Below are 224,778 nucleotides of genomic sequence, written 5' to 3' on the forward strand. Positions count from 1 at the left end.
GCCGTATCATTTTCTTTGTACTTTCGCAGCAACCATATTTCGAAGACTGCTCCGATCAATGGGACGCCCAATATGACGATGGTTTTGAAGATTTTTGTTCTTCTTGTATAGAGTATTTCTTCCAATAAAATAGACATGATTGCGCCAATGTCAACAGCTATTACCGTCCAAATGAGAAATAGATAAACACCAGTCATATTATTTCCTAACAATTCAATGGCATTAATTTTAGCAGATTATTGTAAATATGTACATTTTTTTAAACAGACTAAAACGTAATTTATTTCTATTTCTAATATTATACAGATGAATCCCATGGAAATTGGCCAATGCAGAATCGAGGCGATGGAGACAAAGCGGATAGCAGTGTTATTCGTCAAAAGTGCCGGAAATAATGGATAGTGGTGTATGGGAGGAGGAAAAAAATTGCTTTGAAAACTTTCTGTTGTATTCAACACATCAGAGCTTCGTTGACGAGTACGAATAGAGCTGCCAGATCAAGCAGTATGACAAGGGTGACCAAATGCGGGTTACTGCTTGGTCTCCATCTGTTGGACAGCTTCCGTTCCAAGCGCCAGTGCAACGGCCTTGTCAATGTGAATAGCCATAGAATCAAATAGGGTCATGGGGATCTCTGCGGCACGGATCAATAACGGCAGTTCGGTATTTGCCAGAACTATACCTTCTGCGCCCTCGTTCTTCAGATCCCCGATCATTTCAAGTATCCTGGTGCGCGACGTCTGGCGTATGTCACCCAAAGCAAGCTCTCCATAAATCACGTTATGAATAAAGTCTCGCGCTTTTTTGGGAGGAGTGATGATTTTAAGTCCATGCCGCTCCAACCGCTCCCGGTAAAAAGCCTGTTCCATAACGAAGTTCGTCCCGAGCAGTCCTAGCGTGGAAACTCCCGCACTAGCGACCGCTTCCGCCACCGCATCTGCAATATGTACGATCGGAATACCGAGTTGCTGCTGTACCTGCGGAACAACTTTGTGCAGCGTATTGGATGCGATCAGAACGAAGCTCGCTCCAGCTAGTTCGAGCTTATGCGCTGCAGTGCCAAGAACTTCGGATAACCGGTCCCACTCCTCATCGTGCTCGAGCCGGGCGACGGGTTCGAAGTCCAGGCTGTACATCACCAGTTCGGCAGAGTGCAGAGCTCCAAGCTGCGACTTGACAGCCTGATTGATCAGGCGGTAATACTCAGACGACGACTCCCAGCTTACGCCGCCGATGAGACCGATCGTCTTCATGCAGCCCCCTCATTCGCTACTGTTTTTGCTTTCATTTTTTGCTTTGGGATGAGACGTTTTTTGCATAGACGGCATAAGGGACTCCGTAGATGTCGGCCACATTTGTTTGTTTGACAAACCCCATCCGCGAATACATGGGAAGTGCGACTTTCATGACGGGACTCGTGTGCAGGCCGATATGCGACGCGTTGTCCCGCACGGCTCTTTGAATGCACTCCTGCGTCAACGCTTTTCCGATGCCAAGACCTCTGTTTTGGGGAGCAACCACCAGCATTCTCAGTACGGCCCAATCGCTGGCAAAGATATCGGATTTCGGTCGGTCGGGACCGACGTACACTACGGCCCCGACAAGTGCGTCACTCTGCGTTGCTACAATGATTTCCGCATGATCTGCAAAAGAAGCCATATCACTGATTTTTTTCGAGAATGCGGGCCAATCATTATAGGCGTTTCGATACTCGCCAAAAGCTTCTAATGCCAGGTTGTTCAGGCTATCGGCGTATTTCGTTTCAAAGTCTTTAATGACAAATTCCATTCTTTCTTCTTTGACCAATATCTAAAAATATATATTCCAAACCCCGCTTTTAGCAGTTTAACGCGTTGGGCCGCTCGCGGGTTTTTGATTGGGTTCCCCAGTATTTGTTTGACTCATTTTGCGTTCCATTCGTAGACGGTAACGATGGATGACTTAGAAGTATGCACCGGGTCACTGAACGCTATGGCCTCGGCCTCTTCAAGGTTGTCAGCCTTAATCAAGTATGCACCGCCGCTCTTGTCCGTAAACGGACCGGCAAGTTCAAGTTTGCCTCGTTGTCTCAGGTCATCGAGAAAAGCGTAATGCGCCTCAATGACTGACGGGTCGAACTGGGGTGTGCGAAACGTTGTAATGAGATATCTAAACACTTAAATTCCTTTTTTTGGTTTGCATTATAGATTAAGCCTTTCCTGCCAGACGTAGGATATTGAGCCCTTCGTCTTCACTTGGAGCCTCGAAGAACTGGGTGACATGGTTGAACACCGCTTCATTGTCGAACTGCGCCCGTTCCGGCTGCTCGGTTCGGCGTTTTGCAATCTGAGATAAGCATTGTTCGTTGCTCACGTCGAGAAAGATCAGCTCATGTTCGCACGAAGCTTCACTGCAGAGCTGTTTGAACCACGCTCTCTGCCTAACCGTATTCGCCGGAAAATCCATCACCACGTTCGTGCCCGTATTGATGATCTGCAGCACATGCAATTTCACAAACGGCTTGATCATCATGGAAAATTTCAGGTAGTCGTCAAATGAGTTGATCTGTCCGGGGTAATGCGATGATAGCCAATCATCTTCGGACAGAAGCACTGCATTTTTTTCAGCTGACACGGCTTTTGATTTCGTCGATTTTCCGGCACCCATCTTTCCGCAGAAAAAAGTGAGAGTTCCTTTTTCTTTCATGATCCCTTCTTCACTGTATAACGTTTGAAATGAGCAATCAAAAAGCCGCTTGCTAGTTTTTGAGTGGTCTTCTTTGGATTGTCATATTCCTTCTATTCAATAGTATTGCTTTGAACGACTTCAAATTGTGATTTATGCAATAAGACGCTATTAGAATAAATCTGTATCGTCCAATCCCCAGGGTTAGTTTCATAAGCGGCGTCGAAATAATATTCAAAAAACCAGTCATAGCTTCCTTTATGCCCTGAAATATCTATGGGACGTTTTATACTTGAACGCTTTTCTCCAGTGGGGAGAGTCATTTCAGGAAAGTTTACGCGTAATTCCAGGCTTTGGACGTTTTGTGGAATATCATAGAACCTTACACCTAACACGAAACCTGTCCCAAGTTTATTGGGAATTGTCCACACATTTGGTGCTATTAATTCAATTTTGTATGTATCATCGTTCACAAGTCCCGATACCCTTGATTCATCTTGATAGAGCGAACCACCTGTTTTTTTGAGGTAACTGTGTACGAGTAGGAAAGATTTTATAGACCCACTGGGGTTATTAAAAGCACTGGCATTTATTACTGATATCATCGTCAGAAGAATCAGTATGAGTATATTCTTTTTCAATTATTTTCCTTTTTAATATAACGTTTAAAATGGGCAATCAAAAAGCCGCCTGCTGGTTTTTGATTGGTCTCCTGTGCCTTGTTGGCAAATGCGCTATGGCAGTACACCTCCTTCTTTCTTGACATAGTGAATTCCTTTGTCATCCACAACCGTTTCATATCCAAGCACGGTCCAAACTTGGCAGAAAATAATTTTTCGAACGACATATCTTGCTACTTCTTCATCCGTGACATACATGCCAATAAAATTGTTTACTGTCTCGGCACAAAATTCTTTTGATGCGGGCAATTTCTCAAAGCACTGTTCTTTTGTCATATTGCCATCTGTCATTTCTTTTGCCCTTCGACATATTTGTTCATCATTATCAGAGGCATTTATAATGGATAAAATGATTTCTGATGTCTCCATAGTTTCAGCAATTGCAGCAATAGGAAGAAGTATTAAAATAAGAAGTGCGAAAAAATGCATCTGGTATCCTTTGAGTTGCTATCTTGTTTAACCGCAAAATAGTTATGGAATAGGTTGCTATAGCTTATGTCCCAGTATCGTTTCTTGAGTTTCTATGCTTGTTAGATACTTGGATGGTTGAAGTCATATTCCGTCCACCACTTGATGTTGTAGATCTCTTCATTTTGAGCAAGCACTTTGCTAAGGGCTTTTTGTATAGTCTCAACCTCTTGTGCAGTTGGAATTTTTTTGAAAAGGAATTTTCTAACGTACGGCTTTCTTGGTTCGATGAAGCAGAGAAAGCCATCGACGTACTCCTCACAATGGCCGCAGCCAATCCAAATTGGGAATGCATCATTGCATATTGGAATCGTCCATCCCCAGTCCTCACTGAAAGGAGCCCTGACTTGAATACCTTCCTGCTTTAGCTGTTCGAACAATACAGTTGCAAGTTCTTTCACCGAAGAAACGAGACTGGAACGAAACTCTACGTGTGTTTCCATGCTATTGGCACCCAACCATTAATCAGCTTACATTTCAGAGTACTATAGAACATTATTGGTTAGAAAAACCTGGTAAATAATAACAATATACAATATATTAAACCTTTTGGAGTGCTATTGGTAAAAATAACTGTAGAGCAATGATCGTGATCTGGGGATAGATTGACTACGTGTAGGTCTACCAGCAGCGTTCGATATTAAGGAGAAAGTCATGATTGTAAAGGAGTTAATATAAGAGAGCATCAAAAGCCCGCAGGACTTTTGAAATAGGAGAAAAGTTACGACGGCAGCGCGTCCTTAGAGCCGTTCGGGATTTTGTCTACAGCGCTTTTCGCAGCTGTGACGCTTTCGTGGTGCGCTTCGACCTCGACACTTTTGCGGAACATGGAGTGCGTAAGGACGATGACGTTGAAGACGGGGGTGATGTAGGCGGCGAAGGGGACCAGCGAGAGCAGGTAGAGTCCCAGGGTCGTCATTCTTATTTTCCCACCGTGGAAGGCCATGATCAGCTTGAAACGCTCCTTCGTCGTCGTTTCCGAGGCGACGTCGAGCAGGTAGAGCTTGTGGAACAGGTAGTAAAAGGGGAGGTTGAAGGCCACGAGGTTCAGCAGCGGGACAAAATAGAAGGGCGTCAGCACCAAAAAGAGCAGGAGCATGATGAGCACATGCTTCAGCGAGGCGAGGAGGATGCCCAGGATGGAACCGTGGTGCTCCAGCGGCAGGTGGCTGTAGTGGCGCCGGTGTATCTCTTTGACGATGTAGGGGGTGAGGAAGCCGATGATGATCAGGGCAATGAACATGGCAAAGATGAACGTGATAAACCCGCCGACGGTAAAGACGATGAAGCTGACCAGCCACGAGGTGACAGTGTGTTCCATCAAGAAGCGCAGGATGGCCGAGCCCCCTTCGACCGTCGTCGTTTCGCTCTGCGTCTCCACCACGCCGTTCTGCTGCGTCTGCTGGTGCTGCTCTATCTGAAGCGTACTCTCCCGCAGCGAGTCGATGCCGGCGTCGGCAATACCGAAAAAGAGGGTGTACATGATCAGAATGGTGCCCAGGAAGGGTACCAGGGCAAACTGGAGCATCCGTTTGGAGAAGAAGTCGCGGATGCTTATGGAGAGGAGTGTTTCGTTCACATATGTTCCTTGATCAGGGAGATGATCTCGGCGAAGCTGCTTTCGGGCACCTCTCCCTCATAGAGATAGAGGACGTTGCCGCTTTTATCCGTAATGATGATATCGGAGTTGTCGTCGGCGACCTTCCAGGCGGAGACCCCTTTTTTATGCATATCCTTGACGTAGATCGTATCGGGGAACTTCTCCTGTTTCGCCTTGAGCGATTTGGCAATGGCAAAGTTGGGCAGCCAGGTCGCCTCCATGTTGATGATGGCGACGGAGGCGAAACGGCTGCGGTCGAAGTCCTCGGCCTTCAAGGCGTCGGAGAAGGGGTTGTTGAGGTCTTTCTCGTCCGGGTCGACGTAGAAGATGACGTGGACTTTCTCTTTGAGCTCGTCGCTGTTCCAAGGCGTGCCGTCGACTTTGCCGCCGTCGTCGCCCTGCAGAGCAAGCGCCGGAAGGGGCTGGCCGGTTTGCAGGGCCATCAGGCTGAGCGTGAGCGCGAAAAGGGAGAGGAGAAGTTTCATAGGGGTCCTTTGCGAGATTTATAAGATTCTAGCATGGAAAGGCTTGGGATCAAATGCCTATATTCAGACCTTGCTCCAGAGCTTTTCGTTGAGCTTCAGCTCCTCGACGATCCCGATGGAGGAACGCAGGGTACGGATGTAGCCCATGGCCTGATCGATGGAGAGGAGGGATTGGAAGACCGTCGGTTCGAAGAGATCCTTGTCGTAGTCGACGGCGATCATGATCTTCTCGCCGTTAAAGGAGACGTAGACCTTGCTGCCCGTATCCTTCTTCAGTTTGAGCAGCCGCTGCATCATCGTATGCGTGAGAATGTAGCGCGCTTCGATCTGGTCGGTGCCGTAGACGACGAAGGCTTTCTCAAAGGCGGGGTCGTCCATCTTGACGAGCTGGTCCTTGGTGAAGTTGCGCGACTGCAGCATCCCCCCGATAAAAGAGCCGAAAAGGTTCTCGGCCAGGTCGGGGAGGATGAGGGTGCGCCCTTTGAAGTGTTTGTTGAAGTCCGCGACAATGAAGAGCCCCTGGAAGATCGTGGACCAGTGCTCCCGCCCTTTGGAGTCGCGGCTGCGGTGCTCGGCATGGATGTCGGAGAACTGCAGCGAGACGCCGTCGAGGGTACCGCGCACGAGGTCGTTGCCACGGAAACGGTCGATGCGCTGCTCGAAGAGGTGGGAGAACTGAAAGAGCGACTGGGGGATGGCCGCGTCCGGGGCGTAATGCAGCTCCTTTTCGATCGCTTCGATCAGAGGCCGGATGATCTTCTCTTTGAACCCGCTGCGGTAGCCGCTGATGAGCCAACGGAAACCGAAGCCACCGATGGCGGTCGCCCCGACGCCGACCCAGATGAACGATTCGTTAAAGCAGTGGCAGCTGTTGTAGATAAAGCCGATGATGAGCAGGGAGAGCGCTCCGAGGATGCCAAAGAGGGTCAGGACCTTCTTGCGGACCGCGTTGCGCTTCTGCTCCAGCTCTTGCAGGGAGTCATAAAGCTCCGTATAGTAGAAATCAGTGAGTTCCGATGCACTTTTCATTAGGGATTACTGTTTGAAAAGGGCTCCGACATCGACGTTCTTGCGTTCATCCTCGGTGATCTCGAAGACCTGTTTTCGGCGATAATTCATCATGTTGGCGAGAATGTTCGTCGGGATCATCTCAATGGCGTTGTTGTAGTCCGTCACGGCCTGGTTGTAGGCACGGCGGGCGGCGGAGATCTGGGCTTCGACTTCTGAGAGGGTGCGCTGCAGGTGCATGATGTTTGTGTTGGCCTTGAGATCGGGGTAGCTCTCCACCGCGACCATGATGCTGCCCAGCGCGGAGGTGATCTGTTTGTCCAGGGCGATCTTCTGTTCGTCGGAAATCCCTGGTTTCATCGCCTGAGAGCGCAGTTCGGTGACCTTCTCCAAAATCCCCCGCTCGTGCTGCATGTACTGCTGCACGGAGCTGACAAGGTTCGGGATGAGGTTGTAGCGTTTCTTCAGCACGGCATCGATCCCGGCAAAAATGTTGTCGACCTGGTTCTTTTTGGCAACAAGGCTGTTGTACATCAATACGATGATGACGATGACGACGGCGAGGATGATGAGTGCGGTCATGGCGGTACTCCGATGGAAATAATATCGTTTATTGTACTGAAAATCGGGCGGGAATCCGCCATAGCGTCGGGATAAGTAAAACACAACGCGTCTGCCGCTACAATAAACAAAAAGGGGGAGATGATGCAGAGCAGACTATACGCGATCCGGGGCAGGGTGCAAGGCGTTTGGTACCGTGCGACCATCCAGCAGCTTGCCCAAGAGGCGGGAGTGAGCGGCTATATCCGTAATTGCAGCGACGGCAGTGTCGAAGCGGCCGTCAGCTGCCCGAACGATGACTGTTTCGACCAATTCGAACGGCTGCTTTGGGAGGGATCGCCGCTCAGCGTGGTCGACAACGTCTCTTATGACATCATCGAAGAGCTGTTCGAAGGAGGATTCGAACAGCGCTAGGAGCGGGATGTCTTGGCGGCATGCAGGCCTGCCAGGTAGCCGCTTCCCCAGGCAAAGTGGAAGTTGAACCCCCCGCGGTGCCCGGTAATGTCGATGACCTCCCCGGCAAAATAGAGCCCCTCCGCCTTGCGCGATGCCATTGTCTTGGGGTCGATCTCGTCCGTGGCGACACCGCCGCCGGCGACTTCGGCATGCTGGTAGCCGTGGGTGCCGCTGACCGTAAACGGCCACTGTTTGATGATATAGGCGATCTTCTTGGCCGTTTTGGTGTTGAGCTCACTGCAGCGCTGCTCCGCAGAGAGTTTTTGGGCCTGAAGCAGGGGGCGGATCAGTTTGCGCGGCAGCAGCCCGCCCAGCAGGTCGGCAAGGGTGTCGTCGGGGATCAACTTTGCCATCTGTTCGAGCTGCGCCGCCAGTGACTGCGCGGTAAAGCGGGGGAGCAGGTCTACTCTCAGCGTGACGTATTCAAAATCGCGCAGGGCCCTGGAGGCGGCGTGGGAGAGGTCGAGGACGGCGAAGCCTGAGACGCCGTAACGGGTAAAGAGCAGGTCGCCTTCCTCCTCCCGGAGGGGCTGGTTGTCAACGAGCAGCGTCACCCGTGCCGTCGTCTTGGTCCCGGCCATCTTCTCCAGCCTCGAAGACTCCAGGTGCAGCCCCACCAGGGAGGGGAAGGGGGGAACGATGCGGTGGCCGAAATGCTCGGCCATGGTCATGCCGCTTTCGTTGCCGCCCAGTTGCGGCGCGGCGGGGGAGCCTGTCGCGATGATCAGGCGTTCATATCCGCGTGTCTCCTCCAAAACTGACAGGACAAATAGCTTACCCTCTTTTTCGATGCGGGTGACGGCGACATTGTTTTCAAACCGCACACCCCGGTGCTGCGCCGCCCGGATCAGTGCGGACTGTACGGTACGGGCTTCCTGGCTCATGGGGTAGCATTTGCCATCCTCTTTGACCTCCAGCAGCAGCCCGATACGTTTGCAGAAACGTTCGAACGCGGCGAAGTTCATCGTCTCCAGTGCCGTTGCCGCGAAGGCGGGGGCTTCCCCCGCATAATCTTTGATGCCGGTCGCGCGGTTGATGATGTTGCAGCGGCCGTTCCCCGAGGCGAGGATTTTTTTGCCGGGTTCGCCGTTCTGCTCGTAAACCGTGACCTCTGCACCCTGTTCCGCCGCCGTAATGGCCGCCATAAGTCCCGCGGCGCCGCCGCCGATAATTGCGATCGTACTCATAAAGGGATTGTAGTGGCTATCGGGTTAGTTTCGGGTTAGATAGGCGATGAAAAGCTGTTGAGTGGTCTGATAGATTTGGTTTAGGTGAGTTTTGAGAAAAAAGAAGCGCGGTTATACTGCACGTGCAGCGGAGGAAATACTTTCGGAGTGTGGGCATTACGCCGAGTAAAACTTGCGCGCCCTGAGCAGGGCGAAGAAGTCCCCGTGGGGGATTAGCGTAGCCAAAGGGGCTTAGCTCCTTTGGCGTATGGTTAAACGGTCTGGATTAATTCCAGCCGTCTTTGACGATCTGAGTCGATTTGTTATACGGATACTTCTCGACCAGTTCTTTGACAGAAAGTTTCTGATCGCCGCTTCTCATGAAGTGAGCGAGGGTGACAGAAGCCCAGTAGTCGTCAGCATACGCGGTGCCTTCGAGCTGAACCGGTACACCTTTCTTGTTGACCGTGTGACATGCGGAACATGTAACCGGGCCTGCATATTCGCCGTCCGGGCTGTACTGCAGCGCCTGCTCATGCGTCGTAATGTCAACCGTGCGGTTCGGTCCGTCGTAGCGTGTAGAGTAGAGGCCGTGTGTGGACTCGTGACACGTTTGACAAGCCAGGTCGCCGTGTGCTTTAGAGTAGCGGAACAGAGACAGTTTGTTGTTCTGGTCGATCGGGAAGTACTGACCGCCTTCACTTTCAACAAACGGAGCGATGTGACAGTCTGCACAGTGCGGTTCGCCCGCTGCCAGCCACCAGTCGTTACCGCCGGATGCCGCTGCATACGGTACCGCGCCGCCAGTCGGGTGGTTCCACGGTTTCAGGTCAAGACCGTCTTTCGCGACGTTTTTGACGAGGACAGCAGATTCATGGTCTGTATAGTACTTCATAACTTCGTTGTCGCCGGTTGTTTTCGGGTCTGCGATCGCTACGAATCTCTTCATGTCGCCGCCTGCAACTGCACTGACGATCTCTTTGAGAGATTTGTTACGGATGGATTTACCTTCAAGGGTCTGAACCGTTTTGAGGTCATCCAGTGCCTGCATTTTCTGCGCGACTTTCGTGTGACAGTTCGTACAGTACAGACCGCGCATTTTGGAAACACGCTCACCGTTCTCATCTTTGTGTGCGACTTCGTTGAGCTGGAATTTACCGTATTCGTTCAGGAAGAACGGCGGTTTGGCATCCGGGTTGGAGTGCGCGTCACGGCGGACATAACAACCACCACCGCTTGTACGGACATCGCCTTCAGAGAAACGGCCTTCACCGTAGCGGTCAGCAACACGGTACGGGTTCGTATCGTCGTTCATGCTCGGGTTCTGGAAGTGTGTCGGGTGACAGGACTGACATGCTTGTGAACGGCCAGCTGCATCCGGCATCGGAACCATAGAGAGGTGGAAACCGTGGATTGCTTCTGTGAGCGTTTTAGCCTTGACAGTCTTGTAGCCTGTTGCACCCGGACGCGGTTCCTCGAGGTTACCGGAAACGTTGTCACCGTGACAGTCGGCACAGTTGACTTCACCGGTCTGACCCAGACGGTTGGAAGAGGCTTTGTCGTTGTAGTACTTCAGGAATGATGTACCGTGGTGTGCGTCGTGCAGTGAGAGAATGTTGATGGATGCTTCACTGAGGCGAGCCATGTATTCACTCTCATCCGGGTATGTTTTCCAGTAAGCGTATTCGCGGTCGCTGGCATTGAGGCCTTCGTCGCGTGCCATCTGGGCAGCTTTACCCTGGCGGGAGTGACATGCATAACAGTTCGGGATATCAACCGGGTTGGTACCGAAATACTCGATAATCTGACCGTTTTCATCCATAAGCGGGCGACCGTTCTGGTCATGAACCTGAACCGCAGACTTCTGGAACGGCTGGAAATCTTTTTCGGTAACGGAACGGATCGTCCCTCTGCGTGTAGAGTCGTTGAACGCCGTCAGCGGCAGACCCAGTGCATCCCACAGGTGTGATGCCGTCAGAACGAGCGGAATGTTCTGGACCGGCGGAACCAGTGTGTTCGTGAAGACGACGTTGCTACCGTCTTTACCGGAATACTCGAGGTAACCGCCGGCGATGTGTTTGCCGGACGGACCGGAATCGATAGGTACTTTAATGTCTTTACCGACAAAGAGGCGGTCTTTCGCCGTAGCACCTTTAGGAATCGTACCTTCAAGATCTTTATAGATAAAGAGGTGCTTCCAGACGTAGTTGGCCACGTTGTCGCCCGGGTCGTCCATACGGCCGTTGCCGTCGACGTCTTTCGCGACAGACCAGTACTTCATCTTGTTGCCTTCACTATAAGAGTTGTCTTTCGTATAGTAATAGAGCTTGACTTTGTCATCCGGTGTGAGCAGTTTCGGCAGTGCGCCGTTGGTACCGGATTTTACAGCCTGGGACTGGATTGAGTTATAAGGCGGAATGACACAGCAGTAGCTCATCTCAAAACCGACACAGTGCATACCCAACTCATAGTTGACGAACGCATTGATATCGTTTTTCGGATTGTAAGCTTTTACTTTCTTTCCACCGATTTTCATTTCAGTCGGCTTGAGCAAGGTCATACTAAACGGCGGATTCTTGTCATAGTCTTTGACAGAAGCCGATGTCGTACTTGACAGTGCAGCCAGGGTGAGCGCTGCTGCCGTTAAAACAGAAACGCCACGAAGTTTTCGATTCATCATGTACTCCTCAGTGATAGAAATCCCGTTAGTTTTGCATTTGTTTTTTTAATCTATCTTTAAAGGGAAAAAACTTAAAAGGGACTGTGATGAACGTGTGATAAAAATAAGAAAATACTATATTTACTGCTTATGGTTCCGTTACGAAAAAATAATACGTGATGATAAGGTGATAATTATTGCCTATTTTTAAATACGTATTTTTAAAAGATATTGAGGAGTTTTGTTAAAAAAAAGTAAAGGTTGGCGCCTCAGCGCCCGGGAAAAAGAAGGGAACCGAGGCGAACTATTGTGGATCCGCAGGCGATCGCCAGTTCGAAATCGCCGCTCATTCCCATGGAGCAGATCTCTGCCCCTTTGAGCCCGTCAAAGATCTTGCGGGTCGTCTCAAAGCTCTGTTTGATATGGTCGTTGTTTTCGGTATGGGCCCCGATGCTCATGACACCGCGCAGGTCGATGCGCGGACAGCTCTCCGCGATCTGCGCGTAGACGTCGCCTGCTTCTTCGGGCATGACGCCGGACTTCGTCTCCTCTTTGGCGCTGTTGATCTGCAGGAGGCACTCCATCGTTTTGCCTTTGGCCTCCAGACGCTTGTCGAGGGCCTGGGCTAGTTCGAGGGAGTGGAGCGACTGCATCAAGAAAGGGTCCAGGTCGATCAGCTGGTTGATCTTGTTCTTCTGAAGGCTCCCGATAAAGTGCCACTCGAGCGGAAGGTCGTCGAGCACATCCATCTTCAACTTCATGTCCTGGACCTTGTTCTCGCCGAAGGCGCGCTGACCGATCTCGTAAAGGGATTTGACCGCCTCGGTATCGACGTACTTGCTGACGGCGACCACTTTGACGATGTGGTGCTCGCTGACGAGGATGCGTGCCCGTTCGATCCGTTCGACGATCTTGTCGATGTAAATTTTATACTCTGTCTGTGTCATTGCATCAACCTGTTGATATCGTTATAGAGTCCGAGGCTCATCAGCCCGAGCAAAATCCCCCAGCCCGCGATGGTGAGCTTCATCAGTACCGCCTCGCTCGGGGCGCGCCGCATCACCATCTCGTAGAGGTTGAACATGATATGGCCGCCGTCGAGGGCGGGAATCGGCAGCAGGTTCAGGACGCCGAGGTTGACCGAGATAAGCGCCGCGAAGAAAAAGACGGCCATCCAGCCGCTCTCGCTGGCGTCGGCGGTGATCTTGACGATGGTGACGACGCCGCCGAGCTCGGAGGTCGGCACGGCTCCGGTAATGAGCTTCTCCAGGCTGATAAAGATCAGCTTGGAGGCCTGCCAGGTCTCCGCCGCAGCGTAGCCGAGCGCCCCGGCGAGTCCCAGATCCAGTGCATGGGTCTCCCCGGCGGAACCGATACCGACCATGGGGCGGTAGACGGTCTCGCGGAACATGTTCTGCGTTTCGGTCATCTTCGGCGTTACGGCAACCTCTTCGACCATGCCGTCGCGTTCGATCTGCAGGTAAAGCGTCTTCTCGGCCTGCTTGACGGTGTCGGACATTTCATCCCACGTCGTGACGGCTTTGCCATCGATGGCGAGGATGCGGTCTCCCTCTTTGAGGCCCGCTTCTGCTGCAGGGGAGGCTTCGACGATGCTGCCGATGACCGGGGAGAGGACCTGAGGTCCGCCGAGGGCGATCAGGAAATAAAGCACGTAGGCCAGCACAAAGTTGGCCGCCGGGCCGGCGAGCAGGATCGCGATGCGCTGCAGGGGCGATTTGCTGTTGTAGCTGTCGGGGTCGGGGCTCGTTTTGGTGGGGTCGCTGTCGTCCTGGCCCTTCATGCGGACATAGCCACCCAGGGGGATCGCCGCGATGCGCCATTCGGTACTGAAGGCGCGGAAGCTGGCCAGTTTGCGGCCGAAGCCGATACTGAAGACCTCGACATAGACCCCCAGAAGGCGGGCGACGGCAAAGTGCCCGAGCTCATGGAAGAAGATCAGCGCCGAGAGGACGAGGAGGGAGACTAACCAGCTCATGCCGCGTGGTGCCTTGCGTAGGTGCGGGCGAAGCCGACGACGTACTCGGCCCCGGAGTAGACGGTGAGGACGACGGCGATCCAGAGCAGGATCTCCCCGCCGGGCCAGTGCATCAACAGGAATCCGACGGCGAACATCTGCGCAACCGTTTTGACCTTGCCGGCCCAAGAGGCGGCGATGTCGATCCCTTCCGTAATGGAGACGGTCCGCAACCCGGTAATGAAGAGCTCGCGTACGATGATGATATAGATGGCCCACGGTGAGGCGGCATCGGTCATCATCAGCCCAAGGAAGGCGGCGAGAATGAGCATCTTGTCCGCCAGGGGGTCGAGGATCTTGCCCGTCATCGTGATCTGGTCGAGTTCGCGTGCGATGTAACCGTCAAAGAAGTCGGTGGCGCTGGCGAGCACGAAGAGCAGGGCGGCGAAGTAGTAGTTCCAGCTGATGTCGATCCCCTGCACAGTGAAGAACTGTGGGTTCAGGATGATCCAGAACATCAGCGGCGCGATGATGATGCGCGACAGTGCCAAAGAGTTGGGCAGGTTAAACAAGGTTTTGTCCTTCTAGGCGCGGTAAAACTGCGCGCGGGCCCGCTGCCGAAGCGAACCCAGTGTTAACGTAGATAAAGGGACTTGGTTCCTTTGTCGTGTACATCATTTAAAAGTGGTACCCCCGTCGACGACGATCGTTTGGCCGGTGATCCAGCTCGCCTCTTCCGTACAGAGGAAGTAGACGGCGCCGGCGATATCTTCGGGCTGTCCCATGCGGCCGATCGCGGAGCGTCTGACCGTCTCGGCCTTGACCTCTTCGTAGTTGGTGAAGGCTTTGAGGGCGTCAGTATCGATCGGGCCGCCGGAGACGGCGTTGACGCGGATGTTCATTTCACCCAGCTCCACGGCGGCATAGCGGCTCATCGCTTCGACGGCCGCTTTGTTCGTACCGTGGCCGGCATAGTTCTCGATGTAGACGAGATTCCCGGTACTGGACATTGTGACGACGGCGCCGCCGCCGACCTTTTCCATCCGCTTCGCCGCTTCCTGGGTCCCCATGACGAAGGCGTTGACCGTCGCGGTGTAGATGTTGTTCAGGCCGCGGGGCTTGAGGCGCATGAACTTGCCGTAGCCGCCGACGACGGGGCGGCCGTAGATCATCGCGTTGGAGACGAAGAAGTCGATCCGGTCGAAATCTTCGTCGATCTTGGTGAAGAGGGGTTTGAACTCGTCGGGTTCGAGGATGTTCAGGGCGTAGGCGCGTGCTTTGATGCCGTAGGCAGCTTCCCAGGAGGCCGCGAGCTCGTTCGCGACGGCCTCGTTGCTGTTATACGTAAAGGCGATATCGACACCGTTGGCGGCGAACTTTTCGGCGATCGCTTTGCCGATCCCCTTGGTTGCTCCGGTGATGACCAGTGTTTTGCCCTTCATTTCTGACATTTAGTTGACTCCTACAATAGTATAGTTTTTCATGACGGCTTCGATGCGCTTCATGTTCTCCGCGGACGGCGGGACAAGGGGGAGGCGGTACTCGAGGGTGTCGATAAGGCCCGCAATATACATGGCCGCCTTGATCGGGATGGGGTTGGCCTCGCAGAAGAGGACCTTGTTGATCGGCAGCAGCTGCTCATTAAGCGCGCGTGCCGTGGCGAAGTCGCCTTCGAGTGCGCTTTTGACCAGGGCGCTCTTCATATCGGGAAGCAGGTTCGCCGTGACCGAAGTGATCCCCGCGCCGCCGGCGGCAAGGATGGGGTAGTCGATGGCGTCGTCGCCGCTGAAGACTTTGAGCTCCGGGCAGCGCGAAAGCAGCTCGACGGTGCGCTCCAGGCTTCCGGTCGCCTCTTTGATGCCGAAGATGTTCGGCAGGTCGTTGAAGAGGCGCACAACCGTATCGGCGGAGATGTCGGACATCGTGCGTCCCGGGACGTTGTAGAGCATGAACGGCAGTTCCGGCACGGCTTCGGCGATCGCCTTGTAGTGCTGGTAGAGCCCCTCCTGGGAGGGTTTGTTGTAGTAGGGCGCGACGGAGAAGATCGCGTCGACGCCGCAGTCGCGGGCACGGATGGCCGTGGTGATGGCTTCGGCCGTTGCGTTGCTGCCGGCACCGGCAAGGACTTTGGTCTGTGTGCCTTTGCACACTTCGACGGCGATCTCCATGCAGCGGATATCTTCGTCCGCCGTCAGGGTCGCGCTCTCGCCGGTCGTACCGACCGGGCAGACCACATCGATCCCGTTGTCGATCTGGCGCTGGATCAGCGCCGCGTAGGTCTGTTCGTCGAGTTTGCCGTTTTTGAACGGGGTGATCAGCGCGGTGGAGGAACCGGTGATAATGCTCATTGCTCTGCCTTTCTCAAAATAATGGTCGTGGAGTGTTTGTCGTCAAAATAGGTCTGCGCCGTCTTCTGGATCTGCTCGGCCGTGAGTGCGGCGATGTTCTCCTCGTAGGTCTCCAGCGGCTTCAGGTCGCCGCGGGCGAGGTAGCCGCCGAAGAGGTCGGCGACGGAGCTGGCGCTCTCCAGAGAGAAGATGAAGTCGGCTCTGGTGTTGATCTTGACCTTTTCAAGTTCCGCCTTGGAGACGGGGTGGGCCTTGATCTGTTCGATCTGCTCGTGCAGCGCTGCTTCAACGCTCTCGGCTTTGACGCCCGGGTTGCAGGCCGCCATGAAGATAAAGACGCCCGGGTCGATGTTCTCCATGTTATAGGCATAGATCTGGTTGACCAGGCGTTTTTTGTCGACAAGCTCGCTGTAGAGCCGGCTGCTTTTGCCGGAGCTCAGCATCTCGGAGATGGCCGAGAGGGCCGGCTGGTCCGGGTGGCGGAAGTCGGGAATGTGGTAGACGATCGCGATCATCTCCACTTCGCTCTCTTTTTCGATGAAGACGCGCTTGGCGCCGTCCTGTACCGGTTCTTTCGCCAGGACTTTGGGAATGTCGCGGCTGTTCTTGACGGGGCCGAAGTGCTTTTTCGCCAGGTCAAAAACGGTCTTGGGTTCGATATCGCCGGTGACGATGAGAATTGCATTCTGCGGCTGGTAATAGGTCGCATGGAAGTTGCGGATATCGTCGATGGTCCAGGTCTGGATGTCGTTCATGAAGCCGATCGGCGTCCAGTGGTAGGGGTGGTAGAGATAGGCGTTGTTGAACAGACGGAAATAGAGGTAGCCCAGTGGGTTGTTGTCGGTGCGCCAGCGGCGCTCTTCGGCAACGACATCGCGTTCGGGCTGGAACTCCTCGTCTTTGAGGCTGAGGTTGGCCATCAGCTCCGCGAAGAGGGAGATGGATTTTTCCGCATTCCCCGCGGAGCTTTTGATGAAGTAGTGGGTGTAGTCGAACCCGGTGGAGGCGTTGTTGACGCCGCCGACGCTCTTGACCTCTTCATCGAACTGGCCCGCTTTGAGGTGTTCGGAAGATTTGAAGTTCATGTGTTCGAGCATGTGCGCGATGCCGCTCTTGCCCATCACTTCGTTGCGGCTTCCCACTTTGTAAAAGACATCGGTCGAGATGACGCCGGTGCCGTTGTGCATCGGGATGACGACGACCTGCATCCCGTTCTCCAGTGTCTGCGTTTCATAAGACGGCAGCGAATTTGCCATAAGCGTTCCTAAGGTGAAAAATAGTGCGATAACCGTTCTGATCATCGTCTGTCGGCTCCAATGGCCTCGGTGATGCTGCTGTAGCCGTCGCGCTTCAGCAGGTCGGCGAGCCCACGGTTGATGTCACCGATGAGCTCCGGCCCCTTGAAGATCAGCGCCGAATAGACCTGCACCAGGGAAGCCCCCGCTTTGATGCGGCGGTAGGCTTCCTCGGCGCTGTCGATCCCTCCGACGGAAATGAGCACCGTTTTACCGAAGAGTTCCTTCGCCACGGCTTCGAAAATGGCGAAACTCTTCTCCTTTAAGACTTTGCCCGAGAGGCCGCCGATGCTTTTGGGCTGGGCCACGAGGGAGTAGTCGATGGTCGTATTGGTCGCGATGATCCCGTCGGCACCCTTCTCGACGGCCAGGGTCGTCAGCGCTACCGCCTGTTCGGGGGTTATGTCCGGGGCGATTTTGAGCAGGATCGGTTTGTCGGTGATCGTCTTCGCCTCGGCGAAGAGCTCGGCGATGAACGTCTCGTTCTGCAGGTCGCGTAGGCCGGGGGTGTTCGGCGACGAGATATTGATGACGAGGTAATCGCCCAGATCATGCAGGCCGCGGATAAGCTGCGTGTAGTCGCTGATGGCGTTCTGCTCCTCCGTCGTTTTGTTCTTGCCGATGTTGACGCCGATGGGGGTCGTGAAGGGGTAGCGCGCTTTCAGGCGCTGCTGCACTTTGTACATCCCGTCGTTGTTGAAGCCCATGGCGTTCTGGATCGTCTCTTCGTCGACGTGGCGGAACATCCGCGGTTTCGGATTGCCCGGCTGCGGCTGGGGCGTGACGGTGCCGATCTCGGTGTAGCCGAAACCGAGGGCCTGGATGCCGCGGATCATCGTTGCGTTTTTATCAAAGCCCGCTCCCAGACCGACGGGGTTGGGGAAGGTACGCCCGAAGAGCTCCTGGTTCAGGATCGGGTCGGCGACGAAGTGCTTTTCCTGCCAGCGGTTGAAGAGCGACGGACAGGCGTTGGCCGTGCGCAGCAGGGTCGCTACGACGTGGTGGGCCGTCTCCGGCTGGAGTTTGAAAAGCCACGGTTTGAGGGATTCGTATGCGATCATCACGTACCTGTTTTTGGCAGGATTATACTTAATAATGATTTACGGTCAGTTAAAGAAGGAAGGTTTGGGCCAGGAACAAGAAGATGAAAAAGCCGAAAACATCGGTGGTCGTCGTCAGGAAAATGGAGGAGGCGACGGCCGGATCGATCCCCAGCCGGTGCAGGCCCAGGGGGATGAGGGTGCCGGCCGTCCCGGCGACGAGGAGGTTCAAAAGCAGCGCGCCGGCGACGATGGCCCCCAGGCGGACATCGCCGAACCAGAGTGAGACAATCAGGGCCGCGACGACGGCAATGGAGAGGCCGTTGGCGAGCACGATCAGCGCTTCGCGTTTTACCGCGGCGGAGACGCCGTCGTATTCAATCTCCCCCAGGGCGATTTTGCGGATCGTGACGGTGAGCGCCTGCATCCCGGCATTGCCACCGAGGGCGGCGATGATGGGCAGCAGGGCCGCCAGGGCGATATAGGAGGCTATTGTCGCGTCAAAAAGGTTGATGACGGCGGAGGCCGCCAGGATGGCGACGAGATTAAAAAGGAGCCAGATGAGCCGCTGGTGCGCCGCGCGGGAGACCGAGCTCTCCTCGGCTTCGTCGTCGACCCCGGCCAGACCGTAGGCCTGGTCCGTTTCGATCTGGCGGATCATGTCGTAGATGTCGTCGTAGACGATCCGGCCGATCAGTTTGCCTTCGCTGTTGACGACGGCGATGATATTGAGGTCATACTCCTCGAAGAGGCGGACGACATCCGCAATCGGCGAGGCGGGACGGATCGAGAGGGGGGCTTTGCGGTCGCCGCGCTGCAGGATCTCTTCGATGGTCGTCGTGTCGTCGAAAAGGATCAGGTCGGTGAAGTGGAGCGTGCCGAGCAGCAGCCCTTCGTCATCGGTGACAAAGAGTTTGATGATCGGCGCGGCGGGTTCGTTCTGGCGGAAAAGTCGGATCAGGGTCTTCACGTCGGCGACCGTGTCATCGGGGTGGGCGGCAAGGAACTCGCGCTCCATATAGGCTCCGGCCTGGTCCTCTTCGAATTTGGAGAGCTCCAGGACCTCCCGCCGCTCCTCGTGGGCCATCAGCGAGAGGATCTTCTCCGCCAGAGTGGCATCGGCTTGCCGGATATCCTGAATGAGGTCGGTCGCCTCGTCACTTTCGATCGCCTCGGCGGCCCGGGCCAGCCGGTGCGGGGGGAGGCGTTCCGCGGCGGCGGCGAATGCGTCGGCAGGGAGCTCGAGCAGCACCTCGCCCAGGTGCTGATGGGTGAGTTTGCTCAGATTTGAAAAGAAAAGCCCAACATCGTAGCCGCGCAGTTTGACGAGGCTTTTGGCGGTATCGGTGGGGTTGAACCGTTCATGCCCCCCGGCAATGGCGTGGATGCGGTCGACATGCTTTTTGATCTTCGGCTTCATAAGTTATATCGTAGCAATCCATCCTGAAAAAAGGGTGATATGCCTGGGTGTCTGGGAGATGTTCTGTCGTGGGGGGTGGAGGTGTGGAGCCTTCGCAGCAGCGCGGCGTCTTTGGAGGCGCTGGTCTGTGCGGGTGTTTCGGTTACCCGAAAAGTTTTTTCATGGTCGCAAAAAAGATTTTGAAGAGCCCTTTGTTACCGACAAGGTCGTTGATGAATTCGTCGTAGCTTTTCCCTTTCTCTTCGAGGAAACCGCGCAGGTATTTTTCCGAACCTTCGACACCGCTCTCGTTCTCGATCTCGACCAGTTTTTTGTAGATCGGCTCAATGGCTTTGATGACATTGTCAGGTGCCGCTTTACGATAGGCGGTGTAATTGACGATCTCATTGGTGATCTTGTCCGTTTTCGGCTCAAAGTCGGTGATAACCCAGTAGTGGCGTCCGTCTTTGGCACGGTTTTTAACAACGGCCAAAATGTTATGCTTGTTTTTGATACGTTCCCACATCATTTTGAAGATGACTTTCGGCATATCCGGATGACGGATCATATTGTGCGGATGGCCGATGAGCTCGCTCTCTTTGTACCCGGAGATTTCGACAAAATAGTCGTTCCCGTACTCGATGATCCCTTTCGGATCTGTTTTACTCACAATATATTTTTTCGGGTCGAGATCAATACGATCTTTAACAGAACCTGACATCAAATAACCTTTTTGTTAATTTGTACCGTTAATTACGGTTACTGAATTAGTTTAACAATCGTTAAATAAATTCAACGTTAAGGTAGTATAATTGTTTCTAATTTGAAACATGCGCTTAAAGTGAGATACAGATATGAAAAAAAATGATGCACTACAGGTTGTTGCCCAGGCAAAAAAACTCCAAAACGGCGAAATGCAGAAAGTAATGTTGATGGTCAAAAAAATCCCGTTGGACGGGGATGCGGTAGCGACGAGCTACCTGGAGTGCGGGGTGGACAAAACCCTGCGCGAAGATGAAGAGGGACTCAAAAAGCTTGTCGGCGCCTCGCTGATCGAGGAGATCGAGGCGCTGCACAAAGCGTGGCACGATGAGTACTACAAGATCTACGAACTCTACCAGAAAGAGAAGGGGCTGGTCTCAAAGCTTTTCGGCGGTCAGCCGAAGCTCAGCGAACTGGACCAGGAGAAGGCGAACAGTTACAGCAGCGATCTTAAAGAGCTGACGCGGAAGATCATCCACAAACTCGAAGCGGCGGAAGGGCGGCTTAAGCTGCTGCGCGGCTGAGAACGGCAGCATCCGTGGGGAGAGGGGTTACTCCGCCTTTTCCCAGAAGGTTCCCTGCGGTGTGTCCATCAGCTGGATCCCCAGGGCGCTGATCTCGTCGCGGATCGTGTCGGAACGCTCGAAGTCCTTCGCCTGTTTTGCCGCATTGCGCGCTGTGATCAGTCCTTCAATGGTTGCTTTCGTCTCCTCGTCGATCCCGTGCTGGAAATATTCATAGGGGTTCATTGTCCCGAAACCGAGGAGCGCCTCGACGTAGGCGAGGTCGGCGAGGATACGGCGTTTGAGCCCTTTGTCCTTCGGATCGGCGTCGAGCCCCTCGTTGGCCGCGGCCATCATTTCATCGAGCAATGCCAGGGCTTTGGAGATGTTGAGATCGTCCCCCAGCGCTTCGAGCAGCGCAGCCTGGAAGGGCGTTTTTTCCTCGAGCACTTTCATACCAAAGAGACGCTTTTTCAGACGGTAGAGGCGATCAAGCCGTTTTTTCGAGGCCAGCAGGTCCTCCTCGTTGAAGTTGAAGTCACTGCGGTAGTGGGTGCCGAGGAGAAAGAAGCGCAGCACTTCGCCGCTATAGGCCTTTAGGGCATCCTTGATGAAGAAGCTGTTGCCGAGGCTCTTGCTCATCTTCTCCCCGTCGATCGTCACGAAACCGTTGTGCATCCAGTAGCGTGCCAGTTCGTGCCCCGTGGCGCAGCGGGTCTGTGCCGCCTCGTTCTCGTGGTGGGGGAAGAGCAGGTCGGCCCCGCCGCCATGGATGTCGATAGCGTATTCCATGTGGGTGCTGAGGTGTTTTTCGATCATCGCCGAACACTCGGTGTGCCACCCCGGCCGCCCCTTGCCGAAGGGCGAATCAAAGGCGACGGCGTCGTCCTTCACCCCTTTCCAAAGCGCGAAGTCCGCGGCATGGCGCTTCTCGCCGAAGCTCTCGACGCGCTGCTGGGTGTCGGCTTCGTCCTGGCGGCGGTTGGAGATGCTCAGATAACCGCTGTCGCTCCCCGTATCGAAATAGACGTCGCCGTTGCTCGTCTGGTAGGCGTGGCCGGTGTCGAGCAGTTTCCCGATGAGCTCGAACATCGCCTCGAGGGATTCGGTTGCTTTGGGTTCCAGGGTGGGACGCTGCACCCCCAGCGCTGCCATGTCGCGGTGGTAGGCCTCGGTATAGGTGTCGGTCAGTTCCGTGATGGAGATACCCGCCTCGCGGGATTTGTTGATGATCTTGTCGTCGATGTCGGTGATGTTGCGGGCATAGGTGACTTCGAAGCCTTCGGCCTCAAGCACGCGGCGGAGCAGGTCGAAGACGAGGGCGCTCTTGGCGTGGCCCAGGTGGGCGTCGTCGTAGACGGTCGGGCCGCAGACATAAAGCGACACCTTGCCCGGGATCAACGGTTCGAAGAGGCGTTTGGTCTTGGTGACACTGTCAAATATATGCATGCAGGAGCTCCTTGAACACGAGGACGGCTGCGGTGAAAAGCGTAAGGGAAAGCGCCCACCACAGCCCTTTTTTTGGGCGAATTATAGCAGATACGTGGGCCCGTCCCACGGCCCGCAGCGTGGCGGCGAGGGCGACGCTGCCGCCGAGCGACGAGGCAAGCGCCAGTCCCGCCCCGCCGAGGGGGGCGATCAGGGCCAGGGAGAGCACGACGTTCGTTCCCAGGCTCCAGGTCGCGATCTTCGCCGCCTCGCTCTGCCGGCGCTGGGCATAGAGCCAGAGTGAAAAGAGCTTGCCAAGTCCGAAGGGGATGAGGCCGACGAGGTACATCTGCAGGATCAGCGCCGTCGCGCTCGTATCGTCCGCTGCAAAAGCCCCGCGTTCGAAGAGCAGTTGGGTGATCTCGGCGGCCAGTACGATGCCGCCGACGGCGGCGAAGCTGAGCAGGTAGAGCAGGAACCAGAAGGCCCGCTCGAGCATGGCGCGGGCCTGCACCTCGTTGTCATGCTTGAGGTGACGGGAGATCTTGGGGAAGAGGGCAATAGAGGTGGCGATGGCAAAGAGTGCCAGCGGCAGCTGGAAGACGCGGTTGGCGTAGTAGAGGTAGCTGATGACCCCGGCACTGAGGAAACTGGCGAGCCAGGTGTCGAGGAACGCCGCGACCTGCGCGGTGGAGTTCCCCCATACGGCGGGGAAGAACTCCCGGGTGAAACGGCGCGTCTCCTCCCTTATTTTCGCGGCTTTGCGGCCGTAGTAGCGGATACCGCCGGTGAGGAGGCGGTGGAGGCCCAGGCCTCGGATGGCGAGCAGGTGGACGAAGAGCTGTGCAAAGCCGCCGAGGACGACCCCGTAGCTGAGGTAGAGCACCACGGTCTCATCGCTGCCACCGCGGGCCAGCAGCAGCGCTATGATCAGGGCGATGTTGAGCAGTCCCGTCGCAAAGGCCGTCGTTGCGAAATGGTTTTTATACTGCAAGAAGGTGCTCAGGAAGGTGACGGCGAAGATCAGCGGCAGGTAGAAGAAGTTGATGGCGACGTAGGGGGCGGCCATCTGCACCGTATCTGCATCGAAGCCCAGGGCGATCACCTTGGCCGCGAGGGCGGGGAAGAGGTTGACCGCGAGGGTCATAAGCAAAATGATCCCCAGGAAGACGAGGAAAATATGGACCGAAAAGACGGCTTTGTGTTTCGAACGGGTGAAGGCGGGGAGGAAGGACTGGGTAAACGCCCCCTCCGCAAAGACGCGCCTAAAGAGGTTGGGGAGCTTGAAAGCGATAAAGAAGATGTCGCTGTAAATGTTCGCCCCCAGCACCGAAGCGGTCAGCAGATCGCGTGCAAAACCGAGGATGCGTGAAAAGAGGATGCCGAAGCTGTTGGTGAATATGGCTTTAAACATCGGCTTTCCCGTTGCCGGTCGTAGCGTTTGTTGTATTGGTCATCGGTAGAGCTCCCTTATTAAGGAGGGATTCTAGCACAGGGGAACTCAAAATCATCCTCAGGTATGGGGCGCCAAGCTGTTATCAATCTATCACATTAAACAAATTAACACAGATTTAACACTATTTTCTTAACATGCACTTCGATTTTGATATTAGGAGATGTTTGTGAATGTTATTTTAAGAAAGTGTCTACTGCTGCTGGGGTTCCTGCTCACCCTTGCACAGGCGGAAGACAGCTATTTTACGTCCTATCACTTTATGGGTTCGGGCAACTGTATGCGCTGCCACAACGGTATGACGGACAGCTACGGCAACGATATGTCGATCGAGACGGCGTGGTCTTCAACGATGATGGCCAACGCCTCCAAAGACCCGATGTGGCGGGCGAAAGTGCGAACCGAGATCAACCGCAACCCGCACCTGGAGGGGGTGATCAACGACAAATGTACACGCTGCCACGCCCCGATGGCGAACGTCGAGGCCCACACGTCCGGCGACGCGGTAGAAATCTTCGGCAGCGGTTTCCTCAACCCGAACAACGCGCACCATGACGAGGCCCTGAACGGGGTGAGCTGTACGCTCTGCCACCAGATCAAAGAGAGCGGCAATCTCGGAACGCTCTCGGGAATGTCCGGCGGCTATGAGATCGACGACAGCCGCAGCATCTACGGGCAATACGGCGACGTCTTTGCCGGACCGATGATGAACAACCTCAACTATACGATTCGACAGAGTGATCACATCAGCGCTTCGAAAATGTGCGCGAGCTGCCATAACCTGAAAACGCCTTATGTCGACGAGAACGGTAATGTCCTCAGCACAACGCCCGAGAGCGGGTTTCCCGAGCAGATGCCCTACAGCGAATGGGAACACAGCGGTTACGCCCAGAGCAAAAGCTGCCAGGATTGCCACATGAAGCGGGTCGACGGCGTGCGTATCTCGATGCGCCCGAACTGGGCGAATACGCCGCGCGACGGCTTCGCGCAGCATATGTTCGTCGGCGGCAACGTGCTGCTGCTGGACATTCTGAAAAACAACAAAAGCGCGCTGGAAGTGACGGCGAACAACTTCGATACGACGATTGCCAAGGCGGACGAAATGCTCAAAAGCGCCGCATCCATCGAACGGCTTCAGTCATCACTGCAGCAGGGGACGCTGGAAGTGGCGCTCAAGATCAGCAGCACGACGGGGCATAAGCTCCCGACGAGCTTCCCCTCCCGCCGGGCGTTTGTCCACTTCAAAGTGATCGACGCCGGGGGGAGTGTCGTCTTCGAATCGGGACGTGCAAACGCCGACGGCAGCATCGAGGGCGCGGACGCCGACGGAGACGCCTCGGCGTATGAGCCCCATTACGACGTCATCTCCTCGGCCGACCAGGTACAGATCTACGAGACGATCATGGCAAACAACCTCGGTGACGTGACCTATACGCTGCTGCGCGGCATGGCGTACAAAAAAGACAACCGTATCCTGCCCGCGGGCTTTGACAAGGCGACGGCGTCCGACGATATCCGCGTGCATGGCAACGCCGAAAACGACACCGATTTCATCGGCGGGAGCGACACGATCTCCTACCGCGTCAGCGGACTGCCGGAAGGCAGTTACCATGTAGAGGCGGAGCTGCTCTACCAGCCGGTCTCCTATGCCTTTGCCCAGGATATGTTCAGTGACAGCTCCGCGGAAGCGTCGGCATTCCGGTCGATGTACGATGCGTCGGCGATGAAAACAGCGCAGATCGCGGCGACAGCGTTCGAGGTAGGGGGGAGCGGCGGCGCGCCGTTGCCGGCCTGCAGCGACGGTGTCGACAACGACGGCGACGGCCTGACGGACCTGGCCGATCCGGGGTGTGCCGACAGCGCGGACGATGACGAGACCGACGCGGTCACACCGGCGACGCCCGAACCGCTCCCGGAGTGCAGCGACGGCATCGACAACGACGGTGACGGCAAAACCGACCTGCAGGACCCCAGCTGTTCGGATGCCTCCGACAACGACGAAACCTACCCGCTTAAACGCCGCGGCGGAAAATAGACGCAGGCTTCCTCTGCGGTGCCGTGCGTTCCGGGCGGTCGCGGGGGCGCTTTGGGCCCCTTCCTCTTTTACACAACTTTAACCCCCTTTGCATTACAATAACAACCAAATTGGCTGCAGGAGCGGGGATGATCGTCGGGATTGAAGGCGCGGTAGAACACAAAGAACCAACAGTGGTGCACCTGAACGTCTCAGGGCTGATCTACGAGGTTTTCATTTCGCTTCAGACCTACGGCGCCATCCGCGAACCCCGGGTCAAACTCCACACCTCCCACATTATCCGCGAAGACGCCCAGCTGCTGTTCGGTTTTTTTGAGAAGGGCGAAAAGGTGCTTTTCGAACGCCTGATCAAAATCAACGGTGTCGGCCCCAAGGTCGCCCAGGCGATCTGTTCGACCTTTACGGCCGCGCAGTTCGGGCAGGTGATCGCGGCCAACGATATCGCCCAGCTCAAGCGCGTACCGGGCATCGGTCCCAAGAGTGCGGGACGGATCCTCGTCGAGCTGGCGGGCTTCGACATCGAACTGACCGCCGGACACGCGGCCGTCACGGCCGCCTCCGGCGAAGCGGCCCAGGCCCTGGAATCCCTGGGCTTCAAAAAAGAGGAAGTGGCCAAAGCCCTGGCCAAATGCGAAAGCACCGAGACCTCCGCCCTGGTCAAAGAGGCGCTCAAACTACTTCAGAAACTGTAAGGATCACCTTGAAATTAGCGATTGTATTCGGCGGCGCGAGTTACGAACACGAGATCAGCATCGTCAGCGCCATCACCGTGATGGAGAAGCTTTCCGGCTATGAATTGACGTTCGTTTTCTGCGACCAGGACCACACCTTTTACCTGATCGACCGCGGCAATATGAAGGCGAAGTATTTTGCTTCCGGCGACTATAAAAAGGCTCCGGTACTGACCCTGACCAAAGGGGCGTTCGTACAAAAACGCCGCCTGGGTTCCACCGAGCATGCGATGCCGGTGCTGAACCTGATCCACGGCGCCGACGGCGAGGACGGAACGGTCGCGTCGCTGCTGTCGTTCTTCGATATTCCCTTCATCGGCCCGCGCACGGATGCATCGGTGCTCAGCTTCGACAAGCGCATGACCAAGTGGTTCGCCGCGGGACGCGGTGTCAAAACGGTGGCATACGAAGAGCTGCACGCCGCGGCGGAGCACAAGGTGTCGACGTCCATGCCCTGCATCGTCAAGCCTTCACGCCTGGGCAGCTCCATCGGGGTCAGCGTCGTCAAAAACGCCGCGGAACTCGATTATGCCCTCGACGTCGCCTTTGAGTTCGATGACAGCGTCATCGTCGAGCCCTTCATCGCCGGGGTCAAAGAGTATAACCTGGCCGGCTACCGTGGGGCGGAGGGGATCGTCTACTCCATCATCGAAGAGCCGCAGAAAAACGAGTTCCTCGATTTCGACAAGAAGTACCTCGACTTTGCCCGCAGCGGGGAGGTCGGCGGCGCCGCGATCGACGACGTGCTGGCTGTCAAGCTCAAACTGGCCTTCGCCTCCATTTACGACGGGCTCTTCGAAGGGGCGCTGATCCGCTGCGATTTCTTCGTCATTGACGGCGAGGTCTATCTCAACGAGATCAACCCCATCCCGGGGTCGATGGCGAACTATCTTTTCGCGGATTTCCCCGCGGCCGTCGCTGATCTGCTCTCGAACCTGCCGCGTGCGCGCCGCCCGCAGGTGGATTACAAATACATTCACTCCATCAATGCAGCCAAAGGAAAATAGTGGCCATCAAGACCCTCCAATACGCCCAGCAGACTTTCTCGATCAGTTACGAGATCGTCAATCCCGGGGCGAAGCACACCATCGTTTTCCTGCACGGCTGGGGTTCGAACAAGGAGCTGATGAAGCAGGCGTTCGGCCGGACGCTCGATACCTTCCGGCATGTCTACATCGACCTGCCGGGATTCGGCAATTCGACGGCGCCGATTGCACTGGACAGTGAAGGCTACGCCGATATCATGGAACTTTTCCTGGCGCAGATCAATGCCAACGACAAGGAGGTGATCGTCGGGCACTCCTTCGGCGGCAAGGTGGCGACCCTGCTGCGCCCCCGGCTGCTGGTGCTGCTCTCCTCCGCGGGGATCGTCTGGCCCAAGCCGCTGAAAGTGCGGGCGAAGATCGCCGCGTTCAAACTGCTCAAGAACCTGGGGTTGGCCCAGCTGCGCGCGCGTTTCGTCGCCGAGGACGCCAAGTCGCTGAACCGGGTGATGTACGAGACCTTCAAGCGCGTCGTCAACGAAGATTTTTCGGGCACCTTCCGCCACTTCGGCGGGCGGGCGCTGCTGTGCTGGGGGCGCGACGATACGGCGACGCCGATGAAGAGCGCGGAAAAGATCGACACCCTCATTGAGAACAGCCGCCTGGTCGCGATGGAGGGGGACCACTACTTCTTCCTGAAACAGCCCGAAGCGGTCGCGGCGGAGATCGCCGCCGAATTCACCCGGAGCGTCAAGTGACCCCGGCGATGGCACAGGCCGTGGCATTCGCGACCAACCTTGCGCTGGTCCTGACGCTCGGGTGGTATCTCATTCTTAATCTGCAGTGGTACAGCTACAAGCTCGAGCGCGTCGTGCTCAACCACCACAAACGCAGCTGGCACCTTCTCTACTTCGTCGTGCCGTTTCTCGCCTATTTCGTCCTCGGCGACCTTTTCCCGCTCTTTTTCCTGCTCTATTTCGGCGCGTTCGTCTGGTGGTACGTGCGCCTGGACAAGAAGCTGGTGCTGACCTGGCGGGTCAAGCGTTTCCTGATCCTGCTCGGTGCGCTGGCGCTGTTCGGCGATTTCCTCTGCCTTATCAAGAGCTGCGGCACCCTGCCGCTTTTCCTCCCGCTGCTGCTGGCGTGGCTGCTCTCCACGGGCATCGAGAAATTCCTCTTCCTCGCCTATAAAAAAGAGGCGAAGCGCAAACTCGCCCGCCTGGAGGGGCTGACCGTCGTCGCCGTGACGGGGAGCTACGGCAAAACGAGCATGAAGAACTTCATCGCCCAGCTGCTGGGGACGCAGTTTGAGGTCTACATGACGCCGCGCAGCGTCAATACCCTCGGCGGCATCATCAAAGATATCAATGAAGATTTGCCTGATACGGCCCGGGTCTATGTTTGCGAGGCAGGCGCCCGACGTCCCGGCGACATTCTGGAGATCGCCCAGCTCGTGGCGCCGCACTACGCCGTCGTCGGCAAGGTCGGGCCGCAGCACCTGGAGTATTTCGGTGACCTGGAGACGATCGTGCGTACCAAGCTGGAACTGATCCAGTCACCCCGCCTCAAACAGGCCCTCGTGCACTTTGAAGCGACGGAGGAACCCCATGAAAAGGTGCGTTTCTTCGGGACGGAGATCGGAAACATCGCCGCCGATCTCGACGGGACGTCGTTCGACCTGGCCCTTGATGACGCCCCCCTGCATCTGCACGCCCCGGTCCTCGGCGGCTTTAACGCCGTGAACATCGAGGCCGCCGTGCTGATCGCCCGGGAAATGGGGATGACGGACGATGCCATCATCAAGGGGGTCGAAGCCCTGCAGCCCGTCGAACACCGCCTGCAGCGCATCGACGCCGGTGGAAAGATCATCCTCGACGACGGCTACAACGGCAATATCGACGGGATGAAAGAGGGGATCCGCCTCTGTTCCATGCACCCGGGACGCAAAGTGATCGTCACTCCGGGGCTGGTGGAGAGTACGGAAGCCCTCAACCGCGAACTGATCGAGGCGATCAACGGGGTGTTCGACCTCGTCATTGTCACCGGAAAACTCAATGCTGCGCAGTTCAAGGCGCAGCTGGACGTTCCGGACGCCATTTACCTCGAGGAGAAGAGCACCCTGACCTCCGTGCTGGCCGAGAAGACCCGCCCCGGCGACATTATCTATTTCGCCAACGACGCCCCGAACTTTATCTAGGGGCGTCCGTCAGCGTAACCGACGGCAAATTATTTTGTAATATAATACGGGCACACCCACAAGTCCCAGCGCCAAAGGAGCCCCCCATGCAATTTCTTCTCAAGCTTTTCAAAGCCCTGAACTCCGCCCAGAGCCCCTGGCAGGTGACGCTGGCGATCACCCTCGGGATGATCGCCGGGCTGACGCCCATCAGCGGGCTGCAGAATGCCGTGATCCTCCTGCTTGCCTTTTTGCTCAACATCCACCTGGGGCTCTTTTTCGTTTCGGCGGCGCTTTTCGCCGGGGTCGGCTACCTCTTTGACCCCTGGTTCGAACAGCTCGGTTACGCCATCCTCAGCAGCGACGGGCTGCAGGGGCTTTGGACAGGGTTCTATAACAACGGCTTTGTCCGCCTGACGCACTTCAACAATACCCTTGTCATGGGGGCGACGGTCGTCTCACTGCTGCTGGCCGTACCGCTCTACCTGCTGCTGGGATGGCTGATCGGACGTTACCGCACGGTGCTGGCGTCTTTCCTGGAACGGCGCCCCGTTCTGGGGACATTCGGTTTCCTCAAAGCAACGACGCACCTGGACCCGACGGTGCGCTGGTGGGGCGCGGGCCTCTACGTCGCCGGGGGCGGGATCGTCACTGCCGTCGCGCTGCTGGTTATCGACCCGTTGCTGAAATGGACGGTGGAGACGGGCGGCAGCCTCGCGCTGCAGCGCGATGTCCGCGTCGGTTCCGTCGATACGGACTTCAGCAAGGGGGCCGTCACGCTCCACCGTCTGGAAGTCGCGGGCAAACAAGAGGGGGTCGACGCCGTTTCGGCGGAGCTGATCAGTTTTGACGCCGATCTCTCGGCACTGCTGATGGACAGGGTGCATATCGAGAAGATGATCGTCAGCGGCGTCGGGTTCGACACCCCGGCGACACTGAAAAAATCACCCGCAACTGCCGAGCAGACAGCGGCAGGGAAAACGGACGGGGAGGGGTTCGCACTTCCGACGTTCGAATTCCCCGACCCCAAGACCCTCATTGCCCAGGCGGACCTGCAGTCGGTCAAGGTCTATAACGACGCGCAAAAAGAGATCGGTGAGATCAAGGCACGCTGGGAGAAGACCTCCAAGGAGGAGCTCAGTGGCGACAGCCTCACCGAACTGAAGGGTGACCTCGACAACCTCAAGACGATGAGCAAGTCAAAAGATCCGCAGTCGATGCTCAAGCTGGCCCAGGAGGTCAAGGCGTTCAAGGCGAAGATCGATACGCGCAAGAAAGCGCTTGAGAAGATCAAAGCGGACTTCGACAGCGACCGTAAGCGCATCGCCGAGCTGATGCAGCAGGTCAAAGACGCCCCGATGGCGGATTACAACCGCCTCAAATCGACCTATACCCTCGACGGCAACGGGGCGTTGAACGTGATCGGCAGGCTCTTCGGCGAGAAGATCAGAGGGTACCTGGCGATGGCGCGCAAGTACTACGGAATGGTCTCTCCCTACCTCGGCAGCGCCGGGGATGAGAACCCGCCGGAGGAGGCGGTGCCGCCGCGGGGCGAAGGGCGCTGGATGCGCTATGCGCAGACGGTTCCCAGTCCGGATCTGCTGATCGCGCTGACCCAGATAGACGGCCTCTTCAAGACCCAGGCGTTCTCGGGCACCGTCCGAGACATCTCCGACAACCAGAAGGCGCTCGGGCGTCCGCTGAGCTTCAAGGCGGCCAGTGACGGCCCGACGGTCAAAGGGCTCGTGCTTGAGGGCGAAGACAACCGCCTGGGAGATACCGTTCTCGATAGCGTGAACTTCAAAGCGCTGCGCATTCCGATGGACGCACTCGATATGAAACCGGTACTGCTGGACAAGAGCAACATGGCCATGACGGGGACGCTCAGCCTCAGCGACGCCACGGCGCTTGCCGGGGAGGGGAGTTTCGCTTTCAGCGACGCGGCCATCACGGCCGAGGGACTCAGCGGCAAGACGGGAGAGATCGTCTCAAGTATCCTCAGCGGGATCTCCGCGTTCAAGCTGGACACGACCCTGGGCGGGACACTGACGGCACCGACCATCGGCGTCAAGTCCGACCTGGACCGCCAGATCTCACAGGGGCTCGGCAAAGCGATGGGCAAAGAGCTTGAGAAGTACCAGGGTGAGCTCAAATCGTTGCTGGGCGGGGACACCGCGGCGCAGCTGGCCGACCTGAAGTCGTCCCAGGCGGGGATCGCCGACGTCGATAAACTCGCCGGCGATCAGAATACGATGCTCGGCAAACTGGCCGAGGAAGCGACAAAACTTGCCGGAGGCGGCGCGGTCGGCGACAAGCTCAAAGGTGTGCTTCCCTTCTAGGGACGGCGCTGGCGATCAACAAAATTCATAGGAGAAATGGGAGTAAGATGAAAAGAATAATGATGATGATGGCGGCACTGCTGCTGACGATGGGCTCGGCGGGTGCCGCGGAGATGTTTACGCTCAAGGCGGCCGGCGAGAAGACGATCGCCGCGACGGAGCTGCCCAACGGCATGCGCTTCAGAGGGTTTGACGGCAAACCGGTACTGGTGAACTTTTTCGGCAAGCAGTGCCGCTACTGCAAGAAGGAGATCCCGCATCTGGAGGCGCTCAAAAAACGCTACGGGGGGCGCATCGGCATCATCGGTATCCATATGCAGGGGCGCATGATGCCGCAGGAGCGCGCGCAGATTGCCGGGAAAGCGGGCTTCAACTACCCTGTGTTCGAATACGAAGACAACATGGCGATCGTCCAGCACATCGGTTCGCGCGCCCGTTTCAACGGGAGCATCCCCTTCAACATCGTCTTCAACGGCAAGGGCGAGGTGTCCGAGATCATCCCGGGGTATCTGAGCGACAAAGACCTGGAAATGATCTTCAGCGAACTGCTCAAGAAGTGACTGTTAGGGTATGAGTGAACGCGGGAAGTTCGGCCTTATCCGGCAGCTGATCCGTGCGGTCGGCGCGCTCAGTGCCGCCGTACTGGGAGCGCTGGTCCTGCTGATCGTCTTTGACGCCACCCGCCGCTACCTGTTTCACGAAGGCTCCGTCGCGCTGCAGGAACTGGAGTGGCACCTTTTCGACGTCGTCATCATGCTCGGCGTCGCCTACGCCATGCACCGCGGGGCGCATGTGCGCGTCGACATCTTTTACGACCGCTTCTCCGAACGGACCAAACAGGTCGTGAACCTGGGGACAATGCTCTTCTTCGTGCTGCCCGTCTCCGCGCTGATCCTCTACGTCAGTTTTGATTTCGTCCTGATGAGTTTTGAGCAGATGGAAGCCTCCTCCGACCCGGGCGGACTCCCTTACCGTTTCGTCGTCAAGGCGCTTATCCCCCTGGCGTTTGCCCTGCTGATCCTGCAGGCGCTGCGTGAACTGGCCGAGGCATGGCATGCCCTGAAGGAGTCTGTGTGATCGCGCTGGCCATGTTCGTCATCGCGCTGGCGCTGCTGCTCTCGGGCATTCCCGTCGCCTTCGTTTTTGGCGGTGTCGCGCTGCTCTTTGCGCTGCTGATCCCCGAGCTCGGGCTGCAGGTCTTCAGCCTGCTGCCGTTCCGCATCTACGGCATCATGGGCAATACGACCCTGATGGCGGTCCCGCTCTTCATCGCCATGGGGCTGATACTGGAAAAATCGAAAATGGCCGAGAAGCTTCTCGAGACGATGAGCGGCCTCTTCGGAGGGCTGCGCGGCGGCTTGGCCGTCAGCGTCGTGCTCGTCGGTACGATCCTCGCCGCCTCGACGGGCATCGTCAGCGCTTCGGTCGTGATGATGAGCATTATCGCCCTGCCGCTGATGCTGAACGCGGGGTACGACAAAGGGCTGGCGTCGGGCACGGTCGCGGCCAGCGGGACGCTCGGGCAGATCATCCCGCCGTCGATCATTCTGATCATTCTCGGCGACGTCATGAACGTCAGCGTCGGCGAGCTCTTCATGGGGGCGGTACTGCCGGGCCTGGTGCTGGTCGGTCTTTATATCGTCTATATTCTGCTCTATGCAGCGCTGAAGCCCAAAGCCGCGCCGGCAGCGGCCCTTGGCGAACGCGTCGGCATCGTCAAGGCGCTGACGGCCATCGCCCCGCCGCTGCTGCTGATGGTCGCGGTCCTCGGTTCCATCTTTGCCGGGATCGCGTCGCCGACGGAGTCGGCGGCTTTCGGTGTCGTCGGCGCCCTTGCGCTTAGCGCCTTCAACCGCACCCTGAGCTATGCAATGGTGAGCTACGCCTTGCTGGAGACGGTCAAACTCAGCGGGATGATCTTTATGATCCTGATCGGGGCGACGGCTTTCAGCCTCGTCTTTAACGAACTCGGCGGCAGCGACCTCGTGCTGGAGTTCTTCAGCCGTGACATCGGGAACGTCTGGGTCTTTATCGGGGTCGCGATGCTGGCGATCTTTATCCTCGGCTTCTTTATCGATTTCATCGAGATCTCCTTTATCGTCGTGCCGATCCTCGTGCCCGTCATGCACGCCTTCGGCATCGATCCCGTCTGGTTCGCCATCCTCATTGCCCTCAACCTTCAGGCCTCCTTCCTGACCCCGCCCTTCGGCCTGGCGCTCTTTTTCCTCAAAGGGGCGGCCGGGTCGATGGTGACGACCCTGCAGATCTACCGGGGGATCATCCCCTTCATTCTGCTGCAGCTCCTGGCGATCGGCATCGTCATCCTTTTCCCCGACCTCGTCTTCGCCTTTATATAAACCCGGACAGGGAAACTGGTATACTGTGGAATAGGAGGTGAGAGATGCGTGAAAAATGGATGATACTCATGCTGCTGACGGGGACGGCGGTGGCCTTCGGTGCAGTGATCGCGACGCCGCCGATCCAGATGACCGGCAAGGTGCAGGCGGTACCCGAATATGTTGAAGTCGACCGGACGGGCTACATGGCGCCTGTTATTACGACACCGGCCGTCGAGATGCACGGCCGGACGCAGTAAAGGAGGCGATCATGAAACGCGTTCTTTTGACACTGCTCGTTGCCGCTGTTTCCGCCTGGGGCGCTCCGGTGGATTTTACATTCAAAGTCCCCGTCAAACTGGTCAAGGTCCGTTCGTCGGATGCGCAGGTGATGTGTACGGTCTACAACGCCCAGCACCAGTCCATTGCCGGGAAGTTCTTTCGTTTCGACCTCAACGGCGACGGCCAGTACACCTACAGCTATAATGGCACCGTCACGATCGAGATGTCCGTGCATTCGGGCAAAGATCCCCGCGACGGTGAGACCTACGAGTGCCAGCTCTCTTTGCTGCTTCCGTGGGCGTCGCCTCCCTGGCAGAAGCCGACATCGCAGGGCTCGGACATCTATTTGACACCGCAGCCCGGCACGCCCTTTGCGCCGCTTGTCTCAGGAAGTATCCCCAAGCCGAAAACGATTCCGCAAAGAGTGCTCCCGGACAAATACCGATCCCTGCACCCCATGAAACTCAAATGAGTCTGCCGGGGCCGCGGCCCGGCTCTGGAGTGCCTTTACACCCGCATACCTAAATTTAATCACGATGGAAAACCGATGTCACAGTACTTTACGAGATCCTTCCGGGTCGACTGGTCCGACGCCAACGCGAACGGCCGGGTGCACCTTCCCACCTATTTCCGCTATCTGATCGAGACGGCCTGGGACTGGGGTGCCGCGGTCGGTCTGGGCATAGAGGACAGCCGAAAGCTCGGCCTGGCCTGGGTGGTCCGCGAAACGCAGATCCATCTGCTTCGGCCTCTTCTCCCCGACGATACCTTCGAATTGACGATCTGGCTGGCCCATTGGCGCCGTGTCCACGGCACGCGTTATTTCGAACTTGTCCACAAGGCGAGCGGAGCGGTCATCGCCCAAGGGGCGCAGGAGGTGGTGACGCTGGACATGGAGAGTATGCGCCCCAAGGCGGTTCCAAAGGCGATCGTTGAGCGTATGACGATCGAGACGCCCCGCACGGTGCCGTACCGCCCCTTCCCGGTATTTAGCGACACGTCTGGGCGCGCCGTCCGCCAACAGAGAACCGTTACCTGGCAGGACCTCGATACGCTGGAGCACGTCAACAATACGAAGTATGTCGCCTTTGCCGAAGACGCCGCCGTCGCAGCATTGGCGGAGTTCGGATGGGCGCCGAAGGATTTCAAAGCGCAGGGACTGGCGGTGAAGAGTGACGGCGTCCAGATTCAGTACCTGACACCCGCCGTATGGGGGGAGACGCTGGAGCTTGAGACGCATTTGTCGGAGCTGGGCCCGGAAAGCGGCGTATGGCACGTCGCGATCGCGCGTGAAGGGGACCGCGAACCGGTCGCCCGGTGTGTCATCGCCTGGAGCATCGTCGATGCGACCGACGGCACGCTGCGGAAGATTCCGGAGGAGCTGTACGGGCGGCTCCATGCATATTTCACCCCTGCTGAAACGGCACTGCAGGGGTGAGACGATATCACGGCAGCGCTTCATATCTCTAATTTCATTCTGTGCATTATTATGCGCTATACTCCCTGCATGAAAGAGATTCTTTACGCGCCGTGGCGCACGGATTACATCAGCGGGCAGCCGATCGAAGGGTGTGTTTTCTGCCATATCAGCGAACATACCGAAGCGGACGAGGAGCTGCATGTCCTTTACCGTGACGAACACTGCTTTGCCGTGATGAACCGCTACCCCTACACCCCGGGGCATTTCATGATCATCCCCCATGTCCATACGGAAGCGCTCGAAAGCCTCGATCCGGAGGCGTGGCTCCGCATCAGCGCATTGGCGCAGCAGGGGGTCAGGATGCTCAAAGAGGGGTTCGGCGCACAAGGGGTCAACATCGGTATGAACCTCGGAAAGGCCGGAGGTGCGGGGATCGCCGAACATATCCATCTGCACCTCGTCCCCCGTTGGGAGCAGGATACGAACTTTATGACGGCGGTGTCGGAAACGCGGGTCTATTCGACGGATTTCGAAAAGATCTACCGCCGTCTGTTGGAACTGATCCCCCGCTATTTTGTATAGAAGAGGCGGATATCACTTTTTGTATCAAAAAAATATTCATTTCTTGTTTAATTTTATGTTCAATAGATATCAGATAGCATATGGGAATCTATAAGTGAAAGTGGGTAGAACCATGAAAGCAGTAATGACGGCCTTGGTACTTCTGTTCTGTACGGCGCTCTTTGCGACCGAAGCGGAGGCGGTGAACAAGGCAAGCACGGTGAGCTGGTACAAGAAGTCCGCTTCGGAGGGGAACCCGGAAGCGCAGTTCTACCTTGGCGTAATGTACAGCAAGGGTGCGGGTGTGACCAAAAACGATGATCTCGCCGTTTACTGGTTTAAAAAAGCCGCGGCGCAGAACCATGCGCAGGCGCAGCTGAACCTGGGCTATATGTACGAGTCGGGCAATGGGGTGAAGAAGAACTACGGCGAAGCGGTACAGTGGTACGAGCGTGCCGCCGAGAACGGCAGTTCGGTCGCCATGAACAACCTCGGGATCATGCACATGATGGGCATGGGGGTCAAAAAAGACAGCTACAAGGCATACAAGTACTGGCGCATGGCGGCCCAGCACGGCAACAACAACGCCTGGGACAACATTGAAAAACTGCGTCGTCTTGATCCCCAGGCGGTCCGCTGATAAGGGCGAAGGGAGAAGCGCGTGACTTCTGTCCTGCTTGAATTTTCCATGTTTCCGACCAGCGGCGACTGCCGGGACGGTGCTTCCGTGTCTGCCTATGTCAGCCGGATCGTCGATATGATCGACCGCAGCGGTCTGCCGTACCAGCTCACCCCGATGGGTACGATCGTCGAGACGGGGAGCGTCAAAGAGGCGCTCGCTGTCGTCGAGCAGGCATACGAGGTGCTGGGCGAGGATTGCGAACGGGTCTATTCGGCGTTGAAACTTGATATCCGAAAAGGAAAGGCGGGGCGGTTGAAAGGGAAGATCGACTCGGTAGAGCGGGAGCTTGGCCGCGACGTCAGCCATTGATGGTTGGCAGAATCTGAGTCTATTTCAATGGGGGGCGAAACACTGTGGCGCAGTTTACCTGCGCGCTCCTGCAAAGCGTAGATATCCGGGCTATAGCCTGAATACCGCAGCGTTAAAGATAATCAGCCGTTGCCGTCGTGGTCGTGTTCGGCGTGGTGTGCGTGAAGTTCCATCGTCACGCCCGAATGGATAAAGAGCGCGAAAGCGATCACCGTATAGAGCAGTTTCCCTGCCGTATCCCCCATCACTGTCCAGACAATCCCGAAAACAAAAGCGACTGAAAAGATGACGAACCAGTTCCGGTCGCGTTGAAACTGCGTTAATTCCTGCATAATAAACCCCTCCTCACTGTTGAAAGAAAAATAAGTATAACCTATTTTTTCTTTCGCGTCAGCACGTAGAGGAAGATCGCGCCGATGACGAGAAAAATGACGATCTTGATCTGGGTCTCTTCCAGCGTCTGCATCGGCGAACCTTAGTGGGTCTTGACGTAAAGGTTGGCGATATAATCGGAGAGGGCCTCGACCTGAACGGGTGTCAGATCTTTGACCTGGTTCTGCATCAGGGTTTTCATGGCGCCGCCGTAGGTGCCTTTCTGATAACCGATGATAGCGTCGGCAATGCGCTTGCTCTCCCATTCGCCGATGACGGCGGACTGGTTCAGGGCCATTTTCTCACCCTGGTTACCGTGGCAGGCGGCGCACTTCTGAAAAAGCAGTGCCGGAGAAGTTTCGGCAGCGGGAGCGCTTTGGACAACGGGTGCCTTTTCGGCAGCCGCGACCGACGTGTTGTCCGCGGCTTCCTTGACCGGTGTAGGCTCGGATACCGGTTCGGCTGCCGGTGCAACTGCCGGTGCGGGCGTTTCAACGGGGGCTTCGGCTTTCGGCGCGGCGGCGGGCGATGTCTTCCTTGAATCGTTACAGCCGGCGAGCAGGAGGAGGGCGGCCGAAAATGCAAGAGTTCTTATCAAAGGGAGCCTTTTTAAAAAAAGATGCCGCCATTGTACACTGTTAGAGCATTTGGGTCAAAGGTGCGCTTGAAATTTGTTTTTTGCTATAAAGTCAGCTTAAGCAACATGCGGTTTTTCGGGGGATCAAAGCAGTTCGATCATTCCCCGGTGGAGTGTGACGACGCCGTGATGCTCGAGCTCTTTGAGCAGTCGGCTGATCACTTCCCGTGATGAGCCGAGGTGGGCGGCAAGCTTTTCATGGGTGATGGGGATACGGGGGGTATTCTGCGCATGCAGCCACTCCCGGAGCCGATCGTCCAGTTTCTTGAAACGGACGTCTTCGACCAGTCCGGCCATGCATTCAAGCCGTTTGGCGAAGAGGGCGAATATGTAGTGCTGGTAGTCGCGCTCGGCCGTGTAGATCTGTTTGACGATCTCGGCGGGGAAGAGGTAGCCGCTGATCGGCCCGTCGGCGACGGCGCTCCCGATGGCAGGGGTCCCGGTAAAGGCGCTGTTGAGGTTGACGTTGCACTGTTCTCCGGGGCCGAGAAAGTAGAGGGTGATCTCCTGCCCCGATTCGTGGAGCCGGAAGACGCGGATACTCCCTTCGCCGAGAAAGAGGACCTGCGCGCAGCGGTCACCCTGGCCGAAGAGCTCCGCGCCGCTTGGGAGCCGGACCGCCCCCGCGTGGGCATCGACGAGGCGTCGAGATTCAGGTGAGAGGCGGCCGTAGCATGGGAAAGGTTCCATCGGGCTCCTTTCGGGGGTTTGACGGCCCCCGGTGCTGCAAAAGTATAGCAGATTATAATGGGTCACAAAGTATAATAGAGCCAAAAAAATCAGGACGAGAATGCAGTTTGAATCCTACCCGTTCGAAAAACTAAGTGCCCTGCTCGATCCCATCGAGCCCAACAGCGCCTACGCCCCGCTGACGCTGACCATCGGCGAGCCGCAGTTCGAGACCCCGGCCTTTATCCGGAATGCGCTGTGCGGCAGTGCCGACACCCTGCGCCGCTATCCGAAAACGGCGGGGGAGGAGATGCTCAACGGCGCCATGCGCGATTTCGTCGCACGCCGTTTCGGCGTGACGCTGGCAAACGACCAGCTCGTCTCCTGTTTCGGGACCCGAGAGGTGCTTTTCAATTTCCCCCAGTACCTCCTGTTTGACAAGCCCGATCCGGTCATGACCTTTACGAATCCCTTCTACCAGATCTACGAAGGGGCGGCGATCGCCAGCCGCGCGAAGGTGAACTACCTTAACCTCGACGCCGCCAACGGTTTCAAACCGCAGGTCGATCCGGCGGTCCTGCAGTCGAGCGACCTGGTGATCCTCAACTTCCCGAACAATCCGACCAGCAGCTGCCTCTCCCTCGAGGAGCTGGGCGAATGGGTCAAGCTGGCGCTGGAGTACGATTTCGTACTACTTAACGACGAGTGCTACAGCGAGATCTACCCGAACGAAGCCCCGGCGGGCATCCTGGAAGCGAGCGCGGCCGTCGGCAACACGGCGTTCAAGAACGTCCTGGCGCTCAACTCCATCTCCAAGCGCTCCAGCGCCCCGGGGCTGCGCAGCGGGTTTATCGCCGGCGATGCAACGATCCTGGAGGGGTACCGCCAGTACCGTACCTACATCGGCTGCGCGTCACCGCTGCCGCTGCAGACCGCCGCGGCGGCGGCCTGGGCGGATGAGGCGCATGTGGCCGAGGCCCGGGCCGTCTACCGCGAGAACTTCGAGATCGCGAAGGCAATCCTCGGCACGGCGGTCCCGGAGGCGACCTTCTACCTCTGGCTGGAGGTGGACGACGCGATCGCCTTTACCGAAAAGCTCTACCGCGACTACAACCTGAAGGTCCTGCCGGGCGAATACCTGGCCCGTACCGACGTCAACGGCAACAACCCGGGCAGGGGGCGCATCCGCATCGCGCTCGTCGAGAGCCCGGAGCGCACGCGCATGGCGCTCGAACGTATCAAGGAGGCGATGAATGGATAAGGCCGAAGCGCTGAAAGCGAAGATCCTCAAGGCGCAGGAGGCGGCGGATATCGCCGGGCTCTACGTCCTGGAGCAGGAGGCGAACGAATGTTTTGACGAAAAGATGCTGATCGCCTATTACGCCAATATCCTGGACCTGGCGCTGGAAAACCTCACAGACGCCCTGGGGGCCGCACGCCGCATGCAGATGACGGATGTGAAAGATTTTGCCACGCTGCGGGCCCTGTACGAGTATGCCGTGGAGCATTACAGTGCCGGCAAGGCCGCCGATGCGGCGGCGCTTTTCGAGATCCTGGCGGGGCTCAGCGACGACGCCCGTTTTTCCGAAGCGATGACGCGGCACAAGGCGTACGCCGAGCGGATACCCGATTTCGGCCAGTTCCTCGACGACGCGGCGGACCTGGAAGCAACCCAGCAAAACGGGACCTTCTATATCAGCGCGTTCCGCGTTGACGACAACGGGACGGGCGAATCGTGAAGATCCATTTTATCGGCATCGGGGGGATCGGCATCTCCGGATTGGCGCAGTACATGGACCATAAAGGCAACAAGGTCAGCGGCAGCGATATCGCGGAGAACCGTATTGTACGGCAGTTGAAAGAGAAGGGGGTCGCCATCACCATCCCCCACGATGCCAGCGCGATCACGGACCAGGACCTCGTCGTGCATTCGGCGATTATCAAACCGACCAATGTCGAAGTCGCGGCGGCGAAAGCGAAAGGGATCGAGGTGCTCCCGCGCCGCGAAGCGCTGCTGCGCATCCTGCAGGACAAAGAGGTCTATGCCGTGGCGGGGGCCCACGGCAAAAGCACGACGTCGGCGATCCTGGCGGCCATCATGGAAGGGTCCGCCATTATCGGGGCCGAGTCCAAGGCGTTCGGCTCGAACGTACGCTACAACGATACGAATGACCGGCTCATCTTCGAAGCGGACGAGAGCGACGGCAGTTTTCTGAACGCCAACCCCTACTGCGCCATCGTCACCAACGCCGAACCCGAGCACATGGAGTATTACGAGTACGACTACGACCGTTTCTATGACGCCTATCGCCGCTTTATCGCTTCGGCCGCGATCCGGGTCATCAATGCGGAGGATGAATTTCTCTCGACCATAGAAGGCGATGCGATCCGGCTCTATCCCAGCCGGGACATCTCGGAGGTGGAATACGTGTTGCACGACGGCGAACCGCATACGCGCTTCCGCCTGAAAGATCTGGGGAGCTTCGACGTCTGGGGCTTCGGCGAGCATATCGCCCTCGATGCGGCGCTGGCGATTCTCGCCGCAGTTGAGACGATGCCCGTGGAAACGGTCCGCGAGAAGATCCTCGGCTACCGAGGGATCAAGAAGCGCTTCGACATTATCGACGGCGGGGAGAAATGCGTTCTGATCGACGATTACGGCCACCACCCCACCGAGATCGCTGCGACGATGGCCTCGGCGCGCACCTATGCCCGCCTGCTGGGTCTGGAGACGATTACGGCAGTCTGGCAGCCCCACAAGTATTCGCGCACCATCGACAACCTCGAGGCGTTTTCGCATTGTTTCGAGGGGGTGGACCGTCTGATCATCCTGCCGGTCTGGGCGGCGGGGGAAGAGCCCCGCATCATCGATTTCGAAGGGGTTTTCAGCGCCTACAGCCCGCTGCTGGCCGACCGCGTCAAACGCAGCGGTTGCGGTCTTGAAGTGCTCAAAGAGGGTACAATTGTCGAAACGCCGGCATCGGGCCTGATCATCGGCTTCGGCGCCGGGGACATTACCTACCAGCTCCGGGGAGAAAAATGAGTTACGTCTATATCGTCGCCGTCATTGCACTGCTCTATGCGGGGATGCACTTCTTTACCGAACTGAGCCACCGCCAGAAGCTCTCCATGGCCGCTGTAGTGCTGCTCATCATCATGGGCGCAGTGGCCTGGAACCGCTCCGTGGATGCGCAGCAGGAGCATGTCCGTGCCGTCATTTTGAAATTCAACCAGCACCAGACGCTTGAATGCCGCGGGGTGGAGGTCAGTGACCGCACCTTTACGCTCAGCGTCGGCACCCAGAGCTTTATCGCCAACGCGGGCACACCCCACGCCGGTCAGATCTTCGACGCCGCAGGGTGCCGATGAGCGCTTTCGGCCATCTGCTCGATCAGCTCGATCTTCAGGCCCACGTCGCCGAGATCGAAAGCTTCCTCAGCCGTAAAAAGCCCCTCTATATCGAAGGGGACCAGGGACGCCACTACCAGTACATCCGCGCCCTTGACGCCCTCGAATTTCCCGCCCCGCCGAAAACGACCGCCTTCGATACGATCCTGATCCACCTGAAAAAGCAGGGGGTGCTCAGTTTCGAACAGATCTTCGAGCTTATCAAGGTCGTACGCTACTTCCGCACCCTGCGCAACAAAGGCTTCGAAGGGATCATCGGGGAGTGGATGGCCTCCGTCGTCATCCCCGACAGCTTCAAGGAGGTCGAGCGCCACTTTGATGAGAAGGGACACTTCAAAGAGGAGCTCGACGAGGAGCTCTTCGCGATCGCCGAACGGATCAAGGCGCAGAAGGGCGATATCGCGGCGCAGATGAAACGGCTGCTCTATGCGGACAGGCTACGCAGCTACCTCGTCGATACCCAGGTGCACTACATCAACGACGAGGAGTGTCTGCTGGTGCGCGGCGGTTTCAGCGCCGTGCTCAAAGGCAGCGTCGTGGGCCGGACGGGGGCGGGCTTCTTCTACGTTACCCCCGACACCCTGCTCAAATCGAAAGAACAGATCCGCGCCCTGACCCAGGAGCGCGATGCACGCTACTACGAGTACGCCAAGGGCTTCTCGGCGCAGCTGCGCGAATTGCAGCCCTTTATCGGCTTTATCGACAAAGAGTTCGACCGCCTGGACCACTACCAGGCCCGGGTGCTTTTCGCCCGTGCCAAAGGGCTGCATATTGTCGCGGCACAGCCGGGCGAGGCGATCGTGCTTGAGTCCTTCGAGCACCCGGCCCTCTCCAACCCCAAACCCGTCAGCCTCGATTTCAGCGCTTCGGTGCTGATGATCACCGGGGTCAACGCGGGGGGAAAGACGATGCTGCTCAAATCGATCCTCTCGGCGGCGCTGATGGCCAAGTACCTGTTGCCGATGAAGCTCAATCCCCACCGTTCGCGCATCGGGTCGTTCAAACAGATCGAAGCGGTCATCGACGATCCCCAGAACGTCCGCAACGACATCTCCACCTTCGCCGGGCGGATGCAGCAGTTCTCCCGCCTTTTCGAACGCAAATCGGCCCTGGTCGGGGTCGACGAGATCGAACTGGGTACGGACAGCGACGAAGCGGCGGCGCTTTTCAAGGTGATCCTCGACGACCTGATCCGCCGGGGGCAGAAGATCGTCGTCACGACCCACCACAAACGGCTCGCCTCACTGATGGCCGACCGCGACGACGTCGAATTGGTTGCCGCGGTCTACGACGAGGAGCGCCGGGTCCCCACCTATGACTTCCTGCAGGGGATCATCGGCAAAAGCTACGCCTTCGAGACGGCCCTGCGCTATGGGATCGCCCAGGGGATCGTCGTGCGCGCCAAGGAGGTCTACGGCGAGCAGCACGAGAAGCTCAACCTCCTTATCGAACGAGGGAGCGAACTGGAGCGGGCGCTGCGGCGCAAACACGCCGACGCGGACGAACGGCTGGAGCGGCTGGAGGAGCGGGAGCGTGCACTGAAGGATGAACGCGAGACCCTGCGCCGGGAGTACGAGGAGCTCGAACGCCGCCTGCGCGGCGAGTTCCGGCAGGCGATCGACAGCGCCAAAGCGGCGGCCAAGGCCGGGGATACGGCGGCGATCCACCGGGCGATGAACGAAGCCAACAAACAGCTGCCCGAAAAGCGCGAAGCGAAGCAGAAAACGGCCCCCGTCGCCCTCAACGTCGGAGATGAGGTCAAGTACCGCAAGCAGCGCGGCGTCATCGTCGCGCTCAAAGAGAAGGAAGCGACGATCGAGGTCGAGGGGATGCGGCTGCGGGTACGGCGCAACGAACTCAAGCCCGCCGGAAAGGCGGCTGCGCCCAAACCGAAGGTACAGGTGAGCAACAAGGTCGAAAAACGCGGCGGACTCAAGCTCGACCTGCACGGCATGCGGGCCGAACAGGCCCGTGAAAAGATGGACGTCTTCATCTCGGACGCCCTCATCCAGGGGTGGGACGAGGTGATCATCTACCACGGCATCGGCACGGGCAAGCTCGCCTATGCCGTCAAAGAGTTCCTCAAAGAACACCCCAGCGTCAAAAGTTTCGAAGACGCCCCCCCGCAGCTGGGCGGTTTCGGGGCAAAAATCGTTCACCTCTGATATAATATCCACTAATGTACTTGGCCCGGGAACGCCTTGCTGCCGGGCCGGATGGAGAGGTGACGTCTACTGTGAACCGTCTTGCTGCCGTGACGCTGGCCTTGGGAGTGATAGGGGGGTGCGCGCAACTGGACGGAAAAGAGATATCCTCCGCGGCGACCGGCCTGCCCGGAAGCCTTTCCCTCAAGCAATCCTTTGTAGTGCGGCAACTCGACAACGGCGCTACCTACCCGCAGACCCCCTATGTCCTGACATTGAGCGAAGGCAACTACGAGCAGGGACAGTACCGCATCGACGGCGGGCTCCTGCTCTACAAGGGGCATGGCGGCAGCGGCGTGAGCCTCAACCAGATAGCCCTGGTCTACTGGGGAGATGATTTCGACTTTAGGATAGGCAAATTCGTTTCCAAAACGGGGGTGCTTGACTATCTGAGCGGCATGGACCTTCTCAACCCGGTCCAGGTGGACTTTTTTGACGATCCGAATATCAACCTCCGAAGGCTCCCGCAGTGGATGGCGGAGCTCTCCTGCTTCGTCGGGGAGAGTGCTCTGCTCAGAGTGACTCTCCAGCCCTTTGATGGGCGGACACAGAGCTACATTTCGACGTATGTGGGATACCTGCTCGACAGTTACCTTCCGGACTATTTTGAACAGCTCAGCCGAAACAGTGCGGAAGGGACGGCGATCTACCGGGAAGTGTTCCTGCCGCTGTACCGCGACGGCATCAGCCCCGCGCTCAAAAGCGATATCGACGCGCAGTACAACGAGCGCGGGCTGGCTGTCGAAAAAAGCACGATCCAGGTGCTTGCCGAGAGCAGCGATGCGGGGACCACGCTCGGCGCGGTCTGGACGAACCGCTACTCGGAGGTACCCTATATAGAGGTCGATCAGCAGCTGCTTGACTTGATCGGGGCGCTTCCGGATGGACAAAACAGCGGAGAATCGTTCCGGGCGTACCTGGATCAGCCGGACCTCAACCCCATCAAGGGTGTCAGGGGCTTTCGCTACAACCAGTACTCCCTCTATGCGGAGGGTACGGTCAATACGTACGGCGTTCGCGCCGAAGCGAGTGTGCGCGACAGGGTGCCGACACTCAACACCTTCAGCCCCCTCGCCATGGTCGGTTTCGGGGTGGACCGGCAGGCGGGGAGCTCCTATTTCGACCTGGAGGTGCAGTGGGGCTACCTCAAACAGTACCGCCAGAGCGTGCTGGCGACCGTATTGCTGAACAAGTTCGACCTGACGGTCTACAGGGGGGTGGCCGTGCGTTTCGACCACTACCTGATCACCGGCTGGTATGCGGGCAACGCCACCGCGGTGATGCTTCCCAATCTCGTGTTCACCCGCGGCGCCTTTGAAGTCGATCTGCATGCCCTCTACCACTCTGACGACAAAGCGTACAACACCGTCGGGTTTACGCTGAGGGCGACGTTTTGAAGCTTGGACTGAAAACGGGTGCACTGCTGTTACTGCTGCTGTTCGGTGCGGCCTTGATGCGGCAGGTTGAGGTGCGTACGGTGGACTGGAGCCGTTTTTTCCCCGGAACGCCTGCTTCGGCGATGCCGCAGCAGTGGTTTACGGCGGAGCGGCAGTATCTTTTTACCGCGCTCCCGGATGAGGCCCCCCTGCATACGTGGCGTTCGGAGGGGCTGATCGCGGACTTTTACCGCATCGACCGGCAGGGCCTTTACCTGATGACGTTCAACCGGGAAAACCAGAACGCCGTCCTCGCACGGGTCGGGGGGTATCCGCACAGCGGCACCGCCGTCGTCGGTGCCCTGCTGCTGCAGGGGTTTTTCGACGACATGGTCTTTTACCTGTATGCGATCGTGCCTTTTCTGCTTCTGCTGCTTTGGCTGCTGACATCGCTGGAGTACCTGCTGAACATTCTCATCGAGATCGGGGCGTTTACGGTGTCACTGCTCGCCGTGCTGGTGACCGGCGGCGTCGCCGTCGACCCCGCCGCGCTGCTGGCGGTCGTTTTTCTCGTCATCTACGCGTTGACCCTTTTCAACTATCTCCACTCCGGGGAGATCGGCAAACACCAGCTGGCGTTCGGCATCACCCTCTCGGTCGCCACGACCGCTTTGAGCTCTCTTTTCCTCTATGCGTCGGATTTCGGGCTGGTCAGTACGTTCGGGAAGATGATGCTGATCGGGCTGGGGGTGCTCTACGGTTATCTGATCGGACGGCTCTACCTCTTCAGGCCGCTGCGTCTCGTGTTCGGCTGGCGCCGCCGATGGCATGTGGACGATGCCCGGGTGAAAAAGGGGCTGCTGTTTCTCGGCGCCGCCGCCGTTACCTGCGGCTTCGTCTGCGCGAAGGCTCCCTCTGTCGATCTGAACCCCATGAACCTTATGCAGCCGACGATGGCGGCGTACAAGCGCATTGCGGCGTTCGAGTCCGGCCATTTGCCGACGCTGCCGTTCGTCGTCCGCCTACGCGCGCAGAAGGGCGACTTCTCCGAGCTTGAAACGACCCGGGAACTCGCCGCACTGACGGCGCGGATTGCCAGCGCAGTGCCCGGGGTGCTGCTGGGGAGCCTTCCGCTGGGGTATGAACGTTTTGCGGGATCGCCGCTTCGCGATGCGACGCCCGATGCCTACGCCCAGTACCTCCTTGCCCTGGAGTGGCTCGACGGCGGCCTGCCGCTGCTGAGTGCGGATCAGCGCGAGACCTATATGACGCTGAGTATCCCGATCACGACGCCGTCGTATGCGATTGCCGCCATGCTCAGGCGGCTGCAGGCGATCGGGGAGGCTTCAGCCGATTTCTCGGTCGGCATACTGGGCAAGATTGCCGATTTCGAACACTTCCTGAGACGTTTCTTCGGGGAGTTCCTGATCGGTGTCGGCATCTCGCTCGGGTTCGTCGTGCTCTTTTTCCTGCTTTACTGCCGGACATGGAAGAGCATCATCGTCGTCGTGCCGCCGCTGCTTTCACTGCTGCTGCTGGCAAGCGTTCACCGCCTGCTGGGGATGGACTTCACCATGATCACGCTGCTTGGCACTGTTCTGTTCATCGGGCTGGTGACGGATTCGATCATCCATCTTTTCATCTGCATGAAACAGGAGGGGTATGCCTGCATCGGCAGCGTGATGCGTCCGATCATCGTCTCGAACACGACGATGCTGATCGGGCTGGGCGGAATGCTGTTCGGCGGAACGATGATCCAGCGCTTCGGCATGGAACTCGGGATCCTGCTGGCGGCGAACCTCGCCGTCGTGGTCTACCTACTGCCGCTGCTGCTGAAGCGCTACTTCATCCGCTGCAGGTGAGCTTAGAAGCTGCAGCGGTGCAGACGGTTGTGATGAAAAAGCCCCTGTTTGATATCGCGCGAGACGCTCTCGGTGTCAACCATGTAGGTCAGCTTGCGTGACTTGATGAGGTCGTTGACCTGCCAGCGGGTGATGAGCAGCTGTTCATCAATGCGGTTGACCGCGTCGACGGAGACGATTCGCTGCAGCTGACCCCCTTTGAAGATTTCGACTTTTCTGATCACGGAGGTCGCGGCGTCGATGTAGTAGACCGAGCGGTTCCCGTTTCGCCGCAGTGTCACCTTGTAACAGGCAGCGCCGTCGAACTGTGTCTCCTCCAGCGGATCGAATGTCCCTGTCTTCGCGTCCAGTTCGGCGTAGGAGATCCCCATGCCGACGGCTTCGCTCTCCTCTTCCTGTTCGGGGATGATCCGTACGCGTTTCAGAGCGGGGAAGTAGATGGCGTCACTGCTGCTCTCCTGCTCCCGCTCGATGAGGATGGCGGTGCATTTGATGGTTTGCGGGGAGCGGAAACGGATGAGGAGCGATGAGGCGTCCCCCGTCTGCCGTTCGGCGACCATAAAAGAGCGCTCCTGTAGGTTGCCGCTGTTCTCCACGGTCATCGTGACGTCGAAACGCAGGTTGCCGAACGAGAAGAGTTTCGCGCTTTTTGCATAGACGGCCTCGGCGCTCTCCGAAGCGCACAGGCTGAGTCCGGCCCAGGTAAGCAGGGCGGCTATACGGTGCCACAGCATGTCACACCGTCGTATTGGTATCGGATGCCTGCGCGGTGTGCGTCGCAACCCACTCCAGTGCGCGCAGGGTGATCTCGCGCAGGAGGCTCTGATTGTCCAGCACCGCCAGGGCATACTCCTGCATGTTCGCCATCATCTGCTCCATCGTGCCCGCGACGACGGTGACGATCTGGTCCTCCGCCGCCGGCGTATACCATTCGCGGTCGAGAATAAGCGCCATCCCCGTCAGCATGAGGTTGGTGATGGTCTTCATCCCGTCATAGATCAGCAGCCCGAAATCGAGGATCAGCATCTCCGTATAGACGATCAGCTGTTCGGTGTAGACGATCCGGTCCGCCATCTCGCCGATCCGGTCGGCCATCTGGCCGATCTGCACGGCCATCCAGAGGATCCGGTCGGCCATGACGCCGACCTCCTCGCCGCGGGAGGCGAAGAGGTAGCCGAACTCCATCCCCTTCATCGCGAACTGGTAGGCATCCTCCTCGATATCCATCGTAAAGCTGTAGGCGAGGTCGGCCATATGGGTGGCAAAGTCGTAGGCGTCGCTTGCCGTCTGGGCGGTAAAGCTGTAGGCGAGGTCCGCCAGATGCGATGCAAAGGCAAAAGCGTCGGTCTCCGTCTGGGAAGCGAAATCGGAAGCCTGGGTCGAAAAGGTGACGGACATCGTGGCGATCAGGTCGAAGAGGTCGCGCCAGGAGGCACCGCCATCAAGAAGGTCGCGGAGCTGATCGAAATAGCTGGCGCTCTCCGTCGAGTAGACGGTGCCGCTTTTCAACATTCCCTGCACCTCTCTCGTATAGGTCGTAAAGGCATCCGTCTGCGGCAGGGCACCGGCACCGAACAGCGTGAGGAAGGTCTCGGCATCGCTCCCCTCGGCAAATCCCTCCTGCACGACCCCTTCCGCCGTGACCGCCTGCGCGCTCAGCATCGTGAAGAGCTGGCGTACGACGACGGAGATGACGGCGAGGGAGACGGAGCGTTTTTTGAGGGTATCAAGCGAGGCTTGCTGCTCCGCGCTCAGTGTGTAGTGTTCGGTAGTAGGGTCATAGCCGTCCTGGAGCGACGCCAGCAGCGCTTCGGAATGGCTCTTCGTCGTGCCGATAACCGCGCCGACCGCGCCGCCGACGACCTTGAACAGCAGCGCGACCAGGGCGCTTTGCACGGAAACCGATCCGAGGAAGGTTTCCATCTGCAGGGTCTCATCGGGTGTCATTGTGCCGGCGGACACCGGGGAGACCGCCGCCGTACCGGCCGCCGCGAGTTTTTCGAGGGAGAAGAGCCCCATGAGCGCCACCGCGGCGATCGCCATCTTCGCAAAACTCAGCAGGGTATCGCTGCTGCTCTCGAAGCTCAGATCGGCAGCCGTCTTGTCCGCAATGATTTTGAGCAGCTTGTCGACGGCAAAGTAGGTGAGGGTGGCGTAAAGGAGGGCCCGGGCGTCTTCATTGTCAAAGAGGCTTTTGAGGTAGTTGAAAAAGCCGTTCATGGCGATCCTGATGGCATCGAAGATGTATTGGAGCGCATCGCCGGCCGCCTCTTTGAGTTTGGCAAGGAGATTGTCGAAATCGCTGAACTCCGACGGGGTCTCCGTCGCCGTACGGTAGTGCGCCGATGCCGCGGCGACATCCGGCGCACTCTGTGTTGTCTCCTGCAGGCGATTCTGGTAGTCGAAAAGGCGCATGGTCGCCAGCAGTTTCACATACTGGTGGCCGAACTGCTGATGGGCGAGGCTGCCGTAGGTTTCGTATTTGCGCCACATCGACTCCGTCTCGTCGCTCTGGAAAAACAGCGCATTGAGCGGGGAATCGGCCGGCAGGGTCGGGGTCGTCGCGGCGAAAAAGCTGCTGATGTCGACCGGGGTAGGCTGTGCCGTTGTCCGCAGCGGGGAGGCATGGGTTCCGGTGAGGCCGCCGAGAAGGTTTTCGATCTCGGCGACGGTGCTGTCGTTTTGCGTTTTGGCCGCTTGCAGCAGTGCGACACGTTGATCGATGGGAGAGAGGGCCGTACCGCCGCCGGAGCCGCCGCAGCCCGATAAGAGATTGATCGCAGGGAGTGAATAGAGCGCGATCGCGCTTGTTGAGAGAAACTTCCGTCTGTTCATGAGTCACCTTTCAGTTCCGTTAGGCCGCAGCTCCGTGCCATGCGTTTGCGGAGCTGCGGCACACAATAACACTCTTCATCCGAGGAAATAAGTCAAAGGGGGAGCCAAATCGCCCCGTGCCATGGACGCGAAGAGCACCAGGATGCCGAGCACAGGCACAGCATAAGAGAAGATTACTTAATTTTCATGGCTTAAATCATAAAAAATAATTATATTTAATGGCGCTGATACGGCGTTGCGGCGGCGGATATCGGAAGAGTGAATAGCGTCATGTCGACGAAAGAGAGGGAGCGTGGGGAGGCGGTAAAGGCGGCAGCTGCAAACGCACCCTGGATGGCATCGGGGTGGGAGGAGCCGTCGGACTCAGCCGGCTTCGTTGCCGGAGAGGAACTTCGCCAGGTCGAGGTCGTAGAACATCGTGTGGCGGCGGAATTTGTCGTAGGCGTAGCTCTCGATGAAGGAGCGGGCCATCGGCGGCATCGACGTGATCATGGCAAAGAAGGACTCCATCTCGTCGACGAGCTGTTCGTGGTCGCCGGTATGTGTCTCCCGTTCGGAGTAGAGGTGCTTCATCATCAGCTTCTCCTCTTCGGCAAAGTGGCGTTTTGTTTCGGTGATCCATTCGCGGAAGAGGGCGCTGTCGATGGCGCCTCCCTCCATTTTCTGAAGCTGTTCAAGCATCTGCAGGAACGTCTCGTGTGCTGCATCCATTACTTCGATATTCAGGCGAAGATCGTGTGTCATAACGCCTCCTTTGTAGACTTCTGGTTATCAATGCATATTATATTCTTCTCAGCCCTTTTTTGCACCCCTTTACTCTCAACAAGCTTCGTTATAATCCTGTACAAAAAAGAGCAACGAATATGACGGCTGAAACCTACCGCGAAAGCGTAGCGCTGCTGAACCGCTACGCCTACCACTATTATGTCCTCGACAATCCCATTGCAAGCGACGAGGAGTACGACAGGCTCTACCATGACGTCCTGGCGTACGAGGAGGCTCATCCGGAAGCGGTGCTTCCCGATTCGCCGACGCAGCGGGTCGGCGGGGTGCCGCTTGAGGGGTTTGAAAAGGCCGCCCACCGCAGCCGCATGTGGAGTCTGGAGGATATTTTCGACGCCGAGGGGCTGCAGAAGTGGCTGGAGCGGGTCGCAAAGCTTGCCGACAACGTCACTTTCTACTGCGAGCCGAAGTTCGACGGGGCGAGCCTCAACCTGATCTACGAGGGCGGCCGCCTCGTGCAGGCGATTACCCGCGGCGACGGCACCATCGGCGAAGAGGTGACGCAGAACGTCAAAACGATCCGGAGCGTCCCCCTCGCCATCGATTACGAGGGGCGTATCGAGATCCGCGGCGAAGTCGTCATCTTCAAAGAGGAGTTCGACGCGATCAACCGCGAGCGCGAAGCGCAGGGCGAAGCGCTCTTCGCCAACCCGCGCAACGCCGCCGCGGGAAGTCTGCGCCAGCTCGACCCGAAGATCACGGCGGCGCGCAACCTTGTCTTCCTGCCTTACGGCATCGGCGAAAATACGCTCGACATCCCGCTGCTGAGCAAGCGGATGGAGTGGATCTACGCCCTGGGGTTCCGCAAACCGCCGCTACACCGCGTCTGCGAGGGCTATGACGACATCGAGGCCATTTATGAGGAGATGAAAGTCACCCGGGATGATTTCGCGATGATGCTCGACGGCATGGTCATCAAAGTCGACCAGGTTGAGGCCCAGGAGGATATGGGCTATACGGTCAAGAACCCCCGCTGGTCGGTGGCCTACAAGTTCCCGGCGATCGAGAAGATGACCCGGGTCCGGAACGTCATCCTTCAGGTGGGGCGTACGGGCGTCGTCACCCCCGTGGCCGTCGTCGAACCGGTCGATATCGAGGGGGTCGTCGTCGAACGCGCGACCCTGCACAATTTTGACGAGATCGGACGCAAGGATATCCACATCGGGGACCACGTTATCATCCTGCGCAGCGGCGACGTCATCCCGAAGATCATCAAGGTTATTCCCGAACGGCGCGACGGCACGGAAAGGGCGGTTGAGCGTCCGACGCGCTGCCCGGTCTGCGGCAGTGAACTGCTGGACGAAGGGGCGCTGATCAAGTGCCAGAACCTCTCCTGCGAAGCACGGGTCGTGAATGCCATCATCTATTTCGCCTCCAAGCAGTGCCTCAACATCGACGGCCTCGGCGACAAGATCGTCGAGGCCCTCTACCGGGCGGGGCTGGTCAAAGGCGTCATCGATCTCTACGCACTTTCGCTCGAAGCGCTGCTGGAGCTCGAGGGGTTCAAAGAGAAGAAGAGCAAGAATCTGCTCGACGCCATTGAAAAGAGCCGGGGCACGGCGTGCTGGCGCTTTGTCAACGGGCTGGGAATAGAGCACATCGGCGAGGTCGCTTCGAAACAGCTCTGCGACACCTTCGGCCTGGCGTTCCCCGACGCGACGGAGGAGGCGCTGCTCGCCATCGACGGTTTCGGCGGGGAGATGGCGGCGTCGGTGCTCGAATTTGTCCGGGTCAACCGGGAACAGATCGAAGCGCTGCGCGGTGTCGTCCGGCCGGCGGCCCCGGCGCAGAAGACCGAAGCGGCGGAGAATCCCTTCAAGGGGAAGACGGTCGTGCTCACCGGCTCGATGAGCCGTCCCCGTCCGGAGATCAAAACCGACCTGGAAGCCCTGGGGGCCAAGGTCGTGGGCAGCGTATCGAAAAAGACCGATTACGTCATCTACGGCGAGGACGCCGGCAGCAAGTACGATAAGGCGGTGTCGCTGGGCGTGGCGACCCTTACGGAAGATGCGATGAAACAGATGCTACAATAGACCGATGAAAACACCCGAAGAGAATATTGTCGCCAGCGACTACCAGGAGATCTTTGAGCTTCAAAACGCCATCTTGGAGAAGGTGGCCGAAGACGCCAGCAAAGAGGCCGTGCTCGAAGAGCTCTGCTTGCTGCAGGAGAAAATGGTCCCGGGCAGCATCGCATCCGTCATCCTCGTGAACCCGAAGGACGGGAAACTCTACATCGAAGCGGCGCCCTCGCTCCCCGACGAAGCACTCAGCGTCTTCGACGGATTGCCACCGGGGCCCCACAACGGCTCCTGCGCCAACGTCGTGCTGCGGAACGAACCGCAGTTTGTCTGCGATATCAGTTGCGACGAACGCTGGCAAAACATGATGGAGGTCGCGCAAAAAGCGGGCCTGAACGCCTGCTGGTCCATGCCCGTCGTCCTGGAGGGGAAGACGGTCGGCACCTTTGCGCTGACCTCTTTCCAGGAGCGTGTGCCGACCCCGTTCCACAAGATGCTGCTCACCGTCGCCGCACGGATCGTCAGTATCGTGCTGAAGCGGGAACAGAACCGCGAAAAGCTGAGTTTCCTCGCCTTTCACGACCCGCTGACGGGGCTGGTGAACCGCGCAATGTTCGAGGAGCGGCTGAAACATCTGATCATCCGTTCGGAGCGCAACGAAAGCAAAGCCGCCCTCTTTTTCATTGATCTGGACCGTTTCAAATACCTCAACGACACCTACGGGCATGCCACCGGCGACCGTCTCCTGGTCGAAGTGGCAAAACGCCTCGGCGAAAACGTGCGCAACGGAGACACGGTAGCGCGCTTCGGGGGGGATGAGTTCGTCCTCCTTTTCGAAGAGGCTGAAGAGAGGGAGACGGTGATGGAGGAGGCGCGGCGGATGATCGAAGCTTTCGGCGAGGCGTTCCAGATCGGCGAGCAGCGTTTTCACATCTACGGCAGCATCGGCATCGCGATGTTCCCCGAGGACGGGGAGGATGCCCAGACCCTGCTGAAGCACGCCGATACGGCGATGTATCAGGCCAAACAGGCGCAGGATCACATCCGTTTCTACACCCCGCAGATGAGCGAACAGACCTTCAAGAGCCTCGTGCTGGAGAAGGAGCTGCGTGAGGCGATCCACAACAACGAGTTCGTCGTCTATTACCAACCCGTTTTCGAAGGGAGCGGGACGAGCATCCGGGGGGCAGAGGCGCTGGTGCGCTGGCAGCACCCCGAACGCGGTCTCCTGCTTCCGGGCGAATTCATCCCCTTTGCCGAAGAGACGGGGCTCATTTCGCGGATCGACAAGATGGTCCTGACCCAGGTTATCGGGGACCTGCGGCGCTGGCATGCGATGTCGATCAACCGGATCATCCCGCTCTCGGTCAACATCTCCGGGCGCCATATCAACGAAAAAGACGTGACCCGGCTGACGGAGATTCTCAACCGCAGCGCATTGGCCCGTGACTACATCGGGCTGGAACTGACGGAAACCTATCTGATGCAGTTCGCCGAAGAGACGGTCGTGCAGCTCGAACGGCTCAAACATGCCGGCGTCAGACTGGCGATGGACGATTTCGGCAGCGGCTATTCGTCGCTGGGATACCTCAAGCGTTTCAAGATCGACACGCTCAAGATCGACCAGCTCCTGGTGCGCGACATCGTTGAAAACCCCGAAGACCGTTCCATCGCCGAGGCGATTATCAAGATGGGCCACAGTTTGGGGCTGCAGATCGTCGCCGAGGGGGTCGAGACCCTGGAGCAGCTGGAGCTGCTCAAATCGCTGGAGTGCGACGCCCTGCAGGGGTTCTATTTCGACCGGGCCCTCCCGCCGGACATCTTCGAAGCGAAATACCTCCGGAGAAACCGGTGAGGGGTGCGGCTGTTCTGCTGGCGGCGACGCTGCTCTGCGCCGCCGATCGCAGCGGCCCCTACCTGGAGGCCGGTGCGGGGCTGGGCGGTTATAACGACGACGGACGCCGGGCGACGATCTCGACGGAAACCGTCCCGCAGTACCGTTTCGGGGCCGGGGCGTTTATCAACCGTCACCTCTCCGTCTCTTTGCAGTATGCCCAGTTCGGCGATTTCGAGGGGAAGACGGGTGCGGGGGAGACCTCGCGGGAGGCTTTCAAGGTCTTGTCGGCGGACGTGACCGGGCACTATCCCCTTTTCAATGAGACGGTGGATATCTTTGCCCGTTTCGGTGCGGGGGAGCTCTACTGGGACCAGAGCCGCCCCGAGCGCAAAAGCAGTTCGGCCGGGACACTGGTTTACGGTATCGGCGTCGGCATCCGGGCGCTGTCGTGGCTGACGGTGAACGCCGGGTACGACTTCTACCAGTTCGGCATGGATGAAAACGGCACCTCCTATAAGATGAATCTCGGCAGCGCCTACATCGGGTTGCAGGTGCAGTTTTAGTGCGTCTTGACCACTATCTCGTCGAAGCGGGGCTGGCACCGACTCGCTCGAAAGCGCAGCAGCTGGTCAAATCCGGGAGCGTCACCGTCGACGGCAGCGTGGTGACCAAGCCGGCATTCGCCGTCGAATCCCAGCAGGTGGAGGTGACCGAGGCGATGCCCTACGTCAGCCGCGCGGCGCTGAAGCTCAAAGGGTTCCTGCCGTCGCTGCCCTTTGACGTTACGGGGATGAGTGCCCTCGATATCGGCGCCTCGACGGGGGGCTTCACCCAGGTGCTGCTTGAAGCGGGTGCGGCAGCGGTCGATGCCGTCGACGTCGGCCGGGATCAGCTCCATCCCGACATCAAGGCGGACCCGAGGGTGCGGAGCTTCGAACAGACCGATATCCGCCGTTTCATGCCGGACCGGACGTATGATGTCGTCACCAGCGACGTCTCCTTTATCTCCCTGCACCATATCCTTGACGACGTGGAGCGTCTGGCGGGGCGCTGGATCGTGCTGCTGTTCAAACCGCAGTTCGAGGTCGGACGCGAAGCGGCGCGGGACAGGAAGGGGGTTGTGACGGATCCGGCGGCCGTGGCGAAGGCGATGGCCGATTTCGAAGCAGCCTGTGCGGCGCGGGGCTGGCAGCAGCGCGCAAAAGCGTCTGCCGCGATTACGGGCAAGGAGGGGAACAGTGAAACATGCTACTGCTTTGAAAAAGGTTGATGCCGTCGCCATCGGAGGTTTCGACGGGATGCATGAGGGCCATCAGCACCTTTTCAATGCCCTGGGGGAGCGCGGAGCGATCGTCGTCGTTGAGACGGGGTACGCGAACCTGACCCCGGGGCGGGAGCGGGAGCATTTTACGACGCACCCCATCGTCTACCTCCCCCTTGATGAAATCCGCATGCTCGACGACCGGGGTTTCGTCGACTACCTTCGCGAACGCTTCCCGGCGCTCTCCCGGATCGTCGTCGGCTATGACTTCCGGTTCGGGCTGGACCGGAAGTTTTCCCACGAGGACCTCTCAAAGGCGTTCAGCGGGACCGTGCAGGTGATCGACGAAGTGACCGTCGGCGGAGAGTCGGTGCATTCGCACAAGATCCGGGCGAAGCTGATCATCGGAGACGTCAGGGGGGCAAACCGTTTCCTCGGCCACAACTACACCGTGCGCGGAGACGTAGTAAGGGGGCAGGGGATCGGCAAAAAGGAACTCGTGCCGACGGTCAATATGCTGACCGACGGTTTTCTGCTTCCCAAAGAGGGGGTCTACGCGAGCCTGGCCCGTCTGGACGGCGAAGAGCATTACCATCCCGCCGTCAGTTTCGTCGGCCACCGGGTCACGACCGACGGCAGTTTCGCCGTCGAGACGCACGTGCTTGACGGCGAGATCGTCTGCAAGGAGCGTATCGACGTCAGCTTCGTCCAGCGGCTGCGGGGCAACGAGAAGTTCGCCTCCCTCGATGCGCTTAAAGAACAGATCGGGCTGGATATCGCCGCGGCGCGCAAGGCGGTGGGGCGGCTGGAGCTCTGATCGCTTTTTATGCATGGACAGCGCAGCAATGGCGCATTTGTACCCATTTTCAGCGCGTTTTCCGGGCAATGTCCCGCCCCGCGGCGGGTTGGCTTAGGCTCCTTTAATGGAGAGAGGGCTATAATCGCACAACTATTTTGATCGAAGGAATTCTCGTGGGTGAACTCTTTACTTTCTTCGGTGTGATCAGTGAAAATCACACCTACCTCTTTATGTCGCATATGCTTCTGACGGCACTGATCGTTATTATGCTGGCCAAAATGGCGACCAAAAACCTCAAAGTCGTCCCGGGGGGCACACAGAACCTGATGGAAGCATACCTGCAGGGTGTCGTTGCAATGGGTTCGGACGTTATGGGCCGCGAAAAAGCGATGCGCTATCTGCCGCTCGTCGCGACACTGGGTCTGTTTATCGGTATCGCCAACCTGATCGGGGTCATCCCGGGCTTCGAAGCGCCGTCCGCGTTCCTGGACTTTACACTGGCGCTGGCGCTGATCGTCTTCATCTACTATAACTTTGAAGGGATCCGCCGCAACGGTGTCGTCGAGTACTTCAAGCACTTCATGGGGCCGGTATGGTGGCTCGCATGGCTGATGTTCCCGATCGAGATCGTATCGCACATCTCCCGTATCGTTTCGCTCAGCTTCCGTCTTTTCGGTAACGTCAAAGGGGACGACATGTTCCTGATGGTCATGCTGATGCTCGCACCGTGGCTGCTGCCGATGATCCCGTTCGCGCTGCTCTCGTTCATGGCACTGCTGCAGGCGTTCATCTTCATGATGCTGACCTACGTTTACCTTGGCGGAGCCGTCACCCTTCACGAAGAGTCCCTCTAATCTTTTCTGGGACGCCGGATGAAACGCAGCACGTTTGATACGCTTCTGAGTTTCCTGCTCGGCTTTGCCTGGGCCCTGCTCCTGCTGGGCTCATGGCTTCTTTTCCACATCACCGCCATTTTCGGTTTCTCCATCGCGCTGCTTGCCACCATCGTCTTTATCTTTTTGATGTTCTGTGTCATCCTGATGCTTGAGGGGCTCAACCTTTACAAGGATCGTGTCGAAAACCAGCGTGAACAGACGCGGCTGCTGCAGCGCATTGCGGAGCTGCTCGAAAGCGAGGCGTAGGGCCATGGCTTTTTTCGCCTACCTGATCACCGACGGAAGCTACGGATGCACGACGCCGGGGGCTTTTGCCAAACGCCTGGGGGAGGTCTTTGCCGCGAAGAAGGTCGATTATGCCCTTTACAGGGATAAGTCGAACCCGGATTATGAACGCTTCGCGTCGGTCTTTGTCGATGAATGCCATATGCACGGCATCAAAGCAATGCTGCACCGCGATGCGGCGCTGGCGGCCGCCCTGGGGGCGGAGGGGGTTCACCTGACGTCGACGCAGTTCGACGCAATCGCCGGGGCGAAAGCGCAGGGCCTCTTGACGGTCGTCTCGACGCACACGGCCGTCGAAGCGATGCACGCGGCGGCCGAGGGGGCCGATGCCGTCACCTACAGCCCGATCTTCGAGAGCCCGGGCAAAGGTGCGCCCAAAGGTTTAGAGGATTTAAATGAAACAGCGGGTAAAATTGACCTACCTGTTATCGCGCTGGGCGGCATTGTAAGCCCCGCCCAGATCAGCGCGGTCCACGCCGCCGGCGCCGCCGGTTTCGCATCGATTAGATACTTTATAAATTCAGCCAAGGAATCCTTTTGTTCGAAGTGATTATCGGACTCGAAGTCCACGTCCAGCTCAATACGAAAACCAAACTTTTTTGTTCGTGTCCCACCAGTTTCAACGACCGCCCAAACGTCAACACCTGCCCGACCTGTCTGGCCCTTCCGGGAGCGCTCCCCGTCTTCAACGAGGCCGCGCTTCACAAAGCGGTGATGTTCGGGACCGCCGTCGATGCGACGATCAACCGCACCAGCTTTTTTGACCGCAAAAGCTACTTCTACCCCGACAGCCCGAGTGCCTACCAGATCACTCAGCTCTATACCCCTGTCGTGGAGCACGGAAAGCTTGAGATCGATTTCGAGGACGGTTCGCACAAGACGATTCGCGTCAATCGCGCGCACATCGAGGCGGATGCGGGCAAGAACATCCATGACGGCGCCGTCTCCAAAGTCGACCTCAACCGTGCGGGAACCCCGCTGATCGAGATCGTCTCCGAACCGGATATGCGTTCGGCGGACGAGGCGATTCTCTACCTGAAAAAACTGCACTCCATCGTCCGCTACCTCGACATCAGCGACGCGAACATGCAGGAGGGCTCCTTCCGCGTCGACGTCAACGTTTCCATCCGTCCCAAAGGGGATGAGAAGCTCTACACCCGCGTCGAGATCAAAAACATCAACAGTTTCCGCTTTATCCAGAAGGCGATCGAGATGGAAGTCGAGCGCCAGATCGAGGCCTGGGAAGACGGTATCTACGACGAGGAGATCGTCCAGGAGACCCGTCTCTTCGACCAGACAAAGCAGGAGACCCGCTCCATGCGCGGGAAGGAAGAAGCGGCGGATTACCGCTATTTCCCGGAGCCGGACCTGATGAAGGTTGTCGTGGACGACGCGATGTACGCGGAGGCCTCCCAGATCCCGGAACTGCCGGACGAAAAACGCGAACGCCTCGTCAAAGAGCACGGTCTGCGCGAGTACGACGCGAGCGTCATTACCGCCGAGCTGGAGATGGCGCACTTCTTCGAGAAGATGCTCGAGCAAGAGATCAGCGCGAAAAACGCCGTCACCTGGCTCACCGTCGAACTCCTGGGACGCCTCAAGGGCGGCATGACCGTTGCCACCTCTCCGGTGGATGCGGAGAAACTGGGCCTGATCGTCAAGCGCATCGAGGACAATACCATCAGCGGGAAGGCGGCCAAAGAGGTTCTTGACTACCTGATGGAAAACGATGAGAGTGTCGATGCGACGATCGAGAAGCTCGGCCTGAAGCAGGTCAGCGATACGGGGGCCATCGAAGCGATGGTCGACGAGATCCTCGCGGCGAACCCGGCCAAGGTCGAGGAGTACCGCGGCGGCAAGGACAAACTCTTCGGCTTCTTCGTCGGGCAGGTGATGAAAGCGAGCAAAGGCAGCGCGAACCCGCAGGCGGTCAACGAAATCCTCAAGCAGAAGCTGGGATAAACACGTGAAACTCTTCTCCAGGGCGCTCGTCGACAGCGCCTACGCTCTGGAGTCCTCCCAAAGATTGCGCCGGGCGCGTCACAGCGTTGATAACCTGATGAACAACGTCGGGTACAGGTACAAGCGCTACTTCGACCTCTTCATGATGGTGCTGATCCTCTCGAGTGTCTTTATCCTGGTCCGCGACGTCAAGTTCCCACAGAAAGATTTTCTGGCCATTTTCAACGACTATATCATCTCTTTCATCTTCCTCATCGAATACCTGATGCGCTTCTGGGTCAGCAGCGACAGCGCGCGTATCATCATCGACCAGTATGAAAAGGATGAACTGCTGCAGCGGGAGTTCCGGGCGGGCAGGGCAGTGATGAAGGCGCTGTACGCCAAGTGGCGCTATGTCAGCTCCCTGCCGGCGATCATCGACTTCCTGGCGATCATGCCCTTTTTCCACGAGCTGCGGCTGCTGCGCCTCTTCATTATTTTCAGGGTCTTCAAACTCTTCCGCTATGCGCAGAACATGCACCACTTCGCGGCGATCCTCGCCAGCAAGAAGTTCGAGCTTCTGACGCTCTTCACCTTCGTCGGCCTGATCATCTTCGTCGCGTCGGTCATGATCTACGTCATGGAGGCGCTCAACCCCGATTCAAAGGTCAATACGCTCTTTGACGCGCTCTATTGGTCCGTCGTGACGATCTCGACCGTCGGGTACGGCGACGTCGTTCCCGTCAGCGGCGAGGGGAAGATCGTCGCCCTGGTCGTGATCGTCTCCGGGGTGGCCGTGCTGGCGTTTGCGACCTCCATCGTCGTGGCGGCGTTCACGGAGAAGCTCGATGACATCCGGGACGGGAAGCTGATCCAGGATGTCCAGAAGCTCAAAGGCATCTACCTGATCTGCGGCTACGGCACGGTGGCACAGCAGACCGCTTCCAAACTGCGGCGTATGGGACGCAACGTGGTCATTCTTGACGCCGACGCGGCAAAGATCGCCGAAGCGCGGCGCCATCACGACCTGGCCCTTGCCATCGACCCCTCCAGCCTGGAGGCGCTCGGGCAGCTTGGCATCGATCCCGGCCGGCAGGTGCGGGCGGTTATCTTGCTGGGGGATACCGACGTGGAGAACGTCTACACGGCATTGACGCTGCGTTCAATGAACAAGGAGCTGAGGATCCTCTCTTTGCTGCATGACAAAAAGCACCGGGGCAAGCTGGAGAGCGCCGGGGTCAGCGACATCGTCTACGCCCAGGAGCTGATCGGGCAGCTTTCGCGCGAATACAGCGACCAGCCCATCGCCTTCGAGGCGCTGCACGCTTTGCGCGCCGAACACTCGGGGGTCGTGATCGACGAGATCCTGATCGACGAGCGGATGGCCCGTTTCGTACAGACCGTACAGGACCTTAAAATCAGGGGGCGGCGGCTGATCCTGCTCGGGGTGGAGTCCCGTCGAGAAGGGCGTTTCGTCTTTAACCCCCCGGCTGATTTCGCCGTCGAGGAGAACGACATGCTCGTCGTAATCGGGGAGAATGCGATGCTGCATGAGTACCGCATCGATCTACATCAGGCGGTGCATTCATGAATGTCGAGGCTATCATTCTTTTCGGCTACAACGAATTCGCCAGGGAGATCGCGCAGCAGCTCCGCTACAGCTGCAATCGCATCGTCATCTACGCGCTCGATAACGGCGATGTCGAACAGGCGCAGTCGGAGGGCTTCGAGGCGCATTTCGCGGACCTGGAGGACAACTGGGACGACCTGCTCTCCTTTGACCTCTCCGTGACGCGGATCATCTGCGCGCTGGAGAGCGAAGCGGAGAATGTTTTCCTGACCCTCTCCCTGCGCGACCGTTTCCCCGAGGCGGTGATCGTCGCCCTTGCCACGACCCAGGAGAACGCCTCAAAGCTCCGCCTGGCCGGTGCGAACAAGGTGATCGCCGAACTGCAGACGACGGCGAACCTGGTTATCGAGCGGCTGGAGAAGCCGGTGATCACCCGTTTGCTCGAAGAACTCATGGATACGCAGATGGAGCTCAAAGTCGCCCAGATCATCCTGACGGAGCTCTCCCCGGCGGTCGGCAAGCATATCAACGAACTGCTCGAAACGACGCAGCGCGATATCATCGTCCTGGCCGTCGTCGACCAGCGCATGAGCGAGTCGTTCATCTTTACGGCCAAGGGGTATAACCACCTGCTGGATCCGGGGGATGTTTTAGTCGTGATAGGTTACGATAAGGAGATCAAGGCATTTGAAAAGGAAGTTGGAGGGGTATGTGAAACGGATCGCAGTCATCGGGGCGGGTAAGTGGGGTTCGGCCCTGGCATTTGCATTGGGGCAGAACCCGGAGAACGAGGTCGTCATCACGTCGCGCCATCCCAGGGACATTCCCAATTTCGTCGACCTGGAAACGGCGCTGCAGCGCGAATACCTCGTGATGGCGATCCCGGCACAGCAGGTCGGCGCGTGGCTGAAAGAGCACTTCCGCTACCGTGACCAGAAGGTGCTCGTCGCAGCCAAGGGGATCGAAGCGTCAACGGGCCGCTTTCTCAACGAAATCTTCGCCCCCTACGTGCCCGATCAGAACATCGCGTTTCTCTCGGGCCCCTCTTTCGCGGCCGAGGTGATCCAGGGGCTGCCGACGGCCCTCGTCGTCAGCAGCGCGGACGCACAGACGGCGATGGGCTTCGCCGAGGCCTTTCCCGATTTTATCCGCACCTACAGCGACGATGATATCGCCGGGGCGGAAGTGTGCGGCAGCTATAAAAACGTCATTGCCATCGCCGCGGGGATCTGCGCGGGGCTGAAGCTCGGCAACAACGCGGCGGCGGCGCTCATCTCCCGCGGCCTGATCGAGATGCGGCGTTTCGGCCTTGCCTACGGCGCGCGGGACGAGACCTTTCTCGGTCTCAGCGGGGCGGGTGACCTCTTCCTGACGGCCAGCTCGGTGCTCTCAAGGAACTACCGTGTCGGCCTTGGACTGGCCGAAGGCAAGGCGAAAGAACAGATCGTCGAGGAGCTGGGCGAAGTGGCCGAGGGGATCGGGACGGCCTACGCGCTGCACGGCATCGCGCAGCGCAGCGGGGTCTACCTGCCGATCGCGACGGAGGTGTATGAAATCCTGGAGGGCAAAGCGCCCCGGGAGAGCCTCAACGACCTGCTGACGAGGTAGAAGGCCATGGGTGGATCAACGGTCAAGATCTTCTGGGCCGTCGGAACGGCGCTGCTGCTTTACACACTGGTATTGCCGATGCTCTCGCCGGTGCAGGCGGCCCTGGCCGGGGTCGTGACGCTGCTGGTCGTGCTCTGGACCAATGAGGGACTGCCGCTTGGGGTCGTTTCGCTCCTGCCCATCGTACTCTTCCCAGCCCTGCACATTCTGCCGACCAAAGCGACGACGGTTAATTACGCCCATCCCATCATCTACCTTTTTCTCGGCGGATTCATGCTGGCCATCGCCGTGGAGAAGAGCGGGCTGCACATCTGGATCGCACGGAAGATGCTGGGGATCTTTCCGGCGACGGGGCGGGGGATCATCATCTCGCTGGCGGTGACGTCGGGGGTGATGAGCTCGATCCTCTCGAACACGACGACGGCCCTGCTGCTGATGACCATTGCGCTTTTCCTCTCCGACGACCCGCGGCTGAAGATGCGGTTTACGCTGGCCATCGCCTACGGTGCCAGCATCGGGGGGATCCTGACCCCCATCGGCACCCCGCCGAACCTGATCCTGCTGGGGGTCATGGAGGAGCACGGGATGGCCATGATCCCCTTTGTGCAGTGGATGTGGATGGTTGCCCCGCTGGCCCTCGTCATGATTGTCGTCATCTCCGTGGTGCTCGCCGTAGGGATCAAAGACGTCCGCCTGGCGCTTCCGGAGGAGGAGAAACCGATGAGCGGGGATCAGAAGAAGCTCCTGGCCCTGCTGGGAGGCTTGGTGGTGCTGCTGCTCGTCAATGCCCCCATCCGTCCCTGGTGGGAGGGGCTGGGCATGAGCGAACCGGTGGTTCTGCTCAGCGCCGGTCTGCTGCTCTTCGCGCCCCCGTTCAATCTTTTGATCTGGCAGGAGGACAAGGCGAAGATTCCCTACCGCATCATGTTCCTGTTCGGGGCTGGGTTCGCCATCGCGAAGGCCTTCTCCGAAACGGGCCTGGCGGGTCGGGTCGCCGAATTCCTCGTCGATTACAGCTATTTGACGCCGCTTTACCTGATGCTGATCGTCGCGGCGCTGATCACCTTCACGACGGAGATCACCTCCAATACGGCGCTTATCTCCATTATGCTGCCGGTGATCTACGCGGTGGCGCAGCAGACGGGGCTGGATGCGACGCTGTTTATGATGGTGGCAACGATCTGTTCGAGCTACGCCTTTATGCTACCCATCGCGACCCCTCCCAACGCCATCGCGATGTCCAGCGGGGTCATCCCGATACGGACGATGGCGCTTTACGGACTTCTGTTCAATCTTGTCGGCATCATTCTGATCGTGTTGATCGCCTACCTCTTCTGGCGTCCCGTCCTGGGCTGAGGCTCAGCGTTTGAAGGTGGCGAGTATGGGGTTGTGGTCCGAGACCCGGCCCGTGTTGACGGCTTCGGCGGTAAGCAGGGTGAGGCCGCGGAAGTAGAGGTGGTCGAGGGGCTTGGAAAAGCGCTGCTTGATATGGTGCCCGTTGGCGCAGGCGGCGGGGAGGAGGTCGATCGAGCGGGCAAAGCCTTCGAGGTACTCCATCCGTTTCCGGCTCCAGGTATTGAAATCCCCTGTGACGATCATCGGCCCTTTGCGCTGTTGCAGGGCGATGCGGAGCCGGTCGATCTCTTCGATGAAGACCGCGGCGGAGACGAAGTTGATGGCGTGGAGATTGACGGCGACGAGTTCGCTGCCGTTTTCGAAGGGGTGGGTCGTGATCAGCAGGCTTTTGCGGGTGGCGATGTGCATCTCCCGCCGGTTGGTCTTCAGGCTGACCGTATCGTGGATGGGGCTTTTGGCCGCCGTCAGAACACCGTACTGGCGGTGGCGGAGATTGATGTTGATGGCGGCGGAGACGTTATACCCCGGAAAGTGTTCTGCCGTATGGGTATCAAGAACCGCTTCCTGGAACAAAATCAGTTCGGGCGTCCCGGTCGCCAACAGTGATTGCAGCGTTTTGTCGAAGGGGGGACGCCCCATCTCTTTATGGACGTTCCAGGTCAGCAGCGAAAAGGTGTCGGGCAGGGGAATCCCCGCCTCTTCCGATCGGTAGTGTCGCATAATTCAATCATAACCTACATAGGTTAAAATGGCATCAAAAAAAGAGCCCCTTCTGGGGGAAATCAAAGGAGAAAATCATGGTTGTCCATATCGTAATGTTTACATTCAAAGAGGAGAACAAAGCGGCGAACGTCGCCAAGGCAAAGGCGATGCTCGAGGCGCTCACGGAGAAGATCGATCCGCTGCTCAGTATGGAAGTCGGCGTGGATTTCAACGGGAGCGAACGGGCGATGGACCTGGTACTGACGACGACCTTTGAAACGGAAGAGGGACTCGCAACCTATGCAACGCACCCGGCGCATCTGGAAGTCGTGGCATTCATCAAGGAAGTGACCGAGATGTCAAAGGTGGTTGATTACGTACGTTAAAGGCAAGGGGTGGGTTGCGGGGCCGGTGCCCGGCCCGCGTCTCAGTTACATTCGTTGAGAGAAGGGTTCTGGAAGAGCTGGTTGATATTCTCTTCGATGAAGCGGTAGTCGACACCGTCGATGTGCAGCCCCGCTTTCCTGATCTCGATACAGTTGACCTTCGTTTTGGTCCATTGGCCGCCCAGGACCCCTTTTTGGCTGCTTTTGCCCGGGGGAACGCGCTCATAATCGTCGGCCCAGAGCGTGACGGTCTGGCCATCTTCGGTGACGCCTTCCAGGAAGAAGGTGGCCATGTCAACCGGTTTGGCTGACGTGTTGACGAAATAGACGATCGGGTGGCTGTTCCCCTTCTCATCGGTTTCGACATCAACATCGTAGATGACGACCGGCATCTTCATCTTTTTCGCGCTTTCCATATCCACATGGCTCGGTACCAGTACATTTGTCAGCGTATTCAGCTTCGCACAGCCGGTCATAAGACCTGCGGCTGCGACAGACGACATAAGAAACGCAAATCCTCTTCGCATAAAGCTCTCCTCCTAAAAATATTAAAAATGATTATATCGGATGCGAGGCTTAAAGGACCATGAAGATATAACAATTTATAAAATTGGCTTCAGGATGTGATAGATTTATGATGCCCGTCTATAGGGCTTTTGAGAGAAGAACGATCTTTTTTCCATCGTGACAAATGCGCTTCATCTGCAGCCGTTCTGCCGCGATTTCAAAGCTTCTCGGCGTGAAAAAAACGAGGTGTGTCGGGTCGCGGCGGTACCACCAGTTCTGGTAGAACGCCTCGCTGTTTTGGTGAAACTGCGTCATCAGTGCCAGGGTGCCTCCCGGGACGAGACGCGCGTTCAGTTCGGCAAGGGTCCCCATCGGGTCGGCGATGTGCTCGATCACCTCGGTGGAGGTGATCAGGTCAAAACGTGCATCCTCCGCCGGGGGCTCCGGCGCGAAATATTTGTCGTAGATCGTGACCTCGAAACCGCGGCGGCGCAGCAGTTCGGCCAGTACCGGCGCGGGACCGGAGCCGAAATCGAGGACCCGCTTGACGGGACGGTCGACGGCCGCGAGCGTATAATCGATGAATGCTTCGAACATGGCGACGTACCCTTCGTTCTCGATCGAGTTGTTATGTTCGTCGTACTTTTTCCGTTCCTGCGCCTCCGAAGGGTGGGCGTTTTCCTCTTTAAAGAGCAGTTCGCAGTGGGGGCAGTGGTAGGTGAGGCAGTCTAGCTGCCGGTCTCGGAAGGAGGGGGAGGGGGTCTGGCAGAGCGGACACTTTTTCATTGCCCCTCGATCTGCTCCGCTTTCTCCTCGATGGTGAGGAGTTCGTCGACTTTCGCTTCGTACTCCGCCTCGAGGGCTTCGAGCTCCTTGGCCAGCACCGAGATCCCCTTTTCGGCATAGCATGCCGGGTCGGCAAGGCAGGCGTTCAGGTCTTCGATCTTCTGCTCCAGGGCTTCGATCTCGCCGGGGAGGGATTCGAGGGCCATCTTCTCTTTGTAGGTAAGGCGCAGCGGTTTCTCTTTTTTCGGTTTCTCCTGCACGGCGGGTTTGGCGCTCACCGTTTCTGCCTCGCGCTCCATCGCCTCCATCTCCCGGAACTCCTTCTCGGTTTCAAGGTATTCGCTGTAGAGCTGGTAGCGCTCCTCGACTTCGCCGTCGCCTTTGAAAACGAAGAGCTTCTTGGCGATCTTGTCAACGAAGTAGCGGTCGTGGCTGACGAGGATGACCGCCCCGGGGAAGGCTTGGAGCTTCTCTTCGAGGATGTTGATGGTGGGGATGTCGAGGTCGTTGGTCGGTTCGTCGAGGATGAGGCAGTCGACCTGCTTCGTAAAGAGCAGGGCGAGGGCCACGCGGTTCTTCTCCCCGCCGCTGAGGATGCCGATCTTCTTATCGAGGAATTCGCGGGGGAAGAGGAAGTTTTTGAGGTAGCCGTAGACGTGCATGTTCTTGCCCTGCACCTCGACCCGGTCGCCGCCGTGGGGGCAGAAGGTCTCGATGAGGTTCTTGTCGTCATCGAGCATTTCGCGGTGCTGGTCGAAGTAGCCGATGGAGAACTCCCCCTGCTTGATCTTGCCCGCCGTCGGTTTGAGGCGCCCCAGCAGCGCTTTGAGGAGGGTCGACTTGCCGCTGCCGTTGGGGCCGACAACGGCGATGACGTCCTTTTGGAGGATACGCGTCGAGAAATCCCTGACCAGCATTTTAGTGCCCAGGGTAATGTCGAGGTGCTCGATCTCGAAGAGCATCTTCTGTTTGTTGACGCTTTTGTCCCGGTTGAAGTGCTTCGCCTCGCGGTCGAGCTCGACGCGCATCTTACGGATCTGCGCAGGGTTCGTTTTCGCCTGCTCCCGCAGGTTCATCAGCCGCTCCTTGCGCCCCTCGTTGCGCTTGAGGCGGGCGCGTACCCCGCGCGAATACCACTCGTTCTCGGAGCGCAGCAGGCGCAGCAGGTTGTCGTGCTGCTTTTGCATGGTGCGCAGCAGCTCCTCTTTCTGGGTCAGGTAGCTGCTGTAGCCCCCTTTGAACTCCCGCAAAGAGGCATCCTCCACTTCGACGGTCTTCGTCGCGATCTGGTCGATGAAGTAACGGTCGTGGGAGATGAAGACGAGGGTGAACTTCTCCTTGAGAATGAGTTCCTCGAGGAACTCGACCATGTAGACGTCGAGGTGGTTGGTCGGTTCGTCCAGCAGCAGGACGTCGGGTTTCTGCAGCAGCAGCGACGCCAGCGCGACCCGGCGCTGTTCGCCCCCGCTGAGTAGATTGACGTTCTTGCTTTCGTACATTTTTAGCTGGAAGTGCTGCAGGACCCGCTCGATCTTGTCGTCGAGGTTCCAGGCGCTGTGGTGGTCGAGGTAGGCGGAGAGCTCCGTGTGCTCCTTGATCAGCTGCGGGTCGTCGAACTTCTCGGCCATCTCCATCGAGAGGGTGTCGAAACGGGCCAGGGCCTCTTTGAGTTCGACGAGGCCGTGCTCGATCGCCTCGCGCACGCTGTGCCCCTGCTCGAAATGCGGCACCTGGGCGAGCATCTTCACCTGCAGGTTCTGGCGGATGATGCGCTCCCCCTCGTCATACTCCAGCGTGCCGCCGACGATCTTCATCAGGGTTGATTTGCCGCTCCCGTTCTTGCCGACGATAACGACACGCTCCCCCTCGTCGACGTGGAAATCGACGTTCTCGAGGATTTTTTGCGCTTCGTAGTTTTTATAGATGCCGTGCAGATCGATGAGGGCCATGATGCTCTTTTTTTCTGCGTATTTTACTATAACGGGTTGAAAGTCAGTAGGTTGCTTCCATCTGGGGTTCTGCAAGGAGCATTGTGCGGGATGTGGCTGATCGATGGTATGTATTAGGATAGATACTTTAAGAATAAAAATATAATATATGTTAAATTGTTTTTATATGATGCTAAAACGTTCTTATGTGATAAAGTTGAAATCTTTTGTTCACTGCTCACATCCGTTTTGAGATGGGCGTCTAATACAAGAAGGAGTGCAGTGTGGTATGGCGTATCGTTGCTATGTTTTTTATGATGGCGTTGATTGTGGGTTGTGGCGGTGGATCATCTGACAGCAAGCCAACGGGAGAACTGATTTCTGTTTCCGGAGCATGGGACCTTACCAATGACTCCTCATGCTCGGAGACGATTGTTTTTTACGATGACGCGACGTTTATGATGACGTCGGGCGATTGGAATGCAACCGGCTATTTTAATCTCTTAGAAAAGGGTGAAAGGGACTTATTGTCACTTTACATAGAGCGTGTGAACGGGAAGCTTGATTGCGACAACTCCTACAACGACATAAGCGGATTTTCGGTTGACGTTTATGCCTCACAAATGAATGGATCTGTTATGTACTGGTTTGATGACAAAGCCAGCACACAACCTTTCTATATTTTGAACTATTTGGGTTCATTGCATCTCGTTGCCGATGCAGGTTCGGAGCAATACACTATTGCAAATGTGCCACTGACACTCGTCGGCATGGCAAAAAGTGATCATGAGCTGTCGAATATCTCTTATCACTGGTCAGTGAAATCCCAACCGGTGTCATCACATGCTGTGCTCAGCAGCGAAAACAATGCGTCAACAACTTTTTCTGCTGATACTGCCGGTATTTACATCTGCACGCTGACAGTCACAAATGATACGGAAACCAGTGTTCCCGCCGAAGTGAAAATTGTTGTAACAGATGGGCAGCCGGTCGCGAATGCCGGGCCGGATCAGATGGCAATCATAGGTGATACTGTCATATTGAATGGACAGGAAAGTATGAATCCAATGGGCACTGAACTCACGTATGTGTGGAATTTTGTATCCAAACCGCTCGACAGTACCGTTGAACTGTTAAACGCTTCGACGGTGTCCCCATCTTTCGTTCCGGATGAATCCGGTGATTATCGCATCGCCCTGATTGTTGACAATGGTACTACCACCAGCGTACAAGATACGGTGGATATATATGTGTCGGATGGACGGGCCACTGCGAAAGGCGGTCCGGACCAGAATGGAACTGTGGGTGATACCGTAGTATTGAATGGACTAGCGAGTGTGAACCCCATGGAAAGTACGCTTACTTACCAGTGGAACTTTGTATCCAAACCGCTTGACAGTACTGTTGAACTGTCAAATGCTGCGACGGTGTCCCCATCTTTCGTACCGGATAAACCCGGTGACTATCGCGTCGCTCTAGTTGTTGATAACGGTATGGGGCCCAGTGAGGCAGATACGGTGGATATCTTTGTATCAAGAGTCGTCCATCAGCTTGATTTCTATATCAATGATGCGGAATACAGCCAGACGCTTGATAAAATCGTTTTCGTCTCAAGCGAACCGGTGAACGCCCTGTATATATATGACCCGCTCACCCAGGAAGTGAATAGCGTCAATTTGCCGATACCGCCTAACTGTGTTTCTATTGGACCGGACGGCTTATTTGCCGCAGTCGGGCATGATGCATATATCACGTATGTTGATCTTGCCGCAGCAAGTGCAGTAAAGACATTCGCCGTATCAGCAGATGTGTTGGATGTCGTATTGGATGGTAATGGATATGTCCACGCTTTCCCGCGTGATGACCAATGGGTAAAGATTAGAACGGTTCAAATCGAGACGGAACAAGAGACATTGAGCACGGGGCTCAGTATTTATGCCGGTACGGTTGGCAAACTTCATCCCGATGGTGCGTCCATTTATGGAGCAGACAACGGTATCTATCCGGCAGATATCGAAAAGTACGATATTTCAGGCAGTACGGCAGATTACCTTTATGATTCACCTTACCACGGAGACTATCAAATGTGCGGAGACCTGTGGATCTCTGAAGACGGTTTTAGGATCTTTACAAAATGCGGCAATGTTTTCCGTGCCTCAAGCCAATCTGATATTGATATGACCTATAACGGTTCGCTGCAGGATATGACTTATATCAGGTCATTGAGCCACTCCGCCGAAAGTGGGAAAATTGCATTGGTCCCACAGAAGCGGGAGTATATATATTATTACCAGTACATTGATCATGAAGAGAATATGCTTTATCTTTTTGATGATACCTATCTGGCGTTTGAGAAAACGATCAAGCTGCCCAACATGAAAGCCGGCAATACTTATTATCAAGGTAACGGTCGTTACGTATTCTTTAATAGCGACGGCAGCATCTGCCATGTGGTACTTCAGGCCGCCAAAGGTTCCGGCATGTTATACGATTTCGGGGTTGTGTCTTACGACATGCAGTAGACAGCCGTGCATTGTTCTACGCTGCTTCGTGAACTTTTGGCCTGCCTTAGTATGTTTGCGCCCGGTTGCAGGTTATAGTCATGGGGACGGGGCGATGAGAGTCATGGTGCTCTTTTTTCTGCGTATTTTACTACATCGGGTGGAAAGTCAGTTGTTGTATCCGCGTATCACCCTGCCGTAAACGGCGGGCGGGAGGCTACTGCTCGAAGGCGTAATTGACGCGCCCCGCTTCGAACATTGCGTCGACGAGGGAGCGGTCTCCGTTTTTGACCGCGTTCATAAACGCCGTCTCCGTCTTAGGATCGTCGTTTTCGAACCAGAGGTACTTTTCCGCGATCAGTTCGGCGACCCTTTCGGGGGTGTTGCGTTTCATGGAAAGTTCGATGATGTAGCGGCAGGTGTAGCGGCGGAGGTTGCTGACCTCGCCCAGGGCGTGTTCGAGATCGCCGTCGGGGGCGCCGTGCACGATGAGCATGGCGGCCATCCGTTTGTAGGTGTCCTCTTGCTCGAATGCCCCGGCTTCGAAGGCGCTTTCAATCAGTGAACCGACAAGGGTCAGGGGGTGCAGACCCGCTTCGTTTTCCGTGATAGGAGAGGTGCCGGCCTCGAGAATCTGTTCCAGGGCGGCAAGATTGCCCGCTTCGATGGCATTGAAAATAGGTTTCGGCATCGTGACTCCTTCCGGGGGGAAATGGTCGTTAACTCATTATAGCCAATGCCGTAGCCGTTTCGTTACCGAAACGGTGAAAGTTGTGCCTGCAGCACCGAGTGGCGCTAGGCTAGAGGCACTGGTCGACGACGTTTTCCTGTGTCTGGTACAAGAAGATCTCGACACGGCGGTTCTGTGCCATATTGGCTTCGCTGTTGTTGGGAACGAGGGGTTTGTCGAAGGAGCAGCCGCGGGCGTAGACGGCGTTGGGCAGCCCCTGGTTGACCATCTCGGTGGCGACGGTGCGGGCCCGGCGCTCGGAGAGCTGCAGGTTGTAATCATAGGAACCGCGCGGGTCGGTATGGCCGACGACCTGGACGATGGAGCTGGGGTATTTTTTCAGCGCCGTCGTCAGCTGGTCGATCTTTGTCAGGGCCGTTGGTGTCGGCGTATCGGAGTTTGTCGAAAACATCATAGCGCTTTTGAAGGTGACTTTGACGAAGGTCTCATGCTGGGTGACGATGATGTTGTCCGCGCCGACATCGCTCTGGCTGACGGTCGTATTGAGGGATTTGGCGACGTCCTTGGCCTGCTGGTCCATCGCATAGCCGATCCCGCCACCGGCTGCTGCACCGACTGCCGCGCCGATCAGTGCGCCCTGGCCCTTATTCTTGCCGCCGAGTAGTAGTCCGCCGATGGCACCGACAGCCGCACCGATAAGGGCGCCTTTTTTGGTCTTGTCGTATTCGTCCTGCTGCGTGCCGTCGGCATTGGGCTGGGTGCTGGCACATCCGCCGATCAATGCGGCAGCAAGAACGAGTGAAAGTGATTTGGTTTGAAATGTCATGACTGTTGCTCCTAAACTAGATGGCTTATTGTAACAGGAAAATGTCTCTTTTTCGTGATATCAGCCGACAGGCGTATCCGTTTGGAGATAGTCGCTGTGTACCCATCCCTCCCTGCAGATTCGAACCTTTTGCCAGACGCCGTTGCGCTCGCCCAGCTCCACCCGGGTCCCTTTTTCAATCGGATCGCCCGCCAACGCGGCGCTCCCCGATGGCTGGGACCTGACGTTGAGGAGGCTGGCGGTGACCGTTGCGTTGGCACCAGCAATCTCTTTCTCTTCCGTCGGTTCTGCATTGGCATGGCGTCCCGTCAGGACCCTGTCGCGCAGCCGCTCCAGCGGGAAGGCGGGGCCGGGGTCGATCTTGCGTTCCGGGGCGATCTCTTCATGGCCGACGATCGTGTGGATGCCGTAGCTGTTTTTCAGCACCCGGCATACCTCGAAACAGGCCTCGATCTGCTCGGCCGTATAAGTGTGCCAGTAGGAGGGTTCCGTCTGGTTTCGGTGAATGGCCCGGATGACATCCGCCTCTTCGTAGCGTCTGCCGAACCAGGCGAGGTAGCTGTCGCCCGAGGGGGTGAGCTCGCCGGCATTGACGAGCTCGATACCGATGGCATAGCGGTTGAGCCCGCTGCGTTCCTGCCAGCGGCTCGTACCCGCGTGCCAGGCGATACGGTCGAAACCGACCATCTGCACGACACTGCCGTCGCGATCAATGATGAGATGGGCCGAGGCTTCGACGTCGGGGGCCTTGAAGGTATTGACGGCGGAGGCAAGGGTCGGGCCGGCGGTGAAGTGAATGACGACGGTGTCGGGCAGACCTGCCTCGTAAGGGCCGCTGTCTTTGTTGTCGCAGGGGTCAAAAACGACCTCTCGGCCGAACAGGTCGCCGGCCAGCAGGTGGGTATCGATACGCAGCGCCATCGTCACTCCTTTTTCAATAACATAAACCAATTATTATTCATGCTTTATTAATAAAGGATAAATCCACATGCAGCGGATACGATGGCTGGACACTGATGTGGGGCTAAAAAGGGTGGATGCGGGAGGTCAGAGATCGCAGAGCATACGCCGGACGACGAACCATTTTGCGATGGCCTGGTCGGTGTACTGGTACTCCTGCTGGGCGGGGGGAATGGAGATATTGCGGATCTTGGCGCGAAGGATCCCGAAGGCGACGAATCCGAAAAGCAGGGCACCGATGGCATAGAACCAGTCATAAAGGAGCCACACCGCCACGGCAAGGAGGTAGGTGCCGTAGGAGAAGAGCCATCCCAGCAGCCAGGCTGCCGTGCGGCAGAGCGGTTTGGTTGGTTCGGGCGTCGGTTCGAGCAGGGGGATATCGGTTTTCATGGCATGATTATAGCAGTTGGCGGGTCGAAAACCGTATTGACGATAAAATAAATAAAAAAATAGACTTAAATCGTCATTTTAATCCTGAAAACAGACGGGATCGTCATGAATTATAAGTATGATTTTGACAAATAAAAATTAAAAGGATAGATTATGAATGAACCGACACTTCAGAGCATCGGCGATTATAACGGTCTCAAAGGTGAGAAAAAACGGGTAGTACGGGTCGTCCTGCTCTCGGGACTCCTGCTCGGTGCGCTCTATGTCATTGTTTCCAACAGCTACGTCGGTGAGGTCCATGACAGGCTGCCGGTCCATGACGGCATCGCTGCCGTTCCCTTCAACCGGTGAACTTCTTTGCCCGTCGCTGACCCGTTTTAGGGTCGCGATGCTACAATATCCGACACGCTTTCACAAGGTATTTCTATGGTAACAGCACTGATGGTTGTGATCAGCCTCTATTTCATCATCAAACTCTATATCAGCGTCATGCAGGTCGGGTTTATCAACCGCGCCAAGCGGATGGCCCCGGTCCTGATGGGGAGTGCGGATTATCTCAAGGCCGGCAACTACGCCGTGGCAAAAGAGAAACTGCAGATGACGGGAATGCTGATCGAGTACATCATGTTCCTTGTCTGGCTTGACGGCGGGATCCGCTGGCTGGATACGGTGATGGGCGGGATGGACGCGCCTTTCAAAAGCATCGTCATGGTCCTGGCGTTTTTGCTGATTAATACCGTGGTGGAACTGCCGCTGTCGCTCTACGAGAAATTTGTCCTCGATGCGAAGTTCGGCTTCAACCGCACCAGCGTCGGCCTCTACATCAAAGACACGCTGATCACGCTGCTTCTGGTCGCACTGCTCGGCGGGGCGGTCATCTGGGGCGTGACGGCGATCATCGCATGGGCGCCGCTGTGGTGGTTCTGGAGCTTCCTCTTCCTTTTCGCCGTCGTCGTTGCGCTCAATATGCTCTTCCCGACGCTGCGGGCGCTCTTTTTCGACAAGTTGACACCGCTCGAGGATGCGGAGCTCTCAGAAGAGATCGACACCCTGATGAAGAAGACGGGCTTTGTCAGCAGCGGGGTTTTCGTCAGCGACGCCAGCAAGCGCGATACCCGCCTAAACGCCTACTTCGGCGGTCTGGGCAAGAGCAAGCGCGTCGTCCTTTACGACACGCTGCTTGAAAAGCTCGAAGCGCGCGAACTCCTGGCGGTCCTGGGGCATGAACTGGGCCACTTCGCCCACGGCGACCTTTACAAGAACATCGCTGTCGTCGGCGGGATGCTCTTCGGTATGCTCGCCCTTTTCGGCAACCTGCCCGAATCGCTCTTCGTGCAGCTCGGCCTCGGCAATACGCCGGCAGTGACCGTCATACTCTTCTTGCTTTTCATGCCCCTGGTCAGCTTTTTCATTATGCCGCTGATGGGGGTGATAAGCCGACACAACGAATACGAAGCGGACCGCAGCGGCGGGGAACTTGTCGGCAAGCTCTACCTCGCCAATGCCCTGCGCAAACTGGTGACGGAGAACCGCTCCTTTCCCCTTTCGCATCCGCTCTATATCTTCTTCTACTATACCCATCCGCCGGTGATCGAGCGCCTGCGTGTGCTTGGATTCGAGGAACAGGGGAGCGGCAAAGGCGCGATGCGGTCCGAATGCGACGCCGACAGCGTGGAACGTGAACTCGATGACGAAGGCGTGCGTTCCTGATGGGTGAGCGCGTGCGGACGCTGCGGGAGTGCCTTGATGTGATCACCGCTGAGATCGCCGTGAGTGCGGAGCGCCCGCGGCGGGAGGCGGAACGGATGCTGATGGAGTACCTGGGGCGAGACGGCCTCTGGCTCATTACCCACCAGGACGAGCCGCTCTACTGCGACGAGCGGCTCTGGGAGTGGGTGGCGCGGCGCAAGGCCCATGAACCCCTCGAATATATCTTCAACCGTGTCAGTTTCTATTCGCAGCTCTTCTATATCGCACCGGGGGCTTTGATCCCGCGGCCGGAGACGGAGCTCCTGATCGACCGCGTCCTTGACGCGGTGGAGCGCGACGGTGCGTTCACGCTCTGCGAAGTGGGGGTCGGGAGCGGCGCGGTCAGCGTGACCCTCGCGCTGCATCTTGAGCATGCGAAGATGATCGGCGTCGATATCAGTACGGATGCCCTGAGCGTTGCGGCCAAGAACGTCGTGGATTTCGGTCTCCAGGAGCGGATCGAGCTGCGGCAGAGCGATCTGCTCGCAGGCGTTCCGGAGAACATAGACGTTCTGGTCTCCAACCCGCCCTATGTCGCGGCGGATGCCGACCTCGAACGCAACCTCGATTATGAGCCGGATCTCGCGCTGTTCGGCGGTGTGACGGGGATGGACATTATCGTCCGACTGATCGATGCGGTCGCCGAGCGGAAGATTCCCCTGTTCTGCTGCGAAATGGGGTATGATCAGCGTGAAGCCGTCTCGGCGATCGTTCCGAAAGGGTACACGATCGATTTCTACAAGGATCTTGCGGGACTCGACCGCGGGTTCGTGATGACAAGAAAGGATGAAACATGAATACCAAACAGTGGAGCGTCACGCTCTATCTTATGACCGTTGCCGCCACCCTGGGGGCGGTTTTGATTCTGGGCATCGTTGTCGCCCCCGTGATCTTTCACTCGGCATCGATCCTGCCGACGGAGCTGCTGGGCCGCTACGAAGAGGGAATGCTGATGGGCGAGATCTTCCGCCGCTTCGGTTTCTGGGCCTATGCGATGGCCGTCATCATCCTCGTCTTCGAAGGAAACGAATACCGCCGCCAGCGCCGGGACAAGTGGGCCATTATGAGCGCGCTGCTCGCGGTGGCAACCCTGCTAATGTTCGCGGCGGTCTACGTTCCGAAGATCCTCTCCATGCAGGCCGAAGGGGCGGATGCCACGGGGAGCGAAGCCTTCGCCTCGCTGCACAGTGCCAGCGAACTGGATTTCAAGTTGCTGGCCGTCGCACTCATCCTGCTTTTCGTGCGGCGGATGCAGCTGATGTTTCTGCCGTCTGCCGGAAAGGTCTAATGTGACGGGAGATCGCCCCTCTAGGAGCGGTTGATGCCGTATTTCCCCGGCCCGGAAAAGAAGAGGGCCAGGGCGGCAAAGAGATAGAGCAGTGCCATCTCGCTGACCGGTCCGCCGGTTTTGCTCAGCTGCAGCGGGAAAAGCCCGCCGACAAGTGCCACGGCCACCACCATATTCGCGGCCATCAGCGCCGCGCCGATCCGCGCATACAATCCGAGAATAATCATCACCGGAGCGATCACCTCTCCGACAAAGACACCGTAACCGAACCAGCCGGGCAGGCCGTGGGCCTGCAGCATCCCCTGGATATGGGAAATGCCGTGCAGCAGTTTATGAATGCCGTGAAACAGCATAAGGGTACCGAGGGCAAGGCGCAGCAGCAGGCGGGCAAGGTCGTCGTTTCTCAACATATATGTTCCTTAATTAGCGTCCGCCGAATTTGCGTTCCCACCACTCCTGGGGGGTGAGGCAGGTCTCTTTGAGGTAGGGTTCGTCCAGGCGGTATTCGTAATGTTTGACAAATTCCAGCAGTATTTTATAGGCGTCGTTGATCCGCGCGCTCATGGTGTTTGCCGTATCGGGATCATCCGGGTGCTTGTCCGGGTGCCAGCGGTGCATCAGGTTTTTATAGCGCGTCTTGATCTCGGGGAGGGTCGCCTTGTCATGAAGGCCCAGCAGGGTCTTGGCCTTCAGAACGCTCTCATAGGGGGGCATTAGCGGGTGCGTCAGTCTTTTTGCTGGCGCATGTAGGTCGGTACGTCGAGGTAGTCGTCACTCAGATCGCCACCGACGACCATTCTCGGACGGCTCACGGTACGGCTGGCCGCCGGGGTCTCCTGTGCCGGAGCGTCGTAGGAGTCGTTATTGATGGAGGGGGCCTTTTTCGGGGCCTCCTCATGGTCAAAACCCGTGGCAACGAGGGTGATCTTGATATAGTCGATCGCCAGCGTGGCATCCGTCGTCGTCCCGAAGATGACATCGGCGTTTTCGTCCGCGCTCTCTTCGACGACACCCATCGCCTCTCCGATGGAGATCATCGGGAAGTCGGGGTGCATCGTAAAGTGGACGAGAACGCCCATGGCGCCGTTGATGCTCATGTTGTCGAGCAGCGGCGATTCGATCGCGGCGCGGATCGCTTCATAAGCGGCATTGTCGCCCTGGTGCTCGCCCACGCCCATCAGCGCCATACCGTGGTGGCACATGACCGTTTTCAGGTCGGCGAAGTCGAGGTTGATGTCGTTGTCGCCCGAGGAGAGGATAACGCCGGACGTCCCGCTTACTGCCTGGGCCAGTACGGCATCGACGATCTTGAAAGACTCTTTGAGCCCCAGGTTCTTGTCGATGATGGAGAGGAGCTTGTCATTGGGGATGACGACGATGGAGTCGCTCTCTTTTTTCAGCTCCGCCAGTCCCTGCTCGGCCAGTTTAAGGCGTTTGCGCCCTTCAAAGGCGAAGGGTTTCGTGACGACAGAGATCGTCAGGGCGCCGACGTCGCGTGCGATCTGGGCGATAACCGGCGCCGCGCCAGTACCGGTGCCGCCGCCGAGGCCGGCGGCGATAAAGACGATATCGGCCCCTTCGATGGCCGTGCGGATGTCGTCATAGTTCTCGATGGCGGAATCTTTGCCGACGCTCGGTTTCATCCCGGCACCGAGCCCCTTCGTCAGACGGCTGCCCATCTGGATTTTGACCGGGGCAAAGGAGGTCTGAAGCACCTGTGCATCGGTATTGGCGACGACCATCTCGATGCCGTCGACCCCTTCATTGATCATATGACCGATCATATTTCCGCCGCCGCCGCCGACCCCAATGGCAACGATACGCGCACCGTTATTGGCCGTCGTCTCTTCGATTTTGAACATATTGTCAGATCCCATCTATCACTCCCCTGTTAAAATAACTGTGTAATCCAGTTCCAAAACTTGCTGCCGAAGCCTGCGGCTTTGTCAGCACTTTTTCTTGCGTCAAAGGACTTGATCCTGATCGTACCGGCTTCCTCGGAGGGGGGCAGGGGAATTTCTTCCTCTGCCGGCTCCTGAACGGAAGGTTCAGTCAGGTCAGGCTTCTCCATCGGTTCTTCGTTACGGTAACGTACCTGACGGTTCACATCGATTTCGTAAGGCGCATAGCCTCCCGCCGCATATTTGACGAGTCCGACCGCCGTCGCCGTCGCCGGCTCCTTGAGGGCGTCGAAGAGTCCTTCGACGTTACATGGCTTGGCGAGGCGGACCGGCACGTTGTCGAAAATGGCAACGGCGAGATCGCGGAGGCCGTCGAGTTTGGTAAAGCCGCCCGTCAGGACGACCCCGGCCCCCAGCTGATCTTTGAGCCCGCTCTTGTCAATGGACTGGGCGAGGATCATCAGGGTCTCCTCGACCCTGGCATAGATAACGTTGTGTACCACGCCGAGAGAGACCTCGTGGGAGGACTCCTCGTCGCCGATAATCGGTAGCTCGATCAGGTCGTCGCTCGGAGCACTGAGCGATCCGTACTTAATCTTGACGCTCTCGGCGATGTTGAGTGGCGTGTGCAGCGCCATGGAGAGGTCGCTGGTGATGTGGTGCGAACCGACACCGAGGAAATCGTTGTAGCGGATCGCGGTCCCGGAGTGGATCACGGTGTCGCAGGTGTGGCCGCCCATGTCGATTACGGCGGCACCGAGCTCCTTCTCATCCTCGTTGAGCACGGCGATAGCGGAAGCGTAGCCGTTGAGGACGACGGTATCGACCTCGACGCCCGCGCCGCGAACGGCTTTCTTGAGGTTGTTGAGGTTGGACTTCTGCGTCGTGATGATATGGGTCTCGACCTCCAGGCGCGACGCATTCATCCCCAGGGGATCCTCGATGAACTCCTGGTCGTCGACGATGAAGTTGTATGGCAGGGTATGCAGGACTTCGTACTCGTTGGGAATATTGGCGTTGTACAGCGACGTGTGCATCACGCGGCTGATCTCTTTGAACGTGATCTCACGGTTGGGGATATTGACGATCCCGCTGGAGTTCAGGCTCTTCGTATAGGCGCCCGAGATGGAGACGATCGCCCGTTTGATCTCGGTGCCGGCGACGCGTCTGGCGTCCGCCAGGGCGGCTTTGATCGCCTTGGACGCGAGCTCGATGTTGGTGATGGAGCCCTTCTTGATCCCCTGGGAACGGACGATGCCTGCCCCCGAGATCTGAATCGTACCCTCAGGGGAGATCTCCGCGATGATGGCGCAGATTTTGCTTGAGCCTATATCGATCGCGAGGACGCTTTTTTTCACTGCCCGTATCCTTTGATGAAGATCTGTGTCTCATACCGCTCGGCGAGGGCAGTGATCAGGGACTGGCTGAAGAGGGTCTCTTTCGTCTGTGCGACCGCCTGGTCCGCATTCGCATCGGCAACCGGGTTGATCTGCTGGTCAAGAATGCGGTAGAGGACGATCTTGCCCGAAGGGAGCTGTGCCATGCTTTCGGCTTTGCGGGAACGGAAGAGGCTGGCGAGCAGGGCCTGCGTCTCTTTTTCATCCAGCCCTTCGACGCCGGATGTCGCATCGCGTTTGAGGTATCCCTCGGTAGCGGTACCGCGGAACGATTTCAGGGAAGAGGTCGCTAGTTCCGTCAGCTTTTCGGCGCGCATCTGGCGGGTGTAGGCGGCAAGGACATCGGTTTTCGCCGCTTCGAAGCTCTTGGGCATCGGTTCGACGGTTTCCAGGCGCTTGATGATCAGGTACGCTCCGTGCTCTTTTTTCGGTTTCAGGTAGGGGCTGGCCGCATCAGCGGAAGCGATGGCCTGCATCGTCTCCGCGCTGAAGCTGTTGTCGCCTTCGCGGACGGTTGTCTCAACGATCTTCACGTCGGCGTCAAGCTTCTCTTTCTTGTAGGCGATGTAGGTCTTCAGCGCTTCTTTGTTAGTGGCTTTGTCGTTGACGGCGGCGACCACGGCGCTTTTGGCGTTCTCAAAGGCGAGGATCTTGCCGTCCGGGCCTACGAAGTCGTATTTGTGCGCATCGTAATAGGTCTGAAGCTCCTCGTCCCCGGCGCCGGCTTCCACGGCTGCCTGGGTGATGTAGGCGATTTTGAACGCCCGCGGCGTCATGTAGTCGAGCTTGTGGCCTTCCCAGAACGTTTTGAGGGCTGCATCGGAGGTGTCGATGCTGACCATTTCGCCGTCGAGCACTTTATACTCGAATTTGTCCCCGATACCCAGCGCGGTCTCGAAGGCTGATTTTTCGATGCCGTTCGCCTGGGCAGGGAAGAGCGCAAAGAGTTTCTGGATCAGCAATGCGCGGCGGATATCCGCTTCGTAGTCAACAGGGGTCAAACGGTTCTGTTTGAGGACCTTCTGGTAGAGCTCCTTGCTGAAAACGCCGTTCTCGATGAAGGCTTCCTGGGACTGCAGCACCGTAGCCACCTCTTTGTCGGTCGTTTCGAGGTTATAGCTGTTAGCGAGGTTCACCAGCAGGGCCTGGTTGACGAGCTGCTGTAACGCCTGTTTGTCCAGGCCGAGCTTTTTGGCCTGCTCCTCGTCGAATTTACCCTGAAAGATTTGACTGTAGCGGTTGAAAAGCTGTGCATAGGTTTTCTGAAGTTCGCGGCTGGTGATGCTGACGTCACCGACTTTCGCGACGGCCCCCGATTTATCGCCGTAGCTGTACTGCCCCCATCCGACAAATCCCGCGCCGATAAAGGCGATCGTTGAGATCCAGATCGTAATGACGAGGTATTTTCGGTGTCGTTGCATCCATGTAATCATCTGTGTAGTTTGCCTTCTTGCGTCGTAGTTGTCAATTTTATTAGTTTAAAGCTTAAGAATTGCCTTAAAGTCCCTGTTTTCCGAACCTTTTTTCACTCTGAGTTCAATATTTTTCGATAAGATTTTCAAAATTCTACTTTTGGGGGGTACAAGATGAACAACCGCGAAATTTCCGAAAGGGACCTGCGCCATATCTGGCATCCGTGTACCCAGATGAAGGATCATGAATTTCTGCCGCTCACACCGATCAAAAAAGGGAACGGCATCTACCTTGAGGATTTTGACGGCAACAGCTACATCGATGCGGTGAGCAGTTGGTGGGTCAACCTCTTCGGCCATGCGAACCCGATCATCTCTTCGGCAGTCAAAACCCAGGCCGAAACGTTAGAGCACGTTATCTTGGCGGGGTTCACCCATGAGCCCGTTGTCCGTCTTTCCGAACGTTTGGCAGCCATGACGCCGGAGGGGCTAACGCGCTGTTTTTACGCGGACAACGGCTCGAGCGCCATAGAAGTCGCCCTGAAAATGGCCTATCACTATTATAAGAATATCGGAAAAGAGCGCCCCCTGTTCATTTCCCTGACCAACAGTTACCACGGCGAGACGATCGGGGCGCTTTCGGTCGGTGACGTGTCGCTTTACAAAGAGACCTACGGACCGCTGCTGCTGCAAACGATCCAGACGCCGGTCCCGGCCGACCAGAGTGAGGCGGCAGCACTGGCCGCGGCGGCGGAACTCGAAACCCTGCTAAAGGCCCGTGCAGAAGAGGTCGCAGCCCTCATTGTCGAACCGTTGATCCAGGGGGCGGGGAACATGCATATGTACCATCCGCGCTACCTGAAAGAGGCTCGGAAACTTTGCGATCAATATGACATTATGTTGATTGCCGATGAAATTATGACGGGATTCGGGCGAACCGGGACGATGTTCGCCTGCGAACAGGCGGGGATTACCCCGGATCTGATGACCCTCTCGAAGGGGTTGACCGGTGGTTATTTGCCGCTTTCCGTTACGATGACAACCGATAAGATCTACGAAGCGTTTTACTGCGATTACAACCTTTATAAGGCATTTTTGCATTCGCACAGTTATACGGGGAACGCCCTTGCCTGTGCCGCGGCCAATGCGACGCTGGATATTTTTGAAGGCGACAACGTGATCGAAGCCAACCGGAAACTCTCGGCATTGATGGCAGAGGGGCTCAAACGTTTTGAAACTCTGCCGAACGTGAAATCGGTACGGCAGACCGGTATGGTCGTGGCGGTGGAGCTGGAGGGGTACGCCCCCGAGGAGCGTATCGGGCTGAAGGTGTTCGACTTCGCACTGGAGCGGGGGGTACTCCTGCGGCCGCTGGGCCCCGTCGTCTACTTCATGCCCCCCTACATTATTAAAGAAGAGGAGCTGGCCTACGTCATGGACACGGCTTACGAGGCGATCACGTCACTCTGATTTTAGGAGAGCATACTCTGCCGGAGCATCAGGATCCGGCAGCTCTTCTCCAGCACGGCCAGCTGTTTGGCCATCTCATGCAGGTCGCGGTTGTAGGCGTAGATGCCGTAGCCGCGGATGACGACCAGTTCCAGATCGGAGTTGATCAGCCGTTTGGGAATTTCTGTGGAGGCGCGCTCGTACCACTGGTCGAAGGAGCGGGGATCGTAGACTTCGACGCGGGGCATCTCCTTGATCCCGAAATAGTCCTGCGGTTCGATGACTTCGTGGAGCAGGCTGTATGCCATCGTATTGGGCGGCATCGAGAAGGTGATGAATTTGGCATCGCTGATCTGGCGGTAGATGCTGTGGTGGATGGCCGCGTCGATACTAGCCTCGTTCCAGCGGTAATCTTTCTGGAAATAGAGTTCGATCAGTTGCGAGTCGTTCATGTGGTCGAAGATGGTGTCTTTCGTGTTGATGATAAAACGGCTGTTGTCGGATTTGGCGGAGACGCTGCCGTGGTAGATGCTGAAGAACTCTTTGCGGAACATCGAGAGGGAGAAAGAGACGAGCTGTTCTTTGAGATGCTGTTTGTTCATAGCGCTATTGTAACGGAAGATAGGTGAATTTTTGTGTGTAAGGAGAAGGGGAGCGGAGGGGCCGGCCTTACGGCTGGCCGTTGCCGTACTGCTCGGCGAGATAGTCGGTAATGAGGGCCTGGTCCTCTTTGGTAATGGGTGCTTTAAACGCGTCAACCATTTTTTCGACTTTCTCTTTCCAGAAGCTGCGGGACTGTTTGCCCTGGTTCAGGATGTAGCCGAAAGAGTGGCAGGTCAGACAGTTGGCCTGGACGAGGTCGAAGTGTTTGCCCATCTTAATCTCAAATGGGACATAAGGGACTTCGACGTCCTCGTTCAGGACGGCGTGGAGATTAAGGGCGCCGAGGCTCAGCAGGGCGGCAAAGATTGTTTTTTTCATAAAGGCTCTCCTTAGACTACTTCGACGGTAACGACGTCGATTCCGTTAAATTTGTAACCGCCGTGGTTCCACTTGATATCTTTGGCAAAGGGCTGCTCTTCGCCGGCGCGGTTGATCGCCTTGGCCATGATGGTCTGCTTGCCGTACTTCTTCGGTTTGAAGTCATAGGTGAACGCGCGGAAGGCGTAGCGTCCCATATCGTCACCGAGGGTCGCCTCCTGCCACGTTTTGCCGTCGTCAAAGGAGAGCATGACCGCTTTGATGCCCGCGCCGTAGTCGAAGGCAACCCCGCGGATCGTCGCATAGGAGTTGTGGTAGAGCGTTTCGCCGTTTGTCGGGTAGCCGATGAAGGATTTGACATTCATCTTCGTGATCGGCTTGGTCGGAACGTGCTCGCCCGGCTTCTGGCATTCGCAGTCGTTGTCCGGCACGCGGTAGGCCTTGTCCATAAAGAAGAGGTGCTGGTAGTCGCTGGTGACGGTCAGGTTGCTCAGCATTTTGACCCAGCTGTCGGAGTAGGTGCCCGGGATGACGAGGCGGACCGGGTAGCCGTTGAGGTACGGCAGGTCCTCGCCGTTCATCTCATAGGCAACGATGACGTGGTCACCGATCTCCTCAAGGTGCAGTTCGCGGACAAAGTTCGGCGTTTCGTAGTAGGCGGCCGTTTCGGATCCGTTGAACCCGACCCATTCCGCCTCTTTTTTCAGACCGGCACGCTCAAGGATGTCGCGCAGACGCACACCTTTCCAGCGTGCACATCCCATGGCGCCGCTGCCCCACTGGATACCGCCGGCCGTCGGCTTGAAGGCGGAGCGGCTGTTACCGCCGCACTGCAGGACGGCATAGACTTCGACCGGTTCGAAGTCATGCTTCAGCTGGTCGACGGAGAGAGAGAGCTCGCGCTCGACGAGGCCGTTAACCTTGATGCGGAAGGTTCCCAGGTCGATGTGCGTCGGAATGTCCGGCATGTGCCAGCGTACGAAGAACATGTCGTTCGGCGTGACCGGGTGGGCAAAGACGTAGCGCGGGGATTCGAGCAGCGGCGGGCGGTCGGAGTAGGTGATCATCGGCCGTTTCTGCGGGAACGGAATGGAGGAGATTTTGCGGTTATCGACGGGCTGGCCCGCGGCGAAGGCTTCGGGGCCCAGCGCGGTCACGCCGGCACCGGCCAGCGCGCCTTTAAGGAAAGATCTGCGTTTCATGATTTGAGGACCTTGAGACGATATAAAATCGTTTGATAAAAATTATGTCCGTATTTTATCAAAAAGATATAGTTAAGAAAAATAAAACCAAAATGATATAATGTGCAATAAAACTGTACTTAATGGATCGCGTTTCCCCCGGGAAACAGGGGCACAGAGAGGTGCAGGAGGAGGGTGAGATGTATACGCTGAAACAGCTGGAACTTTTTCTCGATCTGGGGCGGAGCGAAAAGATTATCGATACGGCCAAAAAGTTCGGGCTGAGCCAGTCGGCGGTTTCGATGGCGATCAAGGAGCTCGAGCGCCTGCTCGACGGCCCGCTGTTCGAGCGGATCGGCAAACGGCTGGTCCTCAACGGGCGGGGGGCGATGCTGATGCGCAGCGCCCAACCGCACGTCGATGCCCTGCACGCCCTCTACGACCAGATGCGCAGCGATTCGCTGCGCGGGGAGCTCCGCCTGGCGGCCAGTGTGACGATCGCGGAGTACTTCATCCCGACGCTGGTCTGCAACTATATGGAGCAGAACGAACATGTCAGTATCTCGCTCAAAAGCGCCAACACCGCCGACGTCATCCGCAAAGTCACCTCCGGGGAAGTCGATATCGGCTTTATCGAGGGGGAGGGGATCCTTGAAGAGGTCGAGAGCCGGGTGTTGATGCGCGACGAGCTGGTCGTGCTCACAAGCGACAAGGCACTGGCAGAGCGGGGGCCGTGGTTTATCGACCAGCTGGCATCGCGGCCGTGGATCATGCGGGAAAAAGGCTCCGGGACCCGGGCCGTCTTCCTCAACGCGATCAGCCCCGTCGACCAGGAGCTCAACATGGTGATGGAGCTGGAGCATATCGAGTCGATCAAAAACTTCCTGCTGGCCAAGCCCGATTATCTCAGCGTTCTGCCGCGCATTTCAGTCAGAAGGGAACTGGAAGAGGGGCACCTGTTCGAGATCGCGATCAAGGCGCACCACTTCGAGCGCGACTTCACGATGATCTCCCGCAGCCAGCAGACGCTGCTGCCGCTGCAGACCCATTTCCAGGAGTACCTCTTAAGTTCCATCGGGCTACAATAGCGCATGCAGAACATCCCCCATATTCCGGTACTTTACCGAGAAGTTACCGAAGCTTTTTCCGGCTGCGAAGCGGGCATCGTCGTCGACTGTACCATGGGGTACGGCGGGCACAGCAGCCTGCTGCTCGAAGCGAACCCGAACCTCCGTCTGGTCGGCATCGACCAGGACGAGACGGCGATCCGTTTTTCGACGGAGCGGCTGGCCCCGTTCGGAGAGCGCGTCGAGATCCGTAAGGGGCGCTTTTCCGCCGTGCTGGAGACGATCGTGCGGGATTACGGCGCGGAGCAGATCCGGGGGGTGCTCGCGGATATCGGCGTCTCTTCGCTGCAGCTGGACGAGAAGGATCGCGGTTTCTCCTTTGAGAGCGAGACGCTGGATATGCGGATGGACCCCTCGGCCCCGCTGGATGCCGCGACCGTCGTCAATACCTACGCCGAGGCGGAACTCGAGCGCATCCTGCGCGACTACGGCGAGGTCCCCAACGCGCGCAAGATCGCGCAGGTGATCGCTTCGCAGCGCCCCTTTACCTCCGCCAAAGCGCTCGCCGAGGCGGTCCGCCCCTATGCCCCCCGCGGCAAGAAGATCCACCCGGCGACACTGGTGATGCAGGCGATCCGCATCGAGGTGAACGACGAACTGGGGGAGCTGAACCGCCTGCTCGACGTCTGCGAACGCGCCTGCTTCCCCGACGCGGTTATCGGAATCATTTCGTTCCACTCCCTCGAAGACCGCATTGTCAAACAGCGGTTCGCGCAGTGGAGCCGCAACTGCATCTGCCCCAGCGACGCGATGCGCTGTACCTGCGGCAACGACCACGCCATCGGGCGCCCCCGGCCGAAAAAGCCGATCACGGCACAGGCGGACGAACTCAAAGAGAACCCCCGCAGCCGCAGTGCGAAACTGCGGCTTTTTGAGATGAACTGCCATGGACGATAAAGCCAACCTCCTTGAGGAGACCGGCAGCGCCATTGTTACCCGCAAAGGAATAGGCCTGCGGTTTCTGTTCAGCATGCTGATGGTCTTCGGGATCGTCTGGATGCTGCTCTTCCCGAAGATCTACCTTCAAAACAGCATCTACTACAAAAGCCGCGACATTGCGACGATGCAGCGCGAATACGAGACGCTCAAAGAGGAGAACCTCGTCATCAAGCGGCGGGTGGAGGCGCTGAAGTTCAAAAACCAGGTGCTCGACACCCTCTTTGTCGAGGAGCAGCCGTGATCGCACGCCTCATCGAGTTCGCGCTGAACAAACCGCTGCTCAACCACATGCTGCTGCTGTTCGTGCTGCTCCTCTCCGTCTTCGCCTACCTTAACATTCCCAAAGAGATCTTCCCGCCGATCCAGATGGACAAGATCACGATCACCGGAGGCTACGCCGGGGCGAGCGCGGATGTCCTGGATAAAATGGTCGTCACCACGATCGAGGACGAGCTGGGGAATATCAGCGAACTGGAGACGGTGACGACGACGATCAAAAACGGCGCGTTCACCATCACGGCCGACATCAAGCCGGGATCGCAGAACATCAACGTGCTCAACGACGTCAAGGATATCATCGCCCAGACGAAGCGGGACCTCCCTTCGGACATGAACGAACCCATCGCGCAGATCCATGAAGAGACGATCCCGCTGGTGCTGGTGGCCATCGCCGGTGAGGCGCCCATGACCGAACTCCTTGCGCGCGCCGATGAGCTCAAAAGCGCGCTGTCGCGCTACAAGGAGCTCAGCGACATTACGATCCGGGGCGATTCCGACGACGAACTCGTCTTCCGCATCGATCCGGACAAACTGGACGCCTACGGCCTCTCCACCGACGCCGTGGTCGCAGCGCTGCAGAATCTCAGTTCCATTTTTCCCGTCGGCACCATCAAGCGGCGGGGCGAACACCTTTACATCAGCACCTACAACGGCGAAAAAGATGAAACGGCGATCGAGAATACGGTTATCGGCGTCGGCGGCAAGCGGGTGAAAATCGGCCAGATCGCTACGGCCACCTTCGAGCTGGGCGACGCGACGGAGCTGTCGCACTACAATGGGGTTCGCAACGTCTCCGTCAACATCACCAAGTCAAAATCGGGCAACGCCATCGCCCTGGCCAAACAGATCCGCGAAACCCTCAAGGGCTTCGAAAAACGCTACCCGGACCTGCAGTTCGCGGTCTACACCGACACTTCGGTCTGGATCAAGAACCGTCTCAATACGGTCGTCTCCAACATCATCGTCGGGCTGATTCTCGTCTTCGCCGCCATGCTTATCTTCGTCAACCGCGGCATCGCGCTCGTCGTGGCGATGGGGATCCCGATGAGTTTCATGATCGGGCTGATCGCGACGGAGATGATCGGCTATTCGCTCAACATGCTCTCCCTGCTCGGCGCCCTGATCGCCCTGGGGATGCTCGTCGACGAAGCGATCGTCGTGGCGGAGAACATCTACCGCCACATGGAGGAGGGGATGCCACGGCGTCAGGCGGCGATCCAGGGGGCGGTGGAGATGTTCCCCGCCGTGCTGACGGCGACGCTGACGACGGTTTTTGCCTTTTTGCCGATGCTGCTGATCAGCGGGGAGATGGGGACTTTTATCAAGATCCTGCCCGTGATGATCACCATTTTGCTGCTCAGCTCCCTCTTCGAAGCCTTCTTCTTCCTGCCGCTGCATGCGCACGAACTGCTGCGCCTGCGCCGGGAGAGCCATGTCAGCCACAGTATCTGGGAACACCTCTACCGCTGGTACGACAAAACGCTGCACCTCCTTTTCCGCCGCCGCAAACGCTCCCTTTTCCTGATCGTCGGCACCATCGCTGCGTTGACGGCGGTGATGGTGTCGCAGAGCCGTTTTCAGCTTTTCCCGCCCTTCGACGTGACCCAGGTCTACGTGACGGGGAAGGTCAATATCAACAACGAGCTCGAAGATACGGAGCAGAGGGTTGCGGCCATCGAGCGGATGTTGCTGGAGAAGCTTGACCCCGAAGAGTACTCCTCGGTGACGGCGGTGATCGGGATGCGTCTGGATGCGAAGAACAAGGCGGAAATCGGCGAGAACCTCTTCCAGGTCTTCATCGACCTGCACGAACGCGCACCGGATAACTGGTACAACCGATATATCAATCCCATCTTCTCGATCGAATATAACGCCGACGTGCTCAAACGGCAGCGTGATGCCAAGCGGATCAGCGAAGACGTCAAACAGTGGCTCGAACCGCTCGCCCAACGCACGGAAGATGACGGGACCAAGACCTTCGAGAACTTCAACGTTACCGTCCCGGGAACGGGGGTCGTCGCGCACGATATCGAGCTCGCGCTCGAGGGCAAGGATGATGCGGAGCTGGCGATGGGCGTGAAAGTGCTGGAAGCAGCCCTAGCCGACGTGACGGGGGTCTATAACATTTCCGATGATGCCGATCTCGGGGAGCGGGAGCTGAAACTGCGCATCAACGACTACGGTTACGACCTGGGGCTTACCGAGGCGGATATCAGCCGTCAGCTGCGCGCCCACTACCTCAAAGGCGAATACGGCAAGATGTTCAGCGCCAGCGGCCTGGTGCGCATCCGCATCGAGAGCGTGCAGAAAGATGACCCCGAGAGCCTGGAGAGCTTCCGCATCCAACTCCCGAACAGTACCCAGACCGTGGCCCTGCGCGACGTCGCCGACTTCATCTATACGCAGGCATACGTGACGATCGAAAAAGAGGACGGTGCGCGTATCCGCAGCGTCTATGCGTCTTTGGACAAGGATATCCGGACATCGTCGGAGGTGATGACGGCGATCGCACCGACGCTGGATCGCCTTCAAAAGGAGGGGTTCCATATCGAGATCAAGGGGGAGGAGAAGGAGAACGCCAAGACGCAGCGGGAGATGTCCCAGGCGGCGGCCGTCGCGATCTTCCTGATCTTCATAACCCTCGTCTGGCTGTTCGATTCGTTGGTACTGGCCCTGATCGTCCTCAGCACGATCCCCCTGGTCCTCGTCGGTGTCTATGTCGGCCACTGGTTGATGGGGCTCTCCATCACGATGCCGAGCCTGATCGGGGCCGTGGGGCTGGCGGGGGTCGTCGTGAACGACGGCCTGATCATGGTGAGTTTTATCCGGCAGGCCAGGGACAGCGAAGCGTTGATGCGGCGGGCGCGGACCCGCCTGCGGCCGATCCTGATGACGTCGATCACGACGGTACTCGGGCTCATGACGCTGATCTTTTTCGCTTCGGGTCAGGCACAGATACTGCAGCCGATGGCGGTGTCGCTGGGATACGGGATATTATGGGCAACGGTACTGAACTTGTTCTATGTACCGTTGCTTTATGCCGTCATCTACCGTATCAAACGGTAGCGACGCGCTTTGAAATGAGAGGAGAAAAGGAAGTGCGGTAGGGAAGGAAGCCGACACTTCCCTCCCTGTGATTAAACGGACACTCAAAATCATACAGACCTGCCGTCCGCACAGACGTCAGCGTCCGTATGATGGCATCAGGTTGAGTAGTAAGGAGTGTACCGTCACCTTATGTTGAACCGAGAATTGTGTGCTAATTAGTAGAGCGTGTGCAAGACACTCGAGGAGTAGAAGACCTTAGTTTATGTTTAGGCAACCCGGCCGTCTCAGTGAGACCCGTGGCTTTCCGTCCCCGTTTCGCAACGAGTTTGGCATTATCTACATAATTAAGCAACAACAGATTGTTATAAGTTACAGCTTACAGTTCCATTAAAATATGATTTTTTTCTAGCTTTATTTTTTTATCGGATCGTAAAGTAGCGATGGGCAAAGTCCGGACGGTGATTATGAGTTGAGGAGATGCACTTAAGCCCAAAAGGGGTATAATCACGAATTATTTTCAAGGTAACACAAGATGTACGAAGCACTTTTTGAAGACGAAGGCGATATCTTCGGCGGTTCACCCCGCAGTAAATTCATGGACGTAATCTTCAACGCCAACCGTTCCGTCGCCGAAGGGGAGCTCCAGCGCCTCATCGAGCGCCTGGCGGCAATGGAGAAACTGCTCGGCCAGACCATGGACGACGCGACGATCGACCGCACGATCAAACAGCTTCAGTTCGAAGAAGCGGATGCCGTCAATGCCATGGCGAAGGAACTCTATATCGAGTCGATGGGCAACGTCCTCAGTCAAAGCGAATAGGGGGAAGGCGCCGAGATGGTCGAAGCGGTAGCGCGCAGAATGCAGGAGATGGTCGCAGCGGTGGGATACCCGTACGCGACCGGGCTTTTTGAAACACTGTCCGGCGGCAAGCGCCTCCGTGCCCGCCTGATCATGATGATCGCGGGGGAGGAAGATGCCGCGGTGACGCTGGCGGCGGTGATCGAATTGATTCACGCCGCGAGCCTTCTGCATGACGATGTCATCGACGAGGCGCAGCTGCGCCGGGGTAGCCCTTCTGTCAATGCGACCGAGGGGAGCAAACAGGCGGTGATGCTCGGCGATATCCTCTACTCCAAGGCGTTCAGCGAACTGACGCAGTTCGACGCCCGGATCGCCAAGACGGTCGCGGATGCCGTTACGTCGCTCTCGGTCGGCGAGATGATGGATGTGCAGATGGCGAAATCATTCAATGAGGATGAAGCGCGCTATCTGCAGATGCTCTATCTCAAAACGGGGGTCCTGATCGAGGCGGCCGCGAAGAGTGCGGCGATGCTGGCCGGCAAAGACGCCGAGGCGTACGCGCTCTACGGCAAGAACCTCGGCGTCGCCTTCCAGATCATCGACGATATCCTCGACATCGTTTCCGATGAAGCGACACTGGGCAAACCGGCGATGAACGACTACGTCGAAGGCAAATGCACCCTGCCGTATATCCACCTCTACCGCACGCTCGACGGTGAGGCGCGCGAACGCCTCCTCGCCCTGCACGGCAAAAGCGCGACGGCGGAGGAGACCCGCTGGCTCCAAGCGGGGCTGGAGAGCAGCGGGGCGGTCAAAGCCGCCTACGCCCGGGCCCGTGCGCTCAGTGACGAGGCCAGGGATGCCATCCGCGGTGACGCGGCCCTCGAGGCAGTCTTGGAATCCATGATGCAAAGAACGTTCTGATGCACTATCTTATCCTCAGTTTTACGCATAAAAATACAACGCTCCCCATCCGGGACAAGCTGGCGTTTAACGATGATGCTGCCAAAGAGACCTTTCTTGCCCGTACCCTCGAAGCCCCCTATCTGAACGAAGCGTTCGTCCTCTCCACCTGTAACCGTATTGAACTGATCAGCAGCTGCAACAACCCAGGTGAAGCGGCCAAGCACCTCTTTATGTTGCTGCATGAGCATTCGGGGATCAGCCTCAACGAGCTGGAGGGCCGGGCGGAGCTTTTCGAGGACCAGGGGGCGATCCATCACCTCTTCAGCGTCGCCAGTTCCCTTGATTCGCTCATCGTCGGCGAGACGCAGATCGCCGGCCAGCTCAAAGACGCCTATCGTTTCGCCCTGGAACGGGGACATTGCGGCGACAAACTGACCCGGGCGGTCAACTACGCCTTCAAATGCGCGGCCGAAGTGCGCAACCAGACCGATATCTCCTCCAAGCCCGTCTCCGTCGCCAGTGTCGCCGTGGCGGCCGCGCGCCGCGCCTTTGGTACGCTGTCGGGCAAGCGGGCGCTGGTCATCGGTTCGGGAGAGATGTCGGTTATTGCCGCGCGTACCCTGAAAAACCACGGGGCCGAGGTCAGCCTGATGAACCGTACGATGGCAAAGGTCGAAGCGCTGGCCGAAGAGGTGAAAGGGACGCTTGTACCCTTTACGCGCCTCAAAGACGTCCTGGGCGAGTACGATATGATCTTTACGGCAACGAGCGCGGAAGAACCCATCATCGGCGGGAAGATCGGTCTGAAAAAAGAGCGGGAGTGCCACTGGTTCGATATGGCGGTTCCGCGGGATATCGGCGACATCGACCATGCGATGGTGACGGTGCACCGGGTGGACGACCTGAAAAACACGGTCGACGAGAATATCATGCTGCGCGAAGAGGAGGCCAAGGCCTCCTTCGCCATCGTCGGGCGTTATACGGCGGAGTTCTACGCCTGGCTCAAATCGCTCAACATCGAACCGCTGATCAAGGAGCTCTACCGCCGTGCCGACACGGCGGCCGCGACGGAAGCGGCCCGCGTTGTCGGCAAGGGGTATGTGCCCGAGGCGTATGAAGCGCAGGCGCAGAAGATGGCCCTGCAGGCGATCAAGCGATTCCTGCACCCGCAGGTACAGCAGCTGCGCAAAGCAGCTGACGAAGGCGACATCGACGCCATGATCGATTCGATGGCATTTATTTTAGACATGAGTGAGGAGTAACCGACAATGCGTATGTCCCAGGCTTTTATCCCGACGGAGAAGGAGGCGCCCAAAGATGCGGCGCTCCCGAGCCACATCTATCTGACCCGGGCCGGGTTTATCGCCCAGGTCGCCAGCGGGCTGTACAACCTGATGCCTTTGGGCAAGCGGGTGCTGAAAAAGATCGAAGCGATCATCAACGAAGAGATGGCACGTGCCGGTGCGCAGGAGGTGGACCTCAGTTTCGTCACCCCGGCGGAGCTGTGGGAAGAGAGCGGCCGGATCGAGAAGTTCGGCAAGGAACTGCTGCGCTTCCGTGACCGCAAAGAGAACCTCTTTGTCCTGGGACCGACCCATGAAGAGATGATGGTCAACCTCGTACGCAACCGCGTCAACAGCTACAAGCAGCTGCCGCTGAACCTCTACCAGATCAAGACGAAGTTCCGCGACGAGGCGCGCCCGCGTTTCGGCCTGATGCGCGCACGTGAATTCGTCATGAAAGACGGCTACAGCTTCCACACCTCCTACGAGGACCTCGACCGCGAGTTCGATGCGATGGAAGCGGCCTACAAACGCGTCCTGGAGCGGCTGGGGCTTGATTTTCGCATCGTCGAGGCCGACAGCGGCGCGATCGGCGGGTCGGGCTCGAAGGAGCTGATGGTCCTTGCCGACAGCGGCGAAGATACCCTTGCCGTCTGCGACCGCTGCGAATACGGGGCCAACATCGAGGCCGCCAGACGTTCGGAACGTACGACGATTCCCGAGGCGCCGGAGGCGGACTTCAACAAGTTCGCGACGCCGGGCATTAAGAGCATCGAGGAGCTTGGCGGCTTCTTCCACGTCGACCCCTACTACACCCTTAAGGCCGTGGCGAAGCGGGCGATCTACGAAGAGGGGGACGAAGTCGTCGTCTTCTTCCTGCGCGGCTGCGACGACCTGCAGGAGGTCAAGGCGACGAACGCCTGCGGTGCGCTGGATCTCGTCGATGTCAACGAAGAGGAACTTTCGGCGCTCGGGCTGGTACCGGGCTTCATCGGGCCGCTGGACTTGGATGCCGTGCGTACGATCTTTGACTGGGACGTCAAAGGGGCGGCCAATATGATCTGCGGCGCCAACGAGGCCGATTTCCACTATGTCGGCGTCGATCTTTCGGTCCTTCCGGAAGAGGCGCAGTATGCCGCGCTTTATGAGGTCAAAGAGGGCGACGGCTGCCCGGTCTGCGACGGAAAGCTCTCCTATACGAAAGGGATCGAGGTCGGGCATATCTTCAAGCTCGGCACCGTCTACTCCGCACCGCTGGGGGCGCAGTTCCTCAACGAGAACGGGAAAGCGGAACCTTTCGTGATGGGCACCTACGGTATGGGTGTGAGCCGCCTTATCGCCGCGGTCATCGAGCAGCACCATGACGAGAAGGGGTGCGTCTGGACCAAGGCGACGGCACCCTATCTGGTTAACCTGATGATCTCCAACATCAAAGACGAGGAGCAGGTGGCCCTGGCCGAGAGCCTTTACGCTTCGCTGCAGGATGCGGGTGTTGACGTCATCATGGACGACCGCAAGGAGCGTTTCGGGTTCAAGGCGAAAGACGCGGAACTGGTCGGCTACCCGCTCACCGTTATCATCGGCAAGGAGCTCGCCAACGGCATCGTGCAGTTCTTCGACCGAGCCGAAGATACAAAGACGGATGTTCCCTCTTCCGAAGCCCTCGCGCGCATTATGGAGTGGATCGGATGATCTACTTTCTCCTCTATCTTTTCCTGGAAGTGCTCGTTTCCGTTAAGATCGCTTCGGCGATCGGCGGGGTATGGACCTTCGTCGAGCTGATCGCGAGCGCCCTGGTGGGCATCGTGATCCTGGCGAACTTCCGGGGAACGCTGGCGGAGAATATCAACGCGCTGAACCAGGCGCGTATCGACCCCTTCGAATTTCAGCAGCTTAACCTCTTTACCATTCTAGGCGCTTTTCTGCTGATCGCCCCCGGTTTTCTCACGGATATTTTCGGCGTACTGCTTCAGTTCAGCGTCATAACGAAGATGTTGGTTAACCGATTTGTGTCACAATCCAAGCACGATTCATCAACTCACAACACTCAAAAGGATGACCATGTCATTGATGTCGAAATTGTCAGCGACGATGCTGATAAGCGCTAGCCTTTTTGCCGCAACGAACAGCGAAGTCGAAACCTTTCTCAAGAACAACCTTTCCAAGAATCCCGCCATCAGCTCTTTGACGGTCAAAGTCGTCGAGCGTCAACCGCTTGAGGGCATGAAAGGGTGGGACAGTTTTGTCGTGTCGCTCGATGCCAAGGTGAAGCAGGGCAAGGATGAGCGCGAAGTGAAGCAGCGCGTCATCTATTTCGCCAACGACAAGGTGATCACCGGCGAACTGACCGACATGAAAACGGGCAAAAGCCTTCGCGATGCCGTCGCCCCGAAATTCAAAGCCGAGTATTACAAAAAAGAGAACCTGATTTACGGGAATGCGAATGCAAAGCACAAGGTCGCGATCTTCTCCGACCCGCTTTGCCCTTTCTGCCGCAATTACGTTCCGAAGGCGGTGGAGTACATGAAGCAGTACCCGGAGACCTTCGCCGTCTATTACTACCATTTCCCGCTTGAACGCCTCCACCCCGCGGCACCGACGCTGACCCGCGCAGCAGTGGCCGCAGAGCTCCAGGGGCGCAAAGATGTCATGCTCTCGCTCTACAAGGTGCCGACGACGATCACGCGCGAAAAGGATGAGCAGAAGATCCTCGATGCTTTCAACAAAGCCGTCAACACGAACCTGAAAATCAGTGATCTGCATGCCGCGGCGGTCAACGCCCAGGTTGCATCGGATGACGCCGTCATCGAATCCCTGATGGTCAGCGGCACGCCGACGGTCTATTTCGACGGCGAAAAAGATGCAACCAAAAACCGTTACAAGGGAGTCAACGTTAAATGAAGAAACTCGTCATCGCAACCCGCGGAAGCAAGCTGGCACTCTGGCAGTCCGAACATATCAAGGCCGTTCTCGAGGAGCAGAACCCCGGTCTGGAAGTGTCGCTTAAAATCGTCGTGACCAGCGGCGACAAGATCCTCGACGTGCCGCTGGCAAAGATCGGCGGCAAGGGGCTCTTTCTCAAAGAGATCGAAGAGACGATGCTGGGCGGCGAAGCCCAGCTGGCGGTCCACTCGCTCAAAGACGTACCGACGCAGATGCCCGACGGGCTTCTGCTGGCTGCCATTACCGAACGCGAAGACGACCGCGACGCGATGCTGAGCGAAAAATATGCCAGCGTCGATGCCTTGCCCGAGGGGGCGGTCGTCGGGACCTCGTCGCTGCGCCGCCGGATGCAGATCCTGGCCCTGCGCCCGGACCTGACCATCAAGGACCTCCGCGGGAATGTCGATACCCGCATCCGAAAGCTCAAAGAGGGCGAGTACGATGCCATCATCCTCGCTTCGGCCGGGATCAACCGCCTGGGGCTGCTCGACAGCGTCGAGTACGTCTACCCGATCGCGCTGGGCGATATGGTGCCTGCCATGGGACAGGGCGCACTCGGAATCGAAGCCGTTGATGACCCGGAAGTCCTTGAGATCGCCCGGGGGCTTGAAGATACGAATACCCGTATCGAAACGACGATCGAACGCGAATTTGTCGATACCCTGCAGGGCGGATGCCAGGTGCCGATCGGCGTCAATGCCACCGTCCTCGAAAACGGTCAGGTGCTGACCCAGGCGATTGTCGGGCTTCCCGACGGCACGGAAGTGCTTGCCGAATCGGTCGAAGTACCTAAAGATGCCGTCGATAATCTCGGCCGAAAAATGGCGGAGACGTTCATTGAACAAGGTGCCCGGGAACTGCTTGCCAGGGCCGAAGAGATGGCGTTTAAGTAGCCTGTTACAAAAGTGTCACAATTAAGGCCCGCATAATAATATATAATGTATTCTTGTGTGACACCTCCCTTGGATAAAGGATGCGAATGAAGAAGGTCGTTTTCTCTGTTCTTATTACGGCACTGATGACGGGTGTTGTCAGTGAAGCTGCCGTGTACAAAGGTCAGCGCGAGTTTCATAAACAGTGTAAAGCCTGTCATGACGACGGCCAGGATATCGCCTTTACCTACAAACGCAGAACATGGAAAAAGATGATGAAGAACCATGGCGAAGGCCTGGCTGAAATTCACCTCAATAACGACAAAGCGAAGAAGTCCTGGAAATACTTCAAAAGCAAGAAGTACCAGAAAAATTCGAAGCACCTGAAGGACTTCATGGTCGAATACGCCAAGGACAGCGGGAACGTTCCCGCCTGTAACTAAAACCTCCGGGCCTCTGGGCCCTTTCTGCACTTTAAACCCTATTCGCTAAAATACCGTATTTTATTTTGGAGACAGAGCTATGGAAAAAATGTGGTCCGGCCGTTTCAGTGCCTCAGCCTCGTCACTTCTAGACCAGTTTAACGCCTCGATCATGTTCGACCGCGAACTGTACCGGGAAGATATCGAAGGTTCGCTCGCACACGCCGCCATGCTGCAGAGCCGCGGTATCCTGAGTGCGGATGAGCTCGAGGCGATCCGCGGGGGACTGGCACAGGTCCGCGAAGAGATCGAAGCGGGCAGTTTTGAGTGGAATATCAGCGACGAAGACCTGCATATGGCGATTGAAAAGCGTCTTACGGCGCTCATCGGGGATGCCGGAAAGAAACTGCATACGGCCCGCAGCCGCAACGACCAGGTGGCCGTCGACTTCCGCCGCTATGTCCTGCGCAAGAACCTGGAGATCGTCGGCCAGCTCAAAACCCTGATGCAGACCCTCGTCGACATTGCCGGCAAGCATACAGAGACGCTGCTGCCGGGGATGACGCACCTGCAGCATGCCCAGCCGATCAATTTCGGTTTCCATCTGCTGGCATACGCGAGCATGTTCAAACGGGACATCGACCGTCTCCTCTCGAGCCGCCAGCGCAACAACGTCTCCCCGCTGGGCTGCGCCGCCCTGGCCGGGACGCCGCACGACATCGACCGCAACCTGACCGCCAACGCGCTGGGGTTCGACAGCGTCAGCGTCAACTGCCTCGATACGGTCAGCGACCGCGATTTCGCCCTGGAGATCCTCTTTAACATCTCGACGATGATGATGCACGTCTCCCGCCTCAGCGAAGAGCTGATCCTCTGGTCGAGCTACGAGTTCGGCTTTGTTGAGCTCTCCGATGAGTATTCGACGGGCTCCTCCATCATGCCGCAGAAGAAGAATCCGGATGTCCCGGAACTGCTGCGGGGCAAAACGGGCCGCGTCTACGGCGCGCTGATGGGGCTGCTCACGGTGATGAAGGGGCTGCCGCTCGCTTATAACAAGGATACCCAGGAGGACAAAGAGGGAGTCTTCGACGCCGTTGCCACGGCGCACATCTCTCTTGAGATCCTGAACGAAGCGCTCAAGACGATGACGGTCAAACCGGAGAACATGCTGGCTGCTTCAAAGAAGGGACACCTGAGCGCTACAGACCTGGCCGACTACCTCGTCGAGCGCTGTGGGGTGCCGTTCCGCGAGGCCCACTTTATTACGGGCAAGGCCGTCGCCCGGGCCGAAGCGCTCGGAATAGACCTGAGCGAGATCGCTTACGGTGAGCTCAAGGCCATCGACGAACGTATCGGCGAGGACGTGATCCCCCATCTTCAGCTGGCGCACTCCATGAACGCCCGTACCTCCTCCGGCGGAACGGCGACGGTGCGCACGCTCGAACAGATCGTGCACTTCGAAAACTACCTGAAGGAGCTTGATTTATGAAAGTAACGATTTCCCACCTGGACGAGATGCGCTTCGAGGCGAAAACGGACCGCGGACAGAGCTTTGTCATTGACTGCCCGGTTATCTCCCCGATTGAATACTTCCTCTCCGGCCTTGTCGCCTGTACGACCAGCGACCTCATTGCCATCCCGAAAAAGCAGGGCAAGACGGTCACCAACCTCAGTGTCGACGGCGAGGTCGTGCGCAACGAAACGCCGCCGTGCAAGTTTAATACCCTGCACCTCGACTACCGCTTCGACTCCGACGCCGACGATATGACGGCGCTGCGCTGGGTCATGGGAAGCATCGAAACCTACTGCTCGACGATCAATACCGTCCGTGATACGACGAAGATCACCTACTCCGTGACGCACAACGGCAACGTCCTGCGTGAGAATGAGGAGATCATCAGCGGGCAGGGCGGCAATATCGACTTCGGTGAAATCGAAGCCTGCCCCAGCTAAGGCTTATCTGCCTCAATATGCCGCAAACCTTTTTTAGGTTCTTTGTTCCCCTTCTTTTTTGTTTGTCCAAAAAAGAAGCCGAACCGGGAAGAAAAAAGGACAATGCGGCTGCCGCATGTAATACACTCACACGCACTTCAACCGTCCTATTACGTGGACACTCCATGCCGAAATTTTTTGTAATGTTTTTTAGTGGGGAGAGTTGAAAGCGCAGGCCTTCTGCGCGTGGGCTTGCTGCCGAAGCAAACCCAGTGTTAACGTAGGCATCCGGACTTTGTTCGGAAGCCGTGCGATTAAAGGAAGTCTTTCGGGTCCGCGTCCGCGAAGTGGCCCCAGCGCAGTCTGGCGCCGCCGAGGATGTGGAAATGGAGGTGTTTGACCTCCTGGCCGCCGTTTTCGCCGATGTTCGTAATAACGCGGTAGCCGCTCTCTTTGATATCGACCTTCTCGACCACTTCCTGGATAAAAGCAGTCATGCCCGCCATCATCTCCGGCGTCACCTCGTTGAAGCTGTCAACATGGGTTCTGGGAATGGCGAGCACGTGAACGGGGGCCTTGGGATTGATGTCGTGAAAGGCGACGAAGTCGTCGTTTTCGTGCACCGTGTTGGCACTCAGTTCATTGTTGGCGATTTTGCAGAAAAGACACATGAATGTTCCTTGAAAGAGCGTTTTTGTGATTGTAGCATAGAAGCCTTTGAGGCTGACCTGCTTTGAATTGGAGGGTATCGTATTGATTTTAAAGAAGAGCATTTCAGAGAAAAAGCGCCGAGGGCGCGCGAGCGCTCCGAGAGCACTTCTTCCAGAGCGCCCGCTGCTGATGCAGCGAAGCGGAATTCCGCAGGGCATAGCGCGAGGACAACGCGAACTTAGCGTTAGGGGCTTTGCTCCTGCAGTGTAATTGATCAATGATACTGCCCTTTAAAGCTCTTTGGATACAATACGCGCAAGATACATGGGGGAGACGTCCCCGGGAAGGAGCCAGGGTTGCAAGAGTGGTATGACGCCATTGCGTCGGCACAGAGTGTCGACAAACTTGAAGAGATCCGTATTGCGGTGTTCGGGAAAAAAGGGGTGCTCGCGGCCGAGTTCGCGAAGATGAAGTCCGTTCCCAACGAGGAGAAGGGCGCGTTTGCCAAAGAGCTCAACGAGCATAAGGCGAAGCTGACCGAGGCCTTTAACGTCCGCAAGGAGATCCTGGCCCTCGAAGCGCTCGAGGCGGGGATGAAAGCGGAGGCGATCGACGTGACCCTGTTCGGCCGCGGAAGCGAACGCGGTGCGCTGCACCCGGTGATGCAGACGATGGACCGCATCGTCGAGTACTTTGTCGCCATGAACTTCTCGGTCAAGACCGGACCGATGGTCGAAGATGATTTCCATAACTTCGAGGCGCTGAACCTGCCCAAGTACCACCCGGCCCGTGACATGCAGGACACCTTTTATTTCAAAGACGAGCTGCTGCTGCGCACCCACACCTCTCCGGTCCAGATCCGCACGATGAAGCAGGAGAAGCCGCCGATCCGTATGATCGCTCCGGGCGCCGTGTTCCGCCGCGACTACGACCTGACGCATACTCCGATGTTCCACCAGGTCGAGGGTCTGCTCGTCGACGAAGAGGGCAAAGTCTCCTTCGCGAACCTGAAGTTTATTCTTGAGGACTTCCTCAAGTACATGTTCGGTGACGTCGAGGTCCGTTTTCGCCCGAGTTTCTTCCCCTTCACGGAACCGTCCGCGGAAGTCGATATCAGCTGTATCTTCTGCGGCGGCGACGGCTGCCGCGTCTGTTCCAAGACGGGATGGCTGGAAGTCCTGGGCTGCGGGATCGTCGACCCCAACGTCTTCAAGGCGGTTGGTTATGAGAACGTCAGCGGCTACGCCTTCGGCCTCGGCGTGGAGCGCTTCGCGATGCTGATCCACCGTATCGGGGATCTGCGTTCGCTGTTTGAGGGCGATATCAGACTACTGGAGCAGTTCAAATGATTGTCACACGCCACTGGCTGAACGAATGGATCGACCTTTCCGACATTACGACGGAGCACCTGGCCAAGACTTTCAATGCCATCGGTCTGGAGGTCGATAGGGTAGAGTCCTACCGGATCCCCGAAAAGATCGTCGTCGGGCGGGTCGCGGCATGCGAAAGACACCCGGACGCGGATAAGCTTAACGTCTGCCAGGTCGATCTGGGCGGCGAAACGCGCCAGATCGTCTGCGGAGCACCTAACGTCGCGGCGGGGCAGTATGTTCCCGTTGCCGTCGTCGGTGCGGTCATGCCCGGCGGCCTGGAGATCAAGCCGGTCAAGCTGCGCGGCGTCGATTCGGCGGGGATGATCTGTTCCGCGACCGAACTGGGATTGCCTAAAGTGAACGACGGCATCCTTGTGCTTGATGAGAGTATCGGCGCGCTCGAGCTCGGAAAGCCTCTCGCCGATTACCCGCTGATCAACGACGACCTGATCGAGATCGAACTGACGGCGAATCGCGGGGATTGTCTGAGTATCCGCGGGGTGGCCCGCGACCTCTGTGCGGCCCTGGACAAGAGTCTGAAACCCCGCACTGCCGGCCGTGAGGATGAGAACCGCCTGGGCATCGGGCGTCTGCTGAAACTCGATGTTGAAGGCGATGTTACCGGAAGCGTCCGCTACCATGCGGTATCGGTCGAGTTCTTTGACGACTCACTGCTGATGACGCTGCGTCTGGCGATGATCGACGAGAGCCGCGCAAACGCCGTCGAAGGGTGTCTTGAGTACGCCATGCATACGACCGGCGTGATCCTGCGCGCCTATCCCGTGGACTTCTTCCGTGGCAATGACGAGAAGCTCGCCGAGATCGTCATCAAGCGCGAAGCCCACGGCCTCACCGCCGTCTACGGGCAGGAGTGCGCTTCGATCATCGGTATCCGCCAGGAAGATGCTTCCCGTCTGCAAGACGTCCGCGGCGTCATCGTCATCGAGGCGAGCTATATCGCCCCGGATGTCATTTCGCAGAAGATGGCGGAGACGAAACTGCAAAGCGGGCCGCTCTACTACCGTACCTCCCGGGGAAGCGAACCGGAACTCTCCGTCGGCAGCGACTTCCTTTTCAGCTGCATCGAGGCGAAGGGCGAGGGCAAGATCTACGGCGGCACCCTGGAGCATGCCGAAGTCTTTGAACCGAAGAATATCAGCATCGATATGGCCTACGTCAGCAGCATTGTCGGTACAGAAATAGATAAGAGCCGCGTGGCGAATATTCTCAAAAACCTCGGCTTCGATATTTCCAAATCGAGCGAAGAGCAGATCGTCGTCAGCGTACCGCGCTTCCGTCACGACATCGTCAACCGTCAGGACCTGATCGAGGAGATCGTTCGTATCGTCGGTATCGACAATATCCCGGCGAAGCCTTTCGTCCTGACCGAAGCGGACCGCATCGACGATGACTACTTTGCGTTCCGGAAAAAGCAGACCTACCGTCAGCGCGCAGCGCAGAGCGGCTTTTACGAGAGCGTTCACTTTGTCTTCAACGAGCGTGAGCAGCTCGACGCCCTGGGATTGGCGAGCGTCGCGAAGGAGCTTTCTCTGCTCAACCCGATCGCCGGGACACTCGATACGTTGCGTCCGACCCTGCTGGCAGGGCTGCTCAACGCGGCCAGCAGCAATGCCAAGAACGGCCGCAAACGTATCCCGCTCTTCGAGATCGGTTCGGTCTTCGACGTCCAGCGCCGCGAATCGGTCAAAATCGCGCTCCTCTTTGCGGGAACCCTGAACGAGGACAGCCTCGACAACAGCGGGAAGCCGGAGAGTGTCAGTTTTGAGTCCTTCTCCAAACTGGCGGCGGACGTTCTGGGCGATTTCACCCTGAAGCCGGTTACGCCGACACACAAGATGGCGCACCCCTACCAGGCGGCAGCCGTCTACCAAAAGGGCCTCAAGATCGGGGAGATGTTCACGCTGCACCCGACGCTGCAGGCGGAGATGGACCTTCCGCGCACCGTGATGTTCGAAGGATCTTTTGATGCGCTCGCCTTTGAAAGGGTCGAAGCGAAGCCGTACTCCAAGTACCAGGCGTCGCACCGCGACCTCAGCATCCTGATGCCGCAGGCCATGGCGTACGCGAAGGTGGCCGAAGTCATCGAGGGAAGCCGCAGCGGCGAGATCGTCCGCTTCTACCCCGTCGACCGCTATACGGACGAGACACTGGGCGATCAGATGAGCCTGACGCTGCGCTTCGTGCTGCAGTCGCAGGAGAAGACCCTGGAAGAAGAGGAGATCACGGCAGCGATGGAAGGGGTCCTTGCGGCCCTGCAGAACGACCTTGGGGTAGCACTGCGATGAGCCGGGTCCGTATCGCGCCGGCGGGGACGTTCGCATTTCGCAGCGACAAGGTCGCGGCGGACAAATCGATCTCACACCGCAGCGCGATGTTCGCGACCCTCGCCGAGGGCACAAGCGTTATCCGGAACTTCCTGCGCGGGGAGGATACGATGAATACCCTGCGCATCGTGGAAGCGTTGGGGGCCGAGGTGGCGGATGACGGCGAGGTGATCACAATCGCCTCCCGCGGCATCAAAGAGCCCGACGACATCCTCGACTGCGGCAATTCCGGTACGGGGATGCGGCTTTTCTGCGGGCTGCTCGCGTCGGCGGAGGGGCACTTCGTGTTGAGCGGGGACGAATACCTCCGCCGCCGCCCGATGAAACGGGTAACGGCGCCGCTGCGCAGCATCGGCGCGCAGCTCGACGGCCGCAACAACGGCGACCTTGCGCCGCTGAGCGTGCGTGGCGGTTCGCTGAAGGCTTTCGACTATAAAAGCCCTGTCGCTTCGGCGCAGGTTAAAAGCGCCATGATCCTCGCAGCGCTTCGGGCCGACGGCCCCTGCTATTTCGAAGAACCCGAACTCAGCCGAGACCATACGGAGCGGATGCTCAGCGGGATGGGGGCCGAGATCAAAACGGAGCATCTCCGAACGGAAGTGCAGCCGCTCGGCGGACTGCTGCAGCCCCTTGATATCCGGGTCCCCGCCGATCCCTCCAGCGCCTTCTTTTTTGCCGTTGCCGCAGCGATCATACCCGGCAGCAGCGCCGTCATCGAGGGCGTCACCCTCAACCCGACCCGTATCGAGGCCTTCAAGGCGCTCGAACGCATGGGGGCGGATATTCGCTACGAGGTGACCGACGAGCGGTATGAGCCCATCGGGAATATCGAGGTGCGCTACCGGCCGCTCAAGGCGGTCGTCGTCGAAGAGAACATCGCTTGGCTGATTGACGAATTGCCGGCGCTGGCCGTCGCGATGGCGACGGCGGAGGGGACCAGCGAGGTCAAAAATGCCGAAGAGCTCCGGGTCAAGGAGAGCGACCGCATCACTACGGTGATGACGAACCTGCAAAAATGCGGTATAGTCTGTGAAGAGTCCAACGACGGCTACCGCATTACGGGCGGAGCATTGCAGGCGGCTGCCGTCGACAGTTTCGGGGACCACCGCATCGCGATGAGTTTTATCGTCGCCGGGCTGCGCTGCGGGATGGAAGTCACGGATACCGACTGTATCCGGACCTCCTTCCCGAACTTTTTCGAACTGATCGGTACGATCGGGGAAGTGCAACATGAAGATTGAACTGGCAGAGAACTATGGCTTCTGTTTCGGCGTCAAACGGGCGATCAAGATCGCCGAGGAGAACCGCCAGTCGGCCACCTACGGCCCACTGATCCATAATGCGAAGGAGATCGAACGTCTCCAGAAGGATTTCCAGGTCGCATTGACGGAGAATCTGGACGATTTCCAAGCGGGCGACACGGCGGTCATCCGGACCCACGGCATTCCGAAGCAGGAGCTGGAGACGCTCTATGCGCGAGATGTCCATGTCGTTGACGCCACCTGCCCCTATGTGACCAAACCGCAGCAGATCTGCGAGGAGATGAGCGAGCAGGGGTACGACATCGTTATCTTCGGCGATGAGGCGCATCCGGAGATCCGCGGGGTGAAAAGCTACGCCAAGGAAGGCGCTTATGTCGTTATGAGCGTCGAGGAGCTCGAACAGATCCGCTTCAAAGAGAAGATTGCCGTCGTGGCGCAGACGACGCGGAAAGTCGACGAGTTCCTCAAAATCGTCAATTACCTGATACCGCGCTATAAAGAGGTAAGGGTCTTCAACACGATCTGCAACGCGACCTTCGAAAACCAGGATGCGGTGCGGGACCTCTCAAAACGGGCCGATGTGATGATCATCATCGGCGGGAAGAACTCTTCGAATACGAAGCAGCTGCACAGTATCGCCCAGGCGTACTGCCTGGACAGTTATCACATCGAAGGACCCGACGACATCGACGACGCCTGGTTTGACGGGAAAGCGTATTGCGGCATCAGTGCCGGCGCTTCCACGCCGGATTGGATCATCGAACAGGTGATTGCGCGGATCAAAACGGGCTCGAAGAGCGCCTGAAGCTTCCGGCGCGTTTCCGGAAGATGCTGCTTAGCGTAAAAAATCCGCCCTCCTGTAATCTTTCTGCTTCATAAAAGCTTTCTTTCGCTATACTCACGAGATTTTATTACGTAATAAGGGTACAGGTATGGCTTTCGATAACGAAGCATTTGAAGAAGAAAATTTCGCCGAGATGCTGGAGGCTTCTTTCCAGGAGCAAGAATCAAATCGCATCACCGAAGGTGAAATTGTCGCAATCCAGGAAGACGATAATCGCGCGCTCGTCGGAGTTGGAGAGAAACTGGAAGGTATCATCAGTCTTGATGAGATCAGGGATGAGGCAGGCAACCTGCTTTTCAACGTCGGTGACAAGATCACGGTTATGGTCACAGGACACTACAACGAGCGTCCGAAGATCTCCTACCGCAAGGTCCTCGAGCAGCAGAAGACAATGGAATTCGTCGAGGCGCACAAAGAGGATTTCGAAGATGTGATCATCGAAGGAACCGTGACCAAGAAGAACCGCGGCGGCTACGTGATCGAAGCGGACGGCGTCTGCTTCTTCATGCCGCGTTCACTCGCGGCGTTCAAAGAGAGTGACAACGTTCTTGGCCGCAAAGTCAAGGCACAGGTCATTAAACTTGATCCGGAAGACAACTCCATCGTCGTCTCCCGCCGCAAACTCTTCAACGAAGAGCGCAAGCGCAAGAAAGAGATCATCGACCAGCTGATGGAAGAGGGTACGATCGTCGAAGGTGTTATCAAGAAGATCACCAGTTACGGTATGTTTGTAGACGTCGGCGGTGTCGACGGCCTGGTCCACTACAACGAGATCAGCTACAAAGGCCCGGTCAACCCGTCCAAGCTCTACAACGAAGGCGACAAGGTCCTCGTCAAAGCGATTGCTTACGACAAAGACAAGCGCCACCTCTCCCTCTCCATTAAAGCGGTCCAGCCGGATCCGTGGAAAGAGATCGAGGACGAACTCGAAGCAGGCGATACTATTACGGTTACGGTCAGCAACATCGAGCCGTACGGTGCGTTCGTCGACCTCGGAAACGATATCGAAGGTTTCCTCCATATCTCAGAGATCACCTGGGACAAAAACATCAAGAACCCGAAAGACTACCTGACCGTCGGCGACGACATCGACGTCGAGGTGATCGACGTTGATCCGGATAAGCACAAGCTGCGCGTCTCCCTCAAGCGTCTTCTGCCGAAACCTTTCGACGAATTCGCGAAGAAATTCAAAGAGGGCGATATTGTGACCGGTACCGTCACATCCCTGACGGACTTCGGTGCGTTCGTCAAGATTGCCGGCGTCGAAGGGCTCCTGCACAACCAGGACACGACATGGGAAAAAGGCGTCAAAGCCAAAGACCTCTTCAAATCCGGCGACGAAGTCGAAGTCAAGATCGCCAAGATCAACCGCGACGATCAGAAGATCTCCCTCAACCGCAAGATGCTCGAAGAGAGCCCGGTTGAGAAGTTTGCCGCTTCCCACCGCGTGAACGACATTGTCAAAGGCAGCGTCCGTGACGTAAAAGACTTCGGTGTCTTCGTCTCCCTGAGCGACGGCGTCGATGCGCTGATCCGCAACGAAGACCTCGAACCGCTCAAAGCGGAAGAGCTCGAAAAAGGGCAGGAGATCGAAGCGGCAATCGTTGCGATCGACGCCAAGCGCGACCGTATCCGCCTCTCTGTCCGCAAACTCGACAGACTGCACGATCAGAAAATCCTCGACAAGCTCAACGAAGAGGAAGGTTCCAACAGCCTCGGCGACCTGATCAAAGACCAACTCAAAAAATAACCCCTTTCCGCACCGGCGGAGGGGCTTCCCAAATTTATCAGCAATGCCCTGCGAGGCAGGTACTTGTTGATAACATTTTCAATTTCACTTTAGGATTTTAAGATGGAAAAATATAAAGTAGTCGTGTGTGACCATATTCACGAAGCCGGGCTCGAGATGCTTCAGAACGATCCGCAGATCGATTACGTTTTCGCTGCCGATGTCGACAAAACGGCGCTGCTCGATGTCATCGCCGATGCCGACGTCGCGATCACACGCTCCTCTACCGACGTGGATGACAAGTTCATCGGTGCCGCCAAGCAGATGAAGGCGATCGTCCGCGCCGGTGTCGGTGTCGACAACGTCGATATCGACGGCTGCTCCAAAGAGGGGATCATCGTCATGAACGTCCCGACGGCCAATACGATCGCTGCCGTCGAACTGACCATGGCCCATATGCTCTCCTGTATGCGCATGTTCCCCTACTCCCACGACCATCTTAAAAACCAGCGCATCTGGAAGCGCGAGAAATGGTACGGCTACGAGCTCAAAGGCAAGAAGCTCGGTATCATCGGTTTCGGTAACATCGGGAGCCGCGTCGGGGTACGCTGCAAGGCGTTCGAAATGGACGTCGTGGCCTACGATCCGTACATCCCGGCCTCCAAGGCGACAGACCTCGGCGTGAAATACACGGACAGCTTCGATGAGATCCTCGGCTGCGACATTATCACGATCCATACGCCGAAAAACTCTGAGACGATCGACATCATCGGTGCCGAAGAGATCGCGAAGATGAAAGACGGCGTCGTGCTCGTCAACTGTGCCCGCGGCGGCCTCTACAACGAGGAAGCGCTCTATGACGGCCTCAAATCCGGCAAGATTCGTTTCGCCGGTATCGACGTCTTCAAGAAAGAGCCGGCAACGGACCACCCGCTGCTCGACCTGGACAACATCGTCGTCTCCCCGCACCTTGGTGCGAACACCTTCGAATCCCAGTACAACATCGGTACGCAGGCGGCGCAGCAGGCGATCGAAGCGGCCAAGGGCATCGCCTTCCCGAACGCCTTCAACCTGCCGATCGACGAGACGAAGATCCCGGCATTCGTCAAACCGTTCCTGGAGCTCGGACAGAAGATCGGCTTTATGGCGAGCGAGCTCAACCGTGCACCGATCGTCTCCATCAAGGTCAGCGCACAGGGCGATATCGCCGAGTACCTCGACTCTCTCAGTACCTTTGTAACCGTCGGTGCACTGGCGGACAAGACCGGAGATACCATCAACTACGTCAACGCCTCTTTCATCGCCGAGCAGAAGGGGATCAAGATCGAAACCTCTGCCGAGCTCGGCAGCAGCGCCTATAAAAACCTCATTTCCGTCAAACTGACGACGGACAAGCGTGTCGTCGATATCGACGCGACGATCTTCGAAGAGGGCGTCCAGCGTATCGTCGAGGTCAACGGTTTCGACCTCGACGTCGAGCCGAAGGGGAACTTCACCCTCTTCAAAAACACCGATGTCCCGGGCGTTATCGGCAAAGTGGGATCGCTGCTGGCGCGTAACGGCGTCAACATCGGCGACTTCCGCCTGGGCCGCAACAGCAACGGCGAAGCCCTTGCCGTCATTATCACCGACACGCCGGTCAAAGACGCAGCACTTTCTGAGCTCTCCGCGCTCGAAGAGTGCATCAGCGTCGACACGGTCCGCCTCTAAAGAGACCATCGGAGTCTTCCGGTGTTCTCGCACTTTCCCGCAGGCACCCTCCCTTTTTTAGCCGAACTCCAGAGCAATAATTCCAAAGCCTGGTTTGACGCCAACAAGATGCTCTACCATGAGCTTGTGCTTGAACCCAGCCGCGCATTCGTCGAGGAGATGGGCGAACACCTCATGGCCCTCGTGCCGACGATCAATGCCCTGCCGAAAGTCAACGGTTCGCTCTTCCGCATCTACCGCGACCAGCGTTTCCATTTCGATGAGCCGCCGCTGAAGGACCATATCGGGATCGTCTTCTGGCAGGGCGGCGGCAAGCGGATGCAGAGCAGCGCTTTCTACCTCCATTTCGACCCGCAGACGCTCCTGGTCGCAACGGGCTTGCGCCGCTTCAAGCCCGCGATGCTCTCCGCTTACCGTTCCTATCTGAAATCCGAAGAGCGCCGAAGGGAGCTGCAGGCTATCCTCGAGCGGCTGACGGCGCAGGGGTACAGGCTGCCGGAGAAACGCTACAAGCGCCTTCCGGCCGGTTTTGACGCCTCGATGCCCCTGGCAGAACTCACTCTTTACAACTGCATGTACGCCTATACGGAGACCGAGGCGGCGTTGATGACGTCCGAAACGCTTATCGACACGCTCTATGCGCATTACGAAGCGATGCTCCCGTTGCAGCAGTGGGTGTATGAAATGACGCTATATGCGGAGCAGCAGAACTGATCCTACCGATGCTTTCCGGGAACCAGTGACGGGTAGTCTATCCGGTTGCGAAGACGGTACTCCTTCGGACAGATTCCTTCATGGTTTTTGAAAAAACGCCCCAGCTGTGAGGGGCTTTCGAAATTGAGGGCGTAGGCGATCTGCTTGATTGACATGTTGCCGAAGCAGAGCAGGTACTGGATCTCCTTGATAATGCGCAGGTGGATGTAGGAGAGGGCGCTTCGGTGCAGGGTGGCCTTGACCGTTTCACTGAGATGCTTCGGGGTGACAGCCATCATCTCGGCATACGCTTTGACGCTCTTTTTGTTCCAGAAATGCTCCTCGATCAGGACCAGGAACTCCGCGCTGAGCTGTTCGGCCCTGGTGAGGTTCTGCGGCAGGCCGGCATTCTGCTTTTCGCGTTTGAGGATGAAGAGCAGCTGGGTGATCAGCATCTTGGCCATACTCCTGAAATCCTCTTTTTTCTGGCGCAGTTCATAGCTGAGCTGCTCATAGAGGGAGAGGACCTGGGCATAGCTCGCCGTATCGAGGACGACATCGTTCTGGTGAAGGCGGTGAAAGGCAAAGAGCGGGTCGAGGTCCTCCGAGGAGAGGTTCTTCTCTTCAATGAACGCCTTGTCGAAGAGCAGCACGTAGGTTTTCGATTCGTCCGAGATATCCCTGAACGCGTAGATGGAGCCGGGGCAGACCAGTTGCAGCGCCTGGGGTTGGATCGTGTAGTCAAAGTGGTTGACGCTGCGGATGGTCTCTCCCTTGAGTCTGAGAAAAAGGGCGTAATAGTCGAACCGGAGGGGAATGCCGTGACTCGGCGCGATGTCATCGAGCAGCAAGACGACATCCTTCGCTTCGAAACCTTCGGCGTAAAAGTCCATCCCGAAGGTGGGGTTGGGTTTGAAAAGGTACTTGTAGGTATTGATCGTCTCTTCGATCGTGTATAGCGGAAGCGGCGCTCCCATGGTCTCACCTTTCTTCTTTTGCCTATTATAGTGACGCAATAACTATAGAAAAATCAAATAATCCGACAAATTGCACAGTTAAGCGAACATTGGCTCTTTCCAACGGATGCGTGTGCTGTTAAGATGGTGGGGTAGTACTGCAAAATTCATTTTTAGGCCGTTACGGCCTTTGATAAAAAGGATTCTCTATGTTTTTACCGATCCGTAAAATGGCAGTAATGGTGTTGGCGTCCGTCGTGACAGGGCTCTTTTCCGGACTCTCCGCCGAAGAGCCGGCACTGGCGTACAAGTACGATGATCAGCGGCTGCAGTGGGGGCCTTGCCCGGCCTTCCTCGGTGAAGCGTGCAAGATCGCCGTGTTGCATGGCGATCCGGCCAAGCCCCACACCGATGTTTTGTTCAAAGTCCCGGGCGACTATAAGATCCCGCACCATTGGCATACGTCGGCGGAGCGCATGGTCCTCGTCTCGGGCACTATGACGGTCCAGTACGATAACCAGAAAGCCGAACTGATCGAAACCGGGATGTACGCGTTCGGACCAGAGAAGCATCCGCATGTCGCCTACTGCGAAAAAGGGGACCCCTGTGTGCTCTTTATCGCCTTCAACGAACCCATTGACGCTTTCGAGATTATGAAACCCGCTGAATAGGGGGGAAAGGGCGGTTATTTATTATGCCGCTGCCGCCATAGGCGCATCAGGGCGTTTTCGCCCAGGGGATGCCTGTGCTTGACCCGGAAACTGTGGACCCATTCCCGGACAAAATCTTTCTGCAGGGTTGCGTTGATGGCCGCGGTGATGACCATGGCAATGAGGGCACCGATGGTGGCGAAGAGCATATCCTTGTGCGCATCCCAGACGTCGCCCTGGGTGCCCAGATAGGCCATCCCAAGGTCGCCGCCGAAGTAGACGGCCGCCCCCCATTCGACCAGTTCATAGAGCATGGAGCTGGCCATGGTGACGAGGAGGGGGAAAAAGTAGCCCCAGAACCCTTTGACGTCGACGACGCGCAGAAAAAACTCCCGCAGTGGGTAGGCAAGCAGCAGGCCGTAGAGAAAATGGACGACGCGGTCGAAGTTGTTGCGCTCCCAGCCGAAGAGCCCATTTAGCGAAATACCGAAGAGGGATTGTCCCCAGGCCTCATAGGGCACTTCGGCATAGGTGTAGTGGGCGCCGATTTCGTGCAGGTAGAGAAAAAGAAAGATCAGCGTCAGCGAAATGCGCGAAAGGGGGAAGGTTCTGTAGGTCGTGGCGAAAAAAAGCACGGCCAGCAGGACCAGTACGTTTTCGAGCAGCCAGTCATGCCGGTCATAGGGGGCGAATGCGAGGAGGATGAATTCCACTGCGAAGAGCAGGGAAAGGAGCAGAAGGTAGCGGTTGTGGGCGTAGCAGCACTCCTCTTCGCTTTGCATTCACTCTCCTGTCGGCCGGATTAGCTCTTCTTTTCAGCGGGCTTTTCGGCAGGCTTTTCGGCTGCGGCGTCCTGAACGGGTTTGGCCGCGCTTTCGGACGTTTTACGATGGCTTTCGCCTTCAAAGATCCCTTTGGACTCGATCACCATCTCTTTGGATGAGATGACCCCTCCGACGTAACCGTTCTCCTTGATCTCGACCCGATCGACGTCGAGGGTCCCTTCGATGCGGCCGCGCACGATGAGATGCGGTGCTTTGACTTCGCCGACGATCACACCGTTCTGTCCGACGGTGATGACCCCCTTGGAACGCATCGTTCCCTCCAGACGACCGTCAAAAAAGACGTCGCACTCCAGTGCTATTTCGCCTTTGAGTAAAGCGCCAGCTGTGATGATGGTGGTACTGGTGTTGGTGACGGGAGCTTTTGCAGGTTTTGATTCCGTGTTATTGTTGCTACCAAAGATTGCCATGGTACTTTTTTCTCCTTTTCAAAGATGGTGGCATAGTGCTCAAGATCCCACTTGATGAACCAGTAGGGATTGAGTTTGCGCTGGATAAATCGCACTTCGTAATGAAGGTGCGGTCCGTTGCTCATCCCGCTGTTGCCCGTATAGCCGATAACGTCGCCTCTTCTGACATATTGTCCGGATTTGACGCTGATCTTGTTAAGGTGTCCGAAATAGGTCTTGAAACCGTAGTTGTTGTCGACGATAATCAGACGCCCGTAACCGCTGCTACTGTGCAGCCCCGCGTACTCGATGACGCCGTCCGCCGTGGCATGGATGGGGGTGTTCATCGGCGCGCGGAGGTCACTGCCGGGATGGAACTCTTTGCGGTGGAGGGTGGGGTGGGTACGGTAGCCGAATTTACTCGTAATGCCTCTATACTCGACGGGGGAACCGTTGGGGATGTGCTGCAGCAGCGCCGCGCGCTGTACGGAGGTCATCTGGGCGATCTCGACGCGTTCAAGCAGGCTGCTCTCTGTTTCCGTATCGGGCGCCAGACCGATCAGGCTTTCGATGCCGTCGAGACGGTCGGATACGGTGGTCAGCTCCTTCTGTTTCGCAGCCAGGTCCAGTTCTGCCGCCGCGATGGAACTGCGCAGCTCGGCGTTGTGCGCTTCGAGCTGAAGCTTTTTCTCGTCGATATCATTAAGAGAGACGTTGAGGAAGACAATAAACGCGACCCCTGCGGCAATCAGCGTGACGAGACCCGCTCCCGAGTACAGAAGGACTTTTTTGACGATATTGTGGAGGCTGTACTGCCGTACGCCGTCAATGTCGTGGATCGTGACAGTGAAGCGTGTGTTCATCCTTCTTCGTCTCCTATGGTACCGCCGAAACAGTCCTCTTTTTTGCGTATACAGCTTGAATTATTATCTTTGTTTAACAAAATATTTATTTGACATTATACCTTGATTTGATGCGGTCTCGTTTCCGGAAAAACGGTACCATGTCAAACTGCAGATCAATATATAATATTTTTAAATACCGCGCCCATTTTACATTGCTAATCTTAAGAAAATTATAAAGCGTTAAATTTATGTTTTTTAATATTTAATATAGATAAAATTTGCGAAACTTTCTCTCCGTGTCTACTGAAAAACCTCATGAAACCTCGATGTCGCTTTTCAGTTTTCTGCCGCCGGAGATTTCAAAGGTATTGCGTTCATAGAAGGCCAGCGTCCTGTCAAACTCCGGCAGGGGAGGCGTCGTCACCTCCAGCCGCTTCCACCCTCTGGCCGCCGCGAAATCTTTGGCGCGCTGCAAGAGCGCCACACCTACGCCCATTGAACGATAGGCGGGGCGTACGTAGAGTTCCGGAATCGTGCCGTAGGCCCCTTCGGTGTAGAGGGCATAACTTTCATAGAGTGATATGAATCCGATCGCTTCTCCGGTAACGGGGTCCCTGGCGAGAAAGACGTAATAGACGCCACGGGACAACAGCTCCGCAGCCCGGGTTTCCGTCTCTCCCTGATGAAAACGGAAGGCTTTGACGTTGATGCGGTCCATGATCTCCTGGAGCAGTTCACCGGTCATGACGGCGATGTCGCGGGCATCTTCCGGTGTGGCGCAGATGATAGTGGGGTGCATGGTCTCTCCTTGGTGTCGGTCTGAAGGGGGGCGTCTCAGGCTTTTGCAATCAGAACGGTGCCTGTGCCGATCATGACGCTCCCGGCCATACGCTTCAGCTGTTGTTGCGACCGTCCGCTTTTGAAAAGCATGCCGGTCCTCGCGGCGGAGAAGGCGTAAAAGAGCATGACGGAGCCGAGTATGGACGTGAGTGCAAGCACGATAAGCAAGACCTCAACACTTTCCAGGGCATGCAGGTCGACAAAGGCGGGGAGAAAGCCCAGATAGAAAAGGATGACTTTCGGATTGCCCAGCGTGATGGAGAGGCCGCTCAGAAACCCGTACTTTTTGGATGCCGCAACGCGTACCTGTTTCGGCGGTGAGCGCCACAACTGCATTCCCAGCCAGATGAGATAGGCGGCGCCCGCATATTTGATCACGACAAAGAGGGCAGCGAAAACCTCGGCGACGGCCGCAAGGCCGTAGATGGCAGCCAAAAGAAAAACCAGATCGCCTGAAACGATCCCGGCAATAACGGGCAGGCTTGCTTTGAAGCCCGATGCCAGTGCTTTGGAAACCGTGATGAAGACTCCGGGACCGGGGGTAACGGCCAGCAAAAACATGGCGGCCGAAAAAGCCGCAAGGTCGTACACGCTCATCGATCTCCTTTCATACTATGGGTAAGCAAATGCATTAGTTATACCTTTTAGCACAAAGCGCCTCTCCGCCGGGTCGATTCCCCAGGGATTTCAGGCATCCACTCTGTCCCCGTGGCTCGGCGGCGTAGAGACCACTAAAAACTCCAAATCCTGCACGTGTTCGTTTATCAGGGAGTGCGCGATCCCCGCGGGGACGTGAAAGCCTTCCCCGGGCGCCAAAATATATATTTCACCCGCGACCTCAAGGGTTGCAATGCCGGAAAGTACATAGAAAAACTGCTCTGCACTGTTGTGGAGGTGGCGCGTTTCCGATGCGCCCTGCGGCATGCGTTCGCGGATAACGTTCAGGCTGGCTGAAACGGCCAGGTGCCAACCGTCACAGTTCTCCCCCCATCCATAATGATCGCTGTTTGTAATAGAAACGACAGACAATGCAGACTCCTTTATTGACTATGCTGAACTGTTAGGCAATGCCGGAAAGACCGGACAACCGCGCATATTATTGAAGCCTTCCTCGGAACCGAAGATGAGTGCTTCATTTTCTTGTCCATCTCCGAAAGAGATGATTCAGTTGTCAGCTATGATATCTCATTTTTTGCATCCTGTTCATAGGAGCATTCACGTTCGGATCTGCTTCGCAGTTTCATCTGCCGCTGTGATGAGGTTGACAATGATGCTGAGGAAGATAACGAGCGATGAAAAAAAGGCGCTATTCCAGCGTGCTCTCCAGTTGTTTCGAGAGACCAGGACCACTACGAGCGGGATGAAAAATACATACCCGAGGACATACGATATGGAACCCTGGCCCATCAGATAGGCAAAATAGGTATTTGTCAAAACGAGCAGCGTCGTCAAAACAACAATAACAATATGGGGGTTTGGGTTGTCGTCAACGTTTTCTCTCCGCCTGAGATACCACAGACTCGGCAGGGCGCCGAATACCAGGATAATCAGTGAAAAGATCGCGATTTCAAGCATAGTTTTGGATTCCTTTTATGAACTAAGATGGTATCTGGCGTTAAAGAGAGCGTGAAGGCATGCGGACGATGCCTATCGCCATATTCCTTTTCGCTTCTGTTCTCTCAGAACAGCGAGAGCTTCTTCTCTGATCAAGGTGGGATTGACCTCGAGGATCTCTTTTGCGACGGCTTGCAGTGCAGGGAGATCGCCGGCCTTCATCGCCTCCAGCGCCATGCGGACCTTGAAATGGATCTTGGCATTACTGGAGAGGGACCATTTTGCGGATGCCGCGGTCAGGAACAGATTGATGTCCTGACGTTCGTCCAGGTGCTTTAGCAAAGCAATGATCGCATAGAGATATTCAAAGTCGCCGGTCGTGAAGAAACAGGCCCAGTACATATCGACTTTGGCCGGGGAGAGGGGTGCCGCATCCAGCAGCGCACTCGGCGATCGGCGCAAGGCGTCCATTAAGAGAGATTTGGCCGGTTCCCTGATGCCCTGTATGGTCTTCTCCCACTGCGTTTTCCGGGTAGCGTCATACATGGAAAAGAGCGAACTGAACGACATGAGTAACAGGGCTTTCGCGTTGGGGTTGGAGGCCATCTCGGACGACCCTAAAAAAGTAATGGCGCTGTCAATCAGCTCCGGTTGGGGATGGAGATAGAATGTATGAACGAAACCCTGGAATTCATTCATCGTTGTAATGTTCTCAAGCTTTTGGGTTGCCTGCACGGCGATGCTTAATAGAAGGACGAGCGATAAAACAAGAAGCTTCTTCATGTCTACTCCTTTGAAGCGGACACTCTCCATACGCTACAGCACTATAGCAGGACGAGCTTTGTCGTTGCCGTAAGGCGCCCAACAACTAACAGATAAGAACCATTGTACATGTTCAAACTTATTCCAACCAAAACTATTAATGTTAATTGTAGCTGAATCGACTGTTTTGTTTGATGGATTGAGGAGAAACAAATATGCCGTCCTTCGATGCGGATGAGTGGGGAACCCCCGTCTATGCAGGTATTTGGGCAGGGCTGCGGAATGGATAGCGCAGAAGACATGGAAGCAAAACGTGAGGACTCTCCCGATCGTTGCAAGCGGCCACGGCACTGCCATATGGAATTTAAGCAAATCGAATAAACGCTAATATACAATATATGATGCTTAGAAACATAAAGTAAAAAGGAGGTGGATCAGATGATGAGAGTACTTATTGTGGCGATCTTTTTACTGACAGGAGGGATAACAATGGCATCGGAATTAACACAGGAAGAGCAGATCAAGCAGTTGGAGGACGAGACCAAGCTTTTAACGAAAAAATCGGCATTGGTACAAGCGCAAAAAGCATTGGCGGATGCCGAGGCGGAGATGGATTCTGCGCAACTTCAAAAGATCAAAGCGGCACTGAGCGAGTGGAAGCTCCCCGAGGGGAACAAGGGGACGGTGACGGTCTCGGATGGGAAGGATAACACGGCGCTGCTTCGGAGCAAGCGCCCGATGCTGGCGTTGATGGACGAGATCGCCGATACGCTGATTGACCTCTGCCCAGAGGGCGCCGTTCTGGTCTCGGAGGCGGAGCTGAAAAAGGCATATATGTCAGCATACACGCTCCGTATGATCGACGAATCGATTGCGGCGCTGCAAAGCTTCAATGCGCAAGCGACGCAGCCCTCGCCAGGGGAATCCATGAAAATGCAGGGAATGGCCGCTGCGATATCGTTGCTTGGCGTCGTCCCGGAGGTCATCGAGAGCGTTTCCAAACTCTTTCGCGTTGACCGCTCCATCACGGTGTTCAATGATGAAGCGGAGGCGGAAACGATCCTGAAAAATCTGCTGGATTCAAAAGCGAAAAGCAGATTTGTGACCCATCCGGCAGCCGTGGGTGGCAGAGCCCAAAAGGAGGCAGAAGCACTGTTGGAAAAAAGAACCACTATGAGCCGCGAACTCGGCGCTGCCATGATAAACCTGGAACGCGCTAAAAAGACGTCGGAGGGCGATGGCGCCGTTCTGGCCATGGTAGAGACGGACATTCAGCATGCCAAAGCACTGCTGGAGACCCTGAATAAGAGCGAGGAGTTCTGGACTCAGGTTGAGGGGCAGATGATCGCATCGTCGATCAAGGAGAAGGATCTTCTTTTTCTGAAAACGTCGGTCCAGACGCTCCAGGTTAAAGAGTCCCGTTGGTACGCGAGTGACAAGTTGCTTGCCGTCGGTGAAGTGCAGGTCCTTTACCGGCTGACAGACCCCGACGGGGCGGTGAAGAAGGCCGGCGTCATTTTGAAATCTTCCAGGGCGGAAAATCTGTGCCTCGATAGGCTGCAACCTGCGGAGTGGCCGCAGCCGTAACGTGCATACATTCTATCAGGAACCGTGATGAAAGGAACGCCTGTTGATGCAGGGTTCTAAGCGCGGCGTTGAGGCCGTTATTTATTTGAATAGAGCGGTTCATCCACCTGCTCATGCCACGTTTCATCCAAAAGTTGGAACGTCCGGAATATCCCTAGACATTTCCGTACGCAGGTCAGTTTGAAAATTTTTCCCGAATGGTGTCGGCGATTTCCACCGGCGTTTTCAACTGTGCGAAACAGCTCTGCGTCCCGCAGAGCATGTAGTTTTTGTTATGGGTGGCTTTGACGCGAACGTAGGGGTAGGTGACCTCCGCCAGGGAAGGTGCGGCGTCTGCCAGTTTGTCGGCACTGGCTTTGACGAGCAAGTCTTCGAAGCGGTAGCGGATCGCCTGGTTGAAGAGGTGGGGGTAGCTGATGGGTGCTTTCGCCAGATTGGCGGAGTAGAACTGCAGGGTTGTGAAGGCGAACTGCCGGTAGCTCTCATCCCGGAGAATGCCGAGGCTCAGCAGCAGATCGACTATCACCCCGATGGAACCGGGATAGAGCGCGTCTGCCGGATCCGCCTCCGTCGTGAAATCCCCGCGACTCAAATACCAGCGTCCGTTCTCATAGAACGCCTCCAGCGCGAAGTCGGCCATCCGCTGCGCCTGCATGAGCCAGACGTTGTCGTAGGTCGCTTCATACGCTTTGATAAACGCGGTGCCGAGGTAGGCGTAATCTTCCAAAAAGGCGCCGACCTTCGGGCTGCTGTGAATGAGCCCCGAGTGAAAGAGCGCTCCCTGGGGCATCACGAAATCCATAAGCGCCTCCAGCGCATCGATGGCCTTTTGCGTGTAGCTGGAGTCGGATTTCCCCAGCTCGAAGAGGCCGCGGATCATCATCGCGCTCCACGAGGTCTGCACCTTTTTGTCGATAAAGGGGTATTCGCGCGCTTCTCTCAGGGAGAGCAATACTTCCCGTACGGCGTCGAACCACTCCGGGCGGTCACCGGGCGCCTCGAGCCAGACGATATTGCGGCCCATGAAATTGCCCTCCGGCGTCACATGCAATGTGGCGAGGATCGTTTCCGTATCGTCTGCGCTGAAACCGTGTTCGAGCAGTGCGGTTTTGGCCGTGTCGTAGTCAAAAGTGTAGTAGATGCCCTGTGCGCCTTCGGTGTCGGCATCGATGGCGGAGTAGAAGAGGCCGTCTTCCTGCATTTTCCCGGTCATAAAGTCGGCGATCTCTATGGCTATTAGGGAATAGCTCGCGTCATTCAACATACGTCCGGCACGGGCGTAGAGCTCGCAGTGCAGCCCGTTGTCGAAGGTCATCTTCTCAAAACGGGGTATGAGCCAATCTACATCGGTGCTGTAGCGGCAGAAGCCGCCGTCGATGAGGTCGTACATGCCGCCCCGGTGCATCGTGCTGAGCGTCTGCGTCAGCATCTTCTCGGCATAGGGATTGTTCTGCAGCAGCACGATGTCCAGCAGCGCGTTAAGGGTGTAGATCTGGGGGAATTTCAGATCATTCGAAAAGCCGCCGCTGTTTGGCTCGAAAATGCGCAGCGCCTGTTTGACGAAGCGCTGGATCAAGGTGGCATTGAGCTGTTTGACCTCGATGGCTTGCGAGGCAGGTTTGTCCAGATAGGCCTGAATCTCGTCTGCACTTTTGAACAGGCTTTTATCTTTTTGCGCCACTTTGGTCGCAATCAGTTTGGAGAGCTCCGTGAAACCGATCTTCTCTCCGCGGGAATTCGGCGTGATGTAGGTCCCCGCGAAAATGGGCCGCTTGTCCGGAGTACAGAAGACGGAAGTGGGCCATCCGCTCGGTTTGCGGTTCAGCAGGTGGTGTACCTCCTGGTAGTATTTGTCGATATCCGGGCGCTCTTCGCGGTCAACTTTGATGCAGATATAGTGTTCGTTCAGGATCGCGGCGATCTTTTCATTGCTGAACACATCGCGCTCCATGGCGTGGCACCAGTGGCAGGTGCTGTAGCCGACCGAGATGAAAAGGGGGCGATCTTCCGTACGGGCGCGTTCGAACGCTTCGTCGCACCAGGGGTACCAGTCGATGGGGTTGTCTTTGTGTTGCTGCAGATAGGGCGAGTCTTCGAGTTCGAGTCTGTTGGGCATGGGTTTCCGATCTGTTTTGGAAAGGACTTTAACAAACGAATCTATGTTTACGCCGCGCGTATTGCGTAGTTAGCGATAGTCCTTTACTTATGTTCGATGTGCAAGATTCGCTCTTTTGGTCTCGAATGGGGTATTAAACGCCCCCTTAATTAGTGCGATAGATGATGTTTTTCGATGATCTCGGTAAAGGCCGCCTGGAGCACTGCTTCGTCCGGGAGCTCGCCACGCGCTGCTTTGCCCCGAAGATCGTAGAGCTCAAAAAGACGTGCAACATCCTCTTGGGCAAGTTCGAAGCCTTTTGCTTCTATTGACCGCAGGAGTCCTTCGCTGACAGCAATTTGGTGTTCTTTATGTGCCACTGTCCATGCCTCACCCATGTACCAGTAGACCACCATGTCAGTGACCGGATAATGTCCTTTTTTAATGTAGGTGTAGTCGTTAAAATATCGTTCCAGTCTATCCAATTGCATCTGCATCCTCCTGGTTCACATAACAGGAGGTGTGCAAAAGTCGGTCCCGACTGCTTTGTTGGCAACGAACTGCACCATGACTGTAGGCGTGATATTAGACGATGTATTTCCCGGTCCACTTGTGGAGCTCTTCCACGCTCATCGCCCTGGACCTGCGGTTGATCTCATACCCGTTTTTAAAGAGAATGAGCGTCGGGACGGAGCGGACGTTATAACGCGCTGCAAGTAAATGTTGCGTATCGGTATCGACTTTGAGGAAACGGGCCTTCATCGGCAGGGCGGCGGCCGCCTCTTCGAATGCCGGGGCCATCGTGCGGCAGGGGCCGCACCAGGGCGCCCAGAAATCGACTATTACCACGATGTCGCTGTTCCAGACATGTTTTATAAATGCCGCTTCATCCACGCCGACCGGTTTCGTCTCCAGCAGCGAAGCCTTGCAGTGCGTGCAGTCGGCTTCACTGTAATGCTCCTGTACGGGAATGGTGTTGATCTCACCGCAATGGGGACAGACCATTTTTTGTGTATCCATGACGCTATGCCTTCTGTGTCTCGATCTCTTTCTGCTTCTCCCATGCAAGTTTCAAACTATGAAAGATGAAACAGTACATCGTAGACCGCCAAGGCTTTGTCTTTGAACACAAGAGATAAATAACGTTGAAAATGACCAATCAAAATGCCGCTTGCGGGTTTTTGATTGGTCTCCTCTGATTTGTTATCACTTAGTATTCAAACATTTTCACCAACACATTTGATATGTTCTTTGACACTTTTTCGTCGACGTCGCCGATTTTTTTTATCAATCTTGTTTTGTCGACGGTTCTGATCTGATCCAGAAGCACCAGCCCGTTTTTGTTTTCAAATTTTATCTTCGGCCTGAAGATGAAATCGAATCCTTTGCTGGTCATGGGAGCGACGATAACGGTTTTGAGGACATTCAGCTCGTTGGGAGAAATGACGATGCAGGGGCGTGTTTTTTGGATTTCAGATCCGACCGTGGGATTCAATTTGACCAGGTATATCTCGAATCTTTTAATGTCGGCTACCATTCGTAGTCATCCAGATCGCTGTCGTCGAGAAGATCTTCCAGGAGCGCTTCGTCTGTTTTGCCCTTACTGGCCGCCAGAACGGTTTTGATGTTTTCGCCCCATGTCTCTCTCCCGGTATTGTTCACCGGTTTGATCAATAAGCCGCTGTCCAGAACTTCAAACTCCAGATTTACGTTTTCCAGATGCGCTTGCTTGATGATCGCTTTTGGAAGTCTGATACCTTGCGAATTTCCGATTTTAATTAAAGATGCCATATCGAACTCCTTCTATTTTAGTAATTATATTGTAATTACATAATGGTGTCAATTGGAGATGAGTGATAACGTTTAAAATGAGCAATCAAAAAGCCGCCCGCGGGTTTTTGATTGGTCTCCTTTGGTTTGTTAGTGCTTTTGAAATTCATTGTTTCTAATTCTTCTATCGATTTCACGTTCAACCGCTCCAATTGCATAATTTTTATTTCCACCCTGAATCGTACCTACAATTTTATGCCCGCAATTTTCACAAATAAAGTTAGTCTGATTAGTTTCAAATAATGAACGGCGACGAGTCGGTTCATTGTAAACAAGAGTAGCATCACAATTAGGACAATAGCACCAAAGATTAGATATTTGATTTCCTACCCAGTCCCATCGCCAGACAAGTCCGTATATACTGTCTTCAGTATATGATTTATATTCTGGAATAGTAGCTTCACCTTTAAATGCTAGAAAAATATTTATTAGGCCGATAAATGCAAAAATAAAAATGAGTAACCATATCCAGCCAGGCAGTGCATAAGTTGCGTTGAGTGCATTCCAGCACCATAAAATACCAGACCATATCCAAGAGAAAAAACTAATTGCGTACTCACGCAACTTTGGAATGACTAAAATAATAATGCCAGCAATGGTCGATGCAATTACCCCATTTCTGATCGATTTATATGAACTTTCGATTCTAATTCCTTTATTACACTAACGTTTAAAATGAGCAATCAAAAAACCGACCGCGGGTTTTTGATTGGTCTCCTGTGACTTGTTATGCATACGTATATTTGTCACCAATGAATGACTCGGTATCCGACCAAGCCATGTATTCTTTTTCAAGCTTTCCAAATTCATGGAATAACTTCCCCAGCCTGTTAATAGCAGCGGCCTCCGTTTGAATACAGAACTCTACGATTTCTTTATATGGCAATTCACGATTATTGCAAAATCTGATTTGAATTGCAGTGCTGCCACTCGAATCAGTTGTAAAAACTCTAAATCTAAAATAATAAGAAAAACGATCTTCAGGTTTTTCGGAGCCTATCTCATACAAAAACACATCACTGCCATGTCTGGGGAAATGCTCTAAATGTTCTGCAATCTTTATCAAAGAGTCTGCATTATCGTAATACTCAAAACATGAAGAAATATTTCCATTCGACACATCCCATACAAGCTGAATATGATGCGGTTCTTCGTAAGGAATTCTTTCAAGTCTAATGTAATTACTCATATTTTCTCTTTTTGCATAACGTTTGAAATGAGCAATCAAAAAGCCGCCCGCGGGTTTTTGATTGGTCTCCTCTGATTTGTTATCTTATGACGATTATCCATTACTTGTGAGATTGTCTTCATCAGATGATTTTCTTTCAGGATTTAGCTGTACAGAAAAGAAGGAAATCGAACCGCCAAACCCAAGTTTATGTTCATATGTAAAGTCTATTTCCCCGTGTAAATCATCCAGATTGGTTATTGGGAAGATCAGCTCTGCCTTTTGGTTTGGTCCGATTTTATAGTTGCCAACATACCGAACAGTCTCTGCATTGAATTTTTTTACGTATTCTTTTGTTTCAGCGTCATCGCTATCTTCAAATGCCATTGCTTCTTGATGAAAGCCATTAGGAGCAGATAATCCCAAACTGTCATGCACATCTCTGGATACTTTGATGCCTGTAATAACAGTGTCATGTTCATTGTTTTGAATTTGAATAGTCAATTGATTGGCTTGTATTGGTAACTTTAGAGTTCCGGAAACCTTTTTGCCTGAATTTGATGTTGCTATGACAATGGGCTTGTTTTGAATGACGAAGTGCCAAATAAAGTATCCAACCAGGACTAATAAAATAATTCCGACATATTTCATAATTCGATTTCCTATTTCGTTCTTAGGGCTGCAAGTTTGACACGCATATCTTCATCCGGCTCTTTGTTCGGTTTATATCCAATAGACTGTAATACATTTGGAAAAATTGCTTTGTAGGACTCTGAAGCAAAAACTCTATCTCTAAGAATGGTAGATTCCAAACCATCCAGGAGCTTGTTTTTCAGATATGTCATATCTTCACCTCTGCGCACAAGTTCCTCGATTGATTTGAACCAAAACCTGTATTGATTCTCATCTTCCAGTGTTTCATACAATTTTTCTGTTGGCACATTTTTCAGGCTTTCGAATTTTTTGGCCAAAAAATAAAGTGCAGTCAGTACAACCACAATACCTATTCCCCATGCAAGCATCTATACTCCTTTTTAAGATAACGTTTAAAATGAGCAATCAAAAAGCCGCCCGCGGGTTTTTGATTGGTCTCCTCTGATTTGTTAGGTTAGTTCCAACTTTGTAAGACTTTCGTTTCCGGATTTTGTCATATTCTCAATCAGTTGCTTTCTCTTGGTTATATTCAATGGAACCCATACGGCCCATTTAGACGTTTTCGTATACAAGAGAATATAAGAAACAATTAGCCAATTCAACTTTTTCGCGGCTACCACATCACCCCATTCGACCGTTTTGTACCAAGATAGTGTGTTAAATGAACTGACTTTTCTTTCGTCAAAACTTCCTAATGGTACAAAACGAAAAAATGCCCCTGCGACGACAGGAATAATTATATGAGGGGCTATCCCAAGTAACGGACATTCAATGAGGAACTTGGGAAACCCATGATGTTCAATAACCCATACTCCTGCACCAATCAGCGTGCCAATAAATGTCAACAAAGCACCTGTCAAAAAGTTGAGTTTGATTTTCATTCTTCTACCTAACGTTTAAAATGAGCAATCAAAAAGCCGCCCGCGGGTTTTTGATTGGTCTCCTTTGATTTGTTATGTTGTTAATTCACTTTCAATATGTTCAACTAATTCAGAACACCGTTTGATTAAATCTTCAACTTTTTCTTTATCTAAATCGATTTCATTACCATCTTTATCATATCCAGCTCTATGGACACAATCATGTCTTAATGAAATCGCTTTAAATAACCACTCAATATTATTGCCAAAGTCAATATCTAAGACATTTTTGTACATCGGTTTGACTTTATCAATTTTATGAAAAATAAGGTCTCTCAAATAGAGTTTTACATCATTTTCCAATTCTTCTTGTTTTGAGAAAATTTCTTTGATAGTAAATTTCCTATTTGCAAATTCAGGGTCGCTTTCGACCAGTTTTCTAATGTATTCTGAATTTCCCGGGGACATAACTTGTTCAATAAATGTTGATGAAAGATATGATTCAATTGCAGCTACAATGTGCCCATAGAGCATTACAAATAGGTTTTTTCTGATTTTTATATTGTCAATTTGAATTTTGATGATTTCTTTTGAACTATCTATAATTTCGGTGAAAATTTGAAAATTTGTTTTTCCTACTACAGACCAATAATCATATTCCTCTTCATACCTTTGATTTTCAAAATCAATATGTAATCGATTGAGATATTCTTCATATGCATCTTCAGCTTCTTGCCATTCTTTACTGTACTCATCAGGATCATCATCTTGAAGATACTCGCGAATCCACTCACATTTTTCTTCATAGGCTTGTTCTTCCTGTAGTTCCATCCAGTATTGTTTAGCTAGTCCCATACTCATACACCTTCTTTGCATTTAGTAATATAACGTTTAAAATGAGCAATCAAAAAGCCGCCCGCGGGTTTTTGATTGGTCTCCTCTGGTTTGTTAACCTTTTTAAGATTCATGCTTGCGTATCCCGAACTGAATTTCTAGCTTTCTCAAGTAGTTCCTTCCAGTTCCCGTGTAATGGTTCAGAAAGGGACTCTTCAAGAAAACTACACAAATCCCAGAGCACACGTTCTTCAGCTTGGTCTTTAATTTCAAGTTTCTCTGAATTGCTGAAGCGAGAAAGGAACTCAAATAGCACGACTGCCTCTTCTTGTTTCAATGAAAGGCTAATGTCATTATGCTCCATAATCAATCCTATAGATTAACGTTTAAAATGAGCAATCAAAAAGCCGCCCGCGGGTTTTTGATTGGTCTCCTCTGATTTGTTAAATTTCTTGTATCCCTATTGCTCGTAAATATTCAAATGTTTCCTCATAGAATTCAGGGCTTCGCGTTTTATCATCTGATGTTCCAAATGGAATGAAGATAATCATACCTTGTCTAGCTCTTGTAAGTAAAACCCTATATGCATTTAGCAAGTAGTTTTTGCTAACTTCTTTATTTATGTTTTGCCACTTAGTGCCTTTGAATTTTCTATAGACCCATTGATTATCTCGAAGATAGAAATCTCCGTCCCAACATACACAAGTCCAATCTAATTCTAAACCTTGAATATCAAACTCTGTGGCCACTTCCTCATTAAAGTATGAAGATCGAATGTCATTTTTATTATTTAGAAACCAAACTGGAGCATCAATTTGACTTTTCACATTTATGCCAAATGGGCGTAACCTATACGCACCAGATGATGCTACAACACCACTTCTTTCACTCCCAATGGTTTTAGTTCGAAGCCATTTTTTCGCTTTTTCAAAATTACGGGTCACGGCTATAGGATAATCATTTTGTAAAAAGCTCAGATATAAATGCTTAGCTTGTGTAAGATCATTTTCTAAAAGTGCATGTATGAATTCTGACAATTTTTCAGATCTAAATGATCTTACTGAAACAGATAAATGTAAGTTTTTTTCGATGCGGGCATTTTGATAAAGCCATTGTTTCATAGGCTCATCTTTTAGATAATTTTTGTCTTCTAAGATAGAATTTGAACAATAAATATTCCAGTTTGAAAAGTGTGCTTTTATTGAGAAAAGCCACTCTTCCAAACCTGCTTCGCCAGTATTGATTTCCTGGCCACCACCAATTAAACAGATAATTGTGCACCAGTCATGATGACGATTCATTACATCGATTAAAAATCTTGGTTCAGATGCATCAAAATCTTCTTGACCTTTTTTTCTTTTCATAAAAGAACTTGTTTGTTCTTGATTCCATGCTCGTTGTGCTTCATCAAACACGACAACTTTTTCAATAGGGGCTTCATCTGTGACTAATGCATCGTCTCTAAAGTGGTGTATATTTTGTATAAATGCATGCGTTTTAATCGCTGCTTCTTTTTTTGTTAATCTGACGCCTTTTTCTTTTGCACTATTCACTTCATCTCGGGTGAGAGCCTCTCTCAGAACATCGACTAATGGACCATTACCAGATAAAAAAACGGCATGTTCGTCTTCATCAATATTCATTCTTTCATTGGCAATATTGAGACCAGCAAGTGTCTTACCTGCACCAGGAACTCCAGTAATAAAACAAATTGATTTTTGATTTGTATGTTTAGTATTATCAATAATCTCGTTGATTTTTTTGGTTGTTACAGATAAATTTATTGCACCAGCATCTGATCTTGAAATTTCTTGAACGTTATGCCCTTTGTACAATGCTTGAGCTGCTTCAATAATCGTGGGAGTTGGTTTATAAATTGAGTTTTCCCAAGCGATAGGACACAAATTTTTTTCAGTACCAATTTGTAGGCATCTTTCAATTACTTCAATGAAATTTTTTTTATTTGCTAATAGAGGCTTGTATAGGAAGTCTTGTAATGGTTCAATGTTGTTTATTACAGATGATGCTTCTGTAGAAATCAATATAGGAAATAACTTTTCAAAGTGACTGCCTTCATGAAAGTTTTTTAAATCTAATGAGTAATCTAAGACTTGCTCAATAGCACTACTGTCATACGTTGATGATCCTACTTTGAATTCTATGATAAAGATTGAGTCGTTGATTATGACTATGTTGTCTACACGTTTTCCCATTCTAGGAATAGAAAATTCAAAAAATATATGTCCGTTATTTTGATTATGAAACGCATGTTTTAAAATTTCGATTTGTTTAATCCAAGCATTTTTTTGGAGATCTTCTAAAGAATGAGCATGATGCCTCGTCAAATCACCCAATATCTTATTTGTATTGTCAGTTACAAATTTATCAAGGCTGTTAGAATAATATGATCTTTGCAACTTGATAGAATCCTTCGAGTGAATTTAACGTTTAAAATGAGCAATCAAAAAGCCGCCTGCGGGTTTTTGATTGGTTTCCTCTGATTTGTTAGGCAAAAACATAGCTGATCTGCTCCACTGATATATTGCAGTTCTCTTCTTCGCCTGACACAACCAATTCCACAAACACAGTCCCAGTTCCATTCTCAATTGCTAGACTATACTCTACAACCGCGACTAATGGAATGTCGTTTGGTTCAAAATACTTTACGACTACATTGGGATTTTGTATCGATACCAATGTTGCATTTTGCCCTGCTTGTTCAAGGCACTGGCTTATTTCTTTTCTTATTACCTCGGCTGGATTTTCATTAAATGACAATGCATAACCGTATTCATCTGCAAGAGCTTCATACTTTTCTTCTTCTATCAGTTTGATAGTTTTTAAAGCATGTTCTTTTAGTTCTACGTCATTTATTTGCTTTGCAGTTATTTTCATTGTCATAGCCTAACGTTTAAAATGAGCAATCAAAAAGCCGCCCGCGGGTTTTTGATTGGTCTCCTCTGATTTGTTAGGCATTCACAGTTTCCTTGTCAAAGTACTTTGCCCAAAGCAAAAGCAATGGTTGTGGCAGGAAATACCAAATAAGGGCATTTCCTAGAAAAAAGATACTGCTGAGAGGACCAACATAATCCCTGCCGGACTCATCAAACACTGCAACAATTAGAGGAAAGCCAACAACCTTGTTTGCTTCTTCTACTCCTGGCTGGGGATAAGTAATTATCGCAGAAATAATGATGAATGGTATGCCGATTATCCAGCGCCAACGGTAAGCAGCATGCCATTTGTCTGACTGTTGCTTCGTACTATTTGTTCTCTTATTGATTTTAGCTGCCACCGATTCAGCCACAATGAGTAAAAGAGCGATTGCTAATGTTAAGTAAAACAGCACATGTATTCCTTTTGCCTAACTATTTATTCATTTCCAAACTGTATCAAATCGCTTGAATACCTATAGATACCCGGAAACTAAGAGTGTCCGGGTATTGGATATTTAATCGCAATATTAAACAAATTGAAATATATCTGTTAATACTACGCTTTTTTTCTTAAAATTATTTCTGTTTGAACGTCCTCGGTATTTTGATATTCGGACGAAGTGTCCGCATATCATTGAAATATGTGCTTATTGGACACTATGTCCTGCGTATTGAAGGATGGCCATTATGTCGAAAAAGAAACTTCTTGATCTGGTTCGGGAACAGATACGTCTCAGACATTACAGTATGCAGACGGAAAAAAGTTATGTCGGTTGGGTGAAACGCTATATTTTTTTCCACCACAAAAAGCATCCCGCCGAGATGGGCAAGGCAGAGATCGAAGCGTTTCTGACCCATCTCGCCGTAGAAAGAAACGTCAGTGCGACAACCCAGAACCAGGCTTTCAATGCACTGCTGTTCCTCTATACCCAGGTATTGGGCATCCCGTTGAAAGACCAGAACATCCAGGCGTTGCGGGCGCAGCAGAGAGTGCATGTCCCCGTTGTCCTGACCAAAGAGGAGGTCATCCGGATTCTTTCAGGGCTTGCCGGTGTCTACCAGTTGATGGCCTATCTCATGTACGGGTGCGGCCTGCGGATGAAAGAGGTGCTGCAACTGAGAGTCAAAGATATCGATTTCGGATTTGACCGTGTCTACGTCTGGGACAGCAAAAGTCTCAAGGACAGGACGGTGCCGCTGCCGCAGAAGATCAAACAGCGGCTTCGCCTGCAGGTAGAGTACGTCGAAGAGCTCCACCGGATGGACCTGGCTGACGGTTGCGGATCTGTCTATCTTCCCCATGCGCTGGAACGCAAATATCCCGCAGCGCACAAAGAAACGAAATGGCAGTATCTTTTTCCCATGAAGACGATTTCGACCGATCCGCGAACGGGCCTCCGGCGCCGGCATCACATCCTTGAAAGAACGTTCGGGAGAAATATAAAACTGGCAGCCGAGAAGTCCGGTATCCACAAAAGGGTGACCTCGCATATCTTCCGCCACAGCTACGCCACGCATCTGCTGCAAAGCGGCGTCGATATACGTTCCATCCAGGAACTGCTCGGGCACAAGAGCGTCGAGACGACGATGATCTATACCCATGTCGTCAAGGAGCTGAACAAAGAGAGCATCAAAAGCCCGTTGGACTTTTAATGCCTCTGTTCGAATGCCGAGAGGAAGGCCTGCTTATGCAGGGTTTTGAGCGCAGTATTGAGGCCGTTGGCGTTAAACATGACGAGTTCGCGGTAGTAGCGCTGCAGCCGTTCGCTAGAGAGGACGGAGCGGCCGCCGTGCAGGATCATGCCGGTGGTGACTATGCGCTGGACGAGTTCGAAGAGCTCCACGCGGAGCCTGTCCAGTTCTTCGCCATCTTTTGTAGCGAGGAAGGCGTCTTTTACCGTTTCCAGACCCGCTTTGGCTTTGCGCCGGACCTCCTCGTCTTCCAGTGCATCCACGGCGCCGAGGCCGATGCCGTAGAGGGCGTAGTGGATCGTTTTGGAGACGGATTTGTTCTTTGTGTAGGTACCGAGGGGGTGCGAGGCGACGATGTGCTCTTGGGGCACTTCGTACTCGTCCAGGACGATATCGACGGTATGCATTGCGTTGCCGACGAAGGTTTCGGTCACCTCACCCACGGTGAAGCCCTCGCGGGGTTCGAAGGGGATTACCGCTTGCAGCTCCCGCCCTTCGCAGTGGAAGCCGACGACGAGGGTATCAAAGATGCCGTAGCCGCTGGCCCATGTCAGCCGACCGCTGAGGCGGTAGCTACCGCCCTGCCGTGTGCCGGAAACGACCGTCACCGGGGCGCGAAGGTGGTTGATGGCGATGCCGCAGCGTCTGGCCAGGTAGGTCTCCATCTGCGCAAAACGGTTGGCGTGCATGATCTTGTTCGCCGCGAGGATCTGGATGGCCAGGAAGGCGAGGCTGCCCGAGCGGGGGGCAAGCGTGTTGAAGAGGCGGAATTTCATCTCATCATGCAACTCGGGGGAGTAGCGGTGAAAGGCAAAGACGCCCGCGTCGTAAACAAGATCGAAGGCGCTTTTCAGCGCGGCGGTCTCGCTGTCAAGACGGTAGAGCGGCAGGGTGTCGAGCTGCGCCGCCGTCGCGTCGAGCTGTCGGGCGTAATGGGTCTCGTCGTATGGAAGAATGGCGGACTCCTTGGGCGGCCGAGGGCCGGGAAATTGTTTGAGCGGCCTAGGCCTCTTCGGTTGGATTGATCTTTTTGTAGGCGATGACGCGGAAAGGCTCGAAGCCCAGCTTGTCCCAGGTCGACTGCGCGGCGAGGTTCGACGCCATATAGCTCAGTTCGACGATGTCGATGGCCATGGAGCCGAACCATGCCTGAATCTTTTCGTACATCTGCACGCAGTGGTTCGCCCGTCGAAAACGCGCGTCGACGTAACAAAGCCCGATCCAGCCGACGAGTCCCAGCCCGGAAGCGCTCAGGTGCGACGGGGCGATTTTGCCCATGATGCAGCCGATCTCCTCCTGCGCGTTTTGCAGGATGAAGGTCCGCGCTTTGCGTTCGTCGAGGTACTCCAGCAGGTACGTCTCCATCTCCTCGACGGTCAGCGCACCGAACCCCTTGCAGTAGGGGTCTTCTCCCTGTGCCATCAGATAAAGAAAGGTCTTGTGGAGTGCTTCCGTGAGGAAGGGCAGGTCCTCTTCCGTCGCCCGGCGCAGTTCGATAGCCATAGCACCCCTTTGGTTCATCTGCAGGTATTCTACTCTGCCGGCGGTTCAAATACACTGTGCACACGGGGCTCCCGCCGGTGCGGACGAGTGCTTTTTTCCACGGTTCAATAGCCCGGAAGCCCGTTCTCCCGGCCAGTCTGCTGGGAGTGTACGTGGGAAGGAAGATGCATTCGGGAATGGGTGAATTAATGAGGTGTGCTGTCAGCACACCCCGGGTCAGGTGAATGCCGGCGGCACGGGGAAGCGCGCATCCATGCGCCCCTGGTTGGTGGCCAGCAGGCCGGCGAGGGAGACGATGCCGTGGTCGATGAAGTCGATCGGATCGAGCGGACTCGTGTGTGCGGTGTCTTCGAATCCGGTCAATTCTGTGAATGTCAAATCGGTGCCCTGGTTCATGATATCGCCCGGGATTTTCGGCGCATTGTGGCCGCTGGGGATATCAAAGGCCAAGAGGCTGTGAATGATTTCGTGCGACATGATGCTCCCGAGCAGGCGGCCCAGCAACGTGGTGGCAAAGCTTTCCAGGTCCGCCGTCATGGTTTGGTTCTGGATCTGGATGAGCAGCGCCTGGACTTCGATGCTGATCTCGTGCGAGTTCGAGTCGTCCAGTGCTCCCGGGTAGATGTCAATGGTCTCGTTGAGAACGGCAGCGCCTGCCGGTGTATGGGTGACCCCCGGTGTCCCGGCATAGATTGCCGGCGGTTCGTTGTGAATCTTCAGCGTCGTCACATGGTTCGCGGGAAGATGGGCGGGCACCGTCTCGCTGAACGGGCCGACGCGCCAGATTGTGCGGACATTCGACGTTCTGAGCAGATGGTCGCACACCTCTTTCGCTTCCTGTAGTACTTCGTTCTTCTTGGCGTCCAGTTTGAACTGCGCGAGGAAGTCGTCAAAGGGCGTCGGCGACGCAATGGCATCTTCGTCGATGGTGACAAACTGGGGAATGCAGAGCGTCAGTTTCTGGCTGGCCACGGCGCTCCCCGCGCTGTCGCGGACGGTAAAATCGAGCTCCTGCAGCCCCGGCTTCTTGCCGCGAACGATGGTCCGCAGGCTGTTCTGCGCGTCGATGTCCATTGCATCGACATCGGGGCGCGTCCAGCGGTGCGAGCCGCCCGAAGGGGCGTTGTTGATCTGTGCCGCGACTTCAATGACGCCGCTTTTATCATCCCTGGAGGGGAAGAACGCCCTTGAATCGGGGCTGCTCTGCGGGGTCGGCAAAATGATCGCCGTCTTTGTCGAAAATTCCAATTCGGCCGCCGCGTCCTGGGGACGGGCATCGACCTCGATCTGCTCGCCCGACGGACGGTTGACCTTGACGGAAGCTTTATTGTCCCCGGCGCTCTTCGCCAGGTCCTTGACCTCGTCCACAGTCGTGCCCTGCGCCTCTTTCTTCGTCGGTTCACCGACCATGGAGCTGAGCGCGCTGTAGGAGAGGCCGTTCGCCTGCATATCGGAGATCTGGTTTTTCTTCTTGGCGTCGTCGATGGTCTGCAGGGTTTTGCCGATATCTTTTTTCATTGCCGTCTGCTTCTTCAGATCCGCCGCCATGCCCGCCAGGTCGGTAACGCTTTTCGAGGTGGTCTCGAGGGCTTTGATGGCGTTGGCCTGGGTGCCGGCGAGACCGGTCATGTCTTTGAAGGCGTCGCTCTTGCCCAGCAGTTCGAAGGCGGCGCCCAGGCCGGTCGGGTCCGGGGCGTTCGGTGCGGTCTGCATATTGATGATGCTCGACGGGAGATCCTTGACCTGCAGGCTTCCCACGTCCGACTGGCGGCTGTCGGTGGAGACAGGGGCGATCGGCGTCGGCGTCGTTCCGCACGGCTCGTCCTTGAAGCGCCAGTGCCGCGTATCGTCGATCGGTTCGCAGCTGTTGCATTTGCCCATGACGGATTCGGCGTAGACGCCTTTGGTCGGAACGCTGATGCGGAACGGGTCGGGTTTCGTCGCGGTCTTGTAATGGCCGATAAGGTCCTCGACATTCCTGAAGACGGGGTCGAGCCTTTCGCCCGGGACGACCTTGAGCACGAGGTTGTTCCCGACGACGCCCATCACCTTGTTCTCGACGACGCTGGCAACGCTCTTGTTGCCGGAGTTGGGAGCGATGTAGCCGTCGAGCAGGCCGAAGAGGCGGCTGGCATCCAGGCTCGTCCAAATGACCTTGTGCGACAGTTCCAGATGTTCGTTTAGGTGGCTGACCAGCGCCGCGGCGGCTTTGCGGTCCTCTTTGCGCGGGTCTCTCAGTTCCTTGTCCGTCAGCGGTGTATACAGCAGCGCGGCATCGGTCACCACTTCAATCGTGGGATCGAACCAGACGCCGCTGACCTTGACGATGTTGATGATGTCGTTGTTGACGCGGCCGTTTCGGACAATGTAGCTGCTCATATGGTTCGTCCGATAGTGCAGATAGGCCGTGCGCAGGATGATCTTTGACGAGGCGTGCACGGTCGTATTGGCCCGGAAACGGAGGTGCTGGATCTGGCGGCGCGTCACGGTCGGGATCTCCTTGCTGGCGATGTTCACCTGCAGCGCGATCCCTTTGCGGTAGTTCGACATCAGGGTGTAGTCCAGGTCCAGGCGCACTTCGCTGCCGCTCTCGTCGATCCCGTAGATGTCGATGGTATCGATAAATTTGCGTACGATCTCCGGTGCGTAGTCCGCTTCGAAAATGGCGTCTTTTTCCGCTTCGGTCAGCGGGACCTCTTTGTCGTAGGTGAACTTCAGGACGTAGGGATACCAGAAGAACCACTCCTTGAGCTCAACGGTCTCCGTAATGGTTTTCGTCTGCTCCTCGATCTGGCTGATATAGGGGCGTTTCAGTTCGAAAGAGATGGAGAAGTGGCCCGAAAAGTTCTGAATGGTCTCGTCGGCATAGCTCCCCTCCGGCAGGTCCGAGTCGGCGTAGTTGTTCGCCATGCGTTCAATGGCATCAAATCCGCGGCGCAGCTGCGTACCGTAGACCGCCCTTCGGAGCGTGTCTTTCCAGCGCAGGATCTTCGCATGGTCGAAGTCCGACATCGGCAGGGGAACGAAGAGGCACTCCTGCACATCCGCAAGCTCCTGTTCGATGGCGTAGTGCTTCAGCACTTCGAAATACTCCACGGTCATGGCGTGGCAGTGGTTGTTGTTTTTGACGACCTCAGTCTGTACGGTCATCGTCTCGTTCTGGCCGACGGTCTGGACGACCGTGCTGCGCTGGCTGCGGAGCGACGAGGCCGACTGGGAGATGTTGTCCTGCAGGCGGTTCAGCGTGCTGCCGGAGAGGTTCCTGGCCGAATCCTGGTTGGCCGTCGAGCGCGACGAGGCGCCGGAGTGGGAGACCCCGCCGAAGAGGCCGCCGATTCCCCCGACGATCCCGCCGCCTATGCCCGCGCTCGTGCTGCTGGTCTTGTTGGTGGAGCTGGCGCTGATATTCTCCTGGAAACTCGAATTGATGATTTCACTGATGTCCCTGTCGCGGGAGAGGTCCGCCGTGAGCGACTCGGCGACCGTCTGCGCCTCCGTGCGTGATGCACGCTCTTCCCGGTCCCAGTCGATGATGGCGATCTGTTTCTCCTGGCAGGGGGCCAGCGGCAGGCTGTAGAGCAGGTCGCCGAGGGAGTAGCCGTCCGCTTTCCACTTCTGCTTGAAATGGAGGATATGCCCGTGGGCGATCGTCGTGTTCTCGTACACCGTCGGCGTTTCGTCCCAGTCGATGCTTGTCTCCACAGTCAGCTCCCTGCGGCCGGGATGGTTCGAGATATAGGCCGCTTCCAGCGCCTCGATCCGGGTAATGGCCGCGTAGATCTGCCGCTTGAGGGTACTGAGGGCACTCTTGGTGCTGTGGTAGTGTTGGACAAAATAGTCGTCCTCAAGCGAGATCAGAAGGTTGGAACCCGTCGTATAGAAGGTGTGAAAGCGCTCCAGCAGGCTGAGAAAGGCGGAGATGCTGGTCACGTAGGTATCGTAATTGTCGCGGATCGAGAGAATTTCGCCCAGGGTGAAGACCGTCTTGTTGCGGAGGGTCTCCCTGATCTGCTCGAACTGCTGCATAATGCAGAGTATTCCCATTGTATCGGTTTCGCGGGTGGGGCAGGGTTCGAAGGTATAGAACCCCTTCTGGTCCACTTCGGCCAGTTCGGAGACGAGGCGCCTGAAGTAGCCGAGCAGCTCCTCCTGGTCCTGGGACTCCTTGGTCTGGAGATCGATGCTCCCGATCAGTTTTTCGGCACGTTTTTGCATGACGGTGATCAGCCCCGCGTCGACGAAAGGCTGCTTGACCAGTGACTGGAAATCTTTGATGTAGTCGTGTATCTGGTTCGGAATGACATTGCCGGCGAACAGGGTGCTGTTTTCCGCGTCGGCGTAGGTTTTGATGTGCCCCAGCAGGGAGGCGACCGTGGCGCGGTTCAGCGCGTCTTCGGAGGCAAGTGATTCACAGTATGTTTCCGCTTCCCGGGCCCCTTTTTTGCCGCAGTACGCGGCCGCGAGTTCGCGGTGAAGCTCCTGCAGCGCCGTTTTGCGGCGTGCCTGTTCGGCGAGGATTTTCAGCAGGGCGCTGAAATCCAGTTTGTATGAGGTCAGGTTCGCGGAACTGAATTTCAACTGCCCGACGGCGGTTTCCATCTTCAGGTGGTAGACGGGTTCGGTGGTAAACTGGGCCGTGCCGCTGCTGAACGAGCGCATCATGACCGGTTCCGCCACGGCGGTGGGCTGCTCCGTCGTCATCGCCTGCGCCGTCTTCTCGTCGTCGACCGTATAGGCGTTCAGCGAGAGCGTCTTCATGGAACTGTTCATGCGGCTGAAGACGCCGAAAAGCGTCTCCGAAATATCGAGCAGTTCCGTTTTGAGCTTTTTGCTCTCTTTGGCGGTGATCGTCAGCCCTCTGATCTCGGGCTCGGTCGTCCGCACGGTATGATAGAAACTGTACTCCTCGAGGGTGCGGTTCGGGATCGTGAAGTCGACACATTTGCCTCCAAGGTCCTGGGTAAAGGAGGGGTTGCCGATCATTTCGGCCGTCTCCGGAAGCGTCGGCGTGCTCCCGGTGTCTCCGATCCCTTCGGGAAGCGTAGAGAGGTCGGCGACGAGGAGGATGTTTTTGGGGATGATCTGCTTGTTCTCCAGGGTCGAGAGGGTAACGGGGATGGGTGTCTCTTCCAGGCCGGCGACGATGCCGTACGCCTGGGCATAGGCGTCGCTGCCGACGCGGGCGAAGAAACTCCCGTCTTTGTTGGTCCGGACCGAAAAGAGCGGATGGAAGTCTTCGCTCCCCGGGTCGGCGTCAGGGTCGGTCGCCACCATGAGGACGACGGAGAGCCCCGCAGCGCTGCGCTCGCCGGAGATGTCCACCAGCATGCCCGATACAAGCCGGGAATCGTCCGCGACAGGATTGGACCCGCCGAAGGTGATGACCTTGGGGTCGACACCGATTTCCATCGGCTGCGTGTCGTCTTCGGCGCTTGCGTCCGTATTGGAGGCGTTCAGACTGCCGTAACTGTAAATCTGCGAGCCGAGCAGTTCGCCGTCGGGGGCGTAGACCTCCACGGTGACGGATTGGCTGGCCAGCAGCTCCTGTTGGGGCAGGAAGAAACGGAAAGCGCCGTTGGGCTGGACATCGACACGGTCTTTGCTGTAGGTCGAATGGCCGCCGATCTCCTGAATATAGCTTACCTTCAGAAAGTGCCCAAGGTATTGGTCCGTGACGTCGGTGTCACCTGTCGGTTTCAAGATGCCGTTGATACTTACTCTGCTCATGCCGTATCCTTTGTGTTGAACAGTCGGGGGTATCTGACGCTGGTTCAGATAGGGGTTGACGGTGTACTTCCGCGTTTCAGAAAGATCCTTTTTTGTCGACATCCCAATAGTGCGTCAAAAAAACAGTGCATCGCCGGCAGGCATCTATCAAAACGGAACAAAAAAGCTGACCCGCTCAAGGTAACAGCAAAAAACTTAAATAATAATTATTTAACTTAAAATAGATATTTTTTCTTTCTGACAGAGAAAGGGAACGCCGACAGGTGCGTGTCGTTCGGGAAAGATGGAGAACCGTATTTCTTTCGGGGGCGGAGCGCTTATGCGTGAGATGCAAGCAGGGCATAGAGAATGCCCAGACAGAGACAGAGCGGAGAAAAATATTTTGTGTCGTACACTGCAAAATCCGTGGAGGTGATTATTTTAAAAAAACCGACGGCATTGAAGTCGCCGACGGCCCGGAGAATGAAAAGCACCGAGAGTATCCAGCCTGCAGAGACGGTCAATTTCGCGGGAGAAGCATCGAAATGAAGCGAATAGGCCACAAACGCACACGCGAACAACGCAAGCGCGACGACAAAGGTCAGGAGGCCGCCGGGGTTGAAGAGGCGCTTGCCGTCCCTGGTCGGCAGCGCCCTGTTCAGGCCGGCTTCTCCGCCAAAGGCCCAGTAGATATGGAACAGAGCCGTTAAAATCAGCAGCGTGATGGCGGCAAGAACGATAGGCGTCATTTTGGTTTTTTCGGGGCGTTGGATTTTTGCTTCATGACCCGGATGCTTGCCTGCACCAGCTTCGTGACCAGCGCCTTCGGTATGGCTTTGTCCGCCGGGAAGCTGATGATGGATTTGGTCTTCGTGTAATTTTCAAGCTCCTTATGATGCTCTTCCAGTACCGGTGGCCGGACATGCAAGCGGACATGGGGATGCTTGTAGCTGAACCAGGCGAACATGCCATGATAGTCATACCCCTCATAAAGATAACCGGGCATTTCAAAGTAACTGACGGTTTCCGTGGCACCCGGCGCGGCGGTCTCTATGATGCCGCGGATCTCATGCAGGCGGTTGCGCACCTCCTGCGGGTATTTTTCGATGTACGCGTCAATGCCTCCGGGTACGATCTCGGTGGACTTTCGTGCCATAGGATACCTCCAAACGTCTGGGTAAAGTGCTGTTGGCACCCGGGTGCGCCAACACCTGTTCTGATGGTTCCATCATAGTCAAATAGTTCAAACCGGCCAAGATCGCTGAAAAAAAGCTATCCGCTGATGCTCAACACACCATGGGGAAAAAGGGGAGGGAAAAAGAGATGGCGTCAAAAGCCCGGGGGCTTTTGGGCGGGCGGGTTAGAGGCTTACGGCTCGTAGACGGAGACGGCTTTGCGCTCTTTGAAACCGAAGTGGCGCTCGAGGTCGGCATTGTGCAGCAGCACCGGCACGACCATCAGCGACGCGACGACGGCGGCGATGGTACCGAAAATAAGCGCGACGCCCAGTCCGCCGAAGACGGCGTCGCTGGCGAGCAGGGTCGAGGCGAGGATGATCGCCGTCGCCGTCAGGAAGATCGGCTTGGCGCGGGTGGCGGCGGCATAGGCGAGCGCTTCCGTTTTATGCATCCCCTTTTCACTCATCAGCGACTTAGTGAAGTCGATAAGCAGCAGCGAGTTGCGCGAACTGATCCCGATCAGGGCGATGAAGCCGATCAGCGACGTCGCCGTCAGGAAGAAGGTGTCGGCGCTGAAGAGGTCCATGATGAAGTGGCCCACGATAACCCCGATAATGGAGAGGAAGCTCCCCAGCAGGACGATGCCGCTGAGCGTAAAGCTCTTGTAGTAGACGACCATCAGCAAGAATATGAGCACGAGCGCAGCGATGAAGGCCCCGCCCAGGTCCCGGAAGGTGTCGAGGGTGACTTCCATCTCGCCGTCCCAGTGCAGCTCGTAATGGCTCCCCGTATTCCTGTCGGTGAGGGAGAGGTCGAACAGGCCGCTCTTCTCGATATCGTACTGCTCGGAGAGAGTGTCGAGGATCATATGGCGCGCATCCATCAGCGGGTAGACCTGGGAGACCATGTCCGTTTCGGCGACGACGTTGACCATCTGGTGCAGGTCCTTGCTCATGATCATCGGGTTCGCGCGTGTCGGGATGATGTCGACGACCTCGGTGAGCGGTACGAGCAGGCCGTTGCTGTTCATCAGGCGCAGCCCGGAGAGCTTCTGTTCAAGGGCGCGTTTGTCCTTGCGGCTGAAGACCTTCGATTCCGGGCTCAGCGTCAGGAAGATCGGGATCTGCTCGTTGATCGTCTCGCTGTTTTTGACGGCGATGTCCATCCCCTCGAACGCGAGGTAGATGATGTCGTTGACCTGCTTGATGGAAAGGCCCGAGCGGGTAATCTTCGTACTGTTGACCTTGAGGTCGAAACGGTCGTAGAGCTCGTCGGCCATGACGTCGATGTCGACGAGACCCGCCGTCTGGTGGAAGATCGCGGCGACCTTGCCGGCGAGCTCACGGATGCCTTCGGCGTCGCGCCCGTAGATCTCCGCGACGATGGCGGCCAGGGTCGGCGGTCCCGCCGGCGGTTCGACGAACTTGATGTTCGTGCCAGCTACGATGGGCTGGCACGCCTCCTGGATCACCGGGCGGATGCGTTGGACCATCATGTAGGAGGGCTCGTCGCGGTCATGCTTCTTGGTCAGGTTGATAACGATCTCGGAGACGTTCTCCGAATTTTTGAAGTGGCTCCCCTTGATAAGGCCCGCAAAGTCGAGGGGCGAGCCCATGCCGAGGAAGGTCTCCGTGTCGAGCACCTCCTGCTCCTTCTGGATGAAGGAGGTGACGCACTGGCTGACGGCGTCTGTCTGGCGGATGGAGGAGCCGTTGGGAAGATCAACGTAGATGGTAAAGGTGTCGTTGTTCTTGCCCGGCAGCATCTTCGCCTTGACGATCTCGGTCGGCGCGATCATCAGCACGGAGAGGATGAAGGCGACGAGGGTCGCGATCAGGATCATCTTCTTCTGGGTTCTGCTCAGCAGCAGCGCCGTAATGAAGCTTTCGAACTTCTGGAAGATCATTTATGGCCTCCTTCGTGTTTCGCATGGTCGGGACGGTGCATCATCCGCTTGGCGAAGTAGGGGGTAAAGATATAGGCGACGAAGAGCGACGCGATCAGCGCCACCGGAACGTTGGCCGGGATCGGTTTCATAAACTGCCCCATCATGCCGCCGACGAAGGCCATCGGGACCATGGTGAGGATGATGGCGAAGGTGGCGATGTTCGTCGGCGGCCCGATCTCGTCGGTCGCCTCGACGAGCAGGTCGTCCTTGGGCATGTCCGCCGATTCCACCGAGTGGAAGTGCCGGTGGATGTTCTCGATGACGATGATCGCCGCATCGACGAGGAGCCCCAGCGAGAGCAGGAACGCAAAGAGGGTGATCCGGTTGATCGTCTGCCCGGTGATGTAGGCGATAAAGAGGGTGATCGCCAGGATGGCCGGAACGGTAAAGGTGACGATGAGCGATTCACGCCATCCCAGGACGAAGACGAGCAGGATCGCGATAATGACGATGGAGATGATGAGGTGGAAGACCAGCTCGTTGACCGCCTCGTTGGCGCGCTCCCCGTCGTTACGGGTGATGGAGTATTTGATCCCCGCTTTTTCGAGCATAGGCTTAAAGTTTTCAAGGGCCTCTTTGACCTCGTCGGCGATGACGACGGCATTGGTGCCTTTGAGCTTGGAGATCGTCAGGGTGACCTGCTCCTGTGCCGGGGTGAAGGTGTCGCCGTCGCGGACGCTGATGCTGGCGGTACGGAAATTCTGGATGTCATAGCCGTCTTCGACCTTGGCGACGTCGCGCAGGTGAATCGGCGCCCCCATGTACTGGGCGACGATGATGTCCTCGACGTCCTGGACGCTTTCGATGGCGTTCTTGATGCCCATAATGACGATCTCGCCCTCTTTGGTACGGTTCTTGACCGCCGGCACGTTGTAGGCGAGGGCCTGGACCGCCTGGGTGATCTGCCCCAGCGAGAGGTTGTAGCCGGAGAGTTTGTTCAGGTCGACGAGGATGTTGTACTGGTGCTTATGCCCCCCTTTGAGCGCCGTGACGGCGACGTTGGGAAGGCCGTTGATGGCGTGCTGGAGGTTCTTGACCGCATCGTAGAGCCGGGTATCGTCCATCTTGGAGGGATCCTTGGCGTAGAAGGCCACGGAGACGATGGGGATGTCGACGTCGATGTCGAGGGGTTTGATGACCGGCTGCATCGCGTTTTCGGGGAAGATGTCGGCGTTCTGCATGATCTTGTCGTAGACCTTCAGGTTCGAATCCTCTTTCTCTTCGCCGATGTAGAAGGCGGCGTTGACGATGCCGACGTTGTCCATGGCCATTCCCATGATGTGCTCGATGCCGAGCACCTCTTTCATCTTGCGCTCGAGGGGTCGGACGATGACGTTCTCGACCTCTTTGGCCGTGGCGCCGGGCAGGGCGATAATGACAGTAGAACCGCTGACGACCATCTGGGGGTTCTCTTCGCGGGGCATGACCATCAGCGAGATATAGCCGATGGCGAGCAGGGTGATCCCCAGGATCATTGTCAGCGGGCTGTTGATGAAGTAGCGGGCGAGTTTACCTGCGTAGTCCTTGGGCGTATAGGGTTTGTGTGCGTGCATCTGCGCTCCTTACGGGATCGTGACCGTGGCGTACATACCCGGGTAAATCGGGGCTTTTGAGCTCGTTTTGAAGGCGACCTTGACGCGGAAGGTGTGTGTCATCGGGTTGGAACTCGGGATGATGGCGCTGACGGTGCCTGTCGTCAGCAGCCCGACAGAGGGGACCTCGACGGCGACCTTGGTACCGTAGGGGACTTTGGAAAGGTCGCTTTCGGCGACTTCGATGGCGATCTTGAGGTCGCTCAGGTCCGCCAAGACGAAGGCGGGCATCCCCGGCATCGCCATCTCGCCGACTTTGATGTTCTTGGCGATGATGACACCGTCGTTGGGTGCCTTGATCCGCAGGTAGTTGTACTGGTTGTAGACCTCGGAGAGCTGCGCTTTGGCCTGCGCGACCTGTTTTTTGCTGATGTCGACCATGTCCTCCATGTTCTTGGCGGCCAGTTCGAGGTTCTCGACTTCGTACTGGCTGACCATGTTCTTCTCCAGCAGGCGCTTGTAGCGGGCCAGGTTGAGGCGGACGTTGCTCAGCTGGTTCTGGTTCATCTGCAGGGCGAGTTCAGCCTGGGAGATCCCGAGTTCGACCCGTGCCTTGGCCGTGTCGACCTCTTTCGAGTCGATGGTATAGAGCAGCTGCCCTTTTTTGACCCGTTCGCCCTCGGAGGCGCCGACCTCGGTGACGAAGCCCATGTAGCGGCTGGTGATCATCTTCTGGTTGTCCGAGATGACGCTCCCGGCGACGGTGAGGCCGTCGGCATAGAGGGCGGCCGCGGCCAGGATAAAAGAGAGAAGCAGTTTTTTCATTGTGTGACTCCGTTGGCAAGTTTTTCAAGGGCGAAAACCCGTTCGGTCCGTTTGTTCTTCACTTCCAGCAGGGCAAGGACCTTCTCAAGCTGCTGGGACTGTTTGATGACGACGTCGCTCATGGAGGCGAGCTGTTCGCGGTAGCGCGCTTCGTAGCTGGCGTAGATCTCCTTGGCGAGGGCCAGCTCTTTGGAGAGGGCGTCGATCTCGTAATCGAGGGATTTGATCTCGGTATGGATCTTGTCGACCTGCAGGGCGATCCCTTTTTTGGCCAGGTCGATCTGTGTCTTGGTCTTGAGGGCCTCGATACGGGCCTCTTCGTATGCGGCATAGCTGCTGCCGCCGGCGAAGAGGTTCCACTTGAGCTGGACGCCGACGCTGTAGGAGCCTTTGTCCACGGCATAATGCTCAAAGCTGTCGGCGGCGGTCTGGACATCGGCCATCAAGCCGATCATCGGCAGATAGTCCGCAAGGGCGACGTCTTTCATGCTTTCGCGGATCTCCAGGCCCGTCTGGGCACGCTGAACGTCGACGTTGGCGGCGATGACGTCCGCCGTCTCGAGCGGCGGCAGCGGAACGTCGGAACCGGGGAGGGCTATCGCGGTGACGTGCTGGTCGAGGAGGAAACTGAGGTAGTGATAGAGCAGTGCCTCGTTCGCCTCCATCTGGTGGATGGAGCGCGCCACGTTGGATTTTTTCGCCTGGACTTCAAGCAGGTCCGTCTGTTTGGCATACCCCTCCTGGATCATCGACTGCGTCATCGCTTCGAGGGTGCCGATATTGTCATGGATCGTCTTCAGGTTGGCGAGCGCCTCATCGAGCAGACGCATATCGTAGTAGGCCTTGCGGGTCTCGTAGATCTTTTCATTGAGCAGCTTTGTTCTGTCCAGACGTTTGAGACGCTCCATCCCCTCGGCCGCTTCGACGTAGGCGCTGATCTTTCCGCCGACGTAAAGGGGCAGGGTGTACTGCAGTTTGCTCTGGAAGAAGTTGCGGTCGCCGGGGTAGTTCAGTGCTTCCGGCGGCTGGGTATACATGGCGTCGCACGCCGTCAGGTCGCCGCCCTGGCAGGCTGCAAAATTGTTCATGAACTCTTCCGCGCCGAAATCGCCGAAGTTCGCTTCGCGGCCGGTCAGTTTGAAGCCGAAAACATTGCCGGCATCATTGGAACGGGCGATGTTCTGGATAAAATCCAGAGAGCCCCAGTGCTGCCCTCCGGCCCGTGACACGCGTTCGCTCGCGCTCTGTACGTCGTAGGTTGCCGCTTTGATCTCGAGGTTTTGGGCCTTGAGCAGGTCGATGGCCTCGTCCAGGGCCAGGGCGCCGTTTTGGGCCGTCGCAGCGCCGAGGCTGAGTGCCGTTGCGCAGAGCAGGGTCGCCAGTTTCATGATTGCTCTCTCCTTGTGTTGTTGCGAATGTTACAAAAAAGTTATAAAAATTATGAGAGTGAATTATACACCATGCGATCTTAATCATTGTAAACACGTCAGCACACTGCAGCACGGTTTTCTCATTAAGAGCATAGGAAAATCTTATCACAATATTGACAAGCTTTCCACTGAATAGGGGTGTTTACATGCCCGTTACCGCATTTTTACCCTATTTAAGCTACACTTGCAGCATCTTACGGAAACGCCCCTGTGGGCGGTGTATCAGAGGAGTACGGGTGAGTCTCAAAGAGAATATCTCGATGGTCAAGGAAGAGCTGAGCACGGAGGAGCAGTTCTTTGAACAGGCAGTCAAAACGGAGCGGTTCGTCAAGAAGTACAAAAAACCGTTGATCGCGGCAGTGGCGGCAGTGGTGCTCGCCGTCATCGGAACGGCGGCGTACGACGCGTATGCCGGTTCCAAACGCGACGCGGCGAATGCCGCCTACCTGACCCTGCAGTCCGACCCGGCGAATACGGCGGCGAAAGAGACGCTCAAGGCAAACGCGCCGCTGCTCTTTGACGCATGGAAAATGTCCGAAGCGATCAAAAGCGGCGATGTGAAAGCGCTGCAAGCACTGGCGTCATCCCCGGCGTCCGAAGTCGCCGATGTCAGCAGCTATGAAGCGGCGGCGATCACCAAAGACGCCAAGGCGCTGGGCAGCTACAGCTACCGCCAGGGCGGGGTCTACAAAGAGATGGCCCTGATCGATGAAGCCGTGCTCCTGATGCAGGAGGGGAAAACGGATGAGGCGCACCGCCGTCTGCAGATGATCGGGGATCAGTCTCCGCTCGCCGCCCTGGCGGAAGCGCTTTCGCACTACGGCGTGAAATGATCAAGCAGGCCTCTCTCCTTCTCGTCGGCGCGCTGCTGGCCTTTTCGGGCTGCAGCAACAAAGAGTACTACACGCCGGAGCAGACCGTCAACGACTGGCCGGTCTGCAAAACGCCGAACCATTCGGCCGAAGCCATCGTCGGCGAACGCCCGAAGGTAGAGCAGATCCCGACCTGGCCGGCGTGCCGGCGTGCCGGGGTCCAGCTGGTCACGAAAGGGGCCGAGGGCGCTGTCGCGCGCCAAGGCCAGGTCGTCGGGAAAAGCGGCGTCAGCGGCTTCAAGATCCCCGACGGTGAACGTTTCCTCGGGCAGAGCGGCGGCTGGTACCTCTCGACGGGCATCGACGGCAACGTCACGCTGCAGCGCGACGACGCGAACGAGACGGAGCGGCTGGCGCTGGAAAAAACGGTCGCTGCTGCGAGCGTAGAGGGGGACTACCTGGCCGTCCTCTTCTCCAGCAACGATATCGGGATCTACCGTCTCTCCACCGGCAAGAGCTACTACAAGCTGCCGGGCACGCCGGCAACGGCGGTGGATGTCCGCATCGCCAACCCCTATTTCCTCGGGAACCTCGTCATCTTCCCGACCCTTGACGGCCGCCTCGTCGTCGTCAACTACGAGGAGAAGGAGCTGCTCCGCTCGACGGTGGTCAGTACCGAAACCTACTTTGACAACGTCTTCTACTTCAAAGTCATCGGCGACACGATGGTGGCGGCCACCCCGAACCGCCTCTTCAGCCTGAGTGACAAGGAGCGGCGCGAGAAACTCGACCTTCGCGACGTCGTCTTCGACGCTTCGGGGATCTGGGCGGCAACGAAAGAGGGGGAAGTCCTCCACCTCACGCCGGCACTGCAGCCGGTGGCCAAACAGAAGTTCCCCTTTGCACATTTCCTCGGGATGATCGTGGGCAAAGAGAAACTCTACCTGCTCGAAAAAGAGGGCTACCTGATCGTCATGGACAAAGCGATGACGCAGACGGAGGTCTACAGCATCGCACTGGACGATGGGATCAGCTTTACCGGGGAGAAAGCCTTCTACGTGCGCGACAAGATCATTACCGTCGAAGAGTAGCGTCGGCGTGTCCGGTCCGCTCGAAGCCTTTATCGAATACATCACCGTGACAAAGGCCCTGAGCAAGCGGACGGTCGAGGCGTACCGTTCGGACCTCGAACAGCTCGAAACGGCGGCAAAGCGACCGCTGCTCTCCCTGGAAACCGCCGACGTGCTGAAACTGCTCGGCGGGATCGCGAACAAACGCACCCTCAACCGCAAACTCTCCTCGCTCAACGCCTTTTTCGCCTTCTGCCATTCGCGCCGCTTTACGGCGGAGTCGGAACGTTTCGCTCTGGCCAAGATTCCGAAACTGCTGCCGAAGTTCCTCAGTTTCGATGCGATCGAGCGGGGCGTCGCAGCCATCGGTACGGAGAAGTGGACCGACCTCCGGGACCGGGCGCTGATCATGTTCCTCTATGCGACGGGGGTGCGCATTAGCGAAGCGCTGGCCGTCGAGCGGAGCGATTTCGAGGGGGAGTGGCTGCGGGTGCGCCACGGCAAGGGGGAAAAAGAGCGGCTCGTTCCCGTCGCCGAAGCCGCCCGCCGCATGATCGAGCGCTACCTCGATGCAGTGCCTTTTGAGCGCAATCAGCTCTGGCTGAACCACAGGGGACGGGTGCTGAGCCGCGTCTCCGCATACAAGATCACCCAAAAATATCTCGGGGTCTCCCCCCATGTCCTTCGCCACTCCTACGCGACGGCGCTGATCATCGGCGGGGCGGACCTGCGGGTTGTCCAGGAGCTGCTGGGGCACGCCTCGCTGCTGACGACACAGGTCTATACCCATGTGCAGAAACAGAACCTCAAAGAGACGGTGCAGCGCTACCACCCCTACAGCGACGGCTAAAGGTCAAGCTAAAAGTGCGATTCGTCAGCGGACGGGAAAATCGGAATAGCGGTCGGGATAGGGCTCGTTTTCCAGCGTAAAGTGCCACCACTCCTCCCGCAGCGGCCGGAAACCGGCGCGCGTCATGATGCGGCGCAGCAGCAGGCGGTTGGCGCGCTGCTGCGCTGTCACCGCCATGCTCTCAGGCCATGACTCGGGTCCGAAGAAATCGAAGCCGGTGCCCATGTCCAGCTCCTTGCCGCTTTCTCGGTCGACCAGCGTCAGGTCGACCGTGCTGCCGCGCGAGTGCCCCGACCGCGCCGCGATATACCCCTCTTTGAAGAGCACGCTTTTGTCGACACGGGGGTAGTAGGTCGCCTTCATCTTCGTATCGTCGAGATCCTTCGCCCAGCGTACGAAATGGTCGACGGCGCGCTGGGGACGGTAGGCGTCGAAGACCTTGAGGCCGAGGCCGAAGGGGGCAAGGGCGGTTTCCGCCTGCTTCAACGCTCCGGCTGCCGGACGGGTCAGGTAGCAGCGCGGCGCTTCGTACCCGTCAACAGGCCGACCGACAAAGTTGTTGCTTCCGAAATAACGTGCTTCGATGCGGAGGGAGGGAACGGCTTTTTTGAGATCGACGAAGTCGGGCGGAACCATGTCAGAGGCGGTACCGATGGAAAACAGTATCAAAAAGAGCAGGAGGGTACGCATCGCAAAAACCTTTTTCGGGGCATTATAGCACTTCGGAAAAGGTCGGCCTGCTTTAATCATAAATTCTAATATCAAAACGATGTGATTTCCTAAGAACGCGGGGCATAAAATGAAAGCGACCTTTTGCATGAAGGAGACGCGATGACGTACAGACAAAAAAGAAACTGGCATGGGGCCGTCTGCTGTGCTGTCCTGCTGCTGACGGGGCCCTCCCTTTGGGCGGCGGACAAGGCCGACATGCTCGAACAGGGGCGTTACGTCGCGGTGATGATGGGGTGCAACGACTGCCATACGCCCAACTATCTGATGCGCGAGGGGAACGTTCCCGAGAAACTCTGGCTGACGGGGAGTGCGTTTGGATGGCGCGGCCCCTGGGGGACGACCTACCCGACGAACCTGCGCAACCGACTGAGCCAGATGACCGAGGACAAATGGGTGGCGTACGCGAAAAACCTCAAAGCGCGTCCCCCCATGCCCTGGTTCAACCTGAACCAGATGAAAGAGAAGGATTTGCGGGCCTTTTACCGCTATGTGCGGCATCTGGGGGCGGCCGGGGAGGAAGCCCCGGCATACGTTCCGCCGAGTGCGGAACCGCAGCCACCCTACGCGACATTCCCGCCGCCGCCTCCCGCACAATAGGAGTGAATAATTTTTGGAAAGAAATATGCATTATCCCTTGCGGAAAATTATCGGCGATACACTCTGTATCGTCGGTTCCGAAATTCATATGCAAGAGGGTCGTAATGTCTCAGAAAGTGCAAGTCAAAATCGAAGGTCTCCCGGAGGGAGCTGTCAGTGCCGAAACAATGCAGAAAAAGATCATGAAGAACATCGTTGCCGAGATCAAATCTGCCAATATGGACGGGCTGAACCCCTTCGACCTCGATATTGACGCAGGTCTGGATGTCGCCGTTGAGATGACGCCGGGCGCCTGACGTTCGTTAAAACTGCTGCCGCACTCCCGCGGCGGCGGGTACCTGTATGATCGCTTCCGTTATCCTCAAACTGACCGAAACGTGCAATCTCGACTGCACCTACTGTTATATGTTCAATTCCGAAGACAAGACCTACACGCGTGTCCCGAAATTTATGCCCCTCGAGACAGGCCTGAAGGCGCTTGAGCGTATCGCCGATTATCTTGGGGAACATCCCGAGCGGCGTATACGCCTCGTCCTGCACGGCGGTGAGCCGTCGCTGTGGCCGGAAGCATCCATGACCCCTTTCCTGGAGGCGGCCGGTGCGCTGCGGCGGGAGACAAAGCGGCTCAGCATCGGTCTGCAGACGAATCTCTACGACTACGATGCAGCGCTGCTGCAGCGGGTCGCGGCGGCGGGCGGTTCCATCGGGGTAAGCCTGGACGGACCGGCGGCCTATAACGATCAACGACGCGTCACAAAAGGGGGAGGCGGCAGCTACGAGCGGGTCGCGGAGAACCTGAAGCGGCTTGACGCGGACGGGCTGCTCCCCTTTTTCGGCGGAGTCCTGAGCGTGGCGGACCCCGACATCCCGCCCGAAGACTATCTTGCCTGGATCAAGACGCTGCCGAAAAAGCGTGTCAGCGTGCTCTGGCCCATCCACTACAACTACGATGCGCCCCCAACGCATGATTACGGGGCGTGGTACGCCGAGCTTTTCCGGCTGTGGGCAGAGGCGGACGACCCCTCGATTGATATCCGCATCTTCCGCGACGCGATCAAGCGGATGCTGGGCTCTTCGCACCACGGCGACGGCGTCGGGGGCGAAAGGCTCAACAGCGTCATCGTCAACAGCGACGGGCAGTATGAACGCCATGACTACCTGCGCTATTTTGCCGACGGGGCGGTACGGACGGAATTCAACGTCCGCGAGCACGGGCTGGAGACGGCCGCGCAGGACCCGGTCATCCGCCGCTGCACCGATCTGCGCGAAACGCTGCCGCCGGAGTGCGTTGCCTGCGGACACTACGAGGTCTGCGGCGGGGGCTTTGTCGCCAATCGGCTCGGCGGGGAAGGGGTGGATTTTTCGCGCAAATCGGTGATGTGCGGGGATCACCAGCGCTTCTTTGACACGGTCCGTTCCTACATTGGCTGACCGGGGCGGCGGGTCCGTTTCGGTAGTGTATAATGGGTGACGTTCGATTTACGCTCAAAGGAGTCATCATGAAAGCAGTTATGAGTGTTCTGCTGGTTGCCGCCGCATGGCTGCACGCCGGGAATTTTACGCTGACGAGCAGCGACCTTCAGGGACAGCTGACCATGAAGGAGGTCTTTAACGGCTTCGGGTGCAGCGGCGAAAATGTTTCGCCGGCGCTGCAGTGGGCGAATGCGCCCAAGGAGACGAAGAGTTTTGCCGTGACGGTGTATGATCCGGATGCGCCGACGGGCAGCGGCTGGTGGCACTGGGTTGTCTTTAACCTGCCCGCAACGGTGACCTCTCTGCCTTCCGGTGCCGGGAACGGTGCCAAAGGTCTGATGCCCAAAACAGCCGTACAGAGCATGACGAGCTTTGGTCAGGCAGGCTTCGGCGGGGCTTGCCCGCCGGTCGGCGACCGCCCGCACCGCTACGTCTTCACGGTCTACGCCCTCGACGTCGCGGCTCTCGACCTGGACGCCTCGGCGATGCCGGCGTTGGTGGGGTACATGCTCAACGCCCATGCCATTGCAAAGGCGTCGCTGATGGCGTACTACGGCCGCTAGCATGGGACGCGGCGCGCTCCTCGCGTGGACCGTGATCTTTGCCACCGTCCTGCTCTGGTCCGGAATCGCACCGAAAGACCGTCTGACCTGGGTACTGGAAGTGGCCCCCGCGGTTATCGGCTTTGTCGTGCTGGCCGTAACCTACCGCCGTTTTCCCCTGACGCCGCTACTCTACTGGCTGATCCTCGCGCACAGCACTATTTTGATGATCGGCGGCCACTACACCTATGCCGAAGTGCCGTTTTTCGACGGCTTGCTTGAGAGCAGCCGCAACAACTACGACAAGGTCGGCCATTTCGCCCAGGGGTTCGTACCGGCGTTGATCGCGCGGGAAGTGACGATCCGTCTGGATGTGATCCGCGGGGAGGGGTGGCGCTTCTTTTTCATCGTCAGCTTCTGCCTGGGGCTCAGTGCTTTTTACGAACTCATCGAGTGGTGGGTCGCGCTGCTCAGCGAGGAGGCCGCGGACGCGTTCTTAGGGACGCAGGGGTACGTCTGGGATACGCAGTCGGATATGGGGTACGCCCTGTTCGGTGCCCTAGCCGCGCTCCTGCTACTGAGACGGATGCACGACCGGCAGTTGCGACAGTACGTCTCAGCCAAAGGGAAGGAGTGAAGGATGGTCGGCGCGGCACGTCTGCATACACAAGTTTTCAACTCCATTGATGAGCAGATTGCGGTGATCGACCGCAGCGGAACGATTATCGATGTCAATGCCGCCTGGAAAGCCTTCGGAGCGGAAAACGGGATCGTTGAAACGTTTGCTTCTGTCGGCAGTAACTATCTTCAGGTCGTGGAGGCGTCGGTTTTTTCCGGCGATGCCTTGGCCATGGAGGTCTCGGCAGGTATCTTGGATGTTATCAAGGGAAAGCGGGCCGATTTTAGGTACGAGTACCCTTGCCACAGTCCGGAAAAGAAACGCTGGTTCATGATGCATGTCAAGCCGCTGGAGGGAAGCGGAAAAATGCTCTTCGTCATCACACATCACGACATCACACAGCGGCGCCTGGCGGAGGAGCATGCGGCCTTTCTCTCCCGGCATGACCCCCTGACTGGGTTGGCGAACCGCCGGCGCTTCAATGAATTCGTTCAAGAAGCGCTCCAGCGGGGTGCGCGGAACAGCGCTTCCGTGACCCTGCTGGAATTGGATCTGGATAATTTCAAATCGTTCAATGATGCGCTCGGCCATCCCGCGGGGGATGACGGCCTGGTCAAAGTGGCCGGAGTACTGCATGAACATACCCGCAGGGCGGATGACCTGGCGGCGCGCTTGGGCGGGGACGAATTTGCCGTCGTTTTAGGCGGGAACGACATGAAAGTACATCAGGAAACCGCCGCGTCGATTCGAAGGGAAATCGAGGCCCTCGGGCTTGCATTCGATGCCGGAAAACGACGAGTGACGACAAGCATCGGCGGTGTTTCTTTGCTTCCGGGGCACGGAGAAAGGGTTGAGACGCTGCTCGCCGCAGCAGACAGGATGCTTTACCGTGCTAAGGCGCAGGGGCGAAACCGCGTGGTCTTCGAACCGTTGCCGCAATGGTCTTTAGAGGAGTGATGCTGCCCGCCATCGATTCGTGCGCTATAATTGCACTATGAAAATGCTCCACTACGAAGAGACACGCACCATGTTCAAACCCATCATCGACCGCCTTAATGCCAACGGACTCATCTACAAAAATCTTGATGAAGTTCAGCCGAAGGCACTGGGAATCCGCAACCGTATCCGTCTCTTCAGTGCGACGGACCGACAGGGGTATTACACGGCGATTTTCGTGGTCGCCCAGAAGAGCCGGGTCGTGATGAAAGACGTGGAGAAGCTCGACGTCATCCTGCGCAAGCTGGAACTGTACGCGGACCACGCTTTCAAACACCGCGTCTTGATGATCGACGCGCCGCTCTGCTCCAAGGCTAAAGCCGCCTTTAAACAGCAAGGCTGGAAGCTTATTTAATGATACGCTGCAGGAGCGAAGCCCCTGCAACTACGTTGACACTGTGTTTGTGTTGTCCTCGGGCTAAACGCCCTGCGGAATTGCGCTCGCTACATCGGCGGCGGGCCCTTGCGCCCTTGGCGCTTTATTCGCCCCATTAAGTTAAGGTGGAATTTACTAATGCTTTTATGTGATATCGGCAACACCTCTTTCCACTTCTACGACGATAAGCAGGGGCGCGATTACCGGGAGGATGCCGCTGCATTCGATCCCGCCGGCGTGCGGGTTCCCGTCTACTACATCAACGTCAATGCCGCGCTCCAGTCCCGCCTGGACGGGCTGGAGAACTGGACCGATCTGCGTCCCGCGATCGATTGGCACGACTACTACGCGACAATGGGCATCGACAGGGTCGCCGCCTGCGAAGCGGTGGAAGAGGGGGTCATTGTCGATGCCGGCAGCGCCATCACGGTCGACGTCGTGCGCGGAGGGCGTTTTGAGGGGGGATTCATCTACCCGGGGGTGTCGGCGCTCTTGGAGACCTACCGCCGCATCTCTCCGCGCCTGGACAGCTCATTCAATTTTGATATGCAATTGGATAAAATGCCGAAAAATACGCGGGATGCGATCAGTTACGGTGCCCTGGGCCTTTTGGCCAAAGAGGTGTCCGGTTACGGCCTGCCGGTCTACCTCACCGGCGGGGACGCATCTCTGCTCATGCCGCTGTTCAGCACGCCGAACTATGCGCCGCTGTTGCTGTTTTCGGGCATGAAAAAGATCATTCAAAAGGCTGGACTATGTTGACCGTCGCGCTGCCGAAGGGCAGAATCGCCAAAGAGACCCTCGAAATTTTCGAGACGATTTTTGGAGAGACATTTGCTTTCGACGACCGCAAGCTGATTCTCGATACGCCGAACTTCCGTTTTCTGCTGGTACGTAACCAGGACGTGGCGACCTATGTCTACCACCAGGCAGCCGACATCGGCGTCGTGGGGCTTGATACCCTCGAAGAGCAGGGACTCGACGTGATCCGCCTGCTGGACCTCGGCCGCGGCTACTGCCGCGTCGCCATCGGGATGAAGCAGGGCGAGAAGCTTGACCTCACCAAGCCGGAGATCAAGGTCGCGACGAAGATGGTCAACATCACCAAGCGCTACTTCGCCGAGCGCGCCGTTGCCGCCGATGTCATCAAGCTCTACGGCTCCATCGAACTCGCCCCGCTGGTCGGGCTGGCAGATATGATCGTCGATATCGTCGAGACCGGAACGACGATGAAACAAAACGGCCTGGAGGTCGTCGAGGAGATCATGGAGTCGACGACGCACCTGATCGCCAACAAGAACAGCTACTTCGAGAAAAAAGCGGAGATCCTCGACATCTACGAAAAGATCAACAAGGTCGTCAGTGAGTCTTGACCTCTACGCGAAAGCGGAACACCTGCTCGGCATCGAGGAATCGACCGAACGGCTGCACGATCTTTACCTGAATACCCTGCAAAACTACCCGGCAAAATCGCTACTTGATATCGGTTGCGGCCGCGGTGCTTTGATGCAGAAGGCGCAGGAAGCAGGCATGGTCTGTACGGGCATAGACCAGAGCGAAGTGATGGTAAAGGCCGCCGCGGCCAAAGGGCTTAACGTATCGCGCAAGGGGATCTGCGAAGTCGAAGGGAGCTACGACGCCGCCGTCGCCGTTTTCGATGTGCTCAATTTCCTCGACAAGGACGGACTCTTCGTCTTTTTGCAGTGCGTGGCGCAACGGCTCAACCCGGGCGGCATCTTCATCGCCGACATCAATACCCTTCACGGCTTCACGGATGTGGCGGAAGGGACGATGACGAACGAGGACGAGGAGCACTTCCTGGCCGTCGACGCCTATTTCGAAGCCGAGGAGCTGCACACGCAGTTCACCCTCTTTACGAAAACGTCGCCGGAGTGCTATGCCAAGGAACAATCGGAGATCGTGCAGTGGTTCCATCCCCTCAACCGGTTCCGCAACGTCCCGAACCTCAAACTGACCCACTACAAGAATATCTCGCTCTACGATACGAACGACAAGATGCTGCTGGTATTTAAAGCGCTTTAAAACATCCGTTCGTGAAAACGGCGCTGTAATGTTATACTCTGGGCATGAAAAAGCCGGTGCCCGTTTACCTTTTTCTTCTCTTTCTCTTAGCGGCATCCCTGTCGGCACAGGTGGAACCGCCCGCCTTTCCCTCCGTCTTTGACGGTCCCGTTCCCGAATGCAACTGCAGCGCCCTGGTGAATGAGACCAACGTGCGTCGCGCGATCAGTGTGACGGACTGGAAGATGTATCTGCTGGAGGAGCAGGGGTGGTTCGAGAGCAGCATGGAGTACCTCGACGCGTTTCACGCGGACGTGACGCAGAAGGTGCATGTCTTTTCGGCCAATGCGGATCAGCAGTTGTCCAGCTGGGGCGGGCGCGAATCGAAAAAAAAACGCCGCAGGGTCCCCCGGGACGGCAATGCCAGCGAAGGGCTCTCAGACTACTTTAACGAGCTCTTCCATGACGATACCTACTTGTACAGCGGTGAGGAGAGCTACCTGATCCTGCGCGGCGGGGCTGAGTATAACAAGGAGGAGGGGTGGAAGTTCCTCAACAACATCCGCTTCGCGATGAAACTGCCCCATACCCAGGAACAGCTGCAGATCTTTGTCGGCGACCCGCTGGTGGACAAAGACAAGGATGTCATCTCCGAAAACGGCCAGATCAACGAAACGACGGGCGTCGGGGCGCGCTACTTCCTGCCGGATTTTCTCAGAGACGTCAAAGCGAGCGTTTCCGCCGGTTTCCGGGGGTTGACCAACCCTTTCACGCAGGGGCGCATCGAATACCGCATGAACTTCTATGACTGGCTGATCCGGCCGGTGCAGTATGTGGATTACTCCGTCAAGAGATTGTTCTACGAAGAGACCGACCTCTATTTCGACCGCCGTATCTCCAAAGAGGAGCTGGTGCGTCTGCAGCTGCAGCGATCAACCGAGACGGAAAGAGAAGGTATGGCGTACATGACGTCGCTCTCCTATTTCAATACGGTGCGCTTTGGCACCGGGTTCAGGACCTTTGTGTCAGCGTCGGGCCGGACGGTGGTTGACAACCCCCAGAGCGCCGACACGAACGTCACCACAGTCGATATGACCCCGGGCATCTACCGGTACAGCATCGGTCTCGGCTGGAAACAGGCGTTCGCGCGTCGATGGATCTTTTACGAGGTCATCCCCCGTATTGACTACGACATGCAGTACAACTGGCGGCCGAATTACGTCTGCCAGTTCTGGCTGGAGCTCTATTTCGGCGATACCTGAGCCAGCAGTTTTTTCATCAGTTCGATGTGGTAGCTCTCCTGGAAGTTGATGAAGTCGAAAAAGGCGGAGAGCTCCTCATCCCTGACCGCTTCGGCGAGGGAGCGGCACTGCTCTTTGGCATTCTCCTCCTCGGCGATGCCGTTGCGGATAAAGGCATCGAGATCGTTGATCTTGTAGGTCCGTTCATCCAGGGGACGGGGCAGGGCGAGGATCCCCATCTGCGCCATCATGTTCCCGAAGGACTTCAAGTGGAACTGCGACTCGTCGATCAGGTCCTGGTAGATGTCTCGCTCGAGCAGGTTGCCGCTTTCGTTCTGCATATAGGCGTAGATGAGGATCAGCTCGTACTCTTTGTAGGACTCCTCGAACAAAAAGAGGGTCAGCGCGTCGGTCTGGGGTTGGTCGAGGGATTTTCCCGGCAGGGTGCGGTGGCGGTCGAAGGCGGTGACGGGGGCATCGGCTCCGGGGCGGCAGCGCAGGGCCTCCAGCCTTGCGATGAGGTATTCGTCGTCGGTGATCATCCGCGCCGAGAGCGCCGAATCAGGATAGAAGGCCATGGTGGCCTTGACGGTGCCGATGAGTGCCTGTAGGGCTTCGGAATTGTTGGCGGGCTGGCCGAGGTCGACGTCGCGGTCATAGGTGTATGCGGTTCCCTTTTCCGCCAGGGCGCGCGCGATCCAGCGCATATGCCGGAAGGCGATCTGGGCATGGTCGTAGAGCTTGGACTTTACCGCGTCGTCTTCGAGCATGAAGGAGGTGAAGAGGATGTTCAGCCAGAGGGCGTGTTTATGTTTGAAAACGTCCGGTGTCACTTCGTCTCCTCCGTGGCGCAGCTGCTGGCGATCGGGAGCCGGTGCAGCTCCTCCTCCCCGCCCTGCGTCCGGTGTGCCAGGTTCTGCAGGGCGGCATTGAAGGCCGTCAGGACGAGCTCCGAGCAGGCCCGCTGCTTTTCGGGGGCGTCGGCGACCTTCTCCTCCATCTTGTGCATAATAGTCGTGGCTTCGTCGATGCCCGCGCCTTTGACCATTTCGGTAAAGACGGAACCGAGCACGACCGTGTCCTGACAGCCGTTGGTCGCAAAGGCGATCTCGTTGACCGCAGCGGTGTCTTTGCCCAGGTAGAGGATGACATACTCGCCGCTTCGCTCGTCGTAGCCTATGCCGACCCCGCCCGGGTCATCCAGTTTGCCGTAGTTTTTCGGCGCCATCATATGTTCGATGATCTCGTCGCTCAGTTCCATTTCCACCCCCTCCGTGTACTTCTTGTGATATTATTCTAACCTTAATATGCTTGAAGGAGCGCACTGCGCGCTGCTTCTGCGAAGGAGATGCACTGAGTCGCCGCAAACCCATCAAAGATAACGGTTTTACCGCCGAAGATTTTCTTGTCACGACCCCCGAAGAGATGCAGCGCCGCGGCTGGGAACAGCTCGACGTCATCCTCGTTAGCGGGGACGCCTATATCGATTCGCCCTTTATCGGCGTGGCGATGGTGGGGCGCATTCTCGAGCGTGAGGGGTACCGGGTCGGTATTATCGGCCAGCCCGACATTGAGAGCGCCGGGGACATCACCCGGCTCGGTGAGCCCCGGCTCTTCTGGGGGGTGAGCGGCGGGAGCGTCGACTCGATGGTCTCCAACTACACAGCGACAAAGAAGTTCCGCAACAGCGATGACTACACCCCCGGCGGCAAGAACAACAAACGCCCGGACCGTGCAACCCTGGTCTATACGAACCTGATCCGTCGCCATTTCAAAAACACGGTCCCGATCGTGCTCGGCGGGATCGAAGCGAGCCTGCGCCGTATCACCCACTACGACTACTGGAGCAACAAGCTGCGCAAACCGATCCTCTTTGACGCCAAGGCGGACTACCTGATCTACGGGATGGGGGAGATCGCGTTGCTAGACCTGACGCATGCCCTGGAAAAGGGCGAGGACCCGACGACGGTACGCGGGGTCTGTTACATCTCCAAAACCCCGGAGCCCGATTACATTCAGCTCCCTTCCCACGCCGAGTGTCTGAAGGAGAAAGAGCGCTACATCGACATGTTCCAGTACTTCTACGACAACAACGACCCCATCTCCGCCAAGGGCCTCTGCGAGGAGGTCGACGGCCGCTACCTTATCCAGAACCCGCCCTGCGACTACCTCAGCGAGCCGGAGATGGACGGCCTCTCCGCCATGCCCTTTACGCGGGAACTCCACCCCTACCACAGGCAAGCGGGTGAGGTGAAATGCCTGGAGACGATCAAATTCTCCATCATGACCCACCAGGGGTGCTGGGGCGAATGCAACTTCTGCGCCATCGGCGTACACCAGGGGCGTACCATCCGTACCCGCTCGGAGGCCTCCATCGTCGGCGAGGCAAAGGCTTTTACCGAGTACAACGATTTCAAGGGGATCATCTCCGACGTCGGAGGGCCGACGGCGAACATGTACGGCTACGAGTGCAACAAAAAGCTCAAACTCGGCACCTGCGACCATCAGCGCTGCGTCGATTCGCGCCACCTCTGCTCCTCCATGAAGGTAGACCATTCGCGCAACATCAATCTGCTGCGCCAGGTGCGGGCGGTGCCGGGGATCAAAAAGGCCTTTGTCGCTTCAGGCATCCGCTACGACCTGATCAACGAGGATAAACAACACGGCTACGACTACCTGAAAGAGCTGGTACGCCACCATATTTCCGGGCAGATGAAGGTGGCTCCGGAGCACACACAGCAGCACGTTCTCGACCTGATGGGCAAGCCGGGCAAGCAGACGCTGATCGATTTTAAAAAGCTTTATGATAAACTAAACGCAGATGAGGGAAAAAAGCAGTTTTTGACGTACTATCTTATTGCAGCACACCCGGGCTGTACGGAAGCGGACATGCACGAGCTGAAGCGCTTCACGTCCGAAGAGCTCAAGATGAATCCGGAACAGGCGCAGGTATTCACGCCGACGCCGGGGACGTGGTCATCGGTGATGTATTACACGGAGATGGATCCGGAGACCCGGAAAAAGATCTTTGTCGAAAAAGATACGCGCCGCAAAGAGAAGCAAAAAGAGATCGTCGTTAAAAAACAGCAGTTCAGGAGCGGTTTCGCCAGTTAAAGGAGCAGACAATTGGCACTGTTTGGAAAGCTATTTAAGAAAAAAGAGCCCTCGAGGCCGGAAGTCGTCCCGGTCGAAGAGGTCGAATTGCAAGACGCCCCGTTCAACCTCAACGATACGTTGCGCGATGTCGCGAATATTCTCTCTCTTGATGCGCAGGAGAAGCGCATCTCCATCGTTTACCGGATGAAAAAGAATGTCCCTTCCGCCGTTATCGGAGACCGCTACAAGCTCTCCCGTCTGCTGAGCGACATCATCGGGAATGCGATCGATTTCACCGATAAGCGCGAAGACGTCGTTGTCCAGATCAGTCGGAACGAAAGCAATGACGAGGCGCTGGAGCTCCATTTTGAGGTGATCGATTACGGGGTCGGGATGGACGAGACGGTCGTCGAAGAGATCCTGATGCCGATGCTCACCAGCGACACCCCGGCGGCGGCGTTCGAGATCCGCGGCAGCGGGCTGCAGCGCGCCCGCGACATTGTGCACGCAATGCAGGGCAGCATCCGTCTGAGCAGCCGGCCGAAGAAAGGGACGCGGGTCAATTTCCATCTGCTCCTTTCCGCCGAAAACCTCAAGGAAAAACGCCACTACCGTCTGCCGAACAAAGAAGGCGTCGGGCGCAAGACCCTGGTCGTCGACAACGATATCGGCAGTGCGAAGGCCGTGGTGCCGATGCTGGAGTACTTCCGTCACGACGTGAGCGTCGGTAACGTGGCAGACCTGGCTTTCATGGAGTCGTACGATATTGTTATGGTCTCCTCCGAATACTGGAGCGACGAGCTCTATGCGGATATCCAGAAGCTGGGGGAGGCGTGTCCGAAGATCGTGATGATCGAAAGCATGATCAACCACCAGGAGGTGGAGGAGCGCGCCCTCGAGTACGTCGACTGGCTCATCTATAAACCCTTCACCCAGCAGTTCGTTTTTGAAATGCTGGTGGCGCTCTATTCCGATGCGCTCAGCACGGCTCCGGAAGAGTCGGAGGCCGCGGCGCCGGAAGCACCTGCCGTCGAAGAGGCCATTAAGGAAGAAGCGCTCCCCGAGCCGCATATTCCGGAAGAGGTCGCTCCCGCAGCGGACACGGCAAAAGCGAAAGCCGTTTCGGCGGTGGAGGCCTTCCTCAACGGGACGGTCATGGCCGGCGAGCAGAATGAGCGCAGCGTCTATTGCAAATCTGCCCACCAGTTCTTCGTGGCGGCGGACGGATTGGCCCACTGCGGCAATGACTATACGGCCTTTGTCGAGAAACTCAAAGAGGCGATCTGGAAGTATGTCAAGGCCGACCGCGTGATCATGGGGATGATCGGCCAGGGACAGCTTGGGGAGGCGGCGGAGTACTGCGTCAAGATGAAGCAGCCCCTCGCCGAACTCGGTGTGTATAAACTCGCCTGCCTTGCGGATCTGCTTGAAACGGCGTGCCGGGAGCGGAATGCGGAGGAGATAGAGGCATTGACGAATGCCATCGGATTTATTCTCAAACAGACGATTTCGTCCCTCGATCAGTTCATCGAACAGTCGAAATACAAAATCCGTTAGGGGGTGGCGGATGCAAAATTATAAACTGATCATAACAGCGCTTGTCGCCGTGGCGTCATTGGCATTGATGGCGGCGGAACCCTACATGAACATTGTCGTTGCCGCGGGTAACAGCAAAGCGGAGATGGATATCTATGTCCATACGCTGAAACGGAAATTCGCGGCCGATCCCGCCATTGCCGAAGCACAGGCCAATGAACATTTCGAGGTTGTCAGCCGACGGTCGGGGCGTCACTACATCACCAGCGTCGAGCCGCTCCGCGACAGCGAGGTCGTCTCCAAGGTGCTGGAAAAGGTACAGCGCTATTTCCCGGACGCCTATGTCTACACCCACCGCGGCGATGAAGTGCCTGCAGCCGAACCCGAGCCGAAGGTGGAGGTGAAAACGGTCTATGTTCCCGCCGAACCGGAGATCAAAACCGTCTATATCCCGGCCGAACCGGAGGTCAAGACCATCTATGTCGACAGGCCTTCGAAGGGGATCCCCTCCGAAAAGATTCTGATCGCGCTGATGATCCTCGGAGCGCTCTTGCTGCTGCTAATCCTCTTCGCCCTCTATCAGAAACAGAAGCTGTCAAAAATAAGCCGCGTGCTCAAAAAAGAGCATGAAGAGCTCGAGCAGATGCTCGAACACCAAGAAGACATCATGGTCAACGTCGGCGAGAAGATCCGGCAGCCGGCCAAGGAGATCAGCACCAGCAGCGAGAAGATCCTGCAGACGCAGCTCGACCCGGAACAGAGCCGTGAACTGGAGAAGATCAAGCATTCCGACGAACTGCTCCTGGACATCACGAATGACCTGATCGACTTCCTGAACCTCAAGTCCGACAAGGTCAAGCTGCGGCATGAACTGTTCAATATCAACAACGTCCTCGACGAGATGGCGGGGACGGTCAGTAGCCGAGCACGGGGCCGCGGGGTCGAATTCATCTTCGACATCGAGAAGGGCGTACCGGCCAAGTTTATCGGGGATTCGCTGCGCCTGGGGCAGGTGCTCACCAACCTGATGAGCAATGCCATGAAGTTCACCGAAGCCGGGGAAGTAAAGCTCCATATCCGGCGTCTGCCGGACAAGGGCGGGAAGGTGATGCTGGAGTTTATCATCTCCGACACGGGCATCGGTATTGACCCGAAACGTTTCAACGATATCTTTGAACCCTTCTCTTCGGCCAACGATCTGAAAGAGACGGGACTGGGGCTCTACATCTCCCGTGCGCTGATCGAGATGATGGGCGGTGCCATCGAGATCAAAAGCGTCATAAGCAAAGGGAGCGATTTCATTCTGACAATCCCGCTGGAAGTGCCGGACGTCAACGAAAAACGCCACTACCGTCTCCCGGCCAAGGCCTTCACGGGGCACAGCTTCGTGATCGTCGAGGTGCAGCCGACGGCGGCGGATGCGCTCAAAAAGATGCTGGAGTACTTCAAAAACGACGTTAGCGTCCGATCGCTGGGGGCGATCCGCAACAAGAGCGATATCCTCTTCGAAAGCGAGGTCGTCATTATCGCCGAAGATGCCTTTACGCCGGACGTACAGGCCCTGATAAAGCGGGTCAAGAGCGAAACGGACAACAAGGTCGTCCTGGCGGGGAGCATGATGAACGAGCCCCACGACGTCTCAGCGCTTAAATCGATGATCGATGCGCGGATCATGAAACCGCTGAACCTGCAGCGTATCTACGACCTGATCGTCGACCTTTTCGAAGACAGTATCAAAGAGGTCGATACCGAGGGCGTGACGCCGCGGCACACGTCGCCCAAAGCGATCACGGAGCAGCACTATGAGGATGTCCCGGAAACGCCGAACATCACGAAGCAGAGCTTCAGTGCCTTCGCGGGGGCGTCGGTCCTGATCGTCGAAGACAACCTGATCAACCAGAAGGTACTGCTGAGCCTCTTCAACGGCAGCGGCATCAGGGTGACCATGGCCGGCGACGGCGTCGAAGCCCTTGAAGCGGTGCAGGACCCGAAAAACCGTTTCGACCTCGTGCTGATGGATATCAACATGCCGGTCATGGACGGCTACGAAGCGACGCGCCACATCCGTTCGGACGCGCAGTACGACGATATGCCGATCGTCTCGCTGACCGGTCTGGGGCTGCCCGAGGAGATCGCGAAGATGTACGCGCTCGGGATGAACGCGCACCTGACCAAACCGGTACAGGTGGGGCGGCTCTATACGGTGTTCAGCCGCTTCGTCAAGACGGCGGCCCCGGCAGCCAAGACGCCGGCCCGCACGGCAACGTCGCCGCTGAAGGGAACCGCGTTCGCCAATACGGAGGTCCTTGCGGCCAGGGACGGCCTCATGCGCGCCAGCGGCGATGCGGAGCTCTACGGCGAGATCCTCGAGGAGTATGTCACGCTGTACGCCAGCGCGGACCAGACGCTGGAGGTCTTTATTAAGACGGGGAACTTTGATGCCGCCAAGAAACTGGCGCACGACATCAAAGGCGTCAGCGCCAATATCGGCGCGACCCACATGGTACAGGTCTGCGAGGCCCTCAATGTCGGCTTGTCGCGGAACCTGGAGAACAGCAAACTGCTCGCGCTCAAAAGCGATTTCGACCGCCACCTGCATGATGTATTGAAAGAGGCGAGAAAGTACCTGCCGTAACGGCGGATTTAGTAATCATTCCCTACAATTACCGCATGAGAATAGATAAATTTCTGAATGCGGTCAACATCACGAAGCGCCGCACCGTGGCGCAGGATATGCTTGCCAACGGGGTCGTCAGCATCAACGGCCAGAGCGTCAAGGCGAGCAAGAACGTCGCGGTGGGGGACATTGTTGCCATCGCCTACCTCAAGGGGGAGAAGCGCTACGAAGTGCTGCAGATCCCGACGACGAAATCCACACCCAAATCGATGCAAAGCGAATACGTAAAGGAACTGAATTGACCTACAGCGAAGCCAAAGCCGCGTTTGAACGCCTTTTCCGGCATGAGATGGACGATGCGCAGATGCGCGACTTCCTGCTCTCGATGAAACTGGATGAAACGATGCCGGTCGAGGCGCTGGCCGCCGCGGCATCCGTGATGCGCGCCAACGCCATCGCGCTGCCCGTGGACGAAACGCTGCGCCCGGAGTTGATCGACATCGTCGGCACGGGGGGCGACAAGATCGGCAGTTTCAATATCTCCTCGACGGTGGCGATCCTCTGCGCCTCGATGGGTTCCTACGTCGCCAAGCACGGCAGCCGCTCCGTCACCTCGAAATCGGGCAGTGCCGATATGTTCGAAGCCCTGGGGGTCAGGCTCGATCTTGGCATCGAACAGACCGCGCGCCTGCTCGAGGAGACGGGCTTTACTTTCATGTTCGCCCAGAACCACCACCCGGCGATGAAGTTCATCATGCCGGTGCGCAAAAGCATCCCCGAAAAGACGATTTTCAACGTTCTCGGCCCGCTGACCAATCCTGCCGGCGTCGGGAAGATCATGCTCGGCGTCTTCGATAGAAGCTTCGTGCCGAAAATTGCGGAAGCACTGAAGATCAACGACGTGACGTCGGCGATCGTCGTCAGTTCGAAGGAGCGGATGGACGAGATCAGCATCTCCGACATCACCTACGCTGCCCGTGTGGATGAGAAGGGGATCACCGAGTACGAGATCGATCCCGCCCTCTACGGCATTCCGCGTCAGCCCCTTGAGGCGATCGTCGGCGGTGACGCGGATGCGAATGCCGCGATTTTGAGGAATATCTTTGAAAACCGTGCGACGGACGCACAGCGCGATATTGTCCGCATCAACGCGGCCAACGCCTTCATCGTCGACGGGAAGGCGCGGGATATCCAGGAGGGGCTTGAGATGGCCGACGAGGGGCTGCAGAGCGGACGGGCAAAGGCCAAGCTGGCGCAGATCATCGAGGTCTCCGCAAAACTGTGAGACAGCTCAAATGCGGCAAGGAGGACCTGGACCGGGTGGTCGGCGCCATGATGGACGCGCTGCCGCGGGGCGGCGTCGTGATCTTGCAGGGCGACCTCGCCAGCGGCAAGACGACGCTGACCCAGGCCGCGGCGCGCCATCTCGATATTGACGAACCGGTCACCTCGCCGACCTTTTCGCTGCAGCAGTGCTACGGCGACCAGATGTTCCACTACGACATCTACAACCACGGCATCGAGCATTTCCTCGCCCTGGGGCTCCTTGAAGAGTTGGAAAAACCGGGCTATCATTTCATCGAATGGGGTGACGAAACCCTTATAGAGATGCTGAAGATGGCGGAGATCCCCGCCGTTGTCATTGAAATCGAAAAGTGCGCTCCCGACGCACGCTGTTACAAGGTCTACCATGCATAAACTGAGCGCCCAGGAGTTGGTCAAGACGATCAAACAGACCGAAATCGTCCGCGGAGTCTCTTTGGAGGTCAACACCGGAGAGGTCGTCGGCCTGCTCGGGCCCAACGGGGCGGGCAAAACCACGACTTTCTATATGATCTGCGGCCTTGTCGAAGCGACGGGCGGCGAAGTCTTTATCGACGAGAAAAACATCTCGAGCTATCCGATGCATGCCCGGGCCCGGTCGGGCATCGGCTATCTGCCGCAGGAAGCCTCCATCTTCAAGGACCTCACGGTCGAAGAGAACCTGATGGTCGCGGCGCAGGCGGTGATCAAGAACAAGAAGGAACAGCGCGAGCGTATCGATGAGATGCTTGATATCTTCAACATCGAACCGATCCGCTACCGCAAGGGGATCAGCCTCTCGGGCGGGGAGCGCCGCCGCGCCGAGATTGCCCGCGCTCTCGTCGCCCGTCCCCGCTTCTTATTGCTCGACGAACCCTTCGCCGGGGTCGACCCGCTGGCGGTCCTGGATATCCAGAAGGTCGTCGAGCAGCTCGTCAAACACGACATCGGCGTGCTGATCACCGACCATAACGTCCGCGAGACCCTCGACGTCTGCGACCGTGCCTACGTCATCAAGAGCGGGACGCTCCTCGCGTCGGGTACAAGCGCCGAGATTATGGTCAACGAAGATGTCCGGCGGCATTACCTTGGCGAGTCATTTAAATTTTAATATCGCCGGTGCGCCGGCCCTTCAGACCACGTTAAGCCCCTGGGGGGACTCCCTTCGGGAGGCACACGGGTGATGCGCACATCTCTTCCTTCTCCATGAACGAACAGGATTTAAAAACACTTCTGGATGCAGAGATGCGGCAGCGCAACCATGCGCTGGAGATCTCCTACGAGCGTCCCGATCCCATCCTTGTCGCACGGCGTTACCAGGAGCCCTACAGTGCACTCGTATGCGCGCTTTTCGCCTACGGACGTGCCGATCTGATCGTTCGATTCCTCGACCATCTCGATTTCAGTTTGCTGGATGCGGAGGAAGCCGTGATCCGCCGGGCATTCGAGGGGCAATACTACCGTTTCCAGAACCGTACGGACATCATCGAATTCTTTATCACCCTGCGGCGTCTGAAGCTCGAAGGCGATATCGAAGCGCTGTTCACGGAGGCGTACCGGCCCAACCGTTCCGTGATTGAGGGCGTGAATGCCGTGATAGCGAAGATGCAGGCGCTCAACGGTTATGAGAGCCGCGGATACCGATTTCTCATCGGGCGCGAAGTAACGAAGTACAAAGGGGGCGCGCCGATGAAGCGGTGGCTGATGTTCCTGCGCTGGATGGTCCGCAGCGACGCCATCGATTTTGGGCTCTGGCAAGGCGTCGGCACATCCGATCTGCTAATGCCCCTCGATACCCATACGTTCAACGTGTCGCACCGACTGGGACTTCTGAAGCGAAAGAACTACGACCTTCAGGCCGTGGCGGAGCTGACGGAGACCCTCAAACGTTTCGATCCGGATGACCCCGTGAAGTATGACTTCGCCCTCTACCGCCTCGGCCAGGAGAAACAGTACAGACCTTCCGGCAATTAATTTCTATAGTATGTTTATTTATGTTTTTATAAAATTTATTGTGTTTCATATATTTTAAGCTCATAAGAGTACAATGCTGCGTATCCGGACGACAAAGGGAACGCATATGAAACGGAACGACACAGTGGCCCTGCCACTCCTTACCGCCTGCGTGTTCATGCCAAACCTCCCGCTGCTGCACGCCGATGATCTGCTCTGGGCAGAGGGGGCAAAAGCGATCGAAAGCATGGCAAAAGGGTTCGGCAGCGCGACGCTTAAAACGAGCAGTAACGGGGCCCCCTACATTATCGGGCGCATTGACGGGACGAAGTATGGCATCTACTTTTACGGGTGCGAGGAGGACGGCTCGGCGTGCAAAAGTATTCAATTCACAGTAGGGTGGAGCGAAGCGCAGATGACGATGGAAACGATCAACCGGTGGAACCGGGATACACGTTTCGGAAAGGCCTATCTCGACGAAGAGGGTGACCCGTGTCTGGAGATGGACGTCAACCTGGATTACGGCGTGACGCCACGCAACGTCGAAGACTCTTTTGACCTCTGGACGCGTGCACTCAAAAGTTTTAAAACGGATTACCTGGACTAGGAGAGGTACTTTCGTCGGGAAAAGAGAAGGAGGCCTCTGTCGGCAGAGCGCGAACCGTCTGCGCGCTCCGTGCGTCGACGGGCCGTTGGCGTGAGGCCGCCGCTTTGTTGCGGCGGAGAGGGGATCAGGCCGCTTTCTTGACCGCTTTTTTAGCCGCTTTCTTGGCGACTTTGATCTTTGCCGGTTTATCCTTCAGGACGATCTTTGTCACTTTTTTCGCGACTTTTTTCATTGCCTTTTTCTTCAGCACTTTTTTCGCCACTGCTTTCTTGGCCGCCTTTTTCGCCACTTTCGCTACCGCTTTTTTCTTCAGGACCTTTGCCATTTTTTGCTCCCTTTGGATTGTTTTTACTACTAAATTTAGTAATAAATTATTACCATAATACATTTTTTATATTATCATGTCAATAGAGCATAGCGAAAGGAAAGACTATAATTCGGGATCGAAAGGACGCAAGATGACGTTTATAGAGTTCAAAAAACTGCTGCTGGATGCGGAGATCACGCTGCCGAAATTCAGCAAGCTGATCAAAGTGAGCGAAAAGAACCTGCAGTCGTACAAGAAGAAGGGCGAAGTGCCCAATACGATCGCCGTCATCGCCGCCTGTTTCGCCGAGATGAAAAAAAGCGGGATGGCGTATGTGCCCGTGGTGGAGGCTTTGGAACTGAAGGCCAAAACAAAGAAGGGGGCGGGGTTCGCCAAGAAGAAAAAATCGGATGCATCGGAAGCGGCGGAAAAGACGGAGTGAACCGTGCCGCACGGCGGGGAAGGGGGCTTTTACCGAAGGGGCAGGAGAAAGTGTTATAATTCCCGAAAAAAAGGAACGATATGGAGTGCGAATTCCCGACGGTAAACGCCAACAGCGATGAGATCAAGGCGATGTTCGAAGCGACCAAGACGATCGCCGTTCTCGGGCTCTCCCCCGATGAGAGCAAGGACAGCCACCGTGTAGCGAAATACCTCAAAGAGGCGGGCTATAAGATCGTTCCTGTCTACCCCAAAGAGGAGAAGATCCTCGGCGAAAAGGTCTACCGCTCCCTGGCTGAGATCCCATTCGAGGTCGATATGGTCGACATCTTTCGCAAGCCGGCGGCCCTGGATGCCGTCGCGGACGCCTGCATCGCGCGCGGCGATGTGAAGTTCTTCTGGGCCCAGAAGGGGATCGTCAATAACGCGGCTGCCGAAAAAGCGGAAAAGGCGGGGATGAAAGTCGTTCAGAACCACTGCACGATGGTCGAACACCGCCATCTTTTGGGATAGTACCGTTGTTCCCTTTCAGCAAGATCGAACAGGCCGCCGAACGCATCGGCGGCGTCGTGACGAAGACCCCCTACGCCTTTGCGCCCTATCTCAGTGAAATGAGCGGCTGCGAGGTCTACCTCAAGAAGGAGAACCTCCAGATTACGGGTGCGTTCAAGATCCGGGGTGCCTACAACAAGATCGCGTCGCTCAGCGACGCGGAACGCGCGCGCGGTGTGGTGGCGGCGAGTGCGGGCAACCATGCCCAGGGAGTGGCGTACTCCGCGTCGCAGTTCGGGATCCGTGCCGTCATCGTGATGCCCGAATCGACGCCGCTGACCAAGGTGGACGGTGTGCGCCATTTCGGGGCGGAAGTCATCCTGCACGGCAACAACTACGACGAGGCCTACGCCCATGCCGTCGCTTACGGTACGGAGCACGGGCTGGAGTTCGTCCACCCCTTCGAGGATGACGAAGTCATTGCCGGACAGGGGACGCTGGGGCTGGAACTGCTGGCGGCGGGCGAACGTCCCGACGCGGTGGTCGTCCCCGTCGGCGGCGGCGGACTTATCAGCGGCGTTGCCGCCGCGGTGAAGCAGATTGATCCCTCCATCGAGGTGATCGGCGTCAGCGCGACCGGCGCACCGGCGATGCGCCAATCCTTTGAAGCGAAGCGGCCGATCGACACGACCTCGGTCCGTACCATCGCCGACGGGATCGCGGTGCGCGACACCTCGCCGAAGACCCTGGCATACATCCTGGAGAGCGTCGACCGTTTTATCGGCGTCGACGACGAAGAGATCGCCAACGCGATCCTCTTTCTGCTGGAAAAGCAGAAGCTCTCGGTCGAAGGGGCCGGTGCCGTCGGCGTTGCGGCGCTGCTGCACAAAAAACTGCCGCACCTCGTTGGTAAAAGGGTCGCCGTCGTGCTTTCGGGCGGGAACGTGGACGTCACGCTGCTCTCCGTTATTATCGAGAAGGGTCTGCTCAAATCGTTCCGGAAAATGAAACTGACCGTTACTCTTGTCGACCGCCCTGGGTCGCTGATGCAGCTGACGGAACTGCTCAAATCCCTCAACGCGAACATCGTGCATATCGCCTACGACCGCACCTCGACGGATCTTGACTACGGGGATGCCAACGTAACGATCCACCTGGAGACGAAGGGCGAGGCGCATCAGAACGAGATTCGCGACCTCCTTCACCACCACGGCTATCTCAGCCAGGAAGGGCACTGACCTCTATGGCCAAAGTCGTTGCGATCGATCTGGGGTCGAACACCTGCCGCGCCATCGAATACGATTGTGCGACGGGCACCTTCGGCCGCGAATGCGAACGGATCGTCAAGACCGCAGACCGAATGCACGAGACAGGCCGTATAGACGAGGGCGCGGTCGAGCGGGTGATCGAAGCGCTCAAAGAGGCGGACGCACTGTTCGACCTGAAGAAGACACCCTACCACGCCGTCACGACCGCGGCCATGCGCATGGCGCAGAACAGTGACGAAGTACTTGCGCGGATTGCCGGGGAGACGGGGGTGCGGTTCGAGGTGATCGATGCCGACCGGGAGGCGTTTTACGCCCTGACGGCGGCCCGCGCGCGCCTGGCGGAACTCGGGATGTCGTCGGAATCGCTCTGCATGATCGACATCGGCGGCGGCTCGACGGAGGTGATCTTCCATCAAAACGGCGAGACGGTCTCAAAGAGTTTTCCCATCGGCATCGTGACGGTGGCCCAGCAGTGCGAAGACCCCGCGGAGATCAGGACCTTTGTGCAGCTTCAACTGCTGCGTGAGGTGTACATTTTTGTGGATACCTACATCATTACCAAGGGACGCCCCCTTACCTTCGTGATGACGGCCGGGACTCCGACGACTATTGCCGCATTCCTGCAGGGAATGACCTACGACAGTTACGACCCCTCCAAGATCAACGGCTACAGACTCAGCAGGCCCGATTGCGAGAAAGCGCTGCAGGAACTGCTGGCGCTGGACGATATGACACGCACGCTTTATGTCGGTGTGGGACGCGAGGCGCTGATCGTCGCGGGGATCGTGATCGTCGAGCTCTTCTACGAAGTACTCGACTACAATGACGCAGTCGTGATCGACGACGGAGTGCGCGAAGGGGTGGCAATAGACTTTTGCAAGGAGGGGGAACGCTAAATCCCTCTTTCCCCCTTATTTAAGCGAAAAACTTACCCCTGTTTAACGATTAATCGACTATAATTACCCCATTTTTATTTATGGGTATTTCCAGCCTTCTTCGCGTTTCTCAGAGCGGTTTTGACGTATGAGATTTTCTTTGTTTCCTGCGAAGGCCTGGCTTGGGCCAAGTCAAGAAGGGAACGGAGGAGAGATCGTACGTCAAAACCCCTCCCGTAGGGCACTGCAGCGAACAACATACTCTGCGTTGCCGCTTTTTGACTTGGCTCAAGCCAGGCCATCAAAGCGTCGCCTTGATTATGCCTTTCGCTGCAGTGCTGAGACCGTGAAGAAAGCTGGAGATACCCATTATTTAGATAGAGTCTCGGAACCGATAGAACACTGTGCTATCTACGAGACGTTTTTACGAGGAGAAAGCCATGCAGATGAGTGGCGCACAGATGGTCATTGAGGCACTGAAACACGAAGGGGTCGATACCGTATTCGGTTACCCCGGCGGTGCCATCATGAACGTCTATGACGAAATATACAAACAAGATGATTTCCAACATATCCTGACCCGGCACGAGCAGGCGGCCGTGCATGCGGCGGAAGGGTATGCGAAGGTAACCGGTAAGGTCGGCGTGGCGATGGTCACGTCCGGTCCGGGCTTTACCAACGCCGTGACGGGAATCGCCGATGCGTATATGGACTCCATCCCTCTCGTCGTTATCAGCGGGCAGGTCCCGATGTCGCTGATCGGAACGGATGCGTTCCAGGAGATCGACTCCGTCGGTATCAGCCGTTCGTGTACGAAGCATAACTACCTTGTCACCGATGCGGCGGACCTTCCGCGCGTCCTGAAAGAGGCCTTCTACCTCGCCGCGACCGGGCGGCCGGGACCGGTCCACGTCGACATTCCCAAAGACGTTACCGCACAGATCGCCGAGTTCGACTACAGCAGACCGGTAGAGATGGAGACCTACAAGCCGACGACCAAAGGCAATGCCCGCCAGATCAAAAAGGCGATCGAGGCTATTGCCGCGGCCAAGCGCCCGCTGCTCTACCTCGGCGGCGGTATCATCAGCGCCAATGCGGCGGACGAAGTCCGTGCCTTCGCGAAAATGACGGGCATTCCGGCGGTTGAAACCTTCATGGCCCGCGGGACGATGGGGGCGGACAACCCGCTCGTGATTTCCATGCTGGGGATGCACGGCTCCTACGCTGCCAACATGGCGATGAGCGAAACGGACCTGGTCATCGGCCTGGGGGCCCGTTTTGACGACCGTGTTACCGGGAAGCTGAGCGAGTTCGCGAAAAACGCCGACATTATCCATGTCGACATCGACCCCGCGAGCATCTCCAAGCTCGTCAACGCGGAGTACCCGATCGTCGGGGACGTCAAGTACGTCGTCGAAGAGATGACGACCCTGGCAAAGGGTAAAGTCGATCCGGAACGTTATGCCCCGTGGCTGGAGACGATCGACCACTTCAACAAACTGCATCCGCTGGGCTACGAAGAGGAAGCGGGTACGATCAAACCGCAGTGGGTCATCGAGCGCATCGGGCAGCTGCTGGGTGAAAAGGCGAACATCAGCACCGACGTCGGCCAGCATCAGATGTGGACGGCTCAGTTCTACCCCTTCTCGCGGCCGCGCCAGTTCATCAGTTCCGGCGGTCTGGGCACGATGGGCTTCGGTTTTCCGGCGGCGATGGGGGTCAAGCGCGGCGATATGGAACGCGTCAGCATCAACGTCACGGGCGACGGCTCGATCCTGATGAACATCCAGGAGCTGATGACGTCGGTCGAGTACAAACTGCCGGTTATCAACGTCATCCTGAACAATCATTTCCTGGGGATGGTCCGCCAGTGGCAGACGCTCTTTTATGACAAGCGCTATTCGGAGACGGACCTCTCCATGCAGCCCAACTGGGTCGGGCTCGTCGAGAGTTTCGGCGGGGTCGGCTACAACGTCGAGACGAAAGAGGAGTTCGACGCCGCGCTCAAAGATGCGGTCGAGAAGAACGTCGTGGCGATGATCAACGTCAGCGTTTCGCGTTTCGAGAACGTTCTGCCGATGGTCCCGGCCGGCGGTTCGCTGTTCAATATGATGTTGGAATACAAGGATAAATGATGCAGAACGAAAGAAGAGTTGTATCGGTCATTTTACAGAACGAAGCCAGTGCCCTGTCGCGGATCACGGACCTCTTTTCGGCCCGCGGCTACAACATCGAGTCATTGACCGTCGCCCCGATCCCGGAATCGAAATATTCGCGTCTCACTATCGCGACCTCCGGTTCCGTCCGGGTGATCGAACAGATCATTAAGCAGCTGCACAAGCTCATCCCGGTCCTGCGGGTCTATGAACACGCCGATCTCGTCGAGAAGGAGATGGCGATGGTCAAGTTCCCGATCGGGGAGAACCTCTCCGATATCGAAACGCTGAGCAAAGCCTACAATGGCAAGATCGTCAATGTCGGCAACGACATGATCATCGCAATGGTCGCCGACGAGCCCAAACGCGTTTCGCACTACCTCGAAGCCGTGAAACGTTTTAATCCCAAAGAGATCGTCCGCAGCGGTACAGTGGCCCTGGAGCGCTAGGTGCGACTCTCTCTTATCGCGGAAACACTCGGTACGCCGCTGCCGGGTGAAGAGCGCGAGATTCGTGCGATGAATACGCTGGCAGAGGCGTCGGCAGAAGAACTCTCCTACCTTTCCGACAATCGCTACCTCAACTCCCTGGAAACGACAAAAGCCGCGGCCGTGCTGGTCAAAGCGGATGCCGTAGATGCCGTTCCGGAGCACTGCATCGCACTTGTCTGCGAGGATGTCTCCCTTAGCATGGCAAAGGCAACGGCACTCTTCGCCCCGCCGCTGATCGATCATGATGCCTCCGAACCGGTTATCGGAGCGGAGAGCTTCATCGACCCGCGCGCTAATATCGAGAAGGGGACGGTGATCGGCAAGGGCGTCACGGTGATGGCCGGCGCCTATGTCGGATCAGGCGTCGTGATCGGCGACGATACGGTGATCTTCCCCAATGTGACAATCTACCGCGACTGCCGTATCGGTTCGCGTTGCCGCATCCATGGCGGCAGTACCATCGGCGCGGACGGCTTCGGCTACGCGCATACGGCCCAGGGCGAACACGTCAAGATCTACCAAAACGGCAACGTCGTCATCGAAGATGACGTAGAGATCGGGGCAAACTGCTCGATCGACCGGGCGCTGTTCAATTCGACGATTGTCCGCCGTGGCGCCAAGATCGACAACAACGTGCATATCGGCCACAACTGCGACATCGGGGAGCACTGTATCTTCGTTGCGCAGGTCGGCGTCGGCGGGTCGACGCATCTGGGCCGCAACTGTGTCGTCAGCGGTCAGACGGCCTTTTCCGATCACCTCGAGATTGCCCCGTTTACGACCTTCACGGCGCGTTCGGGCGTCACAAAGTCTATCAAGGAGAGCGGTAAAATCTTCAGCGGCTACCCACTGATGGAACATCGTCTCTGGACCCGGCTTCAGAGCCGGCTGTCGAAGCTGGCCAAAGAGGGGATCAGCACCAAACGGAGGGCGAAAGCACATGAAACTGAGTGAGTTCTGCCAAAAACTCGCCATTCCCTTCAGCGGGGAGGAGCGGGAGATCAACGGTCTCAACGCCCTGCAGGAAGCGGGGCAGAATGAAGTGAGCTTTTTGGAAAATCCGAAATACGCTTCACAGCTCTCGGGAACGAATGCCGCGGCCGTGTTAGTCACGGAGGAGATGGCGAAAAACCTGCCCGAACAGTGCACTCCCCTGATCGTTGACGAACCCTATATCACACTGGCAAAAGCTTCCGCTTTTTTCGCGCCTCTTCGTCTGGAGCATGACCTGCCTGAAACCGCCGTCGGCGAAGGGACGGTGATCGAAGCGGGTGCCTTTGTCGCCAAGGGGAGCCGTATCGGAAAGCAGTGCCATATCATGCCGGGTGTTTTTGTCGGAAACAACGTTACGATAGGCGACAACACGGTCCTCTATCCCAATGTCACGGTCTACCGCGACTGCAAGATCGGCAGCGACTGTATCATCCATGCAGGGACGGTGATCGGCAGCGACGGCTTCGGCTTCGCAACGACGAAACTGGGCGAGCACATCAAGATCTATCAAAACGGCAACGTCGTCATCGAAGATGATGTCGAGATTGGCTCCAACACGACGATTGACCGCGCCGTCTTCAAGAGCACCGTGATCAAAAAAGGGGTGCGGATCGACAACCTTGTCCAGGTGGGGCACAACTGCGTCATCGGCGAATACAGCGTGCTGGTCTCGCAGGTGGGGCTTGCAGGCTCTTCCAGCCTCGGACGCAACGTTGTCATGGGCGGCCAGAGCGCGACGGCGGGCCACCTATCCATTGCCCCGTTTACGACGATCGCCGCGCGCGGCGGGGTGACGAAGAGTGTCGATAAAGCCAATGTCTACGGCGGATTCCCGCTAATGGAACACAGACTCTGGTTGAAACTCCAGGGCAAACTGGCGCGGCTGCTCAAAGCCTAGGACGCCATCGGCTTCTGCAAATGCGGGAGAGGCACTCTCTTCTTTTTTAAATCTCTAAGTGAATTGTTGTTGGACGTAGTACGAGACGGCGTGTTCCGCCGTCCCGGAAGGCAGATCAGTAGGTTTTGACGAAGTCGGCGATCCGTGCGATCCCTTCGCGGATGTTCTCGATGTCGGTGGCAAAACTGAAGCGGAAGTAGCCGTCCATACCGAAACCGAGTCCCGGGACGACGGCGACCTCTTTCTCTTCGAGCAGGCGCTTGCAGAAAGTGAGGGAGTCTTCCGTGATCTCTTTGATATTGACAAAGAGGTAGAAGGCGCCGTCCGGTGAGAGGACGGAGAGGCCGTCGACAGCGTTGAAGCGTTCGACCGCTTCGTCGCGGCGGGCCATAAAGGCCTGGCGCATCATCTCGATCTCCTCATCCGCAGAACCGTCAAGCCCTTTGAGGGCAGCGTACTGAGTGATGGAGTTGATGTTGGAAGTGCTCTGGCTCTGCAGTTTCTTCGTCGCTTTGATCATCTCCGCATCCGCAGAGGCCATATAGCCGAAGCGCCACCCTGTCATCGCGACGGATTTACTCAGCCCGTTGATGGTGACGGTACGCTGGAACATATCGTTGCTGATCGCCGCGGCGGAGGTGAACTCCCCTTTGTAGATGAGCTTTTCGTACATCTCGTCGCTGGCGACGATGATGTCGGTACCCTTGAGGACTTCTGCCAGACCTTCAAGCTCTGTTTTGGAGTAGACGGCGCCCGTCGGGTTGGACGGCGTCGTGAGGATCAGCATCTTCGTTTTCGGCGTGATGGCATTGCGCAGCTGCTGCGGTGTGATCTTGAAGCCGCTGGCATCGTCGGTCAAGATCTCGACCGGAGTGCCGCCGCAGTATTTGACCAGCTCGGGGTAGGTGACCCAGTAGGGTGCGGGGATAATCACCTCGTCGCCTTCCTGGATCGTTGCCGAAAAGAGGTTGAAGAGCGAATGCTTGGCACCGTTGTTGACGATGACCTGGTTCATTTCGTAGTGCAGGCCGTTGTCGCGTTTCAGTTTCTCGATAACCGCCTTTTTCAGTTCCGGGATGCCGTCGACGGCCGTATAGCGGGTCTTGTCGCTTTCGATGGCGGCGATAGCGGCATCTTTGATGACGCGGGGCGTACCGAAGTCTGGTTCGCCGGCGGAGAAACTCAGCACGTCCTTGCCCTGGGCACGCAGCTCTTGCGCGAGGGCCGTGACGGCGATCGTGATCGATTCGGAGAGGACATTTACTCTATCGGTCAGTTGCATTCTATGCCTTTTGGCGGGAAAAATCCCTAGTGTTAAATCCTGAAATTATACCACTATAAGCATAAGGGCAGTGTTGAAAAAGGTCTGTCGGAGCGAAATTTAAGCGCGGCGCGCTCTGAGGCGGTAAACGAGGAGGTGAAGCAGCATCGCGGCCGTCAGGGCGGCGGCGTCGACGGCGACATCGGACAACGAAGCGTAGCGATTCGGTAGAAAGGCCTGCACGGCTTCGATCATGACGCCGTAGCCGAGCAAGAGCGCACCGCGCCAGCGCCATGAAAATGCGGGGTAGGCAAAGAGATGGAGCAGATAGAGGGTAAAAAATGCGGCAAAGTGGTTGAGAATATCGCTAAAGGAAACGATCTCCGGCAGCGGCTCGTACGTCGGGATGAAGGCGAGAAGGGTGACGGTAAGCAGTGTTACGGCGAAGAGGAACTTCGCGGCGTTCATTTCATCGCTTTGAGGAAGGAGTCGTAGATATGCTCCAGCTCGAGGTCCTGTTCGAGGATTTCGGCGTTGTCCTGCATCAGGATATGCTCGAGGACGGCGACCCGCTTGAGCAGGTACTCGAAGAGCTCCTTGTCGATGTCGGGAAGTTTGTTGTGGCTGAGCGGGTCTTTGTCACGCCCCTTTTCGATGATGCGCGCCGGGATGCCGACGGCGGTGGAGTTGTCGGGAACCGGTTTGACAACAACGGAGTTCGAACCGATCTTGGCGTTTTCACCGATAATGATGTCGCCGAGCACCTTCGCACCGGCGCCGATGACGGCGTTGCTTTTGATCGTCGGGTGGCGTTTGCCCGGGGTAAGGCTGACCCCGCCCAGGGTCACGCCCTGGTAGACGAGGACGTCATCTTCGATAATACAGGTCTCCCCGATGACGACGCCGATGCCGTGGTCAATGAAGAAGCGACGGCCGATCGTCGCGCCCGGGTGGATGTCAATGTTGGTCAATACCTGGTTGATGGCCATGATGAAACGGGCGGTCCGGCGAAACCCTTTCCGGTAGAACCGGTTGGCGATACGGTACCAGGTGACGGCCCAGATACCGGGGTAGTTAAAGAAGAGTTCGAAGCGGCTGCTGATCGCGGGGTCGTTGCGGTAGACGTTCGAAAAATCTTCTCTGATCTCAGCAAACAGTCCCAATGCGAACCCCTTTATTTCGTTGTACGCAAGTAGCCGTTTTGCGCCAGAAAGTGTTTAAGTGTGGAAAGTGTATCACGGTTTTCTTCCTTTGTCATAAATTCGGATTCGGCGATACGTGTTTCAAGTTGTTTTAATACGGTGGCCGGGTCGTACTCGAGATTATCAAGGATCTCGAGGATATCTTCGGCCTCGTCGAGGTTGGTGAAGCGGTAGCCGTCGTCGTCGATCAGTACCGTCGCTTCGCTGGGATGGCTGAAGAGGTTGTGGTGCATCCCGAGGGTCTCCTGGTAGGCGCCGACGTTGAAGAAGCCGAGGAAATACTCCTCGACGTCCAGGTCGACGTCGTGCAGGTAGAGCGGCGCCGTGGGATCGAAGCCGATCTCCCCGTCACTGTCGCAGGTGATGTCCCACAGCGACGCGGCACGGATGGCCGGCTGTTCGAGCCGGTCCAGCGGCATGACGGGAAAGTGCTGTTTCAGCCCCCAATAATCGGGCATGCTCTGGAAGAATGAGCTGTTGACGAGGTAGCGCTCCTGCAGCCGCTCCTGCAGCCGTTCGATCTCGGGCAGCTGGTTGCTCTGCTTGAGGTAGAGCGCTCTTTTGATAATCAGGTGCACCAGGGTTTCCGCGTTCGAGCGGTCCTGAAGGTCGATGTAGCCCAGCTCGAAAAGCTTGAGCAGGGATTCGAGGTGGTCAAGCGCGTCGTGGAGGTACTCAATACTGTTGCCCGAGGTGAGCATGTTGTTCAGTTCGAGCAGCTCCTCGATCAGCGGCGGGTTAACCTCCTTGAGTTTGAGGGAACGCTCCTGGTAGTCGTGGGAGAAGAGCTCCAGGACCGGCGTGACGAGGACGGCGTGCGACGCGGAGATGAAACGGCCCGACTCGGTGACGATGTTGGGGTGTTCGACCCCTTTGGCCTTCATAATACCGCCGAGCAGGAAGACAACGTCGTTGGCAAACTCTTTAAGGCTATAGTTGCGCACCCGCTGCGCCGGGTGCTGGGCATATTCGACGGAGAGGCCGCCGCCGATATTGATGGCGCGCAGGGCATCCGCCCCCATCCGTTTGAGCTCGGCGTAGATGTTCCCCGCTTCGCGCAGGGCGCGCTTGAGCGGGGCGATCTCATCCATCTGCGACCCGATATGGAAGTGGAGCATCGTAAATCGGTCAAGCAGGTTGTGGCGTTTGAGCAGGTCGAAAGCTTCGAGCAGCTCGGTCGAGGTGAGGCCGAATTTGGCCTGCATCCCGCCGCTTTTGGCCCAGATGCCGCTGCCGCCGCTGTGCAGACGAATACGGATACCGATATTCGGGACGCGGAAAGAGGTGTTCTCGGCGACTTCGATGATTGATTCGAGTTCGCCGATCCCCTCGATGGTGAGGGTAATATTGTGCCCCATCTGTGCCGCGAGGAAGCCCATGGTAATCATCTCGACGTCTTTGAAGCCGTTGACGGTAATCGGTGAGCCTGTCGGGGTGTTGGCCATGGCCAGGATCAGCTCCGCCTTGGAACCGGCCTCGAGGCCGTACTTGTGATCCTTGCCCGCTTCCACGATGGACTTGACAACCTCCGGGTACTGGTTGACTTTCAGCGGATAGACGGCTTTGAAGCGCCCCTGGTAGTGGTTTTCCTCGATGGCCCGGTTGAAGTGGCCGTAGAGGGCATCGATCTGTTTGGAAATGAGGTGGGGGAACCGGAGAATAACGGGACCGGTAATCCCCTCAGAACGGATCTGCGCGGCAATATCGATGAGCGCGGGAGAGCTTTTGTAGTTGATGTGGGCTTTCCCGTCGCGAATGATGAAGTTTTGGTCACCCCAGATATCGAGTCCGTAGGGCTGTTGCATGTGTGTGCTTCCTGAAGTTAGAGTTGATCGGCCGGAATAACCGATTCGGTTTTGGTTTCGAGGTCTTTGATCCAGACCTTCCCCTTGTTGCGTTCGTTCTCACCGATCACGACACAGTAGCGTGCGCTGATGCGGTCGGCCCCTTTGAGGTGGGCCTTGAGGCCTTTGGGCGCGTATTCGACGACGACGGTGTCACCGGCGCGTTTGTCGCGGGCGAGCTGCATGATCTGGGGCAGGGACTCGGCGTCCATCGCCCCCATGTAGTAGCCGTTACGGACGGCTTCGGGCATTTTGATCAGTTCGAGCAGACGCTCGATCCCGATGGCGAAGCCGACGGCCGGAGTGGCGCGGCCGTCCAGAAACTCGACGAGGCGGTCGTAGCGTCCCCCGCCGGCCACGGCACTCTGCGCACCGATCTCGTCGCTGACGAACTCGAACGCCGTCTTGGAGTAGTAGTCCAGACCGCGGACCAGGTGGGTGTCGACTTCGTAGGCGATCCCGCCCTCGTCGAGCAGCTGCTTCAGCGTCGCAAAGTCGCTCTCGCAAGCTTCGCAGAGGTTGTCCATCAGTTTCGGTGCCTCTTTGTAGAGGATCTGGCACTTGTCGTTCTTGCAGTCAAGCACGCGGATGGGGTTGGTCGCTTTGCGGCGCGCACAATCCTCACAGATATGCTCTTCATGCTTGTCGAGAAAACCGACAAGCATCTCGCGGTACTGCGGCATGCAGTGCTGGTCGCCGAGGGAGTTGATCTTGAGGCGGTAAGAGATCCCCAGGGCCGTGAGGATATCGGCGATCATGGTGATGATCGTGACGTCCTCATAGACGGAATCGACACCGAAGCTTTCGCACCCGAACTGGTGGAATTCGCGCAGGCGCCCCTTCTGCGGGCGCTCGTAGCGGAACATCGCCCCGTGGTAGAAATAGCGGTGGATCCCCCCGGCACGGTCGAGCTTGTTCTGGACGAAAGCGCGTACGACGCCGGCGGTCCCTTCGGGGCGGAGACAGACGTCGTTCTCGCCCTTGTCGATAAACTGGTACATCTCTTTGCCGACAATGTCGCTGGACTCGCCGACGGAGCGTTTGAACAGCGCCGTCTCCTCGAGCAGCGGCGTTTCGACGTAGCTGAAGCCGTAACGCCTGGCGATGGCCGTGGCCGTTTCCAAAAAGTATTCAAACCGCACGTTGTCCGGCGGCAGTATGTCATTCATACCACGCAGGGAACGAATCATGACTCTCCTTTGGTGATGATAATTTCTTCGATCTGTTCAGTGATCGTATCGACGTCCAGCGCGGCATCGATGACGAGGGTCGGGATCCCCAGCAGCCGGGCGGCCCGCTCCAACTCATCCTGAATCGCCAGCAGGTACTCGGTGCCCCGGGACTCGATGGCATCCTGCTCTTTGCCGGCGAGACGGCGTCTGAGCTCGGGCTCTTCCAGCTTCAATACGACGGCGAAGTCGGGCAGTACCCCTCCCGTGGCAAAGCGGTTGAGGTGGAGCAGTTCGTCGGGTTCGAACGCCTGCTTGACCATGGCGTAGGCCATCCCCGAAATCACCGAACGGTCCGAGACGATCAGCTCGGAGCGGTGGGGAAGGACGACCTCCTCGATATGCTCGCTGCGGTCGGCCAGGAAGAGCAGCATCTCCGCGCGCTCGGACCGGACCCCCGTCTCCAGGAGCAGGGAACGGATCCGCTCCCCGGCCGGCGTGCCGCCGGGTTCCTTGGTGAAACAGGCATCGGGGAAACGCTCCCTCAGGGCCGCCATCTGGGTCGACTTCCCGGCGGTATCGATCCCCTCTAGGACAAGGTACATGAGTCCATTCCCCGGATGATGGCTTCCACCTCGGCGGGCAGCAGGTGCTCCGTTTTGCCGTTGAAGGTGAGCAGATTGCGCACGATGGAGGAGCTGACAAAGGCGTTTCTCAGACTGGGCATCAGGTAGACCGTTTCGACGTTCGCATCGAGCGAATGGTTCAAATAGCCCAGCTGCAATTCGTATTCGAAATCGCTGACGGCGCGCAGACCGCGGATCAGGATGTCGGCGCCGTATTCGCGCGCCAGGTCTATGGTGAGATTGTCAAAGCCGATCACCTCGACATGCTCGAGTCCCCCGACGGCGGCATGGGCCATGCTGACACGCTCGTCGAGGGTGAACATCGGCTTTTTGGTGTGCGACTCGGCGACGGCGACGATGACGCGGTCGAAGAGTTTGAGCGCCCGTGCGATGATGTCGTAATGCCCGTTGGTGATGGGGTCGAAGGTCCCCGGATAGAGTGCTGTTTTAATCATCGCTCCCCCAGCGTGTGTAAAGATCGTTTTCGATACCGATCAGGTCGAACCATTTGCCGATCATGAAGTTCTCCATGGCATCGAGGCTCTCCTGTTGCGAATAGTATGCCAGGACCGGCGGGGCGATAAAGACGCCCAGGGTTGCCAGTTTGTGCATGTTCTCCAGGGCAATGACCGAAAAGGGCATCTCCCGGGGTGCGAGCAGCAGGGTCTTATGTTCCTTGATCATCACACTCGCCGCCCGCGTGGTCAGGTTGTCCGCGATGCCGACGGCCACCTTGGCCAGCGTGTTCATACTGCAGGGGATGATCAGCATCGCATCCGCGCCGAAGGAGCCGGAGGCCAGCGGCGCGGCGATGTCATCCTCATCGTGCAGCATGACATCCTGCTCGTGGCGGAAAACCGTCTTGGCGTTTTCGGAGACGATGAGGTGCTTTTGGACATGATCCGGCAGGGCCCGGAGGGTTTTGAGTCCCAGGGAGGCTCCGCTTGCACCGCTGATGGCTATGATGATCTTCATGCACGCTCGCAAATTGAAATGGGTGCTATTTTACCACGTGGGGACTTAGGTTGCGTATGGGCTGGTAACGGAAGGGTTGGAAAGGGGCGAGAAAAGAGGGAAGAAGTACGGATGCCTCTTCCTCACTTTGAACGAAACTTGAACATGCGGACCATCGTGATCCGCAACGGGGTTAAAACCAAGGTAAAGAGCTTTACCCTGACTTCACTCTAGCAGAGCAAACTTGGCGTTATCCTTAAATCGCCCCTGAAACGGGGGGAAGCGGGGGCGGTGTTCCGGCCCGATCCATAACGTTTGTTAGTGAATCACCAAAACTATTTTTCTTTGGCGATGAGATCCTGGTACTGTTTGATGACGGTTTTGAGCTTGTCGCGATCCGGCATCTTACGCGAAGCGATATAGCCGATGATGTTGCCGGCTTCATCTTTTTTCGGCACGATCGTGACGACGACCCAGTAGTACTTCCCGTCCTTGCGGAGGTTTTTGACGTACCCTTCCCAGGTCTTTCCCTCTTTGATCAGCTTCCACATCCCCTCGAAGGCCGCTTTGGGCATGTCGGGATGGCGCAGAATGCTGTGGGGCTCTCCGAGGGCTTCCTCTTTGGAGTAGCCCGTCATCTCCACGAACTTGCGGTTGACAAAGGTAATGACCCCTTTGAGGTCGGTTTCGGAGATCAGGCTTCTGCCGTCGAAAAGAACTTCTTCATCGATAGGTTTCGGTCGTTTGATCATATATTATCTCTTTCTTTACTAGTGCGGATGACAGTGTGCTGTACATCAGTTTTTCACATTATAGCGTGCTCTTTATTTGAGAACCATATGCGGGAAATAAAGTTGCAACATGCTCGATCCTTCCACGCCGAGGGCGCGGAAAAAACGTTCCATATCGCTCTCTTCGCTCCAGACGGGGTCGGAGACGCCGCTGCGCGCTTCGAGTCGCTGCCGCGCATCGTATTCGACGCCGACGCTGTCAATAAGGCCCACGGCCTTTGCCTGGCGTGCCGTAAAGATGTGCGCGTCGGCATAGACGCTGCTTTTGTCGGGATCAAGGCCGCGCGCATCGGCAACATCGTGAACGAACATCGCATAGGTGTCTTTAATGACTTTTTCGATCTCGGCCCGCTCATAGGGGGTCCAGGTGCGGTCCGGCGTGCCGGCCTGTTTGTATTTGCCGGCCTTGACGACCTGGGTGCCGATACCGACTTTTTCCATCAGACCCTCCAGGTTCGCGCCCTGCATAATGACACCGATGGAACCGACCATGCCGCCGGGGTTGGCGATGATCTCATCGGCCCAGATGGAGGCGTAGTAGCTGCCGCTCGCGAGCATTCCTTTGGCATAGACGACCACGGGTTTGGTCGCCTGAAGGCGTTTGACGGCATAGGCTACTTCGACAGAGGGCGCCACGGCGCCGCCGGGGGAATCGGCGACGAGCAGTACCCCTTGGATCTGCGGATTGGCCCGGGCCTCGTCCAGGGAACGGACGACCTCGGTCGTATCGATAATAGGGCCGTTCAGTTCGATGCGCTGGAGGTTGACCGTCTCGAAGCCGTCGTCGGGCATCGGGAAGAAGATGACGAAAAGAAGCAGCACGAACAGCAGTGCCTTGAAGTGGTTCTGAATATAGTCGATTATCGCGCCCAGGGGGGCAAACAGCATTTTCAAAAAGTGCATGGTTATCCTTTGGGGGAGATCCCGTCGATAAAGATACGGCGGAAAGGGTAGCGCTGCAGCAGCAGATGCAGCGGTGTGTCGTCGCTGGGGGTATGGTCCAGTTCAAGCCAGAGCATGTCGGCGGCTTTCCCTTCGGCGATTTCACCGCAGTTGAGGCGCAGGGCCTTCGCCGCATCGACGGTGACGCTGTTGAGCAGGCGGCGGGCCAGGGGGAGCAGCGGGGTCTCCGAATGCATGAAGAGCGCTATTTTCATCTCCTCGAAGAGGTCGAGGGCATAGTTGGAGCTGAGTCCGTCGGTCCCTGTCAGCCAGGGAAGCTCATGGGCTTCGAGGGCGTCAAGGTCGATGGCGCCGTTGCCCAGAAGCCGGTTGGAAATGGGACAGTGGATGACGGTATGGCCTGCCTTGGAGAGCGCTTCGAGCTCTTTGGGCTGTGCCTGGACGACATGGGTCATCAGGGTCGGCGTGTCGGCAAAGAGTTCGAGGAAGCCCGCGGCATCGTTGACGGCATACTCCTGCTGGAGCAGTTCGTGGAAAAAGGGTTTGAACTCTCCTTCGTTCCGGTCGAGCCACTCCCGTTCGGCCGGGCTTTCAAGGTAGTGGGCCGTCGTGACGAGCCCTTCGTCCCGCGCGACCCGCAGGGCGCGCTTGATGAGGGCGGGGTGGACGGAGTAGGGGGAGTGGACGGCGACGGCGGGGAAAAAACCGGGGCGTTCGACGCTTTTCGAGGCATCGAGGCGCTGCAGGAAATCCCCGTACAGGGCGTCGGCCATCGCCGCCTGCGAGCCGATGACCTCGTTGAAAAAGACGACCTTCTGCGGCGCGGCGGCGGCGGCTTCAAGGTCCAGGCCGTGCGAGCTGATGGCCCCGAAGGCCGTAATACCGTTACTCAGCATCATAGCGATCGTGCGATCGAGGCACTCCCGGCCGCAGGCATTGACGAGCGCCTCGCGCTCCTCGATCACGCTGTAGAGCCAGGTGAGGAAATTGCCGTATTTCAGGGTCGTTTTGTTGGCGCTGAATTCGAGGTGGACATGGGGATTGACCAGGCCGGGCATCAGCAGCGTCGGCCCCTCCGCTTCGAGGATATCGGCGTTGGGAAAACGCGCTTTGAGCGCTTCGAAAGGCGCGACGGCGACGATGGTCTCCTCGAAGGCGACGGCGTGTTCGGTCATGATGCCGGTCGGTGTCAGAATCGCGGAGGGAATGAGAATCGTCATCGGCTGCCCTTAGAAGAACGCTTTAATATAGTCAAGCGTATAATACCCACTCGATTTTAAAACGAGATAAGGAAGATTAATGAAAATTGCAGTCATTCAGGGACCGAACCTCAATATGCTCGGCGTCCGTGAACAGCAGATTTACGGGCCGATGAAGCTTGAACAGATCCACCAGCAGATGAAAGAGTTCGCTGATCAGAACGGCGTGGAAGTCGAGTTTTTCCAGAGCAACCTTGAGGGCGAGATCGTTGACCGCATCCAGGAGTGTTACGGCGACGCGGACGGCATCATCCTCAACGCCGCGGCCTACACCCATACTTCCGTCGCGATCCGCGATGCGATCACGGCTGTCAACCTGCCGACGCTCGAGGTCCATATCAGCAACATCGCACGCCGCGAAGAGTTCAGACAGAAGAACATGATCGCACCGGTGTGCACCTCCTCCATCGTCGGTTTCGGCCCATTCGGTTACCACCTCGCCATGGTCGGTATGCTGCAGATCTTCAACGAAATCCGTGTGGCAAAACAGGCGGCGCAGCAGGCGGCGCAGCAGGCCTGACGTAAATGATCGAGCGGCGGCTCCCCTCCGGCCTGGCCCTGATCCGCACAGGTCAGTTTCCCGGCCTCTTCCCCGTTCACGGTCTGCCGCACAGGGCGGTCATCGGGATCGGGGGCAACCTGGGAGACGTCGTCAGACGCTTCGAGCGGTTACTCGTCTACCTTCGCCGCGACCCCCAGCTTAATGTCCTTTCCGCTTCGCCGCTGTTGCAGAACCCCCCGTTCGGCTATGCGGACCAACCCGATTTTATCAACGGGGTGCTTCTCATCGAGACGACGCTGCCGCCGCGCGCGCTGATGCGCCACCTCCTGCGCATCGAGCGCCGCTTCCGGCGGGTACGCACCTTTGCCAACGCGCCGCGGACCCTGGACCTCGATATCCTCTTTTATGACCGAAGACAGCTGGATTATCCGGATCTGACCGTTCCGCACCCGCATTGGCGTGAGCGCGAAAGCGTCGTGATCCCGCTTTCGCTGCTGCCGGGGAGGACGCGATGAGCCGCCCGGCCAAGCGTACCCGCTTTATCGCCGTGACCAGCGGTAAGGGCGGGGTCGGCAAAAGCACGATTACCTCCAACCTGGCGCTGCTGCTCTCCATCAGCGGTCTGAAGGTGGCGGTCTTCGACGCCGATATCGGTCTGGCGAACCTGGACGTCATGTTCAATGTGACGGCAAAGAACAACATTCTGCACGTCCTCAAGGGGGAGGCGGCGCTTAAGGATGTCGTCATCCCCATCCAGAAAAACCTGTTGCTGATCCCCGGCGAGAGCGGGGAGGAGATCTTCCGCTACTGCGATGCGGAGATGTTCGAGCGGCTTATCGGCGATGCGGGGGTGCTTGACGACATCGACATCATGTTGATCGACACCGGTGCGGGGATAGGCGAGCACACGCAGCTTTTCCTGCAATCCGCTGATGACGTGATCGTCGTCACGGTGCCGGACCCCGCGGCCATTACGGACGCTTATGCCACGATCAAGGTGACGGCGCGCCGTCGCAAGGATATCAAGATGGTCCTCAACCAGGTCCACAGCCCCAAAGAGGCGCACAACATCTTCGCGAAGATCAGCAGCGTCGCCAAGACGCACATCGGCCCGGACCTTCGCCTCGAGCTGCTCGGAGAGATGACCCGGGATGATAAAGTCGCCTATGCCGTCAAGCGGCGATCGAGTTTTGTGCGGGAGTTCCCCACCGCCCGGCCGACCCGCGAGCTGCAGGCGATCGCGCAGAACATTATGGCCGATATCGACCGCAGCGTCACGGTGCAGGCGAGCGAAAGCGGCATCGCCGGACTCTTCAAACGCCTGCTGGAGCAGTTCTGATGGCGCGGGGCGTACTGAACCAGGCGGAGGTCGATGCGCTGATGGAGCTGTTCGGGACGGCGCCGAAAAGCGATCGGCAGCCAAAGCCTGCGGAGAAACCGTCACCGGAAGTCGGGGCGCTGCGCAGCGAATTGGACGCCACGGCCCGGCGCTGGGAAGCCGCGCTGGCTGCGCTGACGGGGGCAGCGGTGTCAGTGACGCTGCAGAGCATCGTCCGCCGGGGCCGGGCCGCCGAGGAAGCGGACGCAATACTGCTGAAGTGCGCGGAACGGGGACGCTATTTGATCATTCCCGAACCCCTCGTCAATCTGGTCAATGAAAAAAGCCTGGGCGCCCTGGAGCCCGATCCGCTGCTGGGGCATCCGCTCAGTACGATCGATCGGGCGCTTTTCGAATCGACGGGCGCCCTGTTTGCCGAAGGGAAGGGATTGGCTGAGGTTGATCGTCTCCCGGAGGGCGAAAAGGTGCTCGAAGCGCGTTTCAATATCGCCGTCGGAGCGCTGCTGAAAACGACGGTGCGTCTGCTGCTGGATGAAGAATCTTTTTGAGTATACCTCTCCGGCGGAGGGGGAAGAGACGCTTGAGCTGCTGCGCCGCGGCGCGGTCCGGATCGAACGGATCGCCTCGAACCGGGCGCGGACGGAGTGGTTTGATCAGGATGAGGATGAGTGGGTCGTTCTGCTTGAGGGGACGGCGGAGCTCGAGATCGAGGCACGGCAGGTCACGCTGAAGCGCGGTGACATGCTGCATCTGCCGGCCCACTGCCGCCACCGGGTGCTTTCGACCTCGGATGACGCCCTATGGCTGGCGGTTTTTATGAGAGATATATCAGCGGTTGGTTAGGATAACCGGAAGGAACTTAGATGGCAAAGAACATTATTTTGATCGGATTCATGGGCGTCGGCAAGGGCAGCATCGCCCGGGAGATAGTGAAACAGCACCCCATGGTTGCCCTCGATACGGACGACGTGATCGAAAGCATGGAAAACCGGAAGATCAAGAAGATCTTCGAAGAGGAGGGTGAAGCGTATTTCCGCGCCATCGAACAGCATGTCGCCGAGTGGCTCGAATCGGATGTGCGCAATACGCTCATCTCGACGGGCGGTGGTTTTTTCAAAGTCAAGAACCTGAGAAAGATTGGTACCGTCGTCCTGCTGCATGCGGATTTCGACACGATACACCGCCGTATCCTCGCCCACCCCAATGCGGATAAAAAGCTCAAAAAGCGCCCGCTTTTCCAGGATGAAGCCCGTGCCAGGGCCCTGTATGACGAGCGGGAAAAACACTATATGAAAGCAGCCGACATCGTTATCGATGTCGAAGGCAAGAGCCCCGAAAAGATTGCGAAAGAGATCATCAAGAAGGTGATCAGGAAATGAAAAAGCTCCTTTCCCTCCTGATGCTGACGGCCGTGTTGATGGCAGAACAGGGCATCCGGTGGGAAACGGATTATGATGCCGCTCTCGCGAAAGCGAAGACGCTGGACAGACCGATCTTCTTCGTCTTCTCCCGCCACAGCTGCAAATGGTGCCGCCACCTGGAGGAGACGACGTTCAAAAACCCCGAGGTGATCGCCCGCCTCAACGGTGCGTTCGTCAATGTTGTCGCCTATACGGATGACGGCGATTTCGTTCCCGGAGCGCTCTGGAGCCCCGGGACGCCGGCCCTCTGGTTCCTCGACAGCCGCGGCGAAACGATGTTCCCTGCGATCCCGGGCGCCGTCGGCGCCGCCGATTTTCTGCACGCGACGGATATCGTCTTGGAGGAGTACAAGGCGCGCCGCGTGCCGCGGCGCTCACTGAGGGGGACGCCGTGACGAAACGCGTCATCATCGTCGGCGGAGGGTATGCCGGCGTCCGCGCGATGCAGCATCTGAGCGCACGCCCCTATATCCAGGTGACCCTGATCGACAAAAACCCTTTCCACTATCTTCAGACCGAAGCCTACGCGCTGATTGCCCAGCAGGCGACGTTGGTCGACGTCACTGTTGATCTGCCGGCCCTCTGCGAGAGCTATGCCTACGCCGCCTTTGTCAAAGCCGAAGTGACCGGCATCGACTTCGAGGCGAAGAAGGTCGCGACCGAGACGCGCGACTACTACTATGACTACATTATCCTGGCGATGGGGAGCAGAACCTTCTTCCCCGATACGATCCCGGGCCTGCACGACTACGCCCACGGGGTCAAAAGCCTCAAAAACGCCTTCCGCTTCCGGCAGCAGTTCGAACAGCAGCTCTTTGCGCGCATGAACAGCGAGGGGGACGAAGAGTGCCGCCGGTTCAACATCGTCATCGCCGGGGCCGGGCTCAGCGGCGTCGAAATCGCCGCCGAACTGGCGGATTACACCGGCTGGTTCATGCAGAAAAACCGGATGCTCTGCGATAGTATCGACGTCCACCTGATCGCCTCGCGCGATGAAGTGCTGGCGGGCATGCATCCCTATTTGCAGGCCAAGGCGAAGGCACGGCTGCAGAAACTCGGTGTGAACGTTATTTTCGGCAGCCGCGTCGCCGCGGTGGAGCCCAACGAAGCCGTGCTCGATAGCGGCAAGAGGGTCGCTTTCGATTTCATGATCTATGCCGGCGGCATCATCGCGCCTAAACTGGTGCATACGCTGGACGTCGAACGAAACAAAAAGGGGCAGATCGCCGTGCACCGAACGTTGGCCGTCGTCGGGAAAGAGGATGCGTTCGCGATCGGCGACGTGGCGGATATGCGTGCCGAAGACGGCCGTCCGCTGCCGGCGACGGCCAACGGTGCGGAGAAGAGCGCCGCGCTCGCGGTCCTCAATCTGCTGCGCTGCAACCGCAGCGAACCGATGCTGGAACGGTCGATCCGCCTGGAGGGGTACATGGTCGCCCTGGGGCGGTTCAACGCGGCCGTCGTCATCTTCGACAAAATCAAGTTCTCCGGCTTCCTGGGCTACGTGATGAAACGGCTCATCACCGACCGCTACAAGTTCCTGCTCGACAGCACGGCCTACAAGGCGTTCCGCCGCCGCCCCAAAGGCTGACAGGCCCGTATATTCCTCCCCTGCGTCCACGGCGGATACCCGCCGGGTGACATTCAAGAAACAAACAGGCTATAATTGCGCCAAAGAAGTATAGAAAAGAGACACATTATGGTATTTACAACGACGACCGCCGCCGACTTCGACACGATTTTCTCAAACCTGCTGGAACGCGGGAAAATGGATATCGAGCATGTCACCGCTATCGTCGGCGGGATCATCAAAGAGATCCGCAGCGAGCAGAACACAGCCCTGAAGCGCCACATCGCGAAGTTCGACCAGTGGGCGCCCGAAAAAGATGAAGAGCTGAAAATCGATGCGGAGGCGATGGCGCAGGCCTACACCCTGCTTGAGCCCGAACTGAAATCAGCACTGCACCTCGCCTATGACCGCATCAAGTCCTACCATGAAAAGCAACTGCCAAAATCCTGGTTCGATACCGAGAGCAACGGCACCATCCTGGGGCAGAAGGTGACGCCGGTCGACCGCGCGGGCCTCTACATCCCCGGCGGAAAAGCGGCCTATCCCAGTTCGCTGCTGATGAACGTTATCCCGGCACAGGTCGCGGGTGTCGAGGAGATCGTCGTCTGTACGCCGACGCCGGAGAACGAACCCAACGCCCTGCTGCTGGCAGCCTGCCACCTCTGCGGGGTGACGGAGGTCTACAAGGTCGGCGGCGCCTCCGCGATCGCGGCGATGGCCTACGGTACCGAGACGATCCCGAAGGTGGACGTCATCACGGGCCCGGGCAACATCTTCGTCGCTACGGCGAAGAAGCTTGTTTTCGGCGACGTCAACATCGACATGATCGCGGGCCCCAGCGAGATCGGAGTCCTGGCCGACGCGAGCGCGAACGCCAACCATATCGCGATCGACCTGCTGTCGCAGGCGGAGCATGACGAGATGGCGAGTTCCATCCTGATCACCCCCTCGGCCGAACTGGCGGAGCAGGTGAACCTCGAGATCGAAGCCTGGCTGCAAAAACTGCCCCGCGAGCAGATCGCCCGCAAGTCCATCGTCGAACGGGGCGCCATTATCGTGGCCCGCGATATGGAAGAGGCCGTCGCGCTGATGAACGAGGTCGCCCCGGAGCACCTGGAAGTGTCGACGGACAACCCCTTTGAACTGCTCGCTTCCATCAAGCACGCCGGTGCCATCTTCCTGGGGCACTATACGCCCGAAGCGATCGGGGATTACGTCGCCGGGCCGAACCATACACTACCGACCGGCGGCACGGCCCGTTTCTACTCGCCGCTGGGGGTCGAGAACTTCCTGAAGAAGTCCTCGGTGATCGCCTTTTCCCGGGCAGCCATCAACGAGATCGGCGAAGCGTGCGCCCTGATCGCGCATACGGAGGGGCTGACGGCGCACGAGCAGTCGGTCCGCGTCCGTATGGGGAACGCCGAGTAAGATAACTGCTGCTTATCCGAAGAAGATGTCAATTTAAATTGAATATCTTCTTCAATCCTTTTTTATATTATTAAAAATAATTTTACCAACTCCGCTTTTTTTACACAAACAGCCCACTATTTGACAATAATGTGCCACTGATTTAGTTTCAGTTAAAGTTAAATCCGATAGCATCCATGTAGCGTAAATGCCTTGTAATCCCCCTATTTGCGGGGGTTTTAAATATTATAAGGCATGATAATCGTACTGACGCTTTTGCATTTTCCGTTCGAAACGGAGGATACAAAAGCGTCTGTGCCGCTTAAAACTGGTGTAAGGAGAACACATGCAATTAGGCTTCCTGGTTGATCTGCATCTGTGTATGGGATGTAAGGGTTGTGAGATCGCCTGTAAAGTGGAAAACCAAGTTCCGCTTTCCACATGGCGTCTTCGTGTTAAATATGTGGACGTGGGAACGTTCCCGGAGACAAAACGGACGTTTACCCCGCTGCGCTGTAACCACTGTCACAATGCGCCGTGTGAGCGTATCTGTCCGGTCAGCGCGCTGCACTACATTGACAACGGCATCGTGAACATCGACAAAGAGCGTTGTATCGGTTGTGCGGGCTGTGTCATGGCGTGTCCGTACGGCGCGATCTACATCGACCCCGAAACGCAGACGGCAGACAAATGTACGTACTGTGCCCACCGTATCGCTTCAAGCCTTATGCCGGCTTGTGTCGTCGCATGTCCGGTCGAAGCGAACATCTTCGGTGACCTGGACGATCCGACATCGAATATCAGCAAGTACATTCAGAACCATCAGGGCGACGTTCAGGTCCGTAAACCGGAAAAAGGAACGGATCCGCACCACTACTACGTCGGCGGCGGCAACGTTCAGCTCAATCCTCTGGCATCGTTCAGAGTCGAAGGTCACCAGCTCTTTAACAAGCTGACGACACATATGCCGGTAGGAGGACACCACTAATGGTACATGAAGCTGTAGCTGCGACAAATGCCGTCGTCACACTCGACGTCGGGCTCCCGGGTATCGTCTGGGGATGGATCATTACAATGAATATGTGGGCGAAAAGCATCGGTACCGGTGTCATTTTCATGCTCTTCTACCTGATGAAGCGTTATCCGGAAGCGGCTGGAAGCCTGCGTTTCCCGGTGACAGTGGTCTCCATCGTCTTCATCCATATTTTCCTGCTGTTCACGGTCATCGACCTGCACCAGATGTTCCGTTTCTGGCACATCTTCTTTACACCGCACTGGACATCGGCGATCACCGTCGGTGCATGGATCGTTACGGTCCTCGTCCTGGTGCTTTTCGGCATGGCGTTCGCGACCTTCATCAAGAAGGACAACGCGCTCTTTGACAAGCTGCTTGTCTGGGCGGTGATCCTGGCGATCCCGGTTACCCTCTATACGGCGGCGATCATGGCGGAAGCGACGGCGCGCGAACTGTGGCAGATGCCGACGGAAGCGGCACAAATGATCCTGGCGGCAACCCTCACGGGTTCCGCGACGGTCCTGCTGATGGGCGGCAACCTGCCGTACGAAGCGAAGCGTGACCTCGCAGTCATCCTCGGACTCTCCGCACTGGCTGCGTTCATCCTCTATATGTCAGAGCTGGTCTTCGGCCCGATCAAAGCAGAGGAAGTGGCGGCAACACTCGAAGCGGTCAAAGGCCACGGCGAGTACACGACGATGTTCTGGGTCGGACAGGTCCTGGCGTTTATCGCGCCGTTCGTCCTGGTCATCCTGAGCGTGACAAACCGCTCTGCCGGCCTGCTGAAGGTCGCGGCCCTCTCCGCGATCGTCGGACTCTGGATCGTCAAGCACGTCTGGCTTGTCATTCCACAACTCTTGCCAATGAGCTAAAAAGGAATTGAAGAATGTATAAAGAAAGCAGAAGAACATTTCTTAAAGGCGCGGCATTTACGGTTGCCGGCGCCGCCGTCGCGAAGGGCGTCTTTACGACAGACGCCATCGCCGACTCGGTAGAAGAAAGCAAATTTACCAACACACCGGACTCCCTCTCCTTCTACCCACCGCTCGAGCAGTGGGACGATTTCAAAGAACTCGACGGGGACGACTGGAAACGCGGCGGTATCGACCGCAAAGGCGTCCAGAGCGCCGAGAACCCGGAGGGTATCTACGTCAATGATTTCGCCATCGTCCCGACGGCGTGTTCCAACTGTGAGGCCTCCTGCGGTCTGACGGCATGGATCGACAAAAAAAGCTTCACGGTCAAGAAATACATGGGTAACCCGCTGCACCCGGGTTCCCGCGGCCGTAACTGTGCGAAAGGTTACGCGACACAGTCACAGATGTACGATCCGGACCGTCTGGCATTCCCGATCAAACGTGCACCGGGCTCCAAGCGCGGTGAAGGTAAATGGGTCCGTACGACCTGGGACGAAGCGATGAGCACCATCGGTAAGAAGATGAACGATACGCTCAAAACAGGCGACGAGCTCTCCCGCAAATCCCTGATGTTCCACGTCGGCCGTCCGAACGAAAACGGCTTCACGGGCCAGGTCTGGACGACGTTCAAGCAAGACGCGTTCAACTCCCACACCAACATCTGTTCTTCCGGCGGGCGTACACCGACGATCCAGTGGGCAAACGACGACCGTACAAGTCCGGACTGGGCGAACGCGAAGCTCGTCTTCTTGAACTCTTCGCATGCAGCGGACGCCGGTCACTACTTCCAGCAGTCTGCGGGCTTTATCGCCGATGCGCGTAAAAAAGGCGCACGCCTGGTCGTTATGGACCCGCGTCTCTCCAACTCCGCCGGTATGGCGGACCTCTGGATCGCGGCATGGCCTGGTACAGAGCCGGTCATCTACCTCTACCTCGCCAACCGTATCCTCCAGGAGGGTCAGGTTGACAAGCGCTTCGTGAAGAAGTGGTTCAACTGGGAAGTCATGATGAAGAACCGCAACTACCTGCAGTTCATGGTCGACAAGGGCTACATCTCCAAGATGCCGGCGGACAAAAGCTTCGACAGCTTTATCGAGATGCTCAAAGAGCTCTACGCGCCGTATACACTTGAATACGCCGTCAAAGAGACCCGTGTTCCGGCATACAAGCTCGAGAAACTCTACGAGATGTTCATCTGGGCCGGCGACGCGATCGCCTCTTACTTCTGGCGTGCGACGGCTGCGGGTAACCGCGGCGGCTGGATGTCCGGCCGTACGGGTTACCTCGCCATCGCGCTGCGCGGTGCAATCGGTACCGTCGGCGGTACGTTCTTCCACCATTGGCACGTTATCTCCGTCGCCGGCAAGGGCGGTTCCGCAACCGTCGGCCAGGGCCGCAGCGGTTCAAACGTCCCGAAAGTCGATGTCTGGAACGAACTGACGTGGCCGCCGGAGTGGCCGCTCTCTACCTATGAGATGTCCTACCTCCTGCCGCACCTCCTCACCGACGTCGAGTGGCAGGAAAAATGGAAGAAACGCGGCCTGAACGTCCCGCAGAAACTTGCTGTCTGGATCCCGCGTATGTACAACCCGGTCTGGATCAACCCGGACGGTTTCCGCTGGCTGGAAGTCCTGAAGGACGAAAGCAAGATGGAACTGACGTTCAACCTGTCACCGACATGGTCCGAGACGAACTGGCATGTCGACTACGTCCTGCCGGTCGGTCTAGCGGGTGAACGCCACGACCAGCACTCCGAAGCGACGATGCCGGCGCGCTGGACGTCGTTCCGCCAGCCGGTCATGCGCGTTGCGCTTGAAAAAGCGGGCTGGAAACCGAAGAACCCGAACCGTGCGACGCTTGAAGCGCACATCAAAGCGGGCCTCGGCGAGGTCTGGGAAGAGAACGAATTCTGGTTCGAGATGGGCTTCAAGCACGTCGACCCGGACGGCAGCCTCGGCATCAAGAAGATGTGGGAATCCAAGCGCAACCCGGGCCAGGCGGTTACGATCTCCGAGTGGTACGATGCCGCCTTCGGTGACAACCTGCCGAACCTCTACAGCACGGCGACTTCCGACCCGCGCTACAAGAACAGCGAGTTCCCGGTCTACGAATTCATGCGTGACCACGGTGCTTGGCTCGAAGAGAGCAACATCTACAGCGCGCAAGAGCGTGAGATCAAAGAGGACGGCGACGATCTGATCGCGCACGGCCACCGTTACAACAAGCACCACGTCGAGAAAGACGAAGAGACGGGTGTCCTGTACGCAGAAGCTCACGGCGACGCGTGGAAGTACAAAGACGGCAAAAAGCCGATCGGTATCGAGATCGACGGCAAGCGCATGGACGGTTTCGAAACCCTGGACAAAAAGCTCGACTTCTTCTCAGAGTGGATGGCGGACGAGTGGAAATGGCCGGAGTACGCGATTCCGTTCTATCCGCGTAACGACGAAGAGAAGAAGGCAATGCCGCATATCGTGTCCCATGTCAACCACATGTACATGAATGCGGACAACGAGTTTGCGCTCAACACCGTCTTCCGTCTGCCGTACAACATCCATACGCGTTCTGCGAACTCCAAACACCTGATGGAGATCTCCCAGAACCACGACCCGATCTGGATCAATACGCAGGATGCGAAGCGCATGGGCTTCAAGCGCGGTGACGCGATCCGTGTCCGTATCACGGATACGGTCTCCGGTCTTGAGAGCGGTTACTTCGTCGCGATGGCGGTCCCGACCGAAGGTCAGATGCCGGGCGTCCTCGCCTGTTCACACCACGGCGGACGCTGGAAGCTGAAAAACGCTGTCACGATCCCGAACGGTGTCTCCGACGGTAAAGTCGAAGATATCACCGTCGGTTCCGGCGATCTGAACGATCCGGCATTCCTGCAGGCCTCACCGGAAGGTGCGGGTACGGCTGCCGGTGCGATCAAAGTCGCTGACTATGACGGCACGGCCGGTATGAACAGCTTCGGTGTTCCGACGGCAGAGATGCAGATGGACGGTAAAACGGGTAAACTCAAGTATGTCGAGGGGATCCATCCGTTCCACGCCAAGCGTTTCGCGGCATACAACAAAGACAGCGACAACATCTGGTGGGACGGTCTTTCCGGCTCCTGGCAGAATGCCGTCGCTCCGACACACCCGGACCCGATTTCCGGTATGCACTGCTGGCACCAGAAAGTTATCCTGGAAGCTGCGCAGCCGGGTGATAAGATCGGTGATATCGTTGTCAACTACGAGAACAACTTTAAAACCTATCAGGCATGGCGTGACGAGCTCACGCGCGGTCTGGACGCCGACTCGACGTTCCGCCGCCCGCCGCAGATCAAGCGTCCGTGGGTACCGCTTACCGAAAAAGCGTACCGCGTCGATATCAAAGACGTTTGAGTTTAATCCCTCCCACCAAGCAGGCTTTCAGCCTGTGCGGTTACAATCTCACCACATCAAAATACAATTAGGTCATAAATGGAACAGACACAAGCACGCAGCAATATCTATGCACTTCTTTCAAGAGTGTTGATGCAGGAAGCCGACACGGAACTTATCGACATTATCAACAACGATGACGCCATCTTGGAGATGATGCCGAACTACAAGGTCTGGGACGCGCGCACGACTCTTCAAAGCAGTGAACTGATCGAGAAGCACCTCAGTCCGGACTTTACGAATATCTCTTTGCTGCACCTGATCCCCTACGAGACCTTCTACACCCGCGAGGACCAGATGATCGAGACCGGCGGTGCCAACCCGGTGACCGATATGTATTCCGCTTACGACTTTATGGTCGACTTCGCCGAAGCGCGTGTCGTCTCCGCCGATCATATCGGGGTCGAGATGGAGTTCATGCACCACCTTTGCGAAGCGCAGATCAAGGCGATGAACGACAATGACAGCGAAGCGGTCGAGGAACTGATGAACGTCGAGCGGGAGTTCCTGGACAAACACCTTGTCCGTTGGGCGCCGCTCTACCTGCTCAATATGAAGCACGAGTCCCGCTCGCCGCTCTATTATGATGCGGCGGACATGGCGCTGGAGTTCATTCTCAGCGACTACCAGTATCTCAGTGAGACAGCGGGAGCCTGATGGCCGGTATTACGTTAAATCCGGGGCGCTGCGTACGGCAGCTCAGCACGCTGAGCACCTGCGACAGCTGTATTACGGCATGCCCGACCGCGGCGCTCGTTGCGACGGAGAACGTTCCCGCCGTCAACCAGGCGGCCTGTGTGGGCTGCGGCGGCTGTGCCGGGGCGTGCCCGACAGAGGCGATCAGTGTCGACGATTTCAGCGCTACGGAGTTTTTCTTTGCCTTTGCCGGGGATGCGGATAACCTCGTCTCCTGCCGGAAAAACGTCCCCTGCATCGCGGCGCTCAGCGTCGACCATCTCTTTTCGCTTGCCTCCTTGAAAGGGGAGATCCGTCTCGATACGGGCCACTGCGAAGGGTGCGAGATCGCCTCAACCTGCCGCCCGCAGTTCGAGGCGCGTGCCGAAGAGGCCTCCTACCTGCTCGATGCAATGATGAGCAGTTCCGGGATCGTTTTCGAGGATGTCGCTTATGAAGAGGAAGCGGATGCGGAAGAGAGCGACCGCCGCGGCTTTCTGCGTGCGTTCAACCTCAAAACGCTGGCGGAGGGGAAGGCAAAGTTCGAACGCGAGGTGGAGACGGCGACGGATGAACTGATCCGCCACCAGCTCGATTCGACGGCGATCGCCCAGCTGCGAGCGAAGAGCCTGCCGGATAAGCGCAAACTGCTCTTTACCGCGCTCAAACGGGCCGACCGTCCGTCGGAATACCACGTTGTCGATGCCTCGGAGTTGACGCTGGCGTCCCAGAAACTGATGGACGGTGACAAATGTACGGCGTGTCAGATGTGCTACCGCGTCTGCCCGACGGGGGCGCTCACAAGCGATATCAAGGGTGCGAAGATCGACTTTGACGCCATGATGTGCGTGCGCTGCCATCTCTGCCATGATGTCTGCGAACCGGATGCGCTGACGCTGTCAACGTCGTTCAATATGAAAGAGCTCTTCGAGCCGACGCAGCAGCGCCTCGTGACCTTCACGGTCCGCAACTGCGATGAGTGCGGAAACCCCTTCACCTCCCTCGCAGGGGAGCGGGTCTGCCACCGCTGCCGGATAGAGGAAGAGGAAGCGCGCACCCTCTGGGGCATAGGAGAGGATCAGTGAACGAAGCCAATCAGATAACACAGGTAACGAAGCTTTATGGCTTCATTGCAGAAGAGGCGCAGCAGAACCGCTTTGCAGTCACCCTGAACAAGCAGTTCAAAAGTGCCGGGGATGATGCGATGATGATCCCGATGAATATCCGGCCTGATGACTTCTATTTTACGCTTTCGAACATGAAGCAGTCGCACGTCAATGGGGCGGTCATCGGAACAGAGTATCAGGATCAGGCGCTCGAAATCGTCGATGAGGCTTCGGAACTGTGCGAACGTACCGGGCTGTGCGATACCGTTGTCGTCGGGAACGGGCAGATGCGCGGGGAACTGCTCCTGCCGCTCGCACTGAAGCAGATGGCGCAGAAGAGCGGTGTGAAACGTCTCGCCTTGATCGGTGCCACGCCGCTCGCGGGGGCGGTGGCGCTGAGTTTTGCACCCGGCACAGTCGCGATGTTCGATCCGTGGATCGAAGATCTGATGGCGCTGCAGCAGCGCCTCGGTACCGAGCTTGACATCAACCGTCTCGCAGAAGGGATGGCGGTGGATCTTTCGGGCTTCGACATGGTGATCGACCTGTCGCAAACGGATGATCTTTCGATGGTCAGTGTCCTGCCGCCGCTGAACGTCGACCTGAAACTGCCGCGGCACCCCTCGGCGCTGCGCCAGCGCTGCATCGAACTTGACGGTGCCTACAGCGGCTACGAGAGTCTGCTGGACATCATGACCGAGACGGTCTATAATTATTTGACAAAGGAAAAGAGATGAATCATCATGATCTGGATGACCTGAAAGCGGAATTCGATAAGTTCGTCCGCGAAAAATGTACGACCGACGAGAAAGGCAATCCCGTCGAAAATGAATACGATGCCGGGGACGCCGTCGACGATGAGCCCGTTCCGGCATTCGTTGACGAGCTGGAGAACAAGCTGCTCGCACCGGTACTCAGCGGCGTCTACCTCTCGCGTATCGATATCAAGCGCATCTCCCAGGCCCTTGACGAATCGCTGCCGATTAAAGAGCGCAAGAAGATGATCAAGGCGCTTTTCCGCCATACGACCTCCAAAGAGTGGCTGCGCAGCGCATTCGACGAGATCACCAACCACATTGACGGACGTATTCTCATCTACCGTCAGCTCGGTGAAGCCTTCCCGGCAACAAAAGCGATCTTTGACGAGCATATCGCCAAGGCGGAGAAGACGAAGAGGATGTTCGACCAGATCGTTGAGGATTTCGAAGAGATCGAACCGACTGACGAGCCGATGATGGTCTAGGGCGCGCGTTACGCCTGTAAGAGATACGATAAGGTTATGGTATAGTATATGCCTATAAACGGTGCCTTGCACCGTAAGGAGTTATTATGAACACAAAAGGTCTTCTTGCCCTTGCATGTATCGGTGCACTCTGTGTCTTTCCGGTCCAGGCGAAAAACGACAAACACGGTGATCTCCCTCCGGGGCTGCAGAAAAAAGCCCGCAGCGGCAAGCCCCTTCCTCCGGGCTGGCAGAAAAAGCTCCAAAGGGGCCAACGGATCGATCGTACCGTGTTTGAACAGGAAGCCGTGATTATCGCTCCCCGTGACCGTGACGGTCTCCTGACCGTCCGTATCGATGGCAAAGTGGCCCGGGTCGCTGAAAAAACGCTGGAAATCGTCGATATTCTCCAGCGGTAGTCATGCGCGGCCTACGCTTTGCCGTGCCGCTCCCGGCGTGTCGGACGGCGCCGATCCCCTTTTCCTGTCCGAGTAACCCATGAGTTTTGAATTCCCCTGGCTGTTTTTACTGTTGCCTCCGCTGTGGTACTGCCTCTACCGCTGCCGCGAACGTCTGAGCCCGCGCTATTTCGTCCATCTTGAACTTTTTGCCGTACGGCGGGGATGGTTCAAATGGCTCTGGCTGCTGCGTTACCTTGTGGTCTTGCTGGTGGTTACCGCCATCGCCTCTCCCGTGACCATCGACAAAGACGATCCACTTAACCGCCAGGGGGTCGATGTCGTCCTGGCGCTTGATGCCAGCGGCTCGATGGGCGCCTCTGGGTTCGACCCGCAGAGCCGAGAGAGCCGCTTCGATATCGCCAGAAAGATCGCGAAGCATTTTATCGTTGACCGGATCGGCGATAACGCGGGGGTCGTCATCTTCGGCGATTTTGCTTTTATCGCCTCGCCGGTGACGTACGAAAAAACCGTGGTCGCGGAGATGATGGATTACCTCGTCTACGGCATGGCGGGACAGAATACGGCCATCGGCGAGGGGATCGCGATGGGCGTCCGGGCGCTTGAGGATTCGCAGGCGATCTCCAAGGTGCTCATCCTGCTGACCGACGGCGAACACAACAGCGGGCGGGTATCGCCCAAGGAGGCGACGGCCCTGGCCGTCAAACACGGCATCCGCATCTATACCGTCGGGATGGGCCGGGATGGGGAGTTCGACGAAGCGATGCTCCGCCGCATCGCCGATGAGAGCGGCGGTGCTTTCTTCGCCGCCTATGATCCGGAGGCCCTGGCGGCGGTCTATGACGCGATTGACGGCCTGGAACGCTCCCGGATAAAATCGGAACGGTTCCTGCGCAAGGAGTACTACTACGCATGGCCATTGGGAGCGGGGATATTTTTACTCTTCTATCTCTGGCGAAGGGAGGCATTGCTATGACGTTTCTGACCCCGCTGTGGCTCTGGACACTGCTCTTCTTGGCCCTCTATTTTGTCTCCCTCCGTCAAAGGGGACGCGGTGTCGTCTGGAACCTGCGGAGCGTTATGCTGATGACGGCGATCGGGCTTGGTATTGTGGCGCTGGCCTGTCCGGTGTCGCTGCAGGAGCCGGTCTCGATCGAGCAGCGCGGCAGCGACGTTATCTTTGCCGTCGACATCTCCCGCTCCATGCAGGCAGGAGACATCGCCCCGAGCCGGCTGGCGGCGGCGAAAAGCGTGCTCGCTTCGGTGGTGGAATCCGATGACACGAACCGTTTCGGCGTGCTGGCCTTTACGACGAACCCGGTGATCCTGTCGCCGCTGACGCGCGACGACGAACTGCTGCTGCACCTTTTTGCGGGGCTGGATACCTCGATGGTGATGACACGCGGGACGGAGATCGGCGGAGCGTTGAAACTGGCGCGGAAGCTTTCGCGCTCCGAGCATCCCATTGTCGTCCTTCTGACGGACGGAGGCGATAGTCTGGGCTACTCCCAGGAAGCGGCGCAGGCCCGTGCAGCGGGACTTATTGTCAATGTCGTGATGCTGGCGACGCCGTCGGGGGGAACGCTGAAGGCCGAAGACGGCAAACTGCTGCGCGACGAAGAGGGCGGTATTGTTGTGACGGCGCGCAACAGCGCGATCGGCGCCATCGCCGATGCGACCGGTGGTGTCGCGATCGACGGGGCCGACGCCGGGGCGTTGGCGTCGGCCATCAGAGCCCAGGGGATGCAGGATGTCCGGGAGAAACGGAAGATCATCCTCTACCGGGAGTACTTCTACTATCCGCTTGCCCTGGCACTGCTGCTGGCCATGCTGGGAATGACGGATCTCCTTTCACGGTTAGGAGGGCGTCGTGCGTAGCCGGTTCAGCCATATCGTCTCCACACCCGCCGTCATGGCATCGCTCCTGGTGCAGGGATGGCGCGGCATGTCGCGATACAGAGGGCACCCGGCGCTTCTTCCGGTGCTGCTCGGATTCTTCGCGGCCGTGCTGTTGCTGCTTCTGCTGCTGCTGTGGAATGCGACACTGCCGTACCGGGCAGAGCAGGCATACCGTGTGGCCGACTACAACCGCAGTGCCGCGCTTTTTGTGCGTATGGAGGGGGCGGCGGCACAGTATGATGCGGGCAACGCCTGGTACCGTTCGGGTGAGTACGAACGGGCATTGCAGTATTACAGTGCGCTGGAGAAGCTTGAAGGCGCCTTCGGCGCGTCGGTCTGGTTCAACCGTGGCAATACCCTTGTCCGTCTCAAGGAGTTCGCGAAAGCCCGGGAGGCCTTTGCCCGCTCCCTGGCGCTGCGGTATGACGAGGAGGCCCTTGCGAATATGATGCACATTCTGGCGGCGGAGGAGCAGGACCATATGCTTACCGGGCGGCAGGAAGGCAAGAAGCGCGCCCAGGACCAGGCGGCCGAACGCAGCGAAGGCGGTCCCAAGAAAGAGGGCGGGGGGAGCAACCAGCAAAGCAGTGCCGAACGACGCTCCGGGGCCGGCAGCCAGGGCAAAAAAGTGGAGCGTGAGGAGCAGCTTGAGTTCTCGAACAAAGGCAACAGCCGTCTGAGCTCGAAACAGTATGAACTGATCAATCAAAGGAATGTACATGAAACGAAGCCCTGGTAGCGGAGTGTTGTGGGCGTTGCTGCTGTTGCCGCTGCTCTCCTGGGCGGCGGAGACAGCCTATACCTGGAGCGCCGCGGCGACGAAAAAGAGCGTCGCGCAGCATGAAGCCTTCGCCGTTGAATATACCTGCCGTTTCGATACGGAGGCCTATGCCTATATTATCGCCTTTGATCCGGCGCAGGAGACCGAGGCGTACCGTATCGAACCGCAGAGCACCGATGAGCAGATTGTCGACGGGCGGCGGGTCAACCGCTACCGCTTCACCGTCTTCCCAAAAAAAGCCGGGAGGCTCACCCTGTCATTCAGCGCGACGATGGAGCATACGACGAAGGCCTCCATTGAAAATGCCGTCATCGGCCGGGACAACGTTGAAAAGCTCGATTATACGTCGCGAACCGTTTCGCTGCCTCCGCTTAGCGTGGAGGTCAGGCCACAGGAGACGGCCTATGCCGGACATCTGGAGCTGACGCTTGCGGTCGACAGCGAAAAGGTAGACGCCTTTACGCCCGTCCAGGTGGCCGTCAGACTGGAGGGGGCCGGCAATCTCGACGTCATGGCGCCCTTTGCCCTTACGATACCGAATGCCCGCCAGTTCACCGACGGGGAGCAAAAGCAGCTTCGTCTGGGCGATAACGGCTATGAAGGAAGTATCAGCCAGCAGTTTGCCATTGTGGCCGAGCACAATTTTACGGTACCCGCCCTGCAGCTCTCCTATTATGATACGGAGCGGAAGCGGACGGTAACGCTGTCGACACAGGCGCATGCGGTGACGGTGAAGCCTGCCGCCGCAGCCGGGGAGCACAAAGCGACGTCATCGCCGACCGCCGAAGTGCCGGTGCCGTGGAGCGCGTCGTGGCTGCACCTGCTGTTGGCGCTGATCGCCGGGATCGTCATCGGGCGTTTTATGTTGCCTGTTCGTGTCGAATCGGAGGCGCTGTCGCTGCCGGAAAAGCTGCAGCGCTGCAGGGACCCGAAACGTTTCGTCGCCTACCTGGCCATGGCGGATGCCGAGAAGTACCGCACGATGATCGATGCGATCGAGGCGAAAATGAAGGCGGGGGAGAAGGTCGACCTCTCCTCTTACAAACGGCAGCTTTAACAGCGCCTCTGGCGATGAGGATAGAATAAGGGTTGCATCTGGCATGGAAAAACAGAGAGTGCATTTGACAAAAATACTCCGTTTCAAAACTGCAGCTGGCATCTTCCATGTGGCCCGCGACGGCGGCGGGCGTTACCATATCCTTTTCAACGACGAGAGCATGGGCGACTACGGCGATATGATCGATGCGATCGAGGGGTTTGTTCACGAGAGCGGGTTTTACATCATCCACCCGGAGATGGCCTATCCCCTTGACACCTTCGATCTCGGCATTCCTGACGATATCAGCGGCTGGGAACCCTGCTGATTCAGAGTTCGAAAGCCTTTTTGAGTTTTCGGAGAGCTTTTTTCCGTGCTTCGTAGAGCGCAGCGCACTCTTGGGAGGGGTGTTTGTCGCAGAAACGGTGCAGCCATGCCAGCTGGTTGGCCGCATCCTGGATGGCGCCGAAGTGTTCCAGGTGCTTCTTGGCGTTTTTGATCTTGCGTTTGGCATCGACGAGACCGGCTTCGTCCAGGAACTCCAGGACGTAGCGCGCCTGTTTGTAACGCAGACGGATCTCATGGATCTCTTCCTCTTTTGAATCCTCGCCAAGGGCTCGCCGCGCTGTTTTCGCTTTTTCGTAAATGGCTTCGCCCCGGCGAATCAGCCTCCCTTTCCGCTGGTCCAGTTTTAGGGCGTGGACGTCGGCGATCAGCAGATCGATCGTTTGGGCGAAACGCCGCGGCGTTTCGGGGGGCCAGCGCTTTTTGTACTGTTTTTCCCGGTAGCGGGTCAGGGCCGCATGCAGGTTCGGGTAGGATTCAGAAGAGAGCGCGTCCAGAAAGACATCGGTCTCGCGCAGGGGATTGGTGACTTTGAGCATCGATTTGGCAATAGCGTCCGGGGCGTAAAGATGATGGGTGTAAGCCGCAAGGACGGAGCGGAACCGCCGCAGGGCGACCCGGAAGCGGTGCAGGGCCTCGATATCGGCGGCGGGACCGACAAGGGGGAGCTGCTCGCTGGCGGTTTGGAGCTGCCGGATCAGGTATGATTTTAAAAGCGCGCTTTCCATGGTGGATTATTATAGTGCAATTTTGTTACAGACTCACTTCAAAATGAAATCGGCGTAGATGGGAAGGTGGTCGGAGTAGCCCTTCCCGATGTGGTGTTTGGGGTACGTTCGGCTGCGCTGCCAGCGGTTGGGTGCCCCTTTTTTCGTCACAAGGTACTCCGGCTTGAAGCGCGCGAAACTTCCCCTGACATACTCGTTCCCATTATGGTCGGCGAGGGCGGGGGAGATGATGATATGGTCCAGGGCCTCTTTCTGGCCGTAGAAGCTGTGGCTCCAGCGCTGCAGTGCCGGCAGTTCGTACCAGAGGTCGTAGGCGCAGGAGGGGCAGCGGGCCAGTTCGTCCAGGGTGACCCCTTTCTCGTCGCGCATCGTCATCAGCACGTCGTTGATCCCCGTGACCCCGTCGGTGTCATTATGTTTGCGTTTGCGGGCAAACAGATGCTTCTCGTCGTAGTCGGCGTTGAAGTCCCCCAGCAGGACGTATGAAACGCTTCCCAGCGCATCGAGCCGCGCTTTCAGGGCTTTGGCCGAGAGTATGCGCAGGCTTTCGGGGCCCGATTTGCTTTTCCAGTGGTTGACGAAGACGTAGAGCGGTTCGCCGCCAGTTTCAAGGCGGACCTCGAGGATGTTGCGGATCCGGTTGCCGTTGGCGACGGCGATTTCACGCTTGACTTTGACGGGGAGGCGCGAGAGCAGCGCCGTTTTGACGACGCTCGGTTTGGCGTCGGCAATGGCGCGGTAGGGGAGGTACCACCCGGCGCGTTTGACCGCCACCTGCAGATCGCGCAGGGCCCGGTCCGATTCGATCTCCTGCAGGCCGATGACGTCGGGTTTTATCTCGGCGATGACGCGGGCGATATTGTTCAGTTTTTTGCGGTAGTTCTTTTCGTTCCACTGCCACGGGGTATTGGGTATGTACTCGGCGTACTCGTTCCCGCTGCGTTCGAGGTCAAAGAGGTTTTCGACGTTATAAGTTGCGATGCGCATGGTCTCTCCTGCAAACAGCAGCAGCGGCAGCAGCAGCGCCGCGAGAAATTTGGTCACGCCTCAATGCCGCTCAGGCGCAGGAGGCTTTGCGTTTCGGGCTCGCGTTCCATCAGCTTGTAGAAAAGCACCCGCATGCTTTCGGAACCGCCGCGTCCCAGAACGATGTCGAGGTAGCTGCGCCCCAGGGCGGTATCGAAGACCCCCTGGTCGACGATGGCGAAGAAGGCGTCGGCACTGAGGACCTCCGCCCACTTGTAGCTGTAGTAGCCCGCGGCGTAGCCGCCGGCGAAGATATGCGAAAAGCCGTTTTGAAACTTGTTGTACGACGGCGGTGTGAGCAGGGCGGTACGTTCGCGCACGGCGTCGAGGACCGCCTGGACGTCCGGGGTCTCCTCCATGTGGAGGGTGAAGTCGAAAATGGCGAACTCGAGCTGGCGAAGCATGCTCATTGCCGACTGGAAGTTCTTGGCACGGACCAGTTTGTCGATCATCAGGTCACTGATGACGTCGCCGCTTTCGTGGTGTTTGGCGAAGAGTTTGAGCACCTGCGGCTCGTAGGCGAAGTTCTCCAGGAACTGCGACGGGAACTCGACCGCATCCCACTCGACCCCGTTAACCCCGCTGACCCCGTTTTCGTTGACGGTGCTGAGGAGGTGATGGATAGCGTGTCCCGTCTCGTGGAAGAGGGTGACGACGTCGTCGTGGCGCAGCAGGGAAGGGGTCGACGCGCTTGAGGGCGGGAAGTTGCAGACGATGAAGGCGGAGGCGAGCTGCTCGTTGCCCTCTTCGTCGAGGCAGTGGCTCTGCCAGTTGTGCATCCATGCCCCGCCGCGTTTGCTCGAGCGCGCCTCGAGATCGAGGTAGAGGCGGGCGCGAAGCTGGCCGTCGACGTAGAGGTCATGGGCCGTCGCGGTCTCGTGCCAAAGCGCAACCCCTTCGGCAGGGCGGATGCTGACGCCAAAGAGGCGGTGGAGGAATTCGAAAAGCCCTTCGACGACGGAGTTCTGCTCGAAGTAGGGGCGGTACTCCTCCTCGTCGATGTCGTAGCGGTTCTTTTTGAGCTGTTCGCCGTAGAAGGCGCTGTCATAGCTCTGCAGCTCCGCCGCTCCGGCAAATTCGCGCAGTTCGGCGAGTTCGCGCTGCCCCTGGGCCATGGAGGCGTCGGCCAGTTCGTTCAGGAAGGCCAGGACGGTGTCGGGGTCCTTGGCCATCTTTGTCGCCAGGGAACGTTCGGCGTAGGTCTCGAAGCCGATTAGGCGGGAAGCCTCTTTGCGCAGGGCGAGGGTCTCCTCGATGATCTCGGCATTCTCGGGAGCGCGGGTCGTATAGCCCTTGTAGAGCGCTTCGCGGATCTCACGGTTGGGACCGTAGGTCATGTAGGCGATGTAGGAGGGCATCTGCAGGGTGAACTTCCATGCCGTCTCTCCCGCTTCGGTTTCAAACGCGGCGCTCTCGATATCGCTTTTGGGCATCCCCTCGACGTCGGCGGGGTCGGTGATGACGTACTCGAAGGCGTTGGTGGCGTCGAGCAGGTTCTGGGTAAAGGTGTTGGAGAGTTCGCTTCGGCGCAGGCTGATCTCGGCCAGGCGTTTTTTGCTCGCCTCGTCCAGGTGGGCGCCGCTCAGCTCGAACCCCTGAATGTTGAGGTCGATGACGCGCTGCTGTTCGGGCGAGAGCAGGTCGTATGCATTGGCTTTGATCGCTTTGAACGCCGTATAGATCTCGAGATTCTGCCCGATCTCGGTGCCGTACTCCGTCAGCAGCGGCAGGGCGGCGGTGTAGACCTCCTGGGTCTTGTCGCTGTTGTTGACGGAGTGCAGGTGCGACATCGGCGTGAAGAAGTGCTCAAGCCGCTCGTCGAGCATCTCGAAGGGCTTGACAAAGTTGGCATAGCTCTTTTCCTCGATGGCGAGCAGGGCTGCGATCTGGCTGCGTCCTTCGTCCAGGGTGCGTTGCAGATCGTCGATGAAAGTCTCCAGGTTGACCTCAAAGGGTAAAAAAGGTGCTTTGCTCATTGATATCCTTCCTATCTTTGTTGAAATATTACCTCAAGATGCTGATACGTGATTAAACAATGGCAGTTATAATAGCCGGAAAACTTTGGTTCACCAGGAGAGTAATGATGAAAAAGATTGCATTATCGGTTCTCGTTGCCGCCACCGTCGCGATGGCCGACTGCAGCTACAGCAAGAGCGGCGACGTCAGTGTCAACTGGACGGCATTCAAGACGCCGATGAAAAAAGGGGTGGGCGGCACCTTCCGTTCCATCGTCTACAAAGGCACCGAGAAAGGCGCGTCGCTGACGCAGCTGCTCAAAGGCGCCAAGGTGATGATCCAGACGAACAACGTCGATTCGGGCAATACCGGCCGCGATGCGAAGCTGGTGCAGTTCTTTTTCAACCAGATGGACGGACAGATGCTCGAAGCGCAGATCCTCGATATGGACGAAGAAGCCAAAGTGGTCCTCGTCGAAGTCATCATGAACGGCAAGGGGCTCAACGTGCCGATGGCCTACAGCTATGAGAAGGGCGTCTTCACTGCCGGCGGCGTGATCGACCTCGGCGACTTCAAAGCCCTCGACGCGCTGACCTCGATCAACCGCGCCTGCTATGACCTGCATGCCGGCAAAACCTGGCAGGACGTTAATATCGGCTTCAGTATGAACGTAGAGGAGAGCTGTACGAAATGATCGCCGCCGCCGTCAAGAAAATGATCCGTTTCCTCTTCGTGGGGGCGCTCTCATTCTTTCCGCTGGTGGTGGTGCTCCTCGTTGTCAATTTCCTTAAAAACATCGGGCTCAGCGCCTATTTCCGCCTCAATACCCTGACCGATTCGACCGGCGCGACGGTCCTGCTGATGCTCGGGGTGCTGTCGGCACTGATCCTGCTGGGATGGACCATCGAACGCTACGGCCGCTCCGTTCTGCTCTCGGCGATCGACCGGATGTTCGAGAAGATCCCCGCGGTCAATACGATCTACTCTGTTTCCCGGAAGATCTCCAATATGCTCACCGGCAAGGATGATTCGGGGAAGAAAGAGGTCGTCCTCGTCGAATACCCCAAAGACGGCGTCTGGGTGCCGGCCTATGTCCTCAACCGCCATAACGGCATCTGCGTCCTCTTCGTGCCGACGTCGCCGAACCCCACCAGCGGCTACACGGTCCTGGTCAAGGATGAGCTCACCGTCCCGGTATCGCTGACGCTGGAGGAGGCCTCCTCCTTCATTATCAGTATGGGGGCGGACTTCGTCAAACGCGACGAAGTGACGGACAAGATTCACGGGGCGGGCGTTACGCCTCGTTCCTGAAGCGCGCGTAGGGGAGGGTGCGCAGGTTGGAGTTGTAGTAGCGCCTGTCGTCGGTGACCTCGCGGGTCACCCAGGGTGGCAGGGCGAAGGTTTCGTCTGCGCTTTGCAGTTCGATCTCTGCCAGGTAGAGCCCCTCGTTTTCCCCCTCGAAGATATCGACTTCCCACAGATGCCCCTCGTAGAGGAGCTCGTAGCGTTTTTTTTCGATCAGCGGCGCGGCGCAGAGTTCTTGCAGCATCGCGACGGCATCATCAGCGGGGATCTCGTATTCGAATTCGCTCCGAACGATGCCCGCTCTTTTGCCTTTGAGGGTCAGGAACGCTTTCGCGTTCTTTGTGCGGACCCTGACGGTCACGCCTTCGGCGGGGATGTATCCCTGCGTGATGACAAGGGGGGCGGGCAGCTCGGGAAGCAGCGCGGGGTCAATGAGAAATTTGCGTTCGATTTCGATGGCCATGGGGTATTGTAGCGCAGAAAAAAGAGGAAAGGGCGCCGGGAGCTTCCCGGCAGGAAAGCTGTTAGTGCTTGCGATCGCCGGTGTTGTGATAGAAATACATGCTGTATCCGATCACTGCGACGCTCGGATAAAAGATGCCAAGCAGTTCGATCATTGTTCACTCCTTATTAATAAGGGGCGTATGCTAGCGAAAAAAGTAGCTCTTTTTCCATTCAAAAGAATTGAATAAAAAGAGCAGTTTTTTTCATGATTGTCGGCACCCCGCCGGTCAGGGCGCTTTACGCTTTTGGGGGAACGTTTTGAGGCTCTCGTCGACGACCTCGTTGATGTAGGCCGTCCGCTCTTCGGGGGTGTCGAAGCTCTTGAGACGGTCGGTCGTGGCGGCCCGCCAGAAGATCTTGTTCCCGTCGGGGTTGAGGGCGTCGATGATGATCTGGGCCTCGTCATATTCGTACTCGCGCTGGATCGGCACCGTCATGGACGCCCCGTACCCGTAACCGTAATAGGGGAAGAAGCCGACCATCTGGAAATCGGTCGTGACCTCTCTTCTGGTGGTTACGTCGGTATGGAAGATGAGGATGAAATCCGCCTCATCCTTGGCGACGGCTGTGTAGCCTTTGCGGGTCATACCGGCGGTGATCGCCTCGGCGATGCGGCTCTGTGTGAGGGTCGTCACCCCCTCTTTACGGGGATAGACGACGGCAAAGCGTTCCAGGGGCGTGAAATCGAACTTGGGATCGTAATCGCTTTGAATCTGCAGGCTGGAGCACCCCGAAAGCAGCAATAGCAGTGCGATAGAGAGTATACGGATGAACATGACAGCTCCTTCGAGATCATGGTTGACGTTGTATATGCATATATTGTAGCAGGGCTCCGGTAACAGAATACGGTACACTTACACTCAATGAAACCGATACTCTACACTTCGATCATCCTGCTGCTCATGGCGCTGGGCGGCTGTGCGCCGAAACCCGTTCCCCCTGTTGCCGTTGCCGTTTCGGAGCGTACCATCGACTATACCAAAGAGGTTCGCCCCATTCTAGACCGCCGCTGCGTGGTCTGCCATTCGTGCTACAACGCCCCCTGCCAGCTGAAACTGAGCGCTTTCGAAGGGCTTGAACGCGGAGCGACGAAGATGGCCGTTTACGACGCCGAAAGGCTCGGCGCCGCCCATCCGACCCGCCTCTTCGTCGATGCGGACACTGCCGATCAGTGGCACGACAGGTACGACTTCTACTCGGTGACGGCCAACACCGCTTCGGGCCGTTTCAATGACTCAACACTGGTCAGCCTGCTCGAGGCCAAGCGGCAACTGCCTCATAGCGCCGGGGAGTACCGGCCGGAATCCGACGAACTCACCTGCCCGCGAGACCACGACGAACTCGAAGAGTACCTGGATGAATACCCGGAGCGCGGGATGCCCTACGGCTTCCCGCCACTGACGAATACAGAGATGACGACGCTGGCCCAGTGGGCGCAGCAGGGGGCCAGGGGGCCGGGCAGCGAGGAGCAGCGGCGGATGAACGCCCCCGCGGAAGCCGACAGGAGTGCGCTGGAAACCTGGGAAGCTTTCTTGAACATGCCGGATGCCAAACACGCCATGACGGCCCGTTACCTCTATGAACACCTCTACCTGGCCCATATCCGTTTCGCGACCCCGGACGGCGCTTTTTATGAACTGGTGCGCTCCGAAACGGCTGCGCCGTCTGCGATCAAGATCATCCCTACGATAAGGCCCTACGACGATCCGGGCAAGGACGCGTTTTATTACCGGTTCCGCCGGATCACATCGACGCTGGTGCACAAGACGCACATGGTGTTTACGCTCGATGCGGCCCAGCTGGCGCGCGTTGAAAAGGACTTCATCGAGGCCCCCTGGAACGAGACGCCGCATCTGATGGGGTACGGTGCGAAACAGTCGGCCAACCCCTTCGCGACCTTCGCCCAGATCCCAGCCGCGGCGCGGTACGCCTTTTTGCTTGACAACAGCGAATACATCGTCCGCACCTTTATCCGCGGCCCGGTCTGCAAAGGGCAGGTGGCGCTGAACGTGATCAACGATCATTTCTGGGTCATGTTCCTCGACCCCAAATATGATTTGAGCCTGCACTACCCGAACCTGCTGCGCTTCAACGAGAAACAGCTCTCCGTGCCGGACGAACAGGGGAGCGATTTCCCGGCTTACCACTCCCTCAGCGACAAATATATCGAGCATGCGATCGACTACTATAAAGCCCGGGCGGATTTCTATTCGCTCATCTATACGGAGGGGCTGGGGTATGACGCGATCTGGAAGGGAGAAGAGGCCGATGACGCGCCGCTGCTCACGGTCTACCGCCACTTCGACAGCGCCTCGGTCCATAAAGGAGCCCTCGGCGATCTGCCCAAAACCCTCTGGGTCATCGACTATCCGCTTTTCGAACGCATCTACTACGCCCTGGTCGCGGGATTTGACGTCTTCGGTAATGTCGGGCACCAGACCAACGTCCGCCGCTATATGGACCGGCTGCGCGTGGAGGGGGAGAGCAACTACATCGACTTTATGCCTGCGGATGTCCGGAACAAGCTTTTCGACGCGTGGAACAAAAATCTCAACCTTCTGGTCGAGAACAAGCTCTTTTACCGTCCGGCGCGCATGCCTACGGCCGTTGCTTTCGAGACAAACGATCCCAAACGCGAATTCGTCGAGCATATTGTCGATCACGAGCTGCTGGGGGAGACGGACATCTCCTTTGATCCGGTGAACTATTTCCGCGCGGGGGACGCGCATCCGCCGCTCCCCGAACACTACCGGACGCGCGGGGATTATATCCAGGCGTTCCGTGCCATTTCGAAACCCGGGACGGCCTTTGTCCGTACGATCGACGGCCAACAGTCGAACCTGGCGTATGTCCGTGTGCGTATGCCCGAAGGGGAGGAGGATATCCTCTTTTCAGTCGTCGTGAACCGTTGGCATGACAACGTCGCTTTCATGTTCGATGAAAAGGGCCGTCTCGACCCCTCCAAGGACAGTGCGGATTTCATCTTTGATTTTATCGGCTCCTATCCGAACATGCTGCTCGAGCTGGATGCGGAGGAGGCTCCGGCCTTTTTCGATATGCTCGCACACTACAAAGATACGCCCGAGTATCGCCGCCGCTTCTTTCATTTCGGCATTACCCGGGACAACCCCCGCTTCTGGGAAACGTACGACTGGTTCCAGAAACGCTTCGAAGCGATGCACCCCATTGACGCGGGCTTGTTCGACCTGAACCGCTACTACTACCTTTCGCGCTCCCACGGGAAAAAAGAGGGGGAAGAGTAAAGGGCGGACGCCGGCGGGCGAAATGTGCTACAATGGTCCCAAGCCACTTGAATAAAAGGAGTCTAGGATGTCAAAATCGATGGTTGAGATCAAAACGCTAAAACTGGCGCATACGCAAAACGGCACGATCAGTATCGCGCATATCGAGGAGCCTTACGGCAAACACAGCAGCCCGGTGGTCAGCATCGCCATCGCATTGGAAGGGGCATCCAGCGACTGGAAGGTCCATCTCCCTTACGAAAACATCGATGAGGTGATCAAGGGACTCCAGGAAGCGAAAGCGTCCAACGAAGGGATGCCGCATCACGACAAGCATACCGAAGACCTGAATGCCGACACCGGCGGCGGGGCCTAGGCCAGCTCCTCCCCGAAGACGCTGCGCATGAGGGCACCGTCGCCTTCGGAGTGCGCATACAGTAACACCTCACACTCAAAACCGACGCCACTTCTGAAAAAATCACGATAGATCTCCAGCACCTGCCGCTTGTCCAGCCCGCCGACACCCGTGCCCATCAGCGGCAGCGCCAGGGTGACGTTCTTGCCGTGCAGCGCGGCAAAGGCGGCCAGGGCCGTCTGAATGTTACGGAGGATGGTCTCGATCTCCCCAAGCCGCGGCAGGGCCTCCGCCGCGCCGGGATTGTAGTCCATTACGGCGGCATGAAGCATGCTGCCGAAACGCGCGCAGCCGCCGGTGGCGACGACATCCCCTTTCTGCAGCGTTCCCGTTTCCTTCAACGCACGGGTCATGGCGCTCTGCAGGGCCGGGCCGCAGGCACGGGCAAAGGCGCCCGAGACCCCGGAACCAAGCTGTAAAACGGTATTGGACGGATTGACAATGAAGTCCGATGCCGGTGCGTCCAGGAGGTTCCCTGTTTTGATGGTTACATGGTAGGCCATACACACATTGTAGCATCATCTGCACGGGGGAGGGGAGGGAGCCGATACCGACAGCATCCATGACCAGGCACGGTCCGCCTGCAGATAAGATCTTTGAGAAAATGTAGTAACTTTAACAAATTACTACAAAACCCTTGACACAAAAGTAGTAATTGTGCTAGCATGGAAAAATGTGTGAAACCGTCGTCGCAGTGATGACGGTGCCAAAGAGGCCCATGCGGCCACGGATGACTGGACGGAGGGCGCGATGCCGATTCGGACACTTCAGGACAAACACTACAAAGGGATCAGCGAACTCTACCGCAAATCCGACGGGAGGGTGACGGGTTACTACGTTACCTACCGCGACGAGGAAGGGAAGCCGGTCAAGCGAAGGGTCACCGCCGATGACAAGGACGAGGCACTTCGCAAACTGGTCGACATCAAAGATGAAGTTGACCGACTGAAACAGGAGAAGGCGATGAGCGCGCTCCCCCTAACCTCTGAACACCAGGGAAAGAAGCATGACGCGACGGCGGCACGGGCCGTGGACGTTACGCATGAAGTCCACTCTATGCATGATTGCCAGAAGCGGATCTCCTCGTATGAGGGCAACGCCGTTGTCATGCTGATCGACATTGTCGCTTTCGACGACATCCGTATCCTCTACGGATACGAGAACGCGGAACGGATGGTGGCGGAGCTTGAAACGCTGGTGCGCGCGACGCTGGGCCGGTTCGAAGAGGACGCCCACTTCCGTACCCTCGGTGCCGCGCCGTTCGATTTCGACCTCTACCATCTTTATGCCGACCGGCTCTGCCTCTTTGTCAAAAACGACTTTTCGCACCGCCTGCTGGATTTCATCGCCGAAAAACTCCACGCCTGTGTGTCGGAATACGCCTTTCATGTCATACAGGGGAACAGCATCCATATCAATGTCTCAATCGGTGCGAGCAAAGCCGACGGCGCCGTCAGCCTGATGTACGCGGAAAAAGGGCTGCAGGAGGCGAAGAGGCTGCACAACAGCTACATCTTTTATGATAGCGGCTCCGCCGAGCGCAATACCCATTATTCCAATAAAACCTATGAACTGCTTCAGGAAAACATCGAGCACAAAAGGGTGACGCCCTATCTGCAGGGGATCTTCCGCAACGGTGAACTGACGAAACCGGAGAAGTTTGAAAGCCTGATGCGGCTGGTAGACCGGCAGGGACGGGTGCTTTCGCCGGCGGCTTTCCTGGAGAAGTCCAAAGAGTACCGCCTCTATACCCAGCTGATGCTGCAGATGATCGACAAGGTGTTCGACGTGCTGGCGCACTACGACATCGCGGTGACGCTGAACCTCTCATATGTTGATATCAACAACGTGCTTTTACGGGAGCGTCTGCTGGAAAGGCTGGCGAAGGAGAAGCGCGGCGGCAGGCTGACGGTTGAAATTCTCGAGAGCGACCAGATTCGCGACCTGGAGATTGTCAACGAGTTCATATTCAGGCTGAAAAAAAGCGGTGTCTTGATCGCCATCGATGATTTCGGCAGCGGATTTTCGAACTATGACAACCTGCTGAACCTCGAAATCGATTACGTCAAGCTCGACGGATCGCTGATCTCGAATATCCATGACCGCAAACATCGCATTATCCTCGGCAACATGGTCAATATCTGCCATGAGCTTGGGATCGAGACCGTGGCGGAGTACATCAGCGACAGAGGGGTGCTGCGGATGGCGCAGAGCATCGGTGTCGACTATTTCCAGGGGTACCACCTTCATAAGCCGCAGCAGTGGGATGAGGCGCTGCAGACCTTTGGTTACAGGGAGGCCGCCTATGCATCATGACGACAAACAGCTGTCGGAAATCACGGACAGGACGATGCGCCGGCTGATGAACGAAGCGATCGTCCTGCCTTCGAAATACCGGGAAACCTTTATGGAGGAGGAACAAAAGAGCCTGGAAGCGTCCCGTGAAGCGGGAAACGGAGATGCCACGCACCGTGAAATCGATCTTCTTCGCACGCATCTTTTTTCTGACGATGTCACGCCGGCGAAAAACCGTCTCTGGCTCTACAAACAGAAGCTCAATGCCCGCCAGGGCTTTAACGATGAGGGCTATCTTGTCAGCCTCCGTATCCAGGATTACACGACGATTGTCGATGAATACGACACTGTCATCGGTAACCGGGTTCTGATGCTCGTCTGCAGCTATGTGATCGAATTCCTGAAAATGCAGCGGGTGAATTTTGAAATTGCCCGCTATGCCGAAGGGGATTTTCTGCTGTTTATGCATCACATCGATGAGAGTGAAGTTGATGCACTTCTGGTCAATATGCAAAATGGTGCGGCCAACCATACGTTCAAACACCGCAGCAGAATTTTCGGTCTGACTTTTGATGCGGTAGCGATCCGCTATCTCGAAAATGAACCGTTTGCTACCGTCATGGAGCAGCTTGAAGAAAAAAGGTTTGAAAAAAAAGTTGAAGAGGGTGGTACCGCTGGCCGGACTTGAACCGGCACGTCCGAAGACAACGGATTTTGAATCCGTCGTGTCTACCATTCCACCACGGCGGCTGACGCAGAGCCGAATTGTAATGGATGCATCCTTAAAATAGGCCCGAAGCCATCCCAATGGGCGGCCAAAGCACTTTTTGTTATAATCCCTAACATTACTTGAAAAATGAGGATCGTATTTGCGGCAGGCACTTTTTATTACTGTTTTGGCCATTTTGGTATACGCGGGGATCTCGACGATCATCGCGGATGCGGCAATTATCGGGACGATCGGGGAGATTATCGCCAAGGCGAACCGGGCGCTGTTCGGCTATGTCTCTTTCGCCTACCTTTTTGTTCTGCTGTACCCGTTGTATACCTACTACAGAAACAGTGAGATCAATGTCGAGCGCACCGAGAAGATCCTGGCGGGTATCCTCCTCTTTTTCTCCCTGCTGATCCTGCAGGCGCTGGTGACGGAGGGGGCACTGCGCGGCGCTCTGGGTTCAGGGTTCGTTGATTTTCTTGAGCCCTATATCGGGGCGTTCGGACTCTGGGTCTTCTGGGTCATGACGGTCACGATAGCCGCCGTGATCCTGGTTGACGCCGAGAAGTTCCCCTCCATGCCCAAACCGAAACTCCCTTTTTCGTTCAGTAAAGAGGACGAGGAGGACGATGCGGAGCCGTCTCGGGAAACCATCCCGGCTAGAACGCGCGCCGCCGTGACGGAACGGCCGGGACTCTTTGACGATGACCCCTTCGATGCGCCCGCGTACGAGCGGATGAACATGCCCCTGAAGTCGGACGATTCGGTCATCAGACTGGTGCCGAAAGCACAGCAGGCGAGCCCGTTCGAGGATGCGGAAGCAGAGGCGGAGGTGGCGCCGAAAGCGGCGCCTGCAGCGAAAGAGGGGACTATTCTTGCAAAGGCCGAAGGGGTACGCCAGAAAAAAAGCGCGCTGATCGTCGAGGAGCTCGATGAAAACAAGAAGCTGCTCGAGCAGATCGAAAAAGGGAAGTCGGAGAAGCCCAAGAACTTCAAGCTGCCCTCCCTCGACTTTTTTCAAAAGCCGCCGAAACAGGGCAACAGCATCGACGAGCGCGAGCTCGATGACAAGATCCGCGATCTGATCGAGAAACTGGCGCAGTTCAAGATCGACGGGGACGTTATCCGCACCTACGCGGGACCGGTCGTCTCGACTTTCGAATTCAAACCGGCCGCGCACATCAAGGTCTCGAAGATCATGAACCTTCAAGACGACCTTGCGATGGCCCTGCGCGCCGAGACGATCCGTATCCAGGCGCCTATCCCTGGCAAGGACGTTGTCGGGATCGAGATCCCGAACCATACCGTCGAGACGATCTACCTGCGCGAGATCTTCGAGAGCAAACTGTTCCAGGAAGCGAAGTCCCCCCTGACAATAGCCCTGGGCAAGGACATTGTCGGCAAGCCGTTTATCACGGACCTGAAAAAACTGCCCCACCTCCTCATCGCGGGAACGACGGGTTCGGGCAAATCGGTGGGGATCAACGCGATGATCCTCAGCCTGCTCTACAAGAACTCCCCCGACCAGTTGCGGCTGCTGATGATCGACCCGAAGATGCTGGAGTTCTCCATCTATAACGATATCCCGCACCTGCTCACCCCGGTGATCACGAAGGCCAAACAGGCGATCGCCGCGCTGAACAACATGGTCGGAGAGATGGAGCGCCGCTACCAGCTCATGAGCGAGTCGCGCACGAAAAACATCGAAAACTATAACGAGAAGATGAAGCGCGAAGGCGGACAGCCCTTCCCCTACATCGTCGTCATCATCGACGAGCTCGCCGACCTGATGATGACCTCGGGCAAGGATGTGGAGTACTCCATCGCCCGCCTGGCGCAGATGGCGCGGGCGTCGGGGATCCACCTGATCGTCGCGACCCAGCGCCCCTCCGTGGACGTTGTCACGGGACTGATCAAGGCGAACCTGCCTTCGCGTATCAGCTACCGCGTCGGCCAGCGTGTCGACAGCAAGATCATTCTCGACGCCCAGGGGGCGGAGTCGCTGCTGGGCCGGGGCGATATGCTCTTTACCCCTCCGGGGGCGACGGGACTGATCCGTCTGCATGCGCCGTGGAGTACCGAGGAGGAGATCGACCATGTCGTCCAGTTCCTCAAATCCCAGCGCGCACCGCAGTACGATGAATCCTTCCTCGCCGAGAGCGGCAGCAGTGGCAGTACTGGTGACGAAGGGATGATCGAGGATATGGATGAACTCTACGAGGAGGCGAAAGAGATCGTCCTCGCCGACCGCAAAACCTCCATCAGCTACCTGCAGCGCAAACTCCAGATCGGCTATAACCGTGCCGCGCGTATCATCGAACAGATGGAACAGCGGGGTCTGCTGTCACCTCCCAACGCAAAAGGAAACCGCGATATCATCGGATAAAGTGAGGCTTGACCCTGCTTAGGCCTCAACCATGTTTCAAAACTAAACACATTGGTAACAAAATCTCAAAAATAGGTTACATTTTGTAACACTAGAAACCTTCTTGATTCTTTCCTTCGCTATAATCTCTCGAAATCTTATTTACAGGATAAAACGATGGCATTTATGGACGAATATAAAGCGCATGTAGCAGAGCGCGAAGCTCTGGGCGTACCTCCACTTCCTCTGTCTGCGGCGCAGACGGCTGACCTGATCGAAATGATCAAGGCAGGCGAAGGCGATATGGCCGAAAATATCGATCTTCTGAAAAACCGTGTTTCTCCGGGCGTTGACGACGCTGCCTATGTCAAAGCGGCATTCCTCAATGATGTTGCACAGGAAAATGTAGCCGTTGCGGCAATCGCACCGGATGCGGCGGTCGAAATGCTCGGCATGATGCTGGGCGGCTACAACGTCAAGCCGATCATCGATGCCCTCTCATCTTCCAATGCCGCCGTCGTTGACGCGGCGGTCAAGGCACTGAGCCATACGCTGCTCGTTTATGACGCGTTTAACGATGTCGAAGAACTGCACAAGGCCGGCAATGCCGCCGCGACGAAGGTGCTTGAGTCTTGGGCGAACGCAGAGTGGTTCACGTCCAAAGCCGATCTGCCTGAAAAAATCACCGTGACTGTCTTCAAGGTCCCGGGTGAGACCAATACTGACGACCTCTCCCCGGCGTCCGAAGCCTTTACACGTTCCGATATCCCGTTGCACGCAAACTCCATGCTCACGGCAAAGATGGACGACCCGATGGGTACGATCAAAGCCCTCAAAGAGAAGGGCCACCCGGTTGCCTATGTCGGTGACGTCGTCGGTACGGGCTCTTCCCGTAAATCCGGTATCAACTCCGTACAGTGGTACATGGGTGAGGATATCCCGGGCGTTCCGAACAAGCGCACCGGCGGTGTCGTTATCGGCGGTATCATCGCACCGATCTTCTTCGCGACGTCCGAAGACTCAGGCGCGCTCCCGCTCGAGATGGACGTGACACAGATGGAAACCGGCGATGTCGTCGATATCTATCCGTTCGAAGGCAAAGCAGAGAAGAACGGCGAAGTGATCGCCACCTTCGGCCTGCGCCCGAACACGATCACGGACGAAGTCCGCGCCGGCGGCCGTATTCCGCTGATCATCGGCCGCGGTCTGACGAAGAAAGCGCGCGAGGTCCTCGGTATGGGCGAGATCGATCTCTTCCTGAAGCCGGAGCAGCCGGCCGATACGGGCAAAGGGTACACCCTGGCGCAGAAGATGGTCGGTAAAGCGTGCGGCCTCGAGGGCGTCCGCCCTGGCATGTACGTCGAACCGGTCATGACGACTGTCGGCTCCCAGGATACGACGGGACCGATGACGCGCGACGAGATCAAAGAGCTCGCGGCGCTGGGCTTCAACGCTGACTTTGTCCTGCAGTCTTTCTGTCACACTGCGGCTTATCCGAAGCCTTCGGACATCAAGATGTACCACACGCTTCCGGACTTCATCTCCAACCGTTCCGGTGTCGCGCTGCGCCCGGGCGACGGCGTTATCCACTCCTGGCTGAACCGCATGTGTCTGCCGGACACGGTCGGTACGGGTGCGGACTCGCACACCCGTTTCCCGATCGGTATCTCTTTCCCTGGCGGTTCGGGTATCGTTGCGTTCGCGGGCGTTACCGGCTCCATGCCGCTGACGATGCCGGAATCCGTACTGGTCCGCTTCAAGGGCGAACTGCAGCCGGGCGTTACGCTGCGTGACCTGGTCAACGCGATCCCGTATGCTGCCATCCAGAGAGGCGAGCTGACCGTCGAGAAAAAAGGGAAGAAGAACATCTTCGCAGGACGTATCCTCGAAATCGAAGGGCTTCCGGATCTCAAAGTCGAGCAGGCGTTCGAGCTTTCCGATGCTTCTGCAGAGCGTTCTGCGGCGGCCTGTACGGTTCACCTTAACAAAGAGCCGGTCATCGAGTACATCAAATCCAACATTGTGCTGCTCCAGAGCATGATCGATGCGGGTTACCAGGATGCACGTACCCTGGCGCGCCGCAAAGAGAAGATGGAAGAGTGGCTTAAAAATCCGGAACTGATGGAAGCGGACAAAGACGCCGAGTACGCAGCGGTTTACGAGATCGACCTGGGCGAGATCACGGAACCGATCCTTGCGTGTCCGAACGATCCGGACGACGTTGCTACCCTTTCCGAGGTGCTGGCTGACGCTAACCGTCCGCACAACATCGACGAGGTCTTCGTCGGTTCGTGTATGACCAACATCGGTCACTACCGCGCCCTGGGTGAAGTCCTCAAGGGCGAAGGCCAGGTTCCGGCGCGTCTGTGGGTTGTCCCGCCGACCCGTATGGATGAGCAGCAGCTCCAGGAAGAGGGCTACTACGCGATGTACGGTGCCGCCGGCGCGCGTACGGAGATCCCGGGCTGTTCCCTCTGTATGGGGAACCAGGCTCGTGTCGCTGACAACGCGGTCGTCTTCTCGACGTCCACGCGTAACTTCGACAACCGTATGGGTAAAGGTGCGCAGGTCTATCTCGGCTCTGCCGAACTGGCAGCCGTCTGTGCGATGCTCGGACGCCTCCCGACAAAAGAGGAGTACCTCGAGATCGTACCGAAGAAGATCGCCGGCAAAGAAGCCGACATCTACAAGTACCTCAACTTCAACCTGCTCGAAGAGTTCGCGCTCTAAGCAGGCTTCCCCTCTGCGGGGAACCGCTCTTTTTTTTCTCCGAACTTTCTTTTTTCATCCCTTTACATTACAAGCAGCCGGGCCGTTGCCGTCTACCGTATCGATGTCGCACGCCGTTTGCGCCGTGCAATCAAAGAGGGGTTATTTTTCTTTGGCGGGCCACTGTTCCCAGGGTTCGACGTCATAGTCCATTTCCAGGATCCAAGGATGGTAAGCCGTCGGATGCTTTGCATGACGTTCGAGCACGCTGGCGTGGACGAGGGGTTTGCCGCGGGTCGCCGCGTCCCAATGGCGCTGCTCGCGGCGGTAGAGACGGGTCAGCCATGTCCCGCGCGAATCGTGCATCTTCCCCTGGGCATCTTCATGGGGATCGACCGTGTGTTTCGGATAGATCAGAAGCCCGTGGTTGATCGCCTGCCGGGTGAGCCAGACCAGGGGGATGTCGGAGAGGTCCTGCTCCGCATAACCGCCGCCGACGTCGGTATGCATCCCGCTGAACCAGACCTGTTTGACGGTCTGCCACTCTTTGACCTGCTTCTCCCACAGCACCGGGTGGAAGGTTTTGCGTTCGTCGTCGATGGCCAGGGCTTGGTAGGCGTGCGTGATGGTTTCGCTGAGCCTGAAATTGTGGAAACGGTGGCGGAACCCCGGAATGCCGTCGAGCAGGACGCTGAGGCTCTTGATGGGAAGGCCGAGTGCGGCGACGGTGTCGTAGCAGCCGATAAACTCCACCTTGGTCCACATATTGTGATGGTCTTTCAAAAAGGCGGCGGCTTTCTCCTTGCGTTTGCCCTCATCCTCGATCATGTAGATATCATAGGCAGTGGCGATCAGTTCGGGACGGGATTTCGGCAGGATGCCGAAGTAGTGCAGGAACCCCGAGAGGCTGCGCACCGTTGCCGCGCCGCGGCTGAACCCGAACAGGAAGATCTTGTCCCCGGCTTCATAATGCTCAAAGAGAAAACGGTAACACTGCTGAATATTGCGGGAAATGCCGAAACCGCCGACGTTCCCGGTCAGCCGGTGGATGCCCGTGCCAAGCCCCGGATCGTAAAAGGCGATCTGCCGCGGGGTGCGGTCCTCGATCATGTTGAAGAGTTTATAGATATTGGTGTTGTTGCCTTTGCCGCCCTCCTGGCCGGTCCCGTCGGAGAAGATTACGATATTTTTTGCCATGTCATCCCTTTTTGATTTGATCCCGCACAAAGTATTTGGCGACCAATGCCCCCGCCGTCATCGGTTTGTCAAAATAGTAGCCCTGGAAAATATCGCATTTCATTCTCTTGAGCAGCTGTACCTGGCCTTCCTTCTCGACGCCTTCGATCACGACTTTCATCCCCAGCGCATGCCCGAGTTCGGTCATGGTCTTGACGATCACGGCTGTTTTGGCGTTGAATTCGATTTCGTCGATAAAACTCTTGTCGATTTTAATAGTATCGACCTGGAAGGATTGGAGGTAGGTAAAGGTGGAGTAACCCGTCCCGAAGTCGTCGATGGCGATCTTGATGCCCGCATCGCATAGCGACTTGATGGTTTCGATGTTATCGGTAGAGCTTTCGACGATGATCCTTTCTGTCAATTCGAGTTCGAGGAGGTCTGGATTGAGATTGTACTCGGAGAAAAGGTCCAGAAGGTCCCGGATGAAGTAGGTGTCGTTGATATCGACTGCCGTGACGTTGACGGCGGCAAAGATGCCGTCCCATCCAATC

General features: G+C 57.0%; 232 protein-coding genes, 1 tRNA gene and 1 riboswitch (1 of these 234 cut by a window edge). Of the genes, 129 read left to right on the forward strand and 104 right to left on the reverse strand.

What is annotated here, in order from left to right; genetic code table 11:
- Positions 1 to 530 precede the first annotated feature (530 nt).
- The 11 genes from ACM66T_RS04275 to ACM66T_RS04325 form a co-directional block, all read right to left on the reverse strand.
- Positions 531 to 1,253 carry an aspartate/glutamate racemase family protein gene (locus tag ACM66T_RS04275; RefSeq protein ID WP_231020611.1) on the reverse strand — a complete coding sequence of 241 codons (723 nt, stop codon included), beginning with the start codon at positions 1,251 to 1,253 and terminating at the stop codon, positions 531 to 533.
- A 31-nt stretch (positions 1,254 to 1,284) separates the two neighbouring features.
- Positions 1,285 to 1,788, reverse strand: coding sequence for a GNAT family N-acetyltransferase (locus ACM66T_RS04280; protein ID WP_231020612.1), 504 nt, complete (start codon positions 1,786 to 1,788; stop codon positions 1,285 to 1,287).
- Between the two features lie 113 nt (positions 1,789 to 1,901).
- On the reverse strand, positions 1,902 to 2,156 hold the full coding sequence (locus tag ACM66T_RS04285; protein WP_231020614.1) for a YciI family protein: 255 nt from the start codon (positions 2,154 to 2,156) through the stop codon (positions 1,902 to 1,904).
- A gap of 31 nt (positions 2,157 to 2,187) precedes the next feature.
- On the reverse strand, positions 2,188 to 2,685 hold the full coding sequence (locus ACM66T_RS04290) for an AAA family ATPase (RefSeq protein WP_231020623.1): 498 nt from the start codon (positions 2,683 to 2,685) through the stop codon (positions 2,188 to 2,190).
- A 92-nt stretch (positions 2,686 to 2,777) separates the two neighbouring features.
- The gene (locus ACM66T_RS04295; RefSeq protein ID WP_231020625.1) at positions 2,778 to 3,305 is read right to left on the reverse strand and encodes a DUF3859 domain-containing protein; all 528 of its coding nucleotides are present in this window, start codon (positions 3,303 to 3,305) and stop codon (positions 2,778 to 2,780) included.
- A 93-nt stretch (positions 3,306 to 3,398) separates the two neighbouring features.
- Complete coding sequence (locus ACM66T_RS04300) at positions 3,399 to 3,773, reverse strand: hypothetical protein (protein ID WP_231020627.1); 375 nt, start codon at positions 3,771 to 3,773, stop codon at positions 3,399 to 3,401.
- Between the two features lie 101 nt (positions 3,774 to 3,874).
- Positions 3,875 to 4,255, reverse strand: coding sequence for a hypothetical protein (locus tag ACM66T_RS04305; RefSeq protein ID WP_416768801.1), 381 nt, complete (start codon positions 4,253 to 4,255; stop codon positions 3,875 to 3,877).
- A 278-nt stretch (positions 4,256 to 4,533) separates the two neighbouring features.
- The gene (locus ACM66T_RS04310) at positions 4,534 to 5,391 is read right to left on the reverse strand and encodes an EI24 domain-containing protein (protein ID WP_416768802.1); all 858 of its coding nucleotides are present in this window, start codon (positions 5,389 to 5,391) and stop codon (positions 4,534 to 4,536) included.
- Positions 5,388 to 5,897 carry a YtfJ family protein gene (locus ACM66T_RS04315; RefSeq protein WP_416768803.1) on the reverse strand — a complete coding sequence of 170 codons (510 nt, stop codon included), beginning with the start codon at positions 5,895 to 5,897 and terminating at the stop codon, positions 5,388 to 5,390. The genes ACM66T_RS04310 and ACM66T_RS04315 overlap by 4 nt, the downstream gene beginning before the upstream one ends.
- A gap of 63 nt (positions 5,898 to 5,960) precedes the next feature.
- Positions 5,961 to 6,926 carry a DUF3137 domain-containing protein gene (locus ACM66T_RS04320; protein WP_231020638.1) on the reverse strand — a complete coding sequence of 322 codons (966 nt, stop codon included), beginning with the start codon at positions 6,924 to 6,926 and terminating at the stop codon, positions 5,961 to 5,963.
- Positions 6,927 to 6,932: 6 nt separating this feature from the next.
- Positions 6,933 to 7,487 (reverse strand): LemA family protein, encoded by a 555-nt coding sequence (locus tag ACM66T_RS04325; protein WP_231020640.1) that lies wholly within the window; start codon positions 7,485 to 7,487, stop codon positions 6,933 to 6,935.
- 123 nt (positions 7,488 to 7,610) lie between these two features.
- Here ACM66T_RS04325 and ACM66T_RS04330 point away from each other — a divergent pair, with 123 nt between their 5' ends.
- Entirely contained in the window at positions 7,611 to 7,880 is a 270-nt protein-coding gene (locus tag ACM66T_RS04330) for an acylphosphatase (protein WP_231020642.1), read from the forward strand.
- Here the strand turns inward: ACM66T_RS04330 and ACM66T_RS04335 are convergent.
- From ACM66T_RS04335 to ACM66T_RS04385, 11 genes are all read right to left on the reverse strand, one after another.
- Positions 7,877 to 9,109, reverse strand: coding sequence for an NAD(P)/FAD-dependent oxidoreductase (locus tag ACM66T_RS04335; RefSeq protein ID WP_416768804.1), 1,233 nt, complete (start codon positions 9,107 to 9,109; stop codon positions 7,877 to 7,879). The two genes, ACM66T_RS04330 and ACM66T_RS04335, sit on opposite strands and share 4 nt — an antisense overlap.
- Before the next feature lie 265 nt (positions 9,110 to 9,374).
- The gene (locus ACM66T_RS04340; RefSeq protein ID WP_231020646.1) at positions 9,375 to 11,765 is read right to left on the reverse strand and encodes a hypothetical protein; all 2,391 of its coding nucleotides are present in this window, start codon (positions 11,763 to 11,765) and stop codon (positions 9,375 to 9,377) included.
- A gap of 251 nt (positions 11,766 to 12,016) precedes the next feature.
- Positions 12,017 to 12,694 carry a YggS family pyridoxal phosphate-dependent enzyme gene (locus tag ACM66T_RS04345; RefSeq protein WP_231020648.1) on the reverse strand — a complete coding sequence of 226 codons (678 nt, stop codon included), beginning with the start codon at positions 12,692 to 12,694 and terminating at the stop codon, positions 12,017 to 12,019.
- Complete coding sequence (gene rseP, locus ACM66T_RS04350) at positions 12,691 to 13,743, reverse strand: RIP metalloprotease RseP (RefSeq protein WP_231020660.1); 1,053 nt, start codon at positions 13,741 to 13,743, stop codon at positions 12,691 to 12,693. The genes ACM66T_RS04345 and rseP overlap by 4 nt, the downstream gene beginning before the upstream one ends.
- Complete coding sequence (gene pgsA / locus ACM66T_RS04355; RefSeq protein WP_231020662.1) at positions 13,740 to 14,294, reverse strand: CDP-diacylglycerol--glycerol-3-phosphate 3-phosphatidyltransferase; 555 nt, start codon at positions 14,292 to 14,294, stop codon at positions 13,740 to 13,742. The genes rseP and pgsA overlap by 4 nt, the downstream gene beginning before the upstream one ends.
- Positions 14,295 to 14,396: 102 nt before the next feature.
- Positions 14,397 to 15,173 (reverse strand): enoyl-ACP reductase, encoded by a 777-nt coding sequence (locus ACM66T_RS04360; protein ID WP_231020666.1) that lies wholly within the window; start codon positions 15,171 to 15,173, stop codon positions 14,397 to 14,399.
- Positions 15,174 to 16,070: a 4-hydroxy-tetrahydrodipicolinate synthase gene (gene dapA, locus ACM66T_RS04365; protein WP_231020668.1), complete on the reverse strand. Its 897-nt coding sequence runs from the start codon at positions 16,068 to 16,070 to the stop codon at positions 15,174 to 15,176.
- On the reverse strand, positions 16,067 to 17,371 hold the full coding sequence (locus tag ACM66T_RS04370; protein ID WP_416768805.1) for a M16 family metallopeptidase: 1,305 nt from the start codon (positions 17,369 to 17,371) through the stop codon (positions 16,067 to 16,069). Before ACM66T_RS04370 ends, dapA begins: the two co-directional genes overlap by 4 nt.
- Positions 17,368 to 18,426, reverse strand: a complete 1,059-nt coding sequence (locus tag ACM66T_RS04375; protein ID WP_231020672.1) for a quinone-dependent dihydroorotate dehydrogenase — start codon at positions 18,424 to 18,426, stop codon at positions 17,368 to 17,370. Before ACM66T_RS04375 ends, ACM66T_RS04370 begins: the two co-directional genes overlap by 4 nt.
- Before the next feature lie 49 nt (positions 18,427 to 18,475).
- A complete protein-coding gene (locus tag ACM66T_RS04380; RefSeq protein WP_231020678.1) occupies positions 18,476 to 19,825 on the reverse strand; it encodes a magnesium transporter in 1,350 nt (449 codons plus the stop codon).
- A gap of 142 nt (positions 19,826 to 19,967) precedes the next feature.
- On the reverse strand, positions 19,968 to 20,525 hold the full coding sequence (locus ACM66T_RS04385; protein WP_231020680.1) for a PAS domain-containing protein: 558 nt from the start codon (positions 20,523 to 20,525) through the stop codon (positions 19,968 to 19,970).
- Positions 20,526 to 20,658: 133 nt separating this feature from the next.
- Between ACM66T_RS04385 and ACM66T_RS04390 the strand changes: the two genes are divergently transcribed.
- Positions 20,659 to 21,090, forward strand: coding sequence for a hypothetical protein (locus tag ACM66T_RS04390; RefSeq protein WP_416768806.1), 432 nt, complete (start codon positions 20,659 to 20,661; stop codon positions 21,088 to 21,090).
- Between the two features lie 27 nt (positions 21,091 to 21,117).
- Here the strand turns inward: ACM66T_RS04390 and cysS are convergent, their stop codons facing one another.
- Both cysS and murJ read right to left on the reverse strand, forming a co-directional pair.
- Positions 21,118 to 22,518, reverse strand: a complete 1,401-nt coding sequence (gene cysS / locus ACM66T_RS04395; protein ID WP_231020683.1) for a cysteine--tRNA ligase — start codon at positions 22,516 to 22,518, stop codon at positions 21,118 to 21,120.
- Positions 22,505 to 23,911 (reverse strand): murein biosynthesis integral membrane protein MurJ, encoded by a 1,407-nt coding sequence (murJ, locus tag ACM66T_RS04400; RefSeq protein ID WP_231020685.1) that lies wholly within the window; start codon positions 23,909 to 23,911, stop codon positions 22,505 to 22,507. Before murJ ends, cysS begins: the two co-directional genes overlap by 14 nt.
- Before the next feature lie 208 nt (positions 23,912 to 24,119).
- On the opposite strand from murJ, the gene ACM66T_RS04405 reads away from it, so the two are divergent.
- The 15 genes from ACM66T_RS04405 (at position 24,120) to ACM66T_RS04475 (ending at position 37,804) form a co-directional block, all read left to right on the forward strand.
- A complete protein-coding gene (locus ACM66T_RS04405) occupies positions 24,120 to 25,985 on the forward strand; it encodes a multiheme c-type cytochrome (RefSeq protein ID WP_231020693.1) in 1,866 nt (621 codons plus the stop codon).
- A gap of 128 nt (positions 25,986 to 26,113) precedes the next feature.
- The gene (ruvA, locus tag ACM66T_RS04410; protein WP_231020698.1) at positions 26,114 to 26,677 is read left to right on the forward strand and encodes a Holliday junction branch migration protein RuvA; all 564 of its coding nucleotides are present in this window, start codon (positions 26,114 to 26,116) and stop codon (positions 26,675 to 26,677) included.
- Positions 26,678 to 26,685: 8 nt separating this feature from the next.
- The gene (locus ACM66T_RS04415; RefSeq protein WP_231020700.1) at positions 26,686 to 27,723 is read left to right on the forward strand and encodes a D-alanine--D-alanine ligase; all 1,038 of its coding nucleotides are present in this window, start codon (positions 26,686 to 26,688) and stop codon (positions 27,721 to 27,723) included.
- Positions 27,723 to 28,457, forward strand: a complete 735-nt coding sequence (locus ACM66T_RS04420) for an alpha/beta fold hydrolase (protein ID WP_231020708.1) — start codon at positions 27,723 to 27,725, stop codon at positions 28,455 to 28,457. Before ACM66T_RS04415 ends, ACM66T_RS04420 begins: the two co-directional genes overlap by 1 nt.
- A complete protein-coding gene (locus ACM66T_RS04425) occupies positions 28,454 to 29,896 on the forward strand; it encodes a UDP-N-acetylmuramoyl-tripeptide--D-alanyl-D-alanine ligase (RefSeq protein WP_349636720.1) in 1,443 nt (480 codons plus the stop codon). Before ACM66T_RS04420 ends, ACM66T_RS04425 begins: the two co-directional genes overlap by 4 nt.
- 86 nt (positions 29,897 to 29,982) lie before the next feature.
- The gene (locus ACM66T_RS04430) at positions 29,983 to 32,214 is read left to right on the forward strand and encodes a TIGR03545 family protein (protein WP_231020710.1); all 2,232 of its coding nucleotides are present in this window, start codon (positions 29,983 to 29,985) and stop codon (positions 32,212 to 32,214) included.
- Between the two features lie 47 nt (positions 32,215 to 32,261).
- Positions 32,262 to 32,774: a TlpA disulfide reductase family protein gene (locus ACM66T_RS04435; protein WP_231020712.1), complete on the forward strand. Its 513-nt coding sequence runs from the start codon at positions 32,262 to 32,264 to the stop codon at positions 32,772 to 32,774.
- A gap of 10 nt (positions 32,775 to 32,784) precedes the next feature.
- Positions 32,785 to 33,291: a TRAP transporter small permease subunit gene (locus tag ACM66T_RS04440; protein ID WP_231020714.1), complete on the forward strand. Its 507-nt coding sequence runs from the start codon at positions 32,785 to 32,787 to the stop codon at positions 33,289 to 33,291.
- A complete protein-coding gene (locus ACM66T_RS04445) occupies positions 33,288 to 34,571 on the forward strand; it encodes a TRAP transporter large permease (RefSeq protein WP_231020716.1) in 1,284 nt (427 codons plus the stop codon). Before ACM66T_RS04440 ends, ACM66T_RS04445 begins: the two co-directional genes overlap by 4 nt.
- 44 nt (positions 34,572 to 34,615) lie before the next feature.
- Entirely contained in the window at positions 34,616 to 34,810 is a 195-nt protein-coding gene (locus tag ACM66T_RS04450) for a hypothetical protein (RefSeq protein WP_231020725.1), read from the forward strand.
- A gap of 11 nt (positions 34,811 to 34,821) precedes the next feature.
- Positions 34,822 to 35,304, forward strand: a complete 483-nt coding sequence (locus ACM66T_RS04455) for a hypothetical protein (RefSeq protein WP_231020727.1) — start codon at positions 34,822 to 34,824, stop codon at positions 35,302 to 35,304.
- 75 nt (positions 35,305 to 35,379) lie between these two features.
- On the forward strand, positions 35,380 to 36,270 hold the full coding sequence (locus tag ACM66T_RS04460) for an acyl-[acyl-carrier-protein] thioesterase (protein WP_231020729.1): 891 nt from the start codon (positions 35,380 to 35,382) through the stop codon (positions 36,268 to 36,270).
- Positions 36,271 to 36,339: 69 nt separating this feature from the next.
- A complete protein-coding gene (locus ACM66T_RS04465) occupies positions 36,340 to 36,834 on the forward strand; it encodes an HIT family protein (RefSeq protein WP_231020730.1) in 495 nt (164 codons plus the stop codon).
- A 112-nt stretch (positions 36,835 to 36,946) separates the two neighbouring features.
- On the forward strand, positions 36,947 to 37,453 hold the full coding sequence (locus ACM66T_RS04470) for a tetratricopeptide repeat protein (RefSeq protein ID WP_231020732.1): 507 nt from the start codon (positions 36,947 to 36,949) through the stop codon (positions 37,451 to 37,453).
- Between the two features lie 48 nt (positions 37,454 to 37,501).
- Positions 37,502 to 37,804: an MTH1187 family thiamine-binding protein gene (locus ACM66T_RS04475; protein ID WP_231021218.1), complete on the forward strand. Its 303-nt coding sequence runs from the start codon at positions 37,502 to 37,504 to the stop codon at positions 37,802 to 37,804.
- Positions 37,805 to 37,926: 122 nt separating this feature from the next.
- Here the strand turns inward: ACM66T_RS04475 and ACM66T_RS04480 are convergent, their stop codons facing one another.
- From ACM66T_RS04480 to ACM66T_RS04490, 3 genes are all read right to left on the reverse strand, one after another.
- On the reverse strand, positions 37,927 to 38,136 hold the full coding sequence (locus ACM66T_RS04480; RefSeq protein ID WP_231020738.1) for a hypothetical protein: 210 nt from the start codon (positions 38,134 to 38,136) through the stop codon (positions 37,927 to 37,929).
- 143 nt (positions 38,137 to 38,279) lie between these two features.
- Complete coding sequence (locus tag ACM66T_RS04485) at positions 38,280 to 38,774, reverse strand: c-type cytochrome (protein ID WP_231020739.1); 495 nt, start codon at positions 38,772 to 38,774, stop codon at positions 38,280 to 38,282.
- A gap of 123 nt (positions 38,775 to 38,897) precedes the next feature.
- Positions 38,898 to 39,503 carry a Crp/Fnr family transcriptional regulator gene (locus ACM66T_RS04490; RefSeq protein WP_231020741.1) on the reverse strand — a complete coding sequence of 202 codons (606 nt, stop codon included), beginning with the start codon at positions 39,501 to 39,503 and terminating at the stop codon, positions 38,898 to 38,900.
- A 100-nt stretch (positions 39,504 to 39,603) separates the two neighbouring features.
- Between ACM66T_RS04490 and ACM66T_RS04495 the strand changes: the two genes are divergently transcribed.
- Genes ACM66T_RS04495 through ACM66T_RS04525 form a run of 7 tightly spaced genes read left to right on the forward strand, consistent with a single transcriptional unit; the run spans position 39,604 to position 48,332 of the window.
- Positions 39,604 to 40,743, forward strand: coding sequence for a succinyldiaminopimelate transaminase (locus ACM66T_RS04495; protein WP_231020743.1), 1,140 nt, complete (start codon positions 39,604 to 39,606; stop codon positions 40,741 to 40,743).
- Complete coding sequence (locus ACM66T_RS04500; RefSeq protein ID WP_231020745.1) at positions 40,736 to 41,221, forward strand: hypothetical protein; 486 nt, start codon at positions 40,736 to 40,738, stop codon at positions 41,219 to 41,221. Before ACM66T_RS04495 ends, ACM66T_RS04500 begins: the two co-directional genes overlap by 8 nt.
- Positions 41,218 to 42,525, forward strand: coding sequence for a UDP-N-acetylmuramate--L-alanine ligase (gene murC / locus ACM66T_RS04505; RefSeq protein ID WP_231020747.1), 1,308 nt, complete (start codon positions 41,218 to 41,220; stop codon positions 42,523 to 42,525). The genes ACM66T_RS04500 and murC overlap by 4 nt, the downstream gene beginning before the upstream one ends.
- Complete coding sequence (locus ACM66T_RS04510) at positions 42,522 to 42,851, forward strand: hypothetical protein (protein WP_231020749.1); 330 nt, start codon at positions 42,522 to 42,524, stop codon at positions 42,849 to 42,851. Before murC ends, ACM66T_RS04510 begins: the two co-directional genes overlap by 4 nt.
- Positions 42,848 to 45,055 carry an endonuclease MutS2 gene (locus tag ACM66T_RS04515; RefSeq protein WP_231020750.1) on the forward strand — a complete coding sequence of 736 codons (2,208 nt, stop codon included), beginning with the start codon at positions 42,848 to 42,850 and terminating at the stop codon, positions 45,053 to 45,055. The genes ACM66T_RS04510 and ACM66T_RS04515 overlap by 4 nt, the downstream gene beginning before the upstream one ends.
- Before the next feature lie 14 nt (positions 45,056 to 45,069).
- Positions 45,070 to 46,491 carry a hypothetical protein gene (locus tag ACM66T_RS04520; protein WP_231020752.1) on the forward strand — a complete coding sequence of 474 codons (1,422 nt, stop codon included), beginning with the start codon at positions 45,070 to 45,072 and terminating at the stop codon, positions 46,489 to 46,491.
- On the forward strand, positions 46,488 to 48,332 hold the full coding sequence (locus ACM66T_RS04525; RefSeq protein WP_231020753.1) for a hypothetical protein: 1,845 nt from the start codon (positions 46,488 to 46,490) through the stop codon (positions 48,330 to 48,332). Before ACM66T_RS04520 ends, ACM66T_RS04525 begins: the two co-directional genes overlap by 4 nt.
- Before the next feature lie 2 nt (positions 48,333 to 48,334).
- On the opposite strand, the gene ACM66T_RS04530 is transcribed toward ACM66T_RS04525, so the two are convergent.
- The 3 genes from ACM66T_RS04530 to ACM66T_RS04540 form a co-directional block, all read right to left on the reverse strand.
- On the reverse strand, positions 48,335 to 49,066 hold the full coding sequence (locus tag ACM66T_RS04530; RefSeq protein WP_416768807.1) for an outer membrane lipoprotein-sorting protein: 732 nt from the start codon (positions 49,064 to 49,066) through the stop codon (positions 48,335 to 48,337).
- Position 49,067: 1 nt separating this feature from the next.
- Positions 49,068 to 51,167 (reverse strand): hypothetical protein, encoded by a 2,100-nt coding sequence (locus ACM66T_RS04535; protein ID WP_231020757.1) that lies wholly within the window; start codon positions 51,165 to 51,167, stop codon positions 49,068 to 49,070.
- A gap of 363 nt (positions 51,168 to 51,530) precedes the next feature.
- Positions 51,531 to 51,911 (reverse strand): bacteriohemerythrin, encoded by a 381-nt coding sequence (locus tag ACM66T_RS04540; protein WP_231020759.1) that lies wholly within the window; start codon positions 51,909 to 51,911, stop codon positions 51,531 to 51,533.
- A gap of 119 nt (positions 51,912 to 52,030) precedes the next feature.
- On the opposite strand from ACM66T_RS04540, the gene ligA reads away from it, so the two are divergent.
- The 13 genes from ligA (at position 52,031) to ACM66T_RS04605 (ending at position 65,524) form a co-directional block, all read left to right on the forward strand.
- A complete protein-coding gene (gene ligA, locus ACM66T_RS04545; protein ID WP_231020761.1) occupies positions 52,031 to 53,983 on the forward strand; it encodes an NAD-dependent DNA ligase LigA in 1,953 nt (650 codons plus the stop codon).
- A 4-nt stretch (positions 53,984 to 53,987) separates the two neighbouring features.
- Positions 53,988 to 55,826 (forward strand): EAL domain-containing protein, encoded by a 1,839-nt coding sequence (locus tag ACM66T_RS04550; protein ID WP_231020762.1) that lies wholly within the window; start codon positions 53,988 to 53,990, stop codon positions 55,824 to 55,826.
- Positions 55,823 to 56,371 (forward strand): outer membrane beta-barrel protein, encoded by a 549-nt coding sequence (locus ACM66T_RS04555; RefSeq protein ID WP_231020764.1) that lies wholly within the window; start codon positions 55,823 to 55,825, stop codon positions 56,369 to 56,371. Before ACM66T_RS04550 ends, ACM66T_RS04555 begins: the two co-directional genes overlap by 4 nt.
- The gene (locus ACM66T_RS04560; RefSeq protein WP_231020766.1) at positions 56,371 to 57,078 is read left to right on the forward strand and encodes a TlyA family RNA methyltransferase; all 708 of its coding nucleotides are present in this window, start codon (positions 56,371 to 56,373) and stop codon (positions 57,076 to 57,078) included. Before ACM66T_RS04555 ends, ACM66T_RS04560 begins: the two co-directional genes overlap by 1 nt.
- Positions 57,047 to 57,886, forward strand: a complete 840-nt coding sequence (locus tag ACM66T_RS04565; RefSeq protein ID WP_231020767.1) for a bifunctional riboflavin kinase/FAD synthetase — start codon at positions 57,047 to 57,049, stop codon at positions 57,884 to 57,886. The genes ACM66T_RS04560 and ACM66T_RS04565 overlap by 32 nt, the downstream gene beginning before the upstream one ends.
- Positions 57,887 to 58,041: 155 nt before the next feature.
- A complete protein-coding gene (locus ACM66T_RS04570) occupies positions 58,042 to 58,722 on the forward strand; it encodes a F0F1 ATP synthase subunit A (RefSeq protein ID WP_416768922.1) in 681 nt (226 codons plus the stop codon).
- Positions 58,723 to 58,740: 18 nt separating this feature from the next.
- Positions 58,741 to 59,010, forward strand: a complete 270-nt coding sequence (locus ACM66T_RS04575) for a hypothetical protein (protein ID WP_231020769.1) — start codon at positions 58,741 to 58,743, stop codon at positions 59,008 to 59,010.
- A 4-nt stretch (positions 59,011 to 59,014) separates the two neighbouring features.
- Positions 59,015 to 59,599, forward strand: a complete 585-nt coding sequence (locus ACM66T_RS04580) for a thiamine phosphate synthase (RefSeq protein ID WP_231020774.1) — start codon at positions 59,015 to 59,017, stop codon at positions 59,597 to 59,599.
- A complete protein-coding gene (gatB, locus tag ACM66T_RS04585; protein ID WP_231020775.1) occupies positions 59,587 to 61,011 on the forward strand; it encodes an Asp-tRNA(Asn)/Glu-tRNA(Gln) amidotransferase subunit GatB in 1,425 nt (474 codons plus the stop codon). Before ACM66T_RS04580 ends, gatB begins: the two co-directional genes overlap by 13 nt.
- Before the next feature lie 4 nt (positions 61,012 to 61,015).
- Entirely contained in the window at positions 61,016 to 62,581 is a 1,566-nt protein-coding gene (locus tag ACM66T_RS04590) for an ion transporter (RefSeq protein ID WP_416768808.1), read from the forward strand.
- Positions 62,578 to 63,303 (forward strand): NAD-binding protein, encoded by a 726-nt coding sequence (locus ACM66T_RS04595; RefSeq protein WP_231020779.1) that lies wholly within the window; start codon positions 62,578 to 62,580, stop codon positions 63,301 to 63,303. Before ACM66T_RS04590 ends, ACM66T_RS04595 begins: the two co-directional genes overlap by 4 nt.
- Positions 63,272 to 64,168 carry an NAD(P)H-dependent glycerol-3-phosphate dehydrogenase gene (locus ACM66T_RS04600; RefSeq protein WP_231020786.1) on the forward strand — a complete coding sequence of 299 codons (897 nt, stop codon included), beginning with the start codon at positions 63,272 to 63,274 and terminating at the stop codon, positions 64,166 to 64,168. The genes ACM66T_RS04595 and ACM66T_RS04600 overlap by 32 nt, the downstream gene beginning before the upstream one ends.
- Before the next feature lie 6 nt (positions 64,169 to 64,174).
- Positions 64,175 to 65,524 (forward strand): SLC13 family permease, encoded by a 1,350-nt coding sequence (locus ACM66T_RS04605; protein WP_231020788.1) that lies wholly within the window; start codon positions 64,175 to 64,177, stop codon positions 65,522 to 65,524.
- 3 nt (positions 65,525 to 65,527) lie between these two features.
- On the opposite strand, the gene ACM66T_RS04610 is transcribed toward ACM66T_RS04605, so the two are convergent.
- Positions 65,528 to 66,244: an endonuclease/exonuclease/phosphatase family protein gene (locus tag ACM66T_RS04610; RefSeq protein ID WP_231020789.1), complete on the reverse strand. Its 717-nt coding sequence runs from the start codon at positions 66,242 to 66,244 to the stop codon at positions 65,528 to 65,530.
- Between the two features lie 77 nt (positions 66,245 to 66,321).
- Between ACM66T_RS04610 and ACM66T_RS04615 the strand changes: the two genes are divergently transcribed.
- Positions 66,322 to 66,612 (forward strand): Dabb family protein, encoded by a 291-nt coding sequence (locus ACM66T_RS04615; RefSeq protein ID WP_231020791.1) that lies wholly within the window; start codon positions 66,322 to 66,324, stop codon positions 66,610 to 66,612.
- Between the two features lie 41 nt (positions 66,613 to 66,653).
- On the opposite strand, the gene ACM66T_RS04620 is transcribed toward ACM66T_RS04615, so the two are convergent.
- The 3 genes from ACM66T_RS04620 to ACM66T_RS04630 form a co-directional block, all read right to left on the reverse strand.
- Entirely contained in the window at positions 66,654 to 67,115 is a 462-nt protein-coding gene (locus tag ACM66T_RS04620) for a hypothetical protein (protein ID WP_231020795.1), read from the reverse strand.
- A gap of 142 nt (positions 67,116 to 67,257) precedes the next feature.
- Positions 67,258 to 67,905 carry a class I SAM-dependent methyltransferase gene (locus ACM66T_RS04625; protein ID WP_231020796.1) on the reverse strand — a complete coding sequence of 216 codons (648 nt, stop codon included), beginning with the start codon at positions 67,903 to 67,905 and terminating at the stop codon, positions 67,258 to 67,260.
- Positions 67,902 to 69,854 carry an ABC-F family ATP-binding cassette domain-containing protein gene (locus ACM66T_RS04630; RefSeq protein WP_416768809.1) on the reverse strand — a complete coding sequence of 651 codons (1,953 nt, stop codon included), beginning with the start codon at positions 69,852 to 69,854 and terminating at the stop codon, positions 67,902 to 67,904. The genes ACM66T_RS04625 and ACM66T_RS04630 overlap by 4 nt, the downstream gene beginning before the upstream one ends.
- A 263-nt stretch (positions 69,855 to 70,117) precedes the next feature.
- On the opposite strand from ACM66T_RS04630, the gene ACM66T_RS04635 reads away from it, so the two are divergent.
- Positions 70,118 to 72,355, forward strand: a complete 2,238-nt coding sequence (locus ACM66T_RS04635) for a PKD domain-containing protein (RefSeq protein WP_231020800.1) — start codon at positions 70,118 to 70,120, stop codon at positions 72,353 to 72,355.
- A gap of 196 nt (positions 72,356 to 72,551) precedes the next feature.
- Here the strand turns inward: ACM66T_RS04635 and ACM66T_RS04640 are convergent, their stop codons facing one another.
- From ACM66T_RS04640 to ACM66T_RS04655, 4 genes are all read right to left on the reverse strand, one after another.
- The gene (locus tag ACM66T_RS04640; protein ID WP_231020802.1) at positions 72,552 to 73,025 is read right to left on the reverse strand and encodes a hypothetical protein; all 474 of its coding nucleotides are present in this window, start codon (positions 73,023 to 73,025) and stop codon (positions 72,552 to 72,554) included.
- Between the two features lie 109 nt (positions 73,026 to 73,134).
- Positions 73,135 to 73,851 (reverse strand): OmpA family protein, encoded by a 717-nt coding sequence (locus ACM66T_RS04645; RefSeq protein WP_283949356.1) that lies wholly within the window; start codon positions 73,849 to 73,851, stop codon positions 73,135 to 73,137.
- Between the two features lie 60 nt (positions 73,852 to 73,911).
- A complete protein-coding gene (locus tag ACM66T_RS04650) occupies positions 73,912 to 74,772 on the reverse strand; it encodes an N-acetylmuramoyl-L-alanine amidase (protein WP_231020803.1) in 861 nt (286 codons plus the stop codon).
- A 126-nt stretch (positions 74,773 to 74,898) separates the two neighbouring features.
- The gene (locus ACM66T_RS04655; protein WP_231020804.1) at positions 74,899 to 75,201 is read right to left on the reverse strand and encodes a hypothetical protein; all 303 of its coding nucleotides are present in this window, start codon (positions 75,199 to 75,201) and stop codon (positions 74,899 to 74,901) included.
- A gap of 153 nt (positions 75,202 to 75,354) precedes the next feature.
- On the opposite strand from ACM66T_RS04655, the gene ACM66T_RS04660 reads away from it, so the two are divergent.
- From ACM66T_RS04660 to ACM66T_RS04675, 4 genes are all read left to right on the forward strand, one after another.
- Positions 75,355 to 75,552: a hypothetical protein gene (locus tag ACM66T_RS04660; protein WP_231020806.1), complete on the forward strand. Its 198-nt coding sequence runs from the start codon at positions 75,355 to 75,357 to the stop codon at positions 75,550 to 75,552.
- A gap of 75 nt (positions 75,553 to 75,627) precedes the next feature.
- Positions 75,628 to 76,911, forward strand: a complete 1,284-nt coding sequence (locus ACM66T_RS04665; RefSeq protein ID WP_231020814.1) for a M48 family metallopeptidase — start codon at positions 75,628 to 75,630, stop codon at positions 76,909 to 76,911.
- Positions 76,911 to 77,747, forward strand: a complete 837-nt coding sequence (gene prmC / locus ACM66T_RS04670) for a peptide chain release factor N(5)-glutamine methyltransferase (protein WP_231020816.1) — start codon at positions 76,911 to 76,913, stop codon at positions 77,745 to 77,747. Before ACM66T_RS04665 ends, prmC begins: the two co-directional genes overlap by 1 nt.
- On the forward strand, positions 77,744 to 78,238 hold the full coding sequence (locus ACM66T_RS04675; protein WP_231020818.1) for a DUF4149 domain-containing protein: 495 nt from the start codon (positions 77,744 to 77,746) through the stop codon (positions 78,236 to 78,238). The genes prmC and ACM66T_RS04675 overlap by 4 nt, the downstream gene beginning before the upstream one ends.
- Before the next feature lie 20 nt (positions 78,239 to 78,258).
- Here ACM66T_RS04675 and ACM66T_RS04680 read toward each other — a convergent pair whose 3' ends face one another.
- Genes ACM66T_RS04680 through ACM66T_RS04700 form a run of 5 tightly spaced genes read right to left on the reverse strand, consistent with a single transcriptional unit; the run spans position 78,259 to position 82,969 of the window.
- The gene (locus ACM66T_RS04680) at positions 78,259 to 78,648 is read right to left on the reverse strand and encodes a DoxX family protein (RefSeq protein ID WP_231020819.1); all 390 of its coding nucleotides are present in this window, start codon (positions 78,646 to 78,648) and stop codon (positions 78,259 to 78,261) included.
- Between the two features lie 13 nt (positions 78,649 to 78,661).
- On the reverse strand, positions 78,662 to 78,952 hold the full coding sequence (locus tag ACM66T_RS04685) for a J domain-containing protein (RefSeq protein WP_231020821.1): 291 nt from the start codon (positions 78,950 to 78,952) through the stop codon (positions 78,662 to 78,664).
- 11 nt (positions 78,953 to 78,963) lie between these two features.
- Entirely contained in the window at positions 78,964 to 80,115 is a 1,152-nt protein-coding gene (gene ftsZ / locus ACM66T_RS04690) for a cell division protein FtsZ (RefSeq protein ID WP_231020823.1), read from the reverse strand.
- A gap of 14 nt (positions 80,116 to 80,129) precedes the next feature.
- Positions 80,130 to 81,497: a cell division protein FtsA gene (ftsA, locus tag ACM66T_RS04695; protein WP_231020825.1), complete on the reverse strand. Its 1,368-nt coding sequence runs from the start codon at positions 81,495 to 81,497 to the stop codon at positions 80,130 to 80,132.
- On the reverse strand, positions 81,494 to 82,969 hold the full coding sequence (locus tag ACM66T_RS04700; protein ID WP_231020827.1) for a peptidylprolyl isomerase: 1,476 nt from the start codon (positions 82,967 to 82,969) through the stop codon (positions 81,494 to 81,496). Before ACM66T_RS04700 ends, ftsA begins: the two co-directional genes overlap by 4 nt.
- A 153-nt stretch (positions 82,970 to 83,122) precedes the next feature.
- Here ACM66T_RS04700 and ACM66T_RS04705 point away from each other — a divergent pair, with 153 nt between their 5' ends.
- Positions 83,123 to 84,418, forward strand: a complete 1,296-nt coding sequence (locus tag ACM66T_RS04705; RefSeq protein ID WP_416768810.1) for an adenosylmethionine--8-amino-7-oxononanoate transaminase — start codon at positions 83,123 to 83,125, stop codon at positions 84,416 to 84,418.
- A 2-nt stretch (positions 84,419 to 84,420) separates the two neighbouring features.
- Here ACM66T_RS04705 and ACM66T_RS04710 read toward each other — a convergent pair whose 3' ends face one another.
- From ACM66T_RS04710 to ACM66T_RS04720, 3 genes are all read right to left on the reverse strand, one after another.
- Entirely contained in the window at positions 84,421 to 84,999 is a 579-nt protein-coding gene (locus tag ACM66T_RS04710; protein ID WP_231020831.1) for a class II aldolase and adducin N-terminal domain-containing protein, read from the reverse strand.
- A gap of 67 nt (positions 85,000 to 85,066) precedes the next feature.
- Complete coding sequence (locus ACM66T_RS04715) at positions 85,067 to 85,378, reverse strand: sulfite:cytochrome C oxidoreductase subunit B (RefSeq protein WP_231020833.1); 312 nt, start codon at positions 85,376 to 85,378, stop codon at positions 85,067 to 85,069.
- Between the two features lie 11 nt (positions 85,379 to 85,389).
- Entirely contained in the window at positions 85,390 to 86,580 is a 1,191-nt protein-coding gene (locus ACM66T_RS04720; RefSeq protein WP_231020842.1) for a molybdopterin-dependent oxidoreductase, read from the reverse strand.
- 179 nt (positions 86,581 to 86,759) lie between these two features.
- On the opposite strand from ACM66T_RS04720, the gene ACM66T_RS04725 reads away from it, so the two are divergent.
- The 14 genes from ACM66T_RS04725 to ACM66T_RS04790 all read left to right on the forward strand — a co-directional run bounded on the left by ACM66T_RS04725 (position 86,760) and on the right by ACM66T_RS04790 (position 101,133).
- Positions 86,760 to 87,647 carry a LysR family transcriptional regulator gene (locus tag ACM66T_RS04725; protein ID WP_231020844.1) on the forward strand — a complete coding sequence of 296 codons (888 nt, stop codon included), beginning with the start codon at positions 86,760 to 86,762 and terminating at the stop codon, positions 87,645 to 87,647.
- A 3-nt stretch (positions 87,648 to 87,650) separates the two neighbouring features.
- Positions 87,651 to 88,583 carry a 16S rRNA (cytosine(1402)-N(4))-methyltransferase RsmH gene (rsmH, locus tag ACM66T_RS04730; protein WP_416768811.1) on the forward strand — a complete coding sequence of 311 codons (933 nt, stop codon included), beginning with the start codon at positions 87,651 to 87,653 and terminating at the stop codon, positions 88,581 to 88,583.
- Positions 88,573 to 88,866: a hypothetical protein gene (locus ACM66T_RS04735; protein WP_231020848.1), complete on the forward strand. Its 294-nt coding sequence runs from the start codon at positions 88,573 to 88,575 to the stop codon at positions 88,864 to 88,866. Before rsmH ends, ACM66T_RS04735 begins: the two co-directional genes overlap by 11 nt.
- Positions 88,863 to 91,970, forward strand: coding sequence for an efflux RND transporter permease subunit (locus ACM66T_RS04740; RefSeq protein ID WP_416768812.1), 3,108 nt, complete (start codon positions 88,863 to 88,865; stop codon positions 91,968 to 91,970). The genes ACM66T_RS04735 and ACM66T_RS04740 overlap by 4 nt, the downstream gene beginning before the upstream one ends.
- Before the next feature lie 248 nt (positions 91,971 to 92,218).
- A riboswitch (cyclic di-GMP riboswitch) is annotated at positions 92,219 to 92,293 on the reverse strand.
- Positions 92,294 to 92,484: 191 nt separating this feature from the next.
- Positions 92,485 to 92,772 (forward strand): DUF2018 family protein, encoded by a 288-nt coding sequence (locus ACM66T_RS04745; protein ID WP_416768813.1) that lies wholly within the window; start codon positions 92,485 to 92,487, stop codon positions 92,770 to 92,772.
- A 15-nt stretch (positions 92,773 to 92,787) separates the two neighbouring features.
- Entirely contained in the window at positions 92,788 to 93,678 is an 891-nt protein-coding gene (locus ACM66T_RS04750; protein ID WP_416768814.1) for a polyprenyl synthetase family protein, read from the forward strand.
- Positions 93,678 to 94,922: a glutamyl-tRNA reductase gene (gene hemA, locus ACM66T_RS04755; protein WP_416768815.1), complete on the forward strand. Its 1,245-nt coding sequence runs from the start codon at positions 93,678 to 93,680 to the stop codon at positions 94,920 to 94,922. Before ACM66T_RS04750 ends, hemA begins: the two co-directional genes overlap by 1 nt.
- 6 nt (positions 94,923 to 94,928) lie before the next feature.
- Positions 94,929 to 96,635: a proline--tRNA ligase gene (locus tag ACM66T_RS04760; RefSeq protein ID WP_231020856.1), complete on the forward strand. Its 1,707-nt coding sequence runs from the start codon at positions 94,929 to 94,931 to the stop codon at positions 96,633 to 96,635.
- Positions 96,632 to 97,051 carry an FxsA family protein gene (locus ACM66T_RS04765; protein ID WP_231020858.1) on the forward strand — a complete coding sequence of 140 codons (420 nt, stop codon included), beginning with the start codon at positions 96,632 to 96,634 and terminating at the stop codon, positions 97,049 to 97,051. Before ACM66T_RS04760 ends, ACM66T_RS04765 begins: the two co-directional genes overlap by 4 nt.
- Positions 97,005 to 97,844 (forward strand): thioredoxin domain-containing protein, encoded by an 840-nt coding sequence (locus tag ACM66T_RS04770; RefSeq protein ID WP_416768816.1) that lies wholly within the window; start codon positions 97,005 to 97,007, stop codon positions 97,842 to 97,844. The genes ACM66T_RS04765 and ACM66T_RS04770 overlap by 47 nt, the downstream gene beginning before the upstream one ends.
- Positions 97,841 to 98,779: a hydroxymethylbilane synthase gene (gene hemC, locus ACM66T_RS04775; RefSeq protein WP_231020862.1), complete on the forward strand. Its 939-nt coding sequence runs from the start codon at positions 97,841 to 97,843 to the stop codon at positions 98,777 to 98,779. Before ACM66T_RS04770 ends, hemC begins: the two co-directional genes overlap by 4 nt.
- Positions 98,780 to 98,865: 86 nt before the next feature.
- On the forward strand, positions 98,866 to 99,201 hold the full coding sequence (locus tag ACM66T_RS04780; protein ID WP_416768817.1) for a cytochrome C: 336 nt from the start codon (positions 98,866 to 98,868) through the stop codon (positions 99,199 to 99,201).
- Between the two features lie 79 nt (positions 99,202 to 99,280).
- Positions 99,281 to 100,669, forward strand: a complete 1,389-nt coding sequence (gene argH, locus ACM66T_RS04785) for an argininosuccinate lyase (protein WP_231020866.1) — start codon at positions 99,281 to 99,283, stop codon at positions 100,667 to 100,669.
- The gene (locus ACM66T_RS04790) at positions 100,666 to 101,133 is read left to right on the forward strand and encodes an OsmC family protein (protein WP_231020868.1); all 468 of its coding nucleotides are present in this window, start codon (positions 100,666 to 100,668) and stop codon (positions 101,131 to 101,133) included. The genes argH and ACM66T_RS04790 overlap by 4 nt, the downstream gene beginning before the upstream one ends.
- Positions 101,134 to 101,426: 293 nt before the next feature.
- Here the strand turns inward: ACM66T_RS04790 and ACM66T_RS04795 are convergent, their stop codons facing one another.
- The gene (locus tag ACM66T_RS04795; protein ID WP_231020870.1) at positions 101,427 to 101,783 is read right to left on the reverse strand and encodes a histidine triad nucleotide-binding protein; all 357 of its coding nucleotides are present in this window, start codon (positions 101,781 to 101,783) and stop codon (positions 101,427 to 101,429) included.
- Positions 101,784 to 102,119: 336 nt separating this feature from the next.
- On the opposite strand from ACM66T_RS04795, the gene pheS reads away from it, so the two are divergent.
- The 7 genes from pheS to ACM66T_RS04830 all read left to right on the forward strand — a co-directional run bounded on the left by pheS (position 102,120) and on the right by ACM66T_RS04830 (position 111,740).
- Positions 102,120 to 103,112 carry a phenylalanine--tRNA ligase subunit alpha gene (pheS, locus tag ACM66T_RS04800; RefSeq protein WP_231020871.1) on the forward strand — a complete coding sequence of 331 codons (993 nt, stop codon included), beginning with the start codon at positions 102,120 to 102,122 and terminating at the stop codon, positions 103,110 to 103,112.
- On the forward strand, positions 103,109 to 105,442 hold the full coding sequence (gene pheT / locus ACM66T_RS04805; RefSeq protein WP_231020873.1) for a phenylalanine--tRNA ligase subunit beta: 2,334 nt from the start codon (positions 103,109 to 103,111) through the stop codon (positions 105,440 to 105,442). Before pheS ends, pheT begins: the two co-directional genes overlap by 4 nt.
- Positions 105,439 to 106,722, forward strand: a complete 1,284-nt coding sequence (gene aroA, locus ACM66T_RS04810) for a 3-phosphoshikimate 1-carboxyvinyltransferase (RefSeq protein ID WP_231020875.1) — start codon at positions 105,439 to 105,441, stop codon at positions 106,720 to 106,722. Before pheT ends, aroA begins: the two co-directional genes overlap by 4 nt.
- Positions 106,712 to 107,548 (forward strand): 4-hydroxy-3-methylbut-2-enyl diphosphate reductase, encoded by an 837-nt coding sequence (locus ACM66T_RS04815; RefSeq protein ID WP_231020877.1) that lies wholly within the window; start codon positions 106,712 to 106,714, stop codon positions 107,546 to 107,548. Before aroA ends, ACM66T_RS04815 begins: the two co-directional genes overlap by 11 nt.
- 127 nt (positions 107,549 to 107,675) lie before the next feature.
- On the forward strand, positions 107,676 to 109,337 hold the full coding sequence (locus tag ACM66T_RS04820; protein ID WP_231020879.1) for a 30S ribosomal protein S1: 1,662 nt from the start codon (positions 107,676 to 107,678) through the stop codon (positions 109,335 to 109,337).
- A 102-nt stretch (positions 109,338 to 109,439) separates the two neighbouring features.
- Complete coding sequence (serA, locus tag ACM66T_RS04825) at positions 109,440 to 111,026, forward strand: phosphoglycerate dehydrogenase (RefSeq protein ID WP_231020885.1); 1,587 nt, start codon at positions 109,440 to 109,442, stop codon at positions 111,024 to 111,026.
- 21 nt (positions 111,027 to 111,047) lie between these two features.
- Positions 111,048 to 111,740, forward strand: coding sequence for a DUF2461 domain-containing protein (locus ACM66T_RS04830; RefSeq protein WP_231020886.1), 693 nt, complete (start codon positions 111,048 to 111,050; stop codon positions 111,738 to 111,740).
- Positions 111,741 to 111,742: 2 nt separating this feature from the next.
- On the opposite strand, the gene ACM66T_RS04835 is transcribed toward ACM66T_RS04830, so the two are convergent.
- The gene (locus tag ACM66T_RS04835; protein WP_231020888.1) at positions 111,743 to 112,696 is read right to left on the reverse strand and encodes an AraC family transcriptional regulator; all 954 of its coding nucleotides are present in this window, start codon (positions 112,694 to 112,696) and stop codon (positions 111,743 to 111,745) included.
- A gap of 188 nt (positions 112,697 to 112,884) precedes the next feature.
- On the opposite strand from ACM66T_RS04835, the gene ACM66T_RS04840 reads away from it, so the two are divergent.
- Positions 112,885 to 113,346 carry a cupin domain-containing protein gene (locus tag ACM66T_RS04840; protein ID WP_416768818.1) on the forward strand — a complete coding sequence of 154 codons (462 nt, stop codon included), beginning with the start codon at positions 112,885 to 112,887 and terminating at the stop codon, positions 113,344 to 113,346.
- A 14-nt stretch (positions 113,347 to 113,360) separates the two neighbouring features.
- Here ACM66T_RS04840 and ACM66T_RS04845 read toward each other — a convergent pair whose 3' ends face one another.
- The 8 genes from ACM66T_RS04845 to ACM66T_RS04880 all read right to left on the reverse strand — a co-directional run bounded on the left by ACM66T_RS04845 (position 113,361) and on the right by ACM66T_RS04880 (position 118,578).
- Entirely contained in the window at positions 113,361 to 114,107 is a 747-nt protein-coding gene (locus tag ACM66T_RS04845) for a DUF2238 domain-containing protein (RefSeq protein WP_231020892.1), read from the reverse strand.
- A gap of 20 nt (positions 114,108 to 114,127) precedes the next feature.
- A complete protein-coding gene (locus ACM66T_RS04850) occupies positions 114,128 to 114,577 on the reverse strand; it encodes a bactofilin family protein (RefSeq protein WP_416768819.1) in 450 nt (149 codons plus the stop codon).
- Entirely contained in the window at positions 114,466 to 115,419 is a 954-nt protein-coding gene (locus tag ACM66T_RS04855) for a M23 family metallopeptidase (protein WP_416768820.1), read from the reverse strand. Before ACM66T_RS04855 ends, ACM66T_RS04850 begins: the two co-directional genes overlap by 112 nt.
- A gap of 295 nt (positions 115,420 to 115,714) precedes the next feature.
- The gene (locus ACM66T_RS04860; protein WP_231020898.1) at positions 115,715 to 116,200 is read right to left on the reverse strand and encodes a GNAT family N-acetyltransferase; all 486 of its coding nucleotides are present in this window, start codon (positions 116,198 to 116,200) and stop codon (positions 115,715 to 115,717) included.
- Positions 116,201 to 116,235: 35 nt separating this feature from the next.
- Positions 116,236 to 116,838, reverse strand: coding sequence for a LysE family translocator (locus ACM66T_RS04865; RefSeq protein ID WP_231020900.1), 603 nt, complete (start codon positions 116,836 to 116,838; stop codon positions 116,236 to 116,238).
- 90 nt (positions 116,839 to 116,928) lie between these two features.
- Complete coding sequence (locus tag ACM66T_RS04870) at positions 116,929 to 117,270, reverse strand: cupin domain-containing protein (RefSeq protein WP_231020902.1); 342 nt, start codon at positions 117,268 to 117,270, stop codon at positions 116,929 to 116,931.
- Positions 117,271 to 117,456: 186 nt separating this feature from the next.
- Entirely contained in the window at positions 117,457 to 117,816 is a 360-nt protein-coding gene (locus tag ACM66T_RS04875) for a hypothetical protein (RefSeq protein ID WP_231020904.1), read from the reverse strand.
- A 72-nt stretch (positions 117,817 to 117,888) separates the two neighbouring features.
- On the reverse strand, positions 117,889 to 118,578 hold the full coding sequence (locus ACM66T_RS04880) for a hypothetical protein (RefSeq protein WP_231020905.1): 690 nt from the start codon (positions 118,576 to 118,578) through the stop codon (positions 117,889 to 117,891).
- A gap of 417 nt (positions 118,579 to 118,995) precedes the next feature.
- Between ACM66T_RS04880 and ACM66T_RS04885 the strand changes: the two genes are divergently transcribed.
- Complete coding sequence (locus ACM66T_RS04885) at positions 118,996 to 120,144, forward strand: hypothetical protein (RefSeq protein ID WP_231020907.1); 1,149 nt, start codon at positions 118,996 to 118,998, stop codon at positions 120,142 to 120,144.
- 175 nt (positions 120,145 to 120,319) lie between these two features.
- On the opposite strand, the gene ACM66T_RS04890 is transcribed toward ACM66T_RS04885, so the two are convergent.
- The 15 genes from ACM66T_RS04890 to ACM66T_RS04960 form a co-directional block, all read right to left on the reverse strand.
- Positions 120,320 to 122,260 (reverse strand): thioredoxin domain-containing protein, encoded by a 1,941-nt coding sequence (locus ACM66T_RS04890; RefSeq protein WP_416768821.1) that lies wholly within the window; start codon positions 122,258 to 122,260, stop codon positions 120,320 to 120,322.
- Between the two features lie 149 nt (positions 122,261 to 122,409).
- Positions 122,410 to 122,730: a hypothetical protein gene (locus ACM66T_RS04895; RefSeq protein ID WP_231020910.1), complete on the reverse strand. Its 321-nt coding sequence runs from the start codon at positions 122,728 to 122,730 to the stop codon at positions 122,410 to 122,412.
- A 94-nt stretch (positions 122,731 to 122,824) separates the two neighbouring features.
- Entirely contained in the window at positions 122,825 to 123,259 is a 435-nt protein-coding gene (trxC, locus tag ACM66T_RS04900) for a thioredoxin TrxC (RefSeq protein WP_231020912.1), read from the reverse strand.
- Between the two features lie 190 nt (positions 123,260 to 123,449).
- Positions 123,450 to 123,776 carry a type II toxin-antitoxin system PemK/MazF family toxin gene (locus ACM66T_RS04905; protein WP_231020913.1) on the reverse strand — a complete coding sequence of 109 codons (327 nt, stop codon included), beginning with the start codon at positions 123,774 to 123,776 and terminating at the stop codon, positions 123,450 to 123,452.
- Complete coding sequence (locus ACM66T_RS04910) at positions 123,770 to 124,030, reverse strand: AbrB/MazE/SpoVT family DNA-binding domain-containing protein (protein WP_416768822.1); 261 nt, start codon at positions 124,028 to 124,030, stop codon at positions 123,770 to 123,772. The genes ACM66T_RS04905 and ACM66T_RS04910 overlap by 7 nt, the downstream gene beginning before the upstream one ends.
- 129 nt (positions 124,031 to 124,159) lie before the next feature.
- Positions 124,160 to 124,633 carry a hypothetical protein gene (locus tag ACM66T_RS04915; RefSeq protein WP_231020917.1) on the reverse strand — a complete coding sequence of 158 codons (474 nt, stop codon included), beginning with the start codon at positions 124,631 to 124,633 and terminating at the stop codon, positions 124,160 to 124,162.
- A 163-nt stretch (positions 124,634 to 124,796) separates the two neighbouring features.
- A complete protein-coding gene (locus ACM66T_RS04920; RefSeq protein ID WP_231020919.1) occupies positions 124,797 to 125,258 on the reverse strand; it encodes a hypothetical protein in 462 nt (153 codons plus the stop codon).
- 93 nt (positions 125,259 to 125,351) lie between these two features.
- Positions 125,352 to 125,888, reverse strand: a complete 537-nt coding sequence (locus tag ACM66T_RS04925; RefSeq protein ID WP_231020921.1) for a hypothetical protein — start codon at positions 125,886 to 125,888, stop codon at positions 125,352 to 125,354.
- Positions 125,889 to 125,899: 11 nt separating this feature from the next.
- The gene (locus ACM66T_RS04930; RefSeq protein ID WP_345986906.1) at positions 125,900 to 126,259 is read right to left on the reverse strand and encodes a hypothetical protein; all 360 of its coding nucleotides are present in this window, start codon (positions 126,257 to 126,259) and stop codon (positions 125,900 to 125,902) included.
- Between the two features lie 81 nt (positions 126,260 to 126,340).
- Positions 126,341 to 126,772, reverse strand: a complete 432-nt coding sequence (locus ACM66T_RS04935) for a hypothetical protein (protein WP_416768823.1) — start codon at positions 126,770 to 126,772, stop codon at positions 126,341 to 126,343.
- Positions 126,773 to 126,844: 72 nt separating this feature from the next.
- Positions 126,845 to 127,606 carry a hypothetical protein gene (locus ACM66T_RS04940; RefSeq protein WP_416768824.1) on the reverse strand — a complete coding sequence of 254 codons (762 nt, stop codon included), beginning with the start codon at positions 127,604 to 127,606 and terminating at the stop codon, positions 126,845 to 126,847.
- 109 nt (positions 127,607 to 127,715) lie between these two features.
- A complete protein-coding gene (locus ACM66T_RS04945) occupies positions 127,716 to 127,949 on the reverse strand; it encodes a hypothetical protein (RefSeq protein WP_416768825.1) in 234 nt (77 codons plus the stop codon).
- A 79-nt stretch (positions 127,950 to 128,028) separates the two neighbouring features.
- The gene (locus tag ACM66T_RS04950) at positions 128,029 to 129,939 is read right to left on the reverse strand and encodes a DUF2075 domain-containing protein (RefSeq protein WP_416768826.1); all 1,911 of its coding nucleotides are present in this window, start codon (positions 129,937 to 129,939) and stop codon (positions 128,029 to 128,031) included.
- Positions 129,940 to 130,090: 151 nt separating this feature from the next.
- The gene (locus ACM66T_RS04955; RefSeq protein ID WP_416768827.1) at positions 130,091 to 130,480 is read right to left on the reverse strand and encodes a hypothetical protein; all 390 of its coding nucleotides are present in this window, start codon (positions 130,478 to 130,480) and stop codon (positions 130,091 to 130,093) included.
- Between the two features lie 73 nt (positions 130,481 to 130,553).
- Entirely contained in the window at positions 130,554 to 130,934 is a 381-nt protein-coding gene (locus ACM66T_RS04960) for a hypothetical protein (RefSeq protein WP_416768828.1), read from the reverse strand.
- A gap of 265 nt (positions 130,935 to 131,199) precedes the next feature.
- Here ACM66T_RS04960 and ACM66T_RS04965 point away from each other — a divergent pair, with 265 nt between their 5' ends.
- A complete protein-coding gene (locus ACM66T_RS04965) occupies positions 131,200 to 132,174 on the forward strand; it encodes an integron integrase (RefSeq protein WP_416768829.1) in 975 nt (324 codons plus the stop codon).
- Here ACM66T_RS04965 and ACM66T_RS04970 read toward each other — a convergent pair.
- The 9 genes from ACM66T_RS04970 to ACM66T_RS05010 form a co-directional block, all read right to left on the reverse strand.
- On the reverse strand, positions 132,171 to 132,989 hold the full coding sequence (locus tag ACM66T_RS04970; RefSeq protein WP_416768830.1) for a hypothetical protein: 819 nt from the start codon (positions 132,987 to 132,989) through the stop codon (positions 132,171 to 132,173). The genes ACM66T_RS04965 and ACM66T_RS04970 overlap by 4 nt on opposite strands.
- 226 nt (positions 132,990 to 133,215) lie before the next feature.
- A complete protein-coding gene (locus tag ACM66T_RS04975) occupies positions 133,216 to 133,716 on the reverse strand; it encodes a GNAT family N-acetyltransferase (RefSeq protein ID WP_231020928.1) in 501 nt (166 codons plus the stop codon).
- Between the two features lie 216 nt (positions 133,717 to 133,932).
- Entirely contained in the window at positions 133,933 to 139,443 is a 5,511-nt protein-coding gene (locus ACM66T_RS04980; protein ID WP_416768831.1) for a hypothetical protein, read from the reverse strand.
- A gap of 317 nt (positions 139,444 to 139,760) precedes the next feature.
- Positions 139,761 to 140,171 (reverse strand): DUF3995 domain-containing protein, encoded by a 411-nt coding sequence (locus ACM66T_RS04985; protein WP_416768832.1) that lies wholly within the window; start codon positions 140,169 to 140,171, stop codon positions 139,761 to 139,763.
- Positions 140,168 to 140,578, reverse strand: a complete 411-nt coding sequence (locus ACM66T_RS04990; RefSeq protein ID WP_416768833.1) for an iron chaperone — start codon at positions 140,576 to 140,578, stop codon at positions 140,168 to 140,170. Before ACM66T_RS04990 ends, ACM66T_RS04985 begins: the two co-directional genes overlap by 4 nt.
- Positions 140,579 to 140,790: 212 nt before the next feature.
- Positions 140,791 to 142,503 (reverse strand): efflux RND transporter permease subunit, encoded by a 1,713-nt coding sequence (locus tag ACM66T_RS04995; RefSeq protein ID WP_416768923.1) that lies wholly within the window; start codon positions 142,501 to 142,503, stop codon positions 140,791 to 140,793.
- Complete coding sequence (locus tag ACM66T_RS05000) at positions 142,503 to 144,101, reverse strand: efflux RND transporter permease subunit (RefSeq protein ID WP_416768834.1); 1,599 nt, start codon at positions 144,099 to 144,101, stop codon at positions 142,503 to 142,505. The genes ACM66T_RS04995 and ACM66T_RS05000 overlap by 1 nt, the downstream gene beginning before the upstream one ends.
- A gap of 9 nt (positions 144,102 to 144,110) precedes the next feature.
- A complete protein-coding gene (locus ACM66T_RS05005; RefSeq protein ID WP_416768835.1) occupies positions 144,111 to 144,905 on the reverse strand; it encodes an efflux RND transporter periplasmic adaptor subunit in 795 nt (264 codons plus the stop codon).
- Positions 144,902 to 146,293 carry a TolC family protein gene (locus ACM66T_RS05010; protein WP_416768836.1) on the reverse strand — a complete coding sequence of 464 codons (1,392 nt, stop codon included), beginning with the start codon at positions 146,291 to 146,293 and terminating at the stop codon, positions 144,902 to 144,904. Before ACM66T_RS05010 ends, ACM66T_RS05005 begins: the two co-directional genes overlap by 4 nt.
- 278 nt (positions 146,294 to 146,571) lie before the next feature.
- Here ACM66T_RS05010 and ACM66T_RS05015 point away from each other — a divergent pair, with 278 nt between their 5' ends.
- The 3 genes from ACM66T_RS05015 to ACM66T_RS05025 are packed head-to-tail and all read left to right on the forward strand — an operon-like array spanning position 146,572 to position 149,067.
- Entirely contained in the window at positions 146,572 to 147,168 is a 597-nt protein-coding gene (locus ACM66T_RS05015; protein WP_416768837.1) for a hypothetical protein, read from the forward strand.
- Positions 147,165 to 148,238 (forward strand): hypothetical protein, encoded by a 1,074-nt coding sequence (locus ACM66T_RS05020; RefSeq protein ID WP_416768838.1) that lies wholly within the window; start codon positions 147,165 to 147,167, stop codon positions 148,236 to 148,238. Before ACM66T_RS05015 ends, ACM66T_RS05020 begins: the two co-directional genes overlap by 4 nt.
- A 7-nt stretch (positions 148,239 to 148,245) precedes the next feature.
- On the forward strand, positions 148,246 to 149,067 hold the full coding sequence (locus tag ACM66T_RS05025; protein WP_416768839.1) for a tyrosine-type recombinase/integrase: 822 nt from the start codon (positions 148,246 to 148,248) through the stop codon (positions 149,065 to 149,067).
- A gap of 24 nt (positions 149,068 to 149,091) precedes the next feature.
- On the opposite strand, the gene ACM66T_RS05030 is transcribed toward ACM66T_RS05025, so the two are convergent.
- Complete coding sequence (locus tag ACM66T_RS05030) at positions 149,092 to 149,757, reverse strand: M15 family metallopeptidase (RefSeq protein WP_416768840.1); 666 nt, start codon at positions 149,755 to 149,757, stop codon at positions 149,092 to 149,094.
- A gap of 141 nt (positions 149,758 to 149,898) precedes the next feature.
- On the opposite strand from ACM66T_RS05030, the gene ACM66T_RS05035 reads away from it, so the two are divergent.
- From ACM66T_RS05035 to ACM66T_RS05085, 11 genes are all read left to right on the forward strand, one after another.
- Positions 149,899 to 150,396, forward strand: a complete 498-nt coding sequence (locus ACM66T_RS05035; protein ID WP_416768841.1) for a hypothetical protein — start codon at positions 149,899 to 149,901, stop codon at positions 150,394 to 150,396.
- A 104-nt stretch (positions 150,397 to 150,500) separates the two neighbouring features.
- Entirely contained in the window at positions 150,501 to 150,692 is a 192-nt protein-coding gene (locus tag ACM66T_RS05040) for a hypothetical protein (protein WP_231020941.1), read from the forward strand.
- Positions 150,693 to 150,738: 46 nt separating this feature from the next.
- Entirely contained in the window at positions 150,739 to 151,827 is a 1,089-nt protein-coding gene (locus ACM66T_RS05045) for a radical SAM protein (RefSeq protein WP_231020942.1), read from the forward strand.
- A 68-nt stretch (positions 151,828 to 151,895) separates the two neighbouring features.
- Positions 151,896 to 152,432, forward strand: coding sequence for a YbhB/YbcL family Raf kinase inhibitor-like protein (locus ACM66T_RS05050; RefSeq protein ID WP_231020943.1), 537 nt, complete (start codon positions 151,896 to 151,898; stop codon positions 152,430 to 152,432).
- A gap of 1 nt (position 152,433) precedes the next feature.
- On the forward strand, positions 152,434 to 153,048 hold the full coding sequence (locus ACM66T_RS05055) for a DUF2238 domain-containing protein (protein ID WP_231020944.1): 615 nt from the start codon (positions 152,434 to 152,436) through the stop codon (positions 153,046 to 153,048).
- A 3-nt stretch (positions 153,049 to 153,051) separates the two neighbouring features.
- On the forward strand, positions 153,052 to 153,987 hold the full coding sequence (locus ACM66T_RS05060) for a GGDEF domain-containing protein (protein WP_231020945.1): 936 nt from the start codon (positions 153,052 to 153,054) through the stop codon (positions 153,985 to 153,987).
- A 37-nt stretch (positions 153,988 to 154,024) separates the two neighbouring features.
- Positions 154,025 to 154,381 carry a hypothetical protein gene (locus tag ACM66T_RS05065; RefSeq protein WP_231020946.1) on the forward strand — a complete coding sequence of 119 codons (357 nt, stop codon included), beginning with the start codon at positions 154,025 to 154,027 and terminating at the stop codon, positions 154,379 to 154,381.
- Between the two features lie 159 nt (positions 154,382 to 154,540).
- Positions 154,541 to 155,164, forward strand: a complete 624-nt coding sequence (locus tag ACM66T_RS05070; protein ID WP_231020947.1) for a type III pantothenate kinase — start codon at positions 154,541 to 154,543, stop codon at positions 155,162 to 155,164.
- Positions 155,158 to 155,775: an ATP phosphoribosyltransferase gene (gene hisG, locus ACM66T_RS05075; RefSeq protein ID WP_231020948.1), complete on the forward strand. Its 618-nt coding sequence runs from the start codon at positions 155,158 to 155,160 to the stop codon at positions 155,773 to 155,775. Before ACM66T_RS05070 ends, hisG begins: the two co-directional genes overlap by 7 nt.
- Positions 155,765 to 156,445 (forward strand): class I SAM-dependent DNA methyltransferase, encoded by a 681-nt coding sequence (locus tag ACM66T_RS05080; RefSeq protein ID WP_231020949.1) that lies wholly within the window; start codon positions 155,765 to 155,767, stop codon positions 156,443 to 156,445. The genes hisG and ACM66T_RS05080 overlap by 11 nt, the downstream gene beginning before the upstream one ends.
- Positions 156,446 to 156,489: 44 nt before the next feature.
- Positions 156,490 to 157,686, forward strand: coding sequence for a hypothetical protein (locus tag ACM66T_RS05085; RefSeq protein ID WP_416768842.1), 1,197 nt, complete (start codon positions 156,490 to 156,492; stop codon positions 157,684 to 157,686).
- Here ACM66T_RS05085 and ACM66T_RS05090 read toward each other — a convergent pair.
- The gene (locus ACM66T_RS05090; RefSeq protein ID WP_416768843.1) at positions 157,668 to 158,498 is read right to left on the reverse strand and encodes an iron-binding protein; all 831 of its coding nucleotides are present in this window, start codon (positions 158,496 to 158,498) and stop codon (positions 157,668 to 157,670) included. The genes ACM66T_RS05085 and ACM66T_RS05090 overlap by 19 nt on opposite strands.
- Positions 158,495 to 158,926, reverse strand: a complete 432-nt coding sequence (locus tag ACM66T_RS05095; protein WP_231020952.1) for an iron-sulfur cluster assembly scaffold protein — start codon at positions 158,924 to 158,926, stop codon at positions 158,495 to 158,497. The genes ACM66T_RS05090 and ACM66T_RS05095 overlap by 4 nt, the downstream gene beginning before the upstream one ends.
- A 164-nt stretch (positions 158,927 to 159,090) precedes the next feature.
- On the opposite strand from ACM66T_RS05095, the gene ACM66T_RS05100 reads away from it, so the two are divergent.
- The 9 genes from ACM66T_RS05100 to ACM66T_RS05140 all read left to right on the forward strand — a co-directional run bounded on the left by ACM66T_RS05100 (position 159,091) and on the right by ACM66T_RS05140 (position 168,776).
- A complete protein-coding gene (locus ACM66T_RS05100; RefSeq protein WP_416768924.1) occupies positions 159,091 to 160,779 on the forward strand; it encodes a YgiQ family radical SAM protein in 1,689 nt (562 codons plus the stop codon).
- A 12-nt stretch (positions 160,780 to 160,791) separates the two neighbouring features.
- Entirely contained in the window at positions 160,792 to 162,318 is a 1,527-nt protein-coding gene (locus ACM66T_RS05105) for a sensor histidine kinase (protein WP_231020953.1), read from the forward strand.
- A 10-nt stretch (positions 162,319 to 162,328) separates the two neighbouring features.
- Entirely contained in the window at positions 162,329 to 164,932 is a 2,604-nt protein-coding gene (locus tag ACM66T_RS05110) for an ATP-binding protein (RefSeq protein WP_283949357.1), read from the forward strand.
- Positions 164,933 to 164,967: 35 nt separating this feature from the next.
- Positions 164,968 to 165,216 (forward strand): RNA-binding S4 domain-containing protein, encoded by a 249-nt coding sequence (locus ACM66T_RS05115; RefSeq protein ID WP_231020954.1) that lies wholly within the window; start codon positions 164,968 to 164,970, stop codon positions 165,214 to 165,216.
- Complete coding sequence (gene trpD / locus ACM66T_RS05120) at positions 165,213 to 166,199, forward strand: anthranilate phosphoribosyltransferase (protein WP_231020955.1); 987 nt, start codon at positions 165,213 to 165,215, stop codon at positions 166,197 to 166,199. The genes ACM66T_RS05115 and trpD overlap by 4 nt, the downstream gene beginning before the upstream one ends.
- Entirely contained in the window at positions 166,196 to 166,612 is a 417-nt protein-coding gene (tsaE, locus tag ACM66T_RS05125; RefSeq protein ID WP_231020956.1) for a tRNA (adenosine(37)-N6)-threonylcarbamoyltransferase complex ATPase subunit type 1 TsaE, read from the forward strand. Before trpD ends, tsaE begins: the two co-directional genes overlap by 4 nt.
- Positions 166,605 to 167,327 carry an LPS export ABC transporter ATP-binding protein gene (gene lptB / locus ACM66T_RS05130; RefSeq protein WP_231020957.1) on the forward strand — a complete coding sequence of 241 codons (723 nt, stop codon included), beginning with the start codon at positions 166,605 to 166,607 and terminating at the stop codon, positions 167,325 to 167,327. The genes tsaE and lptB overlap by 8 nt, the downstream gene beginning before the upstream one ends.
- Before the next feature lie 134 nt (positions 167,328 to 167,461).
- Positions 167,462 to 168,190 carry a TIGR02757 family protein gene (locus ACM66T_RS05135; RefSeq protein ID WP_416768844.1) on the forward strand — a complete coding sequence of 243 codons (729 nt, stop codon included), beginning with the start codon at positions 167,462 to 167,464 and terminating at the stop codon, positions 168,188 to 168,190.
- Positions 168,191 to 168,296: 106 nt separating this feature from the next.
- Positions 168,297 to 168,776, forward strand: a complete 480-nt coding sequence (locus ACM66T_RS05140) for a YbjN domain-containing protein (protein ID WP_231020959.1) — start codon at positions 168,297 to 168,299, stop codon at positions 168,774 to 168,776.
- A 124-nt stretch (positions 168,777 to 168,900) separates the two neighbouring features.
- Here ACM66T_RS05140 and ACM66T_RS05145 read toward each other — a convergent pair whose 3' ends face one another.
- Positions 168,901 to 169,101, reverse strand: a complete 201-nt coding sequence (locus ACM66T_RS05145; protein WP_231020960.1) for a hypothetical protein — start codon at positions 169,099 to 169,101, stop codon at positions 168,901 to 168,903.
- 133 nt (positions 169,102 to 169,234) lie between these two features.
- Between ACM66T_RS05145 and ACM66T_RS05150 the strand changes: the two genes are divergently transcribed.
- The 8 genes from ACM66T_RS05150 (at position 169,235) to lpxD (ACM66T_RS05185) (ending at position 176,697) form a co-directional block, all read left to right on the forward strand.
- Complete coding sequence (locus tag ACM66T_RS05150) at positions 169,235 to 169,525, forward strand: hypothetical protein (protein ID WP_231020961.1); 291 nt, start codon at positions 169,235 to 169,237, stop codon at positions 169,523 to 169,525.
- 80 nt (positions 169,526 to 169,605) lie between these two features.
- Positions 169,606 to 170,037: a CoA-binding protein gene (locus ACM66T_RS05155; RefSeq protein WP_416768845.1), complete on the forward strand. Its 432-nt coding sequence runs from the start codon at positions 169,606 to 169,608 to the stop codon at positions 170,035 to 170,037.
- A 5-nt stretch (positions 170,038 to 170,042) separates the two neighbouring features.
- Entirely contained in the window at positions 170,043 to 171,254 is a 1,212-nt protein-coding gene (gene ilvA / locus ACM66T_RS05160; protein ID WP_231020963.1) for a threonine ammonia-lyase, read from the forward strand.
- Between the two features lie 5 nt (positions 171,255 to 171,259).
- Positions 171,260 to 172,180: a phosphatase gene (locus ACM66T_RS05165; RefSeq protein ID WP_231020964.1), complete on the forward strand. Its 921-nt coding sequence runs from the start codon at positions 171,260 to 171,262 to the stop codon at positions 172,178 to 172,180.
- Positions 172,181 to 172,599: 419 nt separating this feature from the next.
- Positions 172,600 to 174,294, forward strand: coding sequence for an acetolactate synthase large subunit (locus tag ACM66T_RS05170; protein ID WP_231020965.1), 1,695 nt, complete (start codon positions 172,600 to 172,602; stop codon positions 174,292 to 174,294).
- Positions 174,291 to 174,764, forward strand: coding sequence for an acetolactate synthase small subunit (gene ilvN, locus ACM66T_RS05175; RefSeq protein WP_231020966.1), 474 nt, complete (start codon positions 174,291 to 174,293; stop codon positions 174,762 to 174,764). Before ACM66T_RS05170 ends, ilvN begins: the two co-directional genes overlap by 4 nt.
- Positions 174,765 to 175,760 carry a UDP-3-O-(3-hydroxymyristoyl)glucosamine N-acyltransferase gene (gene lpxD, locus ACM66T_RS05180; RefSeq protein ID WP_231020967.1) on the forward strand — a complete coding sequence of 332 codons (996 nt, stop codon included), beginning with the start codon at positions 174,765 to 174,767 and terminating at the stop codon, positions 175,758 to 175,760.
- Entirely contained in the window at positions 175,747 to 176,697 is a 951-nt protein-coding gene (gene lpxD / locus ACM66T_RS05185) for a UDP-3-O-(3-hydroxymyristoyl)glucosamine N-acyltransferase (protein WP_231020968.1), read from the forward strand. The genes lpxD (ACM66T_RS05180) and lpxD (ACM66T_RS05185) overlap by 14 nt, the downstream gene beginning before the upstream one ends.
- A gap of 115 nt (positions 176,698 to 176,812) precedes the next feature.
- Here the strand turns inward: lpxD (ACM66T_RS05185) and ACM66T_RS05190 are convergent, their stop codons facing one another.
- The 11 genes from ACM66T_RS05190 to mqnF all read right to left on the reverse strand — a co-directional run bounded on the left by ACM66T_RS05190 (position 176,813) and on the right by mqnF (position 186,667).
- The gene (locus tag ACM66T_RS05190; RefSeq protein WP_231020969.1) at positions 176,813 to 177,979 is read right to left on the reverse strand and encodes a pyridoxal phosphate-dependent aminotransferase; all 1,167 of its coding nucleotides are present in this window, start codon (positions 177,977 to 177,979) and stop codon (positions 176,813 to 176,815) included.
- 99 nt (positions 177,980 to 178,078) lie between these two features.
- A complete protein-coding gene (locus ACM66T_RS05195; RefSeq protein WP_231020970.1) occupies positions 178,079 to 178,426 on the reverse strand; it encodes a VanZ family protein in 348 nt (115 codons plus the stop codon).
- Positions 178,423 to 179,121 carry a serine O-acetyltransferase gene (cysE, locus tag ACM66T_RS05200; protein ID WP_231020971.1) on the reverse strand — a complete coding sequence of 233 codons (699 nt, stop codon included), beginning with the start codon at positions 179,119 to 179,121 and terminating at the stop codon, positions 178,423 to 178,425. Before cysE ends, ACM66T_RS05195 begins: the two co-directional genes overlap by 4 nt.
- Positions 179,122 to 179,132: 11 nt before the next feature.
- Complete coding sequence (speA, locus tag ACM66T_RS05205; protein WP_231020972.1) at positions 179,133 to 180,965, reverse strand: biosynthetic arginine decarboxylase; 1,833 nt, start codon at positions 180,963 to 180,965, stop codon at positions 179,133 to 179,135.
- 17 nt (positions 180,966 to 180,982) lie between these two features.
- Positions 180,983 to 182,194: a histidine--tRNA ligase gene (hisS, locus tag ACM66T_RS05210; protein ID WP_231020973.1), complete on the reverse strand. Its 1,212-nt coding sequence runs from the start codon at positions 182,192 to 182,194 to the stop codon at positions 180,983 to 180,985.
- On the reverse strand, positions 182,191 to 182,778 hold the full coding sequence (gene tmk, locus ACM66T_RS05215; RefSeq protein WP_231020974.1) for a dTMP kinase: 588 nt from the start codon (positions 182,776 to 182,778) through the stop codon (positions 182,191 to 182,193). Before tmk ends, hisS begins: the two co-directional genes overlap by 4 nt.
- A complete protein-coding gene (gene coaD / locus ACM66T_RS05220) occupies positions 182,763 to 183,254 on the reverse strand; it encodes a pantetheine-phosphate adenylyltransferase (protein WP_231020975.1) in 492 nt (163 codons plus the stop codon). Before coaD ends, tmk begins: the two co-directional genes overlap by 16 nt.
- On the reverse strand, positions 183,247 to 183,774 hold the full coding sequence (locus ACM66T_RS05225) for a UbiX family flavin prenyltransferase (protein WP_231020976.1): 528 nt from the start codon (positions 183,772 to 183,774) through the stop codon (positions 183,247 to 183,249). The genes coaD and ACM66T_RS05225 overlap by 8 nt, the downstream gene beginning before the upstream one ends.
- Before the next feature lie 314 nt (positions 183,775 to 184,088).
- On the reverse strand, positions 184,089 to 184,505 hold the full coding sequence (locus ACM66T_RS05230; protein WP_231020977.1) for a PAS domain-containing protein: 417 nt from the start codon (positions 184,503 to 184,505) through the stop codon (positions 184,089 to 184,091).
- A 72-nt stretch (positions 184,506 to 184,577) separates the two neighbouring features.
- On the reverse strand, positions 184,578 to 185,447 hold the full coding sequence (sppA, locus tag ACM66T_RS05235) for a signal peptide peptidase SppA (RefSeq protein WP_231020978.1): 870 nt from the start codon (positions 185,445 to 185,447) through the stop codon (positions 184,578 to 184,580).
- A gap of 2 nt (positions 185,448 to 185,449) precedes the next feature.
- Entirely contained in the window at positions 185,450 to 186,667 is a 1,218-nt protein-coding gene (mqnF, locus tag ACM66T_RS05240; protein ID WP_231020979.1) for an aminofutalosine deaminase family hydrolase, read from the reverse strand.
- Positions 186,668 to 186,746: 79 nt separating this feature from the next.
- Here mqnF and aroQ point away from each other — a divergent pair, with 79 nt between their 5' ends.
- From aroQ to ACM66T_RS05350, 22 genes are all read left to right on the forward strand, one after another.
- A complete protein-coding gene (aroQ, locus tag ACM66T_RS05245) occupies positions 186,747 to 187,226 on the forward strand; it encodes a type II 3-dehydroquinate dehydratase (protein WP_231020980.1) in 480 nt (159 codons plus the stop codon).
- A gap of 5 nt (positions 187,227 to 187,231) precedes the next feature.
- Positions 187,232 to 187,723, forward strand: a complete 492-nt coding sequence (gene folK, locus ACM66T_RS05250; protein ID WP_231020981.1) for a 2-amino-4-hydroxy-6-hydroxymethyldihydropteridine diphosphokinase — start codon at positions 187,232 to 187,234, stop codon at positions 187,721 to 187,723.
- On the forward strand, positions 187,720 to 188,547 hold the full coding sequence (locus ACM66T_RS05255; RefSeq protein WP_231020982.1) for a MinD/ParA family protein: 828 nt from the start codon (positions 187,720 to 187,722) through the stop codon (positions 188,545 to 188,547). The genes folK and ACM66T_RS05255 overlap by 4 nt, the downstream gene beginning before the upstream one ends.
- Positions 188,547 to 189,095: a hypothetical protein gene (locus ACM66T_RS05260; protein ID WP_231020983.1), complete on the forward strand. Its 549-nt coding sequence runs from the start codon at positions 188,547 to 188,549 to the stop codon at positions 189,093 to 189,095. The genes ACM66T_RS05255 and ACM66T_RS05260 overlap by 1 nt, the downstream gene beginning before the upstream one ends.
- Positions 189,079 to 189,390 (forward strand): cupin domain-containing protein, encoded by a 312-nt coding sequence (locus tag ACM66T_RS05265; RefSeq protein ID WP_231020984.1) that lies wholly within the window; start codon positions 189,079 to 189,081, stop codon positions 189,388 to 189,390. Before ACM66T_RS05260 ends, ACM66T_RS05265 begins: the two co-directional genes overlap by 17 nt.
- 20 nt (positions 189,391 to 189,410) lie before the next feature.
- Entirely contained in the window at positions 189,411 to 189,926 is a 516-nt protein-coding gene (locus tag ACM66T_RS05270) for a shikimate kinase (RefSeq protein ID WP_231020985.1), read from the forward strand.
- Positions 189,923 to 190,363, forward strand: coding sequence for a thioredoxin family protein (locus tag ACM66T_RS05275; protein WP_231020986.1), 441 nt, complete (start codon positions 189,923 to 189,925; stop codon positions 190,361 to 190,363). The genes ACM66T_RS05270 and ACM66T_RS05275 overlap by 4 nt, the downstream gene beginning before the upstream one ends.
- Positions 190,360 to 191,559 (forward strand): NAD(P)/FAD-dependent oxidoreductase, encoded by a 1,200-nt coding sequence (locus tag ACM66T_RS05280; protein ID WP_231020987.1) that lies wholly within the window; start codon positions 190,360 to 190,362, stop codon positions 191,557 to 191,559. Before ACM66T_RS05275 ends, ACM66T_RS05280 begins: the two co-directional genes overlap by 4 nt.
- Before the next feature lie 108 nt (positions 191,560 to 191,667).
- Complete coding sequence (hisD, locus tag ACM66T_RS05285; protein ID WP_416768846.1) at positions 191,668 to 192,966, forward strand: histidinol dehydrogenase; 1,299 nt, start codon at positions 191,668 to 191,670, stop codon at positions 192,964 to 192,966.
- 448 nt (positions 192,967 to 193,414) lie between these two features.
- Positions 193,415 to 193,933: a 4Fe-4S dicluster domain-containing protein gene (locus ACM66T_RS05290; RefSeq protein WP_231020989.1), complete on the forward strand. Its 519-nt coding sequence runs from the start codon at positions 193,415 to 193,417 to the stop codon at positions 193,931 to 193,933.
- The gene (gene nrfD, locus ACM66T_RS05295) at positions 193,933 to 194,832 is read left to right on the forward strand and encodes an NrfD/PsrC family molybdoenzyme membrane anchor subunit (protein WP_231020990.1); all 900 of its coding nucleotides are present in this window, start codon (positions 193,933 to 193,935) and stop codon (positions 194,830 to 194,832) included. Before ACM66T_RS05290 ends, nrfD begins: the two co-directional genes overlap by 1 nt.
- A gap of 14 nt (positions 194,833 to 194,846) precedes the next feature.
- Positions 194,847 to 198,266 (forward strand): molybdopterin-dependent oxidoreductase, encoded by a 3,420-nt coding sequence (locus ACM66T_RS05300; protein ID WP_416768847.1) that lies wholly within the window; start codon positions 194,847 to 194,849, stop codon positions 198,264 to 198,266.
- A 78-nt stretch (positions 198,267 to 198,344) separates the two neighbouring features.
- Positions 198,345 to 198,962 (forward strand): TorD/DmsD family molecular chaperone, encoded by a 618-nt coding sequence (locus tag ACM66T_RS05305; protein WP_231020992.1) that lies wholly within the window; start codon positions 198,345 to 198,347, stop codon positions 198,960 to 198,962.
- Complete coding sequence (locus ACM66T_RS05310; protein WP_231020993.1) at positions 198,962 to 200,065, forward strand: 4Fe-4S binding protein; 1,104 nt, start codon at positions 198,962 to 198,964, stop codon at positions 200,063 to 200,065. Before ACM66T_RS05305 ends, ACM66T_RS05310 begins: the two co-directional genes overlap by 1 nt.
- Positions 200,062 to 200,823, forward strand: a complete 762-nt coding sequence (locus tag ACM66T_RS05315; protein WP_231020994.1) for a hypothetical protein — start codon at positions 200,062 to 200,064, stop codon at positions 200,821 to 200,823. Before ACM66T_RS05310 ends, ACM66T_RS05315 begins: the two co-directional genes overlap by 4 nt.
- Positions 200,820 to 201,329: a hypothetical protein gene (locus tag ACM66T_RS05320; protein ID WP_231020995.1), complete on the forward strand. Its 510-nt coding sequence runs from the start codon at positions 200,820 to 200,822 to the stop codon at positions 201,327 to 201,329. The genes ACM66T_RS05315 and ACM66T_RS05320 overlap by 4 nt, the downstream gene beginning before the upstream one ends.
- 86 nt (positions 201,330 to 201,415) lie before the next feature.
- Positions 201,416 to 201,727, forward strand: coding sequence for a hypothetical protein (locus ACM66T_RS05325; protein WP_416768848.1), 312 nt, complete (start codon positions 201,416 to 201,418; stop codon positions 201,725 to 201,727).
- A gap of 79 nt (positions 201,728 to 201,806) precedes the next feature.
- Positions 201,807 to 202,703 (forward strand): VWA domain-containing protein, encoded by an 897-nt coding sequence (locus ACM66T_RS05330; protein WP_416768849.1) that lies wholly within the window; start codon positions 201,807 to 201,809, stop codon positions 202,701 to 202,703.
- Positions 202,700 to 203,605, forward strand: coding sequence for a vWA domain-containing protein (locus ACM66T_RS05335; protein WP_231020998.1), 906 nt, complete (start codon positions 202,700 to 202,702; stop codon positions 203,603 to 203,605). The genes ACM66T_RS05330 and ACM66T_RS05335 overlap by 4 nt, the downstream gene beginning before the upstream one ends.
- The gene (locus ACM66T_RS05340; protein WP_231020999.1) at positions 203,598 to 204,365 is read left to right on the forward strand and encodes a tetratricopeptide repeat protein; all 768 of its coding nucleotides are present in this window, start codon (positions 203,598 to 203,600) and stop codon (positions 204,363 to 204,365) included. The genes ACM66T_RS05335 and ACM66T_RS05340 overlap by 8 nt, the downstream gene beginning before the upstream one ends.
- Positions 204,346 to 205,464, forward strand: a complete 1,119-nt coding sequence (locus ACM66T_RS05345; protein WP_231021000.1) for a hypothetical protein — start codon at positions 204,346 to 204,348, stop codon at positions 205,462 to 205,464. Before ACM66T_RS05340 ends, ACM66T_RS05345 begins: the two co-directional genes overlap by 20 nt.
- Positions 205,465 to 205,528: 64 nt before the next feature.
- A complete protein-coding gene (locus ACM66T_RS05350; protein WP_231021001.1) occupies positions 205,529 to 205,771 on the forward strand; it encodes a hypothetical protein in 243 nt (80 codons plus the stop codon).
- 1 nt (position 205,772) lies between these two features.
- Here ACM66T_RS05350 and ACM66T_RS05355 read toward each other — a convergent pair whose 3' ends face one another.
- The 3 genes from ACM66T_RS05355 to ACM66T_RS05365 are packed head-to-tail and all read right to left on the reverse strand — an operon-like array spanning position 205,773 to position 209,518.
- On the reverse strand, positions 205,773 to 206,516 hold the full coding sequence (locus tag ACM66T_RS05355; RefSeq protein WP_231021002.1) for a CHAD domain-containing protein: 744 nt from the start codon (positions 206,514 to 206,516) through the stop codon (positions 205,773 to 205,775).
- Positions 206,517 to 206,549: 33 nt separating this feature from the next.
- Positions 206,550 to 207,560 carry an endonuclease/exonuclease/phosphatase family protein gene (locus tag ACM66T_RS05360; RefSeq protein ID WP_231021003.1) on the reverse strand — a complete coding sequence of 337 codons (1,011 nt, stop codon included), beginning with the start codon at positions 207,558 to 207,560 and terminating at the stop codon, positions 206,550 to 206,552.
- Complete coding sequence (locus ACM66T_RS05365; RefSeq protein ID WP_231021004.1) at positions 207,557 to 209,518, reverse strand: M3 family metallopeptidase; 1,962 nt, start codon at positions 209,516 to 209,518, stop codon at positions 207,557 to 207,559. The genes ACM66T_RS05360 and ACM66T_RS05365 overlap by 4 nt, the downstream gene beginning before the upstream one ends.
- A 107-nt stretch (positions 209,519 to 209,625) precedes the next feature.
- Between ACM66T_RS05365 and ACM66T_RS05370 the strand changes: the two genes are divergently transcribed.
- Positions 209,626 to 210,192: a YceI family protein gene (locus ACM66T_RS05370; protein WP_231021005.1), complete on the forward strand. Its 567-nt coding sequence runs from the start codon at positions 209,626 to 209,628 to the stop codon at positions 210,190 to 210,192.
- Positions 210,189 to 210,809 (forward strand): DUF502 domain-containing protein, encoded by a 621-nt coding sequence (locus ACM66T_RS05375; protein WP_231021006.1) that lies wholly within the window; start codon positions 210,189 to 210,191, stop codon positions 210,807 to 210,809. The genes ACM66T_RS05370 and ACM66T_RS05375 overlap by 4 nt, the downstream gene beginning before the upstream one ends.
- Here the strand turns inward: ACM66T_RS05375 and ACM66T_RS05380 are convergent.
- Entirely contained in the window at positions 210,793 to 211,266 is a 474-nt protein-coding gene (locus ACM66T_RS05380) for a CYTH domain-containing protein (protein WP_231021007.1), read from the reverse strand. The two genes, ACM66T_RS05375 and ACM66T_RS05380, sit on opposite strands and share 17 nt — an antisense overlap.
- 268 nt (positions 211,267 to 211,534) lie before the next feature.
- Positions 211,535 to 212,083, reverse strand: a complete 549-nt coding sequence (locus tag ACM66T_RS05385) for a DUF4136 domain-containing protein (RefSeq protein ID WP_231021008.1) — start codon at positions 212,081 to 212,083, stop codon at positions 211,535 to 211,537.
- An 87-nt stretch (positions 212,084 to 212,170) separates the two neighbouring features.
- Between ACM66T_RS05385 and ACM66T_RS05390 the strand changes: the two genes are divergently transcribed.
- Both ACM66T_RS05390 and ACM66T_RS05395 read left to right on the forward strand, forming a co-directional pair.
- On the forward strand, positions 212,171 to 214,570 hold the full coding sequence (locus ACM66T_RS05390) for a fatty acid cis/trans isomerase (RefSeq protein WP_231021009.1): 2,400 nt from the start codon (positions 212,171 to 212,173) through the stop codon (positions 214,568 to 214,570).
- Positions 214,571 to 214,637: 67 nt separating this feature from the next.
- Positions 214,638 to 214,925 (forward strand): hypothetical protein, encoded by a 288-nt coding sequence (locus ACM66T_RS05395; protein WP_231021010.1) that lies wholly within the window; start codon positions 214,638 to 214,640, stop codon positions 214,923 to 214,925.
- Here ACM66T_RS05395 and ACM66T_RS05400 read toward each other — a convergent pair.
- Positions 214,922 to 215,467 carry a macro domain-containing protein gene (locus tag ACM66T_RS05400; protein ID WP_231021011.1) on the reverse strand — a complete coding sequence of 182 codons (546 nt, stop codon included), beginning with the start codon at positions 215,465 to 215,467 and terminating at the stop codon, positions 214,922 to 214,924. The two genes, ACM66T_RS05395 and ACM66T_RS05400, sit on opposite strands and share 4 nt — an antisense overlap.
- A 247-nt stretch (positions 215,468 to 215,714) precedes the next feature.
- On the opposite strand from ACM66T_RS05400, the gene ACM66T_RS05405 reads away from it, so the two are divergent.
- Positions 215,715 to 217,280 carry an EAL domain-containing protein gene (locus ACM66T_RS05405; protein ID WP_231021012.1) on the forward strand — a complete coding sequence of 522 codons (1,566 nt, stop codon included), beginning with the start codon at positions 215,715 to 215,717 and terminating at the stop codon, positions 217,278 to 217,280.
- Positions 217,270 to 217,947 (forward strand): hypothetical protein, encoded by a 678-nt coding sequence (locus ACM66T_RS05410; RefSeq protein ID WP_231021013.1) that lies wholly within the window; start codon positions 217,270 to 217,272, stop codon positions 217,945 to 217,947. The genes ACM66T_RS05405 and ACM66T_RS05410 overlap by 11 nt, the downstream gene beginning before the upstream one ends.
- On the opposite strand, the gene ACM66T_RS05415 is transcribed toward ACM66T_RS05410, so the two are convergent.
- A tRNA-Leu gene (locus ACM66T_RS05415) sits at positions 217,926 to 218,009 on the reverse strand. The two genes, ACM66T_RS05410 and ACM66T_RS05415, sit on opposite strands and share 22 nt — an antisense overlap.
- A 119-nt stretch (positions 218,010 to 218,128) precedes the next feature.
- On the opposite strand from ACM66T_RS05415, the gene ACM66T_RS05420 reads away from it, so the two are divergent.
- Positions 218,129 to 220,360, forward strand: coding sequence for a DNA translocase FtsK (locus ACM66T_RS05420; RefSeq protein WP_416768850.1), 2,232 nt, complete (start codon positions 218,129 to 218,131; stop codon positions 220,358 to 220,360).
- A 156-nt stretch (positions 220,361 to 220,516) separates the two neighbouring features.
- Entirely contained in the window at positions 220,517 to 223,069 is a 2,553-nt protein-coding gene (gene acnB / locus ACM66T_RS05425; protein ID WP_416768851.1) for a bifunctional aconitate hydratase 2/2-methylisocitrate dehydratase, read from the forward strand.
- Between the two features lie 141 nt (positions 223,070 to 223,210).
- Here acnB and ACM66T_RS05430 read toward each other — a convergent pair whose 3' ends face one another.
- Positions 223,211 to 224,245: a DUF2235 domain-containing protein gene (locus ACM66T_RS05430; RefSeq protein WP_231021016.1), complete on the reverse strand. Its 1,035-nt coding sequence runs from the start codon at positions 224,243 to 224,245 to the stop codon at positions 223,211 to 223,213.
- A 1-nt stretch (position 224,246) separates the two neighbouring features.
- Positions 224,247 to 224,778: the 3' end of an EAL domain-containing protein gene (locus ACM66T_RS05435; protein WP_231021017.1), read on the reverse strand. It continues 1,940 nt past the right edge of the window; only the last 532 of its 2,472 coding nucleotides appear in the window; the start codon falls outside the window, past its right edge — the gene reads right to left on this strand; its stop codon occupies positions 224,247 to 224,249.

Origin of the sequence: Sulfurimonas sp. ST-25, assembly GCF_048079205.1 — a bacterium.
Lineage (GTDB): Bacteria > Campylobacterota > Campylobacteria > Campylobacterales > Sulfurimonadaceae > Thiomicrolovo > Thiomicrolovo sulfuroxydans.

What these genes read in the sequence shown, in the direction of transcription:
- ACM66T_RS05225 (WP_231020976.1), bottom strand. Translation starts at nt 183,774, where the DNA reads ATGAAGATCATCATAGCCATCAGCGGTGCAAGCGGAGCCTCCCTGGGA.
- ACM66T_RS04725 (WP_231020844.1), top strand. Translation starts at nt 86,760, where the DNA reads ATGTATACGCTGAAACAGCTGGAACTTTTTCTCGATCTGGGGCGGAGC.
- ACM66T_RS05050 (WP_231020943.1), top strand. Translation starts at nt 151,896, where the DNA reads ATGAAAGCAGTTATGAGTGTTCTGCTGGTTGCCGCCGCATGGCTGCAC.
- ACM66T_RS04540 (WP_231020759.1), bottom strand. Translation starts at nt 51,911, where the DNA reads ATGACACACGATCTTCGCCTGAATATCGAAGTAATGGATGCAGCACAC.
- ACM66T_RS04345 (WP_231020648.1), bottom strand. Translation starts at nt 12,694, where the DNA reads ATGACACAGACAGAGTATAAAATTTACATCGACAAGATCGTCGAACGG.
- ligA (WP_231020761.1), top strand. Translation starts at nt 52,031, where the DNA reads ATGACGGCTGAAACCTACCGCGAAAGCGTAGCGCTGCTGAACCGCTAC.
- ACM66T_RS04905 (WP_231020913.1), bottom strand. Translation starts at nt 123,776, where the DNA reads ATGGTAGCCGACATTAAAAGATTCGAGATATACCTGGTCAAATTGAAT.
- ACM66T_RS05165 (WP_231020964.1), top strand. Translation starts at nt 171,260, where the DNA reads ATGGCCAAAGTCGTTGCGATCGATCTGGGGTCGAACACCTGCCGCGCC.
- ACM66T_RS04780 (WP_416768817.1), top strand. Translation starts at nt 98,866, where the DNA reads ATGAAGAAGGTCGTTTTCTCTGTTCTTATTACGGCACTGATGACGGGT.
- ACM66T_RS05190 (WP_231020969.1), bottom strand. Translation starts at nt 177,979, where the DNA reads ATGCAACTGACCGATAGAGTAAATGTCCTCTCCGAATCGATCACGATC.
- ACM66T_RS04530 (WP_416768807.1), bottom strand. Translation starts at nt 49,066, where the DNA reads ATGCTGTGGCACCGTATAGCCGCCCTGCTTACCTGGGCCGGACTCAGC.
- ACM66T_RS04630 (WP_416768809.1), bottom strand. Translation starts at nt 69,854, where the DNA reads ATGGCCCTCATCGATCTGCACGGCATCTATAAAAACTACGAAGCGCAA.
- ACM66T_RS04455 (WP_231020727.1), top strand. Translation starts at nt 34,822, where the DNA reads ATGAAACGCGTTCTTTTGACACTGCTCGTTGCCGCTGTTTCCGCCTGG.
- ACM66T_RS04750 (WP_416768814.1), top strand. Translation starts at nt 92,788, where the DNA reads ATGGTCGAAGCGGTAGCGCGCAGAATGCAGGAGATGGTCGCAGCGGTG.
- ACM66T_RS05035 (WP_416768841.1), top strand. Translation starts at nt 149,899, where the DNA reads ATGACGTACAGACAAAAAAGAAACTGGCATGGGGCCGTCTGCTGTGCT.
- hisD (WP_416768846.1), top strand. Translation starts at nt 191,668, where the DNA reads ATGGTATTTACAACGACGACCGCCGCCGACTTCGACACGATTTTCTCA.
- nrfD (WP_231020990.1), top strand. Translation starts at nt 193,933, where the DNA reads ATGGTACATGAAGCTGTAGCTGCGACAAATGCCGTCGTCACACTCGAC.
- sppA (WP_231020978.1), bottom strand. Translation starts at nt 185,447, where the DNA reads ATGCACTTTTTGAAAATGCTGTTTGCCCCCCTGGGCGCGATAATCGAC.
- ACM66T_RS04325 (WP_231020640.1), bottom strand. Translation starts at nt 7,487, where the DNA reads ATGACCGCACTCATCATCCTCGCCGTCGTCATCGTCATCATCGTATTG.
- ACM66T_RS04660 (WP_231020806.1), top strand. Translation starts at nt 75,355, where the DNA reads ATGAATGAACCGACACTTCAGAGCATCGGCGATTATAACGGTCTCAAA.
- ACM66T_RS04845 (WP_231020892.1), bottom strand. Translation starts at nt 114,107, where the DNA reads ATGCAAAGCGAAGAGGAGTGCTGCTACGCCCACAACCGCTACCTTCTG.
- ACM66T_RS05355 (WP_231021002.1), bottom strand. Translation starts at nt 206,516, where the DNA reads ATGGAAAGCGCGCTTTTAAAATCATACCTGATCCGGCAGCTCCAAACC.
- ACM66T_RS05365 (WP_231021004.1), bottom strand. Translation starts at nt 209,518, where the DNA reads ATGAGCAAAGCACCTTTTTTACCCTTTGAGGTCAACCTGGAGACTTTC.
- ACM66T_RS04280 (WP_231020612.1), bottom strand. Translation starts at nt 1,788, where the DNA reads ATGGAATTTGTCATTAAAGACTTTGAAACGAAATACGCCGATAGCCTG.
- ACM66T_RS04340 (WP_231020646.1), bottom strand. Translation starts at nt 11,765, where the DNA reads ATGAATCGAAAACTTCGTGGCGTTTCTGTTTTAACGGCAGCAGCGCTC.
- ACM66T_RS04850 (WP_416768819.1), bottom strand. Translation starts at nt 114,577, where the DNA reads ATGGCAATCTTTGGTAGCAACAATAACACGGAATCAAAACCTGCAAAA.
- ACM66T_RS04790 (WP_231020868.1), top strand. Translation starts at nt 100,666, where the DNA reads ATGAAAGTAACGATTTCCCACCTGGACGAGATGCGCTTCGAGGCGAAA.
- ACM66T_RS05150 (WP_231020961.1), top strand. Translation starts at nt 169,235, where the DNA reads ATGACGTTTATAGAGTTCAAAAAACTGCTGCTGGATGCGGAGATCACG.
- ACM66T_RS05095 (WP_231020952.1), bottom strand. Translation starts at nt 158,926, where the DNA reads ATGGAACTGAGCGACGAGATCATCGAACATATGATGGCGCCGAAAAAC.
- ACM66T_RS05410 (WP_231021013.1), top strand. Translation starts at nt 217,270, where the DNA reads ATGCATCATGACGACAAACAGCTGTCGGAAATCACGGACAGGACGATG.
- ACM66T_RS05000 (WP_416768834.1), bottom strand. Translation starts at nt 144,101, where the DNA reads ATGCACGCACACAAACCCTATACGCCCAAGGACTACGCAGGTAAACTC.
- ACM66T_RS04380 (WP_231020678.1), bottom strand. Translation starts at nt 19,825, where the DNA reads ATGAAGCCGAAGATCAAAAAGCATGTCGACCGCATCCACGCCATTGCC.
- ACM66T_RS04940 (WP_416768824.1), bottom strand. Translation starts at nt 127,606, where the DNA reads ATGGGACTAGCTAAACAATACTGGATGGAACTACAGGAAGAACAAGCC.
- ACM66T_RS05170 (WP_231020965.1), top strand. Translation starts at nt 172,600, where the DNA reads ATGCAGATGAGTGGCGCACAGATGGTCATTGAGGCACTGAAACACGAA.
- ACM66T_RS05430 (WP_231021016.1), bottom strand. Translation starts at nt 224,245, where the DNA reads ATGGCAAAAAATATCGTAATCTTCTCCGACGGGACCGGCCAGGAGGGC.
- ACM66T_RS05380 (WP_231021007.1), bottom strand. Translation starts at nt 211,266, where the DNA reads ATGGCCATCGAAATCGAACGCAAATTTCTCATTGACCCCGCGCTGCTT.
- ACM66T_RS04735 (WP_231020848.1), top strand. Translation starts at nt 88,573, where the DNA reads ATGGACGATAAAGCCAACCTCCTTGAGGAGACCGGCAGCGCCATTGTT.
- ACM66T_RS05030 (WP_416768840.1), bottom strand. Translation starts at nt 149,757, where the DNA reads ATGCGTACCCTCCTGCTCTTTTTGATACTGTTTTCCATCGGTACCGCC.
- ACM66T_RS04595 (WP_231020779.1), top strand. Translation starts at nt 62,578, where the DNA reads ATGAATGTCGAGGCTATCATTCTTTTCGGCTACAACGAATTCGCCAGG.
- ACM66T_RS04700 (WP_231020827.1), bottom strand. Translation starts at nt 82,969, where the DNA reads ATGATTACATGGATGCAACGACACCGAAAATACCTCGTCATTACGATC.
- ACM66T_RS04765 (WP_231020858.1), top strand. Translation starts at nt 96,632, where the DNA reads ATGATCTACTTTCTCCTCTATCTTTTCCTGGAAGTGCTCGTTTCCGTT.
- rsmH (WP_416768811.1), top strand. Translation starts at nt 87,651, where the DNA reads ATGCAGAACATCCCCCATATTCCGGTACTTTACCGAGAAGTTACCGAA.
- ACM66T_RS05270 (WP_231020985.1), top strand. Translation starts at nt 189,411, where the DNA reads ATGGCAAAGAACATTATTTTGATCGGATTCATGGGCGTCGGCAAGGGC.
- ACM66T_RS05375 (WP_231021006.1), top strand. Translation starts at nt 210,189, where the DNA reads ATGATCGCCGCCGCCGTCAAGAAAATGATCCGTTTCCTCTTCGTGGGG.
- ACM66T_RS05085 (WP_416768842.1), top strand. Translation starts at nt 156,490, where the DNA reads ATGAAAAAGCCGGTGCCCGTTTACCTTTTTCTTCTCTTTCTCTTAGCG.
- ACM66T_RS05345 (WP_231021000.1), top strand. Translation starts at nt 204,346, where the DNA reads ATGAAACGAAGCCCTGGTAGCGGAGTGTTGTGGGCGTTGCTGCTGTTG.
- ACM66T_RS05300 (WP_416768847.1), top strand. Translation starts at nt 194,847, where the DNA reads ATGTATAAAGAAAGCAGAAGAACATTTCTTAAAGGCGCGGCATTTACG.
- ACM66T_RS04430 (WP_231020710.1), top strand. Translation starts at nt 29,983, where the DNA reads ATGCAATTTCTTCTCAAGCTTTTCAAAGCCCTGAACTCCGCCCAGAGC.
- ftsZ (WP_231020823.1), bottom strand. Translation starts at nt 80,115, where the DNA reads ATGGGATCTGACAATATGTTCAAAATCGAAGAGACGACGGCCAATAAC.
- ACM66T_RS05045 (WP_231020942.1), top strand. Translation starts at nt 150,739, where the DNA reads ATGATCGCTTCCGTTATCCTCAAACTGACCGAAACGTGCAATCTCGAC.
- ACM66T_RS05260 (WP_231020983.1), top strand. Translation starts at nt 188,547, where the DNA reads ATGGCGCGGGGCGTACTGAACCAGGCGGAGGTCGATGCGCTGATGGAG.
- ACM66T_RS04615 (WP_231020791.1), top strand. Translation starts at nt 66,322, where the DNA reads ATGGTTGTCCATATCGTAATGTTTACATTCAAAGAGGAGAACAAAGCG.
- ACM66T_RS04710 (WP_231020831.1), bottom strand. Translation starts at nt 84,999, where the DNA reads ATGAACAAACAGCATCTCAAAGAACAGCTCGTCTCTTTCTCCCTCTCG.
- ACM66T_RS04375 (WP_231020672.1), bottom strand. Translation starts at nt 18,426, where the DNA reads ATGATCGCATACGAATCCCTCAAACCGTGGCTTTTCAAACTCCAGCCG.
- ACM66T_RS04955 (WP_416768827.1), bottom strand. Translation starts at nt 130,480, where the DNA reads ATGAAAATAACTGCAAAGCAAATAAATGACGTAGAACTAAAAGAACAT.
- ACM66T_RS05100 (WP_416768924.1), top strand. Translation starts at nt 159,091, where the DNA reads ATGCAGCGCCGCGGCTGGGAACAGCTCGACGTCATCCTCGTTAGCGGG.
- ACM66T_RS04855 (WP_416768820.1), bottom strand. Translation starts at nt 115,419, where the DNA reads ATGAACACACGCTTCACTGTCACGATCCACGACATTGACGGCGTACGG.
- ACM66T_RS04450 (WP_231020725.1), top strand. Translation starts at nt 34,616, where the DNA reads ATGCGTGAAAAATGGATGATACTCATGCTGCTGACGGGGACGGCGGTG.
- ACM66T_RS04880 (WP_231020905.1), bottom strand. Translation starts at nt 118,578, where the DNA reads ATGAAGAAGCTTCTTGTTTTATCGCTCGTCCTTCTATTAAGCATCGCC.
- ACM66T_RS05370 (WP_231021005.1), top strand. Translation starts at nt 209,626, where the DNA reads ATGAAAAAGATTGCATTATCGGTTCTCGTTGCCGCCACCGTCGCGATG.
- rseP (WP_231020660.1), bottom strand. Translation starts at nt 13,743, where the DNA reads ATGAGCTGGTTAGTCTCCCTCCTCGTCCTCTCGGCGCTGATCTTCTTC.
- ACM66T_RS04490 (WP_231020741.1), bottom strand. Translation starts at nt 39,503, where the DNA reads ATGGAACCTTTCCCATGCTACGGCCGCCTCTCACCTGAATCTCGACGC.
- ACM66T_RS04315 (WP_416768803.1), bottom strand. Translation starts at nt 5,897, where the DNA reads ATGAAACTTCTCCTCTCCCTTTTCGCGCTCACGCTCAGCCTGATGGCC.
- ACM66T_RS04390 (WP_416768806.1), top strand. Translation starts at nt 20,659, where the DNA reads ATGAAAAAAAATGATGCACTACAGGTTGTTGCCCAGGCAAAAAAACTC.
- ACM66T_RS04795 (WP_231020870.1), bottom strand. Translation starts at nt 101,783, where the DNA reads ATGTGTCTTTTCTGCAAAATCGCCAACAATGAACTGAGTGCCAACACG.
- ACM66T_RS05265 (WP_231020984.1), top strand. Translation starts at nt 189,079, where the DNA reads ATGAAGAATCTTTTTGAGTATACCTCTCCGGCGGAGGGGGAAGAGACG.
- hemC (WP_231020862.1), top strand. Translation starts at nt 97,841, where the DNA reads ATGAAGAAACTCGTCATCGCAACCCGCGGAAGCAAGCTGGCACTCTGG.
- aroA (WP_231020875.1), top strand. Translation starts at nt 105,439, where the DNA reads ATGAGCCGGGTCCGTATCGCGCCGGCGGGGACGTTCGCATTTCGCAGC.
- ACM66T_RS04360 (WP_231020666.1), bottom strand. Translation starts at nt 15,173, where the DNA reads ATGTCAGAAATGAAGGGCAAAACACTGGTCATCACCGGAGCAACCAAG.
- ACM66T_RS05390 (WP_231021009.1), top strand. Translation starts at nt 212,171, where the DNA reads ATGAAACCGATACTCTACACTTCGATCATCCTGCTGCTCATGGCGCTG.
- ACM66T_RS04945 (WP_416768825.1), bottom strand. Translation starts at nt 127,949, where the DNA reads ATGGAGCATAATGACATTAGCCTTTCATTGAAACAAGAAGAGGCAGTC.
- ACM66T_RS04625 (WP_231020796.1), bottom strand. Translation starts at nt 67,905, where the DNA reads ATGAAAAAGTGTCCGCTCTGCCAGACCCCCTCCCCCTCCTTCCGAGAC.
- ACM66T_RS04580 (WP_231020774.1), top strand. Translation starts at nt 59,015, where the DNA reads ATGGCTTTTTTCGCCTACCTGATCACCGACGGAAGCTACGGATGCACG.
- ACM66T_RS05115 (WP_231020954.1), top strand. Translation starts at nt 164,968, where the DNA reads ATGAGAATAGATAAATTTCTGAATGCGGTCAACATCACGAAGCGCCGC.
- hisG (WP_231020948.1), top strand. Translation starts at nt 155,158, where the DNA reads ATGTTGACCGTCGCGCTGCCGAAGGGCAGAATCGCCAAAGAGACCCTC.
- ACM66T_RS05010 (WP_416768836.1), bottom strand. Translation starts at nt 146,293, where the DNA reads ATGAAACTGGCGACCCTGCTCTGCGCAACGGCACTCAGCCTCGGCGCT.
- ACM66T_RS05135 (WP_416768844.1), top strand. Translation starts at nt 167,462, where the DNA reads ATGCGGCAGCGCAACCATGCGCTGGAGATCTCCTACGAGCGTCCCGAT.
- ACM66T_RS05400 (WP_231021011.1), bottom strand. Translation starts at nt 215,467, where the DNA reads ATGGCCTACCATGTAACCATCAAAACAGGGAACCTCCTGGACGCACCG.
- ACM66T_RS04930 (WP_345986906.1), bottom strand. Translation starts at nt 126,259, where the DNA reads ATGCTTGCATGGGGAATAGGTATTGTGGTTGTACTGACTGCACTTTAT.
- tmk (WP_231020974.1), bottom strand. Translation starts at nt 182,778, where the DNA reads ATGTACCTTGTCCTAGAGGGGATCGATACCGCCGGGAAGTCGACCCAG.
- ACM66T_RS05110 (WP_283949357.1), top strand. Translation starts at nt 162,329, where the DNA reads ATGCAAAATTATAAACTGATCATAACAGCGCTTGTCGCCGTGGCGTCA.
- ACM66T_RS04890 (WP_416768821.1), bottom strand. Translation starts at nt 122,260, where the DNA reads ATGCCCAACAGACTCGAACTCGAAGACTCGCCCTATCTGCAGCAACAC.
- ACM66T_RS04320 (WP_231020638.1), bottom strand. Translation starts at nt 6,926, where the DNA reads ATGAAAAGTGCATCGGAACTCACTGATTTCTACTATACGGAGCTTTAT.
- ACM66T_RS04575 (WP_231020769.1), top strand. Translation starts at nt 58,741, where the DNA reads ATGAAACGCAGCACGTTTGATACGCTTCTGAGTTTCCTGCTCGGCTTT.
- ACM66T_RS04745 (WP_416768813.1), top strand. Translation starts at nt 92,485, where the DNA reads ATGTACGAAGCACTTTTTGAAGACGAAGGCGATATCTTCGGCGGTTCA.
- ACM66T_RS05230 (WP_231020977.1), bottom strand. Translation starts at nt 184,505, where the DNA reads ATGATCAAACGACCGAAACCTATCGATGAAGAAGTTCTTTTCGACGGC.
- ACM66T_RS05040 (WP_231020941.1), top strand. Translation starts at nt 150,501, where the DNA reads ATGTCTCAGAAAGTGCAAGTCAAAATCGAAGGTCTCCCGGAGGGAGCT.
- ACM66T_RS04475 (WP_231021218.1), top strand. Translation starts at nt 37,502, where the DNA reads ATGTTTCCGACCAGCGGCGACTGCCGGGACGGTGCTTCCGTGTCTGCC.
- murJ (WP_231020685.1), bottom strand. Translation starts at nt 23,911, where the DNA reads ATGTTTAAAGCCATATTCACCAACAGCTTCGGCATCCTCTTTTCACGC.
- ACM66T_RS05195 (WP_231020970.1), bottom strand. Translation starts at nt 178,426, where the DNA reads ATGAACGCCGCGAAGTTCCTCTTCGCCGTAACACTGCTTACCGTCACC.
- ACM66T_RS04480 (WP_231020738.1), bottom strand. Translation starts at nt 38,136, where the DNA reads ATGCAGGAATTAACGCAGTTTCAACGCGACCGGAACTGGTTCGTCATC.
- ACM66T_RS04610 (WP_231020789.1), bottom strand. Translation starts at nt 66,244, where the DNA reads ATGCGACACTACCGATCGGAAGAGGCGGGGATTCCCCTGCCCGACACC.
- ACM66T_RS05005 (WP_416768835.1), bottom strand. Translation starts at nt 144,905, where the DNA reads ATGAAAAAACTGCTTCTCTCTTTTATCCTGGCCGCGGCCGCCCTCTAT.
- ACM66T_RS05060 (WP_231020945.1), top strand. Translation starts at nt 153,052, where the DNA reads ATGGTCGGCGCGGCACGTCTGCATACACAAGTTTTCAACTCCATTGAT.
- ACM66T_RS05405 (WP_231021012.1), top strand. Translation starts at nt 215,715, where the DNA reads ATGCCGATTCGGACACTTCAGGACAAACACTACAAAGGGATCAGCGAA.
- ACM66T_RS04715 (WP_231020833.1), bottom strand. Translation starts at nt 85,378, where the DNA reads ATGAAAAAAACAATCTTTGCCGCCCTGCTGAGCCTCGGCGCCCTTAAT.
- dapA (WP_231020668.1), bottom strand. Translation starts at nt 16,070, where the DNA reads ATGAGCATTATCACCGGTTCCTCCACCGCGCTGATCACCCCGTTCAAA.
- ACM66T_RS05020 (WP_416768838.1), top strand. Translation starts at nt 147,165, where the DNA reads ATGATCAAGCAGGCCTCTCTCCTTCTCGTCGGCGCGCTGCTGGCCTTT.
- ACM66T_RS05325 (WP_416768848.1), top strand. Translation starts at nt 201,416, where the DNA reads ATGAACACAAAAGGTCTTCTTGCCCTTGCATGTATCGGTGCACTCTGT.
- acnB (WP_416768851.1), top strand. Translation starts at nt 220,517, where the DNA reads ATGGCATTTATGGACGAATATAAAGCGCATGTAGCAGAGCGCGAAGCT.
- ACM66T_RS04330 (WP_231020642.1), top strand. Translation starts at nt 7,611, where the DNA reads ATGCAGAGCAGACTATACGCGATCCGGGGCAGGGTGCAAGGCGTTTGG.
- ACM66T_RS04860 (WP_231020898.1), bottom strand. Translation starts at nt 116,200, where the DNA reads ATGCACCCCACTATCATCTGCGCCACACCGGAAGATGCCCGCGACATC.
- ACM66T_RS04335 (WP_416768804.1), bottom strand. Translation starts at nt 9,109, where the DNA reads ATGAGTACGATCGCAATTATCGGCGGCGGCGCCGCGGGACTTATGGCG.
- ACM66T_RS04520 (WP_231020752.1), top strand. Translation starts at nt 45,070, where the DNA reads ATGTACTTGGCCCGGGAACGCCTTGCTGCCGGGCCGGATGGAGAGGTG.
- pheT (WP_231020873.1), top strand. Translation starts at nt 103,109, where the DNA reads ATGATTGTCACACGCCACTGGCTGAACGAATGGATCGACCTTTCCGAC.
- ACM66T_RS04535 (WP_231020757.1), bottom strand. Translation starts at nt 51,167, where the DNA reads ATGAACAGACGGAAGTTTCTCTCAACAAGCGCGATCGCGCTCTATTCA.
- ACM66T_RS04835 (WP_231020888.1), bottom strand. Translation starts at nt 112,696, where the DNA reads ATGGGAGCGCCGCTTCCGCTATACACGATCGAAGAGACGATCAATACC.
- hisS (WP_231020973.1), bottom strand. Translation starts at nt 182,194, where the DNA reads ATGATTCGTTCCCTGCGTGGTATGAATGACATACTGCCGCCGGACAAC.
- aroQ (WP_231020980.1), top strand. Translation starts at nt 186,747, where the DNA reads ATGAAAATTGCAGTCATTCAGGGACCGAACCTCAATATGCTCGGCGTC.
- ilvN (WP_231020966.1), top strand. Translation starts at nt 174,291, where the DNA reads ATGATGCAGAACGAAAGAAGAGTTGTATCGGTCATTTTACAGAACGAA.
- ACM66T_RS04705 (WP_416768810.1), top strand. Translation starts at nt 83,123, where the DNA reads ATGAACAACCGCGAAATTTCCGAAAGGGACCTGCGCCATATCTGGCAT.
- ACM66T_RS05145 (WP_231020960.1), bottom strand. Translation starts at nt 169,101, where the DNA reads ATGGCAAAGGTCCTGAAGAAAAAAGCGGTAGCGAAAGTGGCGAAAAAG.
- ACM66T_RS04305 (WP_416768801.1), bottom strand. Translation starts at nt 4,255, where the DNA reads ATGGAAACACACGTAGAGTTTCGTTCCAGTCTCGTTTCTTCGGTGAAA.
- ACM66T_RS04720 (WP_231020842.1), bottom strand. Translation starts at nt 86,580, where the DNA reads ATGAAACGCAGATCTTTCCTTAAAGGCGCGCTGGCCGGTGCCGGCGTG.
- ACM66T_RS04865 (WP_231020900.1), bottom strand. Translation starts at nt 116,838, where the DNA reads ATGAGCGTGTACGACCTTGCGGCTTTTTCGGCCGCCATGTTTTTGCTG.
- ACM66T_RS04675 (WP_231020818.1), top strand. Translation starts at nt 77,744, where the DNA reads ATGAATACCAAACAGTGGAGCGTCACGCTCTATCTTATGACCGTTGCC.
- ACM66T_RS05310 (WP_231020993.1), top strand. Translation starts at nt 198,962, where the DNA reads ATGGCCGGTATTACGTTAAATCCGGGGCGCTGCGTACGGCAGCTCAGC.
- ACM66T_RS05320 (WP_231020995.1), top strand. Translation starts at nt 200,820, where the DNA reads ATGAATCATCATGATCTGGATGACCTGAAAGCGGAATTCGATAAGTTC.
- ACM66T_RS04815 (WP_231020877.1), top strand. Translation starts at nt 106,712, where the DNA reads ATGAAGATTGAACTGGCAGAGAACTATGGCTTCTGTTTCGGCGTCAAA.
- hemA (WP_416768815.1), top strand. Translation starts at nt 93,678, where the DNA reads ATGCACTATCTTATCCTCAGTTTTACGCATAAAAATACAACGCTCCCC.
- lptB (WP_231020957.1), top strand. Translation starts at nt 166,605, where the DNA reads ATGCATAAACTGAGCGCCCAGGAGTTGGTCAAGACGATCAAACAGACC.
- ACM66T_RS05055 (WP_231020944.1), top strand. Translation starts at nt 152,434, where the DNA reads ATGGGACGCGGCGCGCTCCTCGCGTGGACCGTGATCTTTGCCACCGTC.
- ACM66T_RS05395 (WP_231021010.1), top strand. Translation starts at nt 214,638, where the DNA reads ATGTCAAAATCGATGGTTGAGATCAAAACGCTAAAACTGGCGCATACG.
- ACM66T_RS04875 (WP_231020904.1), bottom strand. Translation starts at nt 117,816, where the DNA reads ATGCTTGAAATCGCGATCTTTTCACTGATTATCCTGGTATTCGGCGCC.
- ACM66T_RS04440 (WP_231020714.1), top strand. Translation starts at nt 32,785, where the DNA reads ATGAGTGAACGCGGGAAGTTCGGCCTTATCCGGCAGCTGATCCGTGCG.
- prmC (WP_231020816.1), top strand. Translation starts at nt 76,911, where the DNA reads ATGGGTGAGCGCGTGCGGACGCTGCGGGAGTGCCTTGATGTGATCACC.
- mqnF (WP_231020979.1), bottom strand. Translation starts at nt 186,667, where the DNA reads ATGACGATTCTCATTCCCTCCGCGATTCTGACACCGACCGGCATCATG.
- ACM66T_RS04965 (WP_416768829.1), top strand. Translation starts at nt 131,200, where the DNA reads ATGGCCATTATGTCGAAAAAGAAACTTCTTGATCTGGTTCGGGAACAG.
- ACM66T_RS04760 (WP_231020856.1), top strand. Translation starts at nt 94,929, where the DNA reads ATGCGTATGTCCCAGGCTTTTATCCCGACGGAGAAGGAGGCGCCCAAA.
- ACM66T_RS05275 (WP_231020986.1), top strand. Translation starts at nt 189,923, where the DNA reads ATGAAAAAGCTCCTTTCCCTCCTGATGCTGACGGCCGTGTTGATGGCA.
- ACM66T_RS04990 (WP_416768833.1), bottom strand. Translation starts at nt 140,578, where the DNA reads ATGGCACGAAAGTCCACCGAGATCGTACCCGGAGGCATTGACGCGTAC.
- ACM66T_RS05305 (WP_231020992.1), top strand. Translation starts at nt 198,345, where the DNA reads ATGGAACAGACACAAGCACGCAGCAATATCTATGCACTTCTTTCAAGA.
- ACM66T_RS05070 (WP_231020947.1), top strand. Translation starts at nt 154,541, where the DNA reads ATGCTTTTATGTGATATCGGCAACACCTCTTTCCACTTCTACGACGAT.
- ACM66T_RS04290 (WP_231020623.1), bottom strand. Translation starts at nt 2,685, where the DNA reads ATGAAAGAAAAAGGAACTCTCACTTTTTTCTGCGGAAAGATGGGTGCC.
- ACM66T_RS04385 (WP_231020680.1), bottom strand. Translation starts at nt 20,525, where the DNA reads ATGTCAGGTTCTGTTAAAGATCGTATTGATCTCGACCCGAAAAAATAT.
- ACM66T_RS05385 (WP_231021008.1), bottom strand. Translation starts at nt 212,083, where the DNA reads ATGTTCATCCGTATACTCTCTATCGCACTGCTATTGCTGCTTTCGGGG.
- ACM66T_RS05155 (WP_416768845.1), top strand. Translation starts at nt 169,606, where the DNA reads ATGGAGTGCGAATTCCCGACGGTAAACGCCAACAGCGATGAGATCAAG.
- coaD (WP_231020975.1), bottom strand. Translation starts at nt 183,254, where the DNA reads ATGATTAAAACAGCACTCTATCCGGGGACCTTCGACCCCATCACCAAC.
- argH (WP_231020866.1), top strand. Translation starts at nt 99,281, where the DNA reads ATGGAAAAAATGTGGTCCGGCCGTTTCAGTGCCTCAGCCTCGTCACTT.
- ACM66T_RS04465 (WP_231020730.1), top strand. Translation starts at nt 36,340, where the DNA reads ATGAAAGAGATTCTTTACGCGCCGTGGCGCACGGATTACATCAGCGGG.
- ACM66T_RS05255 (WP_231020982.1), top strand. Translation starts at nt 187,720, where the DNA reads ATGAGCCGCCCGGCCAAGCGTACCCGCTTTATCGCCGTGACCAGCGGT.
- ACM66T_RS05065 (WP_231020946.1), top strand. Translation starts at nt 154,025, where the DNA reads ATGAAAATGCTCCACTACGAAGAGACACGCACCATGTTCAAACCCATC.
- ACM66T_RS04970 (WP_416768830.1), bottom strand. Translation starts at nt 132,989, where the DNA reads ATGAAATTCCGCCTCTTCAACACGCTTGCCCCCCGCTCGGGCAGCCTC.
- ACM66T_RS04820 (WP_231020879.1), top strand. Translation starts at nt 107,676, where the DNA reads ATGGCTTTCGATAACGAAGCATTTGAAGAAGAAAATTTCGCCGAGATG.
- folK (WP_231020981.1), top strand. Translation starts at nt 187,232, where the DNA reads ATGATCGAGCGGCGGCTCCCCTCCGGCCTGGCCCTGATCCGCACAGGT.
- ACM66T_RS04510 (WP_231020749.1), top strand. Translation starts at nt 42,522, where the DNA reads ATGAGTTACGTCTATATCGTCGCCGTCATTGCACTGCTCTATGCGGGG.
- ACM66T_RS04640 (WP_231020802.1), bottom strand. Translation starts at nt 73,025, where the DNA reads ATGCCGAAACCTATTTTCAATGCCATCGAAGCGGGCAATCTTGCCGCC.
- ACM66T_RS04925 (WP_231020921.1), bottom strand. Translation starts at nt 125,888, where the DNA reads ATGAAATATGTCGGAATTATTTTATTAGTCCTGGTTGGATACTTTATT.
- ACM66T_RS04770 (WP_416768816.1), top strand. Translation starts at nt 97,005, where the DNA reads ATGTCATTGATGTCGAAATTGTCAGCGACGATGCTGATAAGCGCTAGC.
- ACM66T_RS04985 (WP_416768832.1), bottom strand. Translation starts at nt 140,171, where the DNA reads ATGACGCCTATCGTTCTTGCCGCCATCACGCTGCTGATTTTAACGGCT.
- ACM66T_RS04910 (WP_416768822.1), bottom strand. Translation starts at nt 124,030, where the DNA reads ATGGCATCTTTAATTAAAATCGGAAATTCGCAAGGTATCAGACTTCCA.
- serA (WP_231020885.1), top strand. Translation starts at nt 109,440, where the DNA reads ATGGAAAAATATAAAGTAGTCGTGTGTGACCATATTCACGAAGCCGGG.
- ACM66T_RS04435 (WP_231020712.1), top strand. Translation starts at nt 32,262, where the DNA reads ATGAAAAGAATAATGATGATGATGGCGGCACTGCTGCTGACGATGGGC.
- ACM66T_RS04685 (WP_231020821.1), bottom strand. Translation starts at nt 78,952, where the DNA reads ATGCCCCCCTATGAGAGCGTTCTGAAGGCCAAGACCCTGCTGGGCCTT.
- ACM66T_RS04370 (WP_416768805.1), bottom strand. Translation starts at nt 17,371, where the DNA reads ATGATCAGAACGGTTATCGCACTATTTTTCACCTTAGGAACGCTTATG.
- ACM66T_RS04975 (WP_231020928.1), bottom strand. Translation starts at nt 133,716, where the DNA reads ATGGCTATCGAACTGCGCCGGGCGACGGAAGAGGACCTGCCCTTCCTC.
- ACM66T_RS04680 (WP_231020819.1), bottom strand. Translation starts at nt 78,648, where the DNA reads ATGTTGAGAAACGACGACCTTGCCCGCCTGCTGCTGCGCCTTGCCCTC.
- ACM66T_RS04935 (WP_416768823.1), bottom strand. Translation starts at nt 126,772, where the DNA reads ATGAAAATCAAACTCAACTTTTTGACAGGTGCTTTGTTGACATTTATT.
- ACM66T_RS04895 (WP_231020910.1), bottom strand. Translation starts at nt 122,730, where the DNA reads ATGCAATTGGATAGACTGGAACGATATTTTAACGACTACACCTACATT.
- ACM66T_RS04620 (WP_231020795.1), bottom strand. Translation starts at nt 67,115, where the DNA reads ATGTCGTCTGTCGCAGCCGCAGGTCTTATGACCGGCTGTGCGAAGCTG.
- ACM66T_RS05335 (WP_231020998.1), top strand. Translation starts at nt 202,700, where the DNA reads ATGACGTTTCTGACCCCGCTGTGGCTCTGGACACTGCTCTTCTTGGCC.
- ACM66T_RS04550 (WP_231020762.1), top strand. Translation starts at nt 53,988, where the DNA reads ATGAAAACACCCGAAGAGAATATTGTCGCCAGCGACTACCAGGAGATC.
- trxC (WP_231020912.1), bottom strand. Translation starts at nt 123,259, where the DNA reads ATGGATACACAAAAAATGGTCTGTCCCCATTGCGGTGAGATCAACACC.
- ACM66T_RS05140 (WP_231020959.1), top strand. Translation starts at nt 168,297, where the DNA reads ATGAAACGGAACGACACAGTGGCCCTGCCACTCCTTACCGCCTGCGTG.
- ACM66T_RS04655 (WP_231020804.1), bottom strand. Translation starts at nt 75,201, where the DNA reads ATGAAAACCGATATCCCCCTGCTCGAACCGACGCCCGAACCAACCAAA.
- ACM66T_RS04515 (WP_231020750.1), top strand. Translation starts at nt 42,848, where the DNA reads ATGAGCGCTTTCGGCCATCTGCTCGATCAGCTCGATCTTCAGGCCCAC.
- ACM66T_RS04275 (WP_231020611.1), bottom strand. Translation starts at nt 1,253, where the DNA reads ATGAAGACGATCGGTCTCATCGGCGGCGTAAGCTGGGAGTCGTCGTCT.
- ACM66T_RS04645 (WP_283949356.1), bottom strand. Translation starts at nt 73,851, where the DNA reads ATGACATTTCAAACCAAATCACTTTCACTCGTTCTTGCTGCCGCATTG.
- ACM66T_RS04500 (WP_231020745.1), top strand. Translation starts at nt 40,736, where the DNA reads ATGGATAAGGCCGAAGCGCTGAAAGCGAAGATCCTCAAGGCGCAGGAG.
- ruvA (WP_231020698.1), top strand. Translation starts at nt 26,114, where the DNA reads ATGATCGTCGGGATTGAAGGCGCGGTAGAACACAAAGAACCAACAGTG.
- ACM66T_RS04495 (WP_231020743.1), top strand. Translation starts at nt 39,604, where the DNA reads ATGCAGTTTGAATCCTACCCGTTCGAAAAACTAAGTGCCCTGCTCGAT.
- ACM66T_RS04650 (WP_231020803.1), bottom strand. Translation starts at nt 74,772, where the DNA reads ATGGCGCTGCGTATCGATACCCACCTGCTGGCCGGCGACCTGTTCGGC.
- ACM66T_RS04840 (WP_416768818.1), top strand. Translation starts at nt 112,885, where the DNA reads ATGTTTTTACCGATCCGTAAAATGGCAGTAATGGTGTTGGCGTCCGTC.
- ACM66T_RS04470 (WP_231020732.1), top strand. Translation starts at nt 36,947, where the DNA reads ATGAAAGCAGTAATGACGGCCTTGGTACTTCTGTTCTGTACGGCGCTC.
- ACM66T_RS04665 (WP_231020814.1), top strand. Translation starts at nt 75,628, where the DNA reads ATGGTAACAGCACTGATGGTTGTGATCAGCCTCTATTTCATCATCAAA.
- ACM66T_RS04300 (WP_231020627.1), bottom strand. Translation starts at nt 3,773, where the DNA reads ATGCATTTTTTCGCACTTCTTATTTTAATACTTCTTCCTATTGCTGCA.
- ACM66T_RS04460 (WP_231020729.1), top strand. Translation starts at nt 35,380, where the DNA reads ATGTCACAGTACTTTACGAGATCCTTCCGGGTCGACTGGTCCGACGCC.
- cysS (WP_231020683.1), bottom strand. Translation starts at nt 22,518, where the DNA reads ATGCATATATTTGACAGTGTCACCAAGACCAAACGCCTCTTCGAACCG.
- ACM66T_RS04980 (WP_416768831.1), bottom strand. Translation starts at nt 139,443, where the DNA reads ATGAGCAGAGTAAGTATCAACGGCATCTTGAAACCGACAGGTGACACC.
- lpxD (WP_231020968.1), top strand. Translation starts at nt 175,747, where the DNA reads ATGAAACTGAGTGAGTTCTGCCAAAAACTCGCCATTCCCTTCAGCGGG.
- ACM66T_RS05330 (WP_416768849.1), top strand. Translation starts at nt 201,807, where the DNA reads ATGAGTTTTGAATTCCCCTGGCTGTTTTTACTGTTGCCTCCGCTGTGG.
- ACM66T_RS04920 (WP_231020919.1), bottom strand. Translation starts at nt 125,258, where the DNA reads ATGAGTAATTACATTAGACTTGAAAGAATTCCTTACGAAGAACCGCAT.
- speA (WP_231020972.1), bottom strand. Translation starts at nt 180,965, where the DNA reads ATGCAACAGCCCTACGGACTCGATATCTGGGGTGACCAAAACTTCATC.
- ACM66T_RS04605 (WP_231020788.1), top strand. Translation starts at nt 64,175, where the DNA reads ATGGGTGGATCAACGGTCAAGATCTTCTGGGCCGTCGGAACGGCGCTG.
- ACM66T_RS04885 (WP_231020907.1), top strand. Translation starts at nt 118,996, where the DNA reads ATGATGAGAGTACTTATTGTGGCGATCTTTTTACTGACAGGAGGGATA.